Origin of the sequence: Brevundimonas sp. (genome assembly GCF_041919755.1) — a bacterium.
GTDB lineage: Bacteria > Pseudomonadota > Alphaproteobacteria > Caulobacterales > Caulobacteraceae > Brevundimonas.
In genome coordinates this window covers 1-224,802 of the sequence record NZ_JAYRTD010000002.1, presented here as the reverse complement: position 1 = coordinate 224,802, position 224,802 = coordinate 1, and the positions used below count along the sequence as shown (strand labels likewise).

The window sequence follows — 224,802 nt, the reverse complement described above, 5'->3', positions numbered from 1 at the left end:
CGGCCTGGGACGGCGAGGCGGCGGGGTTCGTGGCGGACCCGCGACTGTCGGCGCTGGGCGGCCGGGCCTGGGGCCTGCACATCGAGACGACGGCGAGCGAGAACGACTATCGCGCCCACGGCATTCGGCACGGCGTGCCCGATCCGGCGCTGGACACGGTGCCGGACAAGACCTGGCCGATCGAGGCCAACTTCGACCTGCTGAACGGCATCGACTTCCACAAGGGCTGTTTCATCGGTCAGGAGACCGCCTCGCGCATGCATCGGCGTGGCACGGTCAAGAACCGGATGATGGGCCTGACCTTCGACGGCCCGCCGCCCCCGTTCGGAGCCGAGGTGCTGAACGGGAGCTTGCGCGCCGGAGAGGTTCTGGGCGGGCGCGACGGGTCCGCCATCGCCCTGTTGCGCGTCGATCGGCTGGAGGGGGAGCTCAGCGTCGACGGACGCCCCGTCATCGCCCACTGGCCCGAATGGGTGCCGCGCGACGCTGGCTGACACCGCGACAGCGACACCCCATCCCTTTCGCCGGACGCCCTCAACCGCTAACACACGCCGCACATGACCGACGCCGCCGTATCCCCCCCTCCCGTCAAGGCCAGCCCCTTCCATGAACTGGAAGTGCTGTCGGTGCGCCACTGGACCGATCAGCTGTTCAGCTTCCGCATCGCCCGGCCCGAGGATTTCCGCTTCCGCTCCGGCGAGTTCGTGATGATCGGCCTGCCGGGCGAGGATGGCGGAAAACCGATCCTGCGCGCCTATTCCATCGCCAGCCCGCACTGGGACGAGGAGCTGGAGTTCCTGTCCATCGCCGTGCCCGACGGGCCGCTGACCTCGCGCCTGGTCAAGATCAAGCCGGGCGACACCGTGCTGATGGGCAAAAAGCCGACCGGGACGCTGGTGCTGGATGCGCTGACGGGCGGCGAGCGGCTGTGGCTGATCGGGACGGGCACGGGCCTGGCCCCGTGGCTGTCGGTTGCGCGGGACCCCGATACCTATGCCCGCTTCGGTCGGGTGATCGTCTGCCATACGGTGCGCAATGTGGCCGATCTGGCCTACCGCGATTTCTTCACCGCCGGCATCCATGACGACCCCCTGATCGGCGAGGAGGCCAGGGCCCAGCTGGTCTATTACCCCACCGTGACGCGCGAGCGGTTCGAAACGCCCGGCCGCATCACCGAACGCATCAAGTCCGGCGACGTCTTCGCCGACCTGGGCCTGCCCCTCGGCTTTTCGCCCAATACCGACCGCGTCATGCTGTGCGGGTCGATGGCCATGATCAAGGAGACCGGCGAGCTGCTGGAAACCTATGGCCTCAAGGAAGGCTCCAACGCCGAGCCGGGCGACTATGTGCTGGAGCGCGCCTTTGTCGGATGAAGTCGTGATCGACGCGCGCACGCCGCCTGAGGCCTGCGAGACGATGGCCCAGGTGCGCCACGGCGTCGACGCCCTGGACCGGGCCTTGGTGACCCTGCTGGCCGAGCGTCAGCGCTACATGCACGCCGCCGCGCGCATCAAGCCCAGCCGGGACGTCGTCCATGACGACGCCCGTATCGAGGATGTCGTGACCAAGGTCCTGGCCGCCGCCGAGCCCGCCGGCCTGTCGCCCGACATCGCCGAACCCGTCTGGCGCACCCTGATCGACCGCTGCATCGCTCACGAGCTGGCGGTCTGGGACCGGACGCGGGTCTAGCCTCGAAGGCTTTTCAGCATCAGCGCGTGGCGATAGGCGGCTACGTCGGCCAGCGCCGCATCCAGGGCCGTGCGGACCCGATCCAGCAGGGGCGAAGCCGTGGCCTTATCGGCCCCTTCGGCCTCTGCACAGCTCTCTGCCAAGACCCCTGCCCCGATGCCGAGCGCGGCCCCGCGGATGGTGTGGACGGCATCGCGCCAGCCTTCTTCGCGCACATCCAGCAGGGGCGACCAGAGTGAGGCCTGCTGGACGAACAGACCCAGCACTTCTTCGCCGATGGTGTCGTCACCCGCCGTCATGGCCTCCAGCACGGTGAAGTCCACCGCGCCGGACACGTCGCGCAGGGCCATCAGCCGGCGGTCTCTTCGCCCTTGGCCAGGCGCGAGTGGCGGGCCGACCAGGCGAAGTAGATCAAGAGGCCGCCCACGTTCCAGATCAGGAACCAGACCTGGGTGTTCACCGGCAGGCTGAACAGCAGATACAGGCAACCCGCGATGCCCAGCGGTCCGATGATCCAGGCCAGCGGGGCCTTGAACACCCGCGTGCGCACCGCGTCCCGGACCCGCAGCACCAGCAGGCTGGCGCAGACGGCGGTAAAGGCTGCCAGCGTGCCCGCATTGGCCAGGGCCGCGATCTCGTCCAGCGGCAGAAGCCCGGCCAGGATGCTGACGATGACGGCAGTGAACAGGGTGACCACCACCGGCACGCCGCGGGCCGACACCTGACCCAGACGACGCGGCAGCAGGCCGTCGCGCGCCATGACGTAGAAGATGCGGGTCTGGCCATAGAAGAAGGCCAGGATCACCGTCGGCACGCCAACAATGACGGCGGCGGCCACGATCTGGGCAGCCAGGGGCTGTTCGAGAATGCGCAGGATCAGGGCCAGCGGCTCGCCGCTGTCGGCGAACTGGCTGAACGGCATGGAGCCCACCGCCAGGGCCGCGACCAGCATGTACAGGATGGTACAGATGATCATGGAGCCCAGGATGCCGATGGTCAGGTCGCGGGCCGGATTGCGCGTCTCCTCCGCCGCCGTCGCCACGGCGTCGAAGCCGTAGAAGGCGAAGAAGACGATGGCTGCCCCGGCCATCACTCCGACCTCGGCCCCCGCCGGTCCGTTCTTGTTGAAGCCGAACGGCATCAGCGGCTCGAAATTGTCTGGATTGAAGGCCGGTGCGACGACCGCGATGAAGACCAGCAGGGCGCTGCATTTGATGACGACCAGCACGGCATTGACCGTCGCGCTCTCCTTGGTGCCCAAGAGCAGCAGGCCCGTCACCGCCAGGATGATCACCACCGCCGGGATGTTGATGATCCCGTCCGCATGCGGCCCGGCCGTCAGGGCCTGAGGTATGATGATGTCGATGGTTCGCAGGAAGCCGACCGCATATTCTGACCAGCCCACGGCCACGGCACTGACCACCAGGGAATACTCCAGGATCAGGCTCCAGCCGATGATCCAGGCGATGGCCTCGCCAAGGGCCGCATAGCTGTAGGTATAGGCCCCGCCCGACGCGGGCATCATGGTCGCAAGCTCGGCATAGGCCAGGGCCACGCAAGCGCAGATCACGCCGACGATGGCGAAGGCCACGATGATGCCCGGCCCAGCCTTTTCGACGCCAACGCCCGTCAGCGTATAGATGCCGGTCCCCACGATGGCCCCGATGCCCAGCAGCATCAGATGCGGCCAGCCCAGCGTCTTCTTCAGCGCGGGTCCCTCGTGCGGGGCCAGCATGGCGTCGATCGAACGACGGCGGTTCCAGAAGGCCATGATGCGTAACTCCCCGCGCCGCTCCCCGGCGGCTGATTCCGTCGCCGACCCTAGACGGTCCTGCGACAAAGCGGAACGGCGGGCCGACTGCGCAGAAGACATGGCTCTGCCACCAGTCTGGTGGCGCGACATGGTAGGGATGAGCAGCTCGGCTGATCGCGCAGACCGCCACTTATCAGCGGATACGCATGATCGAACCCCACATCACCACCAGCGTCGACGACATGGCACAGGCGGTGGCGATCGGCCCTCGCTTTAGAAGCAACCCCTGGCACCTCAGGCTTTGTATTCAGTGTGCCTTGAAGTCAAAGCGATCGACCAGGGCCCAAGGGCCGCCCAGATAGCGCCAGAGCAGCAAGCCTTCGGCCACGATGTCGAACGGCTCGAATGTCTGCTGGAGCTGTTCCAGCAAGGTTCGGGCATCGTCGGGTTCGACCTTGTTCTGAACCGTGATGTGGGGCCGGTATGAGGCCTGGTCCTGGCGCGTCAGCCAGGGCCCGAAGACGTCGGCGAGTTCGCTTCGGAGAGCCTCGAGATCGGGCGAGGACAGGCGATAGGCGACACCACGACCCAACGACCATGGTCCCCTCACGTCGATCGGAAGCGGTCGCCGTTTCTGGCAGGCCGCCCTGAGTGTGTCGACGATCGCCCGTTCATGATCGCCCGGCAGGGCGTGGAACAGTGTCACGTGAGCGGGCACCTGGTTGCGGTGGCGCGGAAAGTGCGTCTGACGCAGGTCCTCGAACCAGGCGAAGGCCCCCTCGTCCAGCGCAGCGGTGACGATCAGGGGCGGCGTGTCTGGCATTCAGGATCCGTCGTACGGGTAAGGACGGTGGTCGGCACGCGCTCAATCCCGGATGAAGTGCGGCAGGAACCGTGAGGTGTTGCGCGTGACCCGCGTGTCGTCTTCGCGCAACCCGATGCCGGCGGCCTCCTCACCGACGACCCAGGAGCCGATGATGACATGGTTGTCGTCGAAACGGGCGGGAGGGCGCAGGGCCTGGCGGATGTGAATGCCGTCACCATAGCCGCCGTCCAGAACGGGATCGGCCACGCCCTTCTCGATCAGTTCGACATTGGCGCCTTCGCGCGAGAACAGAGGCTTTCGGACATAGGTGTCGCCCAGGCGCGCATGGGCCGGATCGCTCTCGAAATACGCTTCCAGCAGATTGGGATGGCCGGGATGCCGCTCCCACAGCAGGGGCAGGATGCCCTTGTTGGAGATCAGGCTCTTCCAGGCCGGTTCCAGCACGGTAACCTCAGCCGTCGGGAGAGGCCGCGCATAGTCGTCGCGCAGCATCTGTTCCCACGGATAGAGTTTGAATAGCGCCCCGATCAGCCAGTTCTCGTGATCAACGAACCGCCCGTCTGTATTCAGCCCGATATCGCCCAGGGCCACGAACTGCGGATCCAGCCCCGCCTGCTTGGCCAGATCCTCCAGGAAGAGCACGGTCTGGCGATCCTCGACGAAGTCCGGCTCCGACGAGAAATGCATGAAGCCGCCATCGGGAAAAATCGTCCGAAAGCGCGCGACCAGCTTCTCATGCAGGCTGTTGAATTGGTCAGTCTCGGACGGCAGCACGCCTGATGCGATCTGGTCTTCCAGCCACAGCCACTGAAACACCGCCGTCTCGTAAACCGAGGTCGGGGTATCTGCATTGTATTCGTACAGTTTGGCCGGGCCGGTGCCGTCGTAGAAGAAGTCGAACCGGCCATACAGCGAGGGTTCCCCCCGCTTCCAGCTGTCGGCGACGTAGTCCCGCATGGCCTCCGGAATATCCAGATCGGCCATCAGACGCTCAGATTTGACCACCTCGTCGACCAGATCCACGCACATGGCGTGCAGGGCCTCGGTCGGGGCCTCCAAATCCTCCTCGACCTGCTGCATCGAAAAGGCATAGGCGGCGGTTTCGTCCCAATACTGTTCGCCGGACACATGGTGCCAGGTGAAGCCCAGGCTGTCGGCGCGAGCCTGCCAGTCCGGGCGCGGGTCGAATTTCAGGCGTTGCAAGAGATCAGGCCTTGTCGCGGTCCACGGGCTCGCCCTGCTGGATCAGCGGCGTCACCACCTGCACCTCCTTGGGCGCGGACAGGCGGGCCAGGACGTCGTCGGCGGACGAATGGCCCGGCAGGATACCGGCCTCCTTCAGCTTGGCGTCCAGGTCCGCTCCGGTGCGCTTGTCCTCCAGTTCCTGGCCGGCGCGCAGCTTCTCTTCGTTGACGGCCTGGCGCTGCTTGATGCGGGCCAGGCTGTCGGCGGCCGAACCGATGCGGGAATGAGCACCCGCCGATTGCAGGGCGACGGACGTCTGGGCCTTCTGGACCGAGTCATTGACCTTCACGATGTCGATCTCGCGACGCAGCGTCTCGATCTTCTGGTCCGTCTGGGCGATGGCGGTACGCAGGCGGGTCTCGGCCTCCTTCATGCCGGCGATCATCGGCTCGCGCTCGCCGATCTGCTGTTCCAGCTCGGCGATCCGGACCGCGACCTCGCGGGCCAGATCCTCCTTGCCTTGCGACAGGGCGGCACGGACGGAGTTTTCGTATTTGGCGATCTGCTCGCCGAAGCTCTTGAGCTCGTTCTCGGCCATGCGGCGGCGCGCGACCAGACCCGCCAGGTCGTCACGGGCCTTGCCCTGGGCATTGTCGGCGTCGCGGATTTCCTGATCCAGGATCTTCAGGGCATTCGCATCGACGATCTGCTGGCCCGCCTCATGGGCGGTGCCGCGAAACAGGGCCGACAGTTTGGCGAGCATAGACATGGTTTCTCTCCCGGTTCAGGCCGCGTCGGCGCCGAAGGTTTCGCGCAGTTCGGTGGCGTCGATCGCGTTCTCGGCCAGGGTACGCAGTTCGATCAATATGGTCTGAAGCGTCGTCTTGCACGACAGTTCGCCCATCAGCTCATAAACGTCCTGGCCGTCCACCGTGGTGATGGCGAAGTTCGACAGCGGCACCACGCGCTGTGCCTTCAGCAGGAAGGCGTTGAACCGGTCGGCGTCCTTTTGTTCAGACACGGGCCACAGCAGCACCGAACACACGATCTGGGCTCCGCCGACCGACAGATAGATGGGCAGGTCGCCATATTCATTCATGGTCGCCAGAAGGACGGGCTCGGCCCCCTCCAGCACCCGCAGGGTCATCTCGCCCTCGCGGACCAGATCGGAACTTTCCAGCGCTGTCTTGATGGCCGGTACGGTCCAGGACGTTTCGATCACGGCATCCATGGGATGGTTCACTCCAGAAGGATCGGGGAAAGGGTTGCGACGCGGGCGACGAACGATCTCAGGTCCGCGTGTCGACTCGGTGACGATGGCGTGGACCGCCGCCTTCACATCCTCTCGCGCGGGTTCGGGCACCCAGAACTCCAGCTTGACCATGCCCGCCTCGCGTCGGGCCTTGCGCCAAGCACGTATACGATCGTTCGCCGAGGGCAAGGGTTTCGAGGATTGATTACGCATGTTTCATGTAACGCGTAACAGGAACGGTTGACATTGGCCAGTCGTCTGCGATGACTTCACGCATTCCGGGCATGGGGCCCGACCGGGGTCAAGGGCGAATGCTGCTGCCGCGACTGAAACTGGCGCGCATATTCGACAAGGCCTTCCACGCGATGGCCGATCTGCACTGGACCATGCTCGCGGCACTGATCGGGCTTCATGCCGGATCGACATGGCTACTGCTCGATATCGCGGGCGAGGCGGAACTGACGTCGCCTGTGACCTTCTTCTATTGGTACGCCACGACGGCCTACACCGTCGGCTATGGAGACCTCAGCCCTGGAACAGACCTCGGCCGATTGATCACTGCGATCTGGGTGTTTCCCGGTGCCATCGCCGCCTTCACAACCGTCGTGGCCAAGGTTCTGGGTGCCATCGGCGACATCTGGCGCCTGCGCCGCGCGGGCAAGGGAAACTATTCTCGCATGACCGACACCATCGTTCTCATCGGCTACCACCCGGCGCGGACCGCCAAGATGATCGAGGAGCTGTGTTCGGACCTGAACCCCGACCAGACCCTGGTCTTGCTGACGCGGCAGGCCGTGACCGACCTCGACAGCCGCATCCGCTATGTCCAGACCGAAAGTCTGACCTCGGTCGTCGCCCTGACGCGCGCGGGCGTCGCCCAGGCCTCGCGCGTTCTGGTGTTCACCAACTCCGATTCCGACACTTTGGCGGCGACACTGGCGGCGACGGCCCTGGTACCTGCCCAGGCCCATGTGGTCTGCTATTTCGAGAACGAAGACCATGCCCGGCTGGTGGATCAGCACTGCCCCCAGGTCGAGGTCGTGCTGTCGGCCGGACCCGAGATGGTAGCGCGCGCATGCAAGGACCCCGGAGCCAGCCAGGTCATCAGCGCCCTGACGAGCCATCTGGATAAGGAGGCGACCCTGTTCAGCCTACAATGGCCGGACCGGACCGCACGTCCATTCGGTGATCTGGCCCGTGCCCTGCTGGATCGCAGCGCGACCTTGCTGGCCATCCAGCCGGCTGACGCGACGAGCCCGACCTTCAATCCCGCACCCGACCGGCCCGTTCAGCCCGGCGACCGGCTGTTCTATGTCGCGTCAAACAGGGTCGATGCGGCGGCCCTGGCGGGGTAAGAGGGGTCATGTTCAAGCGTCTGTTCGGTGCCGGCGACAAAACCCCGCCCGCGGCCACCCTGGCCGAGGTGCGCAACATCACGGTGGGTCGGACCGTTTCGCTGGATCCGCTGGCGTGGGAGCGGCTGGGCGACGAGACGCACTTCAAACTGGACCGAGACGCGCTGGAGATCACGGCCCAGGGGCGGGTCGTTCTGGACGGCGGCCAGCATGTGCACCGCTTCTATACCGACGACCATGTGATGCTGCAGGCAATGAGCGACAGCGCCGATGGTCAGGGTGCCTATGACTTCACCCTGTTCGTTCCCTGGACCTCGGCCTATCCGCCGGGGCAGCGCGAGCGGCGGATGTGGCGCGACCGACTGTCGGCTCCGGTGTTCGACGGCGCGGCCGAGGATCTGCCTGCCTATCCCCGCTTCTGGTTTTCTGAAAGCGATGCGATCCAGCCGCCGGTGGAGCTATGGGAGTCCCTGTTCGACGATCGCACAGCGACGGCGCCCTATAGCCGCATCTTCCAGACCTGCATGCTGTATGCGCGCGACCTGTCGGGCGGGCGTGAACTGATGCTGGCCCTGGAAATGGAACCGCACGATCAGGACGACATCGTCGGCGACGTCACACACGAAATCATGATCGGCATTCCGCTGGAAATGGCCGAGTTCCGCGCCTGATGCGCAAGACTGACTGGGGGTAACATGTTCGACTGGTTCGCATTTCAGACGGGGGCCACCGCCTTCATCATCGCCTTTGCCGCGGCTGTGGCCTTCTTTGTAGCATTCAAATTCATCTACCAGCTGGTCACGCCCTATCATGAGAGCAGCCTGATCCGGCAGGGTAACACCGCCGCCGCCGTATCGCTGGGCGGGGCACTGATCGGCTTCGTCCTGCCGCTGGCCTCGGCCCTGTCACAGACCGTCAGCCTGATGGAGTTCGCGCTCTGGGCCGTGCTGGCCGGCGTGATCCAGATCGTGGCCTTTATCGTCGTCAGCCGCCTGGTCTATCGCGGACTGGCCGCGAGGATCGAGGCGGGCGAGTTGGCGGCTGGCATCTATCTGGGCTCCATTTCCATCGGCGTGGGTCTGCTCAACGCCGCCTGCATGACGGCGTGAGGGCACGATGAGCGACGACATCCAGATCACCGACACCTCCACCATGCGACGCCTCAAGCGCTCGCGGACGCTGCATGTTTCCAGCCTGATGGCGACGGTCAGCTTCTCCATGGCCGCCTGCGGATCGCCCCAGCGGTCGGTGCCCGAGCCCGTGCCGGCCCTGGCCTATACCTCGGTCGCGGAATGCCAGGCGGCCAACGACATTCCCGACGCGGAGTGCGACGCCGCCTATGCCGAGGCCCAGCGCGTCGCCGCCGAAAGTTCGCCCCGCTATGCGACCCAGGCCGAGTGCGAGGGTCAGTGGGGCCCCGATCAGTGCCGTCCGTTGAACACTGGCGGCGGCTCCTTCTTCGGCCCCCTGGCCACCGGCTTCATCATCGGCCAGTTGCTGAACGGTGGCGGCTATCGGGGCGGCGGTCCGCTGTATCGGGATCGCGATGGCCAGTATTCCAACGGCTACGGCGGCGGCTACCTCAGCCGCGACTACCGCACCGGGCGGACGATCACCAATGCCCGGGACCATACGCCCGAGGCCCGTCAGGCACCGGCGCGCGTCCAGAACCGCACCACCGTTGTATCGCGCGGCGGCTTTGGTGGCGGCGGTCGCGGTTACGGCGGCTGACGGCGCTTCAGAGCTGAAGCTGCCCCCGGCGCATGGCGACGTAGACGGCCTCGCCACGAGAGGTGACTTCCAGCTTGCGATAGATGGCCTTGACGTGATTGCCGACCGTCAGGGGCGATATGCCTAGCGAGCGGGCGGCTTCCTTGTAGCTCTGCCCCCGAGCGAAGACAGTCAGGAGTTCGACCTCCCGGCGCGTCAAGCTTTCGGCCGCGACGGCTGGCGGCACTTCTTCCACATCCGACTGACGCAGTCGGTCCAGCAGGTAGACGGCGGCCGATGCACTGATCGGCGCACCGCCCATCAGGGTCACATGGATCCCGTCCAGAATGGTTTCCGGTGTACTGTCCTTGAGCAGATAGCCGTCCGCACCTGCCCGAAGAGCGGCCACCACAGTGGCGCGATCCCCGAAGGCCGTCACCACCAGAATCTTGCAATCCTGTGCGCTCTTCAGGGTCCTGATGAAATCCAGACCGCTGCCGTCAGGCAGGCCGATGTCGGTCAGGACCAGATCGACCTTCCGCTCCAGAATGGTTTGCGCCTGTGCGATGGAGCCGGCCTGGGTGTCCAGCACCAGGCCCGGGTCGCTGTCGATGATGTCGACGAAGTGGGCGGCGACGTTCACGTCGTCTTCGAGCAGGGCAATGCGCCTGGGCTCGGTCATGGCCTGGCCTGATCCGGGTTGCGCGGCAGAACCAGCACGATCGTCGTGCGACTGGCGTCGCGGTTGCTGTGGAGGCTGGCTCCGATGGCGGCGGCTCGCGACTGCATGTTTCGCAGCCCGTGTCCGGACTTGCCGGCGTCATCCAGCCCATGAGGTCCGTTGTCGCTGATCGACAGGCGGACGCCGCCGTCAGGCTCGGGCGCCAACACGATCTCGATACGGTCCCCGCCCGAATGCTTGAGCGCATTCGTGACGGCCTCTTGCAGGATGCGAAAGACCTGCAGCACAGCCCTGGGCGGATAGTCCGGCAGGGGTGTGTTGAGCAAGGTCGTCCAGGCAAAGCTGAATCCTGCGCGTTCGACCAGGGGCCGAGAGCGCTCCTGGAAGGTGGTCAGGGCGGACGCGAGAGACTCCCCCACGGAATCCATCGAATCGATCATCAGACGCATCTCGTCGATGACCGACTGGAGGCCCTCGGCCATCGAGGTCGCGTCGACCTTGCCTCGCCGAGCCGCGAGCAGCATGCCCATCAGCTGACTGCCCAGACCGTCATGCATGTCGCGCATGATGCGGCGCCGCTCTTCCAGATGCGCCTGCTGTCGTGCCAGCTCGGTTTCACGGGCACGCGCCTCGGCCAGTTCTGCCTCACGCGTTGCAAGCGTTTCCGACAGGTAGGTGTTGAGGCTGACCGTCGACTGAAAGAGGCGGAAGTTCCGCTGAACGAAAGCGACGATGAGCAGGAACAGAAGAACCGGCGCAGACTGGACGACGTACTGCCCGGTGTTCAGACCCAGATGTTCGCCCAGCGCGTCCAGAACGATGCAGACCGCGATGATGCTCATCAGCGCCGCTTCCACGAGCCGGTTTTCGTCTGACCGGAATGCGTGCCAGCCGAGGCGCGCCACCACCCCGATCCCCAGCGCTGTCGTATACCAGCTCCAGATCTGGGCCGGCACGTCGAACCCCTCTGGCATGGGCCGATAGATCAGCCAGAAGATGCTGACGAGGACAAACACCAGCCAGGAGGCCAGCACGGCCAGCTGCAGACCGCGTGAAGGCCGCCCCGTCCAGGTATCCACAAAGCCCAGCAAGGACGCCGACAGCAGGCTGTTCAAGCCAAAGAAAAGGACCATCCGCAGCGTACCGCCGATCGGCTGATCCAGAACAAGGGCGTAGGCTGCCAGGCCAGTCCAGGTGAAGCACACCGTGGCCAGCCAGGCGGCGAACAGCCGGTTCTCAGCACGCCAGATCAGCAGGACGGCGAACAGCCCGAGAAGAAAAGTGGTCCAACCCGCGATCAGAAAATACTCGCCCTGCTGCCAGAGCCTGCGGGCGGCCCAAGGCTGGACCTGGTCGATCGGAGCGAGGATGGGCGGATACAGATCGGTATAGGGATAGCCGTCACGCACGATCACGTAGCTAACGGTGTTGGAGCCAGCCCTTAAAAGTCCCGACGGGATGCGGACGACCTTGCCTTGCTGGCCCTGAAAGGTCTGGCGCCCGAATTTCAGGTTGCCGTCGGCGACCACGATCGACCCGTTCACAGCCACCAGCATGTTGTCGACCTGATGATAGGTCAGCATGCCCAGTCCGCGTGCCGGTACAGCATCCAGATCGAAATCCATCTGCAGCGAGGCATAGACGGGCTCGCAACACAGAGTATGCGGCAGGGTCACAGGGGTATGCGCCACCCCCTGGGCCGCCTCGAGGGAAGGTACTTCCAGCGTGGCGACGCGCGGATTGGTCAACTCGATCCTGTCGAGGTCGCGGGAAGGCGGCGTGGCTAGAAACGGCTGATAGACCGCAAACCAGAAGACGGCCTGTACAACGATCGCGGTGATGGCGAACCGCGCAAGCCGCCTCAGACGATCCGTGGTTTCGGCCATGCGCTCCCCCCTACCTGCGCTCGACAATCAAATCCTGGCTGGCTCTTCGTCCCAGCGACAGCCGTTAAAGGCCTATCGAGCACTGTTCGACGACCGCCATATACGTGGTGGTAGCCATATGGCCAAGCTGTGTCCTATGAAAGCCACAGTCGACATAACGTCGCTCCATGAAACTCGCTGAGGATGCATCATGAAGAAAGTCGCTCTTATTGCCGCGCTGGCCACGCTGGTGGCTGGCCCGGTTGCCGCCCAGAACGCCGGGCTGACCGCCAACTATGGCGAGATCAATCTGCGCTCAGGCTTCACGCCCGACCCCTACCGCGTGCAGGTCACCGCCGGCGGCTCGGTGAATGGTGGTGCCCTGCCCGGTTCCTGCACCGGCATGATCAGCGAGGCCCCCGATTTCGAGGTGAGCTATTCGGCTGGCAGCCTGCCCCTGGTCTTCCGCACCCTGTCGTCGTCGGACACGACCCTGATCATCAACGGCCCAGACGGCAGCTGGTCCTGTGATGACGACAGCTATGGCGACGGGGACGCCGAGGTGCGTTTCAACCGTCCCCAGAGCGGCACCTACGACATCTGGATCGGCACCTTTGGCGGCGGCACATCGTCCGCCACGCTTCTGATCACCGAAACGCCCTGAGTGCGGCCCAGCGGGGCTGGTCGCGCGGCCAGCCCCGCAAACGTGATCTCACACCCACAACTGTTCGGAGGGCTGTCATGGCTCGAAACACCACCGTGGTGACGCGGCGCAACTATCTGCAACGTCTGGGCGACAGTCTGGTCGGCACACTGATCGGCCTGGCGCTGATCGTGGCCAGTGTCGCCGTCGTTTTCTGGAATGAAGGGCGAGCCGTCGAGGCGAGCCGCGGGCTGGCTGCGGGTGAACGTGTAGCCCTCTCCCTGCCTCAACCGACTGTTTCGCCGACTAATGAAGGCAGGCTAGTGCACCTGAGCGGCCCGGTCGTTACGTCTTCAGCCATCACCGATCCCGACACGGGATCCGTATTCCCGGCAGCCCTCGGTGTGCGGCGCACAGTCGAGATGTTCCAGTGGATCCAGACCACATCCTCGCAAACCCAGGACAAGCTGGGTGGCACGCAGGAAACCACGACCACCTATAGCTATGCGCCCGGCTGGAGCGACAGCCCCCAGGACAGCTCGACCTTTGCGGAGCCCCAGGGACACACAAATCCTGCATTTGCCTTCCGCTCCCAGGCCTATTTCGCGGCCGACGCCAGGATGGGTGGATTTGCGGTGTCACAGGCTCTGCTTGAGCAGGTTCCGGCTGAAGCGCCGGTACTGCCGGATGTCATCCCGCAAGGCTGGGTGCAGACAGAGACGGGTCTGTTCCGTGGCACCGGTACCGCCGCGTCACCACGGATAGGCGACATCCGCGTGAGTTATCGACAGTTGCCATCCGGCACGGTCATGTCCGTGCTGGGTCAACAATCCGGTGCCGGACTGACGTCATGGAGGGCTCCTGGGAGCGACTACAGCCTGTTGACCGCCCGGCCGGGCTCAGTTGCGGCCGACGCCATGTTCGCCGACCAGAAGTCCAGTGAGGGACTGGTCACCTGGGTGATCCGCGGCGGGGGCTATCTGATGGCCATCATCGGCTTTCTGATGTTGCTTGGCCCGCTGTCCGCACTGGCCAATGTCGTGCCTTTCGTGGCCACGTTGCTCGGTACAGTATCGGGCTGGATCGGCTTCGTACTGGCCACAGTGTTGACCGCAGGCACCATTGCGCTGGCGTGGCTGGCCGTTCGCCCCATTCTTGCGATTGGGCTGCTGGTGGCGGGCCTAGGTCTGTGGCTGGCCGTGCGTCTGGTCGGTCGGTCCGGAACTCGGCCGCTCGCGGGATCGATCTCCGGCAGCCGCTGACCATCGCGGCTCTGTCAGGGGGAGGCGACCGTCCCCCTAGCTCAACAGCCATGGCGGCTCGGGCATGGCGCGGCGGGCCGCCGTCTGTGCCCGGGTCCACTGGTCGTGCAGGTCGGTGAAATAGGGGTCGTCCCTGTCGATGCGGCGCTCGTCCCCGCTCAGATAGCCGCGCCGCAGGGTCAGCATGTCGAAGGGCGAGCCGACGCCCACATTGCATCGCATGGTGGTCGAGAACGAGATCAGGCCCAGCTTGACCGCCGTGGCTAGGGTCGTGTCGGACGAAAGGCCGCTTTGCAGAATGGGCTTGCCGTACTTCAGCTCCCCGATCTGCAGAAAGGGCGTGTCCATCCCGCACTCGATGAAATTGCCCTGGCTGTAGATCAGATACAGCCCCATCTCGCCGCCCGCGATCTGGCCGCCCAGCAGCATGGAGGCGGAGGTGTTCAGGCTGTCGGCCTCCATGGCCGGGGCAATAGACATGCGGGTCTCGCGCAACGCATGACCCAGCAGTTGGGCACAGCGGAACAGGCTGGGGGCGGTCTCCAGCGTCTCTGGCGGTTCGCCGACATGCAGATTGACTCCGTCGCGCACCATGGCCAGCGCCGTCTGGGTCACCGACAGATTGCCGGCGGTGCAGACGCCCAGCACACGCTCGCCCGGCTGGTTGACCACGTGCAGCTTCTTATAGGACGAGATGTTGTCCACCCCGGCATTGGTCCGGGTGTCGGCGATCATCGCCAGGCCTTCTTCGACCAGCATGCCTACGCAATAAGTCACCGGATCCCCGTCCTGCGACGCCCCAAAGTCGGCTGAGTGACACTAGCCGATTCGCGCGACCGTCATGCCCCTGTCACGCGATAGCCTATGCCTGCTGCTGACCCTGTTGCATGTCGGCATCACGCACGGTCAGCTGCACCGCCAGCTTTTCGCCGCGTCCGCCATAGCTGGTGCCGCGCACAGGGGCGGCCCCCAGATAGTCCAACCCCACGGCTACGCGCACATAGCGGTCGGTTGGACAGATGCCGTTGGCAGGATCGAAGCCAACCCAGCCGAAATCCTCAATCCAGGCCTCGGCCCAGGCATGGGCGGCCTCCTGATCCTCGCGGTCGCGACGCAGGAAGTGACCGGACACATAGCGCGCCGGCACGCCCATCGAGCGCGCCGCGGACACGAAGACGTGGGCGTGGTCCTGACAGACGCCGCGTCCCAGGGCCAGAACCTGAGCGGCGGTATGGGTCGGCGTGGTCACCCCGACCTCGAAGGCGACCGATCCATGGATGGCGGCCATCAGACGGTGCATCCGCTCCAGCGGCGGGTGGGCCTTGAACTCGGACGCGAAGACCGCGATCAGCTTGTCCGGCTTGGTCAGGGGCGTGTCGCGCAGATAGACGATGGGCGACAACTGCTCATGGCCAGCGCGCACGACGCCGGCGGTGTCGACCGTCGTCACCTCACCCGTCACCCGCACTGTCAGGCTGGTCGTCGGCTGCTCGGTATAGAGGGCGTGGACGATGTTGCCGAAGGCGTCCTCGGACTGACGCAGGCGCGCGTCCACGTCGGTCTCGATCCGCCAGCCGCGCACGGTCTGGCTCTCGGTCGTGCGCGGCGTCAGACGCAGGGTCTGGATGATGTACCGCGCGGCACGGTCGTAGGAATAGGTGGTGGAGTGGTCGATCCGGATACGCATGGGTCTGGATCAGCTCAGATACTGGTCGGTGATGGCCTGACCCAGTCGGCCGTTCTCGTACAGGAACGACTGGATGTATTCGTGCAAGCCGGACTGGAAGATGGCGTCGATATTGGCCCCGTCGAAGGCGCGCATCCGCTCCTGCGCCAGCCGCTGGGCCGGGCCACGGCGGCCATAGTCGGACGCCAGCCGCTCCAGATAGCGCACGATCGACGCCTGACAGCTTGCCAGCGACCTCGGCATCTGGCGGTTCAGCACCAGCAGGTCGGCGACCAGCCAGGGCTTGACCGAGTCACGGTAAACCCAGCGATAGGCCGTAAGCGCCGACACCTCGCGCAGCAGGGTGGTCCACTGGAAATAGTCCAGCTGGCCGCCGACCCGTTCGCCCTCGGGCAGCAGCAGATGGTATTTGACGTCCAGCAACCGGGCGGTGTTGTCGGCCCGCTCGATCGCCGCGCCCAGACGCAGGAAGTAGTAGGCGTCGCCGCGCAGCATGGTGCGACTGGTCGCGCCCTCGACCGACAGGGTGACGGTCTTTACCCACTCCAGGAAATGCACGAAGTCGTCGCGTCGCGTGGGCTGGCCCTGCTCGGCCAGACCGTTCCAGGCCCCGTTGATCGCCTCCCACAGCTCGACCGTCAGGGCCGTACGGACCGAGCGCGCATTGGTCCGGGCACGCGTGATGCAGGAGGTGATGGACGAGGAGTTCAGCGTCGAAAAGGCCAGGAACTCGCGCACCGACTTTTCGGTCGGCGAACGGCCCAAGGCCTTGGGCGCTCCGGCCGAGGCCAGCGCGCTGGCCCAGACGGTTTCGGCGTCGCCGTCCCCGCGCGTGGGAATGGCGGCGAGGCGCAGCGTCGCCTCGAGAATGCGCGCGAGAAAATCCGCCCGCTCGATATAGCGGCCAGTCCAGTACAGGCTGTCTGCGGTACGGCTCAGCATCAGACGTCCAGGACCCAGGTATCCTTGGTTCCGCCGCCCTGGCTGGAGTTGACCACCAGCGACCCGGCCTTCAGCGCGACGCGGGTCAGGCCGCCGGGCGCGACCTTCACGCCGTCCGGGCTGGACAGGACGAAGGGGCGCAGATCCACGTGGCGGCTGGACAGTTCGCCCTTGTCGAGTGTCGGTGCCGTGGACAGTGCCAGGGTCGGCTGGGCAATGAAGTCGTCGGGGTCGTTGATCAGCTTCTTGCGGAACGCCTCGACCTCGGCCTTGGTCGAGGCCGGGCCGACCAGCATGCCATAGCCGCCGGACCCGCCGACCTCCTTGACCACCAGCTGATCGAGGTTGGACAGCACCTCCTTCAGCGCCTCCGGCTCGCGGCAACGCCAGGTCGGCACATTCTTCAGGATCGGCTCCTCGCCCGTATAGAAGCGGACCAGTTCGGGCATATAGGTATAGACGGCCTTGTCATCAGCCACGCCAGTGCCGACCGCATTGGCCAGCGCCACATTGCCCGCCTGATAGGCCGTCATAAGACCCGGCACGCCCAGGGCTGAATCCGGGCGGAACATGAGAGGATCGAGGAAGTCGTCGTCGAGGCGGCGATAGATGACGTCCACCCGCTGACGGCCCTGGGTGGTGCGCATGAAGACGTGGTCGTCATCGACGAACAGATCGCTGCCCTCGACCAGTTCCACACCCAGCTTGTCGGCCAGGAAGGAGTGTTCGTAATAGGCCGAGTTGTAGGGCCCCGGCGTCAGAAGCACGATCGTCGGATCGGACCCCGCCCCTAGCGGCGCGCAGCCGCGCAAGCTGGCCAGCAGCATGTCGGCATAGGTCTCGACCGGACGCACCGGATAGTCGGCGAACAGGTCGGGGAACAACCGCATCATCATCTCGCGGTTTTCCAGCATGTAGGAGACGCCCGACGGCGTGCGGCAGTTGTCCTCCAGCACATAGAAGCCGTCCTCGCCGGTGCGGACCAGGTCGACGCCCGCGATCTGGACCCAGATGTCGCGCGGCGGACGGCGGCCCTGCATCTGCGGTACATAGTAGGGATTGGTCAGTACCAGCTCGGCGGGAATGATCCCGGCCTTCAGACACTCCTGCTTGCCATAGATGTCGGACAGGAAGGCGTTGATGACATTGACCCGCTGGACCAGACCCGCCTCCAGCCCGGCCCATTCGGACGCGCCGATGATGCGAGGCACGACGTCGAAGGGGATCAGTCGTTCGCTGCTCTCGGCCTCGCCATACACGGCGAAGGTGATGCCCATGCGGCGAAAGAACAGCTCGGCCTGGCGCGAACGAGCCTGCAACAGCCCCTCCGGCGCGTCCGCCAGCCACCGGGCAAGGCCGCGATAGCTGTCGCGGACCTCGCCGCCCATTCCGGACATTTCGTCGAACGCCAATGCGGCTCCTGCAGGCTGATGCGTCCGGTCAGGGTGGACCGAGACACAACAGCGTTGCAACAAGATTGTTGCACCGCGGCGACGACGAAATCAGGGAGTGCCTAACGCCGCCGTCGCCGGTGCGGCCGCGACCTGACGCGGGCCTGCATTCTTGACGTACTGATCCAGCCAGCGAACCGTTTCCCACAGGGTGTGGCCGACGGATTCGCGCGCACGATAGCCGTGGGCCTCCAGCGGCAGGACGACGTAGCGGACCGTGGCCCCCTGCCCCTTCAACGCGGCATAGAAGCGCTCCGACTGGATCGGGAAGGTGCCGGAGTTGTCATCCGCCTCGCCGTGGATCAGCAGGATCGGCTCATTGACCCGGTTGGCGAAGGTGAAGGGCGACATCTCCTGATAGGTCTCGGTCGCCTCCCAATAGGTGCGCTGTTCGGCCTGGAAGCCGAAGGGCGTCAGGGTGCGGTTATAGGCCCCCGAACGCGCGATGCCGGTGCGAAACAGGTCGGTGTGCGCCAGCAGGTTGGCCGTCATGAACGCCCCGTAGGAATGGCCACCCACGGCGATCCTGTCGGGATCGGCCACGCCGCGATCCACCACCGCCTTGACGGCGGCCTCGGCCGAGGCGCTCAGCTGTTCGATATAGGTGTCGTTGGGCTCGGCCCCGTTCACGCCGATGATGGGCATGGTCGGATTATCCAGCACGGCATAGCCCTGGGTCAGCAGGAACAGGTGGCTGGACCCGCCGGGACGCACGAAGCGGTTGTCGGTATCGACCACCTGACCGGCGACGGCGGCGTCGGTGAACTCGGCTGGATAGGCCCACATGACCAGTGGCAGCGGGCCGTCGCGCTCCTTGTCGTAGCCGGCCGGCAGATACAGGGTGCCGGACAGCTGGACTCCGTCGGCGCGGGTATAGGTGATCAGCTCGCGTGACACCCCGGCCAGTTGCGGCGCGGGATCGGGGAAGGCGGTCAGGGCCGTGGTCGGGGCCGCCGCCTGATCGTCGTCCAGGCTGCGGATATAGAGGTTGCCCGGCATGTCCTTGGTCTCGCGGCGCGTGACCAGGCGGCGACCCTCGTCGTCCAGGATGCCTACCAGGCTCTCATAGGCTCCCGGAGCCGAGGTCCAGATACGCTCGGACTGGCCGGTGTTCAGGTCCATCGCGGCCAGGAAGGGATATTCCCCCTGCCGCGTGGCCCCCGCGCCGGTCATCAGCACGCGTGATCCGTCGGGGGTGAAGCGCATGACATTGAAGCCATTGCCCGTCGGCTGGGACACCGGTGAGCCGGGATCGTTGTAGCGATCCTGATAGTTGCGCTCCAGAAGGACGCGACCCTGGCCCGGGTTCGATGGATCGACCACATAGCGGGTTTCGTTGCGCGTATTGAACCAGCGGCTCCCGACGATGGCCAGATCGTCGCGACCCCAGTCGACCCCGCCATAGCGTTCGTCCAGATCGATCAGCTTGACCGGCTGGCCACTGAACGGCGCGGCCAGCATCAGGACGCGATCGCGGACCTCGGAGGCGCTGCGGGAATCGCCGCCGTCCTGGGCCTCGGCCCAGACCAGGGTGGCGGGGGCATCGGCACGCCATTGGACCGAGCGCGGGCCGGGCGCGACGGAATCGAACGGGGTGGGGATGTTGTCACGCAGAGGGAGGTCGGCGACCTGATGCACGACCCGACCCTGCAGGTCGGTGACCGTCACCTCGGACGGGAACAGGCTGGCGGGCACCACATAGCTGTAGGGCTTCTTGACGCGCGTTTGCAGCACATGCGCCCCGTCGGGCGACACGGACGCCCCCAGGATCACGCCGGGCTGGCCGATCGGGCGGACCGTCCCGGCCAGCGACACCACCGCGAGCTGAGAGGTAAAGTAATGGTCGAACAGGGCCTCGTCGCCCGCATCGGACAACAGGTCCTGATAGGTTCGCGTCGGGGCCGCACGGCCGCCGGTCTCCGAGATTGTCGGGCCGGCCGGCGGACGGGTGGTGTCCGGGGCCGCGCCGCGCCCCGCAGGCACCATGCGGACCACCAGACCGGAGTTGTCGGGCAACCAGTCGAAACCCGCACCGGCGGCGGCATTGACATAGCCATCGGCCACCTTTCGCGCCGTCGCGGCAGCGACGTCGGCGACCCACAGCTCCATCCCTTGCGGCGCATCCATCAGGAAGGCCACCGACTTGCCGTCCGGCGACCAGCTGGGCGAGGTGAAGCGTGCATTGGCGGGCAGGCTGACGGGACGTATGGACCCGCCCTCGACCTGCTGGAAGCTCATGCCCGTCAGCCAGCTGATGCGGCTGTTGGCCGGGCCGTTGTTGCGCGGATTGATGCGGTAGCCGCCCAGCCGCAGCATAGGCTCGGCCAGCTCGGCGATAGACGGCAGGTTGGACCGGTCGAACAGGGCCAGGGTCTGATCGTCGGGGCTGAGCGACGGGGTCGGCGTCGGCTTGGTGTCCAGGATCTGGGCGATGGGGGCCGGCGGCTGCTGGTAGGTGACCCCGTTCTGAGCCTCCTGAGCCATGACAGGACCGGCGAGTGCGGCCAGAAGAACGAACGCGGGCAGAGCCCGGCCAAGCAGACGATGACGCATTTCAGAACAGTCCCATGACATCCGCCGGCCCGGCGGGCGCGGCACGCTAGGGTGCCGCTGCGTCAGGGGTCAAGTCACGATCATTGCGGCGGGCGCGGCTCGGCCGGTTCCTGGCCGGGGAAGCGGGCATCCTGCCAGCTGTGCCATATGTCGCGCATGCCCTGACGCGGCATGTCGGTGCCGACCTGCGCCAGTTGATCGATCCAGACCTCGGACACCCGCCCGACTGTGACCGACCACCAGCCCGGCGGCTGTTCGCGCGACCAGTTCAGCGGTGAGACCGCATTGAAGGTCAGCATGAAGACCGCGACGACGAGAATGACCACATCGGTCCAGCGCCGGTCGGCGGCCGCCGTCGCCTCGGCATCTAGCGGCGGCTCGACCGGATAAAGGCTCCGACCGAAGGCGCGCAGCCGCCCGCGGAAGGTGCGCAGGTCGTGGGCGTCGGCCCCCGGGATCCAGTCGCTGACGGGATCGGGCCGGGTGGGGGTCGGTGTGCGATCGGGTTCGTGAGTCATGACGCCTCCCGCCTCAAAACTGGAAATAGATGAAGGGGGCGACGCCGTCGGGACGGGCCGCCTCCAGGATCAGGAAGGCGGCGGACAGCAGCAGGCCAAACGTGAGCGCCGGAGCCTCCTTGAGCCGCATCGCCACCCCTTCGATGGCGCGCGGCGGCAGCCAGTGCATGGCCAGGCCGCCGACGACCAGCACCAGCAGCAGCGGCGTCAGCGCCAAGACCGGACCGGGTCGGGCCAGACCCTGCAGCATGGCCACAGCCATACCGAAGCTCTCTGCCCGGAAGAGTATCCAGCCCAAGCAGACGATGTGGAAGGTAACGATGACGCCGAGGACCGTCGGCATGACCTTGCGGTTGCCGAAGGCGGCACGACCCAGTCGCTCGACCACCTGGACGAAGCCGTGCAGCGCGCCCCAGGCCAAGAACGTCCAGGCCGCGCCGTGCCACAGGCCGCCCAGCAGCATGGTGATAAAGACGTTGCGGCAGCTGGCCCACAGCCCCTTCTTGCCGCCCCCCAGCGGGATATAGAGATAGTCGCGCAGCCAGCTGGACAGGCTGATGTGCCAACGCCGCCAGAAGTCCTGCATCGACGAGGCGCGATACGGCTGGTCGAAGTTGCGCGGGAAGGAATAGCCCAGCAGGGCCGCGATCCCGATCGCCATGTCCGAATAGGCCGAGAAGTCGCAGTAGATCTGAACCGCATAGCCATAGACGGCAAAGGCGATGTCGACGCTGCTGTAGGCCGAAGGATCGAAGAAGACGGGATCGACCAGATTGACCGAAATCTCGGTGGCGATGATCGACTTCTTGAACAGGCCCCAGACGATCAGCAGCAGACCCCAGGTGGCGGCTTCGCGCGTCAGGCGCGGGGCCTTGTCGAACTGGGGCAGCAGGTCCGAAGCCCGCACGATCGGCCCGGCCACCAGATGCGGGAAAAAGCTCATCAACAGCATGACGTCCAACAGGCTCTTGGCCGGCGGGGTCGTGCCGCGATGCACGTCCACGACATAGCTGATGCCCTGGAAGGTGAAGAAGCTGATCCCCACCGGCAGCAAAATCTGCAGGATCTGAATGTCGCGCCCCCAGCCCAGCGGGGCCAGCAGGTTGGCGAACTGCTCCACAAAGAAGCCGTAGTATTTGAACGTTCCCAGGATCAGCAGATTGGCGGTGACGCCGAGGACCAGCAGTCCTTTGCGCCGGTCTCGGGGCCGCCGCGCGATCATCGCCGCAATGCCCCAGTTAAGCACCGCCGACAGGATCAGCAGGGCGACGAACCTTTCGTCCCACTGGGCATAGAAGAACCAGCTGGCCAGCAGCAGGAAGATCTTGCGCGACCGGTTCTCCGCCCCCAGCGCCCAGGTCGCAAAATAGACGATCAGGAAGAAGACCGCGAAGGCCAGGGTCGGGAACAGCATTCAGTCAGTCCCTGCGATCAGGCGGCAGGCTGGGCGGTGGGTTGCGGCCGGGTCAGGCCCGCGTCGCGCACCAGTCGATCGACGATGCTGCCGCTGACATGCATCACCCCGGCCAACGACAGATGCATGCCGTCATCCTTGCGCATCAGTACGCGGCGACCGTTGGAATCCTGACCATAGGCCTCGTAGCCCCCTTGGGCGTCGGCGGTCAGGGGCACCATGTCGATGAAGGTCGCGTTGGCAGCCCGCAGGCGGCTGCGAACCAGGTCGTTGATGACCTGCATCTTGGCGTTGAAGGCGTCGCTGCGCATGCGAGGATTGCCGACCCAGTAGACGGCGATGTCGCGGCTTTTCAGCAGGGCGATCAGATCATCGACCCGCTTGCCATAGATGGCCTTCCAGCCGTCGCTGCCGAAGGGATGGACGGTGCCGTCGATCTCCATCCCCTGCCCGTCATTGGTGCCGAAGGCGATGATCGCGACGTCCAGATCGGCATTGGCCAGCTGCCCCTGCGTCTTGGCCTGGATGTCCACAAAATCGTAGCGGGCCAGGCCGGTCGCGGGCTGGGTGAACTTGCTGACCGTCACGTTCGGATAGGCCTGCATGTCGCGATACAGACCAGTGTAGAGGTCCGACGCCATGGAGTCGCCGAACACCCCGATCTTCAGCGAGCCTTGGGCCAGACGCTGGGACAGAGGCGTGACGGTACGGGCATCGACCGCCGCCGTCGGCAAGGCTGGGCGGACGGTTTCGGCGCCCGGTGCGGGAGCCGTTGCCTCAGGGGCTGCCGAGGCCTGCGCCGCCTGATCCTTGCCCAGCATCAGCGTCGGATGACGCAGCCATTGCCGCCCGTCCGGGGTCAGGGCCAGACCCGCCACGACGCCGATCACGAAGATCAGGGTCAAGGCATTGATGACCTTGCGAACGCTCATACTCACGGTTCCCGGAAGCCAGAATGTCGCAGCGACTTTTATCCATTTTCGCGAGTCTCTCCAGCCCCTGCATCTGACGGAAGATGTCAGCCTGCGTGTGTTCATCGCGCAGACCGCCTTGCGCTTGCCCCCCCGTGCGGGGAAAGCTAGAGACGACTGAAGACCAGATATTCATCAAAAGATGAAAAGAGGAAGCGATGCGGAAGATTGTCTCCGATGCGCGGGCGGCGCTCGACGGGCTAACGTTCGACGGCATGACCGTCATGTCCGGCGGGTTCGGCCTGTGCGGCATCCCCGAGAACCTGATCGCGGGCCTGCGCGACAGCGGCGTCAAGGGTCTGACGGTCATCTCCAACAATGCCGGCGTCGACGGCTTCGGCCTGGGTCAGCTGCTGGAAACCCGCCAGATCGCCAAGATGATCAGCTCCTATGTCGGGGAAAACAAGGAGTTCGAACGCCAGTATCTGGCCGGTGAGCTGGAGCTGGAGTTCAACCCGCAAGGAACACTCGCCGAGCGCATTCGCGCGGGCGGCGCGGGCATACCCGCCTTCTTCACCGCCACCGGCGTGGGCACGCTGGTGGCCGAAGGCAAGGAGGTGCGCCACTTCAACGGTCGCGACTATGTCATGGAAACCGGCCTGGTCGCCGACCTGTCCATCGTCAAGGCGTGGAAGGCCGACGAGCGCGGCAATCTGGTGTTCCGCAAGACCGCCCGCAACTTCAATCCGATGATGGCCACGGCCGGCAAGGTTACCCTGGTCGAGGTCGAGGAAATCGTGCCCGTAGGATCGCTGGACCCCGACCACATCCATACGCCGGGCGTCTACGTCGATCGCCTGTTCAAGGGCAGCTTCGAAAAGCGCATCGAACAGCGCACCCTTCGTCAGCGCGCCGACGCCTGAACCGATGGGCGACGTTCAGCGAAGCAAGTTGCTGAGCCTGATCCTGCGGCACGATCCGGCCAAGGCCGGTCTGACGCTCGACGACGGCGGCTGGGTCGAGGTGAAGGCCCTTCTGGCCGGCCTCGAAGGCCTCGGGCAGCCGATGTCACGGGACGAACTGACGGCGATCGTTGCGGAAAGCGACAAGAAGCGCTTCACCCTCTCGCCGGACGGTCTGAACATTCGCGCCGCCCAAGGGCATTCGGTCGCGGTCGAGCTGGCCCTGCAGGCGAAGACCCCGCCTGAACGGCTCTTCCACGGCACCGCCGCCCGCTTCATGGACGCCATCATGAGCGAGGGCTTGCGCCCTATGGGCCGACAACAGGTCCATCTCTCGGCCGACACCGAAACGGCGGCCCGCGTCGGTCAGCGTCACGGCTCTCCCGTCGTGCTGAGCGTGGCCGCCGATCAAATGCACAGGGACGGCATTCCCTTCTTCCAGGCGGACAACGGTGTCTGGCTGGCTGATGCGGTTCCTCCCCAATACCTTTCCCAAGATCTGGATCACTGAGGAAACCCCCATGGCCCGCACCCGCGAACAACTGGCTGAACGCGCCGCGAAAGAGCTGCAGGACGGCTTCTATGTGAACCTCGGTATCGGCATCCCGACCCTGGTCGCCAACTACATTCCCGACGGCATGGAGGTCACCCTCCAGTCCGAGAACGGCATGCTCGGCATGGGCCCCTTCCCCTGGACGGGCGAAGAAGACCCCGACCTGATCAACGCTGGCAAGCAGACGATCACCGAGATCCCCGAGAGCGCTTACTTCAGCTCGGCCGACAGCTTCGCCATGATCCGCGGCGGTCACATCAACCTGTCCATCCTGGGGGCCATGGAGGTTGCCGAGAACGGCGACATCGCCAACTGGATGATCCCCGGCAAGCTGGTGAAGGGCATGGGCGGGGCCATGGACCTGGTCGCAGGCGTGAAGCGCGTCGTCGTCGTGATGGATCACGCCAACAAGCACGGCCAGTCCAAGGTGCTGAAATCCTGCACCCTGCCCCTGACCGGCACGGGCGTGGTCAGCCGCATCATCACCGATCTGGCCGTATTCGACGTCAAGCCGGACGGCGCGGGCCTGGAGTTGATCGAACTGGCCGACGGCGTGAGCCTGGACGAGGTCGCGGCCAAGACCGAGGCGACCTATACGATCGCGCCCGGCCTGGCCTGATCGGCGTCAGGCCGCGTTCGCCTCTGTCCAGGCCACGATCTGGGTGTTGAGGTCGCGCGTGGCCAGATCATAGGCCTCGACGATGGCCCCCACGCGGTTGGCGGCGGCGGGCTGCTCGACAGTGAAGACGCGCTCTTGCTTCACCTGCCGCTCGGGCAGGGTCAGCAGGCGTACGCGGGCCGAAACGACAACGGTCGGCACAGCTTCCGGAGCCGGATAGCGGGTCTCGAACGAGCGTACGTCGATGTCCAGCGAGCGGGTGCTGCGGGCCAGTTCGCGCGGGCCGATCAGGCGCACGCGCGTCGCCTGACTTGCGAAGGCATTTTCCAGGCTGGCGGTAAACAGGTCGGACGCCGGCGAAATCCAGCGCGCGCCGCCGATATAGGCGGTCTCCGTGCCCGTGACGCCCAGCAGCTTGTCGCCCTCGGATGCCGCCGGCATTTCGGCGCGGCGCATGGAGACCAGGATTGGATCGGCCACCAGTGTCGCCGCCTGACCCGACACGCCGCCGAAGCGGTAGGTCTGGACCGGATCAGGGCTGGACAGCAGGGCGCAGGCCGACAGGGAAATGGCGGTCGCGCCGACGGCAGCAAGACGAAGCAGGTGAGAACGGATCACGGTTGAACCTCCAGTTCACGGGTCGGGGCACGGCCGATGAAGTCACGCGGGCTGGCACGAACCTCGTCGACGAGGCCTTCCAGCGAGCGCGTGGCGTCTTCCAGGCCCTGGATCGACTGTTGCAGTTGCGGCAAGCCAGTGGCGGTGAAGTCGGTCAGCGGACCCTCCACGCCCTCGGCCGTCCGATTGATGGTGGCGATGGCCTTCTGGGCGTCCTCGGCCGCCTTGTTGATATTGGCGACGGCGGAGCGGCCGTCGGTTTCGACCAGGCGACGCGCCTCGGCTCCCAGGGCTTCATATTCGCCAATGGCTGAGTTGGCTTTGGTCAGGGCCTGTTCCAACTGTTCGAACATGCCCTTGCGCGCTTCCAGTTCGGCGGTCAGGGATTCGACGTTCTTCAGGCTGGTCGAGAAGCTGCGAACGTTGTCGTCGGACAGCACGCGGTTGATGCGGTTCAACGCATCCACCGTCTGGGCCAAGACCGTGCCGGAGCCGCTGAGCAGTTCGGCGATGGGCGACGGCTGGCTCTGGATCACGGGAATGACATTGTCCGGATACTGGGTCTTCAGGATGGCACTGTTCGGGTCGCCAGCGGTGATCTGGATATAGTTCAGGCCGGTGATGCCCTGCGGTTCCAGCTGGGCGCGCGAGGAGACCCGCACGGGCGTGGTGCCATCCACGCGGATGCGCGCGATGACCTGATCGCCCTTGTTGGGATCCAGGTTCAGATCGGTCACCTCGCCTACACGGATGCCGTTGAAATGGACCTCGCCGCCTTCCGACAGGCCGCGCACAGGGCCGTAGAAGACGATGTCATAGACGTCGTAGTCGTTGTTGAACTGCAGGCGGGCCAGCCAGATGGCGAAGACCGCCAGCGCCGCCAGAAGGGCGACGGTGGCGATGCCGACGGCGGCGTAGTGTGCGTCTCTTTCCATGGGTCGGCTCTCCTCAGGCCGCTTTCGATCCGGAACCGGCGCGTCCGCGCGGTCCCAGGAAGTATTCCTTGATCCAGGGATGGTCCGAACGTTCCAGCTCGCGGACCGGCGCCTTGGCGACGACATGCTTGTCGGCCAGGACGGCCACCTGGTCGGTGATGGCGTAAAGGCTGTCCAGATCGTGGGTGATCATGAAGACGGTCAGGCCCAGATCGTCCGACAGCTGACGGATCAGGTCGTCGAAGGCGGCGGCCCCGATGGGATCCAGACCGGCCGTCGGCTCATCCAGAAAGACCAGTTCCGGATCCAGCGCCAGGGCACGCGCCAGGCCGACCCGCTTCTTCATGCCGCCCGACAGCTCTGCCGGCTTCTGATGATGCACCTCGGGCTTCAGACCGACCATGGCGATCTTCATCTCGGCCAGCTCGCGGATCACCGCCTTGGACAGATTGGTGTGTTCCACCAGCGGCGAGGCGACGTTGTCCAGCACGCTGAGGGACGAGAACAGGGCCCCCTGCTGGAACAGGATTCCCGTCCGACGCTCGATGTCGGCGGCCTGCTCCTTGGTCATGTCGCCCGTATCGTGACCGAATATCTTGATCGATCCTGCCTCGGGCTGCTTCAGGCCGATGATGGTGTTGAGCAACACCGTCTTGCCGGTGCCGGACCCGCCAACCACGCCCAGCACCTCGCCCCGGACGACGTCCAGATCCAGGTTCTCGTGGATGGGGGCCTGATCGCCGAACTGACTGACCAGCCCGCGCACCTCGATCAGGTTCTCGGGCTTGTCGCCGGCTGGAGCGGCTTCGGTCTTGTCCAGTGTGTCCGTCACAGGTTCAGCTCCATGAAGATCATGGCGAAGACGGCATCCAGGAAGATGATGGCAAAGATAGCCTGCACCACGGCGGCGGTCACCCGGCGCCCCAGGCTCTCGACGTCGCCGGCCACCGCCATGCCCTGACGACAGCCGATGGCGGCCACGACGATGGCAAACACGGGTGCCTTGACCATGCCGACCAGCAGGTGATTGCCCATCATCGGGTCCTGCGACATCTGCTGGATAAAAAAGATCGGGCCATATCCGAGCACGCCCCATGTCACGAGCAGGCCGCCGAACAGACCCGTCACGATCCCGACAAACGTCAGCAGGGGCATCATGATGACCATAGCCGCCAGTCGCGGAATGACCAGGGCCTGGAACGGATTGACGCCCATCACCTGCATGGCGTCCACCTCCTGCGTCATCCGCATGGAGCCGATCTCGGCCGCAAAGGACGAGGCCGAGCGACCGGCCAGAAGGATGGCGGTGATCAGCACGGCCAGTTCGCGCAGGACCGACACGGCCACCAGCTGAACCGTGAACACACCGGCTCCCAGCTGCGACAGCAGATTGGCCCCCAGAAGCGCGATCACGGCCCCGATGAAGAAGTTGGTCACCGCGATGATCGGCATGGCGTCCAGCCCGGCGCGCTCGCCCTGACTGAACCAGGCCGCCCAGCGAATGCGGCCGGGATGTTTGAATGCCGTTCCCACCGCCACGATCAGGCGGCCGAGGAAGGCCATCGACAGCACGGCCTCGTTGAAGACGTCATAGACGCCCAGACCGATCTTGCCGAAGAAGCGGACGACGGGCAGCGGACGTCGCGGCGGCGGGGCGCTTTCGCGCTCCAGCTTCTCGACCATGGCATAGGTACGGCCCGCTTCGGGGCGTTCGGACCATGCGGATTTGGGCAGGACGCAGTTGGAGGCCTGAACGATGGCCAGTGCGCCCGCGGTGTCGAACCGGCCCAGATCCTTGAGATCGACCGCATCGATGCAGCGGTCGCGCATCTCCTCATCCAGCCTGCGTGACACACGTCCGAGTTCCGTCGCCGTCCAGTCGCCAGTCAGGCGAAGGGTGAGGGTCGAGCCTTCGTCGTCGATCTGGAAGTCCGCTGCAGCCATGTCGCTTCTTTAAACGCCCCCGGAACTTTGACCACGGTCTTGCACGGCAAAGCTCGCCCGGGTGTGACAACGCCGCTGAACCGTATTCGTTCAGCCACATTCGACGATACGTTTCAAAGCGATGCGCGGACGCGCGCTAGATCCTCGACGAACCGCAGCCGCTCTGCTGCCCGCCCCGCCTCATCGGGAATACGCAGCAGATAGGATGGGTGGGCCGTGATCATCAGGGTCGCGCCGTCGTCCAGCGCAATCGGCTGACCCCGTTCCTTGCCGATCGTGACCTTGCGGCCCAGCACACCCAGCGCCGCCGTCGCACCCAGGGCCACGATCAGACGCGGTTTGACCAGTCGCCGCTCAGCATCCAGCCACCAGCGACAGGCCGTGACTTCGCCCGCCACAGGCGTTTTGTGCAGGCGGCGCTTGCCGCGCGGCTCATGCTTGAAATGCTTGACGGCATTGGTGACGAAGGCCTGATCGCGGTCGATGCCGACCTCGTCCAGCGCGCTGTCGAGCACCTGACCGGCGGGGCCGACGAAGGGCTGACCCGCCAGATCCTCCTGATCGCCGGGCTGTTCGCCGACGATCATCAGGGGCGCGGCGGCGGTGCCCACCCCGCAGACCCCTTGCGTCGCATCACGCCACAGCGGACAGCGGCGACACCCCTGCACGGCGCGGTTCAAATCCTCCAGTGACGTCGGCACATAATCCTCGGCGACCTCACGCTTGCGCACGATCGGCGACAAGGTCTGGGCCAGACGCGGATTGGGGGTGGAGGCGGGAGCGGCGACCATTCTGTCTTCCCGAACCGCGGCCTGGGCGATCAGTTCCGGGATCACCGCCGCCTCGGGCAGGTTCTTCCAGTACCGCTTGGGCATCTCGCCCTGCATGGTCCCGGTTTTCAACCGCGCCGGGTTGAAGGTCGAGGCATAGTAGGTCTTCCAGAACTCCTCGATCTCGTCCTCGGTCGGGGCCATGTCGCGCGTGGCGGGCGGGCCGAACGTCAGGGCCTGGCCGTCCCAGAAGGCGCAGCCGTCCGGCGTCAGAATGGACCACCGCATGGTCGTGAACCGCCGCATGAAGAAGGGGGCGGTGCGCTCCAGCACCCGGTGCGCGGGTTCGAACCAGGCGACCCAGGCCTCGCCTTCATCGTCCTGCACTTCCCGGAAGCGGACGAAGGCTTTCATCTTGTGACTGGCCCGGCTGACGTTCTTGGCCCGCTCGAAGGCGTCGGCGACATCGACGTCGGTGACCACCTTCATCAGGTCCGGCTCGTCCCGCAGTCGCCAGAGCAGCCGATACAGCAGGTCGAACCGGTCGGCCGAACGGTGCAGGATCACGGCCTGCGCCAGATCGACGAAGGCCTTGGGCACCGCGAATTCCGACGTCGCAGTCAGGACAGTCGCATCCGCGGACGGAGCGGCATCGAACAGGCCGCCCTGATCCTCGCTGCCCGCCACTACGAACCGCGCCTGCGACGGCTCGACCCCCTCCAGCCGAAAGGCCCGCGCGGCCTTGCGCCAGCCGTCGAAATCGATCTCGCTGGCCAGGGTCGCGACGCGCATCAGAACAGGCTCAACTGCACCGGCTTTTCGACCGGCGTCAGGCGCGCACGCAGATCGGCGGCATCGGTCAGGCCGCCCGGCGTCCAGTCCAGGGCGGTGATGAAGGGCCGGACCTTGTCGATGCCCCGGCACAGCCGCCCGATGTCCTCCAGCCGCAGGGTGCGCCAGCGCCGGACCTGAACGATCCGGTTGACCGACTTCACCCCCAGGCCGGGCACCCGCAGCAGCATCTCGCGCGGGGCCGTGTTCACATCGACCGGAAACTGCTCGCGCCGGTTCAAAGCCCAGGCCAGTTTGGGATCGATGGCCAGATCCAGCATGCCGTCCACCGTCGCCTCGCCGATCTCGGGCGGGGAAAAGCCATAGAACCGCATCAGCCAGTCGGCCTGATACAGCCGATGCTCGCGCATCAGCGGCGGTTTGGACAGCGGCAGCACGCTGGACGCGTCCGGGATGGGCGAAAAGGCGGAATAATAGACGCGGCGCAGGCCATAGCCGCCATACAGCGACGCCGAGCGGTCGATGATCTCGGTATCCGGAGCCCCGTCCGCCCCGACGATCAGCTGGGTCGACTGACCGGCGGGCGCAAATTTCGGCGGCTTGATCCGCTCTTTCTTTGACGGCTTGGCGGCCTCGACGCCCAGCCGTACCTGGCTCATCGCCTTCTTGATGACGGCCACATCCTTCTGAGGGGCCAGCCGATGAAGGGCCTCGTCGCGCGGCAGTTCGATATTGGCCGATAGCCGGTCGGCATACAGCGCCGCCTCCTCGATCAGGCGGGGATCGGCCTCTGGGATCAGCTTCAGATGGATGTAGCCGCGAAAGCCGTGGTCGACCCGCAGCGTCTTGGCCACCAGGACCAACTGCTCCATCGTATAATCGCCCGAGCGGATGATGCCCGACGACAGGAACAGCCCTTCGATATAGTTGCGCTTGTAGAAGTTCAGCGTCAGCGACACGACCTCATCCACATCGAACCGCGCCCGCTGCACGTTCGAGGACGCCCGATTGATGCAGTAGACGCAGTCGTAGATGCAGAAGTTGGTCAGCAGGATCTTCAGCAGGGAGACGCAGCGGCCATCCGGCGTATAGGCGTGGCAAATGCCCATGCCTTCGGTCGAGCCGATGCCCTTGCCGCCCATGGAGTCGCGCTTGCTGGTGCCCGACGAGGCGCAGCTGGCGTCATATTTGGCCGCATCGGCCAGAATCGACAGTTTCCGCTTGAGATCGATCTGCGCCATCGTTCATGGTATGTTCCAATAACGACGTAAGGTCCAGCGTAGCCGTTTGGCAAAATGTCGCGTCAGCTCAGATAGTTGAGCAGGGTCGATTGACGCAGCTGGCTGATGACCTGGGCCGAGGCCTGGATAGCGATCTGCGATAGCTGCAGATCGGTGACGGCCTTCAGCATGTCGGCATCGGTGCGGTCCGCGACCAGACCGTCGAGGGACGCGATCTGGTCCTTGTGGCTGGCGATCAGACTGTCGACCTGATTGGCCTGGGCCCCGGTCATGGCGGTCTTTTCCGTCACGGCCTTGCCGGCCTGATCCAGCAGGGTCAGCTGGCTGGTCAGAAAAGTCTTCTGCGCCTCAGTCAGCTTGCCGGTCAGCGGACCCTGCGGCCCTTCGTGAAACGCCTGAATGTCGCGCAGGATGGCCAGGGTGCCGGTGCCCAGCTCGCTGGCCAGGACGCCGGTCTCCAGCGTCGTGCCCTCGGCCACGCGGCTGGCGGTTTTGAGGCCGTCGTTACGGAACTGGGCGGCGAGCGGGCCGGTCGTCAGGTCCGACATGGTCTGGGCAGCCAGAGGTTCCACATCCACCGACGAGCCAGCGAACAGATAGTTGCCCTGATGCTTGGTGTTCAGACCACCGCGCACCGTCTGGAACAGACCCTCCAGCTCCGTCATCAGGCCCACGCTGGTGTCGGCAGCAATGGCATTGCCGAGGGCCGCGCGGATGTCCTGTGTGCCCTCGCCGACGCGGTTCATCGCCAGATCCTGCGAGGTCAAGCGCGCTGCGACCGAATTCGAGGTGTCGAGGAAGCCCTGCAACCGCGCCGCAGACCCCTTCAGCGCCGTCAGGGTCTCGGACTGTCGCCCGAAACCGACCAGGTCGGTGGCATTCTTCTGGGTCGAGACCCGTTCCTGGGCATCATTGGCCTTGATCTGGGTGTTCATCAGATTCAGCAGGGCCGTCTGATAGTTTCCGAATGTGGCTACGCGCGTCATCAGACCATCCCCAGCAACGTGTCGTACATGTCCTTGGCCGCCTGGATCATGCGGGCCGAGGCGTTAAAGGCCTGCTGATAGGTGGTCATCAGCACCAGTTCCTCGTCCAGGTTGACGCCTTCCTGCGAAATCTGCCGGGCGCTGGCTTCGGTGGCTAAGGCGTCGGCGGTCTGGGCCCGGGTCTTGGCGGCGGCGGCCTTGCCCCCGATGTCCCCGGCCAGTTCCGACGCATAGCGCGAGACCGACATGGACCCGCCCGCCGCCCCGCCCGCCGACTGAAAGGCGCTGGTGCGCTGACCGGCATCGGCCAGAAGCAGGGCCCCGCGCCCGTCGCCACTGGTCAGGGCTGCCGAGCCTGCGGCCGCGCCCAGGTTCAGCTGGGCCAGCGCCAGATTGGCCGGGCTGGTGCGGATGTCGGAGCGGATGGTGAAGCTGTCGGCACGTGAGGCCCGCGTCCCCTCCCCGATCCCGAACAGGGCCGAGACCGAGACGCCGGACGGCACCTGCCGCGTGCGATCGTCCAGCACGCTCATGCTCGGCGACGGATTGCCTGTGCCAGTATAGCTCAGCGCCCCGTCGGCCCCCAGGCTAAAGCTGCCATAGCGACCAATGCCCGTGATCGGATCGTTCAAGGCCGTGATCAGATCGCCGACGGTGCCGCCGGCGGGGACGGCCACCTCTATGTCACGGATGCGCGCGCCGCGCTCGTCGGTGAAACGGAAGCTCATCGTCTCGCCGGCGGTGAAGCCGTGAGCCGAGGCGGCGGTCAGGCCGGTATCATAGATGGCCGGGGTGTCGGTCGAGACCAGATCGTTCAAGCCGAAATAGTGGGAGAAGCCCCGCCCCGCCTTGTTCGACTCGGCACCTGCCGGATCGGCGATGGAAATGCCGCTGCCCGCCGGAGCCTGGATGCTCAGCTTGCCGTCGACGAAGCTGGCCGTCGCCCCGCCCAGCTGGCTGTTCAGCGTGGCCAGAAAGGTCGTCGGATCGGCCGCGACGCCATTGATCGTCATGGTCGCGCCCGAGAAGACGATATCGGCGCGGCTCTGGATGACCCCGGCAGAGTTCACAACCGCGATGGTCGTCTGGCCCGTGAAGCCTGCCAGGGCCGTCTCCAGCGACTGGCCGACATTTCGTCCGGTCAGGCGGTTGGGCGCAGGCACGGCGGTGTTGGCATTGTGCGCGCGGTTCAGCTCGTCGGCGACATGGCTGACCAGTTCGGCCAGCCGGGCGGCGGCGGCGGGCGCATCGACGTCGCGCAGTTCGACCAGGCCCTTGATCTCGCCCGAGGTGATACCGTCCAGCAGGGCCCGCTTCTGGCCGCTGGGTTCGGTGACATAGATTTCGTTGAAGGCGCTGGTGCTGGTGACCGTGCCGGTGGGGGTGTAGCCGATCCTGCCCACGCCCTGGCCGGCCAGCATGGCCCCGCCGTTGGTGCGTACCGTCACCCCGCCGATCGGGCGCTGGGTGATCTGCACATCCATCAGCTTGGACAGTTCGCCCAGCAGGGCCGACTGGGCGCTCTGGGCACCGGAGGAATCGCCCTTGGTCGCCGATGCACGGGCGATTTCCAGGTTCAGCCCCTCGATCTGTTCCAGCAGGCTGTTGGCCTTTTCGACCGCGCTCAGGATGCGGGCGTCGGCGTCCTGGCGGACCGCATCGATCTGCTTGCTGATCCGTCCGGCCTCGTCGAACAGGGCCTGGGTCTTGAAAAGGGCGTCCTGACGGCTGGGCGAGGACGTCGGATTCTCGCCACTGGCCGCAAAGGCCGAGAACAGGCTGTCGATCTGGGAGAAGAAGCCGTTGTCGCCTCCAGGATCGCCGAACAGCGACTGGATGCGGTCGTACAGTTCATAGCGCACGGCCTGGCGGGCGGACTCGGCCCCCGCCTTCATGCTCGCGGCCTGCAAGAACTGATCGGTCGCCAGGCGGATACGTGTGATCTCGACACCCGAACCTATGCCCGTGCCCGTCAGTGTCTTCTGATCGGCGATCTTGCGGACATAGCCGGGCGTGTTGACGTTGGAGACGTTGTCCGAGATCACGCGCAGCTGCGTCTGGGCCGCCGACAGGCCGCTGCTGGCCGTGTTCATGATGGCGTTCAGGGTCATGCGACCAGCCCTCCGTCACAGACGGCACTCGGCAAAGCCTGCCATGCCACATGCGCTTTTTGCCCGGCCGCGCACGCGGGCGCGCCAGCCAAGTCACTGATATTACGCAAGATCGTGTTTCGCGTCTGGGTCATGGCTAATCAGGCGCGCAAGCGGCGGGCCAGATGGACAGGCGACACAAATCTCCCCGCCTACCGGGCAAATACCGTCACTACGCGGCAAGTTTGATCACAGCCGCTCAAGCTTCCCCCGCGACCGAGCTCGGAATTTGTTGTTTCAATACAGAAGCTTGCTCTCGACTACGCAATTGGCCCGCGACTTGCGGCGGAGCTGCCGAATGTCCGGCGCAGCAGGCGCCCTCGTCCTCTCGCTTCACCGCGAGCCGTCACGGTTTCATGTCAGCCTCCGCCGTCCTCAATCTGATCGCGCCCTCCGCTCCGTTGCCTGTGCAGGCTGCGGGCGACGCCGATGCGTCGATCTTCGGCGGCCTGCTGTCCGATGTCGGGGCGGGCGACGGCGGCACTGACGACAGCGTCCCGCCGCAGCCCACCATTCTGCCGCCGCGCACCGTGACCAAGCCTGCCGGCAAGACTGTCGCCGTGGACGGCAGCGCACCGGGCACCCTTATCGACCCGACCGGCCTGGGCACAATCCAGACCCTGCCGCCTGCCCCGATGGACGAGACTGTCGTGACCAAGGCAGCAGACGTCGCCCTGACCCTGCCCGGTCCCGCTGCCGAGACGGATCCAGCAGCGTCTGACGTTGGCGCGAAGACCAACGATCAGCCCCCCGTCATGCCCTTGCCCGTCGTGCCCACGCCCGTCGTCGCAACGGCGTCGGCAGCAGCTCCGACATCGACCGCGCCGGTTGTCCTGCCAGACGTGACGGCCGCCGACGCCGCAGAAGCGGCCCTGCTGGCTGCTGCCGCCGAGGCAACGACCGACGAGGCCCAGACCCTGCCGCCCGCTGCCGCCGACAAGACCGCAGCTACGACACCGCCAGTCCCCCAGGTCCAGCCGCCCGCACCGCCTCCGTTGAAGCCCGCATCCGAACGCACGGGCCGCACCCATGACGGGCTCACCCGCGACGTGAGTGAGACCAAGGTGTCTGCCGATGGCGTGACTGTGACCACCACCGCATCAGCCCCCTCGGCGACTCCTGCTCCCACGCCGGGCAAGACCACTGCGGACGCCGCCGCGCTGCCGTCTGCGTCTGCCGCGCTGACAGGCCAGGCCGATCCGTCCGGCGACCTGAAGGCTGATGGGGCCACAGCCTCGCTCGATACTGCCAAGGCGCATGCCGAGGCGGCCGTCAGCCACGACGCAAGCCTGTCGACCCTGTCTCGTGCCACCATCGACGCCACGGCCCAGATCGCCGCTCAGATCATCCGCAAGCTGGATGGCAAGTCGACCCGGTTCGAGATGGCTCTGACGCCCGACGACCTGGGACGCGTGGACGTCAAGCTAGAGATCGATGCCGAGGGCCGCCTGGCCGCACGCATGGCCTTCGATAACCCGGCCGCCGCCGCCGATCTGCGCGGCCGGGCCGACGAACTGCGCCGCCAGCTTCAGGATGCGGGCTTCCACGTTCCCGACGACGCCTTCGAGTTCGCCGAGCGCGACAGTGGCTCCAGCGCCTTTGACCGGGGCGCGTCCGATCACAACGACCACCGGCGTCAGAACCGCGCCTTCTCCGCCGCCTCTAGCCTGAATGCCGAAATCGATGTGGCCCAGCCGCCCCGCTGGATGTCGCTGTCCCTCTCGCCCTCGGGCGTGGATTTGAAGGTTTAACCGATGGTCGACTCCATCAGCACCACTAACGCCACGACCCGGATCAACTCCGGCTCGACCATGCTGGCGTCGAACTTCGAGACCTTCCTGACGCTGCTGACCTCCCAGCTGAAGAACCAGGATCCGCTGTCGCCGGTCGATTCCAATCAGTTCACGGCGCAGCTGACCCAGATGGCGGGCGTGGAGCAGCAGCTGCTGACCAACGACCTGCTCAAGACCCTGGTCGCGGGTCAGGGCGGCGGCAGCCTGGCCAACGCCGCCAACTACATCGGCAAGGATGCGACCGCCGCCTGGGCCGCGACCAAGCTGACTGACGGCAAGGCAACCTGGAGCTATGAGCTGGCCAACACCGCCACCGACGCCAAGCTGCAGGTACTGGATGCCCAGGGCAAGGTGGTCTGGGAGGGCACGGCTCCCGACAAGTCCACAGGCGTTCACGACTTCACCTGGGACGGCAAGACCACCAGCGGCGTCAATGCCACCGAAGGCGGCGTCTATACCCTGAAGATCGTCGCAACCAATGCGACCGGCGGCACGGTCGACAGTCAGGTCCTGACTCGTGGCCGGATCACCGGCGTCGAGATGTACAACGGCGAGGCCTATCTGACCGTCGGCAACTCGATCCTTCCGCTCTCTACCGTGATCGCTCTGGAAGAAAACCGGACGGCCACGCCCACCCCCACGCCAGCGAACGATGACAGCGAGGAGGGTCTGATGGCCTCCATCGCCTCGGCGCTGAACCCTCTCAAACTGTTTTCGTAAAGGACCCGAGCCATGTCTCTCAATAGCGCCCTGTGGGCCGGTGTTTCCGGCCTGTCCGCCAACGCCGCCGCCCTGGCCTCGATCTCGCAGAACATCGCGAACGTGAACACGGTCGGCTACAAGCGCACGACCAGCGAGTTCCAGACCGTCATCAACGGCCAGTCCGCCGGCACCGGCTATTCCGCCGGCGGCGTCATCGCCAACACCCGCCACTACACCTCGCAAGGCGGTCAGCTGCAGCGCACGACCTCCAGCACCGATCTGGGCATCGCCGGTCAGGGCTTCTTCGTCGTGACCGAAAAGCCCGAGAACCTGACGCCGATCGATGCGCGCCTGTTCACCCGCGCCGGGGCGTTCACGCCCGACGACTTCGGCTATCTGAAGAACACCGCCGGTCTCTATCTGCAGGGCTGGCCCGTGGACTCGGAAGGCAACATCGCGACCGACCCGTCGGACATCAACCGCCTGCAGTCGATCAACATCGGCTCGGTCGGTGGGGCCGCCGAGGCGACGACCCGCGCCCAGCTGAACGCCAACCTGCAGTCCAGCCAGGTCATCTCGGCGGAGGCGACCGCCGCTGCCGCCACGCCGCCCGGGGCCGACGCCTATGACCCCACGACCAACTCCATGGCCATGTACAACCCCGACACGGGTGTGGGCGTGAAGCCCGACTTCACGATGTCGATCCCGGTCTCGGACTCCAAGGGCGGCCAGCGCACAGTGGCCCTGTCTTTCCTGAAGGGCGTCAATCCGAACGAATGGTATGCGGAAATTCACGCCGTGCCCGCATCCGACATCGAGGGCGGCGCCAATGGCCTGATCAAGAGCGGCCGGATCGTCTTTACCCAGGATGGACGTCTGGATCCCGTCGCCACCGCGGCGCTCGGGGCCAATGCCCTGTTCCCTGACCTGAACGCCGCCACTCTGAACATCGGTGCATCCGATGCCGCACCCGGCGGTGTGAAGTGGGCCACCGGCCTGGGCATCGCGGCCCAGCCGATCAATCTGGCGCTGAACGCCTCCGCAGGCGGCCTGACCCAGTACAGCAGCGCCTCGGCCGTCCAGTCGGTGAACACCAACGGCACAGCCTTCGGCAACCTGGCCAGCATCGAGATCGACAAGGAAGGTTTCGTCACCGCCATCTTCGACAACAGCGTGACGCGCCGTATCGCCCAGGTCGCCATCGCCACCTTCGCCAGCCCCGACAATCTGACGGTCGAGGACGGCAACGCCTACCGGGTCAGCCGCGGTTCGGGCACCTTCAACCTGAAGACAGCGGGCACAGGCGGCGCGGGCTTCATCGGGGCCTCGCAGCTTGAGGCTTCCACCGTCGATCTGTCGGCAGAGTTCACCGGCCTGATCACCACCCAGCGGGCCTATTCCGCCTCGTCCAAGATCATCACCACGGCCGACGAAATGCTGGCCGAACTGATCAACATCAAGCGCTGATAGCGGCCTGAGCGGGGGAACGGCGCATGGACCGATCGATGAAAACCACGCGGGTGGGCGGAGGGGATTTTAGGATTCCCTTCACCACGACGCTTAAACGGCCCTTAGTCGGGTCGCGCTACCTTGCCTGCTCAGTGTGGTGGTGAATGAGGCAAAAGCCCATGTTGCAAGAGCGACGTCTTAATACCCAGGGTGAACAGTATGTCGTGGGGCCCACGGGTACGCCGCTTACGCTGCGCGACCTGCCGCCGCCGCATACCGATCGCTGGGTCATCCGCCGCAAGGCCGAGGTGGTCGCCGCCGTGCGCGGTGGTCTGATCAGCCTCGATGATGCGTTGGCTCGCTACCGTCTGACGGCCGAGGAGTTCCTGGCCTGGCAGAAGGCCATCGACAAATGGGGCATGCAGGGCCTGCGCACGACCCGCATCCAGCATTACGGTCGCGACGACTGATCGGCCCGATCTCTCTCCCCGACGGCCAGCGGCCGCTCCTGATGACAGGGGCGGCCGTTGTCGTTCTGACGTGTGTCCACGCTCAGGCCTCGAAATCGCGCGCTTCAGGGCCTAGATAGCGGCCATGACCCTGACCGAGGACCTCTGCCCAATCCCCGACATCGCCCCTGTTTCGTCTGAAGGCGACATGGATGCGGCGGTCGAGGCCGCGCGCGCCGCGGTTGGCCTCCCGGTCGGATCGCGTGTGGTGGCGGCCATGTCGGGCGGGGTGGACTCCACCGTGGTCGCGGCCCTGCTTCACAAGGCGGGATACGACGTCGTCGGTGTCACGCTTCAACTCTATGACCACGGCGCGGCCCTGAAGAAGAAGGGGGCCTGTTGTGCCGGTCAGGACATTCACGACGCCCGCCTGGCCGCCGAGATGCTGGGCATCCCCCACTATGTCCTCGACTATGAATCCAGGTTCCGCGACGCAGTGATCGACCAGTTCGCCGACAGCTATCTGGCGGGTCAGACGCCCGTGCCATGCATCCGCTGCAATCAGACGGTCAAGTTCCGCGACCTTCTGGACGTAGCCCGCGACCTGGGGGCTGAAGCGATGGCGACGGGCCATTATGTCCGCCGCTCCGTCGCGGGCGGCCGCGCCCAGATGAGGAAGGCGGTCGATCACAGCCGCGACCAGTCCTACTTCCTGTTCGCCACGACGCGGGATCAGCTGGACTACCTCCGCTTCCCCCTGGCCGATCTGGAAAAGCCCCAGGTGCGTGGCGTGGCGGCGGCGCTGGGCCTGCGCATCGCGGCCAAGCCGGACAGCCAGGACATCTGCTTCGTCCCCAACGGCGACTATCGCACCCTGATCGACAAGCTGCGGCCCGAGGGGCGCGAGGCAGGCGAGATCGTGCACATGGACGGCCGCGTCCTGGGCAACCATGCGGGGATCACCGACTATACGATCGGCCAGCGGCGCGGTCTGAACGTCGCAGTGGGCGAGCCCCTGTTCGTGACCCGGCTGGATCCTGCCAGGCGCCACGTCATCGTCGGCCCGCGCGAGGCCCTTCTGACCGCGTCCCTGACGCTGGACGAAACCAACTGGCTAGGTGACCAGACGACCATGCAGGATGCCGCCGAGGCCGGCGTGCCCGTCCTGGCCCGCGTCCGCTCGACCCGCCCGCCCTCGCGTGCCCGCCTGTCCATGACGGACGGTATCGTGGCCGTGACCTTCGACCAGGGCGAGGAAGGCGTCGCGCCCGGCCAGGCCTGCGCGCTTTATGACCCGACCGACCCCGACCGCCTGCTGGGCGGCGGCTTCATCAAGACCACGATCGCTGTTGTCTGATCCAGCAGAAGATGCCTGGGCACTGGGCGTTCGCTCGGGCCTGCCGTCCGAAATGCGCTATCTGGTCGAGGGCTTTCCGCGCGATCGCTGGGTACGCAGCCAACTGGACCAGACCGCGGCCTTCTGGCTTCAGATGCATGACGGCTTTCGCGGCCATCAGCGACATATGGACGATCTGATCACCCAGTGGCGGTCAGACGGCGACCTGATCGCCCTGCACCGTCAACTGATCCCCGCCCTGCAAGGCTTCCTGCAGCATCTGGACGGCCATCACCGCATCGAGAGCGGCCACTACTTTCCGGCCCTGCGTGCGATGGAGCCCCGGATCGACCGAGGTATCGACCTGCTGGACCGCGACCATGACGCCGTGCACGACACGCTGGAGGCCCTATTCCGTGACGGCATGGCCTTTCATCAGGCGGTGGCTGGCAAGGCCCCTGACGCCGCCGACCAGGCCCATCGTCTCGGCGAGCGGATCGCGGGTGCAGCCCGTCCCCTCCTGCGCCATCTGGACGACGAGGAGGACATCATCATCCCCTTGATCCAGTTGCGCGGCGCGCCTGCGGTCTGAACGAACGCCGAAATTCTTTTTGCCCGTCGGACGGTTAGCCGCCGCGCCAAAATGGGCTAGAAGCCCGCATCCTGTTTACGCTTACCCTTGGAGGAGCCCGCCGTGGCCCGCCTGTTCGACGCCTATATCATCGCTGACTGGACCGCCGCCGAGGGCAAGAAGCTGGGCGAAAACTCGGTCTGGATCGGGGTGGCCAAGCGCGACGTGCGCTTCCGCCTGTATTCCGAGACGCACAATGTCGCCACGCGCGCCGAGGGGGAGGCCCTGCTGGCGTCGTTGCTGGCTGATCACAGGAAGCGCGGCGACCGGGTGCTGGTCGGGTTCGACTTCTCGCTGGGCTATCCGGCGGGCACGGCGGCGCGACTGGGCCTGAAGGACACCCCGGCCTGGTCCGCGCTGTGGAAATTCCTGGCCGGCAACATCGTCGACAAGGCCGACAACACCAACAACCGTTATCAGGTCGCGGCCAAGATGAACCGGCTGATGACGGATGAAGCCTGGCCCTTCTGGGGGGCACCGGCCAAACAGGCCCAGCGCTGGCTGACCACGACCAAGCCGCCCGCAGGGGCCGGTGCCGACATCACCGAGTTTCGTGCGACCGAGAACGCGATCCGCAAGGGTCGTCTGCAACCCAAGTCCAACTGGCAGATGCACGGAGCGGGGGCCGTCGGTGGTCAGACCCTGGTCGGCATCCCGGCCGTGCGCCGTCTGCTGGAGAAGCTGGGCCCATCAGGCGCCGTCTGGCCCTTCGGCACCGGCTGGCGCGCCTTGGGCACCGACGATGTCGAGCCACTGTCTGCCCTGGTGGTCGAGGTCTATCCATCGATGTGGGCCGCGACGCCCAACCCCGGCGAGTTCAAGGATCAGGCGCAGGTCCGCGTCACCGCCGAGCACTTCGCCAAGCTGGATGAAGCAGGCGATCTGGAAAAGGCCTTTGCGCCACCCAAGGGCGCGTCCGAGGACCTCATCGCCCAAGTCGAACAAGAAGAGGGCTGGATCCTGGGGGCCTGAAGCCTGCCTGGGTGATCAATCGCCGCTGTTCAGGTGCAGGATATTGCCGTCCGGGTCCTTGAACCAGACCATGCGGAAGTCGCCCATCTGGTGCACGCCGTCGGCATAGGTCGCGCCGTCCATGTCGTAGTGCTCGAACACGACGCCCTTGGTCTTCAGATCGGCGGCGATGGCCTCGATCCGGTCGCCGACGCCCCAGACGACGGCATTGGCCTTGTTGGTGCCTGCGAACTCGGACGGATAGACGACCAGATGGGTCGGGCCCGTCCTGAACACGAGCGGCCCGTCGTCGCCGCCCTCGGCCAGTTCGAGGCCCAGGACCGTCTCATAGAACCGGCGGGCGCGGGCCAGGTCGCTGACGGCGACGATGGCGGATGAGGCGTAGGCGTTCAGCATGACGGGTCTCCCTTCGACAGGGATGCAGCGTCCATCACGCAAGGCAGTTCCGCAGCGCGTGGCCAACCGGTGATGTAAAACCGTCACCGCCCGCCCCTACCCTTTGCGGATGATCCGGCTCATTCTGGCGACCCTGCTGCTGTTGTTCGGAAGCCCGGCCCTGGCCCAATCTCCCCCAAATTCGGCCCCCCTGATCATCGCCCATCGCGGTGCCTCCGGAGAACGGCCCGAGCATACGCGCATGGCCTATGAGCGGGCCATCGAACAGCGGGCGGACTTCATCGAGCCGGACCTGGTCATGAGTTGCGACGGCGTCCTGATCGTGCGGCACGAGAACGAGATCGGCGGCACCACCGACGTGGCGTATCGGCCGGAGTTCGCGGATCGGCGCACGACGAAGATCATCGACGGCCAGAGCGTCACCGGCTGGTTCACCGAGGACTTCACCTGGGCCGAGTTGCAGACGCTGTACGCGCGCGAGCGCCTGCCCGACCTGCGGGCCTCCAACACCGCCTTCGACGATATGGAGCCGATCCTGAGCTTCGAACAGACGCTGGAGATCGCGAGGGATGCCAGCGTACGCACGGGGCGGATCATCGGCGTGGTGCCGGAGCTGAAGCATCCGACGTATTTCGCCGGCATCGGCCTGCCGATGGAGGACGCCTTCGTCGCCGTGCTGGAGCGGCACGGGCTGACGTGGGCGGAGGCGCCGGTCATCGTACAGTGTTTCGAGGTCGGGACGTTGCGGAGACTCGACGCGCGCATCGACACGCCGCTGCTGCAACTGATCGCGGCGAGCGGCGGGCCGGCGGACGATCGGGCCCTCAGCTACGATGCCATGACCACGCCGCAGGGGCTGGCCGAGATCGCGACCTATGCCGACTGGATCGGGGTCGATACGGCCGTGATCGAGCCGGAGCCGGGCCAGCCCACGCCCCTGATCGCCGAAGCCCACGCGGCGGGGCTGAAAGTCGCGGCCTGGACCTTCCGCGCCGAGAACGCTTTTCTGCCATCGAGCGACCGGATCGGATCAGACCCGGCGGAACACGGACGGTTGCGCGAGCGGCTGGTGCGGTTCGCTGGGTACGGTCTGGATGCGGCCTTTATGGATCAGCCCGCGCTTCGATAGGGGCACCAGCCTTGCTGGGCCGCGTCACCAGCCAGATGCCGCCGCAGACCAGCACCAGCGCCGCGCCATAGGTCCAGCGCATCACGCTTTCGCCCAGGAAGAGGCTGGACAAGGCGACGCCGAAGACGGGCACAAGGAAGTTGAACGCGGCCAGCATCCCCACCGGATTATGCTTGAGCAGCAGGCTCCAGGTCGCAAAGGCGAAGGCGGACAGAAGCGCCATATAGAGCAGCAGCGCCCCCGAGCGGGCGTCGAACGCGCCCAGATGCCCGCCCGTGATCAGGCCGATCGCCACCAGCACCGCCCCGCCCAAGGCCAGCTGCCAGCCGGTCATGACCATGGGGTCCAGATCGCGCGAGATCCGCTTGCCATAGATGGACCCGGCGGCCAGCACGAAGGCGGCGCCGATAATGAATCCCTCGCCCAGCAGGGTGACGTCCAGGCCCAACCCGCCCCGGCCCAGATTGACCACCAGCACCCCCAGGAAACCGACGATGCAGCCCCAGACCTTGCGGTGGCTTAAGCGGTCGTTTGTGTAGATGAAGTGCGCCAGCACCACGCTGAAGAAGGTGCCCGTCGCATTCAGGATCGAGGCCTTGACCCCCGTAACATGGGCCAAGCCGATGTAGAAAAAGACGTATTGCAGCGTGGTCTGGAACAGGCCCAGCAGCACCAGCTGGCGCGCCTGCGACCCGGTCACCTTCAGGATGGGCTTCCTCATCGCCACGGTGACGCCCAGCAGGATCGCCCCCGCCAGCAGGAACCGCCAGCCCGCGAACAGCAGCTGGCTGGCCATGTCCGACGGCGCGATGTCCAGCATCGCATAACCCGCCTTCACCGCTGGATAGGCACTGCCCCACAACAGGCAGCACAGCGTCGCCAGGGCAAAGACCGACGCGCGGCGCGTGAGCAGGGGGTGGGTCATCAGAAGTGCGATCAACTTCCGTTGCGGAGGAACACGGCGGGGTTGCAACGATAGCCAGACCGTTCAGGACATGCCCGGCGAGCCGCTTGCGAAAGGTGTCTTTTTTAAACCGCGCTCATCCTCTGCTGGGCCTTGGAGAAATACTGCCAGCCGGTCCACAGGGTGACCAGGGCGGCGACCCAGATCAGGATGTAGGCAAAGGTCTGGAAGTGCCCCAGCCATTCCAGCGGCAGGCCGAAGCCTTCCCACAGCGGGGCCAGGGCCACTTGCAGGGCCCCCAGCGCCACCATCTGAAGCACCGTCTTCCACTTGGCCAGCAGGGTGACCGGCAGCTTGACCTTGCCGGCTGTCGTCTCGCGCAGGGCCGAGACGGCAAACTCCCGGAACAGGATCAGGCCGCAGGGAATGGCCGCCTGAGGCAGGGTTCCCCAGGCCAGCACGCCCAGAATGGCCCCGGTGACCAGCACCTTGTCGGCGATGGGATCCAGGATGGCACCCCAACGCGTCGTGGCGTGCCAGCGCCGGGCCAGAAAGCCGTCGATCCAGTCGCTGGACGCCGCGACCAGGAAGATCACGAAGGCGGTACGCGCGAGGCGAAACTGGTCATCCGGGCTCAGATACTCCGACAGGATCGGCACCCCCTGCGGCGCGGCCCCGGCCAGGATCAGGAACATGATCACCCCGGCGAACAGGCGCAGGCCCGTGATGATGTTCGGGATGGGATTGGCGGGGGCGCTGGGCGTCATGATCTCGGTTCCGTCTCGGGCACGGCTGTCTGGTCAACGGCATGTGCCACGCTTCGTTGCCTTAGGCGAGGATCGCGCGACGCTTCAGTCCAGGGCCTCGAACCGGCCCGGCCCGCGCAGGGCCCGCAGGATGCCGTCGGCGATGCCGAAATGCAGGCCGCTGAGCTGAAGCGTGCCCGCCGCCTCGCGCTCGGCGATCCAGGGGAAGGTGCGCAGATTGTCGATCGACAGGCGCACGATGGCCTCTTCGGACGCCCGCTCGACCTGATCCGGTTCGACCGCCTCGGCGACACGGCGCACGACGGGCTCGCCCTGCGCAATCCAGGGCGCGACGAAGTCGCGGACGCTGTCGGGGGCACCGGTGCGCATGGCCGCCACGCCGCCGCAATGGGCATGGCCCATGACCACGATGCGCGACACGCCCAGCACCTTGACCCCGAACTCCAGCGCGGCCGACACCCCGTGCAGCTGGCCGTCCGGCTCATAGGGCGGGACCAGGTTGGCGACGTTGCGCACCACGAACAGCTGGCCCGGTGCGGCGTCGAAGATCAGGGCCGGATCGGCGCGGCTGTCCGAGCAGGCCACGATCAGGGTGTGCGGCTTCTGCCCGGCGGCGAGCGCCTCATACTCGGCCTTGGCCTCGGGCCAGTGGTCCTGGCGAAAGCGGCGATAGCCGGCGAGGAGAGCGTCGGAGGAATCGTCGGTCATGAGGGCGGTATAGGCGATCGCTGCGGCTTGGGGGAGAGGGGCGGCAGGACTGTCGTCACTTCGCTTTGTCAGGGGACATCGGCCTGACTTGGATCGTTCGATGGCGCATGCGACGTGGCCGCTGCGGCCCAGATCGGTCATATTCGGGCCTAGGCTCGCACAGCCAAGGTTGTTCGTGGAGTTGCGTATGAGAGCGTGGGGTCTGGCGCTGGTCTTGATGGCCGGGCTTCTGGGGTCGGCCTGTTCGGACAGGGCCGATGCCCAAGCGACGCAAACGCAGGCTGCCCCGGCCGACGGGTCGCCCTATGTGCTGCAAGGCACCCAGGTCTGGACCGTGCCCGATCCGGTTTCGGGTCGGGAGTACGAAATCTTCGTCAGCCTGCCCGCCAGCTATGCGACCAGTCCGAACCGTCGGTATCCGGTGCTCTATGTGACCGACGCTGACTACGCCTTTCCGATCATTCGCCAGATCGCGCGGCGTGTGAATCTGGAAGGCCCGGTCGTCGAGGAGTTCATCCTGATCGGTCTGTCCTATGCCAGGGGCGACAATCCGGTCGCCAGCCGCAACCGGGACTATACGCCGACGCCGAACGGCCCACGACGGGCCAGTTCGACCCTGCATGGCGGGGGAGCGGCCTATCAGACCTATCTGAAGACACAGGTGTTGCCCTTCGTCGAAAATAGGTTTCGCGCGGACCCGACGCAGCGGGTGCTGCTGGGCCATTCCTATGGCGGTCTGCTTGGGGCCCAGATCCTGTTCACCGAGCCGAACCTGTTCAAGGCCTACGTCCTGGGCAGCCCCTCCTTCTGGTTCGACAAACGCCACATCATGACGATGGAGGCGGACTATGCCCGCAACCACCGCGACCTGACCGCCGACGTCTTCATGTATATCGGTGCCTATGAGGTGCCGGGCGATAGTCGGCGCAATACCGAGGTGGACATGGTCGGCGACCTGCGGACCATGGAGCGGGTTCTGACGTCCCGGAACTATCCCGGCCTGCGGGTCCGGTCGACCGTTCTGGAAGATGAGGACCACCTGACGGTCGCCCCGGTCGGCTTCACGCGAGCGTTGATGGCGGTGTTGCCGGCGCAGCCGTAGAGGCGAGCTAGGGCTTCCTCTTACCGTCGATCAGCACCGCCTGCTGCCAGCGACTGGGGGTCTTGTCGGTGCGGTGGATGCAGCCGGACCAGCAACAGGGGCGCTTCTGGCCTTCGCGCAGTTCCTCGGTCGTGCGTTGAATACGGCGCTTGCGGGTTGCGGGCTGTTTGGCGTCCTCGATCCAGCAGATGAATTCGTTGCGGCCCAGCGGGGTCAGCGCCTGCCAGAGAACCAGCGTTTCCGGGTCGGCCTGCACGGCGGCCTGAAGATCGGCCCCGGCGACATGGACCGTGCCCTGGGCGAAGTCGCTCATGCCCATATCTCCTGACGCCGCATCCTAGCCCCGGCGCTCGGGATGGAAGAAGCCGTAGATCCGTTCGGCCAACGACTGATTGATCCCGTCCACCTTGACCAGATCGACCACCGAGGCGCGGCCCACGCCCTTGGCGGAGCCGAAGGCGTGCAGCAGGGCCTTCTTGCGGCCGGGGCCGACGCCCTCGATCTCGTCCAGAGGGTTCTTCTTGATGTCCATGGAGCGGCGCTTGGCGTGGGCCCCATTGGCGAAGCGGTGAGCCTCGTCGCGCAGGCGCTGGATATAGTAGAGGGCCGGTGACTTCAGCGGCATCATGAAGGGCGGCTTGCCGGGCATGAAGAAATGCTCCTTGCCCGCGTCGCGGTCCGGCCCCTTGGCCACGCCGACGGCCGTGATGTCGTCCAGCCCCAGATCGGCCAGCACGGCCAGCACCTCGGCCAGTTGCCCGGCCCCGCCGTCGATCAGCAGCAGGTCAGGGCGCACGACCTCCTCGGTCCCCTCCTCCTCGTCCTTGACCAGTCGGGCGAAGCGACGGCGCATGACCTCACGCATCATGCCGTAGTCGTCGCCGGGCGTCAGGTCCGTGCCCTTGATGTTGAACTTGCGATACTGCGACTTCTGGAAGCCCTCGGGCCCGGCCACGATCATGGCGCCGACCGCATTGGTCCCCTGGATATGGGCGTTGTCATAGACCTCAATCCGCTCGGGGCGGCTGTCCAGACCGAAGGCCTCGCACACCTCATCCAGGATTTTGCCCTGGGCCGACCCTTCCGCCATCTTGCGACCCAGAGCCTCGCGGGCGTTGGTCAGGGCGTGGTCGATCAAGGCGGCCTTGTCGCCGCGCAGGGGGCGCTCGATCGAGACGACGCGGCGGCCGTCGGCCTGTTTGGCCATCATCGAAAAGGCCTCTTCCAGCAACTCCTTCTCGAACGGCAGGATGTTGGACAGGATCAGGCGCGGGACAGGCTTGTCCTCATAGAACTGGCCCAGAAAGGCGGCCAGGATTTCGGGATCGGTGTCTGTCCGGTCGACGCGCGGGAAATAGGCCCGGCCACCCCAATTCTGGCCCCCGCGGTAGAAGAAGACCTGGACGCAGGCCTGGCCGCCCTCGCTGAACAGGGCGAAGACGTCCGCCTCGGCCACGCCCTCGGCACTGACGGAGTTTTCCATGCTGATGGCGGACAGGGCGCGGATGCGGTCGCGCACCCGGGCGGCCTGTTCATAGTCCATGGCCTCGGCGGCGGCGGTCATCTCCTCGGACAGGCGGGCGATGACCGCACGTGACTTGCCCTTCAGAAAGTCAGACGCCTCCCCGACCAGCTGGCCGTAATCCTCCAGGCTGATCAGGCCGGTGCAGGGGGCCGAGCAGCGCTTGATCTGATGCAGCATGCAGGGCCGGGTGCGCGTCTCATAAACACTGTCCGAGCAGGACCGCAGCAGGAACGCCTTCTGCAAGGTCGTCAGCGTGCGATTGACCGCCCAGGTCGAGGCGAAGGGCCCGAAATAGTCACCGGGCGTGGTGTGGGCCCCGCGATGCTTCTTCACCTGAGGCGCGCGATGGTCCTTGCGGATCATCAGTTCGGCGAAGGACTTGTCGTCGCGCAGCACGACGTTGAACCGCGGCTTCAGCTTCTTGATGAAGTTGGATTCCAGCAGCAGAGCCTCGGTCTCGGACGCCGTGACCACCAGCTCCATCGAGCGGGTCAGGGACACCATCAGGCCGATACGCTGGGTGTGGAACCGGCCTTGCGCATACTGCAGGATGCGCTTCTTTATGGAGCGCGCCTTGCCGACATACAGGCAGGTTCCGTCCTCGCCATACATGCGATAGACCCCCGGCTTGTCCGGCGCACGCCGCGCCTCGTCCCGGATCAGATCGGCGGCAACGAGGGGAAGTGGTTCGGATGTGGTAGAGTCGGTCGGCATCGCCATCCATATAGGACGCGCGGCGCGAAAGTCAGAAGCGGCGAACCATCAGCACCCCGCCGATCACCAGGGCGACACCCGCCAGTCGGCCCAGGTTGATGGGCTGCTGCGGCGCACCGAACGCACCGAAGTGGTCCAGGATCAGGCTGATCAGCAGTTGCCCCGCCACCATCAGGGTAATGGTCAGCGCCACCCCCAGCCGGGGCACGCCCCAGGTCGCCGCGATCACGAAGACCACGCCGTACAGCCCGCCGATCCAGGCGTACCAGGGCAAGGATTTCGCCGCGACCATGTCCGGCCGCGTCTGGAACAGTACCGCCATCAGCCCCAGCACGGCGGTCCCCACGGCGAACGACACGAAGGCCGCATTCACCGGCGAGCCGACGGCGGTCATCAGCTTCGCATTGGTCGGGGCCTGCAAGGCTGTCGCGCCGCCGGCCAGGATGATCAGGACGATGGAGAAGAGGTTGGGGTTCATGGGACCACGGCTAGCACCGGAATCGGTGTGGCGCACCTGTCTGGCGGTCGGCGGCTCTTGATGATCGAAGTTCGCGGCTTTAAGGCTCCACCCAACCTCAGGAGCACCTCATGCTGGCCCTTTTCGTCATTCTCGGTTTCGTCGCGGTTCTGGGCGTGATCAACGTCATCGAGTTCGGTCGGGTTGACTGATACCCCTGCCGCCGGCCGCGGAGCCGCCCTGGTCACGGGCGGGGGCAAGCGGATCGGGCGCGCCATCTGTCTGACGCTGGCGCAGGCCGGGTTCGACATCGTCGTACATTACCGATCGTCCGAGGACGCCGCGCAGGCCGTCGCGGACGAGGTGCGGGCGCTGGGTCGTCGGGCCGAGACGATTAGCGGCGATCTATCAAACGAGGCACAGGTCCGCCAGATCGTGCCGGATGCCGTGGCCGCGATCGGGCCGCTGAGCGTGCTGGTCAACAATGCCTCCGTCTTCGAGGACGACCGGGTGGGATCGCTGGAACGCGAGACCTGGGACGCCCATATGGAGACCAATCTGCGGGCTCCGATCGTGTTGAGCGAAGCCTTCGCGGCCCAGGCTGCTGACGTATCCTGCATCGTCAATCTGCTGGACCAGCGGGTGCTGAAGCCCGATCCGCGCTTCATCTCCTATGCCCTGTCGAGAAATGGCCTGTGGTGGGCGACGCGGACCCTGGCCCAGGCCCTGGCCCCGCGCATCCGGGTCAATGGCGTCGGCCCCGGTCCGACCCTGGCCTCCATCCATCAGACCGACGAAGAGTTCGCCGCCGAAGCCGCCGCCACCCTGTTGCAGCGTCCGGGCAGCCCCGAAGCGGTGGCCGAGGCCGTACGCTGGCTGGTCGAGGCCGAACTGGTCACCGGCCAGATGATCGCGGTGGATGCGGGTCAGCATCTGGCGTGGAAGACCCCGGACATCCTGGAGTAATCGCGTGAGTGCCACCCCCCTGCCCCTCGCCGCCGGCGACGCCACCCGCCATGAGGGTCTGACCGTCTTCGTGCGTGGCCTGACGGTTCAGGCCAGCATCGGGATTCATGATCATGAGCTGAACCGGCTGCAGACGCTGGTCATCGACGTGACCCTGACGCTGGTGCCCGGGCCGGTCGAGCGTCTGGGCGATACCGTCAGCTATGAAGACGTGGCCGCCGCCGCCCGTGCCATCGTGGCCGCAGGCCATATCGGCCTGGTCGAAACCTTTGCCCAGCGGCTGGCCGTCGCCTGTCTTGACGATGCGCGGGTGCAGCGCTGCGCCGTGCGTATCGAAAAACCTGGCGCGCTCGAGGGTGTCGTCGCGCCCGGCTGCGAGGTCGTGCTGGCGCGCGAATAGTTGCGCCAAACGGGCGGCGGCGTCATTGTCGACCGCGTATTCCGATTGCCCAGCCGAGGAAGTCCATGGCCGAACCCGGCGACCCCAACCGCCCCGACCGCACGCCGGACGACCACGATGACCTGATCGGGTTTTCGTCGCCGGCGTCCCTGGCCGGGCGGGCGCGTGAGGCAGAGGGTGCCGCTGCGCCTGTCGCCCCCGCCCGACCGACGCGCGAAGCCGAGCCGGACCTGTTCGACCCGCGTCCGTCGCCCGCCTTTGCCGCCGTCCAGGCCGAGACGACGCCGGCTCCGGCGGCATCCGCGCCGCCCTCCGCCCCCGGCATGGCCAGCGCCGGTTCGGTCTTCGAGCCGACCGAGTTTTCCACCAAAGCCCGCCGCCACGACGACCCGCCGGCCTTGCCAAAGGACGGGACGGCGCTGTTCCTGGGCTATGCGCTGATCCTGTTCGCCGTGCCGACGCTGGGCGTCTCGGTCGTGGTCGGCCTGTTGGCCCTGATGGGCCGAGGCGCACCGGACAATGCCATCGCCCGCTCACACCACCAGTATCAGCGCCGGACCCTGTTCGCGGCGGCGGTGGCGGCGGTGGTCGGGCTGGTGCTTATCGCGGCACCCTTCGCACTCGGGGTGCCGGTGCTGTTCCTGCTGGCCCTCTGGGTGATCGTGCGGGGCGCAGCAGGTGTGCTGGCGCTGAAGGCGGGTCGCGCCATCCGTCACCCGGCGGGCTGGTGGATTTGAGCCAATGACCGTCCTGCCGCCCGAGCAGGGCCGTCCCCGGTTCAACCAGAGGCATGAATCGGCGGGCAAGCCGGCGGCCATGATCGTCTGGGCGCTGTATGTCCTGGCCCTGCCCAGCGCCAATCTGCTGGCGCTGGTCGGCATGCTGGTCGCGGTCTCGGCAAGGGGCGGCGCGACCGGGCTGGCGCGTCAGCACCTGGATCGGCAGGTGACGCTGTTCTGGACGTCGGCGGTGATCAACATCGTCCTGACCGCGGTATGCATGGTCGGGATCGTCAGCCTGTTCATGGACCTGACGCAGGCGGTCTGGCTGCTGCCCCTGACCGTCATCAGCGGACTGGCCCTGATCGGCCTGACCCTGTGGTTCGCGATCCGCAGCGCACTGGGGGCCTTGAACCTAGCCCGCGACCGAGCTCCCTGAGCCACAGGCAAAAAACTCTTTGCAGTCAAGCTGGAACGGCACGTCGCGGCATGGGTTTTTTGTGTCGGATAGCCGACATTGGTGCACCAAGGCGACCGGGGACAGTAGATGAGCGATTTGCGTGACGTGCGGGGCGAGAACCGCTTCGAACAGGGTTTCGTCGATCAGGACGGGCAGACCAGAACGGTATTTGCCGACTATGCGGCGCAGGGCTACACGCGCATCATCCTGCATGTAGAGGCTGACCCTGCCCTACGCGGCACCGGCGCGGCCGACACCTTCATGCGCGCCCTGTCCGAACACGCCCGCGCCGAAAAACTGAAGCTGGCTCCGCGCTGCAGCTACGCCGTCGCCTGGCTGAAACGCCATCCGGAGTTTTCGGACATCGTAGCCTAGGCTGACATCTCGGCCTTGGGCGGCAGGGTGAACCAGGTCTGAAAGCGCAGGGCCGCATTGCGGTCGCCACGCACCGTAATGGCTCCCGCCTCCTCCATGGCCTCCAGCGGTGCCTTGCCATAGACATAGCCGGCCATGGCCTCGGGGGTCGTTTCAAAGACCACATCGGCGTCGTCGATCTCGGCCCGGCGAGGCGTCAGGGTGCCGTTCTCGACCCGCACCCGGAACGTCTCCTCGCCCAGGATGAAGCCGACGGTAGCGGCCCGGTCACCGGCAACATCCGCCTGAAACATCGTGCGGAACGACAGCATCAGCGAGGTCTTGGACAGCGGCAGGGTCGGGTCATGCCCCGGCGACCGCGCCGCCCAGTTGCCCAGAACGATCAGCAGTTGGTCGGCCTCATAGCCCCACGGTGTGAGGCCATAGACCTGCACCGAGGCCGGCGGCGGCAGCCTGGATTTCACGACAATGCCGTGGCTCTCCAGCGTCTCAAGCCGCTGGGTCAGGACATTGGCGCTGATGCCTGGGAGGGCTGCGCGAATGTCGCCGAAGCGTCGCGGGCCGAACATCATCTCGCGCATGATCAGCAGCGACCATCGCTCGCCGACAAGCTCCAGCGCATGGGCGGTTCCACATGCGTCGTCGTACCAGCGTTTCAGCTCCGGATTATGTTTGGTTAGTTTTTCTAACTTCATAGTTGACATAGATAACCGGGTTTGGCTTGATGCACAACGTCAGCGGCGTCGCACCGAACGTCGCAGAGGAAACCACCGGTGCTGAAGCAGCAAGGGACCGCGTCCCGCGCCGTAGCGCCAAAGAAATGCGCTCAAGCAGCGAGGTTCCGCGAGCCGAGCGTTAGCGCCCACAAGGAAAAGGCGAAGCCGATGCAACGCATGATCTTCATCAATCTGCCGGTCGCCGATCTGGCGAAATCCGTCGCCTTCTACGAAGCGACCGGAGCGACCAGGAACCCGCAATTCAGCGACGACACCGCCGCCTGCATGGTCATCTCCGAGACGATCTATGTGATGCTGCTGACCCATCCCAAATTCGCCAGCTTCACCAGCCGCCCGATCGGCGACCGGTCCAGCGTGCATGCCCTCCTCTGCCTGTCGTGCGAGTCGAAGGACGCCGTCCTGGCCCAGCTGGATACGGCGGTGAAGGCCGGCGGCACGCCCGACCCGACACCGGAACAGGACTACGGCTTTATGTACGGCCGCTCCTACGAGGACCCCGACGGCCACATCTGGGAGATCATGTGGATGGACCCGGCCGCCGCCTCGGGCGAGGCTCCCGCCGCCACCTGACTGCAGTCGTCGTCATCCCCGCGCAGACGGGGAGGCCCTCGGAGGATACGCCCATGAAACTGTACGGCACGCCACCCACCCGCGCGACCCGACCGATCTGGCTGCTGAACGAGCTGGAGATCGATTGCGAGATCATACCGCTGGACATTCCCGCTGGAGAACATCAGGGCGCGGCGTTTCTGGCCATCAACCCGTTCGGCAAGGCACCGGCCCTGGTCGACGGAGATCTGGCCATGGCCGAGTCCGTCGCCATCATGATGTATCTGGCCGAGGCGCACGGCGGCGAACGCTTTTTGCCGACCGATCCCGCCGAGCGTGCCCTGATGCACCAGTGGAACCTGTTTCTCGTCGCCGAGATCGAACAGCCGCTGTGGCGGATGGGCCTGCACACCGTCATCTATCCCGAGGCCGAGCGGATTGCGGCGGACGTCCCCCTCGCCCGACGCGACTGCCTGCGCATGCTGGCTCCGCTCGAGACGCATCTTCAGGGTCGTGAATACATGGTCGGATCGGGCCTGACCGTCGCAGACTTCAACGCCGCCTACACGCTGGACTGGGCCGATGAGGATGGGGCCTGCTGGAGACCCTCCCCAACTGTCGCCGCTTCGTGGAGCGCATGTATGCGCGGCCCAAGGCCCCGCCCCGCATCGCCGAGGCCTTTGCCAGGCTGCATGCCGGCGAAGTCCCGCCCTGCTTTCGCGCGGACATCGCGCCCGAGCAGCGACTGCTGCCCTGCATCTGACCGATGCCCATCCGATAAGCACCAGAGGACGAACGCATGACCACCGAACTCAGCATCACCCGCTTCATCGCCGCCCCGCCCGAGACCGTCTGGCAGGTCTATGTCGAACGCGGCACCGAATGGTTCACCCCGCGTCCCTGGACAACGCCCGAGGTCGATTTCGACCTCAGACCGGGTGGCCGGGCCAATGTCACCATGGCCTCGCCCGAGGGCGAGCGACACAGCTATCAGGGTGTGTTCCTGGAGGTGGTGCCGAAACGCAAGCTGGTCTCGACCGGGGCCATGACCGAGGGCTGGGTGCCCCAGCCGGGCGAGATGAACTTCGTCCGCATCGACACCTTCGAGCCCGAGGGTGACGGCACCCGTTATACCGCCACGGCCCGTCACTGGGACGAGAAGGCCGCCGCCACCCACCGCGAGATGGGCTTCGAACAGGGCTGGGCGGCCGCCGCCGATCAGTTGGCCGAGCTGGCGGAGGCGGGCCAGTGACCAGCAAGATTGCCCCCTGCATCTGGTACGACCTGGGTCAGGCCCGAAAGGCCGCTGAATTCTACATGACCCTGGGCCTGCCCGACAGCCACATTGACGGCGTGCATGCCAGCCCGTCAGACAATCCGTCCAGCAAGGCGGGCGAGGAGCTGGTGGTCGAGTTCACCCTGGCCGGCCAGTCGTTCGTCGGCCTGAACGGTGGACCCCAGTTCCCGCACACCGAGGCGGTGTCCTTCATGATCCAGACCGAAGATCAGACAGAGACCGACCGGCTATGGGATGCCATCGTCGGCAACGGCGGGGCCGAGAGCGCCTGCGGCTGGTGCAAGGATCGCTGGGGCGTCAACTGGCAGATCACGCCGCGTCGCCTGATGGAATTCTACACCGACCCCAACCCCGCCCGCGCCAAGGCCGCCTTCGAGGCCATGATGACCATGCACAAGATCGATATCGCGGTCATCGAAGCGGCTGCTGACAAGGCTGCGTGAGCTGATCTGATACGCTGATCAACGACCCGACCTGCCCCTCAAGTAGTGAGCGACCGCGTCGCGAGCGTTAGGGGCCAACCCTCCGAAGGAGAAAGAAAGATGTCCTACGTCACCGGCTTCCTCACCCCCGTCAAAACCGAGGACAAGCAGCGCTATATCGACTCCGCCCGGAAATCCTGGCCGCTGTTCCAGAAGTATGGGGCGCTCGAACAGGTCGAATGCTGGGGCGAGGACATTCCGCCCGGCAAGGTCACAGGCTTCGACCTGGCCGTAAAGCTGGAGTCCGGCGAGGTCCCGGTCTTCGCCTGGCTGAAATGGCCCGATCGCGCCACCGCAGACGCCTGCTGGGAACAGATGCAGGTCGATCCCGCCTTCGCCGACATGGACATGCCCTTCGACGGCAAGCGCATGATGTGGGGCGGGTTTGCGCCTGTCTTCGAAAGTTGACGGCTGGGCGACGATGACCGTACCCGTCAAAGGCCCGGCGTCCTACTTTCCGTCCATCGAGAAAACCTATGGCCAGCCGATCGCGCATTGGAAAACCATAGTGCGCGACAATCTGCCGGGCCGGCACATGGACTTGGTCGCGCTGCTGAAGGGCGAGCACGGCATGGGCCACGGCCATGCCAACGCCGTCGTTGCCCATGTCCTTGCTGAAGGGGCGAAGTCTCAGACCAGTAGCTGACGTCCCATCTCGTCAGCGACAAAACCGCGTGTCGGTCGCCTCCAGATGGAGGTGGTCGGCATGCACGGCATTGTAGTCGGGGCTCAGCGTCGTGCCGAAAATGCGGCAGGCGTCGTCGCGAATCCGACGCAGGAACCGCGCCTCGGGCGTGTCGCCGTTCCAGTCATTCAGAACCGTGATGCGCCGCCCGTCGCGCAGGCGCACGCCGGCTAAATCCAGGGCGGCAGCCTGGGAATGGGCGCTGATCCGTGTGCTGCCCACACCGTTGTTCACATTGCGACAGGCATAGGCCCCCATGTGATCGATCTGGACCACGTCCGAGCCGAGGATCTCGCGTGCCGCAGGCTCCAGCGACTGTCGCCGCCAGATGCTGAGCGCGAGGGCCGTGCGACAGGTCATCTGCACATCGCCGGGAGACATCCGCGCAACCGTGCCCATGTCCGCGCCCAGGACCCCAGCATCGGTCAGGCCGCAGGTGGGCGAGCTCACCCGGTCGGGCACGGGGCTGAAGTTGACCCGCGCCGCCGTCAGCTGGGTCACGCACTGGGTCAGGGCGGCGCTCTCGCGGATCACGGCGCTGCGTGTGTGAGCACTGATGGGAAGGTCGACCAGCGCCCCGACCAGCGGGGCCTCGGTGCGGGACGGGGCCGACGGATAGGCCGGCCGTGGCGCAGGCTCGGGCAGCATGGCGCTGCAACTCGCCAGCGCGACAAGAGCCAGTGGAGCGAGGATCAAGCGAAGCGAATGCGTCATTGCCGGGACGCTAGCGGATTTCGCCCGACGCTTGAATCACGAGACGGCGAGACGAGAAAAAGAACGTCGCGCGGTGAAGAAGTTCCGGACGTTGGCCATCAGAACGCGCTTCCCAGGCGGACCCCAGCATGCCACCACATGTCCCATGAAGCCGATTGTGATCCTCCCCGCACTGGCCGCCGTCCTGTTCATCGCCGGCTGTACCGACAGCAAGCGCGCACGCAACGATGCGACCTGGGGCGACCGCCCGGCCCAGATCACCTGCTGGAGCTATGGCGTCCAGCATTTCGAGGGACGGTCCACCGGCAAGGTCGAATACGATGACGGCGGACGCATCTCCTTCGTGGATGCGGCCAACAATCGCTACACCACCATCGATGGCGACTGCCGCGTTGTCTACGATCCGAAGCCAAACTAAGCCTCGCTCCTCTCCCGCCGGGAGAGGATTCGAGATTTAGCTGTCCAGGAAGGACCGCAGCTTCCGCGACCGCGACGGATGCTTCAGCTTCCTCAGCGCCTTGGCTTCGATCTGACGGATGCGTTCGCGGGTAACCGAGAACTGCTGACCGACCTCTTCCAGGGTGTGGTCGGTGTTCATGCCGATGCCGAAACGCATGCGCAGCACCCGCTCCTCGCGCGGCGTAAGCGACGCCAGCACGCGCGTGGTGGTCTCGCGCAGGTTCGACTGGATGGCTGCGTCGATGGGCAGGATGGCGTTCTTGTCCTCGATGAAGTCGCCCAGGTGGCTGTCTTCCTCGTCGCCGATCGGCGTTTCGAGCGAGATTGGCTCCTTGGCGATCTTCAGAACCTTGCGGACCTTCTCCAGCGGCATGGCCAGCTTTTCGGCCAGCTCTTCCGGGGTCGGCTCGCGGCCGATCTCGTGCAGCATCTGGCGGCTGGTGCGGACGATCTTGTTGATCGTCTCGATCATGTGCACCGGGATGCGGATGGTCCGCGCCTGGTCGGCGATCGAGCGGGTGATGGCCTGACGGATCCACCAAGTCGCATAGGTCGAGAATTTGTAGCCGCGGCGGTACTCGAACTTGTCGACCGCCTTCATAAGACCAATGTTCCCTTCTTGAATCAAATCAAGGAACTGCAGGCCGCGGTTGGTGTATTTCTTGGCGATGGAGATGACCAGGCGCAGGTTGGCCTCGACCATTTCCTTCTTGGCCTGACGGGCTTCGCGCTCTCCCTTCTGCACCGTCTGGACGATGCGGCGGTAGTCGTCGATGGGCAGGCCGGCCTCGGTCGCGACGGCGGCCACATCGCCCCGGATCTGGGCGATCTGGGCGGATTCGTTCTCGCTGAACTTGGTCCAGCGCACGCCCATGTCCTTGATGCTGTCGGTCCAGTTGGGATCCAGTTCAGAGCCGAAATAGGACTTCAGGAACTCGGGACGCGAAATGCCGTAGCTGTCGGCCAGACGCAGCAGCCGCCCTTCCAGCCCGATCAGGCGCTTGTTGATCGCATACAGCTGCTCGACCAGAGCCTCGATGCGGTTGTTGTTCAACTTCATCGTCTTCAGGCGACCAGAGATGGTCGCCGTCAGGGTGTCGTAGGTCTTCTGATCCTTGGCGCTCAGGACCTCGCCCTTCAGGCGGCTCTCGACCAGCTTGTCCTGCAGCTTGCGGAAAGCCCCGAAGTCGGCGGCGACCGCGTCCAGAACCTCCATGACGCCGTCGCGCAGCTCGGCTTCCAGCGCCGAGATCGACATGCCGCCGCCATCGTCGAAGTCTTCGTCTTCCTCGTCCTCGCCGTCGGGCTTGTCCTCGCTCTGAGGCTCGGCGACAGGCTTTTCGCCCGGCAGGGGTTGCGGCGGCTGGTTGTGCGGCAGGGACGACGGGTTCAGCACGCCATAGGTGGCGTCCAGATCGATCACTTCGCGCAGCAGGATGCGGTTGTTTGCCAGTTCGTCGCGCCAGACCATGATGGCCTCGAACGTCAGGGCGCTTTCGCACAGGCCCGAGATCATGGCGTCGCGACCGGCCTCGATGCGCTTGGCGATGGCAATCTCGCCCTCGCGGCTCAGCAGTTCGACCGAGCCCATTTCGCGCAGATACATCCGCACGGGATCGTCGGTGCGGTCATAGGCTGACTTCGCCGGAGCCTCGGCCACGGCGGTGCCGGCGGCGGCCGCGACGTCGGTGCCGGTCGCCTCGCCGGCGTCCTCTTCGGCCTCGACGACATTGACGCCCATTTCGGACAGCATGGCCAGGGTGTCCTCGATCGCGTCGGGGGTCACCTCTTCGGAGGGCAGAACCTTGTTCAGCTCCTCCATCGTCACATAGCCCTTGGCCTTGGCTTGCTTGATGAACTTCTTGACGCCGGCGTCGGTAAGGTCGAGCAGCGGGCCGTCGCTCTGGACTTCGGCTTCCTGCGTCTCGGTCTGTTCACTCATTCAGTCAGTCTCCGGACAGAGGGCTGATCAGGCCGTCCATCGCATATAATGTGTAACGGGGTCGTTGGTTACGAGCCCGATTTGTCGTCCCATATTTCGCCGGTTTTGACCGCGCGACGCAAAGCATCCCGCTCGGCTTTCAACCTGCGGAACGCCTCATCCTGGCCCGGCATGGAGGCCGCCGAGGCCAGAGCATCTTCAAGGGCGGCGACACGGGTGAGCGCGTCGAACGCCTGCGACCATCGAATCCTTGCTTCGGCGAGGGGCGCATTTGCGGCCAGGAAAGGCGCGCCGGACTTTGCCGCCGCCTTCTCGACCTCGCGCACTAAAGCATCGTGACCCGACTGCGCCAGATGGCGTCGCAAGGCCGCGCTGTCAAGGGTTTGAGCCGTTCCCTGGGCACTGAACCGCAGACGGACCAATTCCTGTGCCAGACCATCCAGCGCCTTGTCGCCAAAGCCGTGTGCCGCGATGTCTTCCAGATGATCGTCCATACGGGCGGGATCGTCGATGGCCCCATGCGCGAGGGCGGCGGCTACGGGCTCGATGGAGCGGGACAACGACTGCATGGCCTGCGCACCCTCCGTCGTCTGACCCAGCACCGGCGGCGGCCCGAAACGCCCCCTGCCCCGTCCGCCCGGAAAGCTGCCCACGCCCTGACGGGCCGGTATCGGCTGCGGGCCGCGCTGAGGCGCGAACAGGGCGTCGAAACGGTCGAACAGTTCGCGCCGATACTGATCGGCCAGATCCTTGTCCTGAATGGCCGAGGCGGCCTGGCGCAACCGTCCCTTCAGGCCTGCGCGCCGCTCCGGCGTATCCAGCGGTTCGAGTTCGGCCTCCTTGCCGAACAGCACCTCGGCAAAGGGCCGCGTGGCTGACATGGCCTGACGCAGGGCAGGGGCACCCTTGTCGCGCAGGATGTCGTCTGGGTCCTGACCACCGTCCAGAAGCGCAAAGCGGAACGACTTGCCCGCCTTCAACTGGGGCAGGGCGCGATCAACGGCCCGGAACGCCGCGCGCCGACCCGCCGCATCACCGTCGAAACACAGCACCGGCTCAGACGACACCCGCCACAGCAGGGCCATCTGCTCTTCGGTCAAGGCCGTGCCCATGGGGGCGACCGCGGGGATGCCCGCGCGCTGGCAGGCGATGACGTCCATATAGCCTTCGACCACGACGATGGCCTGTTCGCCCTTGCTTTCGGCCCCCAGGATGCGCCGCGCCTCGGGCAGGCCGTAGAGGGTGGCTCCCTTGTGAAACAGCGGGCTTTCCGGGCCATTCAGATATTTGGCGCGGTCGTCGGGGTTCATGGCCCGGCCGCCGAAGCTGACGATCCGGCCGCGCGCATCCAGGATCGGGAACATCAGCCGGTCGCGGAAGCGGTCGTAGGGGTTGCCGCCACCCTCCGGCGCAATCAGCATGCCGGCCTCGACGAGGTCGCCCGGCTTGGCCCCGCGCTGGACCAAGGCCTGCTTCAGCCCCTCGCGATCATTGGGGGCGTAGCCCAGGCCGAACCGCTCCCACTGATCCTCGGGCAGGCCGCGCCGCTCAAGATACTCCCGCGCCGCCTTGCCGACCGAGCGGCGCAGATTGGCGGCGAACCACTTCTGGGACAGGTCCATCCAGTCGGCCAGACCCTTGCGCTTCTCCTCACGCTCGGCCGCCTGGGGGTCTTCGGCCGGCAGGGCCATCCCCGCCTCGCCCGCCAGACGCTGGACCGCCTCGACGAAGGTCAGCCGCTCGGTCTCCTGCAGGAAGCTGATGATGTCGCCGTGCTTGCCGGAGCTGAAATCGTGGAAGAAGCCCTTGTCATCGTTGACGAAAAACGACGGCGATTTCTCCTTCGAGAAGGGCGACAGGCCGACATACTCCCGCCCCTGACGCTTGAGCTTCACCGACCGCCCGATCACGTCGGACGGGCGAAGGCGGGCCTTCAGTTCCTCGATGTATCTTTCGTCAAAGCGCACGGACGATGTCTATAGCGCTCGGCATGACAGGGGAACGCGTGAACTGATCGCCCTGCACCAATCTCCCCGTTAAGATTTTATTAACCAAAACGGCAAGAAGGCGGCCACAACCACTTGATTCGCTTGAACATTATTTTGTCGGATTGCGGAACTATCCACAGGCCCTGTGGTTAAATGCCCGAACCTCGTGACGCAGAAGCGTCAGCCCTCCTGACAAACGAGACTCTTATGTTCATCGCCATCGCCCGTCAGGCGGTGGAACCCATCGGCCCCGACGCCGTCGCCGTCCCCGGTTCCCCCGCCATCGCCGAACTTTCGCCCCGCGCCCTGCATGCGCGCCTGCTGGAGAACGCGGCGCTGCGCCGAAAGCGGGCCATCGAGCGCCGCCGGGCTCAGCGTGAAGAAGACGCCGGCTACTGGTTCAGCGCCGCCCCGGTCGCCATCCGCAAGGCCAGCGAACTGCGCTGCGAGAGCAAGAGCTTCGCGCCACTGCCCTGAGGCCTAGCGGGGTTCCGGCGTACGCCGGGCGATGGATTGGTTAAGCTTGCCCCAGCGCTGGGCATTCGATTTGGGTTGGACACGCTGACGGCAGTCAAAGCCGCCCCCCCAAACCGCATGCACGGCATCGAAAAGATGCGGGTGGCGGTCGTGCTGGTGCACAATGGCGCTGACCGTCCCGTCCGGATTGACGACCTTGCCGTCCTTGAAGGTCAAGGCAGCCCCATCCGTGAGCCCCAAGGTCGCCACGCGACAGTAGTTGGGCAGCACCTGCGCCTCGACCATGCCGAGATGCACAGCCAGATTGCAGGCGGCCTGGTCGGCCCCGAACGCGCCACCGATCGACGACCGGGGTGTCGTGGCCAGCATCAGTATGGCGCGGCACAGGCGCAGAACATCGGCCCGTGGCCCCATGACCGTGCCAACGCAGATGCACGGATTCTGGGCTACCGCCTTGGCCAGGCCTTCGCCGGCCAGGGCCCGGATATATTTCATGTTGAAGGCGTGATCGGCCAGCACGCCGGATTCATATTCCTGGAACGTCAGCAGACCTTCGGGCCGCGGCGAAAACGGGTCAGCCTGGAAGATCACGTCGCGCACGTCGGTGATCAGCACTCCGTCAATGTCGGACCAGCCTCGCAGCAGACGGTCAAAGGCTGCAAACCGCTGCATGACGGGATGGGGAGCCCAACCCTCGACCGGATCTGGCGCGACCGCGATCACATCGTGCTGAGCCAGCAAGGCCGCGACATCGGGCCTATCGTCAACGACCAGGGCGACCGTTCCGTCGAACACCGCTCGCAGGGATCGTACGAAGGGCGCGACATCGGCGGCGTCATAGCCCGTGGCATAGCCCAGCACGGCGTGCCCCCTTGCCGACACCTTCTGGTCAGCGGACCGGGCCAGAGCCTTGGCCAGCCAGGTCAGATAGCGCGAGCGCGCGGGCGGCAGGCTCAACGCGGGCTCATTGCATCAGCGAACCTCTGGAACAGATACAGACTGTCGGTCGGCCCTGGCGACGCCTCCGGATGATGCTGCACGCTGAAGACAGGGCGATCCTTCAGGGCGATGCCGCAGTTGGTGCCGTCGAACAGCGACACATGTGTTTCCATGACCGCATCCGGCAGGCTGTCGCGATCGACGGTAAAGCCGTGGTTCATCGACACGATCTCGACCTTGCCGGTCGTCAGATCCTTGACCGGGTGATTGGCCCCGTGATGCCCCTGGTCCATCTTGACCGTCTTGCCGCCGAGCGCGAGGGCCAGCATCTGGTGGCCCAGGCAGATGCCGAAGACCGGCTTGCCGCTGTCGACCAGCTTTTTGATCTCCGGCACCGCGTATTCACCGGTGGCGGCGGGATCGCCCGGGCCGTTGGATAGGACGACGCCGTCCGGGTTGCGTGCCAGAACCTCCTCGGCGGTCGTCGATGCGGGCACCACCGTGATCTTCGCGCCGGTCGAAGCCAGAGCCCTCAGGATGTTGCGCTTCACGCCATAGTCGATGACCACGACGGACTTGTCGGTCGCATCGACACGCGGATGACCCTCGGGCCAGTCCCACAGTCCCTGATCCCAGTCGAAGGATTGCAGGGTGGAGGCGTCCTTCGCCAGGTCCAGCCCAACCAGACCTGACCAGGCCTTCGCCTGGGCCACCAAGGCCTCAAGATCGAACTGGCCGTCCGGATCGTGGGCGATCACGGCATGCGGTGCGCCGCCGTCGCGGATCACGGCCGTGAGGGCACGGGTGTCGATCCCTGCCAGACCGACCACGCCCCGCCGGTGCATCCACGCATCAAGGTCGCTGTCGCTACGCCAGTTGGCTGGATCGGTCGGGACGTCGCGGAAGATGGCCCCGCGCGCAGAGGTGTCTGAGCCGCCGCCGATCTGTTCGATGTCGTCCGCATTGGTGCCGACATTGCCAATGTGCGGGAAGGTAAAGGCCAGGATCTGGCTCATGTAGGACGGATCCGTCAGGATTTCCTGATAACCGGTCATGGCCGTGTTGAAGACCACCTCACCGAGGGCCGAGCCGGTCGCGCCGCATCCGATCCCTTGCAGAATGGTGCCGTCCGCCAGCGCCAGAACGCCGGTCACACCGGGAAGAAGAGCGGGATAGGAACTTGCGGTCATGATCGCTCCATACCACCGAATCCCGGCGGGCAAACGGCGGCGTTGCTAAAGGGTCGGGGTTGCGGGGTCAACGCGGTGGTCTGCGCGCTTCCGAACCCAGATCCAGCCCACCGAGGCGACCGCGAACAGCACGATGGCCGGAATGACGTTGCCCGGTGCCGCGGCGACGACGGCCCCGACCGCAAACACCAGCCCTACGACCGACAGGATGCGCCAGCCGGTCGAGTGGCTGAAGCGGAACAGACTGATGCAGCACAGCGCATACAGACAGATGGTCAGGACCGTGCAGGCTCCGATCAAGAGGCCGAACTGTCCCGCCAGCGTCGGCTGGATCGTCGCCACGATCAGCAGCGCCATGATCGCGCCGTTGATCAGGGGATTGGACAGCGGCAGATGTCCCGGTCGGCTGGCATGGCCGAAGACGCGCGGCAGATAGCCCGCCTCCCCCGCCGACCGTGCCGTCTCGCCACCCAGGATGGTCCAGCCAGCAATGGTGCCAAGCGCCTTGATGACGGCGCAGGCCGCGACCAGGCCGGCCACCGAGGCCCCAAACACACGGGCCGCCAGATCAGCGAACGGGCTGGTCGATTGCGCCAGCTCACCCGCAGGGATGACTCCGAACACCGCCGCCGAGGCCGCCACATAAACGACTAGCGCCAGTCCGACGCCGCCCACACTGGCCCGGCCCACGTCACGGGCCGGATCGCGCACCAGCTTCGACAGGGCAGCCGCGCTTTCCAGACCCAGAAAGGACCAGAAGATTACGACCAGCGAAGCGGGGATGGTGGCCGCCAGTGGTTGCCCGGACGGGTTCCATGACGCCGAGAAGGTCGCGCCGCTGAAGGCCACGACCCCGGCAACGATGGCCAGCACCAGCGGTAGAAGGCCGATCACCAGAGTCGTTGCGCCCAGCCGCGCCGCAACCTTCGCGCCCGTCGCATAAGCGGCGGTGGTGATGGCGATAAGGGCCAGATTGCTGAGAGCCGCAGGAATCGGCTCGGCCAGTATCGGAAAGAAGAAGGCCAGATAGCCGGTGCCAGCGATGGCCACGGCGATATTGCCGGTCAGGCAGACGCCCCAATAGGCGATGGCGGTCTGATAGCCGATGAAACGCCCCAGCCCCCGCCGCGTGAAATCCGAGAGGCCGTCGGCGTCGGACTGAAACCGGCCCAGGCCCGCGAACACCGCGGCCAGGATCATCGCCCCGGCCCCGCAGATCAGCCAGCCGATCAGGCTGGACGACCCGGTGGATGCAAGCGCTACGGGGGCCAGATACACCCCCGATCCGATCATGTTGCCGGCCACCACCAGGGCGGCGATGCCCCAGCCTATCTTGCGGGCAGAGGACGTATCGGGGATGGGCAGGATGTCGGTCTGGCTCATGCCCTCCGATTACTCGGGAATGCGCGCGCCGTCCCATGCGAAAACACCGCCGCTGTCAGCGGGCGACAGGCCGTCCAGCACGGCCAGCAGGCGACCGGCCGAATAGTCGGCGGTGAACAGCTTGTCGGCCGCCACGCCCTTCTGGAACGGCACGCTCAGCGCCGTATCGACCGTGCCGGGGTGCAGGCCGGCGACCACCGCCTGCGGATGGGTTCGTGCCAGCTCGATCGCCAGGTTTTTGAGGATCATGTTCAGCGCCGCCTTGGACGCGCGATAGCTGTGCCAGCCGCCCAATCGATTGTCGCCGATCGACCCCACCCGCGCCGACAGGGCGGCGAAGACGGCGCGCCGGTCCCGCGGCATCAGCGGTAGGAAATGCTTGGCCACCAGGGCCGGGCCCACGGTGTTGACCTGATAGTCCCGCAGCAGATGCTCGGCCGTCATGGCCTTATAGGTCCGCTCCGGCTCATGGCCGTGATGCAGCACGCCGGTGGCCACGAAGATCAAAGACGGAGCAGGCCCCTCGCCCACGCCACGCGCCGCCTGTGCGACGCTAGGTTCATCGGTGAGGTCCAGGCCCGCGCCGGATCGTGACAGGGCATGGACCGTCGCATAAAGCCCCGACGCCTTGAGCGCCTCCACCATGGCCGATCCGATGCCACCCGAAGCGCCGATGACCACTGCTGCCTGATCCGTCATGAATGACGCTCCTGTCTGACGCATCAGCAAGAGGGCAATCCGCGCCGGCCGACAAGGCGACCGATTGACCTGAGTGCGGTCGCGCGCCAGACCGCCACCTCACGCGCCAAGCCGAGAGACGACAGCCATGCCCATCACCACCGTTGGCCTCGATGCCGACGACACCCTCTGGCACAATGAGACGATCTTTCGCCTGACCCATGCGCGGTTCGTCGATTTGCTGGACGATCATGGCGACGCCGAGGTGATTGAGGCGCGGCTGGCCGAGACGGAGCAGCGCAACCTGCGTCTCTACGGATACGGCGTGAAGGGCTTCACCCTGTCGATGATCGAGACGGCCATGGAGCTGTGCGACGGCGGGGCCCCGCCCGAGGTGGTACGCGAGATTCTGGCGGCGGGACGCGAAATGTTGGCCCACCCAGTTGAAACCTTGCCCGGGGTAAACGAGGCGCTGGCCGCGCTTTCCGAAAAATACCGCCTCGTCCTGATCACCAAGGGCGACCTGCTGGATCAGGAACGCAAACTTGCCGCATCTGGCCTGGGCGACCTGTTCGCTGCCGTCGAGATTGTGTCGGAGAAGGATCGCGGCACCTATGAGCGCATCTTCGCCCGTCATGGCACCGGGGCTGACCAGGCCGTCATGGCCGGCAACTCCATGAAGTCGGATGTCCTGCCTGCGCTGGCAGCGGGGGCCTACGGTGTGCACATCCCCTACCATGTGACCTGGGCCCACGAACTGGCCGATGCGCCTCAGGACCATGACAGGTATGTCGCGCTGGAGAACATTGACGCTCTTCCCGCCTGGATCGAGCGGATGGATCAGTCGTAGCCCAGAAGCGTCCGCAGCCCCGGTGCGTGAACATCGACCAGGCGGCGCTGGGTTTCCGGCAGGGTGTCCGGCAGTTGAAAGCCGTCTGGCAGGACCAGATTCTCACGCGCCGTGCGGCTAAGCTTGCGGTCCGCGCCCACCGCCACGCGCTCGCGCCAGTCATCGGGTCGGTCGATACCCGCGGCATCTAGCAAGGAAGCGAAGAAGGCCTCGCTCTTGGCTGAGTCCAGGTCCTTCACAGCGTCCACGGCATCCTCGTAACGGACCAGATGAACCCCCGTCCCCAGCCAGGCGACGGCGTTGTGGGTGTAGATGTCGTTTAGTGCAGGCACCTTCTGGTGAATGCCGAAGATCATCATGTTCAGCAGCACATCGCTGGAGAAGAGCCGTGGAATCTTCAGGTGCTGAAGGTTGGGTTGTTCGAAGGCATCCGACACATGGAAACGCGCGCGGGCGATGACCCAGTCGTAAGGATCGCGAACCAGGACGATGTGCCGTGCATAACGGACATTGGCGACCGACTGGTCATCGAACAGCAGATGCGCCATCGCCAGCTTGGGCGCAGAGGGATCCAGGGCGTCCAGATGCTCGTGCATGTTCGGGATCTGGATGAAGTCGCGCGCATGGTGCTGATCGACAGGGACGAACATGCGCAGGATGTTGCGCAACAGGTGCGTGCCCCCCTTCGGAATGCTGTTCATGAGAACGGGCTGTCGCAGCGGTTTCTGGGAAAAGCGCACGACCTCGCGGTCAAGGGTGTCGGCTATGCCTTTGATGATCGCCAAATGTTCCTCCTGAGCGCGACCTACTGAAGGGACGCGTTATCGAAAAAGGGCGGTGGATTTCGCCACCGCCCTCTCGATTAGACTGGGTGAGTGACCCTTAGAAGGACTTGCTCACCCGCAGGAAGGCGCGGCGGCCATAATAGGCTTCCTGATATTGCGACGACAGGATCGAGTTGCCGGTCGTACCCACGGCGACGGACGAGGCCGCAGGCGGCAGCTCGTCGAAAAGGTTGGCCACGCCGCCAGACAGGGTCCAGCCGCCGGTGACGCCCGAACCTTCAGACGTGTAGGACAACGAAACGCTGTGGAAGCCGGTGAACTCCGCATCAGCCTTGATCAGGCCCTGACGACCTTCAATGACCTGGAAGGCCGACTGGCCGTTGCGGATGCGATCAGGACGGTTGTCCTGCGGCCCGATCCAGTCGAAGCCCCAGAACGCAGTCCAAGGTCCGCGGTTGATGCTGGCGTTGAAGTTACCAACCAGCTTGGGACTGCCGATATCGCCGAGGAAGTCGGTGCTGAAGTCAGCGAAGGTCGCCTGGTTGGACTCTAGGGTCCAGGTCGTCTGGGTGTCCAGCGACAGCGTGCCCCAATCGAAGTCATGGAACCACCGCGCCGTGAAGTCGAAGCCACGGTTATTCTGCTCAGCGATGTTCAGGTAGCTGTCGCGGACCTGGCTGATCGCACCGTCAAGCGTCGGGTCGCGATCGAACTGATTACAGATCGGATCGTTCGGGAAGTTCTCCGACAGGTAGCAGGCTTGCAGAATGCCGCCGGCACCCAGAACGTCGACCTGATCCTCGATCTTGATCTCGAAGTAATCAATCGCGACGCTCAGATTGCTGTCAGGCGGGGTCAGCACAAGGCCGATGACAGTAGCCTTGGAGGTTTCAGGTTCCAGAACGCCCAGTCCACCACCGGTCACGACCTCGGCCGAGGCCACGCCACCGGTGAAGTCGCCTGCGACGCCGCCGCCGGGGCCCGCCGCGCTGGTGCAGTTCACGTAAAGCGGGTCGGTCGTAGCCAGAACGCCGTCGGCCACGCGCTGGTCGAGGTTGAGGCAGGGGTCGATGTTGCGTTGACCGACAAAGCTGGTCTGGTCAGCCAGATACAGTTCGAACAGGGCCGGTGCGCGGAACGACGTTCCGTGCGTGGCGCGAACGCGGATCGTATCGCTGATCTTCCAGTTCAGGCCGACCTTGTAGGTCGTGGCGTCGCCAGAGGTATCGGTGTCGGTGTAACGACCCGACAGCGACAGATCCAGGCCCTGGACGTAGGGCATATCGGCCAGCAGCGGGATTGCCAGCTCGACGTAGGCCTCGTTGGTCGTGTCGGAACCCTGGGTCACGCCAGCGCCGCTCAGGCCCCAGCTGTTGTTGGCCAGGGTGACATCGCCCGGAGTGTCGACGATCTCATCCTTGCGCAGGTGGAAGCCGAAGGCGGCACCCAGCGGACCCGCAGGAAGCTCGAACAGGTTACCGGCCAGCGAACCCTCTACGTAGGTTTGCTCGTAGATGGTGGTGCCAGTTTCGGTATCGAACAGGAAGGCCCGCTCTGCGTCGGTCAGGTCACCTGCCAGGAAACCCGGACGGGTGAAATCGACATCCACGCAAGGACGGTTCGTACCGGGCAGGTTGCGGCCAGCGCACAGTGCCGTCTTGAAGCTCGTTGAATCAACCGCATCCTTCAAGATGACGTCGTTGGTGTATTCCGCATCCGAGCGGCTGTATTGGCCGAAGATATCCCAAGACCAGTTGTTCAGGCCGCCGATGCTGAAGTTGCCGCGCAGGCCGACGACCGCACGGGTGTAGTCCACCTTCTGAGACGCATCGAAGTGATCGGTGATCGCGGTCGGGCTCAGGATGTTGGGGCCGACGAAGTCGTTCAGCGGATCGCCGAAGGTCGAGGTGTAGACGTAGTTCCAGAACTGGCGATAGCTGTCCGTGCGGCTTTCGCGGCGGTTCAGCAGCAGTTCAGCATAGGCTTCGACACCGCCGCCCAGTTCATATGCGCCTTCACCGAACACGGTGTAGCGCTCGGTCTCGGGAATGATCGACTCTTCCAGGGCGAAGTCGGACAGGTTGTTGACCACCGAACGCGAGGCCGCATCGTAGTTGACGATGTAGAAGCCGTCCGGCGCCGTCGGATACATGGCCGAAGTGGCCGGGTTCGTCGGGCGTGTCGGGATGTAGCGGCCCAGATCGCCATCGTAGTCGAATTGGAAGCGGCCGGCGCGGCCCGAGAAGTCGGCACCGTAGACGTAGATATTGCCCCAGGTCAGGTCGGTGCACTGCGGCTGGCCCGTACGCGGATCGACACGATCGACGCGCGTGTTGGTGCCCGGCGCGGTGATGTACTGGTTGCGGCAGATCAGATAGTCGCGCTCGCCGGCAGCCAGCTTCTCCTGGCGGTAGTAGTCGGCCGACAGGTTCACGTAGCCGCGATCGAACTGCTTACCGAAGGTTCCGGAGATGTTGTACTGCTCGCCACCCTGATCGAAGGGAGCCGAAGCGAAGGCCGTCATCTCTCCACCGTCACGAGCGCGTTCGGTGATCAAGTTGACGACGCCGGCGACAGCGTCCGAACCGTAGATCGACGACGCACCGTCCTTGAGCAGATCGATGCGGTCGATAGCCGACTGAGGAATGACGTTCAGGTCGAATGCCGAGACGCCACCGCGCGTACCGGCCGGACCGGCACGGCGACCGTTCAGCAGCACGAGCGTGCGGTTCGCACCCAAGCCGCGCAGCGAGATAGTCGCGGCACCGGGGCCACCGTCCGTCACGAAGGCGCTGGAGATGGTCGAGTTCACCTGAGGCGAACCAGAGGCGAGCGTCGAGCTCTGCAGCAACTGGACCGTATCGCTTAGGCCGCGCTGCTCGGCGCGGTCTGCCGTCAACACCTGAACAGGCGACGGGCTGGTGAACTCATTCTGAGGGATGCGCGAACCCGTGACGACGACGTCGCCCAGATCGGTGGCCTGCGAATCCTGCTCTTCGGCATCCGGCTGGGGCTGCGGGGCAGTCTGCGGCGGCGTCTGAGCCAGGGCAGCGGAGGCAACGAAAACACCCAGGCCCGACAGAATCGTTGTCGTCAGCAATCGAGAATAACGCACAAATAAATCCTTTTTGTTTCGGCTGCCGCAGCGCGAATCCATGCGCAAACGCCGACCTGTCCAACGGGTCACATTACGGTCGCTTTTTCGACACGCAAGCTCACCGCCGCCGCAAGAGGCGTTTAGTGCGATACTGTAGCACATGGGCACCACGCCAAATGGACACCTGCAGGCCGCGCACTGAAGTCGAGTCCTTGGGGTCAGAGCGCCACGTCAGCATGTCTTTTTCGTGCGGCGTGCACTTCGGCTTGCTTGTCGATGCACCGCCTGTCGCACATCATGCACCGGTACTGCTGATCAGCCCAAGAACAAGAACCTGTCGAATACATGGATAATAAAACTATCGTGTCGCTGCCCAAAACTGGGAAACTTTCAAATGTGGCGACATTGAGCGCTAATATCGCGATTTAATGTTTGAATAACATTGGAATATTGCACTAAATGCAATGGTAGAGCTTGACCATCTCTCCCTGACGAAGCCTTTTGCATTGCGCCGTCGAACCGTCGACATAACTGCGTTATTCAGATAGCTTGGGTTTTTAATCTATGATCGATATTCGCAAGTCGCTGCTTGCCACCACGATGCTGGCCGGCTCAATCGCCATTTCAGGCCCTGCGCTGGCACAGACCGCTCCCGCTAATCAGCCAGCCAATACCGCCACCGGTCAGGAACCTCTGAATCAGGCTCCGGTGGCTCAGGACGATGCAACGGAGCTCGGCGAGGTGGTCGTGACCGGATCACGCATCCGTCGTGATGCTACCAACTCCCCGACGCCTCTGATCCAAGTCCAGCGCGAAGCCCTGCTGTCGACCGGCCAAGCCACGGTGATCGATTATCTGGCCACCATCCCGGCCCTCTCGAACTCCGTCGTGCCATCCGACACGACCGGATCCAACCTGGGCGATGGCGGACTGTCGCTGCCGAATCTGCGCAGCCTGGGGTCGAACCGCACGCTCACGCTGGTCGATGGCCGCCGCCATGTAGGCTCCAGCGGCGGATCCTTGGCCGTCGACATCGACACGATCCCGCGCCTGCTGATCGAGAATATCGAGATTGTCACCGGCGGTGCCGCCTCGGTTTACGGTGCCGACGCCGTGTCCGGCGTGCTGAATTTCATCCTGCGCAAGGATTTTGAAGGTCTCGAGATCGACGCCAACTACGGCATGATCAACCAGGACGGTCAGGCCAACCGCCGCATCTCCGCATTGGCAGGTGCCAATCTGCTCGGCGGCCGCCTCAACGTTTATGCCCACGGCGAATATGAAGAAGTCGATGAGGTGACCTCCAACAACATCGACTGGATCAACGACGCACCCTTCCGGGCCGGCATCGACGCCGATCCGACGACGGCTCCTTTCGATGGCGACCAGGACTTCCAGCTGTTCAAGAACGTCCGCCGTATGGATATTCCGCGCTGGGGTGCCACTACCTTGGCCAACTCGCAGCCCGGCTCGCGCCTCAGCGACCCCGACGTCCCCTATGAGGACTGCTTCGCTCCCGACGGAGGAGGTGGCGAGTTCTTCACCTACAGCAACAACTGTTTTGCTCCCAACCCCGGCAAGACGTTCTACTACGATGGATCGACCGCCCGCCTGGCCAACTTTGGCCAGCGTATCGGCAACACCGGCTTGTTCCGCCCCTACAACATCGGCGGCGATGGCGAGAACATCGCCGACTTCTCGACCGGCTCGCGCGTACCGCGTTCGGAATCCGCCCGCTTCCAGGTCGGTGCCACCTACGAGGTGACGCCGGACATCGAACTGTATGCAGAGGGCAAATACGTCACCGAAGACACCTTCGACGTCGGCCAGCCCACCTTCTTCAATATCGATCTGGTCAACTCATACAGTGCCGGCACGGCCAACCCGATCTATGCGGTCAACAACTTCGACCTGCGCTGGTCGGACAACGCCTTCCTGCCGCAACTGGTCAAGGACGCGATCGCGGGTAACCAGATCAACCGTTATGCGCCGCCGACCGACGACGCCGACAGCGTGCTGGTGGGTTCTCAAGGTCTGCAGATCGCGCGTCACAGCCTGTTCGGGCCTGACCGCACCCAGGACAACACGCGTGAGCTTCAACGCTACGTCGTGGGCCTGCGAGGCTCACGCGAGCAACTGGGCTTCGTGAAAGATTTCAACTGGGATATCGGTTACACCTACGGTCAGGTCGATATCGAGAACCGTGAGCGTGGCGTCGATGGCCAACGATTCGCCCTGGCTGCTGATGCGGTGCTCGATACGGCTGGGATCGTGAACGGCAGACCCGGCGAAATCGTCTGCCGCGTCCAGCTTCTCGACGCTCAGGGTGTGCCCAACGGAGCATTGGGTGACCCGCAACGCGGTGGAGACCTGCGCGACAGCGACTACGGCCGCCGCAGCATTGACGAGTGCGCCCCGCTGAACGTCTTCGGCAAGGGTAACCAGAGCCAGGCCGCGCTCGACTACGTCGACGCCACCATCGGCATCACCGAGCGCAACGAGCAGGAGCAGGCCATCGCTTCGGTGTCGGGCAATCTCTGGGACTTCTGGGGTGCTGGTCCGCTGGGCGTCGCCCTGGGCGCCGAATATCGTCGCGAAGCCACCTCGGCCACCGGCCGCGACCGCGACACCGATGGGCGTCTGCTGTTCCTGAACACGGGTGCCGACTTCCCGGAAGTTGAATACGATTCCAACGAGTATTTTGCGGAACTTTCGGTCCCGCTGTTCCGCGACAGTTTCCTGGGTGAGTATGCCGAGCTGAGCGGCTCCTATCGCTACGCAGACTACTCGACCGTTGGTGATGTCGATGTGTACGGCGTCAACCTGGTCTATCGTCCGATCCAGGACATCGCGTTCAAAACCAGCTACAACACGTCAGTGCGCGTGCCGGATCTCGGCGAGAACTTCTCGCCGCTTGGCCAGACCTTCGCCAACGCGTTCGCAGATCCCTGTGCCACTTTGGCGATCGCTGCGGTTCAGGACGCCGAAACCCGGCAGAACCGGATCAACAACTGTACGGCGCTGGCTGCCGATCAGGGATTGACGTTTGACTTCGCCGGGGCGACCGCGACCAACCTGGACGACTTCAACCCGAACTACACCTCGGGCATCGCCGGCTCGCTGGGCGGCAACCCGAACCTGCGACCTGAAGAGTCGAACAGCTTCACGTTCTCAACGGTGCTGCGTCCGCGCTTCATCCCGAACTTCTCGCTGGTCCTCGACTATTACGAGATCGAGATCGAACAGGTCATCTCGGCCGTCAGCGCGGCGACCGCTGCGGCCAACTGCGTCAACGGCGCGACACTGAATGCCGATGCCTGTGAAACCATCTTCCGCAACAATCCGGACATTCCGTTCGGGGTGGGTGCACCAGCCGGCGACGCCGTCGGCGGGTTCATCGAGCGGTCGTTCAACTACGCCAAGCTGCAAACGCGCGGACTGGACTTCACGGCCAGCTACCGTCTCGACACGCTGGAAATGACAGGCCGCGACTTCGGTCAGTTTGACTACCGTCTCGCCGGTTCCTGGTTGATCGACCAGAAGGAGTTCCTGAACGAAGGCGACCCGACGGACTTCACCGAACTGGCCAGCGGCCTGTTCTACCCGCGCGTTCGTCTGACCTCGTCGCTGACGTGGGCACCCAACGAGATCTGGAGCGTCAACTGGACCGCTGACTGGCAAACAGCCCAGGACATCGTCAACGTCCGCGATTTCGTGAACAACGCCGATGCCCGTCTGGTCAGCGAACTGGATACCGAGAACTTCACGCGCCACGACTTTACGGTGCGCTGGAATGCTCGCGAGGACCTGACGGTGCGCGCCGGTGTCGTAAACGCCTTTGATGCGGAGCAGGCCGACTATCTGGGGACGACGCTCTATTCGAACTTCGACCCTTACGGCCGTCGCTTCTTCATCGGCCTGAACTACCGCCCGTTCTGATTTCGGAACTGGCAATCACGGATCAGGGGCGGCTCACAAGGGCCGCCCCTTTTTCGTAGCGCACAGCAAATGGCACCGCCTGGCGCATTGCGGCTTGCCCCCGCCGCCCGTGCTCATTAGACGGACCGCTTAACCGACAACCCGAACGGAGCCGCGCCGGCGTATCGCCCGCGCCGGATTTTCGTGCGCGAAAGGACCGTTGCCGCCGTGACCGCATCCGATGTCCCGCACGACGAGCGCGACGCCATGATCCGGGCGTCCCTGGCGGAGCATGGCGACAGTGGCGTCACGCCCCGGCACACCCTGTTCTACTTCTATGGCGAGGGTGATCACGACGACCTGAACGAGGTCGCGCGGCGCGCCGGCTTCATCACGCGCGGCCAGGACGAGATGACCGTTCTTGAGACCACCATGGCGGTGGACGAAGCCTCGTTCGCGCCCGTTTCATCCATGATGCAATCCTGGGCCGCGGCCTTTCAGCTGGACTATGACGGCTGGGAGTGCGCGGTCGTGACGAACTAGACGGAGGCTGAGATGCCCAAGCGTACGGACATCCAATCCATCCTGATCATCGGCGCCGGGCCGATCGTGATCGGTCAGGCGTGCGAGTTCGACTATTCGGGCGTTCAGGCGTGCAAGGCGCTGAAGGCCGAGGGGTATCGGGTGATCCTGGTCAACTCTAACCCCGCCACCATCATGACCGACCCGGAGGTGGCCGACGCCACCTACATCGAGCCGATCACGCCCGAGATGGTCGAGAAGATCATCGCCAAGGAGCGGCCCGACGCCCTGCTGCCAACCATGGGTGGCCAGACGGCGCTGAACACGGCCCTGGCGCTGGACGCCTCCGGCGCACTGAAGAAATACGGCGTCGAGATGATCGGGGCCAAGGCCGAGGTCATCGACAAGGCCGAGGACCGTCAGAAGTTCCGCGACGCCATGGACAAGCTGGGGCTGGAAAGCCCGCGCTCCAAGGCGGCCCATTCGATGGAAGAGGCGCTGGAGGGGCTGGAGTTCGTCGGCCTGCCCGCCATCGTGCGCCCCAGCTTCACCCTGGCCGGGACCGGCGGCGGCATCGCCTATAACCGCGAGGAGTTCGAGGAAATCGTCATGCGCGGGCTGGACCTGTCGCCGACGACCGAGGTGCTGATCGAGGAATCGGTGCTGGGCTGGAAGGAGTACGAGATGGAGGTCGTCCGTGACACGGCGGACAACTGCATCATCATCTGCTCCATCGAGAACGTGGACCCGATGGGCGTCCACACCGGCGACAGCATCACTGTCGCCCCTGCCCTGACGCTGACCGACAAGGAATATCAGCGGATGCGGACCGGCTCGATCAATGTGCTCCGCGAAATCGGGGTCGAGACGGGCGGATCGAACGTGCAGTGGGCCATCAATCCGGCTGACGGCCGCATGGTCGTGATCGAGATGAACCCGCGGGTGTCGCGGTCCTCGGCGCTCGCGTCCAAGGCGACCGGCTTCCCCATCGCCAAGGTCGCGGCGCGTCTGGCCGTCGGCTACACGCTCGATGAACTGACCAACGACATCACGATGGTGACTCCGGCCAGCTTCGAGCCGTCCATAGATTATGTCGTGACCAAGATCCCGCGCTTCGCCTTCGAGAAGTATCCGGGCTCGGAGCCGTTGCTGTCGACCTCGATGAAGTCGGTCGGCGAGGTCATGGCCATCGGCCGGACCTTCCAGGAGAGCATGCAAAAGGCGCTGCGTGGTCTGGAGACGGGCCTTAACGGCTTCGACGAGATCGAGATCGAGGGAACCGACGGGTCCGGGGACGAGGCCTCCATCCGCGCCGCCGTCGTGCGGGCGCTGGGCCAGCCGACGCCGGACCGCATCCTGGTCATCGCCCAGGCCTTCCGCCACGGCCTGACGGTCGAGGAGGTCAATGCCGCCTGTTCCTATGAACCGTGGTTCCTGCGCCAGATCGCCGACATCGTCCGCACTGAGGGCCACGTCCGCGTCACCGGCTTGCCCGTCGAGCCCACCGAGTTCCGCAAGCTGAAGTCCAAGGGCTTCTCCGACGCCCGTCTGGCCCAGTTGACGGGCACCACCGAAGCCTCCGTTCGCAAGGCGCGCCGTGCTCTGAACGTGCGCCCCGTCTTCAAGCGTATCGACACCTGCGCCGCCGAGTTCGCCTCCGCCACCGCCTATATGTATTCGACCTATGAGACCGGGGCGCTGGGCCAGGTTCCGGCCTGCGAGTCCAACCCGACCGAGGCGAAGAAGGCCATCATCCTGGGCGGCGGACCGAACCGGATCGGGCAAGGGATCGAGTTCGATTACTGCTGCTGCCACGCGGCCTTTGCCTTCGCCGACATCGGCGTTGAAAGCATCATGGTGAACTGCAACCCCGAGACGGTTTCGACGGACTACGACACCTCCGACCGGCTGTATTTCGAGCCACTGACGGCCGAGGACGTGCTGGAACTGATCGACGTCGAGCGGTCCAGGGGCGACCTGATCGGTGTGGTCGTACAGTTCGGGGGCCAGACGCCGCTGAAGCTGGCCCATGCACTGCAGGAGGACGGCGTGCCGATCCTGGGCACGTCGGTAGACTCCATCGACCTGGCCGAGGACCGCGAGCGGTTCCAGAAGATGCTGCATGACATCGGCCTGATCCAGCCGCCTAACGGCCTGGCCCGCAGCGCCGAAGAGGCTGCGCAGAAGGCGGAAGAGGTCGGCTATCCCGTCGTCCTGCGTCCCTCCTATGTGCTAGGCGGACGCGGCATGATGATCGTCCACGACCGCGAGCAGCTGGACCGCTATGTCCATGAGGCCATGCGGGTGTCGGGCGACGACCCCGTGTTGATCGACCACTATCTGAACCGCGCCACCGAGGTGGACGTCGACGCCCTGTGCGACGACGAGACGGTGTTCGTGGCGGGTGTGCTGGAACATATCGAGGAGGCTGGCGTACATTCGGGCGACAGCGCCTGTTCCATGCCGCCCTGGTCGCTGTCCGCAGAGATCGTGACCGAGCTGAAGCGTCAGACCACCGAAATGGCGAAAGCGCTGAAAGTGCGCGGCCTGATGAACGTCCAATTCGCCATCGAGGAGCCGCACAGCGACAACCCCCGCATCTTCGTGCTGGAGGTCAATCCGCGCGCATCCCGCACGGCCCCCTTCGTCGCCAAGACCATCGGCCAGCCGATCGCCGCCATCGCCGCCAAGGTCATGGCCGGGGTGCCGCTGAAATCCTTCGGCCTGGCCGACAAGGCGTACGACCATATCGCGGTCAAGGAGGCGGTCTTCCCGTTCGCCCGCTTCGCCGGGGTCGACACCATCCTGGGGCCGGAAATGCGCTCGACCGGCGAGGTCATGGGGCTGGACTGGAAGCGCGACGGCGAGGCGGATATGGCCCCCGCCTTCGCCCGTGCCTTCGCCAAGAGCCAGATCGGTGGCGGCACCACCCTGCCCGTCTCCGGTTGTGCCTTCATCTCGGTTAAGGACGAGGACAAGCCCTTCATCGTCGATGCGGCCAAGACCCTGCTGGCCGTAGGCTTCACCCTGATGGCCACCGGCGGCACCCACAGCTATCTGGTCGAACAGGGCCTGGCCGTGACCCATGTGAAGAAGGTTCTGGAGGGGCGTCCCCATATCGTGGACGCCATGAAGAACGGCGAGGTCCAGCTGGTCTTCAACACCACCTCGGGCAAGCAGTCGCTGCAGGACAGCTTCAGCCTGCGTCGCACCGCCCTGATGATGAAGATCCCCTACTATACCACCACCGCCGGCTCCCAGGCCGCAGCCCAGGCCATCGGCGCTATCAAGGCGGGCGATTTGGATGTGCGGCCGGTGCAGGATTACGCTTAATCTGATTTTGGCGTAGCGTGCGCTATGCGCTCGCTGATCGCCTCCCTGCTGGCCATGTTCATGCTCGCTGGTCGTGGCGAGGCGGTAGCTAGTGATTGGCGGGATGCGGACCTGGGCCACGCCATCATCGAAGGTGTCGCCGACCGGGATCATATCTGGCTGAGAGGCGCGACCGGAAAAGTCGTCCGCTTCGAGCGCGCGACCGGCGAGCGTGCCATCATCGCCGAAGACGTTGTGGACCTGTTGCCCGACAACGGTCGTCTCTGGTTGCTGGGCCAACGCGGCGGGACGGACCTCTACTACGTCGTCAATCTGTTGGACCCCATCAGCGCAGCCGGCCTGGGTTCAGATCAGCGGCGCGGTGACCGCCAGCTTCACCCCGGTGAACAACATGAGGGGCAGGTTCTTGGCCTGGTCACTTGGCCCGGGTTAGAGCGACCGGCCATCGTGTACCAGCGAGGTATCCTACCGCTGTCGGAAGGATTGCGTCGACAGCAGTTCGCCGCATCGCTCGGTCCTTATGCTCGCCTTGCCGCCGTGGATCAGAGCGGCATCTACGCTGGCTACAACCTCGGAGAATGGGGCGGGGGTCTGCGCCGGGTTGATGCGGCGGCCGGGACCATTTCCTTCGTGACGGAGGAAGGCGAGAAGATTTGCGAGGGTACGCTGAACCCCGCTTGTGACCCGGTGGTGGGCCTGTTTGCCGATCCTGAAAGACCCGGATGCTTGATCGTCGGCTCAGGCATTTCACACATGGGGCTAAGCAAGGGCCGCGTCTATCGGGTGTGCAATTCTTCCATAGAACTCGTCTTTTCCACACCGACCCCTGCGGTCAAAGATCAATGGATGATGGTGCCACAGCCTTGGCCGCTTGACGGATTGTTCGAGATTACGAATGGGTGGATCGGGACAAGCCGCGATCGGTACTTTCGTTCGGATGATGGGCTCGTCGAGGAAAGGCCGATGCCACAGTTTCGAGATTGGGCCGGGCTGCGTATTAGCGATGAGCAAGATGGCGTCTTATTCATCGTCGCATCGTGTTGCTGGGGCTCCGGCGAAAACCCGACGCTTTACAGGGCTATCGCTGTACCCATCGGCGCATAATTAAAGCGCACGACGATTTCCCTCCTAAATTCCCGCCGCCGCCTCCGGGTCGGCCACGGCATCCCGCCCCTCCACGATGCGGGCGGCGGTCAGGTCGGCGGTGACGTTGCCGACGGTGCGGAAGATGTCGGGGATGACCTCGACGGCCAATAGAAGGGGCAGCAGCTCCAGCGGCACGCCCATGGCGAGCGCGATGGGGGCGACGCTGGCGAAGAAGGAAATCTGGCCGGGCAGGCCGACGGTGCCGACGCTGATGGCCATCGCGGTCAGGCCGCCCGCGACCATGACCGGCAGGGTGATCTGAACCCCGAACAGATGGGCGCAATAGATGACGACGGCGAGATTGGCGACCGGCGAGGTGATGCGGAAGACGGCGACGGCCAGCGGCAGGACCAGTCCAGCCGTGGCCGCCGAGACACCCAGGCGACCGACCGCCCGCTCGACCATGATCGGCAGGCTGGCCAATGACGACTGGGTCGAGAAGGCCACGACCTGGGCAGGGGCGATGCCCTGCGCGAACCGGCCCAGGCCAATCCGGCCCCAGACGGTGGCCACGGCATAGAGGATCAGGATCAGGCCGAGGATGGCCAGGCTGACGATGGCGATATAGTGGGCCAGGACCCCAGCCGCCCCGATGCCCGCGCGCAGGCCCACGCCCATGGCCAGGGCGAAGACACCGACCGGCGCGGCCCACAGCACCCATTGCACGATCACGATCATGGCCTGGGCCACGGCCTCGAAGAAGATGGCGATGGGCTGGCGCAACCGTCCCGGCAGGCGGGTGGTGGCGAATCCAAACGCGATGGCAAAAACCACGATCGCCAGGATGGCGTCGTCCGCCGCGGCCTTGATCGGGTTGGACGGCGCCAGGCCCGCGACAAACGCCCCGAAACCGCCGGACTTTGCACCCTCGGCGACCGCGGCGGCCTGATCCGGGGAGACGCCGGCCAGCAGGGCCCGGGCCTCCGCGATATTGATCGGCCAGATCGCATGCAGCCCCATGGAGGCGGCGAAGGCATAGGTGGTCGCGAAGACCAGCAGGACCGCAAAGACGATCAGCGCCTTGACCGCCAACCGCCCGGTCGAGGTCGCATCCGCGATGGAGGCGATGCCGGTCACCAGCAACGCAAAGACCAGCGGGATGATCGTCATGCGCAGGGCATTGAGCCACAGCTGGCCAAGGGCGTCGATGGCCGCCACACTGGCCGTGCCGCCGGGAATGCCCCAGGCCTGGGCGGCGGCCCCTGCCGCCAGACCGGCGACCAAGGCGACCAGCACCCTGAGCGACAGGGACGACATGACGGCGGCGGTGCGGGATTGGGCCATGCGGTGACGCTAGCCTGTGAATCGCCCGCTGCGAAGCGATGTCGCAGGGCTGAACGGCGATGAACGGCCAAGGCTGCGGCGCGTTAGGTCACCGAAGGAGATCAACCATGCCCATTCCCAAACTTTCGCCCAGCCTTGTGACCCTGGTCGGCGGCCTGCTGTTCAGCAAGGGCGGACGGCGCGTGGCCGGACGCCATGCCGGCAAGCTGGCCCTGGCCACCCTGGCCTTCCAGCTGTGGGAAGCCCGCCGCGACCGCCGCGCCGGCAAGCCCTCGCAGGGCCAGTCCCAGCGCCCCGGCACCAAGTCCGAGACGCATCCGCGCCAGCGCTGGAGCGGTCGCCGCGCCTGATTGTACCGGTTCTCGAAAAGGCTGGACGGACGCGGCGTAAGCATGCGTGACTGACCGTACAGCCTGACCGGAGCGCGCCCATGATTACCGTCCACCACCTCGCCGATTCCCGTTCGCAGCGCGTGCTGTGGCTGCTGGAGGAGTTGGGACGGCCGTATGAGGTAAAGCGCTACGAGCGCAATCCGGCGACCATGCTGGCTCCACCGGAACTGAAGGCCATCCATCCGCTGGGCAAGTCGCCGGTTGTCGATGACGGCGAGGTGCGCGTGGCCGAGACCGGGGCCATCGTTGAGTACCTGCTGGAAGGCCCCGAGGGTGCCGCCCTGCGTCCCGCGCCCGGAACAGAGGCGGGTCGGCGCTATACCTACTGGCTGCACTATGCCGAGGGCTCGGCCATGACGCCGCTGCTGCTGAAACTGATCTTCGGCCAGTTGCCCAAACGCTCGCCGGGGCTGGTGCGTCCGGTGGTGAAGGCCATCAGCGCCAAGGCCCAGGACGGCTTCATCGATCCCCAGATCGCAGCCCACACCGCCTATTGGGAGGCCGAACTGGGCAAGTCGGAGTGGTTTGCCGGCGATCGGTTCAGTGCCGCCGACATCATGATGAGCTTCCCCATTGAGGCTGGGGCGACCCGCGCACCCTATGACGACAAACCCCGCCTGAAGGCCTATCTGGACAAGATCCACGCCCGGCCAGCCTACCAGCGGGCGCTTGAGCGGGGCGGACCCTACAGCTACGCCTGAGTGGCGGTGCAGACACAGTCACGGGCTGTTGAAGGCGGAGCCGCAACCGCGGTGGCCACCATCCGTTAATGAGCTTATGCGCCTCAAAACCATTCAAATCGTCGCGGCCCTGACCGCCGCCCTGTCCTTTGTGCTCGCCTTCATCGCCGCCGGCATCTTCATCGTGTCCGTGGCCTTCATGGCGATCGGCATGGCCATCCTCGGCTGGCTGGCCTGGAGCCTGATGAAACACATCCGCGCCCTGTCGCGTCGCCGCGTTGCCGGAACACGGGTCGCCAATCGCCCCTAGGGGTCTTGAACGTTTTGACGGTGTGCCCTACCCTCTTTGGCCGGTCGCAAGCGCCCTGCGATCACAAGTGCCAGTCAATCTGTCCAGTCGGGCGATAACCAAGAAATTCACGACATATGGAAAAAGTGCCGATGACGGCCGAGGGCTACCGTGTCCTCGACGATCAGCTGAAGCAATTGAAGTCCGTGGAGAGGCCGAGCGTGATCTCGGCCATCTCGGAAGCGCGCGAGCATGGCGATCTCTCCGAGAATGCCGAGTATCACGCCGCCAAGGAGCGTCAGGGCTGGATCGAGGGTCAGATCGCCGAGATCGAGGACAAGATCAGCCGCGCACAGGTGATTGACGTCTCCAAGCTGAGCGGAACCCAGGTCAAGTTCGGCGCGACCGTCACGGTCGTCGACGAGGACACCGAGGAAGAAGGCCGCTACCAGATCGTCGGCGAGCATGAAGCCGATGTGAAGGCAGGCAAGATCTCCATCGCCTCGCCGATCGCACGCGCCATGATCTCCAAAGAGGTCGGCGATGTGGTCGAGGTCAACACCCCCGGCGGCGTGAAGGCCTACGAGATCCTCAAGGTCGAGTGGAAGTAACGGCCGACAGGTCGCCGCTTTCGATCTGGGTCGTCTCCGACGGCCGGGCCGGTATGGAAAATCAGGCGCTGGGGTTGGCAGAAGCCCTCCAGCGCCTTTTGCCGTCCGAGATCACCATCAAACGGATCCGCTGGCGGGCCGCCTTCGACAAGCTGCCGTCGGCGCTGAAGGCCCCGTGGATGCTGGACCCGTACGCCGACGCGCCGTTTCCGAAAGCGGGTGAGGCGTGGCCGGATGTGTGGATCGGGACGGGGCGGGCCACCCTGCCCTTGTCGCTGACGGCCAAGCGGCGCTCCGGCGGCAAGACCTTCGTGGTGCAGACGCAGGATCCGCGCTGGCGGACGTCGGACTACGATCTGGTGGTCGCGCCACGCCATGACGGGATCGAGGGTCGCAACATCCTGTCGATCACAGGCTCGCCGCACCGGATTTCATCTGATCGATTGGCGGAAGGGGCCGAAGGGTTCGCCGATGTGCTGGAGCCCCTGCCCCATCTGCGCGTAGCGGTGCTGATCGGCGGAAAGTCGCGCGCTCATGACCTGCCCGAAGCCCATGCCGCCGCCCTGGCCGACCAGATCGCCGGGGCTATCGAGGCGGCGGGCGGTTCGCTCATGCTGACCTATTCGCGACGCACGCCCGAGGCGGCGAAGGCGACAATCACGGCCCGGCTGGCGCACCTGCCCGGCCTGATCTGGGACGGTGCCGGACCAAACCCCTATTTCGCCTTCCTGCATTTCGCCGACCATATACTGGTGACCGAGGACAGTGCCAACATGGCCGCCGAGGCCGCCTCGACAGGAAAGCCGGTGCACATCCTGCCGATGGTGGCGACCCGATCGGCCGACAAGTTCGCGCGTCTGCATCAGGATCTGCGCGACCGGGGTGCCGCGCGGCCGTTCGACGGGCGTCTGGAAACCTGGACCTATGAGCCGTTGAACGAGACCGAACGCGCCGCGCGGGCCATCATCGAGCGCTTACAGGCCTAGTCGCCGCCACCGCCGCCGTCACCGCCTCCACCGTCCGAGCCGTCGCTGCTGTCGAAGCTCTTGTCGCGACTGCTGGTGTCGCCACCGACCAGAGGGGTGCCGCCATCGCTGCCGCTGTCGTCGCCCTGTTTGCGCTTGCGAGCGTTCTGCTGATCGAAGGCGACGCCCAGGCCAGCGCCGATGGCGATACCCAGACACAGCCACAGGGCCAAGTCATCGGTCGCCACCCCGATGGCGACACCGATGCTGAGGCCCATGCCGATCCCGATGCCGATGGCGCTGCGACCTTCCATGTGCATACCCTTCCCTGCCTGTGAAGAACGATCACCCTAGCATCGCACAAAGGGGAATCACTGCCTAAATAGGTGTCATGAGCACTCCCCGTACCGTCCGCGTCGCCATCATCGGGTCCGGCCCCGCCGGCTGGACCGCCGCCATCTATGCCGCGCGCGCCCTGCTGCAACCCGTGGTGATCGCCGGCCTTCAGCCCGGCGGCCAGCTGACCATCACCACCGATGTCGAAAACTACCCCGGCTTCGCCGACGTCATTCAGGGCCCCTGGCTGATGGAGCAGATGCGCGCCCAGGCCGAGCATGTCGGCACCGAGATCATCGAGGACATCGTGGTCAAGGCGGACCTGTCGCAGCGGCCGTTCCGGCTGACGCTGGACAGTGGCACGGAGATGCTGGCCGAGACGGTGATCATATCGACCGGAGCCCAGGCCAAGTGGCTGGGTCTGGAGAGCGAGGCAAAGTACCAAGGCTTTGGCGTTTCCGCCTGCGCCACCTGCGACGGCTTCTTCTATCGCGGCAAGGAAGTGATCGTGGTCGGTGGCGGCAATACCGCCGTCGAGGAGGCGCTGTTCCTGACCAACTTTGCGTCGAAGGTCACTGTGGTGCACCGCCGCGACGAGTTCCGCGCGGAGAAGATCCTGCAGGAACGCTTGCTGTCCAATCCAAAGGTGGAGGTGGTCTGGGACAGTGCGATCGACGAAATCCTGGGCGAGACCAACGACTTCGGCGGGGTCAATGTCACGGGCGCGCGCATCAAGAACGTCAAGACGGGCGAAACCCGCGATCTGGCCGCCGACGGCGTCTTCATCGCCATCGGCCATGCGCCGTCGTCAGAGCTTTTCGCAGGCCAGTTGGAAACCAAACAGGGTGGCTATCTGGTGGTCAAACCCGGGACTGCGGCCACGGCCATCGAAGGCGTCTGGGCAGCCGGCGACGTGACGGACGACATCTATCGCCAGGCCGTCACGGCGGCGGGCATGGGCTGTATGGCGGCGCTGGAGGCGGTGCGTTTCCTGGCCGAAGAAGATCACGCCAAGGCCAATCATCCGATCAGCCACAAGGAAGCGGAGAAGATCGGGGTCTGGTAGCCTGATCAGGTGGTTGGCGATCCGGCCGACTGACCTTCCAGCGTATCCTCACGCGGATCATAACCATATTGAGCCAAGGCACTGGCCTGGCGATGAACCGCCTCAGCAAGAATATCGACGTAGGCGTCCAAATCCTTGGGCGTCTCGATCAACAGCGTATTCAGCTTGTCAATCTGGCTTCGGGCGAGGCGTGGGCTGACCATATCCCACCCCGGAAAGTCTCGATGGGTGATCGTGCGTCGTGCCAGCACTTCCATGTCACGATGACGATGATCGACAAGCAGTCGGGCCAGCAGATCCTCCAGCCGATCGCTTCGCCCTTCCAGAATCTGCACAAAACGCCCGCCGGTGAAGGTCAGCACGCCGGTAATATCGTCACGGGCATTGTTGCGACGCGCCTCCGCAAGGATATCCGCCGCACTGATCGGATTGGTGACTTCGCGAGTATCTATACTGACGTAGACCAGCTGTTCGAGCGCATCAGAGCCAGTTGTCGGCGAACTCACGACGTGCATCAGGCGAACAACTGCAAGCCCGGAGGGGCATATTCGATGGGACGACCCTGTCGGCGGCACAAAGCATATTCGACTGCGGTTTCAACTGCACGCTCGTCGGTGGGCTTGGTGAGAACGCCGAGCGCGCCTGTGACGCCGTTGCGGACCATGCCGGGATTGGCGGTCATGAACAAGACAGTGACACCCTTCTCCTGACCCAGTTCACGACCCAGTTCGACACCTGTTGGGCCGTCGGACAGATGAATGTCCACCAGAGCCAGATCTATGTCTTCCTCGCGCACGATCTCACGCGCCGTGCGGGCTTCCGCAGCGGTGCCGACGACCTGGTAACCCAGGTCCTCGAGAACGAAACGAAGCTCCATCGCTACGATGGCCTCGTCTTCGATGATGAGGATACGCGCAGACATAGCCTTTACCCTAATACTCCGAAGCTGAATGAACGGTGTGTCGCCAAGTCGTCACAACGCGACGACGGATTTAGGGTTTCCGCAAACCCGTATCATGCGGCGTTTTGTGCGGCGCGGCGTCGCGACAAAGCCGTGGCGGGCAGGCTGGCCGTCACTTTCAATCCGTCCCTGTGCCATTCGCGCACCAGTTTTCCGCCCAGTTGGCCTTCGACCGACAACGATGCAAGCGACGAGCCAAAACCCTGGCGGGTCGGCTCGGCGACAACGGGTGGTCCGCCGTGCTCGACCCATTCAAGAACGAACTGATCCTGCTCCTGACGGGTCGTCAATGTCACAGTCCCGTCCCCGACGGATAGGGCTCCATATTTGTAAGCATTCGTGGCCAACTCGTGGAACAGCAGCGCCACCGACGTCGCGGCCTGATCGTCAAAGACGGCATTGTCCCCGGTCACGCGCACGCGCGGCTGTCCATCCAGGCCGGTATACGGGCTGAAAAGCGCATTCAGGAAAGCATGTAGGGTCGTATCAGCCATCGCCGGGGCCGAGGCGTCGCTGTGTGGCCGCACGAACTCGTGCGCCTGGGCCAGAGCATTGATGCGGGTGCGCACTGCGCTGGCAAAGCCCTTGGCTTCCGGGAACTGGCGCGCCGACAGGGCGATCAGGGCCGACACGACGGCGAAAATGTTCTTGATCCTGTGGCTCAACTCCTGGCTGACCAGCTCCTTGGTCTGCTCCGCCCGCTTGAGGTCATCGATATCTGTGCAGGTCCCAAACCAGCGTGTGATCCGACCCTCGGCGTCGAGGATTGGGTTCGCCCGGCCCAGGGTCCAGCGATATATGCCGTCGTGACGGCGCAGGCGGTATTCAATCTCGTAAGGCTCGCCGGTTTCCAGCGAGTGCGTCCACCGCCTGCGGGCCCTCTCCTGATCCTCGGGATGGAACATGCCGTTCCAGCCCTCACCGTCCGTCGACCCGGCTGGCACACCCGTGAACTCGTACCACCGCGCATTGTAATAGTCGTGGAAACCGTCCGGCAGCGTCGACCAGACCATCTGGGGCATGGAGTCGGCGATCGCCTGAAACCGCGCCTCGCTGTCGGCCAGCTTGACCCCCGTCGCCCGGCCTGTCGTCAGGGCTTTACGCAGTTCCAGCTGGGTCATGACCTGTTTGGCGAGCACAGACAGGGCATGGGCCTGAAGGTCCGTGAGGCCCTGGGGCCGAGGGCGGCTGTCGATCACACAAAGCGAACCCAACGGCTGCCCGTCGCTGGTGACCAGCGGAGCCCCGGCATAGAAGCGGATGTGCGGATCACTCGTCACCAAGGCGTTGTCGGCAAATCGCGGGTCCAAGGTCGCATCCGGGACGACCATGATGTCGTCGCCGTGCATGGCGTGAGCGCAGAACGACAGATTCCGTGGTGTGCAGCTCACATCCAGACCGACGCGAGCCTTGAACCACTGCTCGTGTTCTCCCACGAGGCTGATCAGGGCCGTCGGCGCGTCGCATAGTCGAGCCGCTAGTCCCACGATGTCGTCGAACGCCGCTTCAGGTGCCGTATGCAGAATGCCATAGGCTTTCAGGGCTGACAGGCGGGCCGTCTCATCGGTTTCAATCGAGGTCGAGGACACGCAAAAGCCTGGCTGCGGCGCCGTTGCGCCATGGAATTGGTGGGGAAATGCACATGAAACGTGGCCGTTGCAAAGCGGAACCATAAATTGAGTGTCAGCGCGCGGGCCTTCCCACCTCCTCGACCGGCATGACCGTGACGCCCGCAGGGGGCGGCGTAGCGGGCGCGGGTGCGGCAGGACGCTCATATTCGGCCAGTCGCTCGTTGATCGCGGCGATTTCTTCCGGCGTGGCTTGGCGACGGCCGCCCAAGGAGACGACGCCGACCACGCGGGTCTGACCATCGATCACCACGGTGCGCGGGGCCATGCCCTCGCCGTTGGCTACGGCGTCCGCGACGGCAGCCTCATCCGTCGCGGCGATCTGCAAGCGGGGTCGCGAAAGGCGCGCCTCGTCGATCACGGGCTCGCGGCCGGAATAGGCTTGGCGAAACGCCGCCGTCTCGCCGCTCAGGCCTTTCCAGCGATAGAAGATGTGCGCCCCGATCTGGGTCAGCTTGTTCAGGGTGGTGGCCCACCACGGATGGACATAGTCGGCGTGGTAGTGGGTCGCGGTGCCGACCTTGGTGGCCACGTGGCCGGCCAGCATGCGTTCCGCCACCGTCTGCGACCGTTTCCACGCCCAGCCGACGGGGGCCTGGGCCAAGGCTCCCATGCAGGTGAAGCTGAACTGGCAGCCGGTCGTTCGATCCGCACCTTCGAACACCACACCGCAGATGCTGTTGGGATAGTTCAGATCGCGGACGCGGTTCAGAATCACCTGGGCCACAGCTTCCTGCCCTTCGGTCGGTTCCAGCGCGGCTTCGTAGTAGATGCCCTGCGTCAGACAGCGCAGCGCGCGGCGGCGGTCGGCCTCGCTGGCCGGACGGAACACGAAAGGCCGCGCCGGGCGCAGCAGCCCGCTGGACGGTGTAGCCGCATTGATCCGCTGCGCCTCCAGACCAGACTGACCGAAATCAAGCGTTGGCTTGCCGCCCAGTGAGAGCGTTTCCCAACCCGGCGTCAGCCCGTAGAGCGCCGCCTGCCGATAGCGAGGATCGTGGCGGATCGCCAGCGCAAGCTGGGACGGGTCCATGTCCGCGCGGATGGCGAAAAAGCCGTCTGGACCCAGGTCGCCGCCGGTCGCGAGCCGTACGGCTTGGGCCTGCCGATCGACGTCAGGGCGAGCTGTGGCGACTGCCAAGGTAATCGGCAGCATGAGCGCTAGCGCAACAGGCACGATGGCCCCAGGCCATCGCATCATCCGCCTGAGCGATGTCGGGATGATCTGGGCCACATCCTGCTCCGCGCCCGCACGTCGGGCTAGGCCTTGTCACCTGCCACGACGGCGGATTTCGGGCCGGAAAGCGCCGGTCTCTAACGCCCGCCCAAGGTCGAGCGCAACATCCAGGCGAACTTCTCGTGCGCGGCCAGACGCTGGGTCATCAGATCGGCGGAGGCTTCGTCGCCTGCGTCGGACGCCACGTCCAGAGCCTTGCGCGCCGTGGCGATCAGGGTCTCGTGATCCTGCATCAGCTCCTTGAGCATGGCGGTCGCTTCCTTTTCGGGATCGCCGTCCTTGATCGAGGTCAGATTGCCAAAGGCCGGATAGGATTGCGGGGCCAGAACGCCCAGAGCCCGGATACGCTCGGCGATGTCGTCCAGCGCATTCCACATGTCGGTGTACTGCTGCTCCAGCAGATTGTGGAAGCTGAAGAACTCGGGGCCGCGGACGTTCCAGTGGTAGCCGTGGGTCTTCAGATAGACGGCAAAGCTGTCGGCCAGAACCTTGGTCAGTTCCTGGGCCACATCGCCGCGCTCGGCCTTGGTCAATCCGGTGTGAATGGTGGCAGTCATGGTCGATCCTTCGATGATTTTGTAGCTTGGCAGTTGGGGATTGGGCACACGGTCCGCAACCGCCGCGCTTGCAGGAACGCGATCCGGTCCAATACGTTGCGACGCTGTCTCTCCGGGAGGCATCCAGGGGGATAATGGCCAGCCGCAAGCTTTTCGGTCGCGCATTCGACATCGACGCCGGCGTGACCCGCCTAGCGCGCCTGCCCGCGCTGGCCTGGTGGCAGTCTGTTTTGATTGGCATGGTTTGCGCAGCGGTCATGTTGGCCGTCCGGCAGACGCTTTCGCTTCTCTACGGCGACATCCCCGGCTTCATGATCCTGCTGCCCGCCGTGATCATCGCCAGTCTGGCGGCGGGACGGGTGGCGGGTCTGACCACCGTCGCGGCCAGTCTGATCGGCGGCTGGCTGATTTTGGGCGTCACCCTGTCAGGCCAAAACATGGCGGATCAGCTGGCCAAGGTGACCACCCTCAACTTTATCGTGGTCGGTCTGTTCTGCGTCATCGTCGCGGCCGCCCTGCGCAAGATCGTCAAACGACTGGACGCCTCGGTGATCGAGTTGCAGGCCAGCGAAAGCCGGGCCACGGAAACCGAGTCGCAGTTGCATGCCATGGTCGATCAGGCCGCTGCCGGCATCGTCCGAGTCGGACTGGACGGGCGTGTGGTTTCCGGCAATGCGCGCTTCGCCCAGATCATAGGCCGAACACCGGATCAGATCGTCGGCATCAAGACCAGCGACGTCACCCACCCCGAAGACATCGCGCCGACACAGGACGCGCTTCAGGCCGCGCTGGCCGGCGGTGAGGGCCATGTCGAGAAACGCTACATTCATCCGGACGGGACCGTCGTCTGGGCGTTCACCAGCCTGAGGGCGCTGACCAGCGGCTCCGGCGAGGTCGTCGGTTTTGTGGCGGTGCTGGTCGACATCACCGCCGCCAAATCGGCAGAGGCGGCGCTGCGGGAGAGCGAGAGCCGGTTCCGCGACATCGCCGATACAGCGCCGGTCCTGATCTGGGTGACGGCTCAGGATCGGACGCGCGCCTTCGTCAATCAGGCCTATGTCGCTTATCATGGTGGCAGCTACGAGAATGCCCGCACCGGCGACTGGCGCGACATGATCCATCCGGAGGATCAGGCGATGATCCTGGAGCAGTCGATCGCTGGCGAGGCCACGGGACGGCCCTTCGCCATGGAGGCGCGGTATCGCCGGACCGATGGAGCCTATCGGTGGCTGCGGTCCTTCTCGCGCCCGCGCCTGAGCGCCGATGGCGAGGTCATCGGTTTCGTGGGCGTGGCATTCGACGTCACCGAGGCGCGACAGGCCGGGGATGACCTCAAACGGATCAACGAACTGCTGGAAGATCGCGTCAACCAGGCCCTGGCCGAAAAGGCGCGGGCAGAGGCCGATCTGATGCATGCCCAGCGGATGGAGGCGATCGGGCGGCTGACCGGCGGTGTCGCGCACGATTTCAACAACCTGTTGACCGTGGTGATCGGGGCGCTTGATATCATTCTGCGGTCTCCGGACGATGCGGCCAAGCGCAAGAAGCTGGGCGAGGCTGCCCTTTCCGCGGCCCGCCGGGGCGAGGGCCTGACCCACCAGCTGCTGGCCTTTTCACGCCGCCAGACACTCAGGCCTCAGCCTGTGGACCTGAATGCGCATATCCTCGAGGGCGAGCCGCTTCTGAAACGCGCCGTGGGCGAAGCGGTCGAGTTGCGGCTAAGGCTGCGTCGTGGCGGAGCCGCGGTGCACGTCGATATCGCCCAGTTCGAGGCGGCGCTGCTCAATCTGGTGGTCAACGCCCGCCACGCGGTCAAGGACGGCGGTCACATCGGCATCCAGACGCAAAGCTGCGAGGTAGAGGCGGGGGATGTCACGGATCTGCCAGCGGGGCAGTATATCTGCGTAACCGTCTCGGACGACGGTTCGGGCATGGATGCCGACGTCATGGCCCGGGTGTTCGAGCCCTTCTTCACCACCAAGGCGGTCGGCAAGGGGACCGGCCTAGGCCTGAGTCAGGTCTACGGCTTTGCACGCCAGAGCGGCGGGGCTGCACATATCCGGTCGAAACCCGGTCGCGGGACCCAGATCAGACTCTACCTGCCACCCTTGGCCGACGGGATGGCGATCGCGGAGCCTGAGACGATCGCGGCCGCGACCAGCGTATCCAACCGCCGTCTGCTGCTGGTCGAGGACGACGCCAGCGTCGCCGCAGTGGCTCTGGAGCTTTTGCAGGACACCGGCTTCGAGGTCCGGACCGCCGAGACCGCGCCCCAAGCCTTGAAACTTTTAGCTGATGAAGCCTTCGATGTGATGCTGAGCGACATCGTCATGCCCGGCGGCATGACGGGTATCGAACTGGCACAGCAGGTCACGCGAGACTACCCGTCCATGAAGGTCGTCCTGACCTCAGGCTACGCCGGGGACGATGTGGATGAGGCGCTCAGGGATGCCCCTTGGCCATTCCTGCGCAAACCCTATTCGGGAGATGAACTGGCACGGATCCTGGGTGGGTCCGACGACGCCACGCAATCCTGAAGGATCCTAGCGGCGAGCCTTACGCGCGGCGTAGCGGGCGTCGCGAGCAGCTTTCTGCTCTTCCTTGGTCAGTTGCTTGCGCTCCTTGCGGGCCGCGCGTTTCTGGGCATCAGCGGCTTCCTGCGCCGCCATTTCGGCGGCCAGGCGGGCGGCTTCCTTCTCGGCCTTTTCGCGACGGGCCTCGGCCTTGGCCAGCTCATGCTGCTGGCGGATGGCTTCCTTCTCCGCTTCGCGCTTGGCCTGCAGCTTGTCGAATTCGGGGTCCTGAACCATCGGCTTGGGCTTGAACCGGGCCAGCAGGGCTTTCTTGGCCTCCTGTTGGGCCGTGATGCGGTCGTTGAAGCCAGTCTGTTTCAAATCTCTCATGCGTGGAGTCGTCGATATCCCTGATCGTGTCCGGATGCGCGTTGCGCAACGGGCGAGCGGCGCTCAGCCCAGCGGGAGGCCTAAAGACCATATGGCCTCAAAAATCAAGGTTGGCCGCAGCCATGTCGGCTGCGGCCAACCAAGGTCGTGCGATCAACGCGGCCTTTCGGCCTGACCTACGGCGGCACCTGCGGCTCCCCCGACAGCAGCACCGACGGGGCCGCCGACGACGGCACCGGCAACGGCACCCGTAGCGGCCTTCTGTTCGATGGTGGTGCCGCAGGCAGCGGCGCTGACGGCTAAGGTGGCGAGGGCAAGGGTCAAGGCAAGGCGTTTCATCGGTATCCTCCGGCGATATGGTCAAGCCGGAACGCCATGCCCCGCTACGAGTTCCGGCGGGATCCGACGGCACGGCGCGCCCGGTCGATCCACAAGTTCGCGACCTCGGTGGAAACAACAGATGCGCGGTCTGAATAGTAGGGCTCGCCGAACTCTCAATGATCTTCAGTAGTCTCGACGTGTTCGAATACAGTATTTCGCGCTGCCACTTAAGGAGTTTTCACACATTTCCTTTGGCATCGCCCGGAGCTACCGAAAACGGGTGCCGCGATGTTGCGCCGCACACAAATCTTGCGAATCAAACACATTGAGGCCATAAACGGCTGGCTTAAGGCGCGTCCTCGACGAAACGGGCATTCACCGACCGTCGATATGGTTGCAGCTGCTGCGGCGCACGCCCTTGTCGGGTCATCGCGAAACGCACGGCGGCGAGACTACCCGGGGGCGGCATTGCGCCCTGTCGAATGGACTAGAGCCTTTGTCGAACCCGTCGCTCCAGCGCGTGATGTCACTTGCCGACCGCAAAGCCCGGATCAAGCCCGGCACGGCCGTCATGGCGTTCGGCGCGCTGGTCAGCGTGGCCATCGGCGGAGCCTATGTCGCGGGCTCGGCCGCCAAGGCGACGACGGTTCGCGCTCAGGCCGAGCGCATTCAGGGTGCCACGGCAGCGGGCTTTACCGAAGAGGCCCTGGCTGCGGCGACGGGTCTGGACGAAAGCGCCCTGACCATCGCACGGCGACATGACCCCTATCTGGTCGCAGGTGCGGACCAGCGGGATCGCCAGGCCGAATTGCTGACCGCGCGTCTGGAACAACTCCGGTCCAGCCAAGCCGGATCGGGCCTGCGGCGTGTCAGTCTGACCGGCAACGCCCCCGCCCAACCCTTCCGCCTCGGCGGCGCGCTGGAGGCTTCACGCGATCTCGATTGCCTGACCGAGGCTGTCTATTATGAAGCGCGCGGCGAAGGTCGCGACGGCATGCGCGCCGTGGCCCAAGTGGTCCTGAACCGCGTGCGACACCCCGCCTATCCCAAGAGCGTCTGCGGCGTCGTCTATCAGGGCTCGAACCGCAGCTCGGGCTGCCAGTTCAGCTTCACCTGCAATCGCGAGCTGTTGGGTCGCCGCAACGCCGCCGCCTGGGATCGGGCCCGCACCATCGCCTCGGGGGCCCTGTCCGGCCAGGTGTTCGGCACCGTGGGCAATGCCACCCATTTCCACACCACAGCTGTGAGTCCCAACTGGCGCAATTCGCTGGTGCGCGTGGCCCAGGTCGGTGACCACCTGTTCTATCGTTTCAGCGGCCGGGCCGGGTCGCGCGCGGCCTTCGCCTATGCCGGTCGCTCCTCGACGGCATCGGACAGCGCACCGCGCGTCGTTCAGGCCAGCCTGAACACAGTAGCGGATGCCTCCGAAGGGCCCGTGGCCTATACCGACGTCGTCGCCACCGATACGGCATCAGCGGCTGCTAAGGCGGCACCGGCGCCGGCTGAAGCCGTCTCCGTCGTGGTCGCTCCCACCGCCTGATCCGGCTTCAGGACGCGATACGAGCGTCTAGACCAATATCCAACGACGGCGCGGAGTGGGTCAGGGCCCCGACCGAGATCACGTCCACGCCCGTCTCGGCGATACCGCGGACCGTCTCCAGATTGACGCCGCCTGACGCCTCCAGCGTCACCCGCCCGGCGGACCGGGCCACAGCCTCGCGCAGCATGGGCAGGTCGAAGTTGTCCAGCATGATCACGTCCGGGCCATTGCCCTGGTCGATCAGAGCAAGCAGTTGATCCAGCTGGTCCAGCCCGTCGACCTCGATCTCGACCTTCATCAGGTGACCAACCGAGGCACGCGCCGCCTGCACGGCGGGCACAACGCCGCCACAGACGACGACATGATTGTCCTTGATCAGGATGGCATCATCCAAACCGAAGCGGTGATTGACCCCGCCGCCGCACAGCACCGCATGTTTCTCCAGCGCGCGAAGACCGGGCGTCGTCTTGCGGGTGTCGGCGATACGGGCACGGGTGCCTTCGACCGCCTCCACATAACGCCGCGTCAAGGTGGCGATGCCGCACAGACGACCCAGCAGGTTGAGCGCCGTCCGCTCCGCCGACAGAAAGGCGCGCGCGTCGGCCTCGACCTCGGCCAGGACGGCCCCGGCCTCGAAGGCGTCGCCGTCGGCCACCTTCAGCGAGATGTTGGCCTTGGGGTCCATCGCCAGAACCGCCAGTCGGACGCACGAAAGCCCCGCCACAACACCGGGCTTTCGCGCCACGAAGTCGGCCCGCATGCGCGCGCCTTCGGGGATGCAGGCCATGGCCGTGACGTCGCCGGCCCGGCCCAGATCCTCGGCCAGGGCCATGCGTACGATGGGTACGATCAAGAGGTCGGGAAGGGTCCGGATCATGGTCACTCGGCGGCCATCGGTACCTCGGCGGGCTTGACCAGCCGGGTATGCACGGGTTTGGGGAGGGTATCGGGATAGTCCGACCGATAATGTCCGCCGCGGCTTTCATGGCGCGCCAGAGCCGAGGCTGCGATCAGCCGGGCCGTCAGCAACGGCAGGGCATCAGGTGTCCCGGTCTCAAGGTCAGCCATGATCGCAAGGGCGCGGGTCAGGCCGGTCTCATCCCGCACCACGCCGACATCGTCACTCATAGTCGCACGAAGGCGGGCAAGGGCCTCCGCCGGCAGGTCGACAGGCGCAGACGGCACGGTTACGGGACCGTCGTGCAGACTTTCGGCCGCCGCCGCGCGCCCGGTCCTTCGCCCGAAGGATGCCGCTTCCAGCAGGGAGTTGGAGGCCAATCGATTGGCCCCGTGCACGCCGGTCGAAGCGCATTCTCCAACCGCATAAAGACCGGCCAAGCTCGTATGCCCGTCCGGACCCGCCGCGATCCCGCCCATGTGATAGTGAGCCGCCGGGGCGACCGGAATCGGGCTTACACGCGGGTCGATGCCGGCTCGCATGCAGGCCGCGAAGACAGCAGGAAAGGCCGTCGGGAAATGATCGCCGACGGCGGTGCTGGCATCCAGAAACGCGCCGCGTCCCGCGACCACCGCCAGATGGACGGCGCGGGCGACGATGTCCCGAGGCTTCAGGTCCGCATCGGTCTCTGGCCCCAGAAGAAAGGCTCCGCTCCGGTCGATCAGGCGGGCACCCTCTCCGCGCAGGGCCTCGGTCGCCAGCGGCATGGGGTCCAGGCCGACATCCATGGCGGTGGGGTGGAACTGTACGAACTCCGGATCGACGATCTCCGCCCCCGCCCGCCAGGCCAGGGCCAGACCCTCGCCCAGCAGGGTAGCGGGCGTGGTGGTGCGGGCAAACAGCCCCCCTGCCCCGCCGGTGGCCAGCACGACATCCGGGGCCAGAACCTCGATCAGCCGTCCCCCGGCCCGCTCGATCAGGGCCCCGCGCACACGGCCGGTGGCGTCCTGGATCAACCCACGCAGACGACCGTCTTCCCAGACCGTCACATGCGGCGCGGCGCGGACGGATGTCACGAGGGCCGACAGGATGGCCCGCCCGGCTCCGTCGCCGCCGACCCGGGCGACGCGGGCCTTGGAATGGGCCGCTTCCAGACTGACGGCGAAATCGCCATCGGCATCGCGGTCGAAGGGAGCACCGAGGGCAGCCAGCCACTCGACGGTTGCGCGCCCGTCCTCGGTCAGCAGGCGCACAGCCTCCGGCTCCACCAGGCCAGCCCCGGCGTCACGGGTATCGGCCGCGTGCAGGCCCGGCGTATCGCTGAACGACAGGGCGGCCGCCATGCCGCCCTGGGCCCAGGCCGAGGACGAGGCCTGCAACAAGGGCGCAGGCGTCACGACCAGCACGGGTCGAGGCGCAGCCTCCAGCGCGACCGACAGCCCCGCCAGACCTCCGCCGATGACCAGAGGCCCGTCGTGGTGGATGCGGCTCAACTGCGGATGCCCAGATAAGCCCCGGCGATGCGCAGGGCCTCAGGCAGCGAACCTTCGGCCAGTGGCATCAGGGCCGCAACGCCGACAGCAGCGCACGCCACGCCGGTGGCGAGGAACAAGCCCACACTCATGACGGCTTCCTTGACCGTCAGCTGACGGCCTTCCGGACGCCACGCCCCGCGACGCAGGTGGCCGTACAGGGCAATGGCGAGGAAGGCGGCCAGAATCCAGCGGCCCGTCACAAAGCCCCAGTAGACGACCAGAGCCCCCACCGCGATCATGGCCACGCGCTCCAGCATCGGGTGAATGCGGGCCAGGACCGGGCCGATCGCCTTGGAGCCATCAAGAGGCGGGGCCGGAGCCAGATTGACCAGGTTGATGGCCGCAATCACCGTCGCCGCCAACAGCCATTCGGCCCCTCCAACGGTCAGATAGAGCGCGAAGAACGGAATGGCGGCAAACAGGCCAAAGGCCGGCCCTGCCAGCGACACCAGCACCCCATGCCACTCGCTGACCGGCATGCGCTGGCCCTTCGCCAGTCCGCCCAGAAACGGAATGACGTAGATGCGGGCCGGGCCCATGCCCACGGCGTTCATGGCCAGCACATGTCCGTATTCGTGGACGAACAGGCCGAAGATCGCCGCCATCGCCACGACCCAGCTGCCGCTGACCCACCAGATGAAACCACCCAGCAGAAGCGTCGAGATCAGGGCCCAGGCGGGATGCTGACCCTTGTCCAGCGGCGCCTCGACGGCACCGCGCGGAGCGGGCGCAGGCGTTTCGACGGCCTTCGGCTCTTCAGGGCGCGGATCCCAGGGACCGCGCGGTCGGGGGGTGTTGGTGTCGGTCATGGCTGCGAACTGGCCCTTGCGCGCACCGACCGCAAGCCGCCCCTGACGATCGGCCTCACCTGCCGCATCAGATCAGTTCCACCGCCACATGGTGACGCGCCTTGAACAGGTCGTACCGGGCCGGCACCACCGGCGGCGGCAGATCGACCATCCGCTGCACCGCCAAACGCGCGCGCTCGGCCATGTCCTCAGGCACCGTCACCTCGAACTGCAGGTTCAGCAGGCAGTCGCGGATATTCTCCAGAGTGATCCGCTTCATGTGCGGGCACATGTTGCACGGTCCGATGAAGTCCACGCCGGGCACGTCACCCTTGATGTTCGATGCCATGGAGCATTCGGTGATCAGCACGACCTGTTTTGGCTGGCGCTGCATGACATAGTCGGTCATCGCGGCGGTCGAACCGGCGAAGTCGGCGGCGGACAGCACTTCTTCCGGGCATTCCGGATGGGCCAGGATTTCGGCACCGGGATAGGCGGCGCGCATGTCCGCGATGTCGTCGGCGGTGAACCGCTCGTGCACCTCGCATCGCCCCTGCCAGGCGATGATGCCGACCGTCGTCTGTGCGGCGACGTTGCGCGCCAGGAACTCGTCGGGGATCAGGATGACACGGTCGACGCCCCATTCCTTCGCCGCCCATTCGACCACCTGAACGGCGTTTGCGGAGGTGCAGCAGATGTCGGTCTCGGCCTTCACATCGGCGGTGGTGTTCACATAGGTGACGACCGGCAGGCCGGGATAGCGCTGCTTGATCAGTCGCACGTCCGCTCCCGTGATCGACGCCGCCAGCGAGCAGCCCGCGCGCAGGTCGGGGATCAGCACCGTCTTTTCGGGCGACAGGATCTTGGACGTCTCGGCCATGAAGTGCACGCCGGCCTGAACGATGATCTTGGCCGTCGAGCGCGCCGCCTCCTTGGCCAGACCCAAGCTGTCGCCGACATAGTCACCCACGCCGTGAAAAATCTCGGGCGTCATATAGTTGTGAGCCAGGATGACGGCGTCCCGCTCGCGCTTCAGCTGGTTGATCTCGTGGATCAATGCGGCCTGGGCGGGCCACTCCATCGGCGTGACATGGTCCTTGACCTTAGCCCAGACGGGCGCGGTCTCACGCGCCAGTTCGTCTGACAGTCCAAACATACCGTCCGCCATATCTGCCTCCTCAAGGGCTTATGCTCATACTTAGCATAAGCGGTGGCAATGTAGGCGCACGGGACAGTAATGCAAGTTTGAAAGCAGGATCAGCGGCCCACGGTGATATAGTCGACGACAGTGACCGTGCGCGCGCCACCGGCATAGTACACCTGACCTTCGTGCGCGGATGGATCGGGGGCAAATATGGTGCGTCCCTCCAGCGCCTCCACGATCCGGTCGCTCGCCCGCGTATCCGCGAGGCGGGCGTGATCCGGCCGGCAGTCCGATAGCCGGCGCTCACGCACGACACAGCTGATTTGGGTTTCAGCAGGCGCTACGACAGGCGTATCAGTTGGCGACGGACCTCGATCACGCGGCGCACCCCGTCGGCTTGCCGCAGACAGCCTGCTGGGACGTTGCGCTGCGGGATCAGCGAGGGAAACATCGATGCCGGCGCGCGTCAGTTGATCGCGGTCGTCTGTCGTATCCCAACCGCATCCGCTCAACACGCGGTCCAGATTGGCGGATTGGGTCGGCAGGTCGAAATCGGCTCTGACCCGTGCTCCGGCCCGGTCGGACCCGGTCAGCGAATATATGCCGCCACCCCGCATGAAGCGAACATCGCGGGCTGGTATCTCACTTCGCAGGATACCTGGCCCTCCACTAGGTGCCCAAACCTGCATGTCGCTTCTGCCGTCGGCCCGGGCCGCTGAGAGCACCAGCCGCTCATCGACCTGCCCAAGGCCCGCAAGCACTGCCGTCAAGGCACCAGCACGACATTGCACGACCAACGCCGCACCACCTTCGTATCGTACCGCCGCGACCATCCGGCCTTCGGCGGGGTTCTGATCGAACTCCCAGTCGTCAGCATCCTGCGCTGACGATAGGGACGCATGAAGCAGCAGTGGAACGGCAATGGCCGCGAGCAATGACGGTTTCATGGCGGTGGTGCCCTCCCAAGCCTATAGGTGCAACTCACCCCGCGGGCGCAGGAACTGTCAAGCAGCTTGCATGGACCAGCCCGCCTCATGTGCCAGAAGCCAACGCTTGCGTTGCAGCCCGCCCGCATAGCCGGTCAGGGTCCCGTTTGCGCCAACGACGCGATGGCAGGGCACGATCAGGGCGATGGGGTTCTGGCCATTGGCCATGCCGGCGGCGCGGACGGCGCGGGGTGAGCCTACGGCCTGCGCGATCTGGGCATAGGTGCGGGTCTGGCCTGGCGGTATAGCCCGCAAGGCCGACCAGACGGCACGCTGAAACGCCGTGCCGGCCGTGCGCGTCTTCAGCTGGTCCAAAGCTCCGGCGTCGCCGCTGAAATAGGTCAGGACGGCATCGCGTATCTCGGCAGGTGCCGTACCTTCCACCAACTCGAACGCCCCGCAATGCCTGGCTAGAAGCCGCAGCATGCGCGGTTCGAAATCATGGAAATCCAGCGCTCGCACAGCGCCGTCCGCATCGGTCACCAGCAGGACCTGTCCGACCGGCGTGTCGATGCGGTCGAGCTTGAGCGCTTCAGGCGGCGTCTTTGACATCATCACTCTCCAACAGATAGGCAGCGCCCAGCCCCGCCATACTCAGGTGCAGTGCGCCATAGGCGCGCCAGGGTCGCCAGGTCTCGGCGCGCGTTCGCAGGGGTTCGTCCTGCAGGCGGTCATTGGGCGGATCGACGGCGTCATCGATCCACTGGCCCGGCAGGCGCAGGCCCGGTCGCTGCTGAACCAATGGCGCCAGAACCGGATCGCGCGACAGGTCGCGGCCGATGGCCTCCGGATCAGCCGACAGGTCGAAGACGCGTCGCACGCGGGACAGTATCCCGGGCACGGCTCTTAGATCGCTGACCTCTAGCTGCACCTCGACGCGGCCCGGTTGAAGAGGCCGGACCGAGACCTGCCCGTCGGCACCGTCCGTCGCCTGCGCGAGCGGTCTAGACCAACCTCCCCCAGCGACCGCGTCTCCCCGCATCCGTAAGGCCATCAGCATCGCCTGCCAGTCATAGGGCGGTCGATAGGGCAGGCTCAGTCGGATGCCGTCCTCGCGGGTCCGCGCACCATGACGGCGCAAGCTTGATGGAGGGCGGTCGTACAGCGCCTGGAAGGTTTCATTGAAGCGCCGCACGCTGCCGAAGCCTGAAGCCAGGGCGACCTCGGCCATGTTCAGATCCGTCTGATGGATCAGTGCCTTGGCCATCAGGACGCGGCGGGTCTGGGCCACACTCACCGGGGCGGCCCCCAGATGCTGACGAAACAGGCGGCGCAGGTGGCGTTCGCCGACCCCCAGCCGCCCGGCCAGTTGCTCCAGATCGCCGTCGTCCAGCGCCCCCGCCTCGATCAAGGCCAGGGCCCGGCTGACGGTATTGGAGGTGCCGCGCCAGGCCCCCATGTCTGGTGCCGTCTCGGGGCGACAGCGAAGACAGGCCCGGAAGCCCGCCACTTCCGCCGCCGCCGCCGAAACCACGAAGGACATGTTCTCCCGCTTTGGCGTGCGTGCCGGACAGACGGGGCGACAGTAGATGCCTGTGGTCTTCACACAGCCGAAGAACCGCCCGTCGAACCGGACATCGCGCGTCAGCACCGCGCGATAGCAGGCGTCCTGGTCCAGAGGGGCAGCAAGCTCGTCCATGTCGCCAGAATGCGACCGGCCCATCCAAAAGTCTCGCGGTTTTCGGACATGGCGGTGGCGGTGGCTGTGTTCAACCTCGCACAAACCGCCAAAGGTGGCGCCCCATGGAGAAGACCAGCGAGATCATCACCGCCACCCCGACCCAGGTCAGGATCAGCGACAGGGCGCTGCCGGCTCCGATCAGATCGCGCGCGCTGTCGCTCATGACCCGCAGTCGTTCGAAATCCAGCAGAGCCCAATCGCCCGCGATGCGCACGGAGGAGCCATTTTTGGCCAAGGTGAACCAGTGGCCGTACTGGAAGATGGTCCAGACGATAGCCAGGGCCATACCCGAGGCGATGACCTCCAGACCCGCGCGCAAACGGACCCATTGTGGCCGGAACAGACGGATCGTCTCGATCCACAGCTGTCCGATGGCCAGCAGCATGATCGGCACGAAGTTCGCTTGCCAGATGGGGGAGGCGAAGACCTGAGCCCAGCCATCGGTAATCGCAATGGTCTCCAGACCCGATACGGACCATAGCCCGCTCCACCAGGACATGAAGATCAGCAAGGCCACGATGCTGAACACGGCCTCTCCGCCAGGCCAACGCCCTTTCAGCGAATGGGCGCGCCACAGGCCACTCGATGATTTTGCGGGCGTCGCCGCCTGCCCCGCCCGGCCCTGCAGCGTCTCGCTCCAGCGGTCCGGGTCCGACAGGTTGAAGACCGGCAGATCCTTGACCCGCCAGTTCGTCATGAAACCGGGCCGATAACCGTAGTGTTCGAACAGGGCACCGGTGACGGTGGCGGCACCGATGATGAATAGCCCAGCCTCGATCACGCCGTTGATGGCCCGGCTGATGGCCTGCCCCACATCGCTGCTGGCGGTCACGATATGGATGACCGCCACGACGACCTGGATCGCCACCATCAGCATCAGTCCCGCCTTGACCGCGAACAGCCACCAGGGGAACAGCTCGGGCCCGATCAGGGATTGCGCACCCTTGCGATAGCGCCCGGCGACGACCAGCGGATGACCGATCTCGCGCAGGATCGCCTCGCGCTCCGCGTCGGTCAGGTCGCGGCCCAGCTCTTCTTCCTTGGCCTCGAACCGGCTCAGGATCAGATCGCGCAGTTCGGCGATGATGTCCTCACGCTCCCCCTGAGGCAGCTGGGCGGCGACGGCATTCAGATGGTGGTCGATCAGGTCCATCTCGGTCCCCCTCCAGGTCGGAAATGTCAGAGAATCTTGTCGAGCGAGGCATTGATGCCGCGCCATTCGTCGGTCAGGGCGGCCAGCAGGGTCACGCCCTGCGATGACAGGCGATAGAAGCGCTTTTTGCGCTTCTCCTCCTCGCGCCACTCGCTATCCAGCAGGCCCTGGCTCTCCAGCCGACGCAGCAGGGGGTAGAGGGTGCTCTCCTCCATCTCCAGCCCATCCGCCGCCAGCGCCTGACGCAGGGTGTAGCCGTAGCGCTCGGTGCGCAGACAGGCCAGCACAGCCAGGACCAGCGATCCGCGTCGCAGCTCCAGCCGCATGGTTTCGAAAATGTCGGTGCCGTCCGGCATCGCAAAGCCATCCAGGTGACGTCACATAGTGTGTGACACACAGTGTGTGACACACACTGTATGAGGATGTCAAATCCGACGTCTCGGCGTCTTCATGCATCCGTCAGGGCCGGTGCCTCGTTGCTGATAGGCGCGCGGCTATCCGTGATCGTCACAACGCGCTAAAATGTCAGGCTAATCGCTCAGGACGACACCCGCCCCCGTGTTCAAGAACCTGCTTCCCAGCAAACCGGGCACGGAGCCCCTGGCCGAGGCGCTTAAGGCGTGCCGGACCCATTTCGTCTGGGCGGCGGTGTTCTCGGCCTTGGTCAATCTGCTGTACCTGACCCCCACCCTGTACATGATGCAGGTCTACGACCGGGTGGTACCGACCGGCGGTCTGACCACCCTGGTGCTGATCACTGTCGTCGCCCTGTTCGCGCTCGCCGCCCTGTCGGGACTGGACTGGCTGCGCGGTCGGTTGATGCTGAGGGCGGGCCTGCGGCTGGACCGGATGCTGTCGGGCAAGGTGCTGTCGCGGGTCATGGACCTCCAGACCAAGGCCCCCAACACCCACGCCCTGCGTGAGTTCGACAATGTGCGCGGGGCCATCGGCGGCCAGGGCATGCTGGCCCTGTTCGATGCACCGTGGACGCCGATCTATCTGGCCTGCTGTTTCCTGCTGCACCCGTTGATCGGGGTGCTGACCCTGGTTGGGGGGATCATCCTGTTTATCCTCGCCTGGCTGAACGAGCGGGATACTCGCCCGCGGCTCAACAAGGCCATTCAGTCCCAGAACCACGCCTATTCCGCCCAGGAAAGCATCGCCGGTCAGTCCGAGGTGGTGCGTGCACTGGGCATGCGGCAATCCTCCATCGCCCGCCAGATCCATCAGCGCCAGCATGCCACCGCCGCACAGGCCGATGCCCAGCTGGCCGGTGGACGCTATTCGGGGGCAATCAAATTCCTGCGACTGGTGATGCAGTCGGCCGCCCTGGGTCTGGCCGCCTATCTGGCCATCAAGGGGGACATCACGCCCGGCTCGATCATCGCCGCCTCGGTACTGCTGAGCCGGGCCGTGGCGCCGATCGAACTGCTGGTCGGCGTCTGGCCCAGCCTGGTTCAGGGTGTGGCCAGTTGGAAGACGCTGACGGACCTGTTCGCCAATACGGCGGGCGTCGAGCGCGAACGCACCGCCCTGCCCGCCCCGCGCGGTCGTTTGCAGGTCGAGGGTGTTACCGTGAAGTTTCCCGACACCGAAACGCCACAGCTCCGGGCGGTGTCGTTCGCCCTCCAGCCCGGCCAGACCCTGGGCATCGTCGGAGCCAGCGGCTCGGGCAAGACGACCCTGGCCCGCGTCATCGCCGGGGCCTTCAAGCCCCAGGCCGGGGCCATCCGTCTGGACGGTGCCGAATACGATGCGAGGGAGGGCGACGATCTGGCCCGCCACATCGGTTATCTGCCCCAGGTGCCCAGCCTGTTCGCCGGCTCGATCAAGGACAACATTTCGCGCTTTGCCACCGCCACGGGTGTCGCGCCCGACGTGGCCGATGCGGGCGCGGTCAAGGCGGCGATGGCGGCGGGGGCGCATGAACTGATCCTGCGCCTGCCCAAGGGATATGACACGGTCCTGGGTCCCTTCGGCCAAGGGCTGTCGGCCGGTCAGGCGCAGCGCGTGGCTTTGGCCCGCGCCCTGTATGGCGAGCCCGTACTTCTGGTTCTGGACGAGCCGAACTCCAACCTCGATCAGGAGGGCGAAGCCGCTCTGATGCAGGCGATCCTGGGGGCCGCCGCGCGCGGAGCCGCCGTGGTCGTGATCGCGCACAGGGCGGGGGTCCTGGCCCGCGTCGATCGCCTGCTGGTCATGCGGGACGGCTTGGTTCAGCAGGAGGGCCCGCGAGAGGAAGTGCTGGCGAAGATGCGGGCCGATGCCGGCCGTGCGACCCCGCCCGCCAGCCAGCCGCAGCCACCGGCCGCGCAGGCGCAACCGCTGCAGAACCCGCGGCCCGGACCGCGACCGGCATGACCCAGGTCTCGCCCGACGCCACCGCCGCACCACCAGCGCAGTCGCCAGCGCCCGAGCCGGTCGCGATCACCGATGCGCCGCGTCGAGAGCTGATGATCGGCGGGGCCATCATCGTGGCCTTCTTCGTGGTCTTCTTGGGCTGGGCCGCCTTCGCGCCCCTGGATCAGGGGGCGTATGCGCAAGGGTCGGTCGCCGTATCCGGCAACCGCCAGGCGGTTCAGCATCGCGACGGTGGCGTGGTCAGCGCCCTGCTGGTCGAGGAGGGCGACACCGTCCGTCAGGGGCAGGTGCTGCTGCGCGTCGGCACGGGCGAACTGACTGCCACCGAACGCGGCGTCGCCGGGCAGGTGTACGCCCTGCTGGCCCAGCGGGCCCGCCTGATCGCCGAACGCGACGGACTGGCGACCATCCCGACGCCGCAGGAGTTCGCGGGCCTCGACGCCGACGACGCGGCCCTGGCGCAGGAGTCACTTCGCATTCAGCAAGCCCAGTTCAATGCCCGCCGCACCAGCCGCTCGACCGAGACCGGCGTATTGGGCCAGCGCGTTAATCAGCTGAACGAGCAGATCGTCGGTTACCAGCGCCAGATCGCCGCCAATATCGAACAGCAGCGGCTGATCCAGGAAGAACTGACCGGCATGCGCAGTCTGGCGGCGCAAGGCTATGCGCCTCAAACGCGGGTGCGAGCCCTCGAGCGCGCCGCGTCCGAACTGGAAGGTCAGCAGGGGGCCTTGCGGGCCCAGGTGGCCCAGTCGCGCGAAGCCATCGGTCAGGCGCGTCTGGAAATGTCCGGCGTGTCAACCAAGCTGGGCGAGGACGTAGCCGAGCAGTTTCGCCTGATCGACGTGCAGCTGAACGAACTGCGTCCGCGCCTGACCGAACTGCGCGCCCAGATCGCCCGCAGCGAGGTCCGCGCTCCGGCGTCGGGGCAGATCGTCGGTCTGACCATCTTTACCGAGGGCGGGGTGATCCAGCCCGGTCAAACCCTGATGGAGGTCGTGCCCAGCGAGGCGTCGCAGGTCATCGTGGCCCAGATCAGCCCCAACGATGTCGACAACCTGCGCCCCGGCCAGCAGACCGAGGTCAAATTCCCCGGACTTCGCGAAAGCAACCCGCCGATCATTTACGGCAGGGTGACCCGCATTTCGGCCGACAGCTTTACGGTCGAACAGACGGGGGCCAGCTTCTTCCGGATCGAGATCGTCGTGCCGGCCGAGGAGCTGGCCAAGCTGGGCCGGGCCGCCGAAACGATCAGACCCGGAGCCCCGGTCGAGGTGGTCGTTCTGCTGCGCAAGCGCACGGCGCTGACCTATCTTATCGAGCCGCTGACGAACAATCTGTGGCGGTCGGGCAGCGAGTAGTCAGCCCGCTTTCGCCCTCAGCCGATAGGCATGCAGCAGGGGCTCCGTATAACCGTTCGGCTGATCGACGCCTTCGAACACCAGCGCGCGCGCGGCCTGGAACGCCAGGCTGGCGTCGGGGTCGGGAGCCATGGGGCGGTACAGCGGATCGCTCGCGTTCTGGGCATCGACCTTGGCCGCCATGCGCAGCAGCGCCGCCTCGACCTGGTCGCGCGTGCACACGCCGTGCAGCAACCAGTTGGCCATATGCTGGGAGGAGATCCGCAGGGTGGCCCGGTCCTCCATCAGGCCGATGTCGTGAATGTCCGGCACCTTGGAACAGCCAACGCCCTGATCGATCCAGCGCACGACATAGCCCAGCAGGCCTTGGGCGTTGTTGTCCAGTTCCTCGGCCACCTCTGCATCCGACCAGTTCCGGCCCTCGGCCAAGGGGGGTGTAAGCAACTGGTCCAGATCGGGCACGGGACGAACTGCGATCTCCTCCTGCAAGCCGAACACATCCGTCTGGTGATAATGCAGCGCGTGCAGGGTCGCGGCCGTGGGTGACGGCACCCAGGCGGTGTTGGCCCCCGTCCTGGGATGCGACGCCTTCTGCTCCAGCATGTCGGCCATGCGGTCTGGCGCGGCCCACATGCCCTTGCCGATCTGGGCGCGCCCGGATAGGCCGTGCTTTAGGCCGATGGCGACATTGCGGGCTTCATAGGCGGCGATCCAGGCCGCCGACTTGATGTCACCCTTTCGCACCACCGGGCCGTACTGCATGACGGTGTGAATCTCGTCGCCCGTGCGGTCCAGAAAGCCGGTGTTGATGAAGACGATCCGGTCCTTCACCGCATGGATGCAGGCGGCCAGATTGGCGGAGGTGCGGCGCTCCTCGTCCATCACCCCGACCTTGATCGTGTGGCGCGGGACGCCGATCAGATCCTCGACCGAGTCGAACAGCCGGTTGGTGAAGGCGGCCTCCTCCGGCCCATGCATCTTGGGCTTGACGATATAGATCGAGCCGGCACGGCTGTTCCTGAACGCCCCCTGCCCCTTTAGGTCGTGCAGGGCGATCAGGCTGGTAACGACGGCATCCAGCACGCCCTCGGGGGCCTCGCTGCCGTCGGGCAGGCGGACCGCCGGCGTCGTCATCAGATGGCCGACGTTGCGTACGAACAGCAGGGCCCGGCCCGGCAGGGTCACGGTCGATCCGTCCGGGGCCGTGAAGACGCGGTCCGGGTTCAGCGCCCGCGTCATCAACCGCCCGCCCTTGTCAAAGGTCTCGACCAGATCGCCCTTCATCAGGCCCAGCCAGTTGCGATAGGCGGCGACCTTGTCGGCGGCGTCGACCGCGGCGACCGAGTCCTCCAGATCGACGATGGTCGACAGCGCGGATTCCAGGATGACATCGGCGATGCCCGCCGGGTCGGTCGCACCGATCGGATGTGTTGGGTCGAACACGACCTCGATATGCAGGCCGTTGTGGCGGAACAGACGGCCCCGTTCGCTCTGGCCGACATATTGCTGCGGGTGACGGATCGCGATGCCCTGGTGCGGATCGGTCAGATCGGCCCACGATCCTTCGACCAACGGCACGGCCTCATCGAGGAAGGTTTTCGCCCGGGCCACGACCCGTGCGCCCCGCGCCGCATCATAAGGGCCTGCGGGCGGCGCATCGCCCAGCGCATCGGTGCCATAAAGCGCATCATACAGACTGCCCCACCGCGCATTGGCGGCATTGAGGACGAACCGCGCGTTCAGGATCGGCACCACCAGCTGCGGCCCGGCCAGGGTCGCCACCTCGGCATCGACGTTCTGCGGATCGACGGTGAAAGCCTGCGGTGCCGCTACCAGATAGCCGATCTCCGTCAGGAAGGCCCGGGACGCCGCCACGTCGTAGGGCTGGCCCCTCCGCGCGTGGCTCCAGTCGTCGATGCGGACCTGGAGGTCATCACGAAGGGCCAGAAGTCGCCGGTTCTCGGGCGCGGCCCATGCGAAGAGGTCAGCCACGCCGGACCAGAAGGCATCTGCCTCCATGCGCAGACCTGCCAAAGCCTCGCCCTCCACAAAGGCGGCAAGTGCTTCATCGACCTGCAATCCGGCACGGAGCGTCATGGGCATGGCAGGGGTCTCCCGTTGAACCTGTAACATTCCGTGATGACCCGGCGGAAGTCGAGAAGAATTCAACGACGGGACGCGGTATCGATTTGCAGGTCTGAAATCGGATCGGACGGCCTCTAAACGACCATACGCAACTTGTTTGATTTGCAAACTTGTCTGTGTTAATCCGCCTCCACCAACGGAGGGAGGGTCATTCATGTCGTCCACCAGCATCCATCCAACCGAGCGCCTGCACGGCCTCGACGCCCTGCGCGGCATCGCTCTGATCCTGGGCGTCGTCCTGCATGCCAGCCTGTCCTATCTGCCGACACCGATCTGGCTCTTTCCGGACGACCAGACCTCGATGGGGGCCAGCGTGCTGTTCTTCGCCATCCATCTGTTCCGGATGACGACCTTCTTCCTGATCGCGGGCCTGTTCGCGCATCTGCTGCTGGGACGTCGGGGCGTCTGGGGCTTCGTCAAGGATCGGGCGGGGCGCATCGCCAATCCGATGTTCGGCATGTGGTGGGTCGTCTTTCCGGCCATCATCGCCGTCATCGTCTGGAAGGCGGCCATCGACAACGGCGGCTCCATCCCGACCGACGGGCCGCCACCGCCGCCCCTGACGCTGGAGACCTTCCCCCTGCTGCACCTGTGGTTTCTGTGGGTGCTGCTGCTTTTCTACGGCGTCTTTCTCGCCATCCGCCTGATCGGCCGGCGTATCGACCGCGACGGAGGCCTCGTCAGGAATCTGGATCGCCTGACCAACATCCTTATCGGTCCGTGGACCCCCGCCGTCCTGGCCGCACCGCTGGCCCTTGCCCTGTGGCTGACGCCGGACTGGATCGTCTTCTTCGGCATACCGACACCGGACAAGGGCTTCGTGCCCAACCCTGCCGCCATCACCGGCTTTGGCCTGGCCTTCACGCTCGGCATCCTGCTGGACCGCCGCCGCGACCTGCTGCCCCGGATCGAGCGCCTGTGGCCTCTGTTCACCCTCGTGGCCATCGGTACGGGCACCGGGGCCCTGATGATCTCCGGCGGACCCGTCCCGTCGCTGGTGCCGATAACCGACCCGTCGATGAAGGCCTTCGCGGCGGCCGTCTACGCCTTTGCCGTCTTCACCGCGACCTTCGCCGCCATCAGCCTGTCGCTGCGGTTCATGAGCGGCTACAGCGCCGTACGACGCTATCTGGCCGACGCCTCCTACTGGATCTACCTGGTCCATCTGCCGCTGGTCATGGCCGGACAGGTTCTGATGCTGGACGCACCCCTGCCCTGGTGGGGCAAGCTAGGCGGAATCGTCCTCGGCGTCCTGGCCGTCTCGCTGATCACTTACGAACTGCTGGTGCGCCACACCTTTGTCGGCAAGGCCCTGAACGGTCGTCGCATCCCGTGGCGCAAAGCTCCGCTTCCCCACGCCGTGCCCGCCGAATAGCTTGCCAACAGGAACCGGCTCGTTCACCTCAGGGACGAGCCGGTTGCCGGAGACTCCCCTCATGCTGACCCCGCCCCGCCTGCACTCCGCCGAAGACGATCTGGCCTTCATGCGCGCCATCGTCGAGGGCGGTGGCAAGCCTCACCTGACCCTGGCCGTCGCCTATCTGGCGGGCGGCCTGCTCTACGGGCTCCAATGCCTGTTCCATATCGGTCAGGCGACAGGCGTGATCCGTTGGCCGGATCTGGCCAATCTGGCGTTCGTCATCGGCATCAGCGTCGCCTTCCTGAGCGTCCTCGTCTGGGCCATCCGCAAGGACAAGGCCGACGGCGTCGGCGGCACGCGCGGCCCTTTGGCGACCCGCATCCTGAACGCTGCCTTCAGCAGCGCAGGCATGGCGAATGTGGCCGTCATCATCATTTTTGGCGTCGGGGCCATGCGGGATCAGGACTTCGCCGTCTGGCTCTACTATCCCGCCATCGTCTTCTGTCTTCAGGGGTCGGCCTGGCTGCTGGTCTATACCTTGAAGCGCAAGGCCTGGATGCTGGCCACCGCCATCGGCGGCTGGGTCACGGCTGTGGCCCTGGGCCTGCTGGTCCGTCAGGTCGACTGGTATCTGGGCGTCTGCACTGCCGCCCTGTTCCTGCTGTTCGCCCTGCCCGGCTGGATCATGTTGCGCGACGCGCGTGCGGCCAGGCGGGCCTGACGCATGGGCCTGGCCGACCTCGGACGGATCGACGACGTCATCCACGGCCGCCTGCGGCTGGGGATCATGGTCTATCTCGTCGATGCCGACACGGCCGATTTCACCGAGCTGAAGAATGCGTTGGAGGCCACCCAGGGCAATCTGTCGGTCCATCTGAAAAAGCTGGAAGAGGCCGGCTATGTCGCCATCGCAAAGAGCTTCAAGGACAACAAGCCCCTGACCCGCGTCTCCATCACGCCCGCAGGCCGCAAGGCCTTCGGCACCTATCTGGACGCCATCGCCGGTCTGATCGGCGGCAAGGGATGAGTTTTCGCCCGCCACAACGTCCCCGTGTCATGGGCATCGTTAACGTCACCCCCGACAGCTTCTCCGACGGCGGCCGGAACGACACCGTCCAGGCCGCCGTCGCCCACGGCCTGCGCCTGGCCGAACAGGGTGCGGACATCCTCGACATCGGCGGCGAGAGCACCCGTCCCGGCGCGACCCCCGTCGATGTCGACACCGAGATCGCCCGCACCGCCCCCGTCATTGCCGGGCTGCGCGACGCCGGATGGTCGGGGGCCATCAGCATCGACACCATGAAGCCCACGGTTGCCCGCATCGCCATGGCCGCCGGAGCCAACATCTGGAACGACGTCACCGCCCTGAGCTTTGCGCCCGACAGTGTCGCCACGGCCATCGCGCTGCAATGCGACGTCGTGCTGATGCACATGCAGGGCCGGCCCCAGACCATGCAGGACGCCCCGCATTACGACGATGTGGTCGCCGAGGTCGCCGACTGGCTGGCCGTGCGCGCGGGCGAAGTGATGGCGGCAGGCCTTGCGCCCGACCGCCTCTGGCTGGACCCCGGCATCGGCTTCGGCAAGACCGCCGCGCACAACCTGGCCCTGACCCGAAACCTGCATCGCCTGGCCGCCACCGGACTGCCCATTCTGTATGGGGCCAGCCGCAAGCGCACCATCCAGTCCATCGACCCCACCGCCACCGACGCCGCCGACCGCCTCGGCGGCTCACTGGCCCTGGCCCTGGAAGCCGCCCGCAACGGCGCCGCCGTCATCCGCGTCCATGACGTGCGCGAAACGGTCCAGGCGCTGAAGGTTCAGGCGGCGATGGCCATCGACGGCTTGCCCTGATCGCCGCCATCGGCCATCTCACATCCATGCCTGCCCACATTCCGCCGCCCCCCGCCGACCTCGGCCGCGTCCTGATCATCGCCGGCTCCGACTCCGGCGGCGGCGCAGGGATCCAGGGGGACATCAAGGCCATCAGCCTGCTGGGCGGGTTCGCCGCCACGGCCATCACCGCCATCACGGTCCAGAACACGCTGGGCGTCCACGGCGTGCATCCCCTGCCGCTGGACCTGATCGAGGAGCAGGCCCGCGCCGTGCTGGACGACATCGGCACCGATGCCGTCAAGACCGGCATGCTGGGCTCCATCGCCGTGATCGAGCGGGTCGCCGCCATCCTCGACACCACGCCCGCCTCCGCCGTCGTCGACCCCGTCATGATCGCCAAGGGCGGCCACCCCCTGCTGGACGCCGACGCCGTCGCCGCCGTCCGCAGCCTGATGATCCCGCGCGCGGCCCTGCTGACCCCCAATACGCCCGAAGCCGAGGCCCTGACGGGTCTGACCATCACCGATCTGGACGGCCAGCGGCGGGCGGGCGACTTCCTGCTGGGTATGGGCGCACAGTCAGTGCTGATGAAGGGCGGCCATGTGCCGGGCGAGACCGTGATCGACGTCCTGATCACCCCGACCGGCGAAACCCTGCTGGAGGGGCCGCGTATCGAGACCCGCCACACTCACGGCACCGGCTGCACCCTGGCCAGCGCCTGCGCCGCCGGTCTGGCGCGTGGCCTGCCGCTGGAGACCGCCGTCGCCAACGCCTGGGCCTATGTCTCCGAGGCCATCCGCCGCGCGCCGGGCCTGGGCGGCGGTCACGGCCCGCTGGATCACGGCTGGCCCATGCGTGACCGCTGAGCATGGACGATCTCGAAAGCCGCCTCGTCGCCATCGTCCGGCAGCAGCCGCAACTGATGCAGGTTCTGACCACCGTTCGCGACCTCGACCTGCCCGACTGGCGCGTCTTTTCCGGCGCGGTCTATCAGGCCGTCTGGAACCACCAGATCGGCCGCCCCGTCGGCTATGGCATCAAGGACTACGACCTGGGCTATTTTGATCCCGATACGTCCTGGGATGCCGAGGACGCCGTCATCCGCCGCGTGGCCGAGGCCTTTCCGCCGCCCCTGCGCGACCTCGCCGAGGTGCGTAATCAGGCCCGCGTCCACCTGTGGTTCCATGAACGTTTCGGCGAGCCCTATGAGCCGCTGGCCAATACCGACGAGGCCCTGTCCCGATTCGTCGCCCCGGCCTTTGCGGTCGGCGTGCGGCTGGAGGCTGACGACCGGATCACCGTCGCCGCGCCCTTCGGTCTGGACGACCTGTTCGCCATGACCCTTCGCCCCAATCCGAACCGCCCGCGCGCCAAGGGGTGGGACAAGGCGGTGGCCAGCGCCCGCGCCCGCTGGCCCGAGCTGACCGTCATCGACGACCGTGGCTGAATTCTACGAATTCTTCGCCGGCGGCGGCATGGTCCGCGCCGGTCTGGGCCCTGACTGGACCTGCCGGTTCGCCAACGACATCGACGCGAAGAAGGCCGCCGCCTACTGTGCCAACTGGGGCGACGACGCGCTCCACCTTGGCGACGTCGCCGACATCGCGCCCCGGCAACTGCCCGATCAGGCCGATCTGGCCTGGGCCTCCTTCCCCTGTCAGGACCTGTCGCTGGCCGGGCCCGGGCGAGGCTTGGCAGGCCACCGATCCGGCGCCTTCCACGGGTTCTGGCGCGTGATCGAGGGTCTGGCCGCAGGGGGTCGCGCGCCTGCCCTCGTCGCCATCGAGAATGTCTGCGGCACCCTGACGTCACGCGGCGGGGCCGATTTTGCCGTGCTGATACGCACCCTGTCCGAGGGCGGCTATCGCCCCGGGGCCCTGATCATCGATGCCGAGCGGTTCCTGCCCCAGTCCCGGCCCCGACTGTTCGTCATCGGGGTGCGCGACCGCATCCTGCTCGATCCCGCCCTCTGCAGCGCCGACCCGCACGGCCCCTTCCACACCCCCGCCGTCATCCGCGCCGTCAGCACCCTGCCGCCCGAGGTCGCCGCCCGCACCCTGTGGTGGTCCCTGCCCGCGCCCTCGCCCCGCACCACCACCCTGACGGACCTGATCGAACCCGACGGCCCTAACACCCCTTGGCACACCCCGGATCAGACCGCCCGCCTGCTGACCCAGATGAGCCCGCTGAACGTTCAGAAGCTGGCCGTCGCCCGCCGCACCGGAACCCTGACCCACGGCACCGCCTACCGCCGCACCCGCCAGGAGCACGGCCACCGCATCCAGCGGGCCGAGGTTCGTTTCGACGGCATCGCCGGCTGCCTGCGCACCCCCGGCGGGGGCTCCAGTCGCCAGATCGTGCTGGAGGTCACCGGCGACCGCGTCCGCTCCCGCCTGATGTCCCCGCGCGAAACCGCCCGCCTGATGGGCCTGCCCGACAGCTATCAGCTGCCTACGGGCCAGGGCGACGCCCTGCACCTGACCGGCGACGGCGTGGTCGTGCCCGTTGTCCGCCACCTCGCCCGGCACCTGTTCGAGCCGATCCTCGGCTCCATCAGGCGCTAAACACCTCAGTCCGCATAGATCATCTTGCGCGTCATCCCGCCGTCGACGCTCAGCACCTGACCCGTCACAAAGCCCGCCCCGGCCAGATAGAGCACCGCCTGCGCGATATCCTGGGGCCGTCCTACCCGACCGACCGGATGCTGCTGATGATCGACCGGCCTCAGGTCGTCGTCATCGGTGATCCAGCCCGGCGCGATGGCATTGACCCTCACCTTTGGCCCCAGGCTGATCGCCATGGCGTGCGTCAGTGCCACCAGCGCCCCCTTGGAGGCGGCATAGGCCTCGGTGTTCGGCTCGGACATGAAGGCGCGCGTCGAGACCATGTTGACGATCGCACCCACCCCCGACCCGGCCACTTCCAGCAGCGGTATCGCCGCCCGGCTCATCAGGAACGCCCCGGTCAGGTGGCTGTCTGTCACCTTGCGCCATTCGGCCAGCGACAGCTCGGCGATCGGCCCGCGATCCGGCTGGGCGATCCCCGCATTGTTGACCAGCAGGTCCAGCGCCTCCCACCCCAGCCCGGCAAACGCCGCCTTCACCGACGCCTCGTCCCCGACGTCACAGATCACCGACCGCGTCCCCTCCGGCCCCGGCTTCAGATCAAAGGCCGCGACGGTCCACCCCTCCGCGATCAGCGCCTGACATATCCCCCGACCGATCAGGCCCGCGGCTCCGGTAACGATAGCTGTTTTCATGCAGGGTCAAATGGTGGGGCAGGCAACGGGTTCCGGACCCTTGTCGCCGGACACCTGCAAAACGTCGCGCATTCACCGCTTGCGCACGCGAACCACGTGGTGCCCACAGGACCAATAGATCTCCGCCCCTTCCGTCCCCGGCTCTGGCACCGCCTCGGGCTCCAGCCCCAGCTCGGCCCTCAGCTCGGCCCGACCTTCCCGGTACCCCTTGGTTTTCAGCGCCACCCGCTCCGCCGCGGCGGCGTCGCGGGCCTGAATTTTCAGGTCGCAGTACTGGCTCTTGACGGGATCCGGCGGCGCATCGGGGTCAATCCCGAACACCTCGATGCGATATTCGGCGTCGAAGATGACCCGCACCATGTCGCTCAGGGTGAAGTCCCCCCGCCCCGGCCCCTCCCCCAGCCGCCCCAGCGACACGGCCAGCTGCGACAGCTTGCGCGCCTCATCCAGACGCCCCTGCTTCATCGCCCGCGCCACTCCGGCCAGCGCCTCGCGCGACAGGGCGCCCGGATCAGCAGGCCCATCGACGGACCCCGCACCCCCGTCAACCTCAGGCGTCAGCGTTCCCAGCGCGGGCGGCGGCACCGGCTCGACCCGGTCCTGCTTGGTCCAGCCCTTCTTCCACGCGCGCCGCCAGATGGCCCATTCCGTCACGTCGTACCGCGCCGCCAGCTGCCGCGCCGACGCCCCCGCCAGATAGCTCTCGCGGATCAGCGCCCAGGTCTCCGGCCCCCGGATCTTGTACGGCCGCCGCTCCCGCCCCCGCCGCGGATCGGTCCTCGCCATCGCCGGTTCGTCGCCCGCGGTTTCCGTCGTCTCATTCGCCTGTGTCATGACCACAAGCCTAACCCCGCCACGACCTGTGTCAGGCAAAGTGCACAGATCGCCCCGCAAACGCCCATGTCACCAACAAATCCAGTGCGCGATATCCAATCGTGTCCATCCGGAAGCGGTGCCGCCTTCCGCCCCTGGCATTCCGCGCCAAGCCGTCTAGCCTGGCCTCAGGGAGACACCGTGGCCAACGCACAAAAGACTGGAACCGACTGGCAGGACGAAGAGCTCGACGCCATCGTCGCGGCCTACTTCTCGATGCTTGAGGGGCTGCCAAACGCCCAACGCGGCTTCAAGGCCGAAAGCAAACGCACATTGGATGCCAAGATCGGTCGCGGCATCGGCTCTATCGACTTCAAGCTCGGCAATCTTGCATTCGTGGCAGGTGAGCTTGGCTTGCCGCGCCTACCGGGCTTTGCACCTGCTCCGAATGTTCAGGACGCGATCTTCCCGGCCTTCCGCCGCTATCTCGAAAGCCACTCCGAAGTCCTCGCCGACGACGCATTCCTCCCCCATTGGGGGTGGAGGAAGGATCGCATGCGATCCCACGACCGGACCGCCGAGGGCGGTGGATGGGGCCAGCCGCAAGCACAACTGCCCTCCGGCATGTCCGAACCCACCCGTCCCTACGACAGCGCTGACCCAGCCATCCGCCCCCTCACCCTCACCGAAACCCCTTCCGCCGGCCCGCCCCGCACCCCGCGCCCGGAGGGCCTCACCCGCCTGGTCCGCAAATACGACCCCGCCGCTCGCGACCACCGCAATCGCGCCCTCGGCCTGCTGGGCGAGCACCACGTCCTACATCACGAACGCGCCCGCCTGATCGCCGCCGACCGCCCCGACCTCGCCCGCCGCATCGAATGGACCAGCCAGGAACGCGGCGACGGCGCGGGCTATGACATCCGCAGTTTCGAGCCCTCCGGTGCCGAGCGCCTGATCGAGGTCAAGGCCACCCGAGGCGGCCCCACCACCCCCTTCTGGCTGACCCGCACCGAACGCGAGGTCTCGATGGAACGCCCCGCCGACTGGCGGCTCTACCGCCTGCACGACCTCGCGACCGCGCCAGGGCTGTTCGTCTTGCCGCCGCCGCTGGAGGCGTCGGTCACGCTGGAGGCGGAGACGTGGCGGGCAAGATTGTGACGAGAGCGTTGACACCCCTTGAAGCCCCATGGACGCGCCGACCATGGAGTGTTGTCGATCGGGCGCGGACCAGCGCCAGTTCAGCCGGTCGATCTGACCGTTCGTCACCGGATTTTGGCTGAGCCGGGGCGGCTATGTCATGACTGAAGCATACCGGCGGCGAATATCAACGAACGCTCGTGCGCTGGCCCAGTACTCCTCCAGCGTTCGGGGTTGAGCCCTCAGCTCGCGGGGGAACCGGCGTCGGGCATCATCGAAGGTCGCCGGCGTCACATAGGCCATGTCCAGCTCGCACCCCTCGAGATTACCGAGGCGATCGAGAATGATATAGCCATCGGCGAAGTCGCGCATGGTGAAGCCGGGGTCGCCCACCGCGTGGGCGCTGGCGTCATGCAGGTCGCCAGCCGGGCCATGCAAGTCGAAGGCACACGGGGCCCCGTGAGACGCAAAAGCCTGTTCCAACACTCCGCGAGCGGGCTGAACCAGACCCATGCCATCGGCAGAGGCAAACGGGGCATGCAGGATAACGCTGCGGATACGCCCCGGATTTTCAGCGTGCAGAACGTGGCCGAGGTTGCGGCTTTCCCAGCGGACGAAGCCCGGCGCATTGTAATCGTAGAGCGGCAGCTTGAACCGGGTGATCGCGTGCGGCCATCCCACGAAGGCAAGCGTCTTGTCTCCCTTGTCCAGAACCTCCTGCTGGATGAGGCGGGCGCGGTACGGGTCCACCGGCCCCTCATGAAACACTCGACGCGCCGTAGCCGGCGTCATCGGTCCGCCCATCTCTTCCCACGCCAACCGGTAGGTGAGGTTAAGGATTCGGAATGGGCGGGCGCCGGAAGGCAGGGTCTGGTTGAAAGCCCAGGCCGCGCGATAGACGTCCCAGTAGTCGCGCAAAGGCCAGCCGGAATCATATCGGAACATGAGATTGCGGGCGACCGTCTCGTCGTAGCGCGGCCCCGTCACCAGACGATCCAGCTCCGCCTGCTGCTCTACCCCACCGAACTCCATGGCAATGGAACTCACCCCGGCTCTGTAGAGGGCCGGGATCAGCGATTTCAGGAAGGCGAGGTTCTGGCGCACGCCGTGGTCCTCTGAGAGCAGGACGGCGTCCGCGGTCGCGAACTGGCGCACGAGGAACGCTTCGGGAGCCTCGTGCGCAAGGTCGGATGTCCAACGCGCGGCCGCGCGCGCCGGACCCGTCGCAGCTAGGCCCAGGGCGACTGCGCCGGTGAGCAGAGTGCGGCGGCTCGCGCCCACTCCAGTTCCTTGCTTCCGTTGCATCAATTCATCTCCCCCAAGTTGATTGGCGTCCGATCCCAAAGGAGCGGGTTGAGTGGCGACGCTGCCGCATCGCCAGGCCCCAGGCCCGGCAGCCATTGCGCCAGGTCGCTCTGCTGCATCGCATTGACGGGCTCGGCGACGCGCATGTCGCGATCCATGTAGATCATGGTCATCACCGACCGCGGACTCTGGCTCCTGTTCTCGCCCGCGCGATGAAAGGTCCAGCCCGCATGGAAGCTGACGTCACCGAGGGCGAACGAATCCTCGGCCAGCTCGAACCCGCGCGCCAGCATGGCCTCCGAAATGACGCGCTCGCTCTCGTCGGAAATGGCCAGGTCGCGGCCGAAGGCCTCGTGGTGGCTCCCCCGGAAAAAAGCGAGCGGACCCATGTCCAGCGGTACGTCCTGAAGCGGTATCCACGCGGTCACCACGCGATCGGATGCGAGCGGCCAATAGTACTGGTCCGCATGAGCAGGTGTGATGCCGCCGCCGGGCTCCTTGTACAGCGCCTGGTCGTGGTAGAGTCGCACGCCCTTCACCCCCAATAGTTCGGCCGCGATACGGGCAAGACGTCGGGAGAATACGAACGGTCGGATCGCCTCCTCGTCCCGCCACAGGTTCATCACCTGAAGGAACGCCCGGTCATAAGTGTCCCGCACCGCGAGGGGACGGGTCTCGGCATTCAGGTCCAACGTCAGGCGGGTGATTTCGGCCCCATAGTGTTTCACCACCGCCGCAGGAAGCACACCGGAAAGCTTAACGAAGCCGTCGCGTTCGAACGCCACCTTGGCTTCTGCCCCGAGAAGATAGTCGGCGTCCAAAGCGGGGTCGGTTGATCGCGTAGCCGTCATGACGCGGACGTTATCCCGGGCTTGGGCCTTTCGCGCTGGCGTCGTCTATTGCGCTAACGGTGGTTCGCTATCACGATCTTGCGCATGACCACTCTTTGCGAGCCCGTCGTGCTGGGTCCGGGGTCCGTCGCTCGTTACGAGCGGGTCCGGCTTAGACCCAGCGATGCGCCCAACGCCAGGCTCCGTCACTTCCATGCGTGCGGAGAGGTGGTGCTGTTCGAGCGGGTGTCGGGATCGTTCATCTGCGATGGGCTGCAAGCCCCCATCACGGATGGGACGATGGTATACGTGCCTCCAATGGCCTGCCACGATTTTGCGATCGACCCTGGCACCCGGGCGTGGCGCATCGTCCAGTTCGACCCAGACGCCGGGCGCGCGATCGGTGCCCCGCTTCCAAGCACACCCATGGTCGGTATCCCTGATGGCGCGACCCTGGACCGGCTATCCATGTTGATTGATTGGCAAGGCGATCCGACCGCCCCACACGAGGGGCGTTCTGCACGATTGGCGGCTCTGCTCTGGGATCTTTCGGCGCTGCCGTTGCGTACCGCGACACCGGCGGCGCCCTCGCCGATCGATGCGTTCCGACCGGCTCTGTCGCGCCTGCATCAGGCACCGGGCGCGCGCCTCTGCCTGGGCGCGGCGGCCGCGCTCTGTGGGCTGTCGCCAACCCACTTCTCCCGCAAGTTCGCAAGCGCGTTCGGTCAAGGTTATGCGGACTATGTGATAGCGCTGAGGCTCAACGTCGCGAGCCGCCGGCTCGTCGAGACGCTGCACCCCATGTCGACGATCGCTTACGACCTCGGCTTTGCGTCGCCGTCGCATTTCGCCGCGCGCTTCCGAGAACGCTTTGGCGCAACCCCATCCGCGTTTCGCGCGGCCTCGACATCGCGAGGGCTCACTTAGCCAGGGTCGCCGCTGACGGATTCTTGGCCGGCGGTCTAGAAGGGCAGCCCGCCGATCGCCCTCAATCCTCATCCATCTTAAGCGCCGCGATGAAGGCCTCCTGCGGGATCTCCACCTTGCCGAACTGGCGCATGCGCTTCTTGCCGGCTTTCTGCTTCTCCAGCAGCTTCTTCTTGCGGGTGGCGTCGCCGCCGTAGCATTTGGACGTCACATCCTTGCGCAGGGCGCGGACGGTTTCGCGGGCGATGATCTTGCCGCCGATGGCCGCCTGGATCGGGATGACGAACATGTGGGGCGGGATCAGCTCCTTCATCTTCTCGACCATGCCGCGTCCGCGCGTCTCGGCCCGGCCGCGGTGGACCAGCATGGACAGGGCGTCGACCGGCTCGGCATTGACCAGGATGCTCATCTTGACCAGGTCGCCGACCTTGTAGTCCGTGATCTCGTAGTCGAACGAGGCATAGCCCTTGGAGATGGATTTCAGCCGGTCGTAGAAGTCGAACACCACCTCGTTCAGCGGCAGCTCATAGACCACCAAGGCACGGGTGCCGACGTAGGACAGTTCGATCTGGCTGCCGCGACGGTCCTGGCACAGCTTGATGACCCCGCCCAGATATTCGTCGGGCGTCAGGATGGTGGCCTTGATCCAGGGCTCACTGATCGTGTCGATCTGCATCACATCGGGCAGGTCGGCGGGGTTGTGCAGGTCGATCTCGGTGCCGTCGCGTTTCTGGATCTTGTAGACGACCGAGGGTGCCGTCGCGATCAGGTCCAGATTGAACTCGCGGCTCAGGCGCTCCTGGATGATCTCCAGATGCAGCAGGCCCAGGAAGCCGCAGCGGAAGCCGAAGCCCAGGGCGGCCGAGCTCTCCATCTCATAGGTGAAGCTGGCGTCGTTCAGGCGCAGCTTGCCGATGGCGGCGCGCAGGTCCTCGAAATCGGCGGCGTCGACCGGGAACAGGCCGCAGAAGACCACCGACTGCACGTCCTTGAACCCCTTCAGCGGCTCGGCCGTGGGTTTCTTTTCGTCGGTGATGGTGTCGCCGACGGCGGCGTTGGCGACCTCCTTGATCTGGGCGGTGATGAAGCCGACCTCGCCGGGCCCCAGGCTCTCGACCGGGGTGTTCTTGGGCAGGAAGACACCGACGCGGTCGACCAGATGGGTCGAGCCGGCCTGCATCATCTTGACCCGCTGCCCGGCCCTCAGGGTGCCGTCAAAGACGCGGACCAGCAGCACGACGCCCAGATAGGGATCGTACCAGGCATCCACCAGCATGGCCTTCAGCGGCGCGTCGGGATCGCCCTTGGGCGCCGGCAGGCGGGTGACGATGGCCTCCAGCACATCCTCGATCCCGATGCCCGACTTGGCCGAGCACATGACCGCGTCCGAGGCGTCCAGCCCGATGACATCCTCGATCTGCTGGCGCACCCGGTCCGGCTCTGCCGCCGGCAGGTCGATCTTGTTCAGGACCGGCACGATCTCGTGGTTGTTGTCGATCGCCTGATAGACATTCGCCAGGGTCTGGGCCTCCACCCCCTGCGACGCATCGACCACCAGCAGACTGCCCTCGCACGCCGCCAGCGACCGCGACACCTCATAGGCAAAGTCCACATGCCCCGGCGTGTCCATGAGGTTCAGGACGTAGTCCAGCCCATCCTTGGCGCGGTAGTGCAGGCGCACCGTCTGCGCCTTGATCGTGATCCCCCGCTCTTTCTCAATGTCCATATTATCAAGGACTTGCGACGACATCTCGCGCGCCGTCAGGCCGCCGGTCACCTGGATCAGGCGGTCGGACAGGGTCGATTTGCCGTGGTCGATATGGGCGACCACGGAGAAGTTGCGGATACGGTCGATGGGAGGTGTCGTCATGCTGGGGCGCATCTAGAACATTTCGACGCCGCATGCACGGGCCAGATGATCTGTCACGGTGGCGCATTACATTGTGGTAATCGACGTCAAACCGCTTCCTCACGGCAAAGCCACAGTTTAATCAACCGCTGATGACACCAGGGTCGGGCATAGCGCCCTGCTCACAGCGCGGCGTCTCCTCCCGCCGTGCATCGCACCAAAGGACACGACATGGCGCAGACCATGACCGCTTTTCGCAACCTGATGATGGTCGGAGCGGCCTTTGCCGTGGTCGCCTGCAGCGGCGGCGAGGAAAAGGCCGAGGCTCCCAAGTCCCGCCAGACGGTAACGGCCGCCACAGTGACCCAGACCTCCCTGCCGCGTCAGGTCGACGCCTCCGGCAGCGTCTCGGCCTGGGAGGAGGTGCCGGTTGGGGCCGAGGCCGGGGGCCTGACCGCCACGGCCGTGCTGGTCGACGAAGGCAGCTATGTGCGTCAGGGCCAGGTTCTGGTGCAGATGAACGACGATCTGCTGCAAGCCCAGGTCCGCCAGGCCCAGGCCCAGGTGCAGACGGCCCAAGCCAATCTGGCGCGCGACGACGCGGCCCTGGCCCGCGCTCAGGAGTTGAAGGAACGCGGCTTCCTTAGCCAGGCATCGCTGGATACGGCCCTGGCCAACCAGCGCTCGTCCTCCGCCAATCTGGCGGCGGCCCAGGCCGCCCTGTCCGAGATCCGCACCCGGCTGGGTCAGGCGACCGTGCGGGCCCCGGTGTCGGGTCTCATTGCCAGCCGAAGCGTGACGCGCGGCCAGATCATCGGAGCGGGGACCGAGCTTTTCCGCATCGTGCGTGACGGGCGGCTGGAACTGGATGCGCGCGTACCCGAGGCGGAGCTTCTGCTGGTGCGCCCCGGTGCCCCGGCCACCATCGTCGGGGACGAGTCGAGCCGCACGACCGGCACGGTCCGTATCGTGACACCGGAAGTCGATCCGCAGACCCGACTGGGGGTCGCCCGCATCGCCCTGGCCCCCGGCGGCTCGCTGCGACCCGGCATGTATGCCCGCGCCACCATCGATGTGGGCGTCGCCCCTGCGCTCAGCATCCCCTCCGCGGCCATCGTCTATCGCGAGGGCAAGCCCGGCACCTATGTGATCGGCACCAACGAGGCCGTGCGCTTCGTTCCCATCCAGACCGGTGCCCGCGTGGGTCAGGCCGTGGAAGTCACCTCAGGCCTGCAGGCCGGTCAGCGTGTTGTCGTCGATGGCGCTGGCTTCCTGGGCGAGGGCGATCTGGTGCGCATCGCGCCCCCGACGGCGGCCCGTCCGGTTCAGGCCTCCGCCCCGCAAAAGGCGGACTAGGCCGTGAACTTCAACAACATCTCGTCCTGGTCGATCCGGAACCCGATCCCGATCGTCCTGCTTTTTATCATCCTGACGGTGGCGGGAACGCTCAGCTACTTCAGGCTGCCGACCAACAACTTTCCCAATGTCGATCTGCCGGTGGTCGCCGTAACGGTGGCCCAGTCCGGTGCCGCCCCGACAGAGCTGGAGACCCAGGTCACGCGCTTGGTGGAGGACGCCGTCGCCGGCCTGGGTGAAGTCGACGATATCAACTCGACCATCAGCGATTCCGTATCGACCACGACCATCACCTTCAATCTGGGCGTCGACCTGGAGAAGGCGACCAACGACGTCCGCAACGCGATCTCGGGCATTCGCCAGAACCTGCCTGCCGACGTTCAGGAACCGATCGTCCAGCGTATCGAGTTCACACAGTTGCCCATCGCCACCTATGTGGTGCGCGCGCCGGGCATGAACCCCGAAGAGCTGAGCTGGTTCGTCGACAACACCGTCGCCAAGCGCATGCTGTCGATCGAGGGTGTCAGCCAGGTCAGCCGCGACGGCGGGGTCGCCCGCGAAATCCGCATCAAGCTGGACCCCGAAAAACTGGCGGCCCAGGGCGTCAGCGCCGCCGCCGTCTCGAACCAGCTGCGGGCCAGCAACATCAACCTGCCCGGCGGGCGCGGTGAGGTCGGCGGCACCGAACAGGCAATCCGCACGCTGGGCTCGGCACCGTCGGTCGAGGCCCTGCGCGAGACTCTGATCCCGGTCGCGGGTCGGTCCGTGCGGCTGGGCGACCTGGGCGAGATAAGCGATGAATGGTCCGAAGCGCGCGGCCGCGCCCGTTTCAACGGCGAGGAAGTCGTCGGCTTCTCCGTTAGCCGTTCCAAAGGCTCGTCCGAGCTCGATGTCTATGAGGCCACCAAGGCCGAGATCGAAAAGCTGGACGAGGAACTGCCCGACGTCACCATCGCCCAGGTCACCAACACCACCCAGGATGTGATCAACAACTTCCATGCCTCGGTCGAGGCCCTGGTACTGGGCGCAGGCCTGGCCGTACTGGTCGTGTTCATCTTCCTCAGAGACTGGCGCGCGACTTTCATCGCGGCCGTGGCCATGCCCCTGTCGCTGATCCCGACCTTCCTGATCATGGACCTGACGGGTCAGTCGCTGAACGTAGTCACCCTGCTGGCTCTGTCTCTGACCATCGGCATTTTGGTGGATGACGCGATCGTCGAGATCGAGAACATCGTCCGGCACATCCGGGATGGCAAGGCCCCCTATCCGGCGGCCATCGAGGCGGCGGACGAGATCGGTCTGGCCGTCATCGCTACCACAGCGACCCTGATTGCCGTTTTTGCGCCCACCGGCTTCATGCCAGGGGTCGTGGGTCAGTTCTTCAAGAGCTTCGCCATCGCGACCTGCGTCAGCGTCTTCTTCTCGCTAGTCGTCGCGCGGACCCTGACGCCCCTGATGAGCGCCTATATGCTGAAGGCGAACCAGGGCAAGGAGCACTCTGATCCAGCCTGGATGACCGCCTATCTGCGGCTGCTGCGCTGGGGGCTGGGTCACTCCGGCTCGCGCCAGCTGAGGGCGGACCGGGCCGAGCGGCGGGGTGGCTTTTTCCGGCGGCATATCCTGTGGCGGGTCTTTGACCATCGTCTGTGGGTGATGGGTCTGGGGACGCTGTTCTTTGTCCTGTCCCTGGTTCTGGCCTCGCGCCTGCCCTTCGAATTTATTCCAGTCGAGGACGTGTCACGCTCCAGTGTCAGCGTGCAGTTGCCGCCTGGCGCGACCCTGGCCGAGACCGATGCAGTGGTTCAGCGCGCGACGGCGGCCCTGACAGAGCGGCCCGAGGTCAAGTCGGTCTACGCGTCCATCGGTTCGGCCACGACCAGCTTCGGCCCCGGTGGCGGCTCCAGCGCGGGCGAGGTTCGTCGCGCCAGCATGACCATCAATCTGGTCAAGAAGAACGAACGCGACATTCGCCAGCAGGCCTTCGAACAGGAGATGGGGCCGATCCTGCGCCAGATCCCCGGAGCCCGCGTCCAGTTCGGTGTCGAGGGTGGCGGGGGTGGTCAGGTGTCCATCTCGCTGGTCGGTGACGACGGGGCCGTGCTGGAAGATGCGGCCGCGGCGGTCGAGCGCCAGATGCGCGACATTCCCGGCCTGTCCAATGTGGTGTCTTCGGCTGCCCTGGTGCGTCCGGAAATCCTGATCACGCCCAAGCCCGACATCGCCCAGCAGGGCGTGACGGCCTCGGACATCAGTTCGGTCGCGCGCGTCGCCACCCTGGGCGATGCGGACCAGCTGCTGCCCAAGTTCAATCTGGGCGACCGTCAGGTGCCCATCCGGGTCATGCTGACCGAGGACTCTCGTGCCGATCTGGGCATCATCGAAAATCTTCAGGTGCCGACCGCGTCCGGCGCGGCGGTGCCGCTGTCATCCGTGGCAGATATCAGCTTCGGTGCTGGCCCCAATCAGTTGACCCGTCTGGATCGCCTGCGCGTGGCGACGCTGACGGCAGAGCTGAACGGCATCACCCTGGGTCAGGCCTCGGAACGGGTGAACGCTCTGCCTGCCATGAGGGCTTTGCCCAATGGGGTCAGCCAGGCGGTGTCGGGCGAGCTGGAAAACCTTCAGGAGACGGCGTCCGGCTTCATATTCGCCATCGTGACGGGCATTCTCTTGATGTATCTGGTGCTGGTTCTGCTGTTCAAGAGCTTCTTCCACCCAATCACCATCCTGACCGCCCTGCCGGTGTCGTTCGGAGGGGCCTTCTTCCTTCTGCTGGTGACCGGCAAGGCGCTGTCCATGCCCGCCCTGATCGGCATCATCATGCTGACCGGCATCGCGGCCAAGAACTCCATCCTGCTGGTCGACTATGCCATCATAGCCATGGAGCGAGGCTTGAGCCGCTATGACGCCATCGTGGACGCCGCCCACAAGCGGGCCCAGCCGATCATCATGACGACCCTGGCCATGGGTCTGGGCATGCTGCCCATCGCCCTGGCCATCGGCGAGGGGACGGAGTTTCGCTCTCCCATGGCCATCGCGGTCATCGGCGGGTTGATCACGTCCACCGCCCTGTCGCTGATCTTCGTCCCGGCCGCCTTCAGCCTGATCGATGGGGCCAAGACGCGCGTCGGCGGAAGGCTTGGCCGCATGTTCCACCATCAGCATGGCGAGCCGCCCAAGGACGTTCCAGCCGAATAGACGACGATGATGATGCGTTAGTCACTGACGCCAAATCAGGCCGCCGATCTGCAGGAGCATCGCCCGTCCGCACCGTGTGTCGAACCAGGCGATGGTGAAGGCGGCTTTGCGCACTACGACTCAAACGCGTCGTCTGCTGATCCTCGCGCGCCTGGGAAGGTAATCGTCACGGATGTGCGTCGTATTGCGCGTGGTCTGGCTCGCCCCAACTCACAAGCGACCTGGTCCGCTTCATCCGAAAACCGGCTGCGCCTTGATATCAGCGCACGAAAAAGCCGGCCGAGGTTTCCCCCGACCGGCTCCTTGTCGAGACCTTCGAAGAGGCCGTGATCAGTATTTGAAGCGCAGGGTCGCGCCGTAAGTGCGCGGTGCACCCAGGAAGGCGTTGTAGGTTTGGGTATCGCGGGCTTGGTTATAGAAGGTGCCAGGGTTGCTGGTTCCCGCGCCCTGCACCGTCGTCTGGAAGGCGGTGCCTTGCAGCGGGCCGTTATAGCCGACCTGCAGATACTCTTCGTCAGTCAGGTTCTGCGCCCAGAACTCCATCGTCCAGCGCTCATCTTCCGTACCAATCATGATCCGGCCGTTGACGGTGGTGAACGCATCTTGGAGCTTGAACGGCGAAAGGTCAGAGCCGGTGTTGTATTCCGTCATGTATTTGCCGGCCAGGCTGAACCCGCCACGTAGGCCATTGCCGAGGTTGCGTTCGAAGTTGATCGAGAGCGACGCTGAGTACTCCGGCGCAAACGATGGGCGCGAGCCGGGCAGCAGCGACGTGGCCGGGAAGTTGTTCGGATCGACCAAATCGGCGGCCGTGAACACACCATACTCCGCATCGGTGTAGGTTAGACCTCCCTGCAAGCTCAGGCCATCGATCGGCGTGAACCAGACCATGTCGGCATCAATACCGCGCGACGTCAGTTCCGGGATCGGCTCCACAGTGAAGCCCACACCGTTGAACGTGTTCAGCTGGAAGTTTTCGAACGTCTGATCGAAATAGGTGACGTTCAGCAACAGGGTGCGATCCAGCAGCGTCATCTTTGCGCCGAGCTCGTAGCTGTCGACATATTCGGACGGGAAGAACAGGGTCGACACCGGGGTGATGGTACCCGTGCGATGGACGCGGTCCAGATTGTAGCCGAAGCTCTTATAGCCGCGGGCGTACGAGCCATAGAACATGAATGAGTCGTTGAGGCGATAAGCCGCCTTGATCGTTCCAGTCAGTTCGCTGTCATCCGAGCTTTCGGAGATAGTGCGATTGTTGAAGGCGCTGTTGGTGAACGGAAGGCAAAGCGCACCCAGGATTCCGCCGACGTTGCCGGCACCGACTGCGCCGCCGATAGCCGCTGCATTGAGCTGAGCTGCCGTACAGGTTGCACCGTTGCCGTTCACGTTCTGTTGGCGAGCGTCGAGAGACTTGTCGTCCATCGTGTAGCGAAGGCCCAACGTCAGTTCGAACTGATCCGTCACGCGCCAAGTGTTGTTGGTGAACAAGGCAATCGAAGTCGATTCCTGATCATAGGTGTCAGCATAGCCTTGCCCGAGCGTAAAGCCTGGCCCTGTGGCGGGGACCAGCCCGTATAGGCAGCCCTGCAAGCCCGGAGCGGTTTGCCCCGTCGCGGTAAAGCAGCCCACGCGGCCAGGGTTGATCGGGATCGGCCCAGGAGGCGTCGGCAAACCTTGCGTTGCTGCGTTCAGGCTAGCGGTCAGCAGAAGGGAGATGAAGGGCGTGTAATCGGCACCGAAATACCAGCTGTCATCCCGAGTGATGTCCTCACGGGTCGCGAACAGCCCGACCAGCCAGTCAAAGCGGTCCGTCTGACCGGCCAGGCGGAACTCCTGCGTCAGATTTTCGACGCTATAGCCATTTTGCTCGTCTTGGACTCGGTAGGCGATATCCGCACCGGTATAGTCAATATCCTGCCCCAGTTCGGTCGACCAGTCCCGCCAGGACGTAACGGACGTTAGGGTAGCGCCACCAAACATCGACGGCATGTCGATGTTCGCCTCCAGCGAGACGCCCATATCGTCGATCGACTGGCCGCTTTCGCGGTTTGCGAATGCCGTCCGCGAGAAGGGCAACGGCGCGAAGCCGGCCGCAGGCGGCCGAGCACCCGAGCCGGTGGAAAGCTGGTCGATGAAGGCTTGCGTTGGCCCGGAGCGGATCTGCACACCGGTGCAGCAGTATTCGTCGCGACGCGTGTAGTCAGCGATCAGTCGCAGAGACGTATTGTCGTTTGGCAGCCACAGCAGCTGACCGCGGACAGCTCCGAAATCCTGGTTCTGGTCATCAGTATTGGGGCGCGGGCCGTCACCGGTATCGACGTTATAGAAGCCATCACGAACACGACGAGCACCGTAAAGGCGGAACGCCAGCTGGTCGCTGATCGGGCCCGTAACCGACCCGGAAGCACCCAAGGCACCGTAGTTGCCAACAGTACCTTCGGCGTTGAAGCCGGGCGTGAATGAGGGAGCTTCGGTGATGATGTTGATGACGCCGGCCGAGGTATTTTTGCCGAACAGGGTGCCCTGCGGACCCTTCAGAACTTCGATACGGCTCAGTTCGCCCAGATCGCCGAAGCCAACCGAGTTGCGCGAGCGATAGACGCCGTCGATGACCACGCCGACCGAGCTTTCCAGACCGGGGTTGTCGCCCACGGTGCCGACACCGCGGATACGGGCAGTGGTCGAGGCTTCCGACGAGGTCGAGGTGACTGTCAGGCCCGGCGTCAGGATCTGCAGGTCCTTGATGTCGCGCACACCCGCATCCTGAAGCGTCTCGGACGACAGGCTGGTGACCACGATCGGCACGTCCTGAAGGTTTTGCTCGCGCTTCTGGGCGGTGACGATGATGTCGTCGATGGTGGTCGGGCTGTCCTGCTCGGCCGACTGGGCCGAGGCCACGCCGGCGAAACCGAACGCCACGGCACCTACGACGGCGACGGAGGCTGTGGAACGAAGCAGATTGGTAAGGCGCATATGGCTTCCCCGACATTATGCCGGGCCCCGCATTGGGCGGTCGCCGCGGCGTTTCCTGATCCCTGGACCGCGCTCTTCTGATGGAGCACGGAAAGTCCAACCTTTTGGGTAAGCCTATCCCGAGTCAGCGACAAGCAGCCGCACAACATCACGACACAATTCAACCGCGTGCGTCGCCAAACTGTGACGCAAAAGCGACAGAAAACGATGACCTTAGGTCAATATTCGCCTAGCTGGCGTCAGTATCCGTGTTCGCTGCGGCCAATTTCTTGCGTCGGGCACCGGCGACACCGAGCACGATCGCGCCAGACACGGCGGACAGGAAAGAGCCGCCCAGAACGCCCAGCTTGACCTCGACCTGCTCGACCGAATCGATCGCTCCCGGAAAGGCCAGAACGCCGATGAACAGGCTCATGGTGAAGCCGACGCCGCACAGCAGGCTGACGCCGTAGACCTCCAGCCAGGTCGAGTTTGTCGGCTTGGCCCCCAGCTTCAATGCCGAGGCTAGCCAGGCCATGCCGAACACGCCGATCTGCTTGCCCACGAACAGACCCAGCGCAATCCCGATCACCAGAGGCGCCATCGCCTGATCCAGCGCCAGGCCGGCGAAGCTGACGCCCGCCTTGGCGAAGGCGAACAGCGGCAGGACCAGGAAGGCGACATAGGGATGCAGGTCATGCATCGCTTCCTTCAGAGGGCTCTGGTTGTCGCACTTGCGCGGCTCGACCGGCACGATCAGAGCAAACGCGACGGCCGTCAGGGATGTCGAAAGACCGGCCAGGACCGTCAGATACCAGACCACCGCAAAGCCCAGCACCCAGAATGGTGCCGGAATCCGTGTCATCCGCGCACCGATCGCGCCTGCGACCAACAGGCCGGCGACGGCGGCAAGCGGCATCCACTCTATGCCGGACGAGAACAGCACGGCGATCAAGGCGATGGCCCCCAAGTCATCGACGATGGCCAAGGTCAGCAGGAATACCCGCAGCGATGAGGGAAGCTTCTTGGCGGCGACGGCGAAGACGGCGAGCGCGAAGGCGATGTCTGTTGCCAACGGGATGGGCCAGCCTTCGTGCGGGCCTGCCGCCAGGCCTGATACCAGCAGATAGACTCCTGCGGGGGCCAGCATGCCCCCGATGGCCGCCAGCACGGGCGTCGCCAACTTGCGCGGATCGCTGAGTTCACCCTTGAGGATCTCGTATTTGATCTCCAGCCCCACGACGAGGAAGAAGATCGCCATCAGACCTTCCTTGATCCAGTCGGAGATGGCCAACTCCAGCATCAGCGGCCCTACCTGCAGGACATGCTCGCTCTTGAGCCAATAGAAATAACCGCCCGCCAGAGGAGAATTGGCTACGATCAGGGCCGTGAGCGCCGCCAGGCCCAAAGCCATGCCGGACCCTGCCTCGGTCTTCAGGAACTGCAGCGTATTGATCGTGATCCTGCGCGCCACGTCGGCCTCCGATAAAAAAAGGTCTGTACGTGGCACCGGGTTATCGACGGGTGCCGGACCGGGTTCGCGCATCGGCGCCGGCCTGGCCGGGATAAGCCCGACCTGATCTCTGCCGTTAGCTTAACGCACCGCACCATACGATCAACCTGCTGAGTGGTTGCGCGTGATCCTTGCAGGTCGCATCTGCGACCGATGCCCGTTTCGCCAACCTATCGTCCCGATCCGCAGTTCGCCGCACTGGGGCCCGAGTTCGGCGATCCGGTTCAGGCCGCCGTCTTTCCGCAAACCCGCCTGCGCTTACGCAACGATCGCGCTGCGGCCGCGGTCGGTCTGGACACCCTGACCGACGCCGAGTGGATCGCGCACTTCGGACGATTCGAGCCCCTACCCGGCCAGCCTGGGCCCATCGCCATGCGCTATCACGGACATCAGTTCAGGCACTACAATCCCGACCTCGGAGACGGGCGCGGATTCCTGGCGGCCCAGCTGCGCGAGACGCCCCGCGCTCATGCAGAGAGCGACCGCGTCGCGAGCGATAGCGCCCCAAGACAGAGACTGCTCGACCTCGGCACCAAGGGTTCCGGCACCACGCCTTGGTCGCGCGGTGGCGACGGACGACTGACGCTCAAAGGGGGCGTGCGCGAAGTCCTGGCGGCGGCCATGCTGGAGGCGCAAGGCGTGCCGACCAGCCGCGCGCTTTCGCTGATCGAAACCGGCGAGACGCTGGAGCGTGGGGACGAGCCATCGCCGACCCGGTCAGCCGTCCTGGTGCGGCGGTCTCACAGTCACATCCGCTTCGGCACCTTCCAGCGCGCGGCCTATCTGAACCGGCCGGACATGGTCGAGGCTTTGGTCGAGCATGCGCGCGGCCTCTACCACCCCGGCGTCACGGCGGGAGACACCCCGGGCTTCTACGCCGCCGTTGTTCACGCTTCGGCCCGGCTGGCGGCGCGGTGGGTCGCGGCCGGCTTCGTTCACGGCGTGCTGAACACCGACAATCTGAACGTCACCGGCGAAAGCTTCGATTACGGCCCGTGGCGCTTCCTGCCGTCGTATCAGCCCGAGTTCACCGCCGCCTATTTCGACCAGACCGGCCTCTACGCCTTCGCCCGCCAGCCCGAAGCCGTCTTCTGGGCTCTGACGCAGCTGGGTGGCGCGCTGAAACTGGTCGCCGAGGCCGAGCCGCTGACGGATGCCCTGAACGGTTTCGGCCCCGCCTATATCCGCGAGCTGCGCGCGGCCTTTATGGAGCGCCTGGGCGTGCTCAGTCTCGGCGAGGCCGCGGATCAGCGCCTGCTGGATGCGACCTTGGCCTTATTGAAAGAGGGCCGCGAGGCTCTGCGTTGGGAGCCGCTGTTCCACGACTGGTTCGCCGGCTTCGCCTCTTCGGCTCGGGCGCTCGGCGGGCCGCGCGGCAAGCTCTATCAAGGCGAAGCCTTCGATGCCTTCCGCTTCGCCCTGTTTGAACATGCGCCGGACCGGCCCGAACGGTTGGAACACCCCGTCTTCGCCCGGTCGGAGCCGGAAGAGATGCTGATCGAGGAAGTCGAGGCGATCTGGGCCGAAATCGCTGACCGCGACGACTGGTCGGCCATGAACGCCAAGCTGGACCGCATCGAACAGGCCAGTCAGTCGCGCCTTTGACCGCCGTGTCCGAGTGCTATTTCGGGTGACAGAAACAATAAGTCATCAGCTGATGTCATCTGTTGATGACAAATCGCACAAGCGCGGCTATAAGACCCTTGCGAACCGGTAGGCTCAATCCGATATCGCAACTGTTACCAATCAAGAAGCGAGCGCCCTCCCCGGCGTCGAAACATATGACCTCTCAGGTTCTGACACCCGCCCGATCGCGCCTGTTCGCGAGCTATCGCAACCTCACCCTGTGGACGCTGCAGGGCTGGCTGGCGATGTTCTTCACGGCCGCCGGCTACGCCAAGCTGACCGAGCCGATGGCCAATCTGATCCAGCTGATGAGCTGGCCCGCCCTGGTGCCCGCCAATATGGTGCGTGGTCTGGGGGTGGCCGAGATCGTGCTGGCCATCCTGCTGCTGGGCCCGGTCGTGTCCTGGAAGCACGGGCGTCCCCTGATGCTGACCGCCGCCGCCGGCCTGCTGGCACTGGAGACGATCATGCTGGGCGTCCACGCCCTGGGTCTGGAAGCCGGCCCGGCAGTCACCAACGCCATTCTGATCGCCATGACCGTGCCCGTCTTGTGGTTTCGGGGCCGCGAGGTCCGCTAGGCCTTAGGCTTCGCCGCCCGACATCGGTCCGAGCAGACCTTCACCTGATCCCAGTCGCGCGCCCATTTGCGCCGCCAGCTGAAGGGCAGGCCACAGACCACGCAGATCTTGCTGGGCAGGTCGCGCTTGGCGGCACCAGCATTGTTGACGTGTTTGCGGGCCATTGTCGCATCCTAGCAGGCTGAGCGCGCCAAGGCTTCCCTTTACGTGCACGTCAAGTTATGACGTTGGCCATGGCGACCGCCGACGATCATCGCACCTACTCCATCCGCCAGTTGTGCCGAGAGTTCGGCGCGACGGCGAGAGCCCTTCGCTTCTATGAGGACAAGGGCCTGTTGACCCCTGCGCGCAAGGGCCAGACCCGCGTCTATGACGCCCGCGACAGGGCCCGGCTGAAGCTGATCCTGCGCGGACGCCGCATCGGCTTTTCCCTGGTCGAGATCCAGCAGATGCTCGATCTGTACGACCACGACGACCACAATACCCATCAGATGGCCGTGGCCCTGCGTCGCCACCGCGCCCAGATCGCCGCCCTGAAACAGCAGCGCGAAGACCTGGATGCCGCCATCGAGACCGCCGAGGAAGCCTGCGCCGTCATGGAGCGCAAGCTGGGCGAATACCGTCCCGACCTGCTGCCCGGCGCCGAAGAATATGCCAGCCTGCTGAAGGCGCGCATGAACCCCGACCACAACCTTCACCCCTTCAAAGCGAGAGCCTGACCCATGGCTTACAAGGCCCCCGTCCGCGACCTGACCTTCATCCTGAACGAGGTTCTGGAGATCGATCGCTACGCCAACCAGCCCGGTTTCGCCGACGTCTCGTCCGACCTGGTCGGGCAGATCCTGGAAGAAGGGGCCAAGTTCGCCGAGGAGGTCATCGCCCCTATCAACCATTCGGGCGACAAGGAAGGCTGCCACTGGGACAATGGTGTCGTCACCGGACCCAAGGGCTGGAAGGAAGCCTATCAGGCCATGGTCGAGGCCGGCTGGCCGGCGCTGGCCGCCGATCCGGCGTACGGTGGACAGGGCATGCCCGCCGTGGTGTCGATGGCCTTCGGCCAGTTCACGGCCGCGGCCTCGGCCGCCTTCTCCATGTATCCGGGCCTGACCGCCGGGGCCTATGCCGGCATCCACGCCAATGCGTCCGAAGAGCTGAAGACCAAATACCTGCCCAAGATGGCGACCGGCGAATGGGGCGGGACGATGAACCTGACCGAGCCCCAGTGCGGCACGGATCTGGGCATGGTGCGAACCAAGGCGGTCCCGCAGGGCGACGGCACCTACAAGATCACCGGCCAGAAGATCTGGATCTCGGCCGGCGAGCACGACTTCACCGACAACATCATCCACACCGTCCTGGCCCGCGTCGAGGGCGCGCCCGCCGGGATCAAGGGCCTGTCGCTGTTCCTGGTGCCCAAGGTTCTTGTCAATGAAGACGGCAGCCTGGGTGAGCGCAACAGCCTGATGTGCGCGGGCCTGGAGCACAAGATGGGCATCCACGGCAACGCCACCTGCGTCATGCAGTACGACGGTGCGACCGGCTGGCTGATCGGCGAGGAAGGCCGGGGCATGAACAACATGTTCGTGGTGATGAACGAGGCCCGCCTGGGCACCGGCCTGCAAGGCCTGGCCATCGGCGACGCCGCCTATCAGGCCGCCGTGGAGTTCGCCAAGGACCGCCTGCAGGGCCGCAGCCTGACCGGACCCAAGAACCCCGACGGCCCCGCCGACAGCATCCTGGTCCACCCTGACGTCCGTCGCATGCTGATGGAGGCCAAGGCCTTCGTCGAAGGAGGCCAGGCCTTCATCCTGTGGACCGCGCTCCAAGCCGACCTGCAACGCTCCGAAGATGCGGCCGAGGCGCAGAAGGCACATGACTACATGGGTCTGATCACCCCGGTGCTGAAGGCCTATCTGACCGACAAGGGCTTCCACGTCGCCAGCCTGGCCATGCAGGTCCACGGCGGTTCCGGCTACACCGAGCATTTCCAGGCGTCGCAGTATCTGCGCGATGCGCGGATCACCATGATCTACGAAGGCACAAACGGCATCCAGGCGCTGGATCTGGTCGGCCGGAAACTGCCGTCGCAGGGTGGCCGCGCCATCATGAGCTGGTTCGCCGACATCGACGCCTTCGTGGCCGAAAACGGCGGCGAAGGCCCCGTCCAGCCCTTCGTCGAGGGTCTGGCCGACGCCAAGAAGAAGCTGCAGGAAGCGACCATGTGGCTGATGCAGAACGGCATGGCCAATCCCGACAATGCCGGGGCCGCCTCGACCGACTATCTGAATCTGTTCGGCATCACCGCCCTGGCCTACCTCTGGGCCCAGATGGCTAAGGCCGCGCAGGCCAAGATCGACGCCGGTTCCGACGACCCCTTCTATGCCAACAAGATCGCCACCGGCCGCTATTTCGTCGAACGCATCCTGCCCGACGCCCACGCTCACCTGGCCAAGCTGAAGACCGGCGCGGATGTGCTGATGGCGCTGCCGGCGGAGGCGTTCTGAGCGTGAGGGTCGCCGCCCTCGCTGCTGCGGCTGCGCTCGGTGGTATTGTAGGGTGGGCGACGACCAGGCCCGCTTTCGATCCGGCTGTCTGGGCCAAGGCGGACTATTGGAGCGGCGACCTGAATCCGATGGCAGATGACCTCATCAGAACCGGCGTTCTGATAGGCAAGTCCGAAAAGGAGGTCATTGATCTGTTGGGTTCGCCACCAAGCACCGGCTACTTTTCGGAGTGGGATGTTGTCTATCGTCTCGGCCCGGAAAGGAGTTGGCTGTCCTTGGACTCGGAGTGGCTCGTGCTTCGTATGAGGGACGGACACGTGACTGACGCTCGCCTCGTTCGCGATTAGACCTGACTTTGGAGTTACGCCGCTCATGAACATCCTCAACAGTCCCGACCCCGACTTCATGCAGGACGAGGAGATCACCCTCTTCTCCGACAGCGTCGGCAAGTGGATCGACGAGCACGCCCCGCCCGAGAAGTTCGCCCAGTGGATCGCCGACAGCTCGGTGCCGCGTCAGCTCTGGAACGACGCAGGCGATGCGGGCCTGCTGGGGATTTCCATGCCCGAGGAAGAGGGCGGCATGGGCGGTGACTATCGCCACGAGGTCGTGCTGATGCGTCAGCTGGGCTGGAAGGGGGCCGACCACTTCGGCATCAGCCTGCACAATGCGATCGTGATGCCCTACATCTGGCACTACGGCACCGAGGAGCAGAAGCAGCGCTGGCTGCCGCGCCTGGTCTCGGGTGAACTGGTCGGGGCCATCGCCATGACCGAGCCGGGCGCGGGCTCGGACCTGCAGGGCATCAAGACCACCGCGGTCAAGAGCGGCAACGGCTACGTCCTGAACGGCTCCAAGACCTTCATCACCAACGGCCAGCTGGCCAATTTCATTATCGTGGTGGCCAAGACCGATCCGGCCGAAGGGGCCAAGGGCACGTCGCTGATCGTGGTCGAAACCGACGGAGCCGAAGGGTTCGAGCGCGGCCGCAACCTGCACAAGATCGGCATGGAGGCCAACGACACCTCCGAGCTGTTCTTCAACGACGTGAAGGTGCCCGCCGAGAACATCATCGGCGGCAACGAAGGTCAGGGCTTCGTCCAGCTGATGCAGCAACTGCCGCAGGAGCGACTGAACATCGCCGTCCAGGGCGTCGCCGCCGCCGAGCGTGGTCTGACCGAGACCATCGCCTATGTGAAAGAGCGCAAGGCCTTCGGCAAACGCATCCTCGACTTCCAGAACACCCAGTTCAAGCTGGCCGAGGTTAAGACCAAGCTGACCGTCGCCAAGGTCTTCACCGACCATTGCATCGGCCTGCACCTGAAGGGCCAGCTCGACGCCGCCACCGCCTCCATGGCCAAATACTGGGTCACCGACATCCAGGGCGAGACCATCGACGAGATGCTGCAGCTGCACGGCGGCTACGGCTACATGAACGAGTATCCGATCGCCCAGCTGTACAAGGACGCCCGCGTCCAGCGCATCTATGGCGGCACGAACGAGATCATGAAGCTCTTGATCGCACGGACGCTCTAAATGCTTTATGGTTGAGCTGACGAAAGCGCTTTCGTCGGCGGCCAGAGCTGACCCATCGAATGGCAGATTTCTGAGCCGTCGGGATGCCGGGCTGCGTTTTGGACGTGAAAGCTTGAGGGCCTGGTGCACCAGCAGCACGAGCAGGCCCGGCTACCACTCAATTGAACCGGGGAGTAAGTGCAGGAGATGATCCGCCTACACGTCCCCCAACCCCTGTCCGCCGGCGCGGCCGTCGCACCCACGCTCGACCAGTCGCGCTATCTCACGCAGGTGATGCGGCTGAAGGTTAGCGCTGATCTGCTGGTCTTCAACGGTAAGGACGGCGAGTGGCGCTGCACCATTGCCGAGGTGCTCAAAAAGGGCGTCATCCTTAGGGCGCAAGAGCAGGTTCGGCCCCAGACCTTTGGCCCCGACCTCGAGCTGATCGTGGCCGTGGTCAAGAAGGCGCGGGTCGAGACCATCGTCGAAAAGGCCGCCGAACTGGGCGCGCGTCGGGTCCGCCTGTCCCTGACCCAGCGCACCAATGCCGACCGTATCCGCCTGGATCGCCTGGACGCCATCGCCGAGGAGGCCGCCGAACAGACGGGGCGTCTGGACGTGCCGGTCGTTGATGACCCCATGAAGCTGTCCGACATCCTCGACACCTGGCAGGACGGCCGCCGCCTCATGTTCTGCGACGAGACGGGCGGGGCACCGGTGATGGCTGCTCTCAAAGATATCGCTCCGGGTCCGTGGGCTATCCTGATCGGACCTGAAGGCGGCTTCTCGCCGGAGGAGCGTGAGCGCCTCCGCGCCCTGTCCTTCACCACCGCCGTCTCGCTGGGTCCGCGTATCCTGCGCGCCGACACCGCCGCCATCGCGGCCATGACCCTTTGGCAGGCGGCGGCGGGAGATTGGGAGCGTTAGCCCTCGAGCAGAGAGCCGCCGGGCGGCGAGCGATAGGGCAAACAACAAAGCCCCTTGAGTAGCGCTGCTTTTCCCACCATCTAGCCGCGACAGCAGGGGTTACAGATGGCCGATCACGCGCCGCTATCAAGAGACGATCTGATCGGGGCCATGTCCAAGGGCATCAAGCCCCGGGACCAGTGGCGCATCGGGGCCGAGCACGAGAAGTTCGGGTTTGACCGCACCACCCTGCGCCGCCCGACCTATGAGGGCGACAGTGGCATTCTGGCCATGCTTACCGGCCTGCAGCGTTTCGGCTGGAGCCCCGTCGAGGAGGCGGGCCACATCATCGCCCTGGAGCGCAAGAATGCCGAGGGCATGACCGCCTCCATCAGCCTGGAGCCCGGCGGCCAGTTCGAGCTGTCCGGCGCGCCGCTGAAGGACGTCCACGAAATCTGCGACGAGACCGGCCGCCACCTGATGGAGGTCAAACAGGTTGCGGATCAGCTGAACCTGGGCTTTCTGGGCGCAGGCTTCGACCCGATGTGGCGGCGCGAGGATGTGCCGATCATGCCCAAGGGCCGCTACGGCATCATGCGCGCCTATATGCCCAAGAAGGGATCGCTGGGCCTCGACATGATGTTGCGCACCTGCACCATCCAGTCGAACCTGGACTTCGACAGCGAAGCCGACATGGTCGCCAAGTTCCGCACCTCCCTTGCGCTGCAACCCATCGCCACCGCCCTGTTCGCCTGTTCGCCGTTCACCGAAGGCAAGCCGAACGGCTTCCTCAGCGCCCGCGCCAATGTCTGGACGGACACCGATCCGGACCGCACCGGCATGCTGGATTTCGTCTTTCAGGACGGCTTCGGCTTCGAACGCTATGCCGACTATGCGCTGGACGTGCCGATGTATTTCGCCAAGCGCGGCGAGACCTATGTCGACCTGTCGGGACAGTCGTTCCGCAGATTCATGACCGAGGGCCTGCCCGCCCTGCCCGGCGAGCGCGCGACACTGAAGGACTGGAACGACCACCTGACCACCCTCTTCCCCGAGGTTCGTCTCAAGGCCTATCTGGAGATGCGCGGGGCCGACGGCGGGCCGTGGAGCCGCATTTGCGCGTTGCAGGCCCTGTGGGCCGGTATTCTGTACGATGCACCATCCCTCGCCGCTGCCTGGGATCTGGTCAAGGACTGGGACATCGCCGACCACGAGCGCCTGCGCCGCGACGTGACCCGCTTGGGCCTGAAGGCCGAGGTCGCCGGTCGATCCGTGCGCGACATCGCCGTCGATCTGGTCGCCATCGCCAAACAGGGGCTCAAGAACCGCGCCCGTTTCAGCGGCGGGATGGTCGACGAGCGCGGCTATCTGTCCGAACTGGAAGACATCGCCGACAGCGGCATTACCCCGGCCGAACGGTTGCTGGAGCTGTACCACGGCGACTGGCAGGGCAATGTCGGGCGGATTTACCGCGATTTCGCCTACTGATCCGTCACTGCAAAGGTGACCTTAACCCCTCCCCGCTAAGGGTGCCGCGTTCCCCGTAGGAAGCGTTGCCGATGACCTGCCTGACCCTCGCCACCACGCCCGACATCGGCACCGGTGACGTGGCACGGGTCGATCTGGACACCTTCTTCGATGTTTCTCTGGATCTGCTGGTCGTGCGCGACATGGACGGTCTGGTGATCAAGGCCAGCGCGTCCTGGTTCACCGTCCTGGGCTATCATCCGCACGAGATCGAGGGCCGGCGGCTGCTGGAACTGCTCAACCCCGAAGATCTGCCGAGCACGCTGGACAGCGTCGTCGAAGTCGAAAACCGGCAGCCGGGCGATCCCGTTATCGGCCACATCAACCGCTATCGCCACCGGGAAGGTCACGACGTCACCCTGGAATGGCGGGCCCACCGGTTCGGCGACCGCATCTATGGTGTCGCCCGCGACGTGACCGAAAAGGTCGCCGCCGAACGCGCCCTGGTCGAGGCCAAGACCGCCGCAGAGGCGGCCAACCGCGCCAAGTCCGACTTCCTGGCCAATATGAGCCACGAGATCCGCACGCCCTTGAACGGCGTCATCGGCATCGTCGATGCCCTGTCCCGCACTTCGCTAAGCCCCGAACAGGCCGAGATGGTGACGCTGATCAACGCCTCCGGTCGGACTCTGGAGCGGCTTGTTTCGGACATCCTGGACGTTTCCAAGATCGAGGCTGGTCAACTGGACATCGAGGCGCGAGCCTTTGACCTGGACGAAGCCATCGTCGCACCGCTGGATGTCATGCGCCCGCGGGCCGAAGAGCGCGGCCTGGCCTTCATCGTCGAGCGACCGGCGGACGCCCGTGGCACCTTCATCGGCGACAGCACCCGCATCCGTCAGGTGCTGGGCAATCTGCTGTCCAACGCCGTCAAATTCACCGCCGTTGGCTCGGTCACAGTCCGCTTCAGCCTCATCGATGACGAGGACGGCCACGCCCTGTTGCGTTTCGAGGTCGAGGATACCGGCGTCGGCTTCGGTCCCAACCATGCCCGCCGCCTGTTCGATCGCTTCAGCCAGGCGGACAGCAGCATCACCCGGCGTTTCGGCGGGACGGGCCTGGGCCTGTCGATCTGTCAGGCCCTGGTCGAACTCATGGGCGGCCGCATCTGGGCGACATCGACTCCTGGCGTCGGTAGCCGGTTCGCGGTCGAACTACCCCTCACACGCGTTGAGACAGGCCTGGCCAGAACCCAGCCTAGCCAGCCCGAGGTTGCGGAAGCGCCCCTGCCGACCCTTCGCGTCCTGCTAGCCGAGGATCACCCGACCAACCAGCGCGTCGTCCAGCTGATCCTGGGCACCCATGGGGCCGAGGTGGTGACGGTCGATGACGGGGCCCAGGCCCTGGCAGCCTTCCAAAACGGCCTGTTCGACGTCGTCCTGATGGACATGCAGATGCCCGTGATGGATGGCCTGACCGCCACCCGCGCCATCCGCGACCTTGAAGCCGGTGATCCTGCCCGCCACCGGACCCCTGTCGTCATGCTCAGCGCCAATGCCATGGCCGAACACCGCGATCAGGCCTTCGCCGCCGGTGCCGACCACCACGTGCCCAAACCCATCACCGCCGCCAGCCTGCTGGCCGGTATGCAGGCGGCGATCGCAGGCTAGATCAGCAATCGTTCTTGCCTGGCTCAAACAGACAACGGTGCGTAGTCTGGCCACAGAAACGAGGCGGGACATGAGCGGCAAGATCTACACAGGCATCGGCGGCTGGACCTATGAGCCCTGGCGCGGCGTCTTCTATCCATCCGATCTGGTCCAGAAACGCGAGCTAGAGTTTGCCAGCCGTGCGGTCACGAGCATCGAGATCAACGGCACCTATTATTCCACCTTCAAGCCCGACAGCTGGATGAAGTGGCGCGACGAGACGCCGGAGGGGTTCGTGTTCTCGGTCAAGGCCAGCCGCTATTGCACCAATCGCAAGGTGCTGAGCGAAGGCAAGGAGAGTTTCGACCGGTTTCTGGATCAGGGGCTGACGGCGCTGGGCGACAAGCTGGGACCGATAAACTGGCAGTTCATGGCCACGAAGAAGTTCGACCCCGCAGACTTCGAGGGCTTTCTGAAACTGCTGCCGACCGAGAAAGACGGCCTGCGCCTGCGTCATGCGCTGGAGGTCCGCAGCCCGACGTTCGACATCCCGCAGTTCTACGATCTGGCGGCAAAGTATGGCACGGCCATCGTCTATGCCGTCGATGACGAGGCCCCCGAATGGCCCCGGATCGACCAGCCGACGGCGGACTTTACCTATGCCCGGCTGATGTCCAGCCGCGAGGATGAGCCCACGGGCATGACCTCGGACGAGCTCGATGCCGTCGCACAACAAACTCGAGCCTGGGCCAAACGCGGCGACGTCTTCGCCTATTTCATCTCGGGCGCAAAGGTGCGCAACCCGGCGGCGGCGCAAGCGCTGATAAAGAAACTGGGCTGAGGGCGTTGCGAAGCGGGACCGCCAGCCTCACCTGAGCCACAGATCACGGAGGTCCACCCATGCCCATCGCCACCCGCGCCTTTGCCGCCACCGCGTCCGACAAGCCGCTGGCTCCGTACAGTTTCGAGCGGCGCGATCCGGGTCCGGATGATGTGGCCATCGCGATCAAGTTCGCGGGCGTCTGCCACTCCGACCTGCACATCGTGAAGAACGATCTGGGCAACACCCGCTATCCCATCGTGCCGGGCCACGAGATCGCCGGTGTCGTCACCGCCGTCGGGGCCAATGTCACCCGCTTCAAGGAGGGCGACCGTGTCGGCGTTGGCTGCATGGTCGATAGCTGTCGCCAGTGCGCGCCCTGCAAGGAGGGCGAGGAGCAATACTGCGTCCCCGGCATGACCCAGACCTATGGCTCAACCGATCCCAAGGGTGGCGAGGTGGGCCAGACCATCACCCAGGGCGGCTATTCCGACGCCATCGTGGTGGATCAGAACTATGTGTTGAGCATTCCTGACAGCCTGCCGCTCGACGCCGCAGCCCCCCTGCTGTGCGCGGGCATCACCACCTATTCGCCGCTAAAGACCTGGAATGTCGGACCGGGTTCCAAGGTCGCTGTTATCGGCCTGGGCGGCTTGGGGCACATGGCCGTCAAACAGGCCGCGGCCATGGGGGCGGAGGTCACCGTCCTGTCGACCTCCGATCGCAAGAAGGCCGATGCCGAGCGAATGGGTGCCAGGCATTTCCTCATCAACTCCGACAAGGATGCGATGAAGGCGGCAGCCGAGAAGTTCGACCTGATCATCAACACCGTCTCGGCCACGCACGAAATCGCCGGGCACCTGAACCTGCTGGCCAAGGACGGCACCATGGTCATGCTGGGTCTGTCGACGGAGGGGATGCCGGTGTTCGCCATGCCCCTGCTGTGGCGTCGGCGTCGTGTGGCGGGGTCGCTGATCGGCGGTATCCGCGAAACCCAGGAAATGCTGAATTTCTGTGCCGCCAACAACATCGCCTGTGACATCGAACTGATCGCGCCGGATCGCATCAACGAGGCCTATGAGCGGATGGAGAGGTCCGACGTCCGCTATCGCTTCGTGCTGGATATAGAAAAACTGGTGGCCTGATCCGCTAGCGGTTTTTACCGTTCGGCGGTTGATGCCCGCGACAAGGCCGGTCTAGGGTTCATCCGAAGGCAGGGAGCCCGTCTGAGAGGCTCCCGCCAACGGACAGGATACGCACATGGCACGAGTGGCTCTGGTCACGGGTGGAACCCGCGGCATCGGCAAGGCGATCGTTCAGCGGTTGAAGGAAGACGGCCTGTCAGTCGCCGCCGGCTATTCGGGCAATACAGAAGCCGCCGAGGCCACGGCGCGCGAGCTGGGTGTCATGGTCGTCAAGGGCAACGTCGGCTCGTTCGAGGACTGCGAGCGCGCGGTGAAAGAAGTCGAGGCCGAACTGGGCCCCATTGACGTGCTGATCAACAATGCCGGCATCACCCGCGACGGCTTCTTTCACAAGATGAGCCACGACCAGTGGTCCGATGTGATCCGCGTCAACATGGACAGCGTCTTCAACATGACGCGTCAGGTGATCACCGGCATGCGCGATCGCGGACACGGCCGGATCGTCAACATTTCCTCGATCAATGGCCAGAAGGGCCAGATCGGCCAGACCAACTATTCCGCCGCCAAGGCTGGCATGATCGGCTTCACCAAGGCTCTGGCCCTGGAGAATGCGAGAAAGGGCGTCACCGTCAACTGCATCGCCCCGGGCTATATCGACACCGAAATGGTTGGAGCCATGGACGAGAAAGTCCTGGCCGGCATCGTCGCCCAGATCCCCGTCGGGCGACTGGGCAAGGGCGAGGAGATCGCCGACATGGTGTCCTGGCTGTGTGGCGAGCGTGCTGGATATGTCACAGGTTGCACCCTGTCGTTGAACGGCGGTCAGTATCTGGTCGGTTGACCGCGAGCCTGCCCAAAATCCGCCGCGCGCGGGTTTCACCAATCGGCTCATGATCTTGGCGAGTGTCAGAAGGGCGCGACGGCCGCTTCCGACCGCGATGGCTTTCGCCATTGTGGCGGGGGCTCTGTCTCTGCTGACGATCACCGAAGACGCCTCGGCCCAGACCCGCAGCAACGCTCAGGCCGAACAGAGCAATCGCCTGCGCGCCCAAGGCTCACCCTCGCCGACGCTCCCGCCCAGCGGTCGATACGTCGCCGAATCGGGCGAGGCTTTCATGATCGACCGGTCGGGGTCCAGGCCCCTGGTGCGATTCGAGCGGCGCGAGGAAACCTGGGTGTTGCGCCCGACGGCTGCACCGCGGGGCGACGTCATCTATCGCAACGATGCAGGCGAACAGGTCCTGCGCGTCACCCAGGGCGGCGCGATTACCGTCTTCACGTCTCGATCGCCCGGAGGGTCGCCCGCCTCCTATGCCGGGGCGGGCCAGAGCTTGGCGCCACCTTCGCTTGGGCCCGTTCGCCTGTTCGACCTGATGGCGCGGCGCAGCGTGATGCTGAGCCAGGCTTTGGGTCGGCTGGTCGAGATCAACCTGGATGGGGACCAGTCCGAAGCGCTTTGTGTCGAGGCCCTGATTGTCACCACGGACGCCGTCGCCCGGATAGCGCGATCGCCCAGTTCGCGATCCAGGCTGAACGGCTTACGCAGTATCACCATCAACGAGGGCGCACGCTCGAACGTCACGTACAGAAGCGGGCGGCTCGTCGTTACAGTCGACCCGACTCAGGGCCAAGCCGGCCGCCCGTCTTCGTCGCGGGTCATTCGCGCCCTGCTGCCCGAGCCGCGCACCCCTAACCGGTGAAGCCATCCTTCGCGGCACGACGCGCGGCAAACTCGGCAGCGTTCGCCGCTCTCAGGAACGGGTTGAAGGCCTTCTCGACCGCCAACGTCGTGGGTACCGTCGGTCGCCCTGCATCGCGTACAGCGAAAATCCGCGCCGCATGCGCCGCCATGTCTTGCCGGTCATCCAGGCTCAGGGCGAACTGGGCGTTGGCGGCTGTGTATTCATGGGCAGACCAGATCACCGTCTCGTCCGGCCAGGCGGCGATCTTCTGCAGACTTTGCCACATCTGCTCGGGCGTACCCTCGAACAAGCGCCCGCAGCCGAGCGGGAACAGCACATCTCCGACGAAGGCCTGGCCCACTTCACGGGCATGGTAAACGATGTGACCCAGTGTGTGCCCGGGCGCATCGGACACCTCAAACGCCGTCTGCCCCAGCATCACCGTATCTCCGCCTGCAACCTTGCGATCCAACAGCGACACCCGGCGGACTTCCTCCGGCCCGACGATCTGGCATCCGGTTTCGGCTTTCAGGCGGGCGTTTCCTTGAGTGTGATCGGGATGCCAGTGGGTATTCAGGATAAGGTCCAGCCTCTCCCAGCCGGACGCCTTCAGGTCGGCCAGGATCGCCTCGGCATCCGGCGTGTCGACTGCAGCCACCATGCCGGTCGCGGCATCCCTGATCAGCAGGCCATAGTTGTCGGTCAGGCACGGAAAAAGGCGTACATCCAGGGTCATTCCGCATCCTAGCAGGGACGCGCCGTCCGGCCTATGCTGCGGACATGCGCCACAGCATCGAGGAACTTCGAACCTTCTATGGCGAGCCCGCGGGGGCGCTGGTCCGTCGCCTGCTGGCGCGGCGTCTGGACGACGCTTGGGGCGAGGCCATCAACTGCGACGTTCTGGGAATAGGTTATGCCACGCCGTGGCTGGACGCTTTTGTCGGCGCACGCCGTCTGGTCGCGGCCATGCCGGGGGGTCAGGGGGTCGAGCACTGGCCATCGATCGGCAAGAACCGCACCGTTCTGGTCGATGACCGGGCGCTGCCGTTTGCCGCCGGAGCGTTCGACCGGGTGCTACTGGTCCATGCGCTGGAAGAGGCCGACGATGCCCAAGGCTTAATGAACGAAGCCGTACGCGTCCTGGCCCCGGCGGGGCGGATCATTCTGGTGGCGGCGGCGCGCGGCGGTCTGTGGGCCCGCGCCGAGAACACGCCGTTCGGGCATGGACGCCCCTTCACCCGGCGACAGCTGGAGCGGCTGGTGCGCGGCGCTGGCCTGGAGCCGACCGCCTGGTCCCAGACCCTGTATGTCCCGCCCTGGGGGCCGCTTTTGTCACTGGCCGATGGGCTCGAGCAGATCGGGCGTCATGTCATGCCCGGCGCGGCGGGGGTGATCCTTCTGGAAGCGACGCGTCAGGCCTATGCCCGCGTCCGACCCGGCGGCGCCGTCGCGACGGTACCGGTCAAGACACCCGCCCTGGCCCCACAACCTGCCTCTCGGGTGCGTCGCGATCTGGCGGTTCGGCGCGAACGCCCCTAAAGGGCTGTCCATGCAAAGACTGATCCTGATGCGTCACGCCGAGGCCGAACGCGCGTCTCCTTCGGGCGACGATCGCGACCGCGTGCTGTCCGCGCGCGGGCGGGCCGACGCCACGCAAATGGGTCGGACACTGTCGGCGAAAGGCTTGCGTCCCGACCTGGCTCTGGTGTCCGCCGCTGCACGCACGCGACAGACGTGGGACCTGGCGCATGAAGCTTTCGGCGACGTGGATCTGCGCGAACAGGATGCCCTCTACAACGCGGGGGCTGACACCTTGCGTCGTGCCGTTGAGGCGGTGGAGGATGAGGCAGGCTGTCTGATGCTCGTGGCCCACAACCCCGGCATTCATCTGCTGGCCGTCGAATACCTGATCGAAAGCGCCGCCTCTCCCGCCGTGCTGGATCGGATGAGCGGCGGTTTCCCGACCGGGGCCTGCGCCGTCTTCACCGTCGATGTGGCCGGGCGCTGCACGTTCGAGGCCTTTCTGCAACCGCGCGATCTGGCCGGCGCATGACCCCCATCGCCTACAAGCTCGTGGATGGCCGCGAATGGCAGTTGGCGCGGGCCGATGGGGTCTATCGCGGTTCGGTGCTGGACCGGGCCGACGGATTCATCCACCTGTCCACCGCCGAACAGCTGCCGGGCACGGCTAGCAAACACTATGCAAGCCGCGAGGATTTGCGCCTGGTCGAGGTCGATCTGACGGCCCTGGTCGACACCCTGCGCTGGGAACCGTCGCGTGGCGGTGCCCTGTTTCCCCATATCTACGGCGACCTGCCCATGATGGCCGTAGGAGCTGTGCGCGGGCTGGCGATTGACGGCACCGGCACGCCCCGCTTCGCTGACGGCGGCACGACCTGGCCGACAGAGGCCGCAACATGATCCTGTCCGACCTTGGAGCCGCCGCCCTGCGCCGGCTCGACCCGGAAACGGCTCACGGCCTGGCAATCCGCGCGCTGCAGACCCTGCCGTTGCCGGCGGCGGCCCCCGACGACACCATCCTGAAGACGCGCCTGGCCGGGTTGGACCTGCCCAATCCGATCGGCCTGGCGGCGGGGCTGGACAAGAATGGCGAGGCCTTGCGCGGCCTGTCCCGCCTCGGCTTCGGCTTTGTGGAATGCGGCTCGGTGACACCTGTCGCCCAACCCGGCAATCTCCGCCCGCGCCTGTTCCGGCTGGCCGAGGATCAGGCGATCATCAATCGGATGGGTTTCAACAATGCCGGGCTGGAGGCGTTCGCCGCCCGATTGAAGGCGCGCCCGGCCGATACTGTCGTCGGTGCCAATCTGGGGGCCAACAAGGACACCGAGGACAAGGCGGCGGACTATGTCACCGGCCTGAGCAGGCTGAAGGGGTTGGCGGACTATGTTACCGTCAACGTCTCCTCGCCCAACACGCCGGGTCTGCGCGCTCTTCAGGGCCGGGCCGCGCTGGACGATCTGCTGGGACGGCTGACCGAGGCACGCGACGGTGATCCCACGCCGGTGTTCTTGAAGATCGCACCCGATCTGACGCCGGACGAGATCTCCCTGATCGTGGAGGCCTCGATCGATCACCGCATCGACGCCCTGATCGTTTCCAACACCACCCTCGACCGTCCCGACAGCCTGACGGCCCGGGATCGCGATCAGGCAGGCGGTCTGTCGGGGCGGCCGCTTCAGGCCCGTGCCCGCGCGGCCTTGAGCGCCGCCGCTGCAGCCTCCAAGGGCCGGCTGCCGCTGATCGCCGTCGGGGGCATCGACAGCGGAGCCGAGGCCTATGATCGCATTCGCGCCGGGGCCGCCGCCGTTCAGCTCTATTCCGCCCTGATCTACGGGGGGCCGGGCCTGGTCGGACGCATCAAGCGCGATCTGGCCCAGTGCCTGCGCGATGATGGCTTCACAAGCGTGGCCCAAGCCGTCGGAACCGCCCGTTGACGGAGCGTTAGGGCCGGTCTGCCATAGGTTTCAGGTGGGCCAGTTCGCCCATGTCGGAACCTCGCATGGCGCTCGCCACAGCCACATCCTCGCCCGAGACCCGCAGCGACTGGAGCGCTGCGATCCGCCAGCGCCGCAAGGCCCTGCCGGTTCGGCTGTGTATTGCCGCCATCACGGCCATGGTCTTTACGCCCCTGCTGGGCAGTGTCTTCAGCCTGATCTGGCTCGCGGGCTATTTCGTTGTACAGGTCGTCGATCTTTGGACCTTCAGGCCCATGTTGTCGGGCCGCTTGCCCCGACTGACCGGTGCGCGCCGCGCCTTCGGTTGGCTGACCCTAGCCGCCAACTCCTGCTATTACGGCAGCCTGACCATACCGCTTTGGCTGGTCGGCGGCCCCATGGGCGGGCTGTGCGCCGTTATCATGATGACCGGCTCAGCCACCTATTCGATCATCAACTCGCCGCGCTCTCTGGCGGTGCTGCTGCTGACCATCGCGCCGCAGTCGATCTATATGATCCTGACGCCGGTCTTCATGTACATCTATGGAGCATCGTCCACCCTGGTCGTGGCGGCGGCCATATCCGTGGCCGTCTTCATGGGCTTTGCCTATTCCATGTGGACCAAGCTGAACGCAGCCCAGTCCGCAGAGGCCACGGCCCGGATCGAGGCCGATCAGAAGCGGCTGGATGCCGAGCGCGTCATGGAGGGCCGCAGCGCTTTTCTGGCCGCCATCGGTCATGACCTGCGCACGCCCATCACCGCCATTCTGACCGGTGCGTCCCAGCTGGAGCAGGGTGCAAGCGACTCCAGCGCGCGCGGCCAGGCCCGGCTGATCAGCGACGCGGGCTATATGATGAAGGCCTTGCTGGACGACCTGCTGGATCACGCCAAGCTGGACGCTGGCCACATGACCGTCGACACCATCGACTTTAATCTGCGAGACCTGCTGACCCAGACGGTCCGATTGTGGGACGGGCCTGTGCGGGCCGAGGGCCTGCGTCTGCGCGTCGAGGGGGCGGCGACGATCCCGGCCCATGTGCGCGGCGATCCGATGCGGCTGCGCCAGGTGCTGAACAACCTGATCTCCAATGCGATCAAGTTTACCCAGACGGGCGCGATCACCCTGCGCCTCAACGCCTGGGCCGAGGACGCCGGAGGCCACGCCATACTGATCGAGGTGGCGGACACCGGCCCCGGCATGACGCCCGATCAGCTGTCACGCCTGTTCACGCCTTTCGACCAGACCATCGACGGCGTTAGCGCGACCCATGGCGGGACCGGCCTGGGTCTGGCCATCAGCCGTCAGCTGGCGGGCCTGATGGGCGGGCGTCTGACCGCGCGCAGCCGGCCGGGCCAAGGCGCAGCCTTCACCCTGGCGCTACATTTGGAAGCGACCGAGACCGTGCCTGCCGCACCGATGGTCCTGGATCAAGCCGGTCGCGATGCGATCGCACAGGGGCTGGCTGCCGTGGCCGCTGCGCCCGTCGCCCTGACGTCGCCGCCCCCCCTGCCTGTCGTCGATGAGCAACCGGATGCTCAGGACGCTGACATAGTCTCGACCGAGGCGAGCCCCGAGCCAGTGGTAGAAGAGGACGAGGGCCGGCCGATGCGGGTGCTGGTCGTCGATGACCACGACATCAACCGTCGGGCCATCCAGCTGATCCTTCAGCCGCTGGGATGCGATATCGATACGGCGGCGGACGGAATGGCGGCGCTGAACATCTGCCGCACCAACGCTTTCGACCTGATCTTCATGGACGTGCGGATGCCGGAACTGGACGGGCGCGAGACGACGCGGCGAATCCGGGCGGGTAACGGCCCGAATGCGCATACGCCGATCATCGCCGTCACCGCCGACACCTCACCGCGTGATATCCAGGACTGCACGGACGCGGGCATGACCTATTTCGTGCCCAAGCCGATCACGCCACCTATGCTGATCGGGGCCATCACCCATGTGATGACCATGGAGCAGCAGGCGACGCCGGAAACCAGCGTCGCCGCCTGACAACGACTAGAGCTGGCCCAGCAGATGCTCGGCCGACGACACCTTGAACTCGCCGCCCTGTTCGACATTCAGCTGTTCGACCACGCCGTCCTTGACGATCATCGAATAGCGCTGCGACCGCTCGCCCATGCCGAAGCCCTTGGCGTCCATCGACAGGCCGATCTGACGGGTGAAGTCGCCATTGCCGTCGCCCAGCATCAGGATGTCGTCCTTGCCGATACCCTGGCTGTCGGCCCAGGCTCCCATGACGAAGCCGTCGTTGACCGAGAGGCAGGCGATGGTGTCCACACCCTTGGCCGACAGGTCGCTGCGGTGATCCTTGAAGCCCGGCAGGTGGCGCGCCGAACACGTCGGGGTAAAGGCGCCGGGCACGGCGAACAGGGCGACCGTCTTGCCGCCGAACAGCTCGTCGGTGGTGATCGGCTTGGGGCCGTCGTCCGTGGCGCGGGTCAGGGTCGCCGAGGGGATGCGATCGCCGATCTGGATGGTCATGGGCAGGCTCCGGTGTGGGTTGAGAGACGTCTCAACGCCCAGATAGGCGCACCGGCTCCTGCCGCCAAGGCTGATCGTTGCTGGCACCCGCATGCGACGGTTCAATGCCTTGCGTCGCGGCGAACGCGACCCGATGATAGACGGATGGACGATTTCCAATCCCTGGTCGGACGGCTGCTGGTGGCCATGCCCGGCATCAGCGATCCCCGCTTCGAGCACGCGGTCATCCTGGTCTGCGCGCATGAGCCGGACCATGCCATGGGCCTGCGGCTGGACCGGCCGGCACCCGGCGTAGACCTCAAGGACGTGCTGACCAAGCTGAAGACCGAGGCACCCGACACCACCGCCCATCGGGCCGTCCTGATCGGCGGTCCGGTCGAGCGCGAGCGCGGCTTCGTGCTGCATACCGACGACTGGCTGATCGACGACGCCTCCATGGCCTTCGGTCAGGGGCTGGCCATGACCGGGACGCGCGAGGCCCTGATCGCCATGACCGATCCGGTCGCAGGTCCGCGTCGCTCGGTGTTGCTGCTGGGCTATGCCGGCTGGGGCGAAGGTCAGCTGGACGACGAGATGGGCGAAAACGTCTGGATCACGACCGAGGCCGACGCCGACCTGATCTTCGACACCGACTATGATGCCAAATGGTCGAAAGCGCTGGGCACCCTGGGCATCGACCCGGCCCGCCTATCGGGGCAGAGCGGACGCGCCTAGGTCAAACGGCGACATTCCGCCAGGAGCCACAGCTCGCGCTCACTCAGCGGGGCCTGCCATTCCGCTGCAACTTCCAGGATGCGCGCTCCGGATAGTCGTCGCCCTTTGTAAACGACCGCTGCGATCTGCCCGTTCTCACGCCCCCGCACTGAACCGCACCATAGCCGCTGCCTGAGGGGAGTCGTGCCGTCGCGCTCGAGATAGGAACCTGTGTTCTCGAGATTGATGGTGTTACGCGCCAGCGACGGCTCGCCCTCGATCAGCGCCGTCCTGACCGACCCCGGCTGCCTCTGACTGGTTGCATACGAAACACCGACCACGATCAGCACAGCAAGTGCGACATAGACCCAGTCAATGCGTCGGTGGGGCAGTGGCGGCAGGATCGGCTTCAAGCCGACCGCGCCTTGATCGGGGCTGAGCCATCAGCAAGCGATTCGTTCAGATAGACCTCGGCCTCCTGGGCGGGAAGCGCAGGCGCATAGCCGAAGCCCTGACCATAGTGGCACTGGGCATCCAGCAACAGGGCGGCTAGGCCGGCATTCTCTACACCCTCGGCCACGACCTCCAGCGACAGGTCGCGGCCCAGGTTGACGACCGATTTGACGATCTTGGCCGAGCCCTCGTCCTTGTCCATGGTCAGAACGAAATAGCGGTCGATCTTCAGCGTATCGAACGGCAGCTTGGCCAGCCAGGTCAGGGACGAGAAGCCGGTCCCGAAATCGTCGAGCGCCAGCGAGGCACCCGCGTCCTTCAACTGCTGCAACACCTCGGCGGCGCGGCTGGTGTCGCGCATGATGTCGCCCTCGGTCACCTCCAGCTTCAGCGCACCGGCGGGTAGACCCGCTTCGGCGATGATGCGGGTCACGTCCTCGACTAGGCGCGGGCGTTCGATCTCGCCGACCGACAGATTGACGCTGCAGAACAGCTTGCCCGCCGTCGGATGTCGCATCAGCCATTCGGCCAGCTGGCGCGAGGCCTGGGTCATCATCAGCAGGCCGAGGTCGTTCATCAGACCCATCTCGGCGGCCAGACCCAGGAAGGCGTCAGGCGGCACCAGGCCGCGTGTCGGATGTCGCCAGCGGCACAGGGCCTCGAAACCCGCGACGGCCCCTGTCTGCAGGTTCACCACGGGTTGATAGAAGGGCTCGATCTCGCCGCGCAGGAAGGCGTTGCGCAGGTCCGATTCCAGCGCCAGCCGCGACAGGCTGTCCGTCTCCAACGCCCGGCCGTAGGCGGCGATGCCACCGCGCCCCACGCTCTTGGCCTGTTCGACCGCCAGTTCGACTCGGCGCAGCAGTTCGGACGGATCGGCCGCATCCGGCCCGCCCTCGGCGCTGGCCGCTCCGATCGAGACGGTGGGATAGATGTCGAAGCCGGCGATGCGTAGCGGCTGTTCCAGCGCCTCGCGCATCCGCTCGGTGGCACTGCCGCTGCCGCGCGGCACGACCACGGCGAACTCGTCCTCGCCGATGCGGGCAGAGTGGGCATTCTGGACGAAGGCGGCGGCCAGGCGCGAGCCCAAGGCTGCCAGCACCATGTCGGCCCGGTCATGACCCAGGGCCTCGTTCAGGCGGCGCAGACGATCCACATCGGCGACCACGATCTCGTATTCGCCCGGTTGCGTCAGGGTCTCACCGAGCCGCGCGACAAAGGCCCGACGATCCAGCAGACCGGTCAGCACATCCCGGTCCGACGCCGCAAACTTGGTTTCCAGCGCCACGACACCGGCAGCGCGCAGCCCGTCCTCCAGCCAGACGCCGCGCCAGATGCAGGTCTGGGCATCGCGCATGCGCAGGCGCACAGCGACCTCCGTCCCTTCTTCCTGCGGCTTCAGGATGCGTTCGGCCAGGGTCCGATCCTGAGGCATGGCGACGGCGCAGAAGGCCGCGCCGGTGCAATCCGGTGCCAGCGGGCCCAGACCCAACGCCCGCGTCGCTCCGGTGAAGCGCATCTGATCGTCAGAGGGCGTCCAGATCCACAGCGCCGTATCGGCAGCGGCCAGCGCCTCGATCGCCGTCGTCGCATCCCAGGCCAGACTTCTGGAGCGAGTGTTCACGCGAAAATCCGGTCCTGACTGGACGGCCGGGAATCAGCCGCCGCGTTTGGTGCCGTCATTCACGACGCCGAACAGAAGATGATCTGCCCAATCGCCGTTAATTTTCAAATAAGCCCTTGCCCGGCCTTCCAGCGCGAACCCGGACTTTTCCAGCACCCGTCGCGATGCCTGATTGTGCGGCACACACGCCGCCTCGACCCGGTGCAGCCGCAGGGCCTCGAAGCCATAGTCCACGGCGGCGCGCACGGCAGCCGTGCCATACCCCCGTCCCGCATGACGCTGACCGATCCAGTAGCCCAGCGTCGCCGTCTCGGCCACGCCGCGCCGCACGTTTGACAAGGTGATCGCCCCCAGCAGCGCGCGCGACCGCTCGTCGAAGACGAAGAAGGGCCAGGCATTCCCCGCCTCCCGTTCGCGCTGATAGACCGACATCCGGCGCCGATAGGCGATGCGGCTCAGGTCGTCATCGGGCCACAGCGGCTCCCAGGGCTGCAGATAGGCCTGCGAAGCCCGCCGCAGCTCGGCCCAGGCCTCATAGTCCGCGCCGCGTGGCAGGCGCAGGATGACCCCCTGCCCCTTGACTACAGGCCCGCTCGCTTCGGTGATCCAGTCCAGCAGGGCCATCGTGCCACGATAGCGCTCCGGCGATCAGGCGAAAAGAGCTTCCCTGAACGCCTTGCCGGCCTCGGCCGCAGCCTTGGGACCCAGCACGGCCGTTGCGGCCTTGCCCGCGCTCAATGTGCCCGCCGCAGCGGCCCGCACATCCTCGACCGTCTGAGCCAAAGTCCGGTCGGCCATGATCTGGGAGGCAATGGGCTGGCCAAAGATCAGCACCTGGGCCGCCAGTCGGCCAGCGCGTGACGCGGGGCTCTCGTCCGACATCCACAACCCGGCATTCAGCACCGCCTTGGCGCGCGACAGCTCGACGGCCGTGGGTCCATCATCCGCCAGGGTCTTCAGTTCTGCGGCACAGACCTTGGCCAGTTCGATGGCGCGGTCGGCAGAGGCCCCCGCATAGATGCCGAGGATGCCCGCGTCCTCGTATGGCTCGTGATAGGCGTCGATGGCATAGGCCAGGCCGCGTTGCTCGCGCGCGCTCTGGAACAGGCGGGACGCCATCCCGCCGCCCAGAATCTCAGTCATCAGCCGCGTCGCCGTATAGGTCGCATCCCGCGCCGACGGGGCGGGCAGCTGGAAGACGATATTGGCCTGCTCGATCCGCCGGGTCAGGGCCGCGTCGCCGCCGACGAAGCGCGGCGCGTCGGGCGTCGCAGCGGGCGTCGCGACCTGATCGCCAAACCAGCGCTCGGCCAGGGTCAGCAGCTCGGTCTCGTTCACCGCCCCCGACACCACCACCACCATGCGGTCGGGCGAATACAGTTGGGCGCGCCAGTGACCGATGCTGTCGCGATCCAGCGGCTTCAGGCTTTCGATCGATCCCAGAATGGGCCGGCCCAAGGGCTGACCGGTAAAGGCCCGCGTCTGGGCCATTTCGAAGACATGGTCGTCGGGCGTATCGAAGGCCTCGGCGATTTCCTGCGCGACGACGTCCTTTTCGCGCTCGATTTCGGCGGGGTCCAGCGTCGGGCGAAACACCAGGTCGGACAGGACCTGCATGGCCAGCGGCAGCGATCCGTCCAATGCCCGTATGTCGAAACTGGTTCGCTCATAGCCGGTCGATGCGTTGATGGAGCCGCCTTCCGCCTCGATCCGCTCGACGATGTCGCGCGCACCCATGTCCCCCGCACCCTTGAACACCAGATGCTCTAGGCAGTGTGACCAGCCGGAGCGCGCCTCGTCCTCCCACCGCGCCCCGCCGCGCACGGCGACGGTCAGGGCCAGGGTGCGCAGCCCCGGCATGGGATCGCAGACGACACGGACGCCATTCGACAGGGTATGCAGGGTCGCGGTCAGTGGAATGTTTCCTTGGCCCTGTCGCCTTGCTCGGGCAGCAGGGCGGCTTGAGGGCGCAGCCTGCGCCTCAGCAGGGCGATGTAGAAACCGATCACTGCCAGCGCCAGCCCGAACCAGGTCAGGGCATAGCCCAGATGGTTGTTCGAAAAGGCTGCGGGCGGAGCGGACGGCTGCAACTCGGCCCATTGCGGCCAGGCCGAGCCCGTGGCGAACAGCACATAGGGCCGCACAGGCCCGTCGATACCTAGGGCGCGGCTCATGGCGGCGGTGTCGCGGGCATAGAAGCGGTTGCCTTCCGGCAGAGGAGCAAAGCCGTTGGGGGCCTCAACCTTTCGTGCCTCGGCCACGATCCCGGGGATGGCGGCAGGCTGACGTTCAGGCCGCGCACTGACGGTATCGGCCACGAATCCCAGATCGATCAGCCAGCTCTCGCAGGCCGAGATCAATCGCACTCCCGCCTGCCCGTCATGGATGGACTGAAGCTCGACAAAGGGCTGGTTCTGAAGGTCGCAGGTCAGGACGGCCTTGCGGAACTCGGGGTCACGCAGTTGCGCCAGCGTCTCAAGCGATACGGGCGGTTGCGTCGCCGCCGCCTCCGATCGCGCGATCAGTCCCTGTTTCCACTGCAACCGCTGAACCTGCCAGGTACCGAGCCCGACGAGGAGCGCCAGCGCGATCGCACAGACGATCGTCAGCCCCCAAGGGAAACGCCCGCGCATCGCCTCAGTCGACATGGCGCGTCGTCCTGTTTTGCATCTGCAGTGCCACCATCAATCCCTTGCCCGGCCGCATCAGGCCCAGCGAAAGTCCCGCAACCAGCGGCAGGGCCACGATCAGCATGGCCCAGAACGGCGGGTCATAGGCGATCTGGATGAACAGCGCGCCGAACACCACGATCCCGCCCGCGATCTGCATGATGAAGATGGCCGCGCCATCTCCGGTGTTCAGACCCGTGAAGTCGAACCCGCAGACCGCGCACCGGTCCACGACCTTCAGAAACCCCGCAAACAGTGGGCCTTTTGTGCAGTGAGGGCAGCGGCAAAGCAGTCCGGCCCGGATCGCATCGATCCGGGCCGGCGCTGGCGTTACAGACTGTGGGTCTGGGTTCAACCGAAGACCACATAGACGAAGGCGAACAGGAACAGCCAGACCACGTCCACGAAGTGCCAGTACCAGGCGGCGGCCTCGAAGCCGAAATGCTTCTCGGGCGTGAATTGCCCGGCCAGCAGACGCAGCAGGCAGACGACCAGGAAGATGGTGCCCAAGAGGACGTGGAAACCGTGGAAGCCCGTCGCCATGAAGAAGATCGACCCGTACAGGCCCGAGTTGGCGGCTTCGTCGTTGAAGAACAGGTTCTCGTGGATGATGTGCTGGTATTCATAGGCCTGAACGCCCGTGAAGATCAGGCCCAGGGCCACGGTGATGGCCAGACCGATCTTGGTGGCGTTGCGGTCGCCCTGTTGCAGCGCATGGTGCGCCCAGGTGACCGTCGTGCCCGACAGCAGAAGAATGACGGTGTTCAGCAGCGGCAGCTGCCAGGCGTCCAGGGTCTCGATACCCTTGGGCGGCCAGGTCGACCAGGCGGCGGCGGTATCGGCCCAGGTGCCGATTTCCGGAACGTTCTCGCGCGCCGCATTGAACAGCGACATCTCGAAGAAGATCCAGAAGAAGGCGGCGAAGAACATCACCTCCGAGGCGATGAACAGCACCATGCCATAGCGCAGGCCCAGCGACACGACCGGCGTGTGGTCACCCTGACGGCTTTCCTTGATCACATCGGCCCACCAGGCGAAGGCGGCGACCAGAACGCCGGCCAGACCAGCGAAGAACAGGGCCATCTCGCCTTTGCCGAACAGGGCCCCGGCCAAGGTGACTTCGGCATCGGGGGCCACGGTGACCAGACCCTTCATCCACACCACGGCCCCAATCATCATGACCACAGTGGCCATGGACGAGACCAGAGGCCACGGGCTGGGGTTCACCAGGTGGTAGTCGTGATGCGGAGCGGCGTGGGCGTCGGCCATCTAGGGTCTCTTATACGGTCGAAATCGTAATTGTGGGCTATAGCGCCCGCTATCCGGCGACGCCAGAGGCAGAAGGCGTCACCGCCGCCACTTCCGCACCCTTGGTCGGATAGAATGTGTAGCTCAAGGTGATTTCACGGATGCCCTTGGCTTCGGCGTCGGTCGCGATCTCCGGGGCCACGAAATACTGGACCGGGAACTTCATCGTCTGGCCCGGCTGGATCGTCTGGCTGTCGAAGCAGAAGCACTGCAGCTTCTGGAAATATGGGCCCGACTGTTCTGGCACCACATTATAGGCGGCGGTCGCCTGGATCGGCTGGTCCGAGGTGTTGGTCACATCGAAGAAGGCCATGCCGGTTTCGCCGATGCGCACCCGCTGGCTGACCTGTTCGGCACGAAAGGTCATGGGCAGGCCACGCACATTGGTGTCGAAGCGAATCAGGACGGTGTCGGCCAGAACCTGATCGGCGGTGGGTGCCGCTTCTGCCTTCTTGACCGTGCCGTCGAAGCCGGTGACCTGGCAGAAGAGCTGGTACAGGGGCACGGCCGCAAAGGCCGCTCCCGTCATGAACATGACGCCGCCGGCACAGGCGATGGCGATGAGGTTCTTGCGTTCCATAGCGCCCTACTTCGCGTAGCCGACGGGCTGGCCGGCCGCGATGGCTTCCTTTCGGGCGTCGATGTTGCGCTTGAGGTTCAGCACCGTCACGCCGAACACCAGGATGATGAAGCCGACCAGGGCCCCCGCAATGGCCAGGTTGCGCTTCTTGCGGGCGCTCACTTCTTCGGGGGTCAGGCGCAGGGTCATCATCTCACAGGCTCACGACGGCGGTCAGCCGCTCGATCAGCAGGGCCGCGAACAGGCCCACCAGATACAGGATCGAAAAGGCGAACAGGTTGCGTGCCGGTTTGGCCTCTGCGCGTACATCATACAATGCGGCCTCTCGCCCCACGGCCTCGGCCTTGTCGGGCGCATCCCCGGCCCGAGAACGCCAAAGGCGGAAAGCCAGCAGCAAAAAGCCCAACCCACCCAGGATGGACACCGCCAGATAGACGGGACCGCCCAGGCCGGTGAAGCCCGGCGCGATCGCCACGGCCACGAACACCAGCGAATAAATCAGGATCTGCAGGCGGGTCGACTTCGCGCCTCGCGCTACCGGCATCATCGGAATGCCCGCCTTGGCGTAATCGCCCGCGGAATATAGCGCCAGCGCCCAGCTGTGCGGCGGCGTCCACAGGAAGATGATGGCGAATAGCAGCCAAGCCTGCCACGGCATCTGGCCGGTCGCGGCGGCCCAGCCGATCACGGGCGGAAAGGCCCCGGCCGCCCCGCCGATGACGATATTCTGGGGCGTCCGGCGCTTCAGCAGCAGGGTATAGAAGCCCGCATAATAGACGATGGTCATGGCCAGCAGACCGCCCGCCACCCAGTTCGTCGTCATCCCCAGCAGCATGACGGAAAACACCGATAGAATGACGCCGAACGTCATGGCGTCGTTCTTGTTGACCCGGCCTGCCGCGACCGGCCGCCCGCGCGTGCGCCGCATCAGGGCGTCGGTCTCGCCCTCCAGCGCCATGTTCAAAGCGCCCGCCGCCCCGGCCCCCACGGCGATGCACAGGATGGCGATGGCCGCCGAAATCCAGTCGATGTCGCCGCCGGCGACGACCAGCCCGACCACGGCGGTAAAGATCACCACCGACATCACGCGCGGCTTCAGCAGCTGGAAGAAGTCCTCCGGCTGGGCTGTCGACAGGGCAGGCGTGGTGGTTTCGGTCATCACTTCTTCGGAAAAATCAGAGGCCGCCCTTTCGATCAGAAAGAGCGGCCCCCGGTTTAGCTCAGGTTCGCAGGAACCGGTTAGTGGTCGTCACCCTTGACCACCGGCAGTTCGTTGAACTGGTGGTGTGGCGGCGGCGAGGACAGCGTCCACTCCAGGGTGGTGGCCCCTTCGCCCCACGGATTGGCCACGCCCGGACGACGGCGGATGGCGGCCTCCAGCAGCATGATCAGGAAGACGGCGACGCCCACGACGGTGATCAGATAGCCCATGGTCGAAACGTGGTTCCACATCTCATAGGCGTCCGGATAGTCGATGTAGCGACGCGGCATGCCCTGCAGACCCAGGAAGTGCTGCGGGAAGAAGATCAGGTTCACCCCGACGAACATGATCCAGAAGTGCGCGCACCCCAGGAACTCGTTGTACTTCACGCCGAACATTTTCTCGAACCAGTAGTAGAAGCCCGCGAAGATCGCGAACACGGCCCCCAGCGACAGCACGTAGTGGAAGTGCGCCACCACATAGTAGGTGTCGTGCAGGCTGTAATCGATGCCCGCATTGGACAGGACCACGCCGGTCACGCCGCCGACGGTGAACAGGAAGATGAAGCCGATGGCCCACAGCATGGGCGTCTTGAAGCTGAGCGAGCCGCCCCACATCGTCGCGATCCAGCTGAAGATCTTCACGCCCGTGGGCACGGCGATGATCATGGTCGCGGCGATGAAATAGGCACGCAGGTTCACGCTCATGCCGACCGTGTACATGTGGTGCGCCCACACGATGAAGCCGACGAAGCCGATGGCCACCATGGCGTACGCCATGGCCAGATAGCCGAACACCGGCTTCTTGGAGAAGGTCGAGACGATGTGGCTGATGATGCCGAAGCCCGGCAGGATCAGGATGTACACTTCCGGGTGACCGAAGAACCAGAACAGGTGCTGGAACATCACCGGGTCGCCACCACCGGCCGGGTCGAAGAAGCTGGTGCCGAAGTTGCGGTCCGACAGCAGCATGGTGATGGCACCGGCCAGAACCGGCAACGACAGCAACAGCAGGAAGGCGGTGATGAGCACCGACCAGGCGAACAGCGGCATGCGGTGCAGGGTCATGCCCGGCGCGCGCATGTTGAAGATGGTGGTGATGAAGTTGATCGCGCCCAGAATGGAGCTGGCACCCGCGACGTGCAGCGAGAAGATCGCCAGATCCATCGCCGGCCCGGTGTGACCCTTGGTCGACAGCGGCGGATAGATGGTCCAGCCGCCACCGAAGCCCTTGCCCGGCCCGCCGTCGACGAACAGCGACACGATCAACAGGATCCAGGCCGCGACCAGCAGCCAGAACGAGATGTTGTTCATACGCGGGAAGGCCATGTCCGGCGCGCCGATCATGATCGGCACGAACCAGTTGCCGAAGCCCCCGATCATGGCGGGCATGACCATGAAGAAGATCATGATCAGGGCGTGGCCGGTGACCACGACATTATAGCCGTGCTTGGAAGCCTCGACGAAGCCGAGGTGTTGAACCCACGTTCCTTCCTTGAAGAGCTGGATACCGGGCTCGGCCAGTTCCCAACGGATCAGGCCGGACAGCCCGCCACCCACGATGCCCGCCATGATGGCGAACAGCAGGTACAGGGTGCCGATGTCCTTGTGGTTGGTCGACAGGAACCAGCGGGTGAAGAAGCCCGGCTTGTGGTCGTGATGCCCGTCGTGATCGTGGGCGAGGTTTTCGGCTGCGGTGGCCATGTGTTCTGGGCTCTCGCGTATCGTTACTGGGCGGCCGGTGCGGCGGCGGGAGCCGTCGCGGGGGCAGCGGAGGTGGCGGGGGCAGCCGGCGTCGTCGCCGTCTGGGCCGTCGGGGCCAGTGCAGGGGCTGCGGTCTCTGTGACCGTGGCGGCACCGGTGGTGCCAGCCGCGACCTGGGCGGCTGTGCCGCCCGGAGCCTGCTCAGGCGTCTTCGGCGTCATGGAGCCGCCCTTGGAGACGACCCAGGCCTCGAACTCGGCTTGTGTGACGACGCGGATTTCGATCGGCATGAAGGCGTGATCGACGCCACACAGCTCCGAGCACTGACCGTAGAAGGTGCCGACGCGGTCAGCCTTGAACCAGGTTTCGTTGACGCGGCCCGGGATGGCGTCGGTCTTCAGACCGAAGGCCGGCAGGGCGAAGGCGTGGATTACGTCGGCGGCGGTTACCAGGACGCGGACGGTCTTGCCGACGGGCACGACGATCGGCTCGTCGGCAGCCAGGCGATACAGGCTGTGAGGCATGCCGCGGGCGGCCAGCTCGTCTTCCGGCAGCATGTTGGAAACATATTCCGCAATGCCCTGGTCGGGATATTCGTAGGACCAGTTCCACTGGTTGCCGGTCGCCTTAACCGTCAGGTCCGGCGTCGGCATGTTGTGATAGGCAAACAACAGGCGGAACGAGAACAGGGCGATGAACACCAGGATCAGGACCGGGACGACCGTCCAGATCACCTCGATCATTGTGTTGTGGCTCCACCGCGCCGGGGTCGGGTTCGACTTCTTGTTGTAGCGGAAGACGATCCAGACGAGCAGCGCCAGCACGAACAGGGTGATGACCGTGATGATCGGCAGCAGGATCCAGTCGTGGAAATGGTGCGCCTGAACCTTCAGCGGCGAGGCGGCGGGCTGCAGGCCGATGCCGCCCGGCGTCGGCTGACCCATCAGGTCCTGCGCCCAGGCCGGCGCAGCGGCAAAGATGGCCAGGCAGAGACCGGCGAAACCGCCGCCGATCAGACCCCGGGCTCGCGTGCCCATCCCCATACGAGACTTCCTCATAAAAACCGTTCTGCCGCAAACGTTTGCGAGTGAATCGCAAACAGTCGCCGCAAACCCTGAGGCTCGCAGCGGTCGTTGCGGGTCCATATCGCCCTGTCCCCGGCTTGCCAAGCGTCTGGGTGCCGCAGCCAGATTTGTTCGGTCGATTAAATCGGTGTCATGTTTCGCATGCTACCTTGTGACGCCAGATACCTTGCGATACACCTTCTTCATCACAGGAGGACGCCACGGTGCCCGAAACCATTGAGATACAACTGAAGAAGGGGGTGCTGACGCTGTGCGTCCTGGCCCTGCTGAACCGACGCGAAAGCTACGCCTACGAGATTGCCGCCACACTGTCCGACGCCATCGATATGGGCGAAGGCACCATCTATCCGCTGATGCGGCGCATGCAGTCAGAGGGACAGGTCGAGACCTATCTTGTCGAATCGCCGTCCGGTCCGTCGCGCAAATACTATCGCCTGACCGAGGCGGGGCGCTCAGCGCTCGAACAACAGACCCGCGAATGGCACGCCTTCGTCCAGGCCGTGGAGGGCGTGATGAACGCCCCCGCCGCCCCCGAAGCCAGTGTCGTCGCCAACACCGATCAAGGGGAGCCGAAACAATGACACGCGAGGAATTCATGGGCCGTCTGCGGCGCGGACTGGTGGGCCTGCCCATCGCCGCGGCCCAGGACATCATCTCGGACTACGACAGCCACTTCCGCGACGGCGTCGCTGCCGGCCGCTCGGAAGCTGAAGTGGCCGCGGCCCTAGGCGATCCCGATCGCCTGGCCCGCGAGTTGCGCGCCGAATCCACCGCCCAGCGCTGGACCCAGGAGCAGAACCCGTCGGCCGCCGTCGGGGCCATCTTCGGCCTGATCGGTCTGGGGGCTCTGGATATCCTGATCCTGCTGCCGATCGTCCTGCCGGTGTTCGGCACGGTACTGACGGTGCTGTTCATGGGCGTGCTCGTCTTCGTCGGCGGTGCCATCGCCCTGGTCGTCGGCCCCTTCCTCGGCGGACCGGGTGGAGCCTTCGCCGCCGTCCTGCTGGGCATCGGCATCATGGGCATCGGCATGTTCATGACCGGCCTGGGCGCACTCCTGACCAAATGGCTGGTCGATGCCACCGTTTGGTACGCCCGCCTGCACTACCGTGTCCTGAAACCCGCCCTGGGGACGTCCGCCCCCGCAACCTATCAAGTCTGAGGAGAGACCTTCATGATCCGCAATCTTCTCATCATCACCGGCGTCGGCTTCGTCCTGGCCGTGGTCGGCATCGGCGGGGCGGCAGCCTTGGGCGGTCGCGATCTGGCCGGTCCCGGCTGGACCTGGGTCATCACCGACGACGAGGCGGGCGACGAGAGCTTCCGCGTCGAACGCGGCGAGGTCTCGCCCCAGACCACCCGCACCATCGAATGGACCGGCACCGACACCCTGGCCATCGACCTGCCCGCCGACGTGACCTACGTCCAGGGCACCGAGGCCGGCATCTCGATCACCGGCCCCAGCACGGTCGTGGATCGCGTTCGCTTCACCGATGGTCGCCTGACCCTGCTGAACGACGAAGAGGGCGAGCGCGCCTATATCCGCTGGAGCCGTAGCGGCATCCACGGCTGGAGCGAAACCGAGGCGCTGAAAATCACCGTCACCGCCCCTTCCGTCACCACCTTCGATGTGGCCGGGTCCAGCGAACTGAGCGTGCGGGCCTATGATCAGCCCACGCTCAATCTGACCCTGTCCGGCAACTCCGATGTCGACGTGCAGGGCCGTGCCCAGACTGTCTCGCTGGACATCTCCGGCGACGGCGATGCGGATCTGGAGGCGGTCGCCATGACCGATGCCACCGTGACCGTCAGCGGCAATGGCGACGCCCATCTGGGCCCGACCGGTCAGGCCACGGTGGATTTGTCCGGCAATGGCGACGTCACTCTGACCCGCCGTCCTGCCCGCCTGGAACAGACCATCAGCGGCAACGGCTCGCTGAATCAGGACTGATATCTTGTTCTCCCTCCCCCTCATGGGGAGGGACAGCCGATGCGAAGCAGCGGCAGGGTGGGGAAGTCTGACGACACGTCGATAGCGGCAGTTTCACACTACCCCACCCTGGCTCGCTGCGCTCGCCGTCCCTCCCCCTCGTGGGGAGGGAGATGTCTTGGGTGACGCCGGGCCCGCGACACCCTATCTAGCGTGCATGACCTTGCATGTTTCCCCGCCCGCCCTTCTCGACAGCGTTGACGTCGGAGCCGACGAGGCTCTGTCGGTCCTGCAGGGAGCCCTGGCCGGAGCCGACGACGGGGAGCTTTATCTCGAACGGTCCGAGAGCGAATCGCTGGTCTTCGACGACGGGCGGCTGAAGTCGGCCGCCTATGACGCCTCCGAAGGCTTCGGTCTGAGGGTCGTGGCGGGCGAGACCGCCGGCTATGCCCATGCCAATGAGATCACCGGCCCTGCCCTGCGCCGCGCCGCCGACAGTGCCGCCCTCGCCAAGGCCGGTCATGCGGCCACGGTCGGCGAAGGCCCCCGCGCCACCAATCAGAAACTTTATGACGCGGTCGATCCCCTCGCCTCACCCGCCTTTTCCGACAAAATTGCCCTGCTGGCCGAGATCGACGCCTGGGCCCGCGCCCGCGATCCGCGCGTCGTCCAGGTCTCGGCCAGCCTGACGGGCGAGCGTCGCCAGATCGAGATCCTGCGCGGCGATGGCCTGCGCATGCAGGACCTGCGCCCGCTTGTGCGGCTGAACGTTTCCGTCACCGTCGAGCGTGATGGCCGCCGCGAAAGCGCCTCCTCGGGCGCAGGCGGCCGTGCCGGCTTCGAGACCTGGATCGCGACCGATCGCTGGCAATGGCAGGTCGATGAGGCCCTGCGGCAGGCCCTGATCAATCTGGACGCCGTGGACTGTCCGGCCGGAGAAATGGACGTCGTCCTGGGCGCAGGCTGGCCCGGCGTCCTGCTGCACGAAGCCATCGGCCATGGCTTCGAGGGCGACTTCCACCGCAAGGGCTCATCCGTCTTTTCCGGCAAGATGGGCCAGCGGGTGGCGGCACCGGGCGTGACCGTCGTCGACGACGGCTCCATTTCCGGCCGTCGCGGCTCCCTGACCATCGACGACGAGGGCACGCCGACCTCGCGCACCGTCCTGATCGAGGACGGCATCATGGTCGGCTTGATGCACGACCGGCTGTCGGCGCGTCAGCTGGGGGCCAAGGCCACCGGCAACGGACGTCGCCAGTGCTTTGCCCACATGCCCATGCCGCGCATGACCAACACCTTCATGGAGGGCGGCCAGGATTCGAAGGCCGACATGATCGCCTCGACGAAGCGCGGCCTCTATGCCGCCAACTTCGGCGGCGGTCAGGTGGACATCACCAATGGCAAGTTCGTCTTCCAGTGCACCGAGGCCTATCTGATCGAGGACGGAAAGATCACGGCTCCGGTGCGCGGCGCGACCCTGATCGGCGACGGGGCCACAGCTCTGACCCACATCCAGATGATCGGCGACGACTTCGCCTTCGATCCCGGTGTCGGCGTCTGCGGCAAGGCCGGTCAGGGTGTGCCTGTCGGCATCGGCCAGCCGTCGCTCAAGATCGGCGGACTCACCGTGGGCGGCACGGCGGTCTGAACGGCTAGCGGCTCGTGGCTAACTACTCACTTCCACGCTGGCCCGACGACGTCGAAGCCACGCGCTTCCAGCCCGTCCAGAACGCCGCCCTCCTCCGCCAACAGGCGGATAGGCGCAACGCCCATGGTGACACCGGACCCCGTCATGGCCGTCTCGATGGCTGCGGCCCATTGCTGATGAAGCTGTGAGCCGATCTCCGGATCGGCCCAGGGCCAGCAGACGTTCAGCGCCCGGTCGATGGGCGAGGCCACGACATCGGGCACGCGCAGGGCGCGCCAGTCCTCGGCCCGGTCGCGTCCGGCTGTCGGCCCGTATTCGGCGGCGGCGATCGCGGCCTGTGTGCAGGCGACGTGTTCAGTCTGGGGAGCAGTGATCAGGCTGTCGACGATCTCGTCGCCGCGCACCGTGCCGACCGGACGGATTTCAATCCGTCCGCGGCGGGCCGCCCGCTTGATCACATCGACGGCGTCCTCGCCCTCGCGCCCCTGACCGTATCCGGCCTTGTCCTTCATCAGGTCCAGGCTGAGGAACAGCAGGCTCTTGGTCCGCCAGCCCTGATTACGCTCGCCGGCCATGATGGCCTCCAGCCGTGACTGATACTCCGGGGTCAGATAGTCGGCCGTGGTGGTCCCGCGCGGCATCTGGCCGATGGTGCGCGCCCGCCAGATCACGCGAAACACATCCGACAGCGACGCCTGTCCCACCGCAGGCGTCAGGATCAGGTCAGACCGCGCGGCCGCCGCCTCCAGATCGTCGGGACGCCAGGTCACGTCGCGCGGGATACGTCCGATGGCCCCGACCAGGATCAGGGTGCTGTCGCCCTGCGTCATCGTCCACATCGGCGCGCCCGACCGCCGCGCCAGAACGACGACCTCGTCCAGCGTGGTCGCCTCCTCCTGAGGATCGGTGGGAGCTGCGGTCGGGGGTGCCGTCTGGGCCAGGCTGACCGTCGCGACCGACATCAGGGCGGCGATGGCAAATCCTGCAAGACTATGTCTCATCGTCTGTCCTTGTTTCGATCAATAAAACTCTTGCGACAACTGTCTTATCAAGAACACAAACATGAAATCCGTGTAATGATGTCGTCGATTTAATCCACCTGTCCAGCTTGTAACTGGAGACGGCCGCGACATCCAGCCACACCTCTCGCCAACACACGAGGGGAACCCTGACATGACCAAAACCATCCTGCTGGCCACCACCGCCACCCTGCTGAGCACCGGTGCCGCTTCCGCCCAAGTTCCGGGACAGGACACCCCGGCACCACAGGCCCAGGCCGGTCAGCAGGGCGTGCTGATCTTCCAGCCCGACTTTTTCGCCGACTCCCGCCCCAATACGGCCCTGGACATGGTCAGCCGCGTACCCGGCTTTGATCTGGATGATGGCGACGGCGGGCGCGGCTTCGAAGGGGCCGTCGGCAACGCCTTGATCAACGGATCGCGTCCGGCCTCCAAGAACGACAGCGGCTCCAGTGCCCTGAACCGGGTCCAGGCGGCCCAGGTCGAGCGGATCGAGCTGATCCGCGGCGGCGCCCCCGGCATCGACATGCAAGGCTATCCGGTCGTCGTGAACGTGATCCTGAAGACGACGACCAGCAGCGAACATGTGCTGCAGTCCGACGCCGTCCTGTTCGAGGGTTCTGGACGGGACGTCTACGGCTTCCGCTATCAGTACACCTCGCGTGCCGGTGAGAAGGTCTGGAGCCTGGTCGTGTCCGACGGCATCGGCACCAGCGACGCCAATGGTCCAGGCCGCACCGTCGTTCGTGACGGAACAGGCGCAATCGTGTCGGACGAGGCCTACGTCAACGATCAGTACGGCGGGGGCACGGCGGCGCGATTGAACTATGCCTCACCCTTCCTGGGTGGCAAGATCGACGCCACGACCCGCTATGGCGTCGGCGACTTCCAGGGGTTCGACCTGTTCACCTCATCGGACAGTCGCCGTCTGGAAACCTTTGAGAGCGAAGACGAGAGCTTCGAGATGGGTGTCACCTACACCCGACCGCTACGTGCCAACCTCAGCCTGGAAACCCGGCTGATCCATGAACAGACCACATTCGACAATGTCGCCACCTTCGACGAGACGATGGGCGGCGTGGCCGAGCCGACGGTCGATTTCGCTTCGAAAGGCGATGCCTCGGAATCGATTCTGCGCGGCCTGCTGCGCTGGGAGCGGTCGCCGACCCTGACGTTCGAGGCGGGCGGCGAGATAGCCTACAATATGCTGGATACGACCCAGGCCCTGTCGGTCGGTGGCACGCCCGTGCCCCTGCCGTCCGCCTCGGTCAAGGTTGAGGAAACGCGTGGCGAGCTGTTCGGCAAATCGACCTGGCGCATCACGCCCAAGCTGTCGCTGGATGGTGGCCTGCGCCTGGAACGCTCGACCATCAGCCAGTCGGGTGGAGCCGATTCCGAACGCACCTTCGAGTTCGTCAAACCCCGCCTGCAGCTGACCTGGACCCCATGGGCCAACCATCAGGTCCGCGCCCGCGTCGAGCGCGAGGTGGGTCAGCTGGACTTCGGCGACTTCGCCGCCAGCGCCGATCTCAGCGACGAGGAAGTTCTGGGCGGCAACGTCAATCTGTCGCCCGAAGAGCGCTGGATCGGCGAGATCGTCTATGAGCGCCGCTTCTGGGGCGAGGGCGTGGTCTCCATCGGCTATCGCCACGACGAGATCACCAACGCCATCGACCGCATCCCGCTGGAAGACGGCCTGTCCGCCGTGGGCAATATCGGCGACGGGACGCTGGATCAGCTGTCCCTGAATGTCGTGGTGCCACTGGCCAGATTGGGCGTCACGGGCGGAAAGCTGTCCTTCCGCAACGACTGGAACCACACCGAGGTCACCGACCCGACCACCGGCCGCATCCGCGCGATTTCCGGCCTGCGCCCCAGCCAGCCGAACATCACCTTCACCCAGGACATTCCCAGCTGGAAGATCAACTACCGGCTGACGATGCTGACCTCGCTGGAGCAGTACGTCTATGGTCCCGACCAGATCTCGGGCTTCGAGGGCAAGGACTATTACGAGGCGGAGATCGAATACAAACCCGCCCCCGGCTGGAGCCTGCGGGCCAAGCTGAACGTCTGGGACGACTTCCAGGTCAACCGCACCGTCTTCGCTGACCGCACCGAACCCCGCCCGATCCGGATCACCGAGACCCGCGACATCGACCCCCGGACCTTCCTGAGCCTGACGGTGCGCAAGACGTTCTGAGAGCTAGGCATAGAAAAAAGGCCCGGCGGATCGCTCCGCCGGGCCTTCGACTATTCAGCGATCAAAAGATCACCGGACGCCAGACATCCCCTTCTTCAGGATGGGCGACAGCAGCAGGAGCAGGACACCCACGACCACGCCGGTCCAGCCGATGGTTCCGAAGATGGAGCCATAGGTATCCAGCGCCAGTTGTGGGTTGGTCACCACGCCGGCCACGGTATCGGTCGCCGTGGCCTGGGCGATGATGCCCGCCACGATGTGGGCCACCGAGCTGGACAGGAACCAGACGCCCATCATCATTCCGACCAGACGATCCACCGACAGCTTGGTGATCATCGACAGCCCCACAGGTGACAGGCACAGCTCGCCCATGGTGTGGAAGAAATAGGTCAGGAACAGGAAGAACAGCGGCACGCGGAAATCGACCCCCGCCTGCGTCGCTGCCGCCCAGGCCAGGACGAGGAAGCCGAGGCCCACGAACATCAGGCCGAACGAGAACTTGACCGGCGTCGACGGTTCCTTGTTGCGCTTGGCCAGCCAGACCCAGAGCGCCGCGAAAATCGGCCCGAAGATCACAATGATGCCGGGGTTGAACATCTGTGTGTAGCCGGCATTGAACCAGGACGGCATAGCCGTGGACTGGTCCGCAAACAGCGTCAGCGACGAACCGGCCTGCTCGAACAGGGCCCAGAACAGGACTGAAAAGAAGATCAGGACTTCGGCCACCAGCATGCGGTTGCGCTCTGCCCCTTTCAGCTTGATCAAGGTGTAGCCGACGACGATGGCGAAGATAATGCCCGCCAGCCAAGGCAAGGCCGTGGAGATGATCTCGTGACGCTGCATCAGCAGCCAGACCGGAAAGACGGCGATCAGGCCCAGGATCCAGAAGCTGGCTTCCAGCGGGATACCCAGCACCTTGGTCCCCGCCAGCTTCTCGGGGTTCGGGGGCCCGCCGCGGCCTTCCAGCCAGGACTGGCCCAGGAGGAAGGTCACAAGGCCCAGGAGCATACCGAAGCCCGCCAGTCCGAAGCCGTAAGCCCAGCCGTAGGTGAAGCCGAGGTAGGAGCACAGACCCGTGGCCAGCACCGAACCCAGGTTGATGCCGACGTAGAAGAGGGTAAAGCCGCCGTCACGCCGCGGGTCGTTCTCGTCGTAGAGATGGCCCACCACGGTCGAGATGTTGGCTTTAAGGAAACCCACGCCGACGATGATCAGCGACAGGGCCAGGAACAGGGTCATCTCACCGGGCGTATCGCGCTCGGTGCGGGTCGTGTAGCCGTCGGCCGCGATGCTTGCCGGGAAGGCCGCAGCCGTGGCCAGTTGAGCACCAGAGCCAGCAGGCTGACCGGCTACATCCACGACGCTGATGCCTTCCGGCGCGATCGAGATCGGCACGCGACCGGCGTCGGTCACGGCGTAGAGTTGGCGATCGGTGTTTCGCCCCTCGACCTGGATCGCATATTCGGTGCCGCCGACGGTGATGAACTCACGTCCGCCCGAGCCCTCGAAGGCCATGGTGAAGTGACCGGCCACCAGCAGGACCGCCCCGATGATAACGGCCTTTCTGGAGCCTAGGTATTTGTCGGCGATCAGGCCGCCGACGACCGGCAGCAGATAGACCAGCGCGCCATAGGCGGCATAGATGCCTTGCGCCTCGACCGGTCCGAACAGGAAGTGCTGGATTAAATACAGAGTCAGCATGGCCCGCATGCCGTAGAAGGAGAACCTCTCCCACATCTCCGTGAAGAACAGGACCACCAGCCCCCGCGGGTGCCCCAGAAACGTCTTGCGAGGATCGCCGATCAGCGCCCCCCCTGCGTCCGTCGTACTCAACGGCTCACTCCCTATGATGCTGCGCCCCACCTGACGCGCGAAGGGCGCATAACCAGCACACGGACCATGTCCGGACAAGGGTTAAGGGTAAATTCGCTCCTCGCTGGCATCGGCAGGGTTCAGACGGCACTATGCCGACGACCCCGAACGGACGAGCGGACGGCATGACGACGACACGGCGATCGGCTCTGGCTGGACTGGGAGGCCTGGCGGCCCTGTCGGCGTGCGCCCCAGCCCAGCAGACCGCCGTGCGCGGCGACGTGGTCGCTGCGGGTCAGCCCGCCGCCTTGCTGATCTGGGCCGTCGCGCGTGAGCGGCTGGCAGGGTGGCCACGTCGCCCGGCTGCGGACTGCCTAGCGACCTTGCCTCGGTCGGCATCGGAACTGCCCCAGTTGGGCAGCCTTTCGGGCACAGGGCCCGCCGCCAATCTCGAAGCCATCGCCGCCCTGTCACCCAGCCGAGTGATCGACTACGGGGACACGGACCCGGAGTATCAGGCTCTGGCCGAACGGATGAGGTCGCGACTGGGCGTCGAATGGACCCTTATCGACGGGGCGCTGCGCAACATTCCGGAGGCCCTGCGTCAGGCGGCGCGCCTGTTGGGGACGGCGTCGGCGGTAGAACCGCTCGCTGTCCAGGCCGCAGAAACGCTCTCGGCATGGGCCAAGGCCCCGGCCGGCCCCAGCTTCTACTATGCCCGCGGCAATGATGGACTGGAGACGGGCTTCACGGGCGCGCTCGCCACCGAGGTGCTGGAAGGGGCCGGCTGGGCCAATGTGGCCGTCGGCGGCCAGGACATCGGCCGGGTCACCCGCGAACAAGTCGCCGCCTGGGATCCGGAGGCGATCGTGACCCTCAGTCCCGGTTTCGCCGAGACCATGCGCAGCGACCCGGTCTGGGCCTGGCGCAGAAACAATACGCGGCGTCGCCTGCTGCTGATGCCGGATGTGCCGTTCGGCTGGGTCGACCGGCCACCGTCGGTGAACCGGCTGCTGGGCTGTCTGTGGCTGGCCGATCCGGAGGGCAGCGCCCTGGCCATCGGCTCGCTGACGCGCCGCCTCTATGGCATGGCGCCGGTCGAGATCGCCCGCCCGCGCTGGATCCGGTGAGGAGACCATCGCCTGCATCCCTGACCACCGCGCTTCTGGCCGCGCTGATCGTCGCGCTCGGGTTTGTGGTCATGGCGACAGGTCCGCTGGGGGTGGAGCCTGCCGACCTTCTGCGGGCGATGGTAGGCGCAGGGTCGGCTCAGGCCGAACTGGCCCTGTCGTTGCGACTTCCCCGCCTGCTCGCGGCCCTGTCATGCGGTGCGGCGCTGGCGGGCGCGGGGGCGGCATTCCAGATCCTGTTCCGCAACCCGCTGGCCTCTCCCGATCTGCTGGGCGTGACCTCGGGCGCGGGGCTGGGGGCGGCGACGGCCCTCTTGCTGGGAGCAGGGGCCTGGATGGTCCAGAGCGCAGCCTTTGCGGGCGGGCTGGCGACAGGGGCGCTGGCCCTGATCTGCGCCGGCCTGGCGGGCAGCAGGGCGCACAACACCGACGGGCGACTGGCCCTGATCCTGTGCGGCATCGTCGCCGGGGCGTTGGCCACAGCCGGGCTGGGACTGGTCGTCATCGCGGCCGAACCCTATTCGCAACTGCCGTCGATCACCTACTGGCTGCTGGGCTCCTTCACCCGGGCCGACATGGGCGAGGTCCTGTCCAGTCTCGGGCCGATTATCGTCGGGGCGGGTGCACTGATCTGGCTGGGCTTCCGGCTCGACGTGCTGTCGCTGGGGCAAGAGCAGGCGCGGTCTCTGGGCCTGCCTGCCGGTCCCTTGCGCGTAATCGCCCTGGCAGCCGCCGCCCTGATGACCTCTGCCGCCGTCGCCGTCGCGGGCGTGGTCGGCTGGATCGGGCTGCTGGCCCCCCACGCCGCACGCCGCCTTGTCGGAGAACAGGCCGGCCGCCTGATCCCTGCCTCCATGGCGATCGGTGCCCTCGCAGCCTTGGCCATTGATCGCCTGGCCACCGCCTTCGGTCCGGCGGAACTGCCCGTCGGCCTGCTGGCGGCGCTGGTCGGAGCCCCTGCCTTCCTGGCCCTGTTCATCGCCACGGCGCGGCGGGCATGAGTGGCTTGACCCTGTATCGGATGGTCGCCGGCCGTGCGGGCTTTCGGCTGCCCACGCTCGACCAAACCTTTGACGCCGGTCAGGTCATCGCTCTGATCGGCCCGAATGGGGCAGGCAAGACGACGCTGCTGAAGACATTGGCGGGTCTGCTGCCGCCGCTGGACGGCACAGTCTCGCGCGATGGTCCTGCCGCCTGGCTGCCGCCGCCGGGCGAAGTCAGCGCAGGTTTCTCGTCGCTGCATCTGGTCGCCTTGGGCCGTGCCGGCAATCGCCGCTGGGCTGCGGGTCTGGCCCCAGCCGATCTGAAGGCGGCTGAGGGCGCGCTCGAACGGCTTGGCATCTGCGACCTCTCAGCCCGCCCCTTCGACCGCCTGTCCAGCGGTCAGCAACAGCTGGTCCTGATCGCCCGTCTGTTCGTCCAGGACGCCGCCGTCTGTATCCTGGACGAGCCCCTGGCCATGCTGGACCCGGCCCATGCCCAGGCGGTCGAAGCGGCGATCCGCAGCCTGGCCGCCGAAGGCCGCACCGTCATCGCCTCGACCCACCACCTGCCCTTCGCCGCACGCGCCGATCAGGTGATGGCGCTGGGTCCAGATGGGATCGAGATCGGGCCGCCCGAGCGGACGCTGGCACCTGCTGCCCTGACTGCCCTGTTCGGCATTGCCCACGCCGTCTGTCCCTGCTGCGGTCAGGCGATCACGACCTGAGGCTTGAGTTCGGCGACGCGATCACCGACGCTGCGCTCCATGACCCTAACCCACGTGATCCCCGCCGCCGTTGCCCTGGCCCTGATGGCCACGCCCACGTTCGCCCAGACCACCCAGGACGAAGCGCCGCGCTGGTCCTTCGCCATCCACGGCGGCGCAGGCGTGATCGAGCGCGACAGCCTTTCGCCCGAGCAGGACGCCGCCTATCGCGCGGCCCTGACCCGCGCGCTCGAAGCGGGTCAGGCCATCCTGTCCCGTGGCGGCACGGCCATGGATGCCGTCCAGGCGGCCATCCAGATCATGGAGGACGAGCCGCTGTTCAACGCCGGGCGTGGCGCGGTCTTTACCGCCGAGGGCCGCAATGAGCTGGACGCCGCCATCATGGACGGCTCGAACCTGACCGCCGGTTCAGTCGCGGGCCTGACCACCACCCGCCACCCCATCGCCGCCGCGCGCGCCGTGATGGAGCAGAGCCCGCACGTAATGCTGATCGGCTCGGGTGCCGACGTGTTCGCCGCCTCGGTCGGTCTGGAGCAGGTCGAGCCCAGCTTCTTCTTCACCGAGAGACGCTGGCAGGGGCTGGAGACGGCGCTCAGGGCGCGCAACCAGGCCATCCCCGCCCGGCCTGCCGGCGCGCCCGGCCCGCAAGCCGCCATCGACGAACGCAAAGTCCCGCCCCTGAACGAGCGCAAGTTCGGAACCGTTGGTGCCGTGGCCCTGGACCAGTCCGGCAATCTGGCCGCAGGCACCTCGACCGGAGGCATGACCGCCAAACGTTGGGGCCGCGTCGGCGATGTGCCGGTGATCGGCGCGGGCACCTATGCCTCCAACGCCGATGGCTGCGCCGTCTCGGCCACAGGCGACGGCGAGTATTTCATCCGGGCCACGGTGGCGCGGGATATCTGTGCGCGGATGGCGGCGGGAGGCGCAGCTCAGGCAGCTGGGCAGGCCGAGGTCGACGAAGCCTTGGCTCTGGGCGGATCGGGCGGCGTGATCGTCATGGACCGGCAGGGCGTCCCCACCTTCGCCATGACCACTTCGGGGATGTATCGTGGGGCCGTGTCTGGAACCGGACCGGCGGGCGTCGCCATCTATGCCGACGAGTCTGTCGTGCCTGCGGATTACTGATGACACCTCCCGGCGACGAACTTTCCGCCATGGCCATAGAGGAGCTGGACGCGGCCTGCGCCCTGCCTTGGTCCGATCTCAAAGCGGTGACGCCATGGGGCGACATCTTCACCGGCTTTGCCCCCTCGGGCCGCGAGGTCGAGGTCGAGCGCCGTTATCTGTGGGCGCACCAGCCGGAGGGAGCCGTCGCCGTCGAGGTCGAGGTGCGCGACATGGGGGCCCGCACGGGGGCCGAGGCCAAGGCCCTGATCACCCCGCCCGGTTGATCGAAGCCAGACGCCCGCTTCCCTTTGCGGAAAAACCGTTTAGGCCTTGAGGCATGAAACTCGCCTCGCTCAAGCACGGCCGCGACGGTCGCCTCGTCCTCGTCTCCAACGACCTCAACTGGTTCACGGACGCCTTCCTGATCGCGCCGACACTTCAGGCGGCACTCGATGATTGGGACCGGCTGGAGCCCGACCTGCGCGCCCTGGCCGAAAGCCTGGAACACGGCGGCGTGCCGCGCGGGCGCTTCCACGAACGCGACGCCGCGGCCCCCCTGCCCCGCGCCTATCAGTGGGCCGACGGCTCGGCCTATGTGAACCACGTCGAACTGGTGCGGAAGGCGCGAGGGGCCGAGATGCCCGACAGCTTCTGGACCGACCCGCTGATGTATCAGGGCGGCTCCGACGGCTTCCTGGCCCCCCGCGATCCCATCCCGCTGGCCGACGAAGCCTGGGGCTGTGATCTTGAGGCCGAAGTCGTGGTCGTGACCGGCGACGTGCCCCAAGGCGCGACGCGCGCACAAGCCCTGGCCGCCATCCGCCTGGTCGGGCTGGTCAATGACGTGTCCTTGCGCAATCTGATTCCAGCAGAACTCGGCAAGGGCTTCGGCTTCGTCCAGTCCAAGCCCGCCAGCGCCCTGTCGCCCGTCTTCGTCACGCCGGACGCGCTGGGCGACCGTTGGAAGGACGGCAAGCTGCACGGCACCCTGTCGGTTCAGCTGAACGGTCAGGACTTCGGTCAGGCCGACGCCGGGACCGACATGACCTTCGACTTCGGCACCCTGATCGCCCATCTGGCCAAGACCCGCAGCCTGGGGGCCGGCACCATCATCGGCTCGGGCACCGTCTCGAACCGCGACGCCGACGGCGGCCCCGGCAAGCCCGTCAGCGAAGGTGGCCTGGGCTATTCCTGCATCGCCGAGATCCGCACGGTCGAGACCATCCTGCGCGGCAAGCCCGAGACACCCTTCCTGAAATCCGGCGACACCGTCCGCATCGAAATGCTGGACGAACATCACCACACCCTGTTTGGCGCGATCGAACAGACGGTGGAGGCGGTTTAGCGTCTGACGAAAACTGATCGAGCTACCGCGACGCTTGCGTCCCATAGGTCGTGTGTCCACGCTAATATCGCATTCAATCGCCTGAGTATCTCCCATGCGTCTCGCCGTTCTGCTCATAACTTCTGTCGCCGTAGCGTCATCGGCCTCGGCTCAAGAGGCTGCGCAGGATTGGGACTTGCACGGCGATGCCAGCACACGCACGTCCATGGCCTACACCCAGTTCACCAACGGCTTGGGTCTTGGCTTCCGATGCCGGAATGGAGATTTTTCCGCCGTCGTTAGTGGGCTGCCGGCCAGCCAGGCTGAGCGTCGGATGCTGCGTCTGAAGTTCGGCGAAGACGATGCTTATGAGACAGGATGGACTACGACAACCGAGCCGACGGTGGCCGTGGCCGATATGCCCGCCCCCTTGGCCCGCACCTTCCGCAAGGGGGGGTCTCTTAGATTGACTGTGCCGGGCGCTGCTGCCGGCGGGCTTGATGTCACCTACGTCGTTGACCTTCCTACGTCGGCTTCCGCCATCGATGAGACTTTAACCCGCTGTGGCAAACCACTTACGGATCCCCGAGACGCGGAACTTGATGCCCTGCCAGACAATGGCCTGCCGACCGGCTTAAGCTGGCAAACTCGCCCCCGCATCCGGTATCCCCAGACCCGATACGCTCGCGGCCACGCTGTGGTCAGCTGCATAGCAGATCAGTCCGGGCGAGCGCGTGACTGCGTCATAGAGAGTGAGCACCCACATGACGGCCGATTCGGGCGCGCAACATTGGATGCGATGGGCGGCGCGCGCCTGACCCATTCAACGCAGTTCGGCGCAGAAATTCGTCCCAGACGTTTCGTTTTTCGCACGAACTTCACTGTGGAACAGGAAGGTACGCCTACCGCAGCCTCGGGGCTTATCAGGCGCTGAAGGCATCGATACTCATGAAGGCGATCGATCGCAAAAAGATGCTTTCACTTTGGCGGCGAAGTTGACCAGTATCGCCGCTTCGAGCTGACCGATGCGAACCATGATCAATCATGTCACCTGACCAGTACGGACCTTTAATCGGCGTCGGGATCGCTTTGCTGGTCATTCTGCTGAAGGGCCGGAAACCTCGCACACTGCGACCGCAATGGATGTGGGTTGTGCCGCTGCTGATCACCGTCCTGATCGGGCTGGGTCTATGGGGCATGACCTATTCGCCGACGGTCGATCACTCGCCCTTCGGTCCGGCAGAATGGGCCATGCTGGCGGTCGGGCTGATGCTGGGCGGCTCGGTCGGGTGGTGGCGCGGTCGAATGACCACCATCTTCCGCGAGGCGGATGGCACGCTGAAGTCCCGCGCTTCGCCGCTGGGCCTAATCCTGATTGTGGGCCTGCTGGCCGGACGCAGCCTGTTGCGCGGCTGGCTGGAGGCCAATGCCGCCGCCTGGCATATTAATCCTCTGGCGCTGGCCGATGCTTTCATGGTGTTCGTGGTTGGGCTTGTCATCATGCAGCGCGTGGAGATGTTCATTCGCGCCCGACGCATCCAACACGGTCAAGCCGACCCACATGTCGAACCGATCAAGCCGGAGCAGACACCGGCTTGAGCGCGATCAGCCCTTGATCACCTGGGCCGCGAACCGCTCCATCTCTTCCTCCTGAGGCGACATCTGCAGCAGCAGCAGGTCCAGCCCGGCGGCTTCGAACTCGGCGATCCGCTCGCGCGCCGTCTCGGGCGTGCCGACGAAGCCGGGGCGCAGTCCGCGGTTGGAGACGCTGTATTCGCGGATTTTCAGCTCGCGCTCCAGCTCGGTGCCACTCAGCCATTGGTCGAAGTTGGCGAAGCCGGCGGGCGGCTTGCCCTCGGCCAGGCCGGGGATGGTGGTGATCCGCTCCAGCTCGCGGTCCGCCTCGGCCTGGCTGTCGCGCACGACGGCATAGCCGGCCATGCCGAACGACATGGGCGGCAGGCCGAAGCTCTCGCGTCGGGCCTTCATGTCCGCAATCTTGGCCGCGATATGCTCCGGCTCGTCGCCGTGCATGACATAGGCGTCGCAGTGGCGCGCGATCAGGATCTTGGCCGCCTCGCTCTCGCCGCCTGCATAGATGACGGGGCGTGGCCGCGCAGGCGTTGAGGTCGGCTTGGGCTCCACGATCGCGTCTTTCAGCGTGTAGAACTGCCCCTCGAAATCCGTGCGTTTCTCCGTCCACAGCCGATCCACGACCTGCAGCCATTCGGTGGTGCGGGCGTAGCGGTCATCGTGCTGGTCGAACTGCAGGCCATAGCTTTCCGCCTCCTTGGCCCACCAGGACGAGACGACGTTCAGCGCCAGTCGACCGCCGGAAATCCGGTCGATATTGGCCGCCGCCTTGGCGAACAGGGCCGGCTGATGAAAGTTTGGCCGCACGGCCACCATCAGCTCTATGGTCCTGGTTACCGCCGCCAGGGCCGCTGCGCTGGACCAGGCGTCCAAAGCCGGAGCCTCGATCCCCTTGATGTCGTTCAGGTTCAGCTCGGCGATCAGCGTCAGGTCCCAGCCGATCTCTTCCGAGCGCCGGACCAGTCGCGACAGGTTCTCCCAAGACGCTTCGCGCTCGTCGTCGACGTTTCTCAGCCAGCCGCCGAAGACCGGGGCCCAGTAGCCATACCTCATGCCGCGGCCTTTCTCTTTTCGTCGTCGATGATGCCTTTGAGCCAGGCGACCAGATTGTCGTGAGGGTCGAAGCCCAGAACCCCGACCGGATTGGCCACGAAGTTCGACAGACCATTGATGTCGTAGAACAGGACCGAGCCGTCCCGGTCGTCGATCAGATACTCGACGCCACCGACCTCGATCTCGCCGGCCACGGCCAGACGCTCGACCGCCGCGATGATCTCGTCCGGCGGCGTCGCCTTGGTCATGGTCAGGGTCGGCGCACCCGGCCGCACCAGACAGGCGTCGGCGGGACACAGGTCGAAAGCGTCCCCCGGGCTCTCGATGTCGATGGCGTATAGATATTTGCCGCCCAGGGTCTCGACCCGCGTGATCTTGCCACTGCGACGCGGCGCATATTCCTGGACCAAAGAGATGCCGTTGACCCCGACGGGGCACCACTTCTCGCCCGCCGCCTCGGCCAGTTTCTCGGGCGTCTCATAGCGGGTGATGCCTGCGCCCGCGCCACCGATATCGGCCTTGACCAGGACCGGGAACCGCAGTCCCTCCGCCGCCGCAGGAATGTCCGCCTGCCGGTGCGCGACCCGCGTCGCCGGCCCCTTCAGCCCCAGCCGCGCGATCAGGCTCATCTGACGCGCCTTGGAGGTGTCGATGGTCAACGCCGAAGCATTAACCACACGCGTGCCCTGTCCCTGCCAGTGATCGAACAGGCTGTGAGCATAGAAGATCGGGTGCTCCGGTTCGCGCAGAAAGGACGACATGGCCACGCGGCTGAACACCACCCGTGCCGGGGCCGGCGATCCGGCGGGATCGAACCCATGCCCTGCCAGCGGCACCTTCACATAGGAGACGCCATGCCGTTCCAGCGCTGCGAACAGCGGCTCGAACCACTCCGGATGTTCATAGACGACGGCAAGGTCGGGCAGATCAGCAGCGCTCATGAACGCCAGATGCGTTACACCACGATGAAACGCAAGAGGGCCGGTTGCAGAAATGCGTGCTTCTGGTGGACGGCTGGTCGCAACCTATTGGCACGGACTATTGGCACGGGCCGTCCAGTCCGGCTAAAGGACGCGACGCGGGCCCCGGTGGTGGAACTGGTAGACGCGCCGGACTCAAAATCCGGTTCCGAAAGGAGTGTCGGTTCGAGTCCGACCCGGGGCACCATCTCTTCAGATCAGCACGCGGCCCGATATCGCTCTCAGCGTGTCTGCACGCGCCTGCAGATCGACCGCCAGACGCTGCGCGGCGTCGCGCACCCCGACCGGATAGGCGTCCCCGCCTTGGGCAATATCATCGGCGGCCCGCACGACCTCGGCCATCTGGCGGACCAAGGCTTCGACATCGTCCAGCGCCAGGGCACGGGCCTCGCGTTGCAGGCGGGCGATGCGATCGGTGCGGGTTTCGGGTGCGGTCATCAGCGCACGAATCTCGGCGCTGACTGGAGCGGTTTGCAGAGCTGCGCTGGCCATCGGAATGTCCTTTCGAGTGTGCCGGTCTGACCCGGTTCGATGGAATCCTTCTGGCAAACCTTGGCTGAACGCACCGACAGCTTGGCTGTCAGCAATCGTTCATATGGCAAAGCTGCTCGCCCGCTCACGTCACCGTCTGACGGAACGCAGTCCTTTCGGGATCATTAACAGGGCAAGGAGGCTAGCCCCATGATCGCCCTGTTGTTCGCCATTGCCCTCACCGCCGGTCCGACCGACCCTTCGACTTGGCGCGAGGCGTCATCGGTGGAATTTCCGCCCGCGATGGCGACGACGGAGACGAAGGATGAGGCTGAGGCCGAGGCTCCGGTCCTGGCGGGTGTGGCTGTGACGGTCGAGTGCACGGCCCGGGCCAGCGGCAAGGTGGAAGCCTGCGTCGTGCTGGGCGAAACCCATCCGGGCCTGGGCTTTGGCGAAGCGGCAGTTGCGCTGGTGCAGGACAGCCGCGTGGATCCCGGCCCGCGTGACGTGCAGTTTGCCCGCACGATCCAGTTCACGCCCTAGAATGTCTGTCAGTTTTCGCTGTTGCGAAATGTCATGGCAGCGAGGTTGCGGCGCACGTCCACGGGGCGCATCTGACCCGGCATGACAAAAGCCGGCACTGAAACCTCCGTCAAAAGACCCGGCTTTCCAGAGTTCGTCGCCCTCATCGCCATGATGATGGCACTCAATGCGCTGGCCATCGACTCTATGCTGCCCGCCCTGCCCGCCATTGGCGAGGCGCTGGGCGTCGCCAACGAGAACAGTCGGCAATGGGTCGTCACGGCCTATCTGCTTGGCTTCGGCGTCACCCAGATCATCTATGGGCCTCTGGCTGATCGCTATGGCCGCAAGCCGGTGCTGATGTTCGGCCTCAGCCTGTATGTAATCTTCAGCGCGCTGGCTGCGTTTGCCCCGACGTTCGAATTGCTGATTGCGGCCCGCGTCGGCACAGGCATCGGCGCGGCGGCGCTCAGGGTGCTGGCCGTATCCATCGTGCGCGACCGCTATTCCGGTAGGACCATGGCCCGGGTGATGTCGCTCAGCTTTCTGGTCTTCCTCGGCATCCCCATCCTGGCCCCGACCTTGGGCCAATTGATCCTCACAGTCGCGCCCTGGCCATGGATCTTCGGCGTCCTGGCCCTCGCCGGCAGCGCCTATATGATCTGGACCGCGATCCGTTTGCCGGAAACCCTGGCACCCGACGACCGGATGCCGATCGAGATCAGCCGCATCGCCGGGGCCTTTCGCCAGGCCCTGACCGAGCGCCAGTCCATCGGCTACACCTTGGCCATGACCTGCATCACAGGCGCGCTGTTCGGCTTCATCAACTCCAGCCAGCAGATTTTCTTCGACGTGTTCGAGGCCCCGCACCTGTTCACCACCGTCTTCGGCGCAGTCGCAGGCGGCATCGCCGTGGCATCCCTGCTAAACGCGCGACTGGTTGAGAAGCTAGGGTCCCGACTGATCTCGCACACCGCCCTGATCGGCTTCATTGTCATGGCCACGATCCATTCGGCCGTGAATCTGATGGGCCTGGAAACGATCTGGACCTTCGCCATCCTGCAAGGTCTCACCATGTTCTGCTTCGGCTTCATCGCGGGCAACTTCGGGTCGATGGCGATGGAGAAGATGGGTCATATCGCGGGCACGGCCTCCTCGGCCCAGGGTTTCATCTCGACTACCTTCGGGGCCAGCCTGGGCTTTCTGATCGGTCAGCAGTTCAACGGCAGCGCCACGCCCATGACTCTGGGTTTCGTCGGCCTGGGGCTGGCGTCTCTGGTGCTGGTACTCGTCGCCGAGAAGGGCCGGCTGTTCACCGGACGAAACACGGCTGCGACCGCGTCCGCCCCTTGATCTTTTCGTCAGGGCAAGGCGTTGTCCCGGCACAGTTGATGCGAGGAGACGCGTGATGGTCCGCCCCCTGATGATGGTTTCGATGATGGCCCTGACGACGGCGCTGGGAGCCTGCCAGACGACAGGCGCGATGAAGACCGATCCCGGCGCTGTCGCGGCCATCGCGGCATCGGAGGCGATGAGCCCCATCCCGCAGGACATACACACCTACGCCCAGCCCAATATCGCGCGGGTGACCCACGTCGCCCTGGACCTGACCGCCGACTTCGAGGCCAAAAGCCTGTCGGGCACCGCCACCCTCGACATCGCCGCCCGGCCGGGTGCGACGGAGATCGTGCTGGACGCCCGCAATCTGGACATCCGCTCGATCACCGACAGCAATGGCCAGGCCCTGCGTTTCACCGAAGGTCGTGACGATCCGATCCTGGGTCACGCCTTGACGGTGCAAATCGGAGAGGCGCGCAAAATCGTCATCACCTATGCGACCCGCCCTGATGCCGCGGCCCTGCAATGGCTGACCCCGGCCCAGACCGCGGGCGGCCGTCAGCCCTATATGTTCAGCCAGGGCCAGGCGATCCTGACCCGGACATGGGTGCCGACCCAAGATAGTCCCGGCATCCGCCAGACGTGGGAGGCGACCATCACCGTCCCCTCCGACCTGGCCGTGGTGATGTCTGCCGAAAGCCTGACGCCCAGCGGCGAGCCCGGCCCGAACAACCAGAAGCGCTGGCGCTTCGCCATGACCAATCCGGTGCCGCCCTATCTGATCGCCATCGGCGTCGGCGACATCGACTTTCAGGCCATCGACGAACGCACCGGCGTCTGGACCGAGCCGTCGCGCCTGCATGCCGCCCACGAAGAGCTGATCCCGACCGCCGAAATGGTCGATGCGGCCGAGGCCCTGTACGGCCCTTATCGCTGGGGCCGGTACGACCTGCTGGTCCTGCCGCCCTCCTTCCCGTTCGGCGGGATGGAAAACCCGCGCATGACCTTTGCCACGCCCACCATCATCGCCGGCGACCGGTCGCTGGTCAGCCTGGTCGCGCATGAGTTGGCGCACAGCTGGTCCGGCAATCTGGTAACCAATGCGACTTGGGCCGACTTCTGGCTGAACGAGGGCTTCACCGTCTATTTCGAAAACCGGATCATGGAGGCGACCGAGGGCCGCGACCGCGCCCTGATGCTGCAATCCCTGGGCTGGGGCGACCTTCAGGACACCCTGGCCAGCCTGCCGCCCGCCGACACACGGCTGAAGCTGGACCTGGCCGGGCGCGATCCGGACGAGGGCCTGACCGACATTGCCTATGAAAAGGGAGCCGCCTTCCTGCGCACCATCGAGCGTATCGTGGGTCGCGAGAAGTTCGACGCCTGGCTGACCGGCTATTTCGAGCGCAACGCCTTCCGGCCCATGACGACCGAGCTGTTCCTGGAGGACATCCGCACCCATCTGGTGACGACGCCGGAACTAGAGGCGCAGCTGATGATGGACGCCTGGATCTATCAGCCCGGCATGCCGTCGAACTGGCAGCCGCCGGTGTCGGACGCCTTCGCCCCCGTGGACGCGGCAGCCCTGGCTTTCGTACAGGGCGGACCGGCCTCGGCCATTCCCTGGGCCAACTGGTCGACTCAGGAGCGCCAGCGCTTCCTGGCCTGGCGTCCACCGGTGCCGCCCGCCTCGGGTCGCTGGTTCAGCGATGCCCAGCTGGCCGATCTGGAGACCACCCTGAACCTGCGGCAGGAGGGTAATGCCGAACTGGTCTTCGCCTGGCTGCAGATCGCGGTTCAGCATCGCTACCAGCCCGCCGTGCCGACGCTGGAGCGATTCCTGACCACCCAGGGCCGCCGCAAGTTCGTCCTGCCCCTGTTCACCAGCCTGTGGGGCCAGGGCGAGTGGGGACGTGCGATCGCGACCCGTCTCTATGCCGAAGCGCGGCCCGGCTATCACCCGGTGACAACCAACTCCGTGGATGCCGTGGTGGGTCGCCCGCAGTAGGGCGGCAGTCCGAAACTAGCGAACCGGTGCAGCGTCGCTTTCGCCGGCTTCCGCTGAGGGGGCTGGCGACATGGCGACCGGTCGGTAGGCTGCGTCAGGGTTCAGAGCCGCCGTTTCCTCGAAGAAGCGCCCCGGGCTCATTGATGGCTCGCGCGCGGTCGCCAGGCCCGCCATCCGGATCAAATCGGCGATAAAGGTAATGCAGTTCCGACGGCGCAGGTCGTAGGTCCAGCCGTCAGGCCCGTTCCACCAGTCCGCCCGGGCGCGAATGGCGGCATAGGTCTCATCGCTGACGGTGACGGTCAGATAGCCCTTGCCCTCTCCGATGTAGCGCGCTTCGGGCGTGGCGACCACGCCCCGCCCCGAGACAAACAGCAACTGTGGCCCGGGGCTTCGGGCCGTGAAGCCGGCCGCCCAGTCCACCGGCTCGCCGGTCGCCTCCAGCGTACCCGTCGCCTGTACATAGGCATGGGGGAACAGCAGATAGCCACCTCGCACCCGCGCGCCTGGGTGGGCATAGAAGGATAGGGTGACCTCGGCTAGGGCCGGTCCGGCCACGGTCAGGAAGGCCAGAGTCAGCAGCAACAATCGCATGACGGCACTCCGCGACGGGTCAGCCGACAATGCCCGCCGTCGCAGGCCGCGTCCACTCGTCCCGCACAGACGCATCCTCTTCCGTCAGTAGATGACGGTCGGTCAGAGCCTGATAAGCCGCCGGCTCCACCAAACACGACAGGGCCCAGATTGCGGCCCCGCGCACCACCGGGGCCCGGTCGGTGAGCAGCCGCTCAACGGAAGGAATCAGCGCGACATCTCTGCTGTTACCGATGGCATACAAGACATTGCGCACGAACCGGTCCCGACCGATACGCTTGACGGGGCTCTTGGAGAACAGCGCCCGAAAGGCGGCGTCGTTCAGCACCACCAGATCGGCCAGCTGCGGCGACACAAAGGCCTCCCGCGCCTTCACCCTACCCTCATGCGCTTCCGATGCGAACTTGTTCCAGGGACAGACGGCCAGGCAGTCGTCGCAGCCATAGATGCGGTTGCCGGTCGCCTTACGGAACTCGACCGGCCAGGGCCCGGCGAACTCGATGGTCAGATAGGACAGGCACCGCCGCGCATCCAGCTGGAACGGCGCGGGGAACGCCTGCGTCGGGCACGCATCCAGACAGGCGGTGCAGGACCCGCAATGCTCCGCCTCAGGTGCATCGGGCTCGATGTCGGCGGCGCTCAGGATCACGCCCAGGAACAGCCAGTTGCCGTAATCCCGGCTCAGCAGATTGGTGTGTTTCCCCTGCCAGCCCAGGCCCGCCCTTTGCGCCAGAGGCTTCTCCATCAGAGGTGCGGTGTCGACGAAGACCTTCACGTCCTGGCCCGTTCGCGCCGCCACCTGACCGGCCAGCGTCTTCAGCCGCCCCTTGATGACCTCGTGATAGTCGTCGCCACGCGCATAGACCGATATGTATCCTGCTCGCGTATCCGCCATCTCCGGCAGGGGATCATGCCCCGGTCCGTAGTTCAGTCCCAGGACGATGGCCGTCCGCGCTCCGTCCCACATGGCGGTCGGATGGGATCGCCGCTCCAGCGTCGTCTCCATCCAGCCCATCTCGCCGTGCCGCCCCGCCTCGACGAAATGCGCCAGCCGCTCGCCCGCACTCCACGGCTCGGACGCCGAGGCGAACCGGCAGACGTCGAAGCCCAGGGCCTTGGCGGCGGTGCGGATTGTGTCGCGGAAGTCGCCGGTCATGGCCGTCGTCTGGCCCTGCCGGCGTCAGAAGTCTAGGTCCGCATAGTGGGGTGACGGCGACACGCCCGGGAACCGGTCCGCCAGCAGTGGCCGGAATGACGGCCGCGATTTCAGCTTCATGTACCAGGTCTTCAGCCCCGGATAGGCCGCCCAGGCGATCTCGCCGAAATAGTCGAGGACTGAAATATGGGCGGCGGCGACCAGATCGGCCTGGCCCATGCGGCGGCCGGCCAGGGCGTCGCGCAGGGTCAGCAGGTCTTCCAGGATCGTCAGATGGGTCCGAAGCGACTCCCGTCCGGCACGCAACGCACGGGCCTCGGGCGGGCCTAGACGCAATAGCGGCTTCTCCATCCGCTCGTGCAGCAGGACCGCATTGACGTCATCGGTGAAGCGGCGGTCGAACCATCCAATCAGGCGGCGCGTCTCGGCCCGCTCGGCAGGGTCGGTGGACAGAAGGAAATCGCCCTTGGCCCGGTCCTCCAGCCAGCCCAGGATGGCCGCCGGTTCGCACAGCGTCAGCAGGCGCCCGTGTTCCGTGACCTGCAGCACCGGCGGCATGCCCGACGGATTCAGCGGCCCGACCGGGCAATCGTCCTCCCACGGACGAACAGGCGTATCGACCACCGTCAGCTTGGCTTCGCCCAGGGCCAGGCGCACGCTGCGCGAGGCGGGATCGAAGGCGAAATGATACAGGACCGGGTCCGACATCCGGCCCTTATGCGACGGGGATGTTAAGCCCGCGTTAGCTATGCGGCTGCGCCGGGCAGCGATTTCAGTCCCACGGCCCGGTATTCGCAGATGCCGCCTGGGCCATATCGTCCGGTCGGGTGCGGCCGCGCGGATCGGCATGGATCAGGATATCGGAGCCCGGAAAGGCGACGCGCAGACGATCCTCTGCCTCGACCACGATGTCGTGGGCAGCGACTAGGGTCAGGCCCGGATCCAGATCGACGTGCATCTGAATCATCAGCACGGTTCCGGCCATCCGCGTGCGCAGTTGATGAAGGCCGGAGATGCGCGGATCGGCCAGAACGGTGGCCACGATCACCTTGCGCTGTTCTTCCGGCGCGGCACGATCCAGCAGATGATCGGAAGCGTTTCTCAGAATGCCGACCGCGCCCCAGAACAGCCAGACCGAAACCAGGAGCCCCGCCGCGGCATCCAGTCCGGGAGCCGACAGGAAGGTGCCGGAGATGACGCCGATCAGCACGACGCCATTGGCCGCCAGATCGCTCGCATAATGGGCCCGATCAGCCGCCACGGCCAGCGAGCCGCTGCGCCTCATGGCTCGCGACTGCATCCAGATCAGCCAGCCGGTCAGACCGATCGACAGCACCACGACGACGACCGCCGTCATACCTGAACTAACCGGCTGTGGATCGAACATCCGCTGTATGGCCTCGAAACCAATGAAGACCGCCGAGGCGAACACCAGCCCCGACTGGACCAGCGCCGCCAAGGCTTCGCCCTTGCCGTGGCCATAGCGGTGATCGTCATCGGCGGGCGTCGCCGCCCAGCGCACGGCAAAGAAGGTCGCCAGCGACGCCACCAGATCCAGCGCTGAATCCGCCAGCGACGCCAAGATGGACACCGATCCGGATGCCCCCAGGGCAAAGGCCTTCAACACGATCAGCACCACCGCCACACCCACCGCCAGGCGGGTGATGTCGCGGGTGGCCGCGCGGGCGTCGGACGAGGGCACGGAAGTCATTCCCGGCCCTTGTCGCGGAAAGCGCCGACGATGCCAAGACGAACGATGTCGCGCCGCGATGCCGCATCCGAGGCTCGCCTATCGCCCGCTCTCTGGCTAAAGGCTGTGTCGCGGCGACGGTGCCGCGCTTTGAGCGGACATCATGGCGGACTGGATCGCAGCGATCATCCTGGGCATCGTTGAGGGCCTGACCGAGTTCATCCCCGTCTCCTCGACGGGCCACCTGCTTCTGACGCAGAAGCTGCTCGGCCTGACCGATCCGCGCTGGGCCTCCTTCGTCGTGCTGATCCAGCTGGGGGCCATCCTGGCCGTGGTGGCCCTGTATTTCGCGCGCCTGTGGAAGGTGCTGGTCACCCTGCCAACCGATCCGCAATCGCGTCACTTCGCGATCAGCATCGCCGTCGCCTTCATCCCCTCGGTGTTCGCCGGTGTCTTTCTGTACGACTTCATCACCGAGGTTCTGTTCGACGTCGAGGGCAGTCTGGCCGTCACCGTGATCTGCACCACACTGATCCTCGGCGGCTTCGGCCTTCTGGCGCTGGAACGGTTTGCGCCCGCCCCGACCGAGGACAATGCGATGACTGTGTCGTGGAAGCGGTCGCTGGGCATCGGCCTCTTTCAATGCCTGTCGGTCATTCCCGGCGTTTCTCGTTCCGGGGCCACGATCTCGGGGGCCCTGGTTCTGGGCCTGGACAAGCGGGCGGCGGCGGAATTCTCGTTCTTCCTCGCCATCCCGACCATGGTCGCGGCATCCGGCTGGGACATCGTCCAGTCAGGCGCGTCCATCGACACCGATTTCGCCTGGATCATCGCCCTAGGCTTTGTTATCTCGTTCGCCGTCGGCTGGGTCGTTGTGAAAGCCATGGTGGACTTCGTCGCCCGCCACGGCTTTGCGCCCTTCGCCTGGTGGCGGATCGTTGTCGGCGTGATCGGCCTGGGCCTCGTGTGGGCCGGGATCGCCTAGCCCGCGCCTAGACCGGGGTCGCTTTCACCGGCGCAGAAGCGAACTGGCCGCCCTTGCGGTAACGCCACAGATAGGAGGCGGCGATGGCCTCCACGCCCGTCGGCTCGATGCCCAGTTCGGCCAGACCCTCGGCCCCTTCAGCGACGACATTGTCGGTTTCCAGCAGCACGACCTGATCGCGCGTCAGGACCGGCGGGATGCCGACCATGGTGCTGAGCTGGGCCATGCCGCCGATCATCTTGGCCGCGAAGAACGGAAGGGGGATCAGGCCGCGCGACGGGCGATAGGTCTCGCGCAGGACCAATTTCAGCAGGTCCTCGAACGTCACGACCGCAGGGCCACCCAGTTCGAAGGTGCGGCCCGCCGCCTCGCGCAGCGTGACCGCCCGCGCCACGGCCTCGGCCACGTCGCCGACGTAGACCGGCTGGAACTTCGTCTGGCCGCCGCCAATCAGGGGCAGGGCCGGGGCGAACTGAGCCATCCGAGCGAACTGGTTCAGGAAGTTGTCGCCCGCCCCGAAGACGATAGAGGGCCGCACGATGACCGCATCCGGCTTGACGGTCCGCACGGCCATCTCGGCCTCGGCTTTGGTGCGCGCATAGTCGGAAGCCCCTTCCGGATTGGCCCCGATGGCCGACATCTGCACCAGGCGATCGACCCCGGCGGCGGCACAGGCCTCGGCGATCACGCGCGAGGTATCGACATGCATGACCTCGAAACTGCGCTTGCCGCTTTCGTACAGAATGCCGATCAGATTGACGGCGGCATCGGCCCCTTTAAGCGCGGCGGCGACATCCTCCGGGCGGGTCGCGTCGCAGCGGACGGCGACGATCTGGCCCACGTCCCCCTGGGGCTTCAGGTCATAGGCGCGGTCCGGGCGGCGCACCGCCACCCGCACCCGCCAGCCGCGACGAGCCAGGGCGCGGACCACCTGGCTGCCGACGAAGCCGGAGCCGCCGAAGACGGTGACCAGGCCGGGGGTGACTTCGTTCATGGCGAACTGCTCCGAAGACGACGCGAAACCGGGGCGGACATGGCTGGCCGAACCCTTGCTGGGCCGGGGATTAGACGATGCGCCCGCCGCTCGCAACGCAATGGCGATAAAACCCTGTTGACCCGCCCCGGACCCTGCCTTAAGGGTCCGCGCCTTCCAGATGGAAACGCGCCTCGGCGCGTGGACATCCGGGCCCAGGTGGCGGAATTGGTAGACGCGCTGGCTTCAGGTGCCAGTGATCGAAAGGTCGTGGAGGTTCGAGTCCTCTCCTGGGCACCAATCATTCGAACGGCGTCGCATCGGAAGGTGCGGCGCCGTTTTCGTTTCCGGCCTGCGCCGACCGCATCGCCCCTATCGCCTCACGGCCCCGGCTGGTTTACGGGAGGGTATGACCGTCTATCTGCATCAGGGCGACCTGCCCGACGACCTGGACCTGGGCCCTGAGATCGCGATCGATTCCGAGACCATGGGCCTTCGCTTCCGCCGCGACCCCCTGTGCGTGGTCCAGCTGTCGTCCGGCGACGGCGACGCCCATGTCGTGCGCCTGAACCGCCCCGCCTATGACTGTCCGAACCTGAAGCGGCTGCTGGCCGATCCGGCGGTGACCAAGATCTTTCACTTCGGCCGGTTCGACATCAGCATGTTCCAGCTGCACCTCGGGGTCGAGACCCGGCCCGTCTACTGCACCAAGATCGCCTCCAAACTGGCCCGCACCTATACGGACCGGCACGGCCTGAAGGACGTCGTGCGCGAACTGGTCGGCGTCGACCTGTCCAAGGCCCAGCAGTCCAGCGACTGGGGCAATGCCGAGCTGACGCAGGCCCAACTGGATTACGCCGCCTCGGACGTGCTGTATCTGCATGCCGCCAAGGCCCGGCTGGACATGATGCTGGCGCGTGAGGGACGCACCGAACTGGCCCGCAAATGCTTCGACTTCCTGCCGACGCGGTCCGCGCTGGATCTGGCCGGCTGGGACGAGATGGACATCTTCGCGCACAGCTGATGACCACGCCCGACGACATCCGCGATCATGATGACGAGACCCGCGTCGCCGCGACGGCCGCGGCCTTTCGCGCGCGCTCGCGGCGTGTGCGCCTGCTGCGCCGGGTGCTGCCGGTCGTCATCCTGGTGCTCGCGGGCGGGACCATCAGCTGGATCGTCCTGCGCACCGTCATGTCGGACGTCGAACGTCAGGCCGGGGCCAGCAATGAGGTCCGCCTGGACAACCCCATGTTTCACGGCCAGGACGCCGAGGGCCGCAGCTTCGTCATCGGGGCCAAGGGCGCGATCCGCGATCCCGAAACCGGGCGCTTCCGCCTGGTCGGCCCCGCGTTGCGACTGAACCTAGGCGGCCGAAAAGTCACCGAACTGACCGCCGACGGCGGCACCTATGACCAGGTCGCCAAGACCGTCACCATCGGCCCCAATGTGCGGATCGCCGACGGCGGCTCGGGCTTTACCCTGGTCACGCCGGAGGCTGTGGTCGACACCTCCACAGGCATTGTGACGGGCAACAAGGGCGTTCAGGGTACGGGCCCCCTTGGAACCATCAACGCTTCGTCCTATGCCATTTATGAACAGGGTGACCGGGTCGTGTTCAGCGGCACGGGCGATAACAAGGTGCGCGGGACCTTCAACCCGTAGCCGTCGGATCCATGAGCATGACCAAGACATTCACCGCCGCCGCCGTCGTCCTGCTGGCCGCCATGGCCGTCCCGAGCCTGGGCGACGCCCAGACCGCGCGGGGCAGCAGCGCTGATGCCCCCATCGCCTGGAGCGGGGACACCGTCGAATATGCGGGCGACACCCTGACCCTGCGCGGCCGGGCCGAACTGATCCAGGGCAACAACCGCTTTCGCGCCGACCAGATCTCCGGCCTGAACCAGACGGCTGACAGCCGTATGGAGGCGACCGGCAACGTATATTTCGTGACGCCGGACCAGACGATCCGCGGCGACCGCGCCACCTACACCACCGCCAATGACACCATCGTGGTCACCGGCGACGTCATCCTGACCCAGGGCGAGAACGTCGCCACGGGGTCGCGCCTGACCTACAACACCCGCACCGAATCGGCGCGGCTGGAAGGCGGTTCCAACGGTCGCGTCCAGGGCGTCTTCTACCCCAACAGCGCGGGGAACTGAGCCTAGCGGCTCGGCCTGACGCATGGCGCGCAAGGAACTTTCGGCCCTCAATGTGCTCGAAACGCCCTCCGAGGCGGCCGCGACCCCTGCGCCGGAGGCGACCAAGGGCCTGCGCGTGCGCAACATCGCCCGCGCCTTTGGCCAGCGGAAGGTCGTGCAGGACGTCTCCCTGAACGTTCAGCGGGGCGAGGTCGTCGGCCTGCTGGGGCCCAACGGTGCCGGCAAGACCACCTGTTTCTACATGATCACTGGCCTGATCCCGCCGGACAGCGGCAGCATCTGGCTGGACGGGGAGGATGTGACGGCCCAGCCGATGTACCAGCGGGCCCGCATGGGCTTGGGCTATCTGGCGCAGGAAGCCTCCATCTTCCGCGGCATGACGGTCGAACAGAATGTCCGCGCCGTCGTGGAACTGCATCACACGGGTGCCAAGGCCATCGGCGACGAGACCAGCCGCCTGCTGGAGGAGCTGCGCATCGATCACCTGCGCCACGCCCCGGCCTCCGGGCTGTCGGGCGGTGAACGCCGTCGCTGCGAGATCGCCCGCGCCCTGGCCGGCCGGCCCAGCTTCATGCTGCTGGACGAACCCTTCGCCGGCATCGACCCCCTGGCCATCGCCGACATCCGTCAGGTCATCCGCTATCTGGCGGGCCGGGGCATTGGCGTGCTGATCACCGACCACAATGTGCGTGAGACGCTGGAAATCATCGACCACGCCTCGATCATTTCCGGCGGCTCGGTTCTGTTCGAAGGCAAGGCCGAGGACGTGATCCGCGACCCCGAGGTTCGCCGCGTCTATCTGGGCGACATGTACGGCTGAAGGCGGTCGCCACTCACCATGCCGTGACTCCACATTTGCAGAAGGCCGTGTCATCCTCGCCACATCGGGGAGGCGACCATGGCCGTCAGGAACACTCTTCTGAAAAGCGAGGCCGGGGTCCGGCTGGAACTGCTGGAGCGCATCAATGCGCATGGCGCGGTTCTGAAGTCGGAATATCGCCTGCGCTCCCTTCGTCCCACGAAGTTGCCCCGGCTGACGGATCGGGCGGCCGCCGAGGACGCCTATGATCTGGAGGTCGTCGGCTGTCTGATGGACCCGATCGTCCAGGACATGGTCAAGCGGGGCGCAACCGAGTTCGGCTGAGGCAGTAGTCGGTCGTTAACCGGTCTAACCACAAGGTGGCTGTAGCAAGTTTCGGGCCATGATGGTCGCGGACGGCTGGGAACAGGCTCCAAGTGCTCGGACAAAGGCTGGACATTCGGCAGGGCCAGGGTCTGGTCATCACGCCCCAGCTGCAACAGGCGATCAAGCTTCTGCAGCTGTCCAACCTGGAACTGGACGCCTTCGTCGAAGCCGAACTGGAAAAGAACCCCCTGCTCCAGCGCGAGGACGCCGAGCCCGGCGGTGAGGCTGAGGTACTGTCGGAGCGAGTATCCGAAAGCGATACCCAGGAAATGACCTTTGATGAGGGGCGGATCCAGGACGCAGACCGTTCGCTGGATGCCCGCTCCGACGATGTCTATGGCGACGCCAGCCCCGGCGAGCGGACGAGCGACCGGATGGAAGATGTGGGCCCCGGCGAAGCACAGGCCGGGCTGAATGACTGGTCCCGCGCGGGATCAGGCGGCGGCCTGCCCGACGCAGAAGGCCGCGATCAGCCCGATACCCGCGACGCGACACTGTGGGAGCATCTGCAGATGCAGGCGTCGCAGGCCGGTTTCAGTCCATCAGACCACGCCATTGCCCTGACCCTGATCGATGCGGTGGACGAGGGTGGCTATCTGCGCGGCGAACTGGCCGAGATTTCAGACCGGCTGGGCGTATCGCTGGAGCGGATCGAGGCGGTGCTGGCGACCTGTCACGGGTTCGAGCCGACGGGGATCATGGCGCGGTCGGTGCCCGAATGTCTCAAGCTTCAGCTGATCGAGCGCAACCGCTTCGATCCGGCGATGGCGTGCCTGCTCGACAATCTGGACCTGCTGGCCCGGCGCGATCTGACGGCCCTGAAGAAGGCCTGCGGTGTCGATGCCGAGGACATGGCCGAGATGATCGCCGAGCTGAAGGCCCTGACGCCCCGGCCCGGCGCGGGCTTTGGCGGTGAACCGGCCCAGACCGTCATTCCGGATGTGCACGTACGCGCCGACCCGGCCGGCGGCTGGAAGGTCGAGCTGAACGCCGACACCCTGCCCCGCCTGATCATGGACAAGCGCTACCATGGGGTCGTTCAGGCAGGCGCGCGCTCTGATATCGAAAAGACCTTCGTCGCCGAATGCGCGGCCCAGGCCAGTTGGCTGGTCAAGTCGCTGGACCAGAGGGCAAGGACGATTCTGAAGGTGTCGTCCGAGATCGTGCGCCAGCAGGATGCCTTCCTGGCCTTCGGGGTCGAGTTTCTGCGTCCGCTCAATCTGAAGACCGTGGCCGACGCCATCGGCATGCATGAATCGACGGTCAGCCGCGTCACATCCAACAAATATGTCTCGACACCGCGCGGGGTCTTCGAGCTCAAATTCTTCTTCACCGCCTCGATCCAGTCGTCCGACGGCGGGGCCACGCATTCGGCCGAAGCCGTCCGACATCGGATCAAGGCCATGATCGACAATGAGGTCCGCGACGGCGACATTCTGTCCGACGACCGCATCGTGGAAATCCTGAACGAAACCGGCATCGACATCGCGCGGCGTACCGTGGCCAAATATCGGGAAGCCTTGAGGATTCCGTCCTCCGTCGAGCGCAAGCGGATGAGCCGCACAGGCTGACTGATCGCGCAAGCGTGACCGTGAAATCATCGTTCGGCGTTGACACCAAAATCTGTCGGGCGCGTTCTGTCGGGTATGCAAATCCAGGTTAGCGGCAAGCAAGTGGATGTCGGCGAAGCGTTAGGCTCGCGCATCTCCCAGGAACTCGAAGACGGGATCGGCAAATACTTCGAAAGAGGGGCCCAAGACGCCGAAGTCGTCGTCTCCAAGGACGGCTATGGCTTCAAGGTCGATTGCTGGGTCCGTCTGGCATCGGGCGAAGCCATCGTCACCAGCGGCACCGGTGGCGATGCGCATTCGGCTTTCTCGGACTCGCTCGAAAAGCTCGAAAAGCGGGTACGCCGCTACAAGCGCCGCCTGAAAGATCACCACATCGGGCCCAAGGGCCTTTCGCCCGAGAAGACCGAGGATGCGGCGCGCGATGTGGCCCGCAGCATCGTCTTGCGCAATCCGGACGAGGTCGAAGATGATGCCTTTGGGGATGCGGGTCGCCCCGACGAGCCGCCACCCGTCGGTATGGTCATCGCTGAGACCCAAGCAGAAATTCGCACCATAACTGTTGGCCGCGCTGTTCTGGAGCTGGATATGACCGGTTACCCGCTGGTTCTGTTCCGCAATGCTGCCCACGGAGGCCTGTCGGTGGTCTATCGCCGTCCTGACGGCAATGTTGGCTGGATCGACCCGGAACGCACAGTCGGTCTGAACGGCCATAGCATGTCGGCCGAGGCCGGCGGAGCCAACGCCTAGCCTTTTCAAGAAGCGGCGGGTGGTCTATGGGCCGCCCGCCTACCGGTTAGAGTTTTTGGGGCTTCACCTGCAATGGATATCGCACAAATGCTGGCTAGGGACGGGGTCGTCCTGCGGTCTGGCGCGTCATCCAAACGGCAGGCACTGCACACGGTGGCGGAGACGGCAGCGCGCGCTTTGGGCATCGATGAAGCGGCGGTGTTGCATGCGCTTCTGGAACGCGAGGCCTTGGGTTCGACCGGTCTTGGATCAGGCGTGGCCTTACCTCATGCTCGTATCGAAGGGCTGGACCGGGTGGTCGCTGTTTTCGTGCGACTGGACACGCCGGTCGCCTACGAGGCCGTAGACGATCGCCCTGTCGATCTGATCTTCGCCTTGTTTGCGCCGCCCACCGATGGTGCCGGGCACCTGAGGGCCCTCGCTGCAGCCTCACGCGCCTTGCGATCTGCTGAGATGCGTCAGCGGTTGCGCCAAGCAAAAACTACTGACGCCGTGCGTGCCCTTTTTGTTCAAGATGCGACGCCGGCAACTGCAGCCTGACGCCCAATCCTAGTGAACTGACACGGGCTCCAGTTCATGAGCCACCGCAGCGGCAAACGCCGTCTCGCGATCCATCATGACAGCCAAACGCTCACCGTCCGCGCCATGTACGGCATAGAGGGTGGATTCAGGGTCAATGGTGACGTCGTCCACCACATTGACGCGGGCATCGGCGAGCAGATCCGCAGCACTGATCTCCCGCACATATACCAGGTCGGGCGCGCCCAGACCGGCGAAATCTTCCTTGGTCATTCTCATCGGCGTCATCTGACCGCCTCCTCAACGCTACTAATGCCCGGGACGGGCGAAAGGTTCGGTCCCAGTGTCGGCGACCGGACATGAACGACGGCTGTCAGCCCGTCGTGATGGGGATGTGCCGCACGGCATGGGTGCCTTCTGGGCGGCTCATATCGACATGGAGCAGGCCGTGTTCTAGCCGGGCCTCGTCGATCTCCAGACCGTCCGCGAGAACGAAACTGCGAACGAAACCTCGTCCGGCGATGCCGCGATGCAGGAAGGCCTGATCGCCCTGCTGTGACGTTTCGCGCTTGCCGGCGATCGTCAACTGACGCCCCTCGACCGTCACCGCCAGATCGTCAGGACCAAAACCGGCCACGGCGACAGTGATACGAACAGCGCGCTCGCCCCGTTGTTCGACATTGTAGGGGGGATAGCTATCCGCCGCCGCCCGAGCCGCGCGATCGATCTGGGCCCGGGTGTGGTCGAAGCCCAGCAGGAAAGGGCTGTCGAACAGAATAGTGCGTGTCGTCATCGTGTCCGGTCCTTGGAAAAGCGACCCAGTCCTTGCAGCCTCCCGCAATCGGCAAGGCCCCTGAACTGAAAGTTACAGATGGGATATCCAGAGCTTCGCTTCAAGCGTCACGCCCCAATGGAAAAGGCCGCTCCCTTGAGGGAAGCGGCCTTTATGGTGGAGCTTAGCGGAGTCGAACCGCTGACCTCTTGCATGCCATGCAAGCGCTCTACCAGCTGAGCTAAAGCCCCGATCTGAAGCCAGTGGCTTTTCGAAAGGTCCGCCGCAGAAACAAGATGCCCTGCGGCGAGGCGGCGGAACCTATGTCAGGGCCCGATTGCGATCAAGCCCGTATTCCGCATTTATTTTCAGGGTCACCGGACGGTCGCGAAACCGTCCGGAGGCCACCGAAAAATCAGTCTTCGTCCTTGCTGGGCGGACGGATCTCGTCTTCGAAATTGTCGTCGTCCTCATCCTCGATGAAGGGGACGGAATCGTCGTCGTCATCGTCGTCGCCCAGGACGTCGTCGTCGTCGCCCGCCTCGCCCATGCCGGGCTCTTCGGTCGGATCGACGGGAGTGTCGTCGTCATCGTCGTCCGGCGTCAGGATGGGCTCGTGGCCTTCCTCGTCGATCTCGGGCGTTGCGACCGCCTCTTCCTCGTCCTCGTCCTCACCGTCCGCCGACTTGTCCTTGACCTGATCCTCCGCCTCGTCGTCGGCGGGATAGCCGCCGGGGCGACCGCGACGGTTGCGCAGCTTCAGCGCTTCTTCCGGATCGAACTCGGTGCCGCACTTCGGGCAGTGGGCCGGGCGACGGCCCAGATCATAAAATTTGGCCTGGCAGTTCGGGCAGACCTGCTTTTGGCCCAGTTCGGGTTTGGCCACGGGAATAGACCTTTGGCATGTGTGGGAAATCGGGCGGCTCCCTTGCCACCCCTTGGCCCCACTGTCAAAAGCCATCTCCGCGCGCCCGCGCCGCAATGCCTGTCACGGAGACCGCCGGGTGACGACAACCTCCCTTCTGACCGCCCGTCCCGGCATCGCTCTAAAGGGTGCCGTCCGCGCGCCCGGCGACAAGTCGATCTCGCACCGGTCGCTGATCCTGGGTGCCATGGCGACGGGCATCACAAAGATCGAGGGGCTGCTGGAGGGCGAGGACATCCTGGCCACCGCGCGTGCTGTCGAGGCGTTCGGAGCGACGGTCACACGATTGGGAGCGGCTCACTGGCAGGTCGACGGCCGGGGCGGCTTAACCTCGCCGGATCAGGTCATCGACTGCGGCAATGCCGGCACGGGGGTGAGGCTGCTGATGGGGGCGGCGGCCGGATATTTGATCACGGCGACATTCGACGGCGATGCCAGCTTGCGCAAACGACCGATGAAACGGGTGACAGGGCCTCTTGCGCAGATGGGCGTGCGGTTCGACTGGCAAACCCGTGAAGATCGTCTGCCCGTCACCCTGTCGGGCGGATCGCTGACCGGCATCGACTACGCGCAGACCGTCGCCTCGGCCCAGATCAAGTCGGCCATCCTGCTGGCAGGGCTGAATGCGTCGGGCACGACCACCGTCCTCGAACCGGAAAAGAGCCGAGATCACACCGAGCGCATGCTGCGCGCCTTCGGAGCCGAGGTGGAGGTCGAGTCCGTTGGCGACGGCTGGCGTGTGTCACTGTTGGGCGGCCAGACCCTGACCGGCACCGCCGTGTCCGTGCCGGGCGACCCTTCGTCTGCCGCCTTCCCCCTGGCAGCGGGTCTGATCGTGCCGGGGGCTGAAGTGACGGTCGAGGGCGTCATGCTCAATCCCCTGCGGACCGGTCTGCTCGACACCTGGGCGGAAATGGGGGCCGAACTGACCATCACCAACCGCCGCAGCAGTGGCGGCGAGGAGGTCGGCGACATTACCGCGCGCCATTCGCGCCTGAGGGGCATCGTTGTACCCGAGCGCCGCGCCGCCTCCATGATCGACGAATATCCCATTCTGGCCGCCACCGCCGCCTTTGCCGAGGGATCCACCATAATGCGCGGGATCGGCGAGATGCGGGTCAAGGAAAGCGACCGCATCGCCCTGATGGCGGCGGGCCTGACAGCGTGTGGGGTACAGGTGGAGGAGGAGCCAGAGGGCTTCACCGTCACAGGAGGCCCTGTCGCTGGCGGCGCGACCGTCACCACCCACGGCGACCACCGCATTGCCATGAGCCATCTGATACTGGGTCTGGCAGCACAAGCCGCCGTCAACGTCGACGAGCCCGGCATGATCGCCACCAGCTTCCCCGACTTCGTCCAAATGATGCAGGGCCTGGGCGCAGATATGGAGGCCGCGTGATGTGGAAACCCAACCGGATCGACCCACCCGTCAACACCCGCCCCAAGTCGAAGGGGCGGCTGGCCCTGGACGCTGTTCTGTTCCTGGCCGCGGCCGGTGTCGTGACCTGGGCCGGGCTGCGCGACATCTTCAACGGACGACTGACGGTCCAGCGCGGGCCTGACGTGCTGCTGGGTGACCAGCCCGGCCTGTTCTGGAGCCTGTTGGTCGTCCACGTCGTGATCGTCGTGATCTGTCTGGCCGTCAGCGCGCTGTCGGCCCGCGCCCTGCTGAAGACCCGTCCATGAGCCTGATCATCTCCGTCGACGGCCCGGCCGCCTCGGGCAAGGGCACCATCGCCGCGCGGCTGGCGGCGCATTACGGCCTGCCGTTTCTGGATACGGGCCTGCTGTATCGCGCCGTGGGCATGGGCGTGCTGGCGCGCGGCGGATCGCTGGACGACGCCGACACCGCCGAGGCCGTGGCCCGGACGCTGGACGCCGCGCAGTTGTCCGATGACGCGCGCTTGACCACTGGCCAGGCCGGAGAGGCGGCCAGCCGCATCGCAGGCTATCCGGGAGTGCGAGCAGCCCTGCTGGAGCTTCAGCGCGACTTTGCGGCCCAGCCGGGCGGTGCCGTTCTGGACGGTCGTGATATCGGCACCGTCATCGCCCCCCAGGCCCCCGCCAAACTGTATGTCACCGCCACGCCGGAAGTGCGCGCCACCCGCCGCTGGAAGCAACTGACGGCCCGCGGCGACGCCATCGCCTATGAGGCCATGCTGGCCGATATCCTGAGACGGGACGAGCGGGATGCCGGGCGAGGCGCGGCCCCCATGGTTCAGGCCCCGGACGCAGTCTTGCTGGATACGACCGAAATGGATATAGAGGCCGCCTTCGATGCGGCCCGCCGTATCGTCGAGGCGGCGCGTGTCCGTTCGGGTCTCTAGGGACCGGGCGGCAAATCCAGCGCTCCGAACCTCGGCTTCCGCGGGCGATCGGGTCAAATGGCCCCGTGTCGCAATGATCGACCCCTGTTCAACCTTCACCTCGCGCGGGGCCGTCTGGTCACGCGCCACAACCGTTAGAAGCCGCATCCCTGCATGACTGATACCCTCTCCCCCTCCCGCGACGACTTCGCCTCGCTGCTCGACGAAACCCTGGGCGGCCGCGACCTCGGCGAAGGCCAGGTCGTCCACGGCCGCGTTGTCGGCATGGAAAAGGACATCCTGATCATCGACGTCGGTCTGAAGACCGAAGGTCGGATCCCGGCCCGCGAGTTCGGCATCGGCGAAGGCGCCGTGATCCCCAAGGTCGGCGACAACGTCGAAGTCTATCTGGAGCGCGTCGAGAACGCTCTGGGTGAGGCTGTCATCAGCCGCGACAAGGCTCGCCGCGAAGAGGCCTGGACCCGTCTGGAAGGCGTGTTCGCCGAGGGTCAGCCGGTCAACGGTGCCATCATCGGCCGCGTCAAGGGCGGCTTCACCGTCGATCTGGGTGGAGCTTCGGCCTTCCTGCCCGGTTCGCAGGTCGACATCCGCCCGGTGCGCGACGTCGGTCCGCTGATGGGCAAGGAACAGCCTTTCGCCATCCTGAAAATGGACCGTCCGCGCGGCAACATCGTCGTCTCGCGCCGCGCCATCCTGGAAGAAGCCCGCGCCGAACAGCGCACGGAGCTGGTCGGCCAGCTGCAAGAGGGTGAAGTCCGCGACGGCGTCGTCAAGAACATCACCGACTACGGCGCCTTCGTGGACCTGGGCGGCATCGACGGCCTGCTGCACGTCACCGACATGAGCTGGAAGCGCGTCTCGCACCCGAGCCAGGTTCTGGCCGTCGGCGACACCGTCAAGGTGCAGGTGGTCAAGATCAATCCGGACACCCAGCGCATCAGCCTGGGCATGAAGCAGCTGCAGACCGACCCGTGGGACGGCGTGGAAGCCAAATACCCCGTCGGTGCCAAGATGAGCGGCCGCATCACCAACATCACCGACTACGGCGCCTTCGTGGAGCTGGAAGCCGGTGTCGAGGGCCTGGTGCACGTCTCGGAAATGTCCTGGACCAAGAAGAACGTCCACCCCGGCAAGATCGTCTCGACCTCGCAGGAAGTCGATGTCGTGGTTCTGGATGTCGACGCCTCCAAGCGCCGCATCTCGCTGGGCCTCAAGCAGGCTCAGGACAATCCGTGGGATGCCTTCGTGGCCGCCAATCCGATCGGCTCGACCGTTGAGGGTGAAGTCAAGAACGCCACCGAGTTCGGCCTGTTCATCGGCCTGGACAACGATATCGACGGCATGGTGCACCTGTCCGACCTGGACTGGAACGTCTCGGGCGAAGAAGCCATCCAGCGCTACCGCAAGGGCGAAACCGTCAAGGCCAAGGTCCTGGACGTCGACGTCGAAAAGGAGCGCGTCTCGCTGGGCATCAAGCAGCTGGGCGGCGATCCGATCGGCGAAGGCGACACCTACAAGAAGGGCCAGCAGGTCACCGTCACCGTGACGGCGGTCGAAACGGGCGGCCTGGAAGTCAAGTTCGGCGAGGATGACGCACCGGTCACCTCCTTCATCCGCAAGTCGGACCTGTCGCGCGACCGCAACGAGCAGCGCACCGAGCGCTTCTCGGTCGGCGACCGCGTGGACGCCATGGTCACGGGCATCGACAAGGCCTCGCGCCGCGTCTCCGTGTCGATCAAGGCCCTGGAAATGAAGGACGAACAGGAAGCCATCGACCAGTTCGGCTCGTCGGATTCCGGTGCCTCGCTGGGCGACATCCTGGGTGCGGCTCTCCGCGAAAAGGCCGGCTCCAAGGACTAAGACACGGCATCGAGCAGCGAGGGCCCTCGGCCCGAGCGTTAAGCCGAAAAAGAACGAGGCGGCGGGAGCGATCCCGCCGCCTTTTTCGTGTCCGCCCCTTCCCATCGGGAGTATTGTTGTGACTAATGATCGACTTGGCCCGCTCGAGCGGTCCGATCCACAGACTGAGGCGGGGGCCTAGCCGTGATCAAATCCGAGCTGATTGAGAAACTCGCCGCTGAGAACACGCATCTGACCCATGCCGAGGTTGAGCGGGTGGTGAACATCGTCCTGGGCCGGATGGTGGATTCGCTGGGTTCGGCCGGCCGTGTCGAACTGCGCGGCTTTGGTGCCTTTTCGGTTCGCAGCCGTCCCGCGCGCGCCGGCCGCAACCCCCGCACCGGCGAGGCCGTGGACGTCCCCGCCAAGGCTGTACCCTTCTTCAAGAGCGGCAAGGAGCTGCGCGAGCGGCTGAACGCGTCCGGCGACGCCTAGACCAAAGGATCCCCCATGAGCATCGGCACCGAGTTCAAGGAATTCATCTCGCGCGGCAACGTCGTCGATCTGGCGGTCGGCGTCATCATCGGTGCGGCCTTCGGCAAGATCGTCACCAGCCTGGTCGAGCAGGTGGTGATGCCGCCGATCGGTCTGCTGCTGGGCAAGGTCGATTTCAGCAATCTGGAATGGGTGCTGGTCGCCGAAAATCCCGCGACCGAAGAGATCGAGAAGGTCGCCATCCAGTATGGGGCCTTCATCAACACCCTTATCCAGTTCCTGATCGTGTCTTTCGTGATCTTTCTGGTGGTCAAGGCGATCAACAAGCTGCGTCGCAAACAGGCGGAGGCGCCGGCCGAGCCTGCCGCTCCGACCACGACCGAGGCGCTGCTGACGGAGATTCGTGACGCCCTGAAATCGCGTCCGCTGAACTAATCCGTCAGGCGCGCGAGGGACTGGACGACACCGGCACCCACGAACGTACGCGCTTCCCGACCTGATCCCCCAGGGGCAATGGTCGCAGGCAGACGGCGTAGTCGGAATCGAACGGTGTCGGCGACCACAGCTCGGGCGGCGGCGCATCTTCGGCGAACCGGATGTGGCAATGACCCCATCCGCCTTCGCGGGCAGCGGTGTGTGCCCAGTCGCCCAGGCGCGTCAGCATCTGGGGACTGACCACCTGCATCCGCACCTTGGCCGCCCCCATAGGCCGCGCCGCCGTCGTCAGTGCCCCCATCAGGGCCGGTATGGCTTCGTCGTCCCAGGCCAGCGCCTCCAGATCGATGATCTCCAGCACGGGCACTTCGATGACATTGGACTTGGCCATCTGGGCCATCGCATAGCCGGTGATGACGTCGCCGCGTCGGAAAGCCAGCAGCAGGGGCGGCGTCGTCATGTCGGGATCCGACAACCTCCACTTCATCATCGCCGGGCTGCGGTCGGCCAGCAGACGCCCCTCGCGGTCCAGGGCCTGCTGGAACCGGTCGTACGGCGAACCCTCGCCGATCCGGCTGAGGATCGACACCCCGGGTGGCAGACGCAGGCGCGGCACCCGTCCCAGGCGGTCATTCATCAGTTGCTCACCCATGCGCACGACCATGTCCGGCGCAAACCGGTACAGCTGGCGCAGGCCGCGCCCCATCGCCAGGGCGGGGAAGTCCATCCGCCAGCTCAGCTTCAGCGCATGAGTCTGTTCCGGCCAGGGCCGCATGCCCAGCCGCCCATACAGGGGCTGTGACTTGGGATTGGCATTGAAGGTGTAGGCGGCGAAGACGTCGGGCTGGGCCAGGAAGGTGCGGATGATCCGGTGGGCCACGCCGCGCACCTTGGGCGAGGCGATGATGGAAAACCCTGTCGCGGCATGTAGCGTGCGGTCGTCGAGGCGAAAGCGATGGATCAGATTGCCGACATGGGCCGCAGGCTGGCCGTCAGGCCCGTCCACCACCCAGCCGGCGACAGCGTCGATCTCGGCCCGTGCGGGATTGCCGTGCAGCCAGCGCCAGCCCGCCAGCGATCGCGTCGGCCAGCCCACGCCCTTATGCAGGGCCTGTATGGCGGGATAGTCGGCCTTTGTGACCGCCCGGATCGACACGACCAGCACTCCGTCTCATTTTGGGCCTGACCTGCCCATACAGGCGCAGCCCTGCATGAGCCGCGCCAGAGAGACTATCCTGGATTATTTTTTACACAACCTGAACGCGCATCAGACGTTGCGTTCGTAGGCGCGTTTCCAAAGGCGATGGATGATCGTCGGCACCGCGCCGAGGACCAGCGCCCCGGCCAGAGCGGGCCAGAAACCGGCCTGCAGCAACGCCCCGGTCAGTCCCGCTCCGATCCCCGCCAGGGGCGGCCCCAGCCAGGGTAGCCAGCCGGGTGGCGGCCCCTTCATTCAGGCATCGACCTTGATCACGCCGCGACGGATCTGGTCCAGCTCGATGGAGTCGAACAAGGCCTGGAAATTGCCGTTGCCGAAGCCCTCGTTGCCCTTGCGCTGGATGATTTCGAAGAAGATCGGGCCGAAGGTGTCCTGGGTGAAGATCTGCAACAGCAGGCCCTCCTCGTCGGAACCGTCGATCAGGATGCGGTTCTTGCGCATCCGCTCCACGTCATGCCCATGGTTGGGCAGGCGTTTGTCGATCAGTTCGAAATAGGTCTCGATAGTGTCCTGGAACTGGACACCATTGGCCTTCATGGCCTCGACGGTGGCGAAGATGTCCTCGGTCGTCAGGGCGATATGCTGGATGCCTTCGCCATTATAGCGGCGCAGATATTCCTCGATCTGGGAGTTGTCGTCCTGGCTTTCGTTCAGGGGAATACGGATGGCGCGATCGGGCGCAATCATCGCCTGGCTGAACAGGCCGGTCGCCTTGCCCTTGATGTCGAAATACTTCTGCTCCTCGAAGTTGAAGACCGAGTTGTAGAAGCCGGACCAGGTCCGCATCTCGCCGCGACGGACGTTGTGGGTCAGGTGGTCCAGGATCTCGAGGCCGAAGGAATTCTTGCGCTCGGCCTCTTCCCAGCCCTCGATCTCGTCCCAGCCGTCGTACAGCGAGCCTTTCTCGCCATACTGATCGACGACGTACAGCAGCGAGCCACCAATGCCTTGCAGGATATAGGGATAGTCGTCGCCCAGCGCGCCACCGGCCACGCCCTCGGCAGCGCGGGCTCCGCGAGTCAGAGCGCCTTCATAGGCGGCCTTGGCGTCAGCGGTGCGGAAGGCCATGCCGTTGGCGGACGGGCCGTGGTCACGCGCGAACTCGGCGGCCTGACCGACCTTGTCGGAACGATGGACCAGGAAGCTGATATCGCCCTGTTTCAGGCGGACCACGTCGGTCTTTGGGTTCACATGCGTCTGGGTGAAGCCCATCAGCTCCAGCTTGGAAACCATCTCGGCCCCGTTCGGGCCGGTGAACTCTACGAACTCGAAGCCGTCGACGCCGAGGGGGTTGTCCAGATCGATCTGCTTTGCGTCGGTCATGGGCCGTCTCCTGATTGGGGGCGCGACGTATGCTCGCCGCTGACGGGGCGGAACCTAATGACCTGCGCCTTCAAAGCCAAGGCGTCGACGCCTCACGCTTTGGTGGGGTCACCTACAGACGCCGATAGATCGGTAGGGAGAAGCCATCGGCGGCACAGCGTGCGGCGGCCTCGGACATCGGCTCGATGACCACCTCGCCGTGATGCTCGGTAGCGTGCAGCACCCGTCCGTCGTCCAGCACGAACGCCGAATGTCCGCGCCAAGGCGTCTCGTCGACCTTGATCCAGATCGCCAGATCGCCGCGACGTGCGGAGGCCGCATCGACGGCCTCGCCCAATTCAGCCTGCTGATCGGCATAGCGTGGTGCGGCCAGACCGCAGGCATAGAGCGCCTGCTGGATTAGGCCACAGCAATCGGTGCCCTGCGACGAGCGGCCGCCGAGAAGGTGCGGAACGCCAATCAGCCGCTCGGCCACATCGACGGGATCGGCCGCGAAAACGCCTGTGGGCGCGGACGCACCCATACCGTTCTCTTTGCCGACCAGGGCATTCAGGGGCAGGTCGGCGGATACGGAGGTTACAACGGCCTCGGCCAGAGGAGCCCCCTCCTCCAGCGCGGCTCTCGCGATCCAGCCCACTACGCCATCGCGTCGCGCCTTGCCCCAAGCGCGGTCGCCCTGGACGTCCAGAACATCGAAGGCTTCACCGAAGATGATCTGATCGACGCGACCCTCAGTCGAACCAGGGGCGGCCCGGATGTCGGCCACAGCCACGACGCAGCGCATCGGCTGCACGGCCCTGAAGGCCTTGGCACGCACGATGCCTTCCAGCGCCTGTTCGGCCAGATCGGGCCGGGCAAGCGTGGTTCTGGGGTCGAGGCTGGTTGCGGTTGCGGTCAAACTGGGTCCGTCCGTTGAACCTGCATACTGAGAGACGAAGGCGAAAAGGCCGTTAACGGATCAAGGCCGGAATGGGGCGCTTTCGTCTACGGGACATAGCGCCGGGAGAGCATCTCGAAACACGCCCGCATCGCCTGCGCCTCTCCGCCCTCGGGCCAGCCGGGGCGGGCACGGGGATTCCAGGCGAAGATGTCCATGTGCGCCCAGGCCCCGGTCGTCGGCGCGAACTTCTGCAGGAACAGGGCGGCGGTGACCGAACCGGCCTGGGCCCAGGCCGAGCTGTCGTTCTTGACGTCCGCGATCTCGGTATCGAGCGCGGCGACATAGCCAGGCCACAGCGGCATACGCCACATCGGATCGCCGACGGCCGACGCCGCCGCGAGTAGGTCCGCTGCCAAGGCCTCGTCGTCAGTGTAAAGCGGCGGCAAGTCCGGCCCTAGCGCAATGCGGGCCGCGCCGGTCAGGGTCGCGAAGTCCAGCGTCAGGTCTGGCGAATGTTCAGAGGCGCGGGTAAGCACATCGGCGAGGATCAGCCGCCCCTCCGCATCCGTATTGCCGATCTCGATTGTAAGACCCTTGCGGCTGTTCAGGATGTCGCCGGGGCGGAAGGCATCGGCCGACACCGCATTCTCGACCGCGGCGACGAGCACGAACAGTCGCACGGCCAGGCCCGCCTGCATGACCAGCCTTCCCAGCGCCAGGGCATGGGCCGCGCCGCCCATATCCTTCTTCATATTACGCATGCCGGCGGCGGACTTGATATCCAGCCCGCCCGTGTCGAAGACCACGCCCTTGCCGACCAAGGCCACCATTGGCAAGTCGGTCCGGTCCAGATTCCAGACGATCTCGATCACACGCGGGGCCCGCTGAACCGTTGCGGCGCGACCCACGGCATGAACCGCCGGATAGTTCTCCTCCAGCAGCGCCTGGCCCGTCGTGACCGTGATTGCGGCTCCGTGCGCCTCGGCGATTTCACGCGCGACGGTCTCGATCTGCAGCGGCCCCATATCGGCGGCAGGCGTGTCGATCATCTCGCGCGCCAGGGCACAGGCCGAGGCAATGCGCGACAACGCTTCGACATCGACGGATGCCGATACCGACAAGCGCGCACCCGATGCCGGTCGCGCCTTGTAGCGGTCAAACCGATAGCCCCCTAATGCGAACGACTGAGCTGCCCGTGCCGCCTGATCGTCGGCCACGCCTTCCAAACGCCAGAGCCCGGCAGGCAGACGCACGGCCAGCCCGCGTATGGAGGCCGGATCGAAGCGATCACCCGTCCCAAACAGAGCGCCGGCCAAGACCCCGTCTGCGCCTGGCAGCATAAGCAACTGTCCAGCCTTCCCGGTGAATTCGTGCGTCGCGGCCCATGTTGCCTCACGGCCCGACAGCGCCTGACCGCGCCCCACCAGGCGAACGGGCAGCGCGCCCTCCGTATCGTGGGTCAGGACATCGGGATGCAGCACGGACATTCAGCGGCCTTTCCGGCCCGGAGGACCGATCTTAACCAAGAGTTGACGCGAAACGCCGAGTCTTGAGCCTCGACCTTCAACGGAGCGTCCTCCATGTCGCCCACCCGCGCCCGCATCGCAACCGCCGCCTCCGTCGCGTGCTTTCTGATCGCGCTGTCCGGAACCGCCTGGGCCCAGCAGGCGACCCCGGAGACGTCTGCGCCCGCCGCCACGCCGCGCCAGCCCGCCACGGCCCAGGAACGCGCCGCCTACGACCGTTCCGATGCCCTCAGCCGTCAGGTCTTCTGGACCGATCAGGCCGAGATCAACCCGATGGACCCCGAAGCCGGGGTCAAGGCGGCCCAGGCCCTGCGCGAACTGGGTCGCTTCGATCAGGCGGCCGAGATGGCCCAGAGGGTTCTGCTGGTGCAACCGGCCAACATCGACGCCATGCTGGAATCCGGTCGCGCCCATATCGCGCGGGGCCAGGCCTTTTATGGCATCGCCGATCTGGAGAAGGCGCGCGATAGCCGCCCGAGCGACTGGCGATCCTGGTCCCTGCTGGGCACGGCCTATGAGCAGGTGCGCCGTCCCGACGACGCCCGCGCCGCCTGGGCACAGGCCTTGGCCCTGTCGCCCGATAATCCGGATGTGCTGAGCAATATGGCCATGGCCTCCATGACCCAGGGCGACACCCGTTCAGCCGAGCCGCTGTTGCGCCGCGCCGTGGCCCAGCCCAGCGCCTCGCTGAAGGTGCGGCTGAACTTGGCCATGGTCCTGGGTCTGAACGGCAATATGGCCGAGGCGGAGCAGATGCTGCGTCGCGACCTGCCACCCGAGGCCGCCGACCGCAACCTGGCCTGGCTGCGCGCCCGCTCCGGTGCCACGACCGCTGATGCCTCGCGTACCTGGGGCTCGCTTCAGGGCGGTTGACCACCCCATGACAGCAGACTGGACGCAACTCCGCTGGGCGGAGCCTGACGACTATACGCGTCTCGGCGAGGTGATGTTCGACGCCGTCCGCAATGGCGACAGCCCCTACAGCGAAGCACAACGTTCGGCATGGGTGCCCCAACCACGAAATGGCTCCAATTGGTTCAAGCGTCTGGATCGGCAAGCCATCGTCGTTGCAGAGCGGGACAGTGCTATTCTGGGATTTATGAGCCTGGCTGAGTCAGGATACATCGACTTCGCCTATATCCGGCCAGAAGCGCAAGGGACGGGGCTGTTCAAGCGACTCTACAAGCTGGTGGAGTCGCAAGCGATAAATGCCGACGAAGGTCGGCTATGGGTACATGCGAGTTTGAAAGCTCAACCCGCGTTTAGCGCCATGGGGTTCAGGATTGTTCGGCCCGAAACGGTCACCATCGGCGATCAAATCCTTGATCGTTTCGAGATGGAAAAGGCTCTGTCATCTTTAGTGTGACGGCAACCCAGTTCCCGCCCCGCATTCCAACCCCTATATTCTTCGAATGATCGACGCGCTCTACAGCACGCGGATACTGACGCTGGCGGCGAACCTGCCCCGCAGCGGACGGCTGCCCGAGCCCTCCCCCGATGCGCGTTTCGGCACCGGCGAGAAGATCGCCAAGCTGTGCGGCTCGCGCGCCATTGTCGATGTCATTCTGGACGACACTGACCGCGTCGTCGCCTTCGCCCAGGACATCAAGGCCTGTGCCCTCGGTCAGGCGGCGGCGGGCGTCTTGGGCGAGAGCATCATCGGGGCCAGCAGCGACGAGATCGAGGCCGCTCGCGACGCCATGGTCGCCATGCTGAAATCCGGCGGGGAAGGTCCGACCGGGCGCTTCGAGGGGCTGCGCGTGTTGAAACAGGTCGCCGACTATCCCGCCCGTCATGCCTCCACCCTGGTTGCCGTCGAGGCGACGCTGGAGGCCGCGCGCCAGGCTTCCACACGAACTAGCCTCGCCGGCGCGGCCTGAGGGTCCGACGCCGGTCACGTCTGGTCTCACGCCCGGTTGCTCCACTCGCCCTGACGCGAGATAAGCAGCTCGACATGGCGACAGGCCCCACCCTCTACGAACGCGGCGTCCGCGCGGCCCATCGGGGCTACAAGCTGACGCTGTCCCCCCTGATCGGGCAACAGTGCCGGTTCATGCCGACCTGTTCCGACTATGGTCGCGACGCGCTGATCCAGCACGGACCGATCAAGGGGGGATGGCTGACGGTCAGACGCCTTTGCAAATGCCACCCTTTCGGATCATCGGGTTATGACCCGGTACCGCCCATAAAAGACTGATGCGATGATCGAACTGAGATTCCCCGACGGTGCTGCCCGCGAATATCCGGCCGGATCGACCGCCCGCGATGTAGCCGCGTCCATCTCGCCCTCGCTGGCCAAGAAGGCCGTGCTGGCCGAGTTGAACGGCGAGCAGCGCGACATGGATCGTGTGCTGGAAACGAGCGGCTCTTTCCGACTGATCATGCGCGATGACCCGGCCGCCCTTTACACCATCCGTCACGACACGGCCCACGTCCTGGCCGAGGCCGTGCAAAAGCTGTTCCCCGGAACACAGGTCACCATCGGCCCGGCCATCGACGACGGCTTCTATTACGACTTCTTCCGCGAGACGCCCTTCTCGACCGACGACTTCGCCGCCATCGAAAAGGAGATGGCGAAGATCGTGGATCGCGACGCCAAGTTCGAGCGCGAGGTCTGGGACCGCGACGAGGCCATCACATTCTTCGAAGCGCGCGGGGAAAAGTTCAAGGCCGAGCTGATCCGCGACCTGCCGGCCACCGAGACCATCACCCTGTATCGCCAAGGTGATTGGATCGATCTGTGCCGAGGGCCGCACTTTCCCTCGACCCGCCATGTCGGCAAGGCCTTCAAACTGACCAAGCTGGCCGGGGCTTACTGGCGGGGCGACAGCAATCGCGAGCAGCTGCAGCGCATCTACGGCACCGCCTGGGCGACCAAGGAGGACCTGGACGCCTATTTGCAGCGACTGGAAGAGGCCGAGAAGCGCGACCATCGCAAGGTCGGCAAGGCGATGGAGCTCTTCCACATGCAGGAAGAGGGTCGGGGCATGGTCTTCTGGCATCCCAAGGGCTGGGTCCTGTGGCGTGTGCTGGAAGCCTATATGCGCCGTAGGCTGGACGCCGCCGGCTATGTCGAGGTCAAGACGCCCCAGGTGCTGGACCGCAAATTCTGGGAACAGAGCGGCCACTGGGACAAGTATCGGCCCAATATGTTCGTCTGCGAAACCGTCGAGGGCGAGGAGCTGTCGCTCAAGCCGATGAACTGCCCCGGCCACGTCCAGATCTTCGATCAGGGCCAGCGGTCCTATCGCGAGTTGCCGCTGCGCATGGCCGAGTTCGGGGCCTGCCACCGCTATGAGCCGTCGGGGTCGCTGCACGGCCTGATGCGGGTACGCGGCTTCACCCAGGACGACGCCCATATCTTCTGCCGCGAGGACCAGATCGTCGAGGAGACGGCCGAGTTCATCAAACTGGCCCGCAGCGTCCACGCCGACCTTGGCATGGAGACAGCCTATATCAGCCTGGGCACGCGTCCCGAGAACCGGGCCGGCACCGACGAATTCTGGGACAAGGCCGAGAACCTGATGGCCGAGGCGGCGCGCGCCGCCGGGACCGAGCCGGTCGTGACCGAGGGCGACGGGGCGTTTTATGCGCCCAAGCTGGACTTCATCGTCAAGGACGCCATCGGCCGCGAATGGACCTGCGGCACGATCCAGCTGGATTATGTCCTGCCAGAGCGGCTGAATGCCACCTACATCGCCGAAGACGGCCAGAAGCACCGGCCGGTGATGCTGCACCGGGCGATCCTGGGGTCGTTCGAGCGCTTCATCGGCATCATGATCGAGAACTACGCCGGGGCCTTCCCGCTGTGGCTCGCTCCCGTGCAGGCGGTGGTGGCGACCATCACGTCTGACGCCGACGGCTATGCCGAAGAGGTGGCGGCGAAGTTCCGGGCTTCGGGCCTGCGTGTCGAGACCGATCTGCGCAACGAGAAGGTCGGCTACAAGGTGCGCGAGCACTCGGTCGGCAAGGTGCCGGTCATCGCCGTCGTCGGTCGTCAGGAGGCCGAACAGGGCCAGGTCGCCATCCGCCGCCTGGGCTCGCAGGCCCAGACCGTGGTCTCGGTCGAGGAGGCCATCCGCATGCTGACTGAGGAAGCGACCCCGCCCGATCTGCGCTCAAACAGGTGATATCAGGCTGGCCTGACAGTCGATTCTTCAGGCCAGCCAGACCATTCGCCGGGTGTCCGTCACAGCACCCCGCGCCAGGCTGAACCCCTTGCGGACCTCGCCGGTATAAAGAAAGCCTGCCTTCTCCAGCACCCGTCCGGAGGCGGGGTTGTCGGCGAAATGGCCGGCCATCAGGGCGCGCCGCTTCCAGCGCTTGGACGCCCAGACCAGGGCACCGTTCAGCGCCTCGGTCGCATACCCCCGGCCCCAGTACGGACGCCCGATCCAGTAGCCGACCTCCGGTGCCGGATCCCGATCCTCGAACAGGCCGATGACGCCCACGGGCCCGTGGTCCTCATGCTCGATCAGGAAGGTCGCGGCCCGCTTCGGGTCCTGCCCGGCCACGGCCAGGATGAAGTCCTCGGCATCGGCGCTGGAGTAGGGATGCGGCATGCGCAGGGTCATCCGCGCGATGTCCGGGTCATTGGCCAGATTGGCCAGACGGCCGACATCCTGGGGGTTCGGACTGCGCAGCGTCAGACGCCGCGTCTCCAGAACGGGGGTGGTTTCGATCACGCACATCGGCGTCGCCTTCGATCATGCCGCCCCCTTTGGAGGGCTCGGGCGGCTCGAGGCGGGGAACGCAAACGGGGAGCCTGGTGATCCAGACTCCCCGCGGAAAACTTCCCTGGTCCAGATCGGCTGCTGTGGTGAGCAACGCGATCCGGTGTGATCCAGTCTCGCGTTACTCGGCGGCCATCGCCTGCTGGTCATCGTTGGCCGGGAGAATCGACACGTAACAACGGCCACCGCGTTTGGTGGTGAACTTCACGGCGCCCGTGGCCTTGGCGAACAGGGTGTGGTCGCGACCGATTCCCATGTTCTCACCGGGGTGGAACTGGGTGCCGCGCTGACGCACGATAATGTTGCCGGCCAGCACATGCTCGCCGCCGAAGCGCTTCACGCCCAGGCGTTTCGACTCGGAGTCGCGACCGTTACGCGACGAACCACCGGATTTCTTGTGAGCCATAGGTCTGCTCCGTCTTTCTTTAGTGCGCTATCGCCTGTCGGCGACTTGAGCGCGCTTCAAACTCTGTTGTTCTTACGCTTCGTCGGTCTTGTCAGCGGCCGGAGCGGCTTCGGTCTTGGGCGCGGCCTTCTTGGCCGGAGCCTTCTTGGCGGCAGGCTTGTCCTCGGTCGCGGCGGCCTCGGCCTTCGGCGCGGCCTTGGGGGCGGCGGCCTTCTTGGCGGGCTTGGCTTCGACTTCGGTCTCTTCCGTACGCGGGGCCAGGCCGCGGGCACGCAGGTTCATCTCGGCCTTGGTCATCAGCGAAGTCTCGCCGTCCCACTTGGCGTTCTCGCCTGCACCGTCGATGCCGGTGATGCGCAGGACCGATTCCATCTGGCGGTGGCCGTTGGTGCGGCGATAGCCCTGACGGCGGGTCTTCTTGAAGATCTTGATCTTCTCGCCCTTGCGGGTCTCGACCAGGGTCGCGGCGACCGCGGCACCCGCGATCAGCGGCGCACCCAGGGTGATGCCCTTGTCGCCACCCAACATCAGGACGTCGCCCAGCGACACCGACGCGCCGGCCTCGCCATCGATCTTCTCGACAACGATGACGTCGCCCGGTTGAACCCGGTACTGTTTTCCGCCGGTCTTGATCACCGCGTACATGTTGGAGCCTCAGCGTAAACGCAAAAAAAGATAGCGCCCGAAGGAGACCCCTCGGGCGAAGAGCGGCGACATATACGGAAGGGACCTTGCGAGTCAACGCCGAAGGCCGGGAAAGTCAGGGATTGCGGACTATGTGTGCCCATGTCCAGAAAATCTGCCCCACCCCCTCGACTGTTATAAAGTAACACGATAGGAAGGCTGCGATGACGCCGTCCGATCTCCAGCAACCCATCCTGCTGTCCGTCCTTGGGGCCGGGCTGGCGACGGCCTTCCTGCATGCGGCCCTGCCGACGCACTGGCTGCCGTTCGTCCTGGTCGGTCGCGCCCAGCGCTGGAGCCTAGCCCAGGTCATGAGCGCGGTCGTCACCGCAGGCCTGGCCCATATCGTCACCACCGCCGTGGTCGGCAGCCTGATCGTGATGGCAGGCCTCGCGCTGGATCGCTGGATCGGCGGCGTACTGCCCTGGGTTTCGGCGGGCCTGCTGTTCGCGTTCGGAGCCTTCTATCTGGTGCGCGCGCTTGTGAAACGCCCCGCCTTGGCCGGCGGCCCGCCGATGGAGTTCGCCGAGCCGTCGGTGTCGCACCGCGCCGCCTTCATCGGCCTAGTCGCGACCCTGGCCATTTCGCCGGGCGAAGTGCTGCTGCCATTTTACCTATCGCAAGCCACACAGGGGTTCGCCGTGCTGGCGGCCCTGACCGCCGTCTTCGCGATCGGCACGGTCGCGGGCATGGCGGCCTTCACCGCCCTGGCGCGCGCGGGTTATTCCATCCTGCGGCTGGAGCGCTGGGCCCGCTATGAAGGCGCGGCCCTGGGTCTGTCGCTGATCCTGATCGGCGTTCTGGTGGCGACGCACCATCACTAGGATTAAGGAGAGCGTCATGGCCCATGACCACGCTCATCCCCAAGACCATCACCACGGGCACAGCCACGACCATGGACACGATCATGGGCACGGCCATTCTCACGGCATCGGCGGGCACCACCACGGACCGGTGAATACCGGCGACTGGCGCTATGCCGTCGGCCTGCTGGTCAATCTGGCCTTCGTGGCGGTCGAGTTCGGGGCGGGCGTGATCAGCCAGTCCACCGCCCTGATGGCCGATGCCGGCCATAACCTGTCGGATGTCCTGGGTCTGGCCATGGCCGGAGGGGCCGCCTGGCTGGCGCGTCGTGCGTCGGCCAGCCACCGCACCTACGGCTTCGGCAAGGCCACAGTCCCGGCCGCCCTGTTCAATGCGCTTCTGCTGATCTTCGCCTGCGGAGCCATCGCCTTCGAGGCTGTGCGCCGCTTGAACGACCCGGCCCCTGTCGGCTCGACCACCGTCATGGTGGTGGCCGGCATCGGCTTCTTCATCAATCTGGGCACCGCCCTGCTGTTCATGAAGGACCAGCACAAGGACCTGAACGTGCGCGGAGCCTATCTGCACATGATGGCCGATGCCGCGGTGTCGCTGGGCGTCGTCGTGGTCGGGGCGATCATGCTGGTGACGAACTGGTCGATTCTCGATCCCCTGGTCAGCATCGCCATCGTGGTTCTGATCCTGATCGGGACCTGGGGCCTGCTGAAGGACAGCGTCAACCTGGCCCTGGACGCCGCCCCGCGCGGCGTGGACGTCGCCGCCATCCGCGCAGGGCTTCTGGCCCTTCCAGGCGTCACAGCCGTGCACGACCTGCATGTCTGGGGCCTGTCCACGACCGAGACGGCCCTGACCGCCCATCTGGTCCACGACCGTCCTGACGCAGACGCCCTGCTGTGCGAAGCCCAGGCCCTCGCCCGCACCCGCTTCTCGATCGGTCACACGACGCTACAGCTTGAGAGCGGCGCCCTGCCCGACTGCCCGGACTGCTGACCCCTTCCCATCCGGCCGCCCAGCCTCCATCTAGCGGCCCATGACCGATACCACCGCCACCAACGCCAAGATCCCCGTCACCGTCCTCACCGGCTATCTCGGAGCGGGCAAGACCACGCTTCTGAACCGCATCCTGACCGAGGACCACGGCAAGCGTTACGCCGTCATCGTCAATGAGTTCGGCGAGATCGGCATCGACAACGATCTCGTCGTCGGAGCCGACGAGGATGTGTTCGAGATGAACAACGGCTGCGTCTGCTGCACGGTGCGCGGCGACCTGATCCGCGTCGTCGCTGGTCTGATGAAACGGCAACGCCCCGGCAAGCCCGCCTTTGACGCCATCATCGTTGAGACGACCGGCCTGGCCGACCCCGGCCCGGTGGCCCAGACCTTCTTCGTCGACGAGGACGTCAAGGCCAAGACCGCGCTGGACAGCGTCACAGCCCTGGTCGATGCCAGACACGTCATGGCGCGTCTGGACGATTCAAAGGAAGCCCGTGAACAGGTCGCGTTTGCCGACCGCATCATCCTGAACAAGGTCGACCTGGCGACACCGGCTGAGCTGGCCGAGGTCGAGCGTCGTCTGCGCGCCCTGAACCCTCTGGCCCCCATCACCCGCGCCGAACGGGCCAATGTGCCGCTGGATCAGGTGCTGGGTCTGGGCGGGTTCGATCTGGAGCGGATCCTCGACATCAATCCCCAGTTCGCCAATCCGGCGCATGGCGAAGAGGGCCATGTCCACGACGAGCACTGCGGGCATGATCACCATCATGACCACGATCACCACGGGCACGACCATGCTCACGACCGCGAGCACACCCATGCGTCCGGTGCGCGCGGCCACGCCCACCAGGACGACATCAAGGGCATCTCCCTGTCACTGGATCGCCCTGTTAACGGCGCAAAGTTCACCGCCTGGCTGGATCAGTTGCTAGGGACGCAGGGCCAGAACATCCTGCGCGCCAAGGGCATCATCGACGTCGAGGGCGAGGATCGCCGTTTGGTCTTCCAAGCTGTCCATATGATCCTGGAGGGCGATCTTCAGCGCGAATGGGGGGCCAACGAACGCCGCTGGTCCCGCGCCGTCTTCATCGGCCGGGATCTGGACGAGGCCGCCCTCAAGGCCGGGTTCGAGGCCTGCGCGGCATGAGCAAGGACACAGACATGAAAACCATACTGATCGTCGGCGCGTCGCGCGGCCTGGGCCTTGGTCTCGTCGCCGAGCATCTGAAGCGCGGCTTCGATGTCATCGCCACGGTGCGCAAGGCCGCGGACGAGGCGGAGCTGAAGGCCCTGCCCGGTTCCGAGCGGCTGACCCTGCACCATCTGGACGTCACCTCGGATGACGACATCGCCCGGCTGGCCAAGGATTTGCCGGCCGACCTCGACATCGCCTTCATCAACGCCGGCATCTCGGGCCCGAAGAGCGTGGTCACCGCCTCGGCCGACGAACTGAACCAGATCATGCAGGCCAATGTCTTCGGCCCCGTCCGTCTGGCCCACGCCCTGATCGGCAAGGTCCGCCGCGACACCGGAATCCTGGCCTTCATGTCCAGCATCATGGGCTCGATCGCCGAAAACGAGAGCGGCGGCATGGAGGTCTATCGCGCCTCCAAGACGGCACAGAACAGCCTGGCCCGCTCCTTGTGGATCGGGTCGGCCAAGGAGGCGGGCGTCACGGTCCTGTCGATCCATCCCGGCTGGGTGAAGACCGACATGGGCGGTGCCGGGGCCGACATCGACGTGGACACCAGCGTGACCGGCATCGCCGACCAGCTGGCCGCCCATCACGGTGCCCACACTCACCACTTCGTCGACTACAGCGGGCGCGAGATCGCCTGGTAGGGCAAGCAGACTAGCCAGCGGCCTCGCACCTCCTCTAGACCGTGCCCATGACAACCACCTTCGATGCCCAGGTCACCGCCGCCTTGTTCGATGCCACCGGTGCCATCTTCGCTCTGGGCGATGGTTCGGTGCGGTTCGACAGCGGCGAGTTCAACGCCGCCCATGACGGGGCCATCCTTTGTGCCTCCGTTCATCCGTCCGGCGACGGCATCGTTACAGGCGGCGATGACGGGCGCGTCGTCTGGCATCGGCGGGGCGAGGCGGGCCTGCTGGCCAATGCGGCCAGCGGCCAGTGGGTGGATGCCATCGATTGCGCTGCCGACACCGGCCTGATCGCCTTTTCGGCCGGAAGGACGCTCAGCGTCATCGATGCGAAAGACGCCGGTTTTCGCCGCGACTTTGTGCATGAGCGGACGGTGTCGGGCGTGGCCTTCGATCCCAAGGGTCGACGCATCGCCACCTCGACCTACGGCGGGGCCTGTCTGTGGTATGCGCGGATCGCGGACCAGAAGCCGACCTTACTGAAGTGGGCCGGTTCGCACACCTCGGTGACCTTTTCGCCGGACGGAGCCTTCGTCATCACGGCCATGCAGGACAGCCAGCTGCACGGCTGGCGGCTGAAGGATGCCAAGGATCTCCGCATGGGCGGTTATCCCGCCAAGATCCGCAGCGTCAGCTTTCTGTCCAAGGGCAGTCTAATGGCGACCTCAGGTGCACAAGGCGCCGTCTTGTGGCCCTTCATCGGAGCCAACGGACCGATGGGGCGCGAGGCCACCGAGATCGGCTACGACGAGGGCAGTCTGGTCACCCAGGTCGCTTCGCAGGTCGGGCACAGCCTGCTGGCCGCCGGGCTGAACGACGGGCGCGTCTGGCTGGCCGACCCGGCGGCGCTGGGGCTGAACATGTTGAAGGCCGAAAAGGGCTCGCCCATCGTGGCCCTGGCCATGAGCCGCGATGCCACACGCGCGGCGTGGGCGGACGAGGATGGCAACGCGGGCGTCGTCGTCATCTGACCAAGGACGCTTGCCTGTCGCAAGCCGTCGCGCCACCCTCCGGACATGGCGGCAACCGGCACCCCTCGCAAAAGACGGCCCATCCTGACGATCCTGGGTCTGCTGGCTCTGCTCGGCGTTCTGAGCGTGGCCTTGTTGCGCATCGTGCCTCCACCGATGACCTTTCTGATGAGCTCGCGCGCGGTCTCCGGGTCGGGCATCGACTACCGCTGGCGATCGCTGGATGACATTTCCCCGCGTCTGGTCGAGGCGGTGATCGCGGCGGAGGACGCAGGCTTCTGCGATCACTTTGGCTTTGACGTCGAGGCGATCGAAAAGGCCATGCGTGACAATGCCCGCAACGAGGAGCGCGGTCGCGACCGCATCCGCGGCGGCTCGACCATCAGCCAGCAGACGGCCAAAAACGTCTTTCTGTGGCCGGGTCGCGACTGGGTGCGCAAGGGGCTGGAGGCCGGCTACACCCTGATGATCGAAACCCTGTGGGGCAAGCGTCGCATCATGGAGGTCTATCTGAACGTCGCCGAATGGGCCCCGGGCGTCTATGGCGCGCAGGCGGCGTCGCAGCACTGGTTCGGCAAGGATGCCGACGCCCTGACCAACCGCGAGGCCGCGCGACTGGCGGCCATTCTTCCCTCGCCCCGCCGCTATCAGGCGGCCTCACCCGGACCCTATGTGCGTCGTCGGGGCGGGCGTATCCAGTCGGCCATGGGAACCGTCCGTAACGAGGGGCTGGCGTCCTGCGTGCTGGGATGAAGGCATCGCAGACCCGCGTTCGTTAACCTATGCCGTAGGACGATTTTTAACCGGATTTGGCGATACCTCGTCAGTTAGACGGCCAGCCTTGCCGCGATCGACGAAGAGACGGTCATGAAACTTCAGCAGCGCCTGCATGCGGCCGCTCAGGCGGTGACGACCTCACTTAGGGATTTTGCTCGCGATACGAGCGGCAATATTGCCATGCTGTTTGGCCTGTCGCTCCCGGTCCTGCTGATGGTCGTCGTCGGAGCTATCGACATAAACCGCGTATCCACGGCCAAGGTGGGTTTGCAGGACGCGCTCGACGCCGCCGCACTGGCAGCCGCCCGCTCTCCCTATACGGCCGCAGCCGACATCCAGCGTGTTGGAATGGATGCCTTGCGGGCCAATCTGGCGACGCAACCCACCATGAGCTTGTTGGAGGAAGAAACCACTTTCGTCCTCGTGGACGATGAGATCGTCGTCGCTGATGCACGCGTAAACGTCCAGACCCTCATCGCCAATATCGTTCTGCCGCCCTACGGTCAGGTTCTTGACGACGAACTGCCCGTCGGCGTGCATTCCGAAGTCAACCGCTCGACGAAAGACATTGAGGTATCTCTGGTCCTAGACGTGACCGGGTCGATGAGCGGAAATCGCCTGCGCGACCTGAAGTCCGCCGCCAACAGCCTGGTCGATCTTGTCGTTCAGGATCAGCAGAACATCAACCGCACCCGCATGGCTCTTGTGCCTTATTCGATGGGCGTCAATCCGGGCACCTACATCGACACGGTACGCGGCACACCCAAGGGACCCACAAGCATCAGCGGTGCCTCTTGGATGAGCAACGGCTGGTCTGCCAAAAGCTTCAGCGCGGTGTCGAAAGCCAACCCCGGTGTCATCACTTCCGCCAATCACGGCCTGACCAACGGGGACTTCGTCTGGATCAGCGGCGTCACCCAGTCGGGGACATCCGGCACGGATCTGACGACCCTGCTGAACAACAAGGCTTATCGCGTGGCCAATGTCACGACCAATACCTTCACTCTGGAGAACTCAGGCACCTGGTCCGCCGTAAACACGACCGGCACCAAGAACTACGCTGGAAGCGGCATCTTCCGCAAATGTCAGGTTTCGACCTGTGAAGTGGTAATCACTTCTGCCAATCATGGCCTCGAAACCGGCCAGGATGTCAGCATCCGCGGTGTGAACGGCATGACTGAAATCAACAACGCCCTCGACGACGGACGGACAAGCACGACAGCCCAGAGCAACCTGTTCACGACGGTCACCAAACGGTCCAACAACACAGTCTCGCTGAATGGTCGCATCGGTCCGAACGTCTCCAACTACTCGTCCGGGGGCACGATCCAGTGCCTAGAGCAAGGATGTTCTCAGTTCCTCTTCCAGAACCTATCCAATAACCACTGGCGTATACGTCCGATCGTTGATGGGCAGGGTCGCTCATGTGTCAGTGAGCGTACCGGGGCCAATGCCTACACCGATGCCTCGGCGTCGACGGCGCTTGTCGGGCGGGCCTATGCGTCAACGGATAATCCCTGCTTGGCTTCGACGATTCAGCCGCTGACCGACAGCCGCGACGTCCTGCACAATCAGATCAATGGTTACGCTGCTGTTGGCTCTACTGCAGGTCAGGTTGGTGTTGGCTGGGGGTGGTATATGGTGTCGCCGACATTCGGCAGCATATTCCCTGCGGCCAATCGACCTGATCCCTACTCGACAGACAACAGCCTGCTCAAAGTGGTGATCATCATGACCGATGGCGAGTTTAACACGCCCTATTGCAACGGCGTGGTGGCGGGGGCGGTTTCCGGCAGTGGTTCTACGACACAACACATCAACTGCGCAGCCACCAATGGCAACCCGTTCGCTCAAGCCGTGACGATGTGCAACGCCATGAAGTCCCGCAACATCATCGTCTATACCGTCGGCTTCGACATCGGCACCAGCAACGGTGGTGCCGGCGTGGACACGGCCAAGGAAGTCATGGAGCAGTGCGCCACCGACGCCAGTCACGTCTATCTGCCCAGCAACGGTGCCTCGCTTCAGACGGCGTTTGCCGCCATCGGCCGGAGCATCAGCCAGCTGCGGATTTCCCGCTGACGACGGCAAGGCGCCGAAGGCGCGCGCGTTAATGCTCGCGCGGTAACCCGAGCGCTCAAGCAGCACGGGCCCGCGTCCCGTGCGTTAGCGCCCTAGATGAGCCGGATTTCCTTCAGCCGCTCGGTCAGGAAATCCTCGGCCATGATCGCCTTGCCGGCATAGCGGTCGGGGTTGTCCGGGGTCACGGTCGAGGGCAGGCTTTCGATCACGAAGTCCGGGTTGAAGTGCAGGAAGAAGGGCGTCGAATAGCGGGCGTAGCTGGCCCGTTCCGGTGCCGGATTGATCACCCGGTGGCTGGTCGACGGCAGGACGTGGTTGGTCAGCCGTTGCAGCATGTCGCCGATATTGACCACAAGAGCGCCCGGGGGCGGCGCGATGTCCAGCCACTGGCCGTCCGCATCCTTCAGCTGCAGCCCGGCCTCCTCAGCACCCAGCAGCAGGGTGATGACGTTGATGTCCTCATGCGCCCCGGCCCGCACGCCTGACGCACCTGCGGGCACCGGCGGATAGTGCAGCATGCGCAGGATGGAGTTGCCCAGCTGGACCTTGTCGGCAAAGAAGTCGTCGCCAAGGTTCATGTATCGAGCGATGGCCCGCAGGATCTTAGCCCCAAGCTGGTCCATCGCCGTGAACATGCCGTACAGGTGCTCGCGGAAGCCCTCGACCTCGGTCGGCCAGACGTTGTCGCGCATATACTGGCGGTAGGGATGCCCCTCGGGCAGTTCGCGCCCGACGTGCCAGAACTCCTTCAGGTCGACCGTCGCCGCCCCCTTGGCCGCCTCGACGCCAAAGGGGGTCAGGCCACGTGCGCCGCCTGTTCCCGGCTGATGATACTGACCCTTTACCTCTTCCGGCAGGGCGAAGAAGGCCTTGGCGTCGTCGATGGCCGCCTCGATCACCGCTTCGTCCAGTCCGTGGTCGGACACGACGGCAAAGCCATAGCGTTTGAACGATCCGCCCAGCTTGTCAGCGAAGGCCTGAAAGTCGGTGTCGTAGAGCGTCATCGAGACCGGCTCGATGCCACGGGCGGCGGTGGAGGGGCTGGTGCCTTCGGCGGTCGATGTCGTCACGGCGGAAACCTTCTGGAACAGGATTGCGATGTCCTTACGCCTTGAACCCTGCGATTGGCAAAGTCGGGGCGGCGTGACCAAACGCCCACCCGTCGCGTTCATGGGCCGTACAGGCTGGAACCTTCACCGTGAGGCCTGCGTTCCAGCGCCAATCGTCTCCCAGAAAGGACAAGCTTCATGCGCGTCAAACTTTTCATCTCGGCCGTCAGCCTCTCGGCCATCATGGCCACCGCCGCCTGCACCACGACCGATCCCTACAGCTCGACCCCGCGTCGCAACAACACCGGCACGGGCGTGATCGCCGGGGCCCTGGGCGGCGCTCTGCTGGGCTATTTGACCAACACTTCCAACTCCGAGGAAGGCCGCAAGAACGCCCTGATCGGCGCTGGCATCGGTGCCTTGGGCGGTGCGGCAGTCGGCCAGTACATGGATCGCCAGCAGCGCGCGCTGGAAGCCGAACTGTCCGGAACCGGTGTCGGCGTGGCCCGCCAAGGTGACAATCTCATCCTGCGCATGCCGTCGGACGTGACCTTCGCCTCCAACCAGTCGTCGGTAAACTCCAGCTTCTATGCGACTCTGGATGATGTGGCGGCCGTGCTGCAGCGCTATGACCAGTCGACCATCGACATCATCGGTCACGCCGATTCCGACGGGGCCGACGACTATAATCTGAACCTGTCGCGCCAGCGTGCATCTTCGGTGGCCCGCTACCTCGTCGATCGCGGCGTTCTGGCGGACCGCTTCTTCGTCGACGGTCGCGGCGAGAGCCAGCCGATCGCCGACAACGGCACGGCCTCGGGCAAGGCCCAGAACCGCCGCGTCGAAATCCTGATCCGCCCGTTCCGCGGCTGATCAACCATTTAGGCTGACAAGATGAAGGCGGCTCCTTGGCGGAGCCGCCTTTATCTATGCCCGTCCGATGGAGGCGTAGCGGAAGCCGCGCGCCCGCATGTCGTCGGGTCGATAGACGTTCCTCAGGTCGACCATGACCGGCTGTTTGAGCAGCAGCTTGATCCGGTCCAGATCCAGCGCCCGGAACTGATCCCATTCCGTCAGGATGACCACGGCATCGGCTCCGGCCACCGCATCGTAAGGCCCGTCCTTGAAGACGACGCCGTCCAGCAGCTTGGACGCCTCGTGCATGCCTTCCGGATCGAAGGCCTGGACCGTCGCGCCCGCCGCCATCAGGGCCGGTGCGACGTCCAGCGAGGGGGCATCGCGCATGTCGTCGGTGTTCGGCTTGAATGTCAGGCCCAGCAGGGCGACCGTCTTGCCCTTCAGATCGCTGTCCAGCGCCTTGGCCACCCGATCGGCCATCGCCTTCTTGCGATCGTCGTTGATGCTGACGGTGGTCTCGATCAGGCGAACCGGCGTGCCGGCATCGGTCGCGGTCCGCACCAAGGCCAGGGTATCCTTGGGAAAGCAGGAGCCGCCATAGCCGGGGCCCGCATGCAGGAATTTCGACCCGATCCGCTTGTCCAGACCGATGCCGCGCGCGACCTGCTGGACGTCTGCCCCGACCGCCTCGCACAGGTCAGCCATCTCGTTGATGAAGGTGATCTTCATCGCCAGAAAGGCATTAGCCGCATATTTCGTGAGTTCGGACGTGCGCCGCCCGGTGAACAGAATCGGCGTCTCGTTCAGGTTCAGCGGGCGATACAGCTCGCGCATGACCGCCTGCGCGCGCTCGTCATTCGTACCGACGACGACGCGGTCGGGCCGCTTGAAATCCTCGATGGCGGCCCCTTCACGCAGGAACTCAGGATTGGAGACCACCGCGAAATCCGCTTCGGGGCGGCGCTCGCGGATGATGCGCTCGATCTTGTCGCCTGTGCCGACCGGCACGGTCGACTTGGTGACCACGACCGTGAAGCCGTCGATCAGGCCCGCGATCTCTTCCGCGGCGGCATAGACATAGGATAGGTCGGCGTGGCCATCGCCCCGCCGGGACGGCGTGCCCACGGCGATGAAGACGGCGTCTGCTGCCCGGATCGCCTCGGCCCCGTCCAAAGCGAAGGACAGGCGGCCTCCCCGCACGTTGGACGCGACCAGATCGTCCAGACCCGGCTCGAAGATCGGAATCTCGCCCTTCTCCAGCCGCTCGATCTTGGAGGCGTCCTTGTCGACGCAGGTCACCTCGTGGCCGAAGTCGGCGAAACAGGCCCCGGAGACCAGGCCGACATAGCCTGTGCCGATCATGGCGACGCGCATGGGATATCCCTCTCTGAAGACCTGCGGGGAATAGCGAGGCCGGCGGCCTTTGACCACCCGCGCAAACGAGACCGCCCGCCCTCGTTTCCGGGGGCGGGCGGTGGGTAGAGTGGATCGACTGTCCGGTAGGCCGGGAGCCGGGGCCTGTCTTTCGACGGGCCCCGGTCCGTTGTGGCTTACTGGAAGTTGATGCCGATGGTGGCGCGACGGTTCAGCGGCTCGCGCACGCCGTCAGCCGTCGGGCGGGCCAGAGCGGTTTCGCCCTTGCCGTCCAGCGAG

Annotated in this window: 228 protein-coding genes and 3 tRNA genes (1 of these 231 only partly in view); 124 read left to right on the top strand and 107 right to left on the bottom strand. The window is 65.6% G+C overall.

Annotated features, from left to right (window positions below; translation table 11 throughout):
* The 3 genes from ACE3TH_RS03895 to ACE3TH_RS03885 all read left to right on the top strand — a co-directional run.
* Positions 1–494, top strand: partial view of a folate-binding protein YgfZ gene (locus ACE3TH_RS03895; protein WP_374597531.1) — the 3' portion only. 301 nt of this gene lie to the left of the window's left edge; only the last 494 of its 795 coding nucleotides appear in the window; its start codon lies off the left edge, out of view; the stop codon is at positions 492–494.
* A 63-nt stretch (positions 495–557) separates the two neighbouring features.
* Positions 558–1,373: a ferredoxin--NADP reductase gene (locus tag ACE3TH_RS03890; protein ID WP_374597529.1), complete on the top strand. Its 816-nt coding sequence runs from the start codon at positions 558–560 to the stop codon at positions 1,371–1,373.
* Complete coding sequence (locus ACE3TH_RS03885; protein WP_374597527.1) at positions 1,345–1,689, top strand: chorismate mutase; 345 nt, start codon at positions 1,345–1,347, stop codon at positions 1,687–1,689. Before ACE3TH_RS03890 ends, ACE3TH_RS03885 begins: the two co-directional genes overlap by 29 nt.
* Here ACE3TH_RS03885 and ACE3TH_RS03880 read toward each other — a convergent pair.
* The 6 genes from ACE3TH_RS03880 to ACE3TH_RS03855 all read right to left on the bottom strand — a co-directional run bounded on the left by ACE3TH_RS03880 (position 1,686) and on the right by ACE3TH_RS03855 (position 6,918).
* Positions 1,686–2,039 carry an Hpt domain-containing protein gene (locus ACE3TH_RS03880; RefSeq protein ID WP_374597525.1) on the bottom strand — a complete coding sequence of 118 codons (354 nt, stop codon included), beginning with the start codon at positions 2,037–2,039 and terminating at the stop codon, positions 1,686–1,688. The two genes, ACE3TH_RS03885 and ACE3TH_RS03880, sit on opposite strands and share 4 nt — an antisense overlap.
* Positions 2,039–3,460, bottom strand: coding sequence for an amino acid permease (locus ACE3TH_RS03875; RefSeq protein ID WP_374597523.1), 1,422 nt, complete (start codon positions 3,458–3,460; stop codon positions 2,039–2,041). Before ACE3TH_RS03875 ends, ACE3TH_RS03880 begins: the two co-directional genes overlap by 1 nt.
* A 289-nt stretch (positions 3,461–3,749) precedes the next feature.
* Positions 3,750–4,265 (bottom strand): 2'-5' RNA ligase family protein, encoded by a 516-nt coding sequence (locus tag ACE3TH_RS03870; RefSeq protein WP_374597521.1) that lies wholly within the window; start codon positions 4,263–4,265, stop codon positions 3,750–3,752.
* A gap of 42 nt (positions 4,266–4,307) precedes the next feature.
* Positions 4,308–5,471 carry a glutathionylspermidine synthase family protein gene (locus ACE3TH_RS03865; RefSeq protein ID WP_374597519.1) on the bottom strand — a complete coding sequence of 388 codons (1,164 nt, stop codon included), beginning with the start codon at positions 5,469–5,471 and terminating at the stop codon, positions 4,308–4,310.
* 4 nt (positions 5,472–5,475) lie between these two features.
* Positions 5,476–6,222: a PspA/IM30 family protein gene (locus ACE3TH_RS03860; RefSeq protein WP_374597517.1), complete on the bottom strand. Its 747-nt coding sequence runs from the start codon at positions 6,220–6,222 to the stop codon at positions 5,476–5,478.
* 15 nt (positions 6,223–6,237) lie between these two features.
* Positions 6,238–6,918, bottom strand: a complete 681-nt coding sequence (locus ACE3TH_RS03855; protein WP_374597515.1) for a YjfI family protein — start codon at positions 6,916–6,918, stop codon at positions 6,238–6,240.
* 98 nt (positions 6,919–7,016) lie between these two features.
* On the opposite strand from ACE3TH_RS03855, the gene ACE3TH_RS03850 reads away from it, so the two are divergent.
* The 4 genes from ACE3TH_RS03850 to ACE3TH_RS03835 are packed head-to-tail and all read left to right on the top strand — an operon-like array spanning position 7,017 to position 9,791.
* Positions 7,017–8,060: a potassium channel family protein gene (locus ACE3TH_RS03850; protein WP_374597513.1), complete on the top strand. Its 1,044-nt coding sequence runs from the start codon at positions 7,017–7,019 to the stop codon at positions 8,058–8,060.
* Between the two features lie 8 nt (positions 8,061–8,068).
* The gene (locus tag ACE3TH_RS03845) at positions 8,069–8,731 is read left to right on the top strand and encodes a YjfK family protein (RefSeq protein ID WP_374597511.1); all 663 of its coding nucleotides are present in this window, start codon (positions 8,069–8,071) and stop codon (positions 8,729–8,731) included.
* Between the two features lie 24 nt (positions 8,732–8,755).
* Positions 8,756–9,169, top strand: coding sequence for a DUF350 domain-containing protein (locus ACE3TH_RS03840; protein ID WP_296164681.1), 414 nt, complete (start codon positions 8,756–8,758; stop codon positions 9,167–9,169).
* A 7-nt stretch (positions 9,170–9,176) separates the two neighbouring features.
* Positions 9,177–9,791, top strand: coding sequence for a DUF1190 domain-containing protein (locus ACE3TH_RS03835; protein WP_374597508.1), 615 nt, complete (start codon positions 9,177–9,179; stop codon positions 9,789–9,791).
* A 7-nt stretch (positions 9,792–9,798) separates the two neighbouring features.
* On the opposite strand, the gene ACE3TH_RS03830 is transcribed toward ACE3TH_RS03835, so the two are convergent.
* Both ACE3TH_RS03830 and ACE3TH_RS03825 read right to left on the bottom strand, forming a co-directional pair.
* Positions 9,799–10,452 carry a response regulator gene (locus tag ACE3TH_RS03830; RefSeq protein WP_374597506.1) on the bottom strand — a complete coding sequence of 218 codons (654 nt, stop codon included), beginning with the start codon at positions 10,450–10,452 and terminating at the stop codon, positions 9,799–9,801.
* Positions 10,449–12,338 carry a sensor histidine kinase gene (locus ACE3TH_RS03825; RefSeq protein ID WP_374597504.1) on the bottom strand — a complete coding sequence of 630 codons (1,890 nt, stop codon included), beginning with the start codon at positions 12,336–12,338 and terminating at the stop codon, positions 10,449–10,451. The genes ACE3TH_RS03830 and ACE3TH_RS03825 overlap by 4 nt, the downstream gene beginning before the upstream one ends.
* Positions 12,339–12,528: 190 nt before the next feature.
* Between ACE3TH_RS03825 and ACE3TH_RS03820 the strand changes: the two genes are divergently transcribed.
* Both ACE3TH_RS03820 and ACE3TH_RS03815 read left to right on the top strand, forming a co-directional pair.
* The gene (locus ACE3TH_RS03820) at positions 12,529–12,981 is read left to right on the top strand and encodes a peptidase S1 (protein ID WP_374597502.1); all 453 of its coding nucleotides are present in this window, start codon (positions 12,529–12,531) and stop codon (positions 12,979–12,981) included.
* A 77-nt stretch (positions 12,982–13,058) separates the two neighbouring features.
* Positions 13,059–14,222 (top strand): TMEM43 family protein, encoded by a 1,164-nt coding sequence (locus tag ACE3TH_RS03815; protein WP_374597500.1) that lies wholly within the window; start codon positions 13,059–13,061, stop codon positions 14,220–14,222.
* A gap of 36 nt (positions 14,223–14,258) precedes the next feature.
* On the opposite strand, the gene ACE3TH_RS03810 is transcribed toward ACE3TH_RS03815, so the two are convergent.
* The 8 genes from ACE3TH_RS03810 to ACE3TH_RS03775 form a co-directional block, all read right to left on the bottom strand.
* Positions 14,259–14,999: a peptidase gene (locus ACE3TH_RS03810; protein ID WP_374597498.1), complete on the bottom strand. Its 741-nt coding sequence runs from the start codon at positions 14,997–14,999 to the stop codon at positions 14,259–14,261.
* A gap of 85 nt (positions 15,000–15,084) precedes the next feature.
* Entirely contained in the window at positions 15,085–15,909 is an 825-nt protein-coding gene (locus ACE3TH_RS03805; protein WP_374597496.1) for a transglutaminase domain-containing protein, read from the bottom strand.
* A 9-nt stretch (positions 15,910–15,918) separates the two neighbouring features.
* Positions 15,919–16,851 (bottom strand): alpha-E domain-containing protein, encoded by a 933-nt coding sequence (locus ACE3TH_RS03800; RefSeq protein ID WP_296164653.1) that lies wholly within the window; start codon positions 16,849–16,851, stop codon positions 15,919–15,921.
* A complete protein-coding gene (locus ACE3TH_RS03795; protein ID WP_374597941.1) occupies positions 16,851–18,248 on the bottom strand; it encodes a circularly permuted type 2 ATP-grasp protein in 1,398 nt (465 codons plus the stop codon). The genes ACE3TH_RS03800 and ACE3TH_RS03795 overlap by 1 nt, the downstream gene beginning before the upstream one ends.
* A gap of 105 nt (positions 18,249–18,353) precedes the next feature.
* Positions 18,354–20,855, bottom strand: a complete 2,502-nt coding sequence (locus ACE3TH_RS03790) for a prolyl oligopeptidase family serine peptidase (RefSeq protein ID WP_374597493.1) — start codon at positions 20,853–20,855, stop codon at positions 18,354–18,356.
* A gap of 80 nt (positions 20,856–20,935) precedes the next feature.
* Entirely contained in the window at positions 20,936–21,373 is a 438-nt protein-coding gene (locus ACE3TH_RS03785) for a hypothetical protein (RefSeq protein ID WP_374597492.1), read from the bottom strand.
* 13 nt (positions 21,374–21,386) lie between these two features.
* Positions 21,387–22,787 carry an MBOAT family protein gene (locus ACE3TH_RS03780; RefSeq protein WP_374597490.1) on the bottom strand — a complete coding sequence of 467 codons (1,401 nt, stop codon included), beginning with the start codon at positions 22,785–22,787 and terminating at the stop codon, positions 21,387–21,389.
* 17 nt (positions 22,788–22,804) lie between these two features.
* On the bottom strand, positions 22,805–23,719 hold the full coding sequence (locus ACE3TH_RS03775) for a DUF459 domain-containing protein (RefSeq protein ID WP_374597489.1): 915 nt from the start codon (positions 23,717–23,719) through the stop codon (positions 22,805–22,807).
* Positions 23,720–23,916: 197 nt separating this feature from the next.
* Between ACE3TH_RS03775 and ACE3TH_RS03770 the strand changes: the two genes are divergently transcribed.
* The 3 genes from ACE3TH_RS03770 to ACE3TH_RS03760 are packed head-to-tail and all read left to right on the top strand — an operon-like array spanning position 23,917 to position 25,832.
* On the top strand, positions 23,917–24,621 hold the full coding sequence (locus ACE3TH_RS03770; RefSeq protein ID WP_374597487.1) for a CoA transferase subunit A: 705 nt from the start codon (positions 23,917–23,919) through the stop codon (positions 24,619–24,621).
* Between the two features lie 4 nt (positions 24,622–24,625).
* Entirely contained in the window at positions 24,626–25,171 is a 546-nt protein-coding gene (locus ACE3TH_RS03765; RefSeq protein WP_374597485.1) for an RNA 2'-phosphotransferase, read from the top strand.
* Positions 25,172–25,181: 10 nt separating this feature from the next.
* Positions 25,182–25,832, top strand: a complete 651-nt coding sequence (locus tag ACE3TH_RS03760) for a 3-oxoacid CoA-transferase subunit B (protein WP_374597483.1) — start codon at positions 25,182–25,184, stop codon at positions 25,830–25,832.
* 6 nt (positions 25,833–25,838) lie between these two features.
* Here the strand turns inward: ACE3TH_RS03760 and ACE3TH_RS03755 are convergent, their stop codons facing one another.
* From ACE3TH_RS03755 to flgK, 8 genes are all read right to left on the bottom strand, one after another.
* Positions 25,839–26,450 carry an ABC-type transport auxiliary lipoprotein family protein gene (locus ACE3TH_RS03755; RefSeq protein WP_374597481.1) on the bottom strand — a complete coding sequence of 204 codons (612 nt, stop codon included), beginning with the start codon at positions 26,448–26,450 and terminating at the stop codon, positions 25,839–25,841.
* Positions 26,447–27,385 (bottom strand): MlaD family protein, encoded by a 939-nt coding sequence (locus ACE3TH_RS03750; protein ID WP_292170889.1) that lies wholly within the window; start codon positions 27,383–27,385, stop codon positions 26,447–26,449. The genes ACE3TH_RS03755 and ACE3TH_RS03750 overlap by 4 nt, the downstream gene beginning before the upstream one ends.
* Before the next feature lie 13 nt (positions 27,386–27,398).
* Positions 27,399–28,217 (bottom strand): ABC transporter ATP-binding protein, encoded by an 819-nt coding sequence (locus ACE3TH_RS03745; RefSeq protein WP_374597478.1) that lies wholly within the window; start codon positions 28,215–28,217, stop codon positions 27,399–27,401.
* Positions 28,214–29,329 carry an MlaE family ABC transporter permease gene (locus ACE3TH_RS03740; RefSeq protein WP_374597476.1) on the bottom strand — a complete coding sequence of 372 codons (1,116 nt, stop codon included), beginning with the start codon at positions 29,327–29,329 and terminating at the stop codon, positions 28,214–28,216. Before ACE3TH_RS03740 ends, ACE3TH_RS03745 begins: the two co-directional genes overlap by 4 nt.
* Positions 29,330–29,442: 113 nt before the next feature.
* Positions 29,443–30,891: a UdgX family uracil-DNA binding protein gene (locus ACE3TH_RS03735; RefSeq protein ID WP_374597474.1), complete on the bottom strand. Its 1,449-nt coding sequence runs from the start codon at positions 30,889–30,891 to the stop codon at positions 29,443–29,445.
* Positions 30,891–32,132, bottom strand: coding sequence for a putative DNA modification/repair radical SAM protein (locus ACE3TH_RS03730; protein WP_374597472.1), 1,242 nt, complete (start codon positions 32,130–32,132; stop codon positions 30,891–30,893). The genes ACE3TH_RS03735 and ACE3TH_RS03730 overlap by 1 nt, the downstream gene beginning before the upstream one ends.
* 62 nt (positions 32,133–32,194) lie before the next feature.
* Positions 32,195–33,118 (bottom strand): flagellin, encoded by a 924-nt coding sequence (locus ACE3TH_RS03725; RefSeq protein ID WP_374597470.1) that lies wholly within the window; start codon positions 33,116–33,118, stop codon positions 32,195–32,197.
* Positions 33,118–35,229, bottom strand: a complete 2,112-nt coding sequence (gene flgK / locus ACE3TH_RS03720) for a flagellar hook-associated protein FlgK (protein ID WP_374597468.1) — start codon at positions 35,227–35,229, stop codon at positions 33,118–33,120. Before flgK ends, ACE3TH_RS03725 begins: the two co-directional genes overlap by 1 nt.
* Before the next feature lie 395 nt (positions 35,230–35,624).
* On the opposite strand from flgK, the gene ACE3TH_RS03715 reads away from it, so the two are divergent.
* The 7 genes from ACE3TH_RS03715 to ACE3TH_RS03685 all read left to right on the top strand — a co-directional run bounded on the left by ACE3TH_RS03715 (position 35,625) and on the right by ACE3TH_RS03685 (position 42,600).
* The gene (locus ACE3TH_RS03715) at positions 35,625–37,019 is read left to right on the top strand and encodes a flagellar hook-length control protein FliK (protein ID WP_374597466.1); all 1,395 of its coding nucleotides are present in this window, start codon (positions 35,625–35,627) and stop codon (positions 37,017–37,019) included.
* Positions 37,020–37,022: 3 nt separating this feature from the next.
* Positions 37,023–37,781 (top strand): flagellar hook assembly protein FlgD, encoded by a 759-nt coding sequence (locus ACE3TH_RS03710; protein ID WP_374597464.1) that lies wholly within the window; start codon positions 37,023–37,025, stop codon positions 37,779–37,781.
* A 12-nt stretch (positions 37,782–37,793) separates the two neighbouring features.
* Positions 37,794–39,230 (top strand): flagellar hook protein FlgE, encoded by a 1,437-nt coding sequence (gene flgE, locus ACE3TH_RS03705; protein ID WP_374597462.1) that lies wholly within the window; start codon positions 37,794–37,796, stop codon positions 39,228–39,230.
* A 161-nt stretch (positions 39,231–39,391) separates the two neighbouring features.
* A complete protein-coding gene (locus ACE3TH_RS03700; protein WP_374597460.1) occupies positions 39,392–39,682 on the top strand; it encodes a DUF1153 domain-containing protein in 291 nt (96 codons plus the stop codon).
* A gap of 124 nt (positions 39,683–39,806) precedes the next feature.
* Complete coding sequence (mnmA, locus tag ACE3TH_RS03695; protein WP_374597458.1) at positions 39,807–41,018, top strand: tRNA 2-thiouridine(34) synthase MnmA; 1,212 nt, start codon at positions 39,807–39,809, stop codon at positions 41,016–41,018.
* Positions 41,011–41,589, top strand: coding sequence for a hemerythrin domain-containing protein (locus ACE3TH_RS03690; RefSeq protein WP_374597456.1), 579 nt, complete (start codon positions 41,011–41,013; stop codon positions 41,587–41,589). Before mnmA ends, ACE3TH_RS03690 begins: the two co-directional genes overlap by 8 nt.
* A gap of 102 nt (positions 41,590–41,691) precedes the next feature.
* A complete protein-coding gene (locus tag ACE3TH_RS03685) occupies positions 41,692–42,600 on the top strand; it encodes a cobalamin biosynthesis protein CbiG (RefSeq protein ID WP_374597454.1) in 909 nt (302 codons plus the stop codon).
* A 15-nt stretch (positions 42,601–42,615) separates the two neighbouring features.
* Here ACE3TH_RS03685 and ACE3TH_RS03680 read toward each other — a convergent pair whose 3' ends face one another.
* Positions 42,616–42,996, bottom strand: a complete 381-nt coding sequence (locus tag ACE3TH_RS03680; RefSeq protein WP_374597453.1) for a VOC family protein — start codon at positions 42,994–42,996, stop codon at positions 42,616–42,618.
* Between the two features lie 109 nt (positions 42,997–43,105).
* Between ACE3TH_RS03680 and ACE3TH_RS03675 the strand changes: the two genes are divergently transcribed.
* On the top strand, positions 43,106–44,125 hold the full coding sequence (locus ACE3TH_RS03675) for a glycerophosphodiester phosphodiesterase family protein (RefSeq protein ID WP_374597451.1): 1,020 nt from the start codon (positions 43,106–43,108) through the stop codon (positions 44,123–44,125).
* On the opposite strand, the gene ACE3TH_RS03670 is transcribed toward ACE3TH_RS03675, so the two are convergent.
* From ACE3TH_RS03670 to ACE3TH_RS03660, 3 genes are all read right to left on the bottom strand, one after another.
* Positions 44,100–45,050, bottom strand: a complete 951-nt coding sequence (locus tag ACE3TH_RS03670) for a DMT family transporter (protein ID WP_374597449.1) — start codon at positions 45,048–45,050, stop codon at positions 44,100–44,102. The genes ACE3TH_RS03675 and ACE3TH_RS03670 overlap by 26 nt on opposite strands.
* A 104-nt stretch (positions 45,051–45,154) precedes the next feature.
* Positions 45,155–45,796 (bottom strand): CDP-diacylglycerol--glycerol-3-phosphate 3-phosphatidyltransferase, encoded by a 642-nt coding sequence (gene pgsA, locus ACE3TH_RS03665; RefSeq protein WP_374597447.1) that lies wholly within the window; start codon positions 45,794–45,796, stop codon positions 45,155–45,157.
* An 84-nt stretch (positions 45,797–45,880) separates the two neighbouring features.
* Complete coding sequence (locus ACE3TH_RS03660) at positions 45,881–46,504, bottom strand: carbonic anhydrase (protein WP_374597445.1); 624 nt, start codon at positions 46,502–46,504, stop codon at positions 45,881–45,883.
* Between the two features lie 187 nt (positions 46,505–46,691).
* Here ACE3TH_RS03660 and ACE3TH_RS03655 point away from each other — a divergent pair, with 187 nt between their 5' ends.
* Positions 46,692–47,606 (top strand): alpha/beta hydrolase, encoded by a 915-nt coding sequence (locus ACE3TH_RS03655; RefSeq protein WP_374597443.1) that lies wholly within the window; start codon positions 46,692–46,694, stop codon positions 47,604–47,606.
* Positions 47,607–47,613: 7 nt separating this feature from the next.
* Here the strand turns inward: ACE3TH_RS03655 and ACE3TH_RS03650 are convergent, their stop codons facing one another.
* The 3 genes from ACE3TH_RS03650 to ACE3TH_RS03640 are packed head-to-tail and all read right to left on the bottom strand — an operon-like array spanning position 47,614 to position 50,323.
* Positions 47,614–47,919, bottom strand: a complete 306-nt coding sequence (locus tag ACE3TH_RS03650) for a YdeI/OmpD-associated family protein (protein ID WP_374597441.1) — start codon at positions 47,917–47,919, stop codon at positions 47,614–47,616.
* Positions 47,920–47,943: 24 nt separating this feature from the next.
* Complete coding sequence (uvrC, locus tag ACE3TH_RS03645; RefSeq protein ID WP_374597439.1) at positions 47,944–49,851, bottom strand: excinuclease ABC subunit UvrC; 1,908 nt, start codon at positions 49,849–49,851, stop codon at positions 47,944–47,946.
* A gap of 25 nt (positions 49,852–49,876) precedes the next feature.
* The gene (locus tag ACE3TH_RS03640; RefSeq protein WP_374597437.1) at positions 49,877–50,323 is read right to left on the bottom strand and encodes a DMT family transporter; all 447 of its coding nucleotides are present in this window, start codon (positions 50,321–50,323) and stop codon (positions 49,877–49,879) included.
* A 183-nt stretch (positions 50,324–50,506) separates the two neighbouring features.
* Between ACE3TH_RS03640 and ACE3TH_RS03635 the strand changes: the two genes are divergently transcribed.
* The 5 genes from ACE3TH_RS03635 to ACE3TH_RS03615 all read left to right on the top strand — a co-directional run bounded on the left by ACE3TH_RS03635 (position 50,507) and on the right by ACE3TH_RS03615 (position 53,222).
* Positions 50,507–51,268 (top strand): SDR family oxidoreductase, encoded by a 762-nt coding sequence (locus tag ACE3TH_RS03635; protein ID WP_374597435.1) that lies wholly within the window; start codon positions 50,507–50,509, stop codon positions 51,266–51,268.
* Positions 51,269–51,272: 4 nt separating this feature from the next.
* On the top strand, positions 51,273–51,668 hold the full coding sequence (gene folB, locus ACE3TH_RS03630; RefSeq protein WP_374597433.1) for a dihydroneopterin aldolase: 396 nt from the start codon (positions 51,273–51,275) through the stop codon (positions 51,666–51,668).
* Between the two features lie 65 nt (positions 51,669–51,733).
* Positions 51,734–52,405, top strand: coding sequence for a hypothetical protein (locus tag ACE3TH_RS03625; RefSeq protein ID WP_374597431.1), 672 nt, complete (start codon positions 51,734–51,736; stop codon positions 52,403–52,405).
* Between the two features lie 4 nt (positions 52,406–52,409).
* Positions 52,410–52,826 (top strand): hypothetical protein, encoded by a 417-nt coding sequence (locus tag ACE3TH_RS03620; protein WP_374597429.1) that lies wholly within the window; start codon positions 52,410–52,412, stop codon positions 52,824–52,826.
* A gap of 108 nt (positions 52,827–52,934) precedes the next feature.
* On the top strand, positions 52,935–53,222 hold the full coding sequence (locus tag ACE3TH_RS03615) for a GNAT family N-acetyltransferase (RefSeq protein ID WP_374597427.1): 288 nt from the start codon (positions 52,935–52,937) through the stop codon (positions 53,220–53,222).
* Here ACE3TH_RS03615 and ACE3TH_RS03610 read toward each other — a convergent pair.
* Positions 53,219–53,917, bottom strand: a complete 699-nt coding sequence (locus ACE3TH_RS03610; protein WP_374597425.1) for a winged helix-turn-helix transcriptional regulator — start codon at positions 53,915–53,917, stop codon at positions 53,219–53,221. The genes ACE3TH_RS03615 and ACE3TH_RS03610 overlap by 4 nt on opposite strands.
* Before the next feature lie 189 nt (positions 53,918–54,106).
* Between ACE3TH_RS03610 and ACE3TH_RS03605 the strand changes: the two genes are divergently transcribed.
* The 6 genes from ACE3TH_RS03605 (at position 54,107) to ACE3TH_RS03580 (ending at position 56,933) form a co-directional block, all read left to right on the top strand.
* Entirely contained in the window at positions 54,107–54,529 is a 423-nt protein-coding gene (locus ACE3TH_RS03605; protein ID WP_374597423.1) for a VOC family protein, read from the top strand.
* Between the two features lie 53 nt (positions 54,530–54,582).
* Positions 54,583–55,311: a glutathione S-transferase family protein gene (locus ACE3TH_RS03600; RefSeq protein WP_374597421.1), complete on the top strand. Its 729-nt coding sequence runs from the start codon at positions 54,583–54,585 to the stop codon at positions 55,309–55,311.
* Entirely contained in the window at positions 55,308–55,760 is a 453-nt protein-coding gene (locus ACE3TH_RS03595) for an SRPBCC family protein (protein WP_374597419.1), read from the top strand. The genes ACE3TH_RS03600 and ACE3TH_RS03595 overlap by 4 nt, the downstream gene beginning before the upstream one ends.
* Complete coding sequence (locus ACE3TH_RS03590) at positions 55,757–56,248, top strand: VOC family protein (protein ID WP_374597417.1); 492 nt, start codon at positions 55,757–55,759, stop codon at positions 56,246–56,248. Before ACE3TH_RS03595 ends, ACE3TH_RS03590 begins: the two co-directional genes overlap by 4 nt.
* A gap of 99 nt (positions 56,249–56,347) precedes the next feature.
* Complete coding sequence (locus tag ACE3TH_RS03585) at positions 56,348–56,695, top strand: DUF1428 domain-containing protein (RefSeq protein WP_374597415.1); 348 nt, start codon at positions 56,348–56,350, stop codon at positions 56,693–56,695.
* A 13-nt stretch (positions 56,696–56,708) separates the two neighbouring features.
* A complete protein-coding gene (locus tag ACE3TH_RS03580; RefSeq protein ID WP_374597413.1) occupies positions 56,709–56,933 on the top strand; it encodes a DUF4287 domain-containing protein in 225 nt (74 codons plus the stop codon).
* Between the two features lie 12 nt (positions 56,934–56,945).
* Here ACE3TH_RS03580 and ACE3TH_RS03575 read toward each other — a convergent pair whose 3' ends face one another.
* On the bottom strand, positions 56,946–57,686 hold the full coding sequence (locus tag ACE3TH_RS03575) for an extensin family protein (protein WP_374597411.1): 741 nt from the start codon (positions 57,684–57,686) through the stop codon (positions 56,946–56,948).
* Positions 57,687–57,843: 157 nt separating this feature from the next.
* On the opposite strand from ACE3TH_RS03575, the gene ACE3TH_RS03570 reads away from it, so the two are divergent.
* Positions 57,844–58,104: a hypothetical protein gene (locus tag ACE3TH_RS03570; RefSeq protein ID WP_374597409.1), complete on the top strand. Its 261-nt coding sequence runs from the start codon at positions 57,844–57,846 to the stop codon at positions 58,102–58,104.
* Between the two features lie 36 nt (positions 58,105–58,140).
* On the opposite strand, the gene rpoD is transcribed toward ACE3TH_RS03570, so the two are convergent.
* Both rpoD and dnaG read right to left on the bottom strand, forming a co-directional pair.
* A complete protein-coding gene (rpoD, locus tag ACE3TH_RS03565) occupies positions 58,141–60,087 on the bottom strand; it encodes an RNA polymerase sigma factor RpoD (RefSeq protein WP_292171217.1) in 1,947 nt (648 codons plus the stop codon).
* A 68-nt stretch (positions 60,088–60,155) separates the two neighbouring features.
* On the bottom strand, positions 60,156–62,054 hold the full coding sequence (gene dnaG, locus ACE3TH_RS03560; RefSeq protein WP_374597407.1) for a DNA primase: 1,899 nt from the start codon (positions 62,052–62,054) through the stop codon (positions 60,156–60,158).
* Positions 62,055–62,282: 228 nt separating this feature from the next.
* Here dnaG and ACE3TH_RS03555 point away from each other — a divergent pair, with 228 nt between their 5' ends.
* Entirely contained in the window at positions 62,283–62,552 is a 270-nt protein-coding gene (locus ACE3TH_RS03555) for a hypothetical protein (protein WP_374597405.1), read from the top strand.
* Positions 62,553–62,555: 3 nt separating this feature from the next.
* Here the strand turns inward: ACE3TH_RS03555 and ACE3TH_RS03550 are convergent, their stop codons facing one another.
* Genes ACE3TH_RS03550 through ACE3TH_RS03535 form a run of 4 tightly spaced genes read right to left on the bottom strand, consistent with a single transcriptional unit; the run spans position 62,556 to position 66,763 of the window.
* Entirely contained in the window at positions 62,556–63,509 is a 954-nt protein-coding gene (locus ACE3TH_RS03550) for a hypothetical protein (RefSeq protein WP_374597403.1), read from the bottom strand.
* A complete protein-coding gene (gene carA / locus ACE3TH_RS03545; RefSeq protein ID WP_374597401.1) occupies positions 63,506–64,681 on the bottom strand; it encodes a glutamine-hydrolyzing carbamoyl-phosphate synthase small subunit in 1,176 nt (391 codons plus the stop codon). The genes ACE3TH_RS03550 and carA overlap by 4 nt, the downstream gene beginning before the upstream one ends.
* A 45-nt stretch (positions 64,682–64,726) precedes the next feature.
* A complete protein-coding gene (locus ACE3TH_RS03540; protein ID WP_374597399.1) occupies positions 64,727–66,064 on the bottom strand; it encodes an amino acid permease in 1,338 nt (445 codons plus the stop codon).
* Between the two features lie 9 nt (positions 66,065–66,073).
* Positions 66,074–66,763: an SDR family NAD(P)-dependent oxidoreductase gene (locus tag ACE3TH_RS03535; protein ID WP_374597397.1), complete on the bottom strand. Its 690-nt coding sequence runs from the start codon at positions 66,761–66,763 to the stop codon at positions 66,074–66,076.
* Positions 66,764–66,890: 127 nt separating this feature from the next.
* On the opposite strand from ACE3TH_RS03535, the gene ACE3TH_RS03530 reads away from it, so the two are divergent.
* A complete protein-coding gene (locus tag ACE3TH_RS03530) occupies positions 66,891–67,592 on the top strand; it encodes an HAD family hydrolase (RefSeq protein WP_374597395.1) in 702 nt (233 codons plus the stop codon).
* Here the strand turns inward: ACE3TH_RS03530 and ACE3TH_RS03525 are convergent.
* Positions 67,583–68,242: a hypothetical protein gene (locus ACE3TH_RS03525; RefSeq protein ID WP_374597393.1), complete on the bottom strand. Its 660-nt coding sequence runs from the start codon at positions 68,240–68,242 to the stop codon at positions 67,583–67,585. The genes ACE3TH_RS03530 and ACE3TH_RS03525 overlap by 10 nt on opposite strands.
* Between ACE3TH_RS03525 and ACE3TH_RS03520 the strand changes: the two genes are divergently transcribed.
* Entirely contained in the window at positions 68,216–68,404 is a 189-nt protein-coding gene (locus ACE3TH_RS03520; RefSeq protein WP_374597391.1) for a hypothetical protein, read from the top strand. The genes ACE3TH_RS03525 and ACE3TH_RS03520 overlap by 27 nt on opposite strands.
* 70 nt (positions 68,405–68,474) lie before the next feature.
* Here the strand turns inward: ACE3TH_RS03520 and ACE3TH_RS03515 are convergent, their stop codons facing one another.
* On the bottom strand, positions 68,475–71,492 hold the full coding sequence (locus tag ACE3TH_RS03515; protein ID WP_374597389.1) for a TonB-dependent receptor plug domain-containing protein: 3,018 nt from the start codon (positions 71,490–71,492) through the stop codon (positions 68,475–68,477).
* 546 nt (positions 71,493–72,038) lie between these two features.
* On the opposite strand from ACE3TH_RS03515, the gene ACE3TH_RS03510 reads away from it, so the two are divergent.
* From ACE3TH_RS03510 to ACE3TH_RS03495, 4 genes are all read left to right on the top strand, one after another.
* Positions 72,039–75,413, top strand: a complete 3,375-nt coding sequence (locus tag ACE3TH_RS03510) for a TonB-dependent receptor domain-containing protein (protein WP_374597387.1) — start codon at positions 72,039–72,041, stop codon at positions 75,411–75,413.
* 207 nt (positions 75,414–75,620) lie between these two features.
* The gene (locus ACE3TH_RS03505; protein WP_296165003.1) at positions 75,621–75,935 is read left to right on the top strand and encodes a ribonuclease E inhibitor RraB; all 315 of its coding nucleotides are present in this window, start codon (positions 75,621–75,623) and stop codon (positions 75,933–75,935) included.
* 12 nt (positions 75,936–75,947) lie between these two features.
* On the top strand, positions 75,948–79,247 hold the full coding sequence (gene carB / locus ACE3TH_RS03500; protein WP_374597385.1) for a carbamoyl-phosphate synthase large subunit: 3,300 nt from the start codon (positions 75,948–75,950) through the stop codon (positions 79,245–79,247).
* A 24-nt stretch (positions 79,248–79,271) separates the two neighbouring features.
* Positions 79,272–80,351 (top strand): hypothetical protein, encoded by a 1,080-nt coding sequence (locus ACE3TH_RS03495; protein ID WP_374597383.1) that lies wholly within the window; start codon positions 79,272–79,274, stop codon positions 80,349–80,351.
* Positions 80,352–80,375: 24 nt separating this feature from the next.
* Here the strand turns inward: ACE3TH_RS03495 and ACE3TH_RS03490 are convergent, their stop codons facing one another.
* On the bottom strand, positions 80,376–81,677 hold the full coding sequence (locus ACE3TH_RS03490; RefSeq protein ID WP_374597381.1) for a dicarboxylate/amino acid:cation symporter: 1,302 nt from the start codon (positions 81,675–81,677) through the stop codon (positions 80,376–80,378).
* Positions 81,678–81,784: 107 nt separating this feature from the next.
* On the opposite strand from ACE3TH_RS03490, the gene ACE3TH_RS03485 reads away from it, so the two are divergent.
* The 5 genes from ACE3TH_RS03485 (at position 81,785) to ACE3TH_RS03465 (ending at position 84,635) form a co-directional block, all read left to right on the top strand.
* Complete coding sequence (locus ACE3TH_RS03485) at positions 81,785–82,027, top strand: cysteine protease (RefSeq protein ID WP_374597379.1); 243 nt, start codon at positions 81,785–81,787, stop codon at positions 82,025–82,027.
* Between the two features lie 80 nt (positions 82,028–82,107).
* Positions 82,108–82,770 (top strand): glutathione S-transferase, encoded by a 663-nt coding sequence (locus ACE3TH_RS03480; RefSeq protein WP_374597377.1) that lies wholly within the window; start codon positions 82,108–82,110, stop codon positions 82,768–82,770.
* Positions 82,771–82,846: 76 nt separating this feature from the next.
* Positions 82,847–83,059 (top strand): hypothetical protein, encoded by a 213-nt coding sequence (locus ACE3TH_RS03475; RefSeq protein ID WP_296170426.1) that lies wholly within the window; start codon positions 82,847–82,849, stop codon positions 83,057–83,059.
* 116 nt (positions 83,060–83,175) lie between these two features.
* Entirely contained in the window at positions 83,176–83,649 is a 474-nt protein-coding gene (gene greA, locus ACE3TH_RS03470) for a transcription elongation factor GreA (protein WP_296170423.1), read from the top strand.
* Positions 83,650–83,702: 53 nt separating this feature from the next.
* The gene (locus ACE3TH_RS03465; protein ID WP_374597374.1) at positions 83,703–84,635 is read left to right on the top strand and encodes a mitochondrial fission ELM1 family protein; all 933 of its coding nucleotides are present in this window, start codon (positions 83,703–83,705) and stop codon (positions 84,633–84,635) included.
* Here ACE3TH_RS03465 and ACE3TH_RS03460 read toward each other — a convergent pair.
* Complete coding sequence (locus ACE3TH_RS03460) at positions 84,632–84,928, bottom strand: hypothetical protein (protein WP_374597372.1); 297 nt, start codon at positions 84,926–84,928, stop codon at positions 84,632–84,634. The two genes, ACE3TH_RS03465 and ACE3TH_RS03460, sit on opposite strands and share 4 nt — an antisense overlap.
* Before the next feature lie 77 nt (positions 84,929–85,005).
* On the opposite strand from ACE3TH_RS03460, the gene trxB reads away from it, so the two are divergent.
* A complete protein-coding gene (gene trxB / locus ACE3TH_RS03455) occupies positions 85,006–86,016 on the top strand; it encodes a thioredoxin-disulfide reductase (RefSeq protein ID WP_374597371.1) in 1,011 nt (336 codons plus the stop codon).
* A 5-nt stretch (positions 86,017–86,021) separates the two neighbouring features.
* Here trxB and ACE3TH_RS03450 read toward each other — a convergent pair whose 3' ends face one another.
* The 5 genes from ACE3TH_RS03450 to ACE3TH_RS03430 form a co-directional block, all read right to left on the bottom strand.
* Positions 86,022–86,522 (bottom strand): BLUF domain-containing protein, encoded by a 501-nt coding sequence (locus ACE3TH_RS03450; RefSeq protein WP_374597369.1) that lies wholly within the window; start codon positions 86,520–86,522, stop codon positions 86,022–86,024.
* Between the two features lie 8 nt (positions 86,523–86,530).
* A complete protein-coding gene (locus ACE3TH_RS03445; RefSeq protein WP_374597939.1) occupies positions 86,531–86,953 on the bottom strand; it encodes a response regulator in 423 nt (140 codons plus the stop codon).
* A gap of 77 nt (positions 86,954–87,030) precedes the next feature.
* The gene (locus ACE3TH_RS03440; RefSeq protein WP_374597367.1) at positions 87,031–88,566 is read right to left on the bottom strand and encodes a sensor histidine kinase; all 1,536 of its coding nucleotides are present in this window, start codon (positions 88,564–88,566) and stop codon (positions 87,031–87,033) included.
* Between the two features lie 94 nt (positions 88,567–88,660).
* On the bottom strand, positions 88,661–89,839 hold the full coding sequence (locus ACE3TH_RS03435; protein ID WP_374597365.1) for a cell wall hydrolase: 1,179 nt from the start codon (positions 89,837–89,839) through the stop codon (positions 88,661–88,663).
* 80 nt (positions 89,840–89,919) lie between these two features.
* Positions 89,920–90,399 (bottom strand): Dps family protein, encoded by a 480-nt coding sequence (locus ACE3TH_RS03430; RefSeq protein WP_296166873.1) that lies wholly within the window; start codon positions 90,397–90,399, stop codon positions 89,920–89,922.
* Positions 90,400–90,533: 134 nt separating this feature from the next.
* Between ACE3TH_RS03430 and ACE3TH_RS03425 the strand changes: the two genes are divergently transcribed.
* Positions 90,534–92,936 carry a PAS domain S-box protein gene (locus ACE3TH_RS03425; RefSeq protein WP_374597363.1) on the top strand — a complete coding sequence of 801 codons (2,403 nt, stop codon included), beginning with the start codon at positions 90,534–90,536 and terminating at the stop codon, positions 92,934–92,936.
* Positions 92,937–92,942: 6 nt separating this feature from the next.
* On the opposite strand, the gene ACE3TH_RS03420 is transcribed toward ACE3TH_RS03425, so the two are convergent.
* Both ACE3TH_RS03420 and ACE3TH_RS03415 read right to left on the bottom strand, forming a co-directional pair.
* Entirely contained in the window at positions 92,943–93,302 is a 360-nt protein-coding gene (locus ACE3TH_RS03420; RefSeq protein ID WP_374597361.1) for a DUF6481 family protein, read from the bottom strand.
* A 153-nt stretch (positions 93,303–93,455) separates the two neighbouring features.
* Complete coding sequence (locus ACE3TH_RS03415) at positions 93,456–93,641, bottom strand: hypothetical protein (protein ID WP_374597359.1); 186 nt, start codon at positions 93,639–93,641, stop codon at positions 93,456–93,458.
* 505 nt (positions 93,642–94,146) lie between these two features.
* On the opposite strand from ACE3TH_RS03415, the gene ACE3TH_RS03410 reads away from it, so the two are divergent.
* Complete coding sequence (locus tag ACE3TH_RS03410; protein ID WP_374597357.1) at positions 94,147–95,163, top strand: cell wall hydrolase; 1,017 nt, start codon at positions 94,147–94,149, stop codon at positions 95,161–95,163.
* A 7-nt stretch (positions 95,164–95,170) separates the two neighbouring features.
* On the opposite strand, the gene nadC is transcribed toward ACE3TH_RS03410, so the two are convergent.
* The 9 genes from nadC to ACE3TH_RS03365 form a co-directional block, all read right to left on the bottom strand.
* Positions 95,171–96,040 (bottom strand): carboxylating nicotinate-nucleotide diphosphorylase, encoded by an 870-nt coding sequence (gene nadC / locus ACE3TH_RS03405; protein ID WP_374597355.1) that lies wholly within the window; start codon positions 96,038–96,040, stop codon positions 95,171–95,173.
* A gap of 2 nt (positions 96,041–96,042) precedes the next feature.
* Positions 96,043–97,554, bottom strand: coding sequence for an L-aspartate oxidase (locus ACE3TH_RS03400; RefSeq protein WP_374597353.1), 1,512 nt, complete (start codon positions 97,552–97,554; stop codon positions 96,043–96,045).
* On the bottom strand, positions 97,551–98,405 hold the full coding sequence (locus ACE3TH_RS03395; RefSeq protein WP_374597351.1) for a metalloprotease: 855 nt from the start codon (positions 98,403–98,405) through the stop codon (positions 97,551–97,553). The genes ACE3TH_RS03400 and ACE3TH_RS03395 overlap by 4 nt, the downstream gene beginning before the upstream one ends.
* A 67-nt stretch (positions 98,406–98,472) precedes the next feature.
* The gene (gene nadA, locus ACE3TH_RS03390; RefSeq protein WP_374597349.1) at positions 98,473–99,552 is read right to left on the bottom strand and encodes a quinolinate synthase NadA; all 1,080 of its coding nucleotides are present in this window, start codon (positions 99,550–99,552) and stop codon (positions 98,473–98,475) included.
* A gap of 89 nt (positions 99,553–99,641) precedes the next feature.
* Positions 99,642–100,475 (bottom strand): hypothetical protein, encoded by an 834-nt coding sequence (locus ACE3TH_RS03385; RefSeq protein ID WP_374597347.1) that lies wholly within the window; start codon positions 100,473–100,475, stop codon positions 99,642–99,644.
* Between the two features lie 57 nt (positions 100,476–100,532).
* Positions 100,533–101,066 (bottom strand): methylated-DNA--[protein]-cysteine S-methyltransferase, encoded by a 534-nt coding sequence (locus tag ACE3TH_RS03380; protein WP_374597345.1) that lies wholly within the window; start codon positions 101,064–101,066, stop codon positions 100,533–100,535.
* Complete coding sequence (locus ACE3TH_RS03375; RefSeq protein WP_374597343.1) at positions 101,047–102,153, bottom strand: bifunctional transcriptional activator/DNA repair enzyme AdaA; 1,107 nt, start codon at positions 102,151–102,153, stop codon at positions 101,047–101,049. Before ACE3TH_RS03375 ends, ACE3TH_RS03380 begins: the two co-directional genes overlap by 20 nt.
* Before the next feature lie 70 nt (positions 102,154–102,223).
* Complete coding sequence (locus tag ACE3TH_RS03370; protein ID WP_374597341.1) at positions 102,224–103,348, bottom strand: hypothetical protein; 1,125 nt, start codon at positions 103,346–103,348, stop codon at positions 102,224–102,226.
* Positions 103,349–103,374: 26 nt separating this feature from the next.
* On the bottom strand, positions 103,375–103,704 hold the full coding sequence (locus ACE3TH_RS03365) for a PadR family transcriptional regulator (RefSeq protein ID WP_374597339.1): 330 nt from the start codon (positions 103,702–103,704) through the stop codon (positions 103,375–103,377).
* A 202-nt stretch (positions 103,705–103,906) separates the two neighbouring features.
* On the opposite strand from ACE3TH_RS03365, the gene ACE3TH_RS03360 reads away from it, so the two are divergent.
* Entirely contained in the window at positions 103,907–105,709 is a 1,803-nt protein-coding gene (locus tag ACE3TH_RS03360; RefSeq protein ID WP_374597337.1) for a type I secretion system permease/ATPase, read from the top strand.
* Positions 105,706–107,070, top strand: a complete 1,365-nt coding sequence (locus ACE3TH_RS03355) for an HlyD family type I secretion periplasmic adaptor subunit (RefSeq protein WP_374597335.1) — start codon at positions 105,706–105,708, stop codon at positions 107,068–107,070. Before ACE3TH_RS03360 ends, ACE3TH_RS03355 begins: the two co-directional genes overlap by 4 nt.
* Here the strand turns inward: ACE3TH_RS03355 and ACE3TH_RS03350 are convergent, their stop codons facing one another.
* On the bottom strand, positions 107,071–109,173 hold the full coding sequence (locus tag ACE3TH_RS03350; RefSeq protein WP_374597333.1) for a malate synthase G: 2,103 nt from the start codon (positions 109,171–109,173) through the stop codon (positions 107,071–107,073).
* A gap of 196 nt (positions 109,174–109,369) precedes the next feature.
* Between ACE3TH_RS03350 and ACE3TH_RS03345 the strand changes: the two genes are divergently transcribed.
* The 7 genes from ACE3TH_RS03345 (at position 109,370) to ACE3TH_RS03315 (ending at position 114,975) form a co-directional block, all read left to right on the top strand.
* Complete coding sequence (locus ACE3TH_RS03345) at positions 109,370–110,590, top strand: acyltransferase family protein (RefSeq protein WP_374597331.1); 1,221 nt, start codon at positions 109,370–109,372, stop codon at positions 110,588–110,590.
* A 61-nt stretch (positions 110,591–110,651) separates the two neighbouring features.
* Positions 110,652–111,296, top strand: a complete 645-nt coding sequence (locus tag ACE3TH_RS03340; RefSeq protein WP_374597329.1) for a hypothetical protein — start codon at positions 110,652–110,654, stop codon at positions 111,294–111,296.
* 3 nt (positions 111,297–111,299) lie between these two features.
* Positions 111,300–111,602, top strand: a complete 303-nt coding sequence (locus ACE3TH_RS03335) for a transcriptional regulator (protein ID WP_292175363.1) — start codon at positions 111,300–111,302, stop codon at positions 111,600–111,602.
* Complete coding sequence (gene folP, locus ACE3TH_RS03330; protein ID WP_374597327.1) at positions 111,599–112,429, top strand: dihydropteroate synthase; 831 nt, start codon at positions 111,599–111,601, stop codon at positions 112,427–112,429. The genes ACE3TH_RS03335 and folP overlap by 4 nt, the downstream gene beginning before the upstream one ends.
* Positions 112,430–112,455: 26 nt before the next feature.
* Positions 112,456–113,277, top strand: coding sequence for a bifunctional hydroxymethylpyrimidine kinase/phosphomethylpyrimidine kinase (gene thiD, locus ACE3TH_RS03325; protein ID WP_374597325.1), 822 nt, complete (start codon positions 112,456–112,458; stop codon positions 113,275–113,277).
* Between the two features lie 2 nt (positions 113,278–113,279).
* Positions 113,280–113,858: a nucleotidyltransferase family protein gene (locus ACE3TH_RS03320; protein WP_374597323.1), complete on the top strand. Its 579-nt coding sequence runs from the start codon at positions 113,280–113,282 to the stop codon at positions 113,856–113,858.
* Positions 113,851–114,975, top strand: a complete 1,125-nt coding sequence (locus tag ACE3TH_RS03315) for a DNA cytosine methyltransferase (protein WP_374597321.1) — start codon at positions 113,851–113,853, stop codon at positions 114,973–114,975. Before ACE3TH_RS03320 ends, ACE3TH_RS03315 begins: the two co-directional genes overlap by 8 nt.
* Positions 114,976–114,980: 5 nt before the next feature.
* On the opposite strand, the gene ACE3TH_RS03310 is transcribed toward ACE3TH_RS03315, so the two are convergent.
* Together ACE3TH_RS03310 and ACE3TH_RS03305 are read right to left on the bottom strand one after the other, a co-directional pair.
* Entirely contained in the window at positions 114,981–115,670 is a 690-nt protein-coding gene (locus ACE3TH_RS03310; protein ID WP_374597319.1) for an SDR family NAD(P)-dependent oxidoreductase, read from the bottom strand.
* 72 nt (positions 115,671–115,742) lie between these two features.
* Entirely contained in the window at positions 115,743–116,504 is a 762-nt protein-coding gene (locus tag ACE3TH_RS03305; protein WP_374597317.1) for a hypothetical protein, read from the bottom strand.
* Between the two features lie 180 nt (positions 116,505–116,684).
* On the opposite strand from ACE3TH_RS03305, the gene ACE3TH_RS03300 reads away from it, so the two are divergent.
* Entirely contained in the window at positions 116,685–117,641 is a 957-nt protein-coding gene (locus ACE3TH_RS03300) for a DUF3883 domain-containing protein (RefSeq protein WP_374597315.1), read from the top strand.
* Between the two features lie 132 nt (positions 117,642–117,773).
* On the opposite strand, the gene ACE3TH_RS03295 is transcribed toward ACE3TH_RS03300, so the two are convergent.
* The gene (locus ACE3TH_RS03295; RefSeq protein WP_374597313.1) at positions 117,774–118,775 is read right to left on the bottom strand and encodes a ChaN family lipoprotein; all 1,002 of its coding nucleotides are present in this window, start codon (positions 118,773–118,775) and stop codon (positions 117,774–117,776) included.
* Positions 118,776–118,924: 149 nt separating this feature from the next.
* Positions 118,925–119,746, bottom strand: coding sequence for a phytanoyl-CoA dioxygenase family protein (locus ACE3TH_RS03290; protein WP_374597311.1), 822 nt, complete (start codon positions 119,744–119,746; stop codon positions 118,925–118,927).
* Positions 119,747–119,983: 237 nt separating this feature from the next.
* Between ACE3TH_RS03290 and ACE3TH_RS03285 the strand changes: the two genes are divergently transcribed.
* Positions 119,984–120,682 carry a helix-turn-helix transcriptional regulator gene (locus ACE3TH_RS03285; RefSeq protein WP_374597309.1) on the top strand — a complete coding sequence of 233 codons (699 nt, stop codon included), beginning with the start codon at positions 119,984–119,986 and terminating at the stop codon, positions 120,680–120,682.
* A gap of 61 nt (positions 120,683–120,743) precedes the next feature.
* Here the strand turns inward: ACE3TH_RS03285 and lepA are convergent, their stop codons facing one another.
* Positions 120,744–122,552 carry a translation elongation factor 4 gene (lepA, locus tag ACE3TH_RS03280; RefSeq protein WP_374597307.1) on the bottom strand — a complete coding sequence of 603 codons (1,809 nt, stop codon included), beginning with the start codon at positions 122,550–122,552 and terminating at the stop codon, positions 120,744–120,746.
* A gap of 210 nt (positions 122,553–122,762) precedes the next feature.
* Between lepA and ACE3TH_RS03275 the strand changes: the two genes are divergently transcribed.
* Positions 122,763–123,887, top strand: a complete 1,125-nt coding sequence (locus ACE3TH_RS03275; RefSeq protein ID WP_374597305.1) for an efflux RND transporter periplasmic adaptor subunit — start codon at positions 122,763–122,765, stop codon at positions 123,885–123,887.
* 3 nt (positions 123,888–123,890) lie between these two features.
* The gene (locus ACE3TH_RS03270) at positions 123,891–127,085 is read left to right on the top strand and encodes an efflux RND transporter permease subunit (protein ID WP_374597303.1); all 3,195 of its coding nucleotides are present in this window, start codon (positions 123,891–123,893) and stop codon (positions 127,083–127,085) included.
* A 330-nt stretch (positions 127,086–127,415) separates the two neighbouring features.
* On the opposite strand, the gene ACE3TH_RS03265 is transcribed toward ACE3TH_RS03270, so the two are convergent.
* Both ACE3TH_RS03265 and nhaA read right to left on the bottom strand, forming a co-directional pair.
* A complete protein-coding gene (locus ACE3TH_RS03265; protein WP_374597301.1) occupies positions 127,416–130,061 on the bottom strand; it encodes a TonB-dependent receptor in 2,646 nt (881 codons plus the stop codon).
* Positions 130,062–130,290: 229 nt separating this feature from the next.
* Positions 130,291–131,514, bottom strand: coding sequence for a Na+/H+ antiporter NhaA (gene nhaA / locus ACE3TH_RS03260; protein ID WP_374597299.1), 1,224 nt, complete (start codon positions 131,512–131,514; stop codon positions 130,291–130,293).
* A 192-nt stretch (positions 131,515–131,706) separates the two neighbouring features.
* On the opposite strand from nhaA, the gene ACE3TH_RS03255 reads away from it, so the two are divergent.
* Complete coding sequence (locus tag ACE3TH_RS03255; RefSeq protein ID WP_374597297.1) at positions 131,707–133,158, top strand: protein adenylyltransferase SelO family protein; 1,452 nt, start codon at positions 131,707–131,709, stop codon at positions 133,156–133,158.
* A gap of 176 nt (positions 133,159–133,334) precedes the next feature.
* Entirely contained in the window at positions 133,335–133,757 is a 423-nt protein-coding gene (locus ACE3TH_RS03250) for a DoxX family protein (RefSeq protein ID WP_374597295.1), read from the top strand.
* Here ACE3TH_RS03250 and ACE3TH_RS03245 read toward each other — a convergent pair.
* Entirely contained in the window at positions 133,754–133,921 is a 168-nt protein-coding gene (locus ACE3TH_RS03245; RefSeq protein ID WP_374597293.1) for a DUF2256 domain-containing protein, read from the bottom strand. The two genes, ACE3TH_RS03250 and ACE3TH_RS03245, sit on opposite strands and share 4 nt — an antisense overlap.
* Before the next feature lie 69 nt (positions 133,922–133,990).
* On the opposite strand from ACE3TH_RS03245, the gene ACE3TH_RS03240 reads away from it, so the two are divergent.
* From ACE3TH_RS03240 to ACE3TH_RS03195, 10 genes are all read left to right on the top strand, one after another.
* Positions 133,991–134,476 (top strand): MerR family DNA-binding transcriptional regulator, encoded by a 486-nt coding sequence (locus tag ACE3TH_RS03240; RefSeq protein WP_374597291.1) that lies wholly within the window; start codon positions 133,991–133,993, stop codon positions 134,474–134,476.
* A gap of 3 nt (positions 134,477–134,479) precedes the next feature.
* Positions 134,480–136,261, top strand: coding sequence for an acyl-CoA dehydrogenase C-terminal domain-containing protein (locus ACE3TH_RS03235; protein ID WP_374597289.1), 1,782 nt, complete (start codon positions 134,480–134,482; stop codon positions 136,259–136,261).
* A 372-nt stretch (positions 136,262–136,633) separates the two neighbouring features.
* Entirely contained in the window at positions 136,634–137,797 is a 1,164-nt protein-coding gene (locus ACE3TH_RS03230) for an acyl-CoA dehydrogenase family protein (protein ID WP_374597287.1), read from the top strand.
* Positions 137,798–137,983: 186 nt separating this feature from the next.
* Complete coding sequence (locus ACE3TH_RS03225; protein WP_374597285.1) at positions 137,984–138,703, top strand: 16S rRNA (uracil(1498)-N(3))-methyltransferase; 720 nt, start codon at positions 137,984–137,986, stop codon at positions 138,701–138,703.
* Positions 138,704–138,808: 105 nt separating this feature from the next.
* On the top strand, positions 138,809–140,170 hold the full coding sequence (locus ACE3TH_RS03220) for a glutamate--cysteine ligase (RefSeq protein ID WP_374597283.1): 1,362 nt from the start codon (positions 138,809–138,811) through the stop codon (positions 140,168–140,170).
* A gap of 71 nt (positions 140,171–140,241) precedes the next feature.
* Positions 140,242–141,819 carry an ATP-binding protein gene (locus ACE3TH_RS03215; protein WP_374597281.1) on the top strand — a complete coding sequence of 526 codons (1,578 nt, stop codon included), beginning with the start codon at positions 140,242–140,244 and terminating at the stop codon, positions 141,817–141,819.
* 70 nt (positions 141,820–141,889) lie between these two features.
* Positions 141,890–142,639: a DUF72 domain-containing protein gene (locus tag ACE3TH_RS03210; RefSeq protein ID WP_374597279.1), complete on the top strand. Its 750-nt coding sequence runs from the start codon at positions 141,890–141,892 to the stop codon at positions 142,637–142,639.
* A 59-nt stretch (positions 142,640–142,698) separates the two neighbouring features.
* Positions 142,699–143,763: an NAD(P)-dependent alcohol dehydrogenase gene (locus tag ACE3TH_RS03205; protein ID WP_374597277.1), complete on the top strand. Its 1,065-nt coding sequence runs from the start codon at positions 142,699–142,701 to the stop codon at positions 143,761–143,763.
* Between the two features lie 115 nt (positions 143,764–143,878).
* Positions 143,879–144,604: an acetoacetyl-CoA reductase gene (gene phbB / locus ACE3TH_RS03200; protein ID WP_296165071.1), complete on the top strand. Its 726-nt coding sequence runs from the start codon at positions 143,879–143,881 to the stop codon at positions 144,602–144,604.
* Positions 144,605–144,701: 97 nt separating this feature from the next.
* Positions 144,702–145,463 carry a DUF4908 domain-containing protein gene (locus ACE3TH_RS03195; protein WP_374597275.1) on the top strand — a complete coding sequence of 254 codons (762 nt, stop codon included), beginning with the start codon at positions 144,702–144,704 and terminating at the stop codon, positions 145,461–145,463.
* Here ACE3TH_RS03195 and gloB read toward each other — a convergent pair.
* Positions 145,453–146,181, bottom strand: a complete 729-nt coding sequence (gene gloB, locus ACE3TH_RS03190; RefSeq protein ID WP_374597273.1) for a hydroxyacylglutathione hydrolase — start codon at positions 146,179–146,181, stop codon at positions 145,453–145,455. The two genes, ACE3TH_RS03195 and gloB, sit on opposite strands and share 11 nt — an antisense overlap.
* A gap of 44 nt (positions 146,182–146,225) precedes the next feature.
* Here gloB and ACE3TH_RS03185 point away from each other — a divergent pair, with 44 nt between their 5' ends.
* The 5 genes from ACE3TH_RS03185 to ACE3TH_RS03165 all read left to right on the top strand — a co-directional run bounded on the left by ACE3TH_RS03185 (position 146,226) and on the right by ACE3TH_RS03165 (position 150,909).
* Positions 146,226–146,984, top strand: a complete 759-nt coding sequence (locus ACE3TH_RS03185; RefSeq protein ID WP_374597271.1) for a class I SAM-dependent methyltransferase — start codon at positions 146,226–146,228, stop codon at positions 146,982–146,984.
* Positions 146,985–146,994: 10 nt separating this feature from the next.
* Positions 146,995–147,498 (top strand): histidine phosphatase family protein, encoded by a 504-nt coding sequence (locus tag ACE3TH_RS03180; RefSeq protein ID WP_374597269.1) that lies wholly within the window; start codon positions 146,995–146,997, stop codon positions 147,496–147,498.
* Entirely contained in the window at positions 147,495–147,866 is a 372-nt protein-coding gene (locus ACE3TH_RS03175) for a DUF952 domain-containing protein (protein WP_374597267.1), read from the top strand. The genes ACE3TH_RS03180 and ACE3TH_RS03175 overlap by 4 nt, the downstream gene beginning before the upstream one ends.
* The gene (locus tag ACE3TH_RS03170; protein ID WP_374597265.1) at positions 147,863–148,900 is read left to right on the top strand and encodes a quinone-dependent dihydroorotate dehydrogenase; all 1,038 of its coding nucleotides are present in this window, start codon (positions 147,863–147,865) and stop codon (positions 148,898–148,900) included. The genes ACE3TH_RS03175 and ACE3TH_RS03170 overlap by 4 nt, the downstream gene beginning before the upstream one ends.
* A 65-nt stretch (positions 148,901–148,965) precedes the next feature.
* Positions 148,966–150,909, top strand: coding sequence for an ATP-binding protein (locus tag ACE3TH_RS03165; protein WP_374597263.1), 1,944 nt, complete (start codon positions 148,966–148,968; stop codon positions 150,907–150,909).
* A 6-nt stretch (positions 150,910–150,915) separates the two neighbouring features.
* Here ACE3TH_RS03165 and ACE3TH_RS03160 read toward each other — a convergent pair whose 3' ends face one another.
* Positions 150,916–151,401 (bottom strand): peroxiredoxin, encoded by a 486-nt coding sequence (locus tag ACE3TH_RS03160; RefSeq protein WP_374597261.1) that lies wholly within the window; start codon positions 151,399–151,401, stop codon positions 150,916–150,918.
* A gap of 144 nt (positions 151,402–151,545) precedes the next feature.
* Here ACE3TH_RS03160 and ACE3TH_RS03155 point away from each other — a divergent pair, with 144 nt between their 5' ends.
* The gene (locus tag ACE3TH_RS03155; protein WP_374597259.1) at positions 151,546–152,115 is read left to right on the top strand and encodes a YqgE/AlgH family protein; all 570 of its coding nucleotides are present in this window, start codon (positions 151,546–151,548) and stop codon (positions 152,113–152,115) included.
* On the opposite strand, the gene ACE3TH_RS03150 is transcribed toward ACE3TH_RS03155, so the two are convergent.
* The 12 genes from ACE3TH_RS03150 to coxB all read right to left on the bottom strand — a co-directional run bounded on the left by ACE3TH_RS03150 (position 152,112) and on the right by coxB (position 162,690).
* Positions 152,112–152,507 (bottom strand): hypothetical protein, encoded by a 396-nt coding sequence (locus ACE3TH_RS03150; RefSeq protein WP_374597258.1) that lies wholly within the window; start codon positions 152,505–152,507, stop codon positions 152,112–152,114. The two genes, ACE3TH_RS03155 and ACE3TH_RS03150, sit on opposite strands and share 4 nt — an antisense overlap.
* Positions 152,504–154,171 (bottom strand): putative bifunctional diguanylate cyclase/phosphodiesterase, encoded by a 1,668-nt coding sequence (locus tag ACE3TH_RS03145; RefSeq protein WP_374597256.1) that lies wholly within the window; start codon positions 154,169–154,171, stop codon positions 152,504–152,506. Before ACE3TH_RS03145 ends, ACE3TH_RS03150 begins: the two co-directional genes overlap by 4 nt.
* A gap of 33 nt (positions 154,172–154,204) precedes the next feature.
* The gene (locus ACE3TH_RS03140) at positions 154,205–154,795 is read right to left on the bottom strand and encodes a GNAT family N-acetyltransferase (RefSeq protein WP_374597254.1); all 591 of its coding nucleotides are present in this window, start codon (positions 154,793–154,795) and stop codon (positions 154,205–154,207) included.
* Between the two features lie 24 nt (positions 154,796–154,819).
* Positions 154,820–156,031: a M16 family metallopeptidase gene (locus ACE3TH_RS03135; protein WP_374597252.1), complete on the bottom strand. Its 1,212-nt coding sequence runs from the start codon at positions 156,029–156,031 to the stop codon at positions 154,820–154,822.
* Between the two features lie 50 nt (positions 156,032–156,081).
* Positions 156,082–156,819, bottom strand: a complete 738-nt coding sequence (locus ACE3TH_RS03130; protein WP_374597250.1) for an SURF1 family protein — start codon at positions 156,817–156,819, stop codon at positions 156,082–156,084.
* The gene (locus tag ACE3TH_RS03125) at positions 156,809–157,096 is read right to left on the bottom strand and encodes a DUF983 domain-containing protein (RefSeq protein WP_374597937.1); all 288 of its coding nucleotides are present in this window, start codon (positions 157,094–157,096) and stop codon (positions 156,809–156,811) included. Before ACE3TH_RS03125 ends, ACE3TH_RS03130 begins: the two co-directional genes overlap by 11 nt.
* A gap of 95 nt (positions 157,097–157,191) precedes the next feature.
* Positions 157,192–158,109, bottom strand: coding sequence for a cytochrome c oxidase subunit 3 (locus ACE3TH_RS03120; protein ID WP_292173141.1), 918 nt, complete (start codon positions 158,107–158,109; stop codon positions 157,192–157,194).
* 49 nt (positions 158,110–158,158) lie between these two features.
* A complete protein-coding gene (locus tag ACE3TH_RS03115) occupies positions 158,159–158,728 on the bottom strand; it encodes a cytochrome c oxidase assembly protein (RefSeq protein WP_374597247.1) in 570 nt (189 codons plus the stop codon).
* Positions 158,729–158,734: 6 nt separating this feature from the next.
* Entirely contained in the window at positions 158,735–158,920 is a 186-nt protein-coding gene (locus tag ACE3TH_RS03110) for a hypothetical protein (RefSeq protein ID WP_374597245.1), read from the bottom strand.
* Between the two features lies 1 nt (position 158,921).
* Positions 158,922–159,887 carry a heme o synthase gene (cyoE, locus tag ACE3TH_RS03105; protein ID WP_374597244.1) on the bottom strand — a complete coding sequence of 322 codons (966 nt, stop codon included), beginning with the start codon at positions 159,885–159,887 and terminating at the stop codon, positions 158,922–158,924.
* A gap of 80 nt (positions 159,888–159,967) precedes the next feature.
* Entirely contained in the window at positions 159,968–161,632 is a 1,665-nt protein-coding gene (gene ctaD, locus ACE3TH_RS03100) for a cytochrome c oxidase subunit I (protein ID WP_296166985.1), read from the bottom strand.
* 23 nt (positions 161,633–161,655) lie between these two features.
* The gene (gene coxB / locus ACE3TH_RS03095) at positions 161,656–162,690 is read right to left on the bottom strand and encodes a cytochrome c oxidase subunit II (protein WP_374597241.1); all 1,035 of its coding nucleotides are present in this window, start codon (positions 162,688–162,690) and stop codon (positions 161,656–161,658) included.
* Between the two features lie 230 nt (positions 162,691–162,920).
* Here coxB and ACE3TH_RS03090 point away from each other — a divergent pair, with 230 nt between their 5' ends.
* From ACE3TH_RS03090 to tldD, 4 genes are all read left to right on the top strand, one after another.
* A complete protein-coding gene (locus tag ACE3TH_RS03090) occupies positions 162,921–163,298 on the top strand; it encodes a PadR family transcriptional regulator (protein ID WP_374597239.1) in 378 nt (125 codons plus the stop codon).
* Positions 163,295–163,879: a DUF1700 domain-containing protein gene (locus ACE3TH_RS03085; protein ID WP_296166977.1), complete on the top strand. Its 585-nt coding sequence runs from the start codon at positions 163,295–163,297 to the stop codon at positions 163,877–163,879. Before ACE3TH_RS03090 ends, ACE3TH_RS03085 begins: the two co-directional genes overlap by 4 nt.
* A gap of 12 nt (positions 163,880–163,891) precedes the next feature.
* A complete protein-coding gene (locus tag ACE3TH_RS03080) occupies positions 163,892–164,668 on the top strand; it encodes a GIN domain-containing protein (protein ID WP_374597236.1) in 777 nt (258 codons plus the stop codon).
* A gap of 196 nt (positions 164,669–164,864) precedes the next feature.
* The gene (tldD, locus tag ACE3TH_RS03075; protein ID WP_374597234.1) at positions 164,865–166,295 is read left to right on the top strand and encodes a metalloprotease TldD; all 1,431 of its coding nucleotides are present in this window, start codon (positions 164,865–164,867) and stop codon (positions 166,293–166,295) included.
* Between the two features lie 26 nt (positions 166,296–166,321).
* Here tldD and ACE3TH_RS03070 read toward each other — a convergent pair whose 3' ends face one another.
* Positions 166,322–167,296, bottom strand: coding sequence for a TraB/GumN family protein (locus tag ACE3TH_RS03070; protein WP_374597232.1), 975 nt, complete (start codon positions 167,294–167,296; stop codon positions 166,322–166,324).
* Between the two features lie 172 nt (positions 167,297–167,468).
* Between ACE3TH_RS03070 and ACE3TH_RS03065 the strand changes: the two genes are divergently transcribed.
* Positions 167,469–169,514 (top strand): TonB-dependent receptor plug domain-containing protein, encoded by a 2,046-nt coding sequence (locus tag ACE3TH_RS03065; RefSeq protein WP_374597230.1) that lies wholly within the window; start codon positions 167,469–167,471, stop codon positions 169,512–169,514.
* A gap of 69 nt (positions 169,515–169,583) precedes the next feature.
* Here the strand turns inward: ACE3TH_RS03065 and ACE3TH_RS03060 are convergent, their stop codons facing one another.
* Positions 169,584–171,347, bottom strand: a complete 1,764-nt coding sequence (locus ACE3TH_RS03060; RefSeq protein WP_374597228.1) for a peptide MFS transporter — start codon at positions 171,345–171,347, stop codon at positions 169,584–169,586.
* A 131-nt stretch (positions 171,348–171,478) separates the two neighbouring features.
* Between ACE3TH_RS03060 and ACE3TH_RS03055 the strand changes: the two genes are divergently transcribed.
* The 7 genes from ACE3TH_RS03055 to ACE3TH_RS03025 all read left to right on the top strand — a co-directional run bounded on the left by ACE3TH_RS03055 (position 171,479) and on the right by ACE3TH_RS03025 (position 178,197).
* Positions 171,479–172,456, top strand: coding sequence for a hypothetical protein (locus ACE3TH_RS03055; RefSeq protein ID WP_374597226.1), 978 nt, complete (start codon positions 171,479–171,481; stop codon positions 172,454–172,456).
* The gene (locus ACE3TH_RS03050) at positions 172,453–173,457 is read left to right on the top strand and encodes a FecCD family ABC transporter permease (protein ID WP_374597224.1); all 1,005 of its coding nucleotides are present in this window, start codon (positions 172,453–172,455) and stop codon (positions 173,455–173,457) included. Before ACE3TH_RS03055 ends, ACE3TH_RS03050 begins: the two co-directional genes overlap by 4 nt.
* Complete coding sequence (locus ACE3TH_RS03045; protein ID WP_374597222.1) at positions 173,454–174,164, top strand: ABC transporter ATP-binding protein; 711 nt, start codon at positions 173,454–173,456, stop codon at positions 174,162–174,164. The genes ACE3TH_RS03050 and ACE3TH_RS03045 overlap by 4 nt, the downstream gene beginning before the upstream one ends.
* Before the next feature lie 39 nt (positions 174,165–174,203).
* Positions 174,204–175,292, top strand: coding sequence for an isoaspartyl peptidase/L-asparaginase family protein (locus ACE3TH_RS03040; RefSeq protein WP_374597220.1), 1,089 nt, complete (start codon positions 174,204–174,206; stop codon positions 175,290–175,292).
* A complete protein-coding gene (locus tag ACE3TH_RS03035; RefSeq protein ID WP_374597218.1) occupies positions 175,292–175,558 on the top strand; it encodes a hypothetical protein in 267 nt (88 codons plus the stop codon). Before ACE3TH_RS03040 ends, ACE3TH_RS03035 begins: the two co-directional genes overlap by 1 nt.
* 53 nt (positions 175,559–175,611) lie before the next feature.
* Entirely contained in the window at positions 175,612–176,619 is a 1,008-nt protein-coding gene (locus tag ACE3TH_RS03030; protein ID WP_374597216.1) for a fumarylacetoacetate hydrolase family protein, read from the top strand.
* 1,023 nt (positions 176,620–177,642) lie between these two features.
* A complete protein-coding gene (locus tag ACE3TH_RS03025) occupies positions 177,643–178,197 on the top strand; it encodes a DUF1453 domain-containing protein (RefSeq protein WP_374597214.1) in 555 nt (184 codons plus the stop codon).
* 6 nt (positions 178,198–178,203) lie between these two features.
* Here ACE3TH_RS03025 and ACE3TH_RS03020 read toward each other — a convergent pair whose 3' ends face one another.
* Positions 178,204–179,244, bottom strand: a complete 1,041-nt coding sequence (locus ACE3TH_RS03020; RefSeq protein ID WP_374597212.1) for an LLM class flavin-dependent oxidoreductase — start codon at positions 179,242–179,244, stop codon at positions 178,204–178,206.
* On the bottom strand, positions 179,241–180,185 hold the full coding sequence (locus ACE3TH_RS03015; RefSeq protein WP_374597210.1) for a RimK family alpha-L-glutamate ligase: 945 nt from the start codon (positions 180,183–180,185) through the stop codon (positions 179,241–179,243). Before ACE3TH_RS03015 ends, ACE3TH_RS03020 begins: the two co-directional genes overlap by 4 nt.
* Before the next feature lie 141 nt (positions 180,186–180,326).
* On the opposite strand from ACE3TH_RS03015, the gene ACE3TH_RS03010 reads away from it, so the two are divergent.
* Positions 180,327–180,411 (top strand) — tRNA-Leu (locus ACE3TH_RS03010).
* Between the two features lie 5 nt (positions 180,412–180,416).
* Here ACE3TH_RS03010 and ACE3TH_RS03005 read toward each other — a convergent pair.
* Positions 180,417–180,716: a hypothetical protein gene (locus ACE3TH_RS03005; protein WP_374597208.1), complete on the bottom strand. Its 300-nt coding sequence runs from the start codon at positions 180,714–180,716 to the stop codon at positions 180,417–180,419.
* 189 nt (positions 180,717–180,905) lie between these two features.
* Between ACE3TH_RS03005 and ACE3TH_RS03000 the strand changes: the two genes are divergently transcribed.
* The 3 genes from ACE3TH_RS03000 (at position 180,906) to ACE3TH_RS02990 (ending at position 184,563) form a co-directional block, all read left to right on the top strand.
* On the top strand, positions 180,906–181,238 hold the full coding sequence (locus tag ACE3TH_RS03000; RefSeq protein ID WP_374597206.1) for a hypothetical protein: 333 nt from the start codon (positions 180,906–180,908) through the stop codon (positions 181,236–181,238).
* Positions 181,239–181,319: 81 nt separating this feature from the next.
* Positions 181,320–182,570 (top strand): multidrug effflux MFS transporter, encoded by a 1,251-nt coding sequence (locus ACE3TH_RS02995; protein ID WP_374597204.1) that lies wholly within the window; start codon positions 181,320–181,322, stop codon positions 182,568–182,570.
* Positions 182,571–182,625: 55 nt separating this feature from the next.
* Complete coding sequence (locus ACE3TH_RS02990; protein WP_374597202.1) at positions 182,626–184,563, top strand: M1 family metallopeptidase; 1,938 nt, start codon at positions 182,626–182,628, stop codon at positions 184,561–184,563.
* A gap of 15 nt (positions 184,564–184,578) precedes the next feature.
* Here the strand turns inward: ACE3TH_RS02990 and ACE3TH_RS02985 are convergent, their stop codons facing one another.
* The 4 genes from ACE3TH_RS02985 to ACE3TH_RS02970 all read right to left on the bottom strand — a co-directional run bounded on the left by ACE3TH_RS02985 (position 184,579) and on the right by ACE3TH_RS02970 (position 188,024).
* Positions 184,579–185,157: a hypothetical protein gene (locus tag ACE3TH_RS02985; protein WP_374597200.1), complete on the bottom strand. Its 579-nt coding sequence runs from the start codon at positions 185,155–185,157 to the stop codon at positions 184,579–184,581.
* A 19-nt stretch (positions 185,158–185,176) separates the two neighbouring features.
* Complete coding sequence (gene queG, locus ACE3TH_RS02980; protein ID WP_374597198.1) at positions 185,177–186,313, bottom strand: tRNA epoxyqueuosine(34) reductase QueG; 1,137 nt, start codon at positions 186,311–186,313, stop codon at positions 185,177–185,179.
* 24 nt (positions 186,314–186,337) lie between these two features.
* On the bottom strand, positions 186,338–187,021 hold the full coding sequence (locus ACE3TH_RS02975) for a glutathione S-transferase family protein (protein WP_374597196.1): 684 nt from the start codon (positions 187,019–187,021) through the stop codon (positions 186,338–186,340).
* A gap of 64 nt (positions 187,022–187,085) precedes the next feature.
* A complete protein-coding gene (locus ACE3TH_RS02970) occupies positions 187,086–188,024 on the bottom strand; it encodes a cation diffusion facilitator family transporter (protein ID WP_374597194.1) in 939 nt (312 codons plus the stop codon).
* A gap of 142 nt (positions 188,025–188,166) precedes the next feature.
* On the opposite strand from ACE3TH_RS02970, the gene ACE3TH_RS02965 reads away from it, so the two are divergent.
* Positions 188,167–188,988: an undecaprenyl-diphosphate phosphatase gene (locus ACE3TH_RS02965; protein WP_374597192.1), complete on the top strand. Its 822-nt coding sequence runs from the start codon at positions 188,167–188,169 to the stop codon at positions 188,986–188,988.
* Between the two features lie 7 nt (positions 188,989–188,995).
* On the opposite strand, the gene ACE3TH_RS02960 is transcribed toward ACE3TH_RS02965, so the two are convergent.
* Positions 188,996–189,982 carry a complex I NDUFA9 subunit family protein gene (locus ACE3TH_RS02960; protein ID WP_374597190.1) on the bottom strand — a complete coding sequence of 329 codons (987 nt, stop codon included), beginning with the start codon at positions 189,980–189,982 and terminating at the stop codon, positions 188,996–188,998.
* 192 nt (positions 189,983–190,174) lie between these two features.
* Between ACE3TH_RS02960 and ACE3TH_RS02955 the strand changes: the two genes are divergently transcribed.
* The 9 genes from ACE3TH_RS02955 (at position 190,175) to ACE3TH_RS02915 (ending at position 196,170) form a co-directional block, all read left to right on the top strand.
* A tRNA-Leu gene (locus ACE3TH_RS02955) sits at positions 190,175–190,261 on the top strand.
* A 109-nt stretch (positions 190,262–190,370) separates the two neighbouring features.
* Positions 190,371–190,985, top strand: a complete 615-nt coding sequence (locus ACE3TH_RS02950; RefSeq protein ID WP_374597189.1) for a ribonuclease D — start codon at positions 190,371–190,373, stop codon at positions 190,983–190,985.
* On the top strand, positions 190,985–191,626 hold the full coding sequence (gene lptC, locus ACE3TH_RS02945; RefSeq protein ID WP_374597187.1) for an LPS export ABC transporter periplasmic protein LptC: 642 nt from the start codon (positions 190,985–190,987) through the stop codon (positions 191,624–191,626). Before ACE3TH_RS02950 ends, lptC begins: the two co-directional genes overlap by 1 nt.
* A 17-nt stretch (positions 191,627–191,643) precedes the next feature.
* On the top strand, positions 191,644–192,126 hold the full coding sequence (locus ACE3TH_RS02940; RefSeq protein ID WP_374597185.1) for an LptA/OstA family protein: 483 nt from the start codon (positions 191,644–191,646) through the stop codon (positions 192,124–192,126).
* A gap of 22 nt (positions 192,127–192,148) precedes the next feature.
* A complete protein-coding gene (gene lptB, locus ACE3TH_RS02935; RefSeq protein ID WP_374597183.1) occupies positions 192,149–192,946 on the top strand; it encodes an LPS export ABC transporter ATP-binding protein in 798 nt (265 codons plus the stop codon).
* Between the two features lie 78 nt (positions 192,947–193,024).
* Complete coding sequence (locus ACE3TH_RS02930) at positions 193,025–193,270, top strand: hypothetical protein (protein WP_374597181.1); 246 nt, start codon at positions 193,025–193,027, stop codon at positions 193,268–193,270.
* Positions 193,271–193,362: 92 nt separating this feature from the next.
* The gene (gene rpoN / locus ACE3TH_RS02925) at positions 193,363–194,883 is read left to right on the top strand and encodes an RNA polymerase factor sigma-54 (protein ID WP_374597179.1); all 1,521 of its coding nucleotides are present in this window, start codon (positions 193,363–193,365) and stop codon (positions 194,881–194,883) included.
* A gap of 75 nt (positions 194,884–194,958) precedes the next feature.
* Entirely contained in the window at positions 194,959–195,630 is a 672-nt protein-coding gene (gene hpf, locus ACE3TH_RS02920) for a ribosome hibernation-promoting factor, HPF/YfiA family (protein ID WP_374597177.1), read from the top strand.
* A gap of 72 nt (positions 195,631–195,702) precedes the next feature.
* Positions 195,703–196,170: a PTS sugar transporter subunit IIA gene (locus ACE3TH_RS02915; protein WP_374597175.1), complete on the top strand. Its 468-nt coding sequence runs from the start codon at positions 195,703–195,705 to the stop codon at positions 196,168–196,170.
* Between the two features lie 9 nt (positions 196,171–196,179).
* Here ACE3TH_RS02915 and ACE3TH_RS02910 read toward each other — a convergent pair whose 3' ends face one another.
* The 4 genes from ACE3TH_RS02910 to ACE3TH_RS02895 form a co-directional block, all read right to left on the bottom strand.
* Entirely contained in the window at positions 196,180–196,437 is a 258-nt protein-coding gene (locus ACE3TH_RS02910; RefSeq protein ID WP_296168347.1) for a DUF1150 family protein, read from the bottom strand.
* An 85-nt stretch (positions 196,438–196,522) separates the two neighbouring features.
* On the bottom strand, positions 196,523–196,942 hold the full coding sequence (locus ACE3TH_RS02905) for an Hsp20 family protein (RefSeq protein ID WP_374597172.1): 420 nt from the start codon (positions 196,940–196,942) through the stop codon (positions 196,523–196,525).
* Positions 196,943–197,096: 154 nt separating this feature from the next.
* A tRNA-Ala gene (locus ACE3TH_RS02900) sits at positions 197,097–197,172 on the bottom strand.
* A gap of 164 nt (positions 197,173–197,336) precedes the next feature.
* Positions 197,337–197,807, bottom strand: a complete 471-nt coding sequence (locus tag ACE3TH_RS02895) for a TIGR02300 family protein (protein WP_374597170.1) — start codon at positions 197,805–197,807, stop codon at positions 197,337–197,339.
* 118 nt (positions 197,808–197,925) lie between these two features.
* Here ACE3TH_RS02895 and aroA point away from each other — a divergent pair, with 118 nt between their 5' ends.
* From aroA to mscL, 6 genes are all read left to right on the top strand, one after another.
* Positions 197,926–199,245 (top strand): 3-phosphoshikimate 1-carboxyvinyltransferase, encoded by a 1,320-nt coding sequence (aroA, locus tag ACE3TH_RS02890; RefSeq protein WP_374597168.1) that lies wholly within the window; start codon positions 197,926–197,928, stop codon positions 199,243–199,245.
* A complete protein-coding gene (locus ACE3TH_RS02885; RefSeq protein WP_374597166.1) occupies positions 199,245–199,532 on the top strand; it encodes a hypothetical protein in 288 nt (95 codons plus the stop codon). Before aroA ends, ACE3TH_RS02885 begins: the two co-directional genes overlap by 1 nt.
* The gene (gene cmk / locus ACE3TH_RS02880; protein WP_374597164.1) at positions 199,529–200,173 is read left to right on the top strand and encodes a (d)CMP kinase; all 645 of its coding nucleotides are present in this window, start codon (positions 199,529–199,531) and stop codon (positions 200,171–200,173) included. The genes ACE3TH_RS02885 and cmk overlap by 4 nt, the downstream gene beginning before the upstream one ends.
* A gap of 153 nt (positions 200,174–200,326) precedes the next feature.
* Complete coding sequence (rpsA, locus tag ACE3TH_RS02875; protein WP_374597163.1) at positions 200,327–202,033, top strand: 30S ribosomal protein S1; 1,707 nt, start codon at positions 200,327–200,329, stop codon at positions 202,031–202,033.
* A 183-nt stretch (positions 202,034–202,216) separates the two neighbouring features.
* Positions 202,217–202,507 (top strand): integration host factor subunit beta, encoded by a 291-nt coding sequence (locus ACE3TH_RS02870; RefSeq protein ID WP_374597161.1) that lies wholly within the window; start codon positions 202,217–202,219, stop codon positions 202,505–202,507.
* Between the two features lie 15 nt (positions 202,508–202,522).
* Entirely contained in the window at positions 202,523–202,942 is a 420-nt protein-coding gene (mscL, locus tag ACE3TH_RS02865; protein WP_374597159.1) for a large-conductance mechanosensitive channel protein MscL, read from the top strand.
* Positions 202,943–202,946: 4 nt separating this feature from the next.
* On the opposite strand, the gene ACE3TH_RS02860 is transcribed toward mscL, so the two are convergent.
* The 5 genes from ACE3TH_RS02860 to ACE3TH_RS02840 all read right to left on the bottom strand — a co-directional run bounded on the left by ACE3TH_RS02860 (position 202,947) and on the right by ACE3TH_RS02840 (position 207,851).
* Positions 202,947–204,098 (bottom strand): N-acetyltransferase, encoded by a 1,152-nt coding sequence (locus ACE3TH_RS02860; protein ID WP_374597157.1) that lies wholly within the window; start codon positions 204,096–204,098, stop codon positions 202,947–202,949.
* 111 nt (positions 204,099–204,209) lie between these two features.
* Entirely contained in the window at positions 204,210–204,395 is a 186-nt protein-coding gene (locus tag ACE3TH_RS02855) for a hypothetical protein (RefSeq protein WP_374597155.1), read from the bottom strand.
* The gene (gene hppD / locus ACE3TH_RS02850; protein WP_374597153.1) at positions 204,396–205,484 is read right to left on the bottom strand and encodes a 4-hydroxyphenylpyruvate dioxygenase; all 1,089 of its coding nucleotides are present in this window, start codon (positions 205,482–205,484) and stop codon (positions 204,396–204,398) included. It abuts the gene before it with no gap.
* Between the two features lie 112 nt (positions 205,485–205,596).
* A complete protein-coding gene (locus ACE3TH_RS02845) occupies positions 205,597–206,382 on the bottom strand; it encodes a C40 family peptidase (protein WP_374597151.1) in 786 nt (261 codons plus the stop codon).
* An 86-nt stretch (positions 206,383–206,468) separates the two neighbouring features.
* Positions 206,469–207,851, bottom strand: a complete 1,383-nt coding sequence (locus ACE3TH_RS02840) for a M17 family metallopeptidase (protein WP_374597149.1) — start codon at positions 207,849–207,851, stop codon at positions 206,469–206,471.
* A gap of 93 nt (positions 207,852–207,944) precedes the next feature.
* On the opposite strand from ACE3TH_RS02840, the gene ACE3TH_RS02835 reads away from it, so the two are divergent.
* From ACE3TH_RS02835 to thrS, 5 genes are all read left to right on the top strand, one after another.
* Positions 207,945–208,763, top strand: coding sequence for a tetratricopeptide repeat protein (locus ACE3TH_RS02835; protein ID WP_374597147.1), 819 nt, complete (start codon positions 207,945–207,947; stop codon positions 208,761–208,763).
* Between the two features lie 7 nt (positions 208,764–208,770).
* Positions 208,771–209,256 carry a GNAT family N-acetyltransferase gene (locus ACE3TH_RS02830; protein ID WP_374597145.1) on the top strand — a complete coding sequence of 162 codons (486 nt, stop codon included), beginning with the start codon at positions 208,771–208,773 and terminating at the stop codon, positions 209,254–209,256.
* 46 nt (positions 209,257–209,302) lie between these two features.
* Positions 209,303–209,770, top strand: coding sequence for an iron-sulfur cluster assembly scaffold protein (locus ACE3TH_RS02825; protein ID WP_374597143.1), 468 nt, complete (start codon positions 209,303–209,305; stop codon positions 209,768–209,770).
* 74 nt (positions 209,771–209,844) lie between these two features.
* Positions 209,845–210,087 (top strand): membrane protein insertion efficiency factor YidD, encoded by a 243-nt coding sequence (yidD, locus tag ACE3TH_RS02820; RefSeq protein WP_374597141.1) that lies wholly within the window; start codon positions 209,845–209,847, stop codon positions 210,085–210,087.
* Positions 210,088–210,091: 4 nt separating this feature from the next.
* A complete protein-coding gene (thrS, locus tag ACE3TH_RS02815) occupies positions 210,092–212,020 on the top strand; it encodes a threonine--tRNA ligase (RefSeq protein WP_374597139.1) in 1,929 nt (642 codons plus the stop codon).
* Between the two features lie 27 nt (positions 212,021–212,047).
* Here the strand turns inward: thrS and ACE3TH_RS02810 are convergent, their stop codons facing one another.
* From ACE3TH_RS02810 to rplU, 3 genes are all read right to left on the bottom strand, one after another.
* Positions 212,048–212,581 carry a GNAT family N-acetyltransferase gene (locus tag ACE3TH_RS02810; protein ID WP_374597137.1) on the bottom strand — a complete coding sequence of 178 codons (534 nt, stop codon included), beginning with the start codon at positions 212,579–212,581 and terminating at the stop codon, positions 212,048–212,050.
* 163 nt (positions 212,582–212,744) lie between these two features.
* Positions 212,745–213,029, bottom strand: coding sequence for a 50S ribosomal protein L27 (gene rpmA, locus ACE3TH_RS02805; RefSeq protein WP_292175337.1), 285 nt, complete (start codon positions 213,027–213,029; stop codon positions 212,745–212,747).
* A 72-nt stretch (positions 213,030–213,101) separates the two neighbouring features.
* Entirely contained in the window at positions 213,102–213,674 is a 573-nt protein-coding gene (rplU, locus tag ACE3TH_RS02800) for a 50S ribosomal protein L21 (RefSeq protein ID WP_374597135.1), read from the bottom strand.
* 203 nt (positions 213,675–213,877) lie between these two features.
* Here rplU and ACE3TH_RS02795 point away from each other — a divergent pair, with 203 nt between their 5' ends.
* The 7 genes from ACE3TH_RS02795 to ACE3TH_RS02765 all read left to right on the top strand — a co-directional run bounded on the left by ACE3TH_RS02795 (position 213,878) and on the right by ACE3TH_RS02765 (position 221,242).
* Positions 213,878–214,537 carry a hypothetical protein gene (locus ACE3TH_RS02795; protein ID WP_374597133.1) on the top strand — a complete coding sequence of 220 codons (660 nt, stop codon included), beginning with the start codon at positions 213,878–213,880 and terminating at the stop codon, positions 214,535–214,537.
* A gap of 130 nt (positions 214,538–214,667) precedes the next feature.
* A complete protein-coding gene (locus tag ACE3TH_RS02790) occupies positions 214,668–215,525 on the top strand; it encodes a cation diffusion facilitator family transporter (protein WP_374597131.1) in 858 nt (285 codons plus the stop codon).
* A 40-nt stretch (positions 215,526–215,565) separates the two neighbouring features.
* Complete coding sequence (locus ACE3TH_RS02785) at positions 215,566–216,675, top strand: GTP-binding protein (protein WP_374597129.1); 1,110 nt, start codon at positions 215,566–215,568, stop codon at positions 216,673–216,675.
* 14 nt (positions 216,676–216,689) lie between these two features.
* Complete coding sequence (locus ACE3TH_RS02780) at positions 216,690–217,370, top strand: SDR family NAD(P)-dependent oxidoreductase (RefSeq protein WP_374597127.1); 681 nt, start codon at positions 216,690–216,692, stop codon at positions 217,368–217,370.
* A 47-nt stretch (positions 217,371–217,417) separates the two neighbouring features.
* Entirely contained in the window at positions 217,418–218,383 is a 966-nt protein-coding gene (locus ACE3TH_RS02775) for a WD40 repeat domain-containing protein (protein ID WP_374597125.1), read from the top strand.
* A 45-nt stretch (positions 218,384–218,428) separates the two neighbouring features.
* Positions 218,429–219,136 (top strand): monofunctional biosynthetic peptidoglycan transglycosylase, encoded by a 708-nt coding sequence (mtgA, locus tag ACE3TH_RS02770; protein WP_374597123.1) that lies wholly within the window; start codon positions 218,429–218,431, stop codon positions 219,134–219,136.
* A 114-nt stretch (positions 219,137–219,250) separates the two neighbouring features.
* A complete protein-coding gene (locus ACE3TH_RS02765) occupies positions 219,251–221,242 on the top strand; it encodes a pilus assembly protein TadG-related protein (RefSeq protein WP_374597121.1) in 1,992 nt (663 codons plus the stop codon).
* A gap of 92 nt (positions 221,243–221,334) precedes the next feature.
* On the opposite strand, the gene ACE3TH_RS02760 is transcribed toward ACE3TH_RS02765, so the two are convergent.
* Positions 221,335–222,246 (bottom strand): isopenicillin N synthase family dioxygenase, encoded by a 912-nt coding sequence (locus ACE3TH_RS02760; RefSeq protein ID WP_374597935.1) that lies wholly within the window; start codon positions 222,244–222,246, stop codon positions 221,335–221,337.
* 243 nt (positions 222,247–222,489) lie between these two features.
* Between ACE3TH_RS02760 and ACE3TH_RS02755 the strand changes: the two genes are divergently transcribed.
* On the top strand, positions 222,490–223,164 hold the full coding sequence (locus ACE3TH_RS02755) for an OmpA family protein (protein WP_374597119.1): 675 nt from the start codon (positions 222,490–222,492) through the stop codon (positions 223,162–223,164).
* Positions 223,165–223,218: 54 nt separating this feature from the next.
* Here the strand turns inward: ACE3TH_RS02755 and ACE3TH_RS02750 are convergent, their stop codons facing one another.
* The gene (locus tag ACE3TH_RS02750; protein ID WP_374597117.1) at positions 223,219–224,523 is read right to left on the bottom strand and encodes a UDP-glucose/GDP-mannose dehydrogenase family protein; all 1,305 of its coding nucleotides are present in this window, start codon (positions 224,521–224,523) and stop codon (positions 223,219–223,221) included.
* 176 nt (positions 224,524–224,699) lie between these two features.
* On the bottom strand, positions 224,700–224,802 hold a 103-nt coding region (locus ACE3TH_RS02745), incomplete at its 5' end, for a hypothetical protein (RefSeq protein WP_374597933.1).

Coding starts and splice junctions, on each gene's coding strand:
- ACE3TH_RS03890 (WP_374597529.1), top strand. CDS start 558: ATGACCGACGCCGCCGTATCCCCCCCTCCCGTCAAGGCCAGCCCCTTC.
- ACE3TH_RS03885 (WP_374597527.1), top strand. CDS start 1,345: ATGTGCTGGAGCGCGCCTTTGTCGGATGAAGTCGTGATCGACGCGCGC.
- ACE3TH_RS03880 (WP_374597525.1), bottom strand. CDS start 2,039: ATGGCCCTGCGCGACGTGTCCGGCGCGGTGGACTTCACCGTGCTGGAG.
- ACE3TH_RS03875 (WP_374597523.1), bottom strand. CDS start 3,460: ATGGCCTTCTGGAACCGCCGTCGTTCGATCGACGCCATGCTGGCCCCG.
- ACE3TH_RS03870 (WP_374597521.1), bottom strand. CDS start 4,265: ATGCCAGACACGCCGCCCCTGATCGTCACCGCTGCGCTGGACGAGGGG.
- ACE3TH_RS03860 (WP_374597517.1), bottom strand. CDS start 6,222: ATGTCTATGCTCGCCAAACTGTCGGCCCTGTTTCGCGGCACCGCCCAT.
- ACE3TH_RS03855 (WP_374597515.1), bottom strand. CDS start 6,918: ATGCGTAATCAATCCTCGAAACCCTTGCCCTCGGCGAACGATCGTATA.
- ACE3TH_RS03850 (WP_374597513.1), top strand. CDS start 7,017: ATGCTGCTGCCGCGACTGAAACTGGCGCGCATATTCGACAAGGCCTTC.
- ACE3TH_RS03845 (WP_374597511.1), top strand. CDS start 8,069: ATGTTCAAGCGTCTGTTCGGTGCCGGCGACAAAACCCCGCCCGCGGCC.
- ACE3TH_RS03840 (WP_296164681.1), top strand. CDS start 8,756: ATGTTCGACTGGTTCGCATTTCAGACGGGGGCCACCGCCTTCATCATC.
- ACE3TH_RS03835 (WP_374597508.1), top strand. CDS start 9,177: ATGAGCGACGACATCCAGATCACCGACACCTCCACCATGCGACGCCTC.
- ACE3TH_RS03830 (WP_374597506.1), bottom strand. CDS start 10,452: ATGACCGAGCCCAGGCGCATTGCCCTGCTCGAAGACGACGTGAACGTC.
- ACE3TH_RS03825 (WP_374597504.1), bottom strand. CDS start 12,338: ATGGCCGAAACCACGGATCGTCTGAGGCGGCTTGCGCGGTTCGCCATC.
- ACE3TH_RS03820 (WP_374597502.1), top strand. CDS start 12,529: ATGAAGAAAGTCGCTCTTATTGCCGCGCTGGCCACGCTGGTGGCTGGC.
- ACE3TH_RS03815 (WP_374597500.1), top strand. CDS start 13,059: ATGGCTCGAAACACCACCGTGGTGACGCGGCGCAACTATCTGCAACGT.
- ACE3TH_RS03805 (WP_374597496.1), bottom strand. CDS start 15,909: ATGCGTATCCGGATCGACCACTCCACCACCTATTCCTACGACCGTGCC.
- ACE3TH_RS03800 (WP_296164653.1), bottom strand. CDS start 16,851: ATGCTGAGCCGTACCGCAGACAGCCTGTACTGGACTGGCCGCTATATC.
- ACE3TH_RS03795 (WP_374597941.1), bottom strand. CDS start 18,248: ATGTCCGGAATGGGCGGCGAGGTCCGCGACAGCTATCGCGGCCTTGCC.
- ACE3TH_RS03790 (WP_374597493.1), bottom strand. CDS start 20,855: ATGCGTCATCGTCTGCTTGGCCGGGCTCTGCCCGCGTTCGTTCTTCTG.
- ACE3TH_RS03785 (WP_374597492.1), bottom strand. CDS start 21,373: ATGACTCACGAACCCGATCGCACACCGACCCCCACCCGGCCCGATCCC.
- ACE3TH_RS03780 (WP_374597490.1), bottom strand. CDS start 22,787: ATGCTGTTCCCGACCCTGGCCTTCGCGGTCTTCTTCCTGATCGTCTAT.
- ACE3TH_RS03775 (WP_374597489.1), bottom strand. CDS start 23,719: ATGAGCGTTCGCAAGGTCATCAATGCCTTGACCCTGATCTTCGTGATC.
- ACE3TH_RS03770 (WP_374597487.1), top strand. CDS start 23,917: ATGCGGAAGATTGTCTCCGATGCGCGGGCGGCGCTCGACGGGCTAACG.
- ACE3TH_RS03765 (WP_374597485.1), top strand. CDS start 24,626: ATGGGCGACGTTCAGCGAAGCAAGTTGCTGAGCCTGATCCTGCGGCAC.
- ACE3TH_RS03760 (WP_374597483.1), top strand. CDS start 25,182: ATGGCCCGCACCCGCGAACAACTGGCTGAACGCGCCGCGAAAGAGCTG.
- ACE3TH_RS03750 (WP_292170889.1), bottom strand. CDS start 27,385: ATGGAAAGAGACGCACACTACGCCGCCGTCGGCATCGCCACCGTCGCC.
- ACE3TH_RS03740 (WP_374597476.1), bottom strand. CDS start 29,329: ATGGCTGCAGCGGACTTCCAGATCGACGACGAAGGCTCGACCCTCACC.
- ACE3TH_RS03735 (WP_374597474.1), bottom strand. CDS start 30,891: ATGCGCGTCGCGACCCTGGCCAGCGAGATCGATTTCGACGGCTGGCGC.
- ACE3TH_RS03730 (WP_374597472.1), bottom strand. CDS start 32,132: ATGGCGCAGATCGATCTCAAGCGGAAACTGTCGATTCTGGCCGATGCG.
- ACE3TH_RS03725 (WP_374597470.1), bottom strand. CDS start 33,118: ATGACGCGCGTAGCCACATTCGGAAACTATCAGACGGCCCTGCTGAAT.
- flgK (WP_374597468.1), bottom strand. CDS start 35,229: ATGACCCTGAACGCCATCATGAACACGGCCAGCAGCGGCCTGTCGGCG.
- ACE3TH_RS03715 (WP_374597466.1), top strand. CDS start 35,625: ATGTCAGCCTCCGCCGTCCTCAATCTGATCGCGCCCTCCGCTCCGTTG.
- ACE3TH_RS03710 (WP_374597464.1), top strand. CDS start 37,023: ATGGTCGACTCCATCAGCACCACTAACGCCACGACCCGGATCAACTCC.
- flgE (WP_374597462.1), top strand. CDS start 37,794: ATGTCTCTCAATAGCGCCCTGTGGGCCGGTGTTTCCGGCCTGTCCGCC.
- ACE3TH_RS03700 (WP_374597460.1), top strand. CDS start 39,392: ATGTTGCAAGAGCGACGTCTTAATACCCAGGGTGAACAGTATGTCGTG.
- mnmA (WP_374597458.1), top strand. CDS start 39,807: ATGACCCTGACCGAGGACCTCTGCCCAATCCCCGACATCGCCCCTGTT.
- ACE3TH_RS03680 (WP_374597453.1), bottom strand. CDS start 42,996: ATGCTGAACGCCTACGCCTCATCCGCCATCGTCGCCGTCAGCGACCTG.
- ACE3TH_RS03675 (WP_374597451.1), top strand. CDS start 43,106: ATGATCCGGCTCATTCTGGCGACCCTGCTGCTGTTGTTCGGAAGCCCG.
- ACE3TH_RS03670 (WP_374597449.1), bottom strand. CDS start 45,050: ATGACCCACCCCCTGCTCACGCGCCGCGCGTCGGTCTTTGCCCTGGCG.
- pgsA (WP_374597447.1), bottom strand. CDS start 45,796: ATGACGCCCAGCGCCCCCGCCAATCCCATCCCGAACATCATCACGGGC.
- ACE3TH_RS03660 (WP_374597445.1), bottom strand. CDS start 46,504: ATGACCGACGATTCCTCCGACGCTCTCCTCGCCGGCTATCGCCGCTTT.
- ACE3TH_RS03655 (WP_374597443.1), top strand. CDS start 46,692: ATGAGAGCGTGGGGTCTGGCGCTGGTCTTGATGGCCGGGCTTCTGGGG.
- ACE3TH_RS03650 (WP_374597441.1), bottom strand. CDS start 47,919: ATGAGCGACTTCGCCCAGGGCACGGTCCATGTCGCCGGGGCCGATCTT.
- uvrC (WP_374597439.1), bottom strand. CDS start 49,851: ATGGCGATGCCGACCGACTCTACCACATCCGAACCACTTCCCCTCGTT.
- ACE3TH_RS03640 (WP_374597437.1), bottom strand. CDS start 50,323: ATGAACCCCAACCTCTTCTCCATCGTCCTGATCATCCTGGCCGGCGGC.
- ACE3TH_RS03625 (WP_374597431.1), top strand. CDS start 51,734: ATGGCCGAACCCGGCGACCCCAACCGCCCCGACCGCACGCCGGACGAC.
- ACE3TH_RS03620 (WP_374597429.1), top strand. CDS start 52,410: ATGACCGTCCTGCCGCCCGAGCAGGGCCGTCCCCGGTTCAACCAGAGG.
- ACE3TH_RS03615 (WP_374597427.1), top strand. CDS start 52,935: ATGAGCGATTTGCGTGACGTGCGGGGCGAGAACCGCTTCGAACAGGGT.
- ACE3TH_RS03610 (WP_374597425.1), bottom strand. CDS start 53,917: ATGAAGTTAGAAAAACTAACCAAACATAATCCGGAGCTGAAACGCTGG.
- ACE3TH_RS03605 (WP_374597423.1), top strand. CDS start 54,107: ATGCAACGCATGATCTTCATCAATCTGCCGGTCGCCGATCTGGCGAAA.
- ACE3TH_RS03600 (WP_374597421.1), top strand. CDS start 54,583: ATGAAACTGTACGGCACGCCACCCACCCGCGCGACCCGACCGATCTGG.
- ACE3TH_RS03595 (WP_374597419.1), top strand. CDS start 55,308: ATGACCACCGAACTCAGCATCACCCGCTTCATCGCCGCCCCGCCCGAG.
- ACE3TH_RS03585 (WP_374597415.1), top strand. CDS start 56,348: ATGTCCTACGTCACCGGCTTCCTCACCCCCGTCAAAACCGAGGACAAG.
- ACE3TH_RS03580 (WP_374597413.1), top strand. CDS start 56,709: ATGACCGTACCCGTCAAAGGCCCGGCGTCCTACTTTCCGTCCATCGAG.
- ACE3TH_RS03575 (WP_374597411.1), bottom strand. CDS start 57,686: ATGACGCATTCGCTTCGCTTGATCCTCGCTCCACTGGCTCTTGTCGCG.
- rpoD (WP_292171217.1), bottom strand. CDS start 60,087: ATGAGTGAACAGACCGAGACGCAGGAAGCCGAAGTCCAGAGCGACGGC.
- ACE3TH_RS03555 (WP_374597405.1), top strand. CDS start 62,283: ATGTTCATCGCCATCGCCCGTCAGGCGGTGGAACCCATCGGCCCCGAC.
- carA (WP_374597401.1), bottom strand. CDS start 64,681: ATGACCGCAAGTTCCTATCCCGCTCTTCTTCCCGGTGTGACCGGCGTT.
- ACE3TH_RS03540 (WP_374597399.1), bottom strand. CDS start 66,064: ATGAGCCAGACCGACATCCTGCCCATCCCCGATACGTCCTCTGCCCGC.
- ACE3TH_RS03535 (WP_374597397.1), bottom strand. CDS start 66,763: ATGACGGATCAGGCAGCAGTGGTCATCGGCGCTTCGGGTGGCATCGGA.
- ACE3TH_RS03530 (WP_374597395.1), top strand. CDS start 66,891: ATGCCCATCACCACCGTTGGCCTCGATGCCGACGACACCCTCTGGCAC.
- ACE3TH_RS03520 (WP_374597391.1), top strand. CDS start 68,216: ATGGTGCTGATCGACAGGGACGAACATGCGCAGGATGTTGCGCAACAG.
- ACE3TH_RS03525 (WP_374597393.1), bottom strand. CDS start 68,242: ATGTTCGTCCCTGTCGATCAGCACCATGCGCGCGACTTCATCCAGATC.
- ACE3TH_RS03510 (WP_374597387.1), top strand. CDS start 72,039: ATGATCGATATTCGCAAGTCGCTGCTTGCCACCACGATGCTGGCCGGC.
- carB (WP_374597385.1), top strand. CDS start 75,948: ATGCCCAAGCGTACGGACATCCAATCCATCCTGATCATCGGCGCCGGG.
- ACE3TH_RS03495 (WP_374597383.1), top strand. CDS start 79,272: ATGCGCTCGCTGATCGCCTCCCTGCTGGCCATGTTCATGCTCGCTGGT.
- ACE3TH_RS03490 (WP_374597381.1), bottom strand. CDS start 81,677: ATGGCCCAATCCCGCACCGCCGCCGTCATGTCGTCCCTGTCGCTCAGG.
- ACE3TH_RS03485 (WP_374597379.1), top strand. CDS start 81,785: ATGCCCATTCCCAAACTTTCGCCCAGCCTTGTGACCCTGGTCGGCGGC.
- ACE3TH_RS03480 (WP_374597377.1), top strand. CDS start 82,108: ATGATTACCGTCCACCACCTCGCCGATTCCCGTTCGCAGCGCGTGCTG.
- ACE3TH_RS03475 (WP_296170426.1), top strand. CDS start 82,847: ATGCGCCTCAAAACCATTCAAATCGTCGCGGCCCTGACCGCCGCCCTG.
- greA (WP_296170423.1), top strand. CDS start 83,176: ATGGAAAAAGTGCCGATGACGGCCGAGGGCTACCGTGTCCTCGACGAT.
- ACE3TH_RS03465 (WP_374597374.1), top strand. CDS start 83,703: ATGGAAAATCAGGCGCTGGGGTTGGCAGAAGCCCTCCAGCGCCTTTTG.
- ACE3TH_RS03460 (WP_374597372.1), bottom strand. CDS start 84,928: ATGGAAGGTCGCAGCGCCATCGGCATCGGGATCGGCATGGGCCTCAGC.
- trxB (WP_374597371.1), top strand. CDS start 85,006: ATGAGCACTCCCCGTACCGTCCGCGTCGCCATCATCGGGTCCGGCCCC.
- ACE3TH_RS03430 (WP_296166873.1), bottom strand. CDS start 90,399: ATGACTGCCACCATTCACACCGGATTGACCAAGGCCGAGCGCGGCGAT.
- ACE3TH_RS03425 (WP_374597363.1), top strand. CDS start 90,534: ATGGCCAGCCGCAAGCTTTTCGGTCGCGCATTCGACATCGACGCCGGC.
- ACE3TH_RS03420 (WP_374597361.1), bottom strand. CDS start 93,302: ATGAGAGATTTGAAACAGACTGGCTTCAACGACCGCATCACGGCCCAA.
- ACE3TH_RS03415 (WP_374597359.1), bottom strand. CDS start 93,641: ATGAAACGCCTTGCCTTGACCCTTGCCCTCGCCACCTTAGCCGTCAGC.
- ACE3TH_RS03410 (WP_374597357.1), top strand. CDS start 94,147: ATGTCACTTGCCGACCGCAAAGCCCGGATCAAGCCCGGCACGGCCGTC.
- nadC (WP_374597355.1), bottom strand. CDS start 96,040: ATGATCCGGACCCTTCCCGACCTCTTGATCGTACCCATCGTACGCATG.
- ACE3TH_RS03395 (WP_374597351.1), bottom strand. CDS start 98,405: ATGACCGACACCAACACCCCCCGACCGCGCGGTCCCTGGGATCCGCGC.
- nadA (WP_374597349.1), bottom strand. CDS start 99,552: ATGGCGGACGGTATGTTTGGACTGTCAGACGAACTGGCGCGTGAGACC.
- ACE3TH_RS03385 (WP_374597347.1), bottom strand. CDS start 100,475: ATGAAACCGTCATTGCTCGCGGCCATTGCCGTTCCACTGCTGCTTCAT.
- ACE3TH_RS03380 (WP_374597345.1), bottom strand. CDS start 101,066: ATGTCAAAGACGCCGCCTGAAGCGCTCAAGCTCGACCGCATCGACACG.
- ACE3TH_RS03375 (WP_374597343.1), bottom strand. CDS start 102,153: ATGGACGAGCTTGCTGCCCCTCTGGACCAGGACGCCTGCTATCGCGCG.
- ACE3TH_RS03370 (WP_374597341.1), bottom strand. CDS start 103,348: ATGGACCTGATCGACCACCATCTGAATGCCGTCGCCGCCCAGCTGCCT.
- ACE3TH_RS03365 (WP_374597339.1), bottom strand. CDS start 103,704: ATGCCGGACGGCACCGACATTTTCGAAACCATGCGGCTGGAGCTGCGA.
- ACE3TH_RS03355 (WP_374597335.1), top strand. CDS start 105,706: ATGACCCAGGTCTCGCCCGACGCCACCGCCGCACCACCAGCGCAGTCG.
- ACE3TH_RS03350 (WP_374597333.1), bottom strand. CDS start 109,173: ATGCCCATGACGCTCCGTGCCGGATTGCAGGTCGATGAAGCACTTGCC.
- ACE3TH_RS03345 (WP_374597331.1), top strand. CDS start 109,370: ATGTCGTCCACCAGCATCCATCCAACCGAGCGCCTGCACGGCCTCGAC.
- ACE3TH_RS03340 (WP_374597329.1), top strand. CDS start 110,652: ATGCTGACCCCGCCCCGCCTGCACTCCGCCGAAGACGATCTGGCCTTC.
- ACE3TH_RS03335 (WP_292175363.1), top strand. CDS start 111,300: ATGGGCCTGGCCGACCTCGGACGGATCGACGACGTCATCCACGGCCGC.
- folP (WP_374597327.1), top strand. CDS start 111,599: ATGAGTTTTCGCCCGCCACAACGTCCCCGTGTCATGGGCATCGTTAAC.
- thiD (WP_374597325.1), top strand. CDS start 112,456: ATGCCTGCCCACATTCCGCCGCCCCCCGCCGACCTCGGCCGCGTCCTG.
- ACE3TH_RS03320 (WP_374597323.1), top strand. CDS start 113,280: ATGGACGATCTCGAAAGCCGCCTCGTCGCCATCGTCCGGCAGCAGCCG.
- ACE3TH_RS03310 (WP_374597319.1), bottom strand. CDS start 115,670: ATGAAAACAGCTATCGTTACCGGAGCCGCGGGCCTGATCGGTCGGGGG.
- ACE3TH_RS03305 (WP_374597317.1), bottom strand. CDS start 116,504: ATGACACAGGCGAATGAGACGACGGAAACCGCGGGCGACGAACCGGCG.
- lepA (WP_374597307.1), bottom strand. CDS start 122,552: ATGACGACACCTCCCATCGACCGTATCCGCAACTTCTCCGTGGTCGCC.
- ACE3TH_RS03275 (WP_374597305.1), top strand. CDS start 122,763: ATGGCGCAGACCATGACCGCTTTTCGCAACCTGATGATGGTCGGAGCG.
- ACE3TH_RS03265 (WP_374597301.1), bottom strand. CDS start 130,061: ATGCGCCTTACCAATCTGCTTCGTTCCACAGCCTCCGTCGCCGTCGTA.
- ACE3TH_RS03255 (WP_374597297.1), top strand. CDS start 131,707: ATGCCCGTTTCGCCAACCTATCGTCCCGATCCGCAGTTCGCCGCACTG.
- ACE3TH_RS03250 (WP_374597295.1), top strand. CDS start 133,335: ATGACCTCTCAGGTTCTGACACCCGCCCGATCGCGCCTGTTCGCGAGC.
- ACE3TH_RS03245 (WP_374597293.1), bottom strand. CDS start 133,921: ATGGCCCGCAAACACGTCAACAATGCTGGTGCCGCCAAGCGCGACCTG.
- ACE3TH_RS03240 (WP_374597291.1), top strand. CDS start 133,991: ATGGCGACCGCCGACGATCATCGCACCTACTCCATCCGCCAGTTGTGC.
- ACE3TH_RS03235 (WP_374597289.1), top strand. CDS start 134,480: ATGGCTTACAAGGCCCCCGTCCGCGACCTGACCTTCATCCTGAACGAG.
- ACE3TH_RS03230 (WP_374597287.1), top strand. CDS start 136,634: ATGAACATCCTCAACAGTCCCGACCCCGACTTCATGCAGGACGAGGAG.
- ACE3TH_RS03225 (WP_374597285.1), top strand. CDS start 137,984: ATGATCCGCCTACACGTCCCCCAACCCCTGTCCGCCGGCGCGGCCGTC.
- ACE3TH_RS03220 (WP_374597283.1), top strand. CDS start 138,809: ATGGCCGATCACGCGCCGCTATCAAGAGACGATCTGATCGGGGCCATG.
- ACE3TH_RS03215 (WP_374597281.1), top strand. CDS start 140,242: ATGACCTGCCTGACCCTCGCCACCACGCCCGACATCGGCACCGGTGAC.
- ACE3TH_RS03210 (WP_374597279.1), top strand. CDS start 141,890: ATGAGCGGCAAGATCTACACAGGCATCGGCGGCTGGACCTATGAGCCC.
- ACE3TH_RS03205 (WP_374597277.1), top strand. CDS start 142,699: ATGCCCATCGCCACCCGCGCCTTTGCCGCCACCGCGTCCGACAAGCCG.
- phbB (WP_296165071.1), top strand. CDS start 143,879: ATGGCACGAGTGGCTCTGGTCACGGGTGGAACCCGCGGCATCGGCAAG.
- ACE3TH_RS03195 (WP_374597275.1), top strand. CDS start 144,702: ATGGCTTTCGCCATTGTGGCGGGGGCTCTGTCTCTGCTGACGATCACC.
- gloB (WP_374597273.1), bottom strand. CDS start 146,181: ATGACCCTGGATGTACGCCTTTTTCCGTGCCTGACCGACAACTATGGC.
- ACE3TH_RS03185 (WP_374597271.1), top strand. CDS start 146,226: ATGCGCCACAGCATCGAGGAACTTCGAACCTTCTATGGCGAGCCCGCG.
- ACE3TH_RS03180 (WP_374597269.1), top strand. CDS start 146,995: ATGCAAAGACTGATCCTGATGCGTCACGCCGAGGCCGAACGCGCGTCT.
- ACE3TH_RS03175 (WP_374597267.1), top strand. CDS start 147,495: ATGACCCCCATCGCCTACAAGCTCGTGGATGGCCGCGAATGGCAGTTG.
- ACE3TH_RS03170 (WP_374597265.1), top strand. CDS start 147,863: ATGATCCTGTCCGACCTTGGAGCCGCCGCCCTGCGCCGGCTCGACCCG.
- ACE3TH_RS03165 (WP_374597263.1), top strand. CDS start 148,966: ATGGCGCTCGCCACAGCCACATCCTCGCCCGAGACCCGCAGCGACTGG.
- ACE3TH_RS03160 (WP_374597261.1), bottom strand. CDS start 151,401: ATGACCATCCAGATCGGCGATCGCATCCCCTCGGCGACCCTGACCCGC.
- ACE3TH_RS03155 (WP_374597259.1), top strand. CDS start 151,546: ATGGACGATTTCCAATCCCTGGTCGGACGGCTGCTGGTGGCCATGCCC.
- ACE3TH_RS03140 (WP_374597254.1), bottom strand. CDS start 154,795: ATGGCCCTGCTGGACTGGATCACCGAAGCGAGCGGGCCTGTAGTCAAG.
- ACE3TH_RS03135 (WP_374597252.1), bottom strand. CDS start 156,031: ATGCCGGGGCTGCGCACCCTGGCCCTGACCGTCGCCGTGCGCGGCGGG.
- ACE3TH_RS03130 (WP_374597250.1), bottom strand. CDS start 156,819: ATGTCGACTGAGGCGATGCGCGGGCGTTTCCCTTGGGGGCTGACGATC.
- ACE3TH_RS03120 (WP_292173141.1), bottom strand. CDS start 158,109: ATGGCCGACGCCCACGCCGCTCCGCATCACGACTACCACCTGGTGAAC.
- ACE3TH_RS03115 (WP_374597247.1), bottom strand. CDS start 158,728: ATGGAACGCAAGAACCTCATCGCCATCGCCTGTGCCGGCGGCGTCATG.
- ACE3TH_RS03110 (WP_374597245.1), bottom strand. CDS start 158,920: ATGATGACCCTGCGCCTGACCCCCGAAGAAGTGAGCGCCCGCAAGAAG.
- cyoE (WP_374597244.1), bottom strand. CDS start 159,887: ATGACCGAAACCACCACGCCTGCCCTGTCGACAGCCCAGCCGGAGGAC.
- ctaD (WP_296166985.1), bottom strand. CDS start 161,632: ATGGCCACCGCAGCCGAAAACCTCGCCCACGATCACGACGGGCATCAC.
- coxB (WP_374597241.1), bottom strand. CDS start 162,690: ATGAGGAAGTCTCGTATGGGGATGGGCACGCGAGCCCGGGGTCTGATC.
- ACE3TH_RS03085 (WP_296166977.1), top strand. CDS start 163,295: ATGACACGCGAGGAATTCATGGGCCGTCTGCGGCGCGGACTGGTGGGC.
- ACE3TH_RS03080 (WP_374597236.1), top strand. CDS start 163,892: ATGATCCGCAATCTTCTCATCATCACCGGCGTCGGCTTCGTCCTGGCC.
- tldD (WP_374597234.1), top strand. CDS start 164,865: ATGACCTTGCATGTTTCCCCGCCCGCCCTTCTCGACAGCGTTGACGTC.
- ACE3TH_RS03070 (WP_374597232.1), bottom strand. CDS start 167,296: ATGAGACATAGTCTTGCAGGATTTGCCATCGCCGCCCTGATGTCGGTC.
- ACE3TH_RS03065 (WP_374597230.1), top strand. CDS start 167,469: ATGACCAAAACCATCCTGCTGGCCACCACCGCCACCCTGCTGAGCACC.
- ACE3TH_RS03055 (WP_374597226.1), top strand. CDS start 171,479: ATGCCGACGACCCCGAACGGACGAGCGGACGGCATGACGACGACACGG.
- ACE3TH_RS03045 (WP_374597222.1), top strand. CDS start 173,454: ATGAGTGGCTTGACCCTGTATCGGATGGTCGCCGGCCGTGCGGGCTTT.
- ACE3TH_RS03040 (WP_374597220.1), top strand. CDS start 174,204: ATGACCCTAACCCACGTGATCCCCGCCGCCGTTGCCCTGGCCCTGATG.
- ACE3TH_RS03035 (WP_374597218.1), top strand. CDS start 175,292: ATGACACCTCCCGGCGACGAACTTTCCGCCATGGCCATAGAGGAGCTG.
- ACE3TH_RS03030 (WP_374597216.1), top strand. CDS start 175,612: ATGAAACTCGCCTCGCTCAAGCACGGCCGCGACGGTCGCCTCGTCCTC.
- ACE3TH_RS03025 (WP_374597214.1), top strand. CDS start 177,643: ATGTCACCTGACCAGTACGGACCTTTAATCGGCGTCGGGATCGCTTTG.
- ACE3TH_RS03020 (WP_374597212.1), bottom strand. CDS start 179,244: ATGAGGTATGGCTACTGGGCCCCGGTCTTCGGCGGCTGGCTGAGAAAC.
- ACE3TH_RS03015 (WP_374597210.1), bottom strand. CDS start 180,185: ATGAGCGCTGCTGATCTGCCCGACCTTGCCGTCGTCTATGAACATCCG.
- ACE3TH_RS03005 (WP_374597208.1), bottom strand. CDS start 180,716: ATGGCCAGCGCAGCTCTGCAAACCGCTCCAGTCAGCGCCGAGATTCGT.
- ACE3TH_RS03000 (WP_374597206.1), top strand. CDS start 180,906: ATGATCGCCCTGTTGTTCGCCATTGCCCTCACCGCCGGTCCGACCGAC.
- ACE3TH_RS02995 (WP_374597204.1), top strand. CDS start 181,320: ATGACAAAAGCCGGCACTGAAACCTCCGTCAAAAGACCCGGCTTTCCA.
- ACE3TH_RS02990 (WP_374597202.1), top strand. CDS start 182,626: ATGGTCCGCCCCCTGATGATGGTTTCGATGATGGCCCTGACGACGGCG.
- ACE3TH_RS02985 (WP_374597200.1), bottom strand. CDS start 185,157: ATGCGATTGTTGCTGCTGACTCTGGCCTTCCTGACCGTGGCCGGACCG.
- queG (WP_374597198.1), bottom strand. CDS start 186,313: ATGACCGGCGACTTCCGCGACACAATCCGCACCGCCGCCAAGGCCCTG.
- ACE3TH_RS02975 (WP_374597196.1), bottom strand. CDS start 187,021: ATGTCGGACCCGGTCCTGTATCATTTCGCCTTCGATCCCGCCTCGCGC.
- ACE3TH_RS02970 (WP_374597194.1), bottom strand. CDS start 188,024: ATGACTTCCGTGCCCTCGTCCGACGCCCGCGCGGCCACCCGCGACATC.
- ACE3TH_RS02965 (WP_374597192.1), top strand. CDS start 188,167: ATGGCGGACTGGATCGCAGCGATCATCCTGGGCATCGTTGAGGGCCTG.
- ACE3TH_RS02960 (WP_374597190.1), bottom strand. CDS start 189,982: ATGAACGAAGTCACCCCCGGCCTGGTCACCGTCTTCGGCGGCTCCGGC.
- ACE3TH_RS02950 (WP_374597189.1), top strand. CDS start 190,371: ATGACCGTCTATCTGCATCAGGGCGACCTGCCCGACGACCTGGACCTG.
- lptC (WP_374597187.1), top strand. CDS start 190,985: ATGACCACGCCCGACGACATCCGCGATCATGATGACGAGACCCGCGTC.
- ACE3TH_RS02940 (WP_374597185.1), top strand. CDS start 191,644: ATGACCAAGACATTCACCGCCGCCGCCGTCGTCCTGCTGGCCGCCATG.
- lptB (WP_374597183.1), top strand. CDS start 192,149: ATGGCGCGCAAGGAACTTTCGGCCCTCAATGTGCTCGAAACGCCCTCC.
- ACE3TH_RS02930 (WP_374597181.1), top strand. CDS start 193,025: ATGGCCGTCAGGAACACTCTTCTGAAAAGCGAGGCCGGGGTCCGGCTG.
- hpf (WP_374597177.1), top strand. CDS start 194,959: ATGCAAATCCAGGTTAGCGGCAAGCAAGTGGATGTCGGCGAAGCGTTA.
- ACE3TH_RS02915 (WP_374597175.1), top strand. CDS start 195,703: ATGGATATCGCACAAATGCTGGCTAGGGACGGGGTCGTCCTGCGGTCT.
- ACE3TH_RS02910 (WP_296168347.1), bottom strand. CDS start 196,437: ATGACGCCGATGAGAATGACCAAGGAAGATTTCGCCGGTCTGGGCGCG.
- ACE3TH_RS02905 (WP_374597172.1), bottom strand. CDS start 196,942: ATGACGACACGCACTATTCTGTTCGACAGCCCTTTCCTGCTGGGCTTC.
- ACE3TH_RS02885 (WP_374597166.1), top strand. CDS start 199,245: ATGTGGAAACCCAACCGGATCGACCCACCCGTCAACACCCGCCCCAAG.
- cmk (WP_374597164.1), top strand. CDS start 199,529: ATGAGCCTGATCATCTCCGTCGACGGCCCGGCCGCCTCGGGCAAGGGC.
- rpsA (WP_374597163.1), top strand. CDS start 200,327: ATGACTGATACCCTCTCCCCCTCCCGCGACGACTTCGCCTCGCTGCTC.
- mscL (WP_374597159.1), top strand. CDS start 202,523: ATGAGCATCGGCACCGAGTTCAAGGAATTCATCTCGCGCGGCAACGTC.
- ACE3TH_RS02855 (WP_374597155.1), bottom strand. CDS start 204,395: ATGAAGGGGCCGCCACCCGGCTGGCTACCCTGGCTGGGGCCGCCCCTG.
- hppD (WP_374597153.1), bottom strand. CDS start 205,484: ATGACCGACGCAAAGCAGATCGATCTGGACAACCCCCTCGGCGTCGAC.
- ACE3TH_RS02840 (WP_374597149.1), bottom strand. CDS start 207,851: ATGTCCGTGCTGCATCCCGATGTCCTGACCCACGATACGGAGGGCGCG.
- ACE3TH_RS02835 (WP_374597147.1), top strand. CDS start 207,945: ATGTCGCCCACCCGCGCCCGCATCGCAACCGCCGCCTCCGTCGCGTGC.
- ACE3TH_RS02830 (WP_374597145.1), top strand. CDS start 208,771: ATGACAGCAGACTGGACGCAACTCCGCTGGGCGGAGCCTGACGACTAT.
- ACE3TH_RS02825 (WP_374597143.1), top strand. CDS start 209,303: ATGATCGACGCGCTCTACAGCACGCGGATACTGACGCTGGCGGCGAAC.
- yidD (WP_374597141.1), top strand. CDS start 209,845: ATGGCGACAGGCCCCACCCTCTACGAACGCGGCGTCCGCGCGGCCCAT.
- thrS (WP_374597139.1), top strand. CDS start 210,092: ATGATCGAACTGAGATTCCCCGACGGTGCTGCCCGCGAATATCCGGCC.
- ACE3TH_RS02810 (WP_374597137.1), bottom strand. CDS start 212,581: ATGTGCGTGATCGAAACCACCCCCGTTCTGGAGACGCGGCGTCTGACG.
- rpmA (WP_292175337.1), bottom strand. CDS start 213,029: ATGGCTCACAAGAAATCCGGTGGTTCGTCGCGTAACGGTCGCGACTCC.
- rplU (WP_374597135.1), bottom strand. CDS start 213,674: ATGTACGCGGTGATCAAGACCGGCGGAAAACAGTACCGGGTTCAACCG.
- ACE3TH_RS02795 (WP_374597133.1), top strand. CDS start 213,878: ATGACGCCGTCCGATCTCCAGCAACCCATCCTGCTGTCCGTCCTTGGG.
- ACE3TH_RS02785 (WP_374597129.1), top strand. CDS start 215,566: ATGACCGATACCACCGCCACCAACGCCAAGATCCCCGTCACCGTCCTC.
- ACE3TH_RS02780 (WP_374597127.1), top strand. CDS start 216,690: ATGAAAACCATACTGATCGTCGGCGCGTCGCGCGGCCTGGGCCTTGGT.
- ACE3TH_RS02775 (WP_374597125.1), top strand. CDS start 217,418: ATGACAACCACCTTCGATGCCCAGGTCACCGCCGCCTTGTTCGATGCC.
- mtgA (WP_374597123.1), top strand. CDS start 218,429: ATGGCGGCAACCGGCACCCCTCGCAAAAGACGGCCCATCCTGACGATC.
- ACE3TH_RS02765 (WP_374597121.1), top strand. CDS start 219,251: ATGAAACTTCAGCAGCGCCTGCATGCGGCCGCTCAGGCGGTGACGACC.
- ACE3TH_RS02760 (WP_374597935.1), bottom strand. CDS start 222,246: ATGACGCTCTACGACACCGACTTTCAGGCCTTCGCTGACAAGCTGGGC.
- ACE3TH_RS02755 (WP_374597119.1), top strand. CDS start 222,490: ATGCGCGTCAAACTTTTCATCTCGGCCGTCAGCCTCTCGGCCATCATG.
- ACE3TH_RS02750 (WP_374597117.1), bottom strand. CDS start 224,523: ATGCGCGTCGCCATGATCGGCACAGGCTATGTCGGCCTGGTCTCCGGG.